Source organism: Plantactinospora sp. CA-294935 (assembly GCF_050936445.1).
Lineage (GTDB): Bacteria > Actinomycetota > Actinomycetes > Mycobacteriales > Micromonosporaceae > Plantactinospora.
The window spans coordinates 338,909-569,594 of sequence record NZ_JBNJMU010000001.1; the positions used below are offsets into that span (position 1 = coordinate 338,909).

The 230,686-nt window shown below is 70.9% G+C and carries 193 protein-coding genes, 4 tRNA genes and 1 pseudogene (1 of these 198 only partly in view); 85 read left to right on the top strand and 113 right to left on the bottom strand.

Annotated elements, in window-relative coordinates; translation table 11 throughout:
* Positions 1-66: 66 nt before the first annotated feature.
* Both ACQEVC_RS01600 and ACQEVC_RS01605 read left to right on the top strand, forming a co-directional pair.
* On the top strand, positions 67-1,389 hold the full coding sequence (locus ACQEVC_RS01600; RefSeq protein ID WP_432872648.1) for an alkaline phosphatase PhoX: 1,323 nt from the start codon (positions 67-69) through the stop codon (positions 1,387-1,389).
* A 228-nt stretch (positions 1,390-1,617) separates the two neighbouring features.
* Entirely contained in the window at positions 1,618-2,493 is an 876-nt protein-coding gene (locus tag ACQEVC_RS01605) for an alpha/beta fold hydrolase (RefSeq protein ID WP_432872650.1), read from the top strand.
* 120 nt (positions 2,494-2,613) lie between these two features.
* Here ACQEVC_RS01605 and ACQEVC_RS01610 read toward each other — a convergent pair whose 3' ends face one another.
* The 9 genes from ACQEVC_RS01610 to ACQEVC_RS01650 form a co-directional block, all read right to left on the bottom strand.
* Positions 2,614-3,189 (bottom strand): GTP-binding protein, encoded by a 576-nt coding sequence (locus ACQEVC_RS01610; RefSeq protein WP_432890947.1) that lies wholly within the window; start codon positions 3,187-3,189, stop codon positions 2,614-2,616.
* A 19-nt stretch (positions 3,190-3,208) separates the two neighbouring features.
* Positions 3,209-3,598, bottom strand: a complete 390-nt coding sequence (locus ACQEVC_RS01615) for a DUF742 domain-containing protein (RefSeq protein WP_432872652.1) — start codon at positions 3,596-3,598, stop codon at positions 3,209-3,211.
* Positions 3,599-3,607: 9 nt separating this feature from the next.
* Positions 3,608-4,030, bottom strand: coding sequence for a roadblock/LC7 domain-containing protein (locus tag ACQEVC_RS01620; protein WP_412103011.1), 423 nt, complete (start codon positions 4,028-4,030; stop codon positions 3,608-3,610).
* A gap of 54 nt (positions 4,031-4,084) precedes the next feature.
* Positions 4,085-6,505 (bottom strand): nitrate- and nitrite sensing domain-containing protein, encoded by a 2,421-nt coding sequence (locus tag ACQEVC_RS01625; RefSeq protein ID WP_432872654.1) that lies wholly within the window; start codon positions 6,503-6,505, stop codon positions 4,085-4,087.
* A 122-nt stretch (positions 6,506-6,627) separates the two neighbouring features.
* A complete protein-coding gene (locus tag ACQEVC_RS01630) occupies positions 6,628-8,355 on the bottom strand; it encodes a prenyltransferase (protein ID WP_432872656.1) in 1,728 nt (575 codons plus the stop codon).
* Complete coding sequence (locus ACQEVC_RS01635) at positions 8,352-9,272, bottom strand: terpene synthase family protein (protein WP_432872658.1); 921 nt, start codon at positions 9,270-9,272, stop codon at positions 8,352-8,354. The genes ACQEVC_RS01630 and ACQEVC_RS01635 overlap by 4 nt, the downstream gene beginning before the upstream one ends.
* Positions 9,269-10,600, bottom strand: a complete 1,332-nt coding sequence (locus ACQEVC_RS01640) for a cytochrome P450 (RefSeq protein WP_432890949.1) — start codon at positions 10,598-10,600, stop codon at positions 9,269-9,271. The genes ACQEVC_RS01635 and ACQEVC_RS01640 overlap by 4 nt, the downstream gene beginning before the upstream one ends.
* A gap of 432 nt (positions 10,601-11,032) precedes the next feature.
* Positions 11,033-11,461, bottom strand: coding sequence for an isocitrate/isopropylmalate family dehydrogenase (locus ACQEVC_RS01645; protein WP_432872660.1), 429 nt, complete (start codon positions 11,459-11,461; stop codon positions 11,033-11,035).
* Between the two features lie 899 nt (positions 11,462-12,360).
* Positions 12,361-15,066: an ATP-binding protein gene (locus tag ACQEVC_RS01650; RefSeq protein ID WP_432872662.1), complete on the bottom strand. Its 2,706-nt coding sequence runs from the start codon at positions 15,064-15,066 to the stop codon at positions 12,361-12,363.
* A 453-nt stretch (positions 15,067-15,519) separates the two neighbouring features.
* Between ACQEVC_RS01650 and ACQEVC_RS01655 the strand changes: the two genes are divergently transcribed.
* A complete protein-coding gene (locus tag ACQEVC_RS01655; protein ID WP_432872664.1) occupies positions 15,520-15,924 on the top strand; it encodes a hypothetical protein in 405 nt (134 codons plus the stop codon).
* A 116-nt stretch (positions 15,925-16,040) separates the two neighbouring features.
* Positions 16,041-18,188, top strand: coding sequence for an ATP-binding protein (locus ACQEVC_RS01660; protein WP_432872665.1), 2,148 nt, complete (start codon positions 16,041-16,043; stop codon positions 18,186-18,188).
* On the opposite strand, the gene ACQEVC_RS01665 is transcribed toward ACQEVC_RS01660, so the two are convergent.
* Both ACQEVC_RS01665 and ACQEVC_RS01670 read right to left on the bottom strand, forming a co-directional pair.
* On the bottom strand, positions 18,138-19,076 hold the full coding sequence (locus ACQEVC_RS01665; protein WP_432872667.1) for a carbohydrate kinase family protein: 939 nt from the start codon (positions 19,074-19,076) through the stop codon (positions 18,138-18,140). The two genes, ACQEVC_RS01660 and ACQEVC_RS01665, sit on opposite strands and share 51 nt — an antisense overlap.
* Before the next feature lie 12 nt (positions 19,077-19,088).
* Positions 19,089-20,291, bottom strand: a complete 1,203-nt coding sequence (locus ACQEVC_RS01670; RefSeq protein WP_432872669.1) for a hypothetical protein — start codon at positions 20,289-20,291, stop codon at positions 19,089-19,091.
* 210 nt (positions 20,292-20,501) lie between these two features.
* Here ACQEVC_RS01670 and ACQEVC_RS01675 point away from each other — a divergent pair, with 210 nt between their 5' ends.
* The gene (locus tag ACQEVC_RS01675; protein ID WP_432872671.1) at positions 20,502-21,494 is read left to right on the top strand and encodes an AfsR/SARP family transcriptional regulator; all 993 of its coding nucleotides are present in this window, start codon (positions 20,502-20,504) and stop codon (positions 21,492-21,494) included.
* Between the two features lie 2,391 nt (positions 21,495-23,885).
* On the opposite strand, the gene ACQEVC_RS01680 is transcribed toward ACQEVC_RS01675, so the two are convergent.
* The 5 genes from ACQEVC_RS01680 to ACQEVC_RS01700 all read right to left on the bottom strand — a co-directional run bounded on the left by ACQEVC_RS01680 (position 23,886) and on the right by ACQEVC_RS01700 (position 33,113).
* A complete protein-coding gene (locus ACQEVC_RS01680; protein ID WP_432872673.1) occupies positions 23,886-24,758 on the bottom strand; it encodes a hypothetical protein in 873 nt (290 codons plus the stop codon).
* Positions 24,758-28,966 (bottom strand): AAA domain-containing protein, encoded by a 4,209-nt coding sequence (locus ACQEVC_RS01685; RefSeq protein WP_432872675.1) that lies wholly within the window; start codon positions 28,964-28,966, stop codon positions 24,758-24,760. Before ACQEVC_RS01685 ends, ACQEVC_RS01680 begins: the two co-directional genes overlap by 1 nt.
* Entirely contained in the window at positions 28,963-29,325 is a 363-nt protein-coding gene (locus ACQEVC_RS01690; RefSeq protein WP_432872677.1) for a hypothetical protein, read from the bottom strand. The genes ACQEVC_RS01685 and ACQEVC_RS01690 overlap by 4 nt, the downstream gene beginning before the upstream one ends.
* Complete coding sequence (locus tag ACQEVC_RS01695; RefSeq protein ID WP_432872678.1) at positions 29,322-31,775, bottom strand: AAA family ATPase; 2,454 nt, start codon at positions 31,773-31,775, stop codon at positions 29,322-29,324. The genes ACQEVC_RS01690 and ACQEVC_RS01695 overlap by 4 nt, the downstream gene beginning before the upstream one ends.
* Positions 31,776-31,886: 111 nt before the next feature.
* Positions 31,887-33,113, bottom strand: a complete 1,227-nt coding sequence (locus tag ACQEVC_RS01700; RefSeq protein ID WP_432872680.1) for a DNA sulfur modification protein DndB — start codon at positions 33,111-33,113, stop codon at positions 31,887-31,889.
* A 208-nt stretch (positions 33,114-33,321) separates the two neighbouring features.
* On the opposite strand from ACQEVC_RS01700, the gene ACQEVC_RS01705 reads away from it, so the two are divergent.
* Genes ACQEVC_RS01705 through ACQEVC_RS01715 form a run of 3 tightly spaced genes read left to right on the top strand, consistent with a single transcriptional unit; the run spans position 33,322 to position 38,692 of the window.
* Positions 33,322-35,442, top strand: a complete 2,121-nt coding sequence (locus tag ACQEVC_RS01705; protein WP_432872682.1) for an N-6 DNA methylase — start codon at positions 33,322-33,324, stop codon at positions 35,440-35,442.
* Complete coding sequence (locus ACQEVC_RS01710) at positions 35,439-37,490, top strand: type I restriction-modification system subunit M (RefSeq protein WP_432872684.1); 2,052 nt, start codon at positions 35,439-35,441, stop codon at positions 37,488-37,490. The genes ACQEVC_RS01705 and ACQEVC_RS01710 overlap by 4 nt, the downstream gene beginning before the upstream one ends.
* Positions 37,487-38,692: a restriction endonuclease subunit S gene (locus tag ACQEVC_RS01715; RefSeq protein ID WP_432872685.1), complete on the top strand. Its 1,206-nt coding sequence runs from the start codon at positions 37,487-37,489 to the stop codon at positions 38,690-38,692. The genes ACQEVC_RS01710 and ACQEVC_RS01715 overlap by 4 nt, the downstream gene beginning before the upstream one ends.
* 50 nt (positions 38,693-38,742) lie before the next feature.
* Here ACQEVC_RS01715 and ACQEVC_RS01720 read toward each other — a convergent pair whose 3' ends face one another.
* Positions 38,743-40,128, bottom strand: coding sequence for a hypothetical protein (locus ACQEVC_RS01720; RefSeq protein ID WP_432872687.1), 1,386 nt, complete (start codon positions 40,126-40,128; stop codon positions 38,743-38,745).
* Positions 40,129-40,369: 241 nt separating this feature from the next.
* Here ACQEVC_RS01720 and ACQEVC_RS01725 point away from each other — a divergent pair, with 241 nt between their 5' ends.
* Together ACQEVC_RS01725 and ACQEVC_RS01730 are read left to right on the top strand one after the other, a co-directional pair.
* Positions 40,370-40,513 carry a hypothetical protein gene (locus ACQEVC_RS01725; RefSeq protein ID WP_432872688.1) on the top strand — a complete coding sequence of 48 codons (144 nt, stop codon included), beginning with the start codon at positions 40,370-40,372 and terminating at the stop codon, positions 40,511-40,513.
* A complete protein-coding gene (locus ACQEVC_RS01730; protein ID WP_432872690.1) occupies positions 40,510-41,745 on the top strand; it encodes a helix-turn-helix domain-containing protein in 1,236 nt (411 codons plus the stop codon). The genes ACQEVC_RS01725 and ACQEVC_RS01730 overlap by 4 nt, the downstream gene beginning before the upstream one ends.
* Positions 41,746-41,761: 16 nt before the next feature.
* Here the strand turns inward: ACQEVC_RS01730 and ACQEVC_RS01735 are convergent, their stop codons facing one another.
* The 4 genes from ACQEVC_RS01735 to ACQEVC_RS01750 are packed head-to-tail and all read right to left on the bottom strand — an operon-like array spanning position 41,762 to position 44,941.
* The gene (locus tag ACQEVC_RS01735) at positions 41,762-42,208 is read right to left on the bottom strand and encodes a hypothetical protein (RefSeq protein ID WP_432872692.1); all 447 of its coding nucleotides are present in this window, start codon (positions 42,206-42,208) and stop codon (positions 41,762-41,764) included.
* A gap of 23 nt (positions 42,209-42,231) precedes the next feature.
* Positions 42,232-43,623, bottom strand: a complete 1,392-nt coding sequence (locus ACQEVC_RS01740) for an alpha/beta hydrolase (protein ID WP_432872694.1) — start codon at positions 43,621-43,623, stop codon at positions 42,232-42,234.
* On the bottom strand, positions 43,616-44,467 hold the full coding sequence (locus ACQEVC_RS01745; protein WP_432872695.1) for a hypothetical protein: 852 nt from the start codon (positions 44,465-44,467) through the stop codon (positions 43,616-43,618). The genes ACQEVC_RS01740 and ACQEVC_RS01745 overlap by 8 nt, the downstream gene beginning before the upstream one ends.
* Entirely contained in the window at positions 44,468-44,941 is a 474-nt protein-coding gene (locus ACQEVC_RS01750; RefSeq protein ID WP_432872697.1) for a WXG100 family type VII secretion target, read from the bottom strand.
* 227 nt (positions 44,942-45,168) lie between these two features.
* Between ACQEVC_RS01750 and ACQEVC_RS01755 the strand changes: the two genes are divergently transcribed.
* Positions 45,169-48,348, top strand: a complete 3,180-nt coding sequence (locus ACQEVC_RS01755; protein ID WP_432872699.1) for a type I restriction endonuclease subunit R — start codon at positions 45,169-45,171, stop codon at positions 48,346-48,348.
* Between the two features lie 122 nt (positions 48,349-48,470).
* On the top strand, positions 48,471-50,093 hold the full coding sequence (locus tag ACQEVC_RS01760; protein ID WP_432872701.1) for a protein kinase domain-containing protein: 1,623 nt from the start codon (positions 48,471-48,473) through the stop codon (positions 50,091-50,093).
* Between the two features lie 76 nt (positions 50,094-50,169).
* Here the strand turns inward: ACQEVC_RS01760 and ACQEVC_RS01765 are convergent, their stop codons facing one another.
* Together ACQEVC_RS01765 and ACQEVC_RS01770 are read right to left on the bottom strand one after the other, a co-directional pair.
* Entirely contained in the window at positions 50,170-51,201 is a 1,032-nt protein-coding gene (locus tag ACQEVC_RS01765; protein WP_432872703.1) for a CBS domain-containing protein, read from the bottom strand.
* Positions 51,198-53,000 (bottom strand): GmrSD restriction endonuclease domain-containing protein, encoded by a 1,803-nt coding sequence (locus tag ACQEVC_RS01770; RefSeq protein WP_432872705.1) that lies wholly within the window; start codon positions 52,998-53,000, stop codon positions 51,198-51,200. Before ACQEVC_RS01770 ends, ACQEVC_RS01765 begins: the two co-directional genes overlap by 4 nt.
* Positions 53,001-53,383: 383 nt before the next feature.
* Here ACQEVC_RS01770 and ACQEVC_RS01775 point away from each other — a divergent pair, with 383 nt between their 5' ends.
* Positions 53,384-54,115 carry a hypothetical protein gene (locus tag ACQEVC_RS01775; protein WP_432872707.1) on the top strand — a complete coding sequence of 244 codons (732 nt, stop codon included), beginning with the start codon at positions 53,384-53,386 and terminating at the stop codon, positions 54,113-54,115.
* A gap of 336 nt (positions 54,116-54,451) precedes the next feature.
* Here the strand turns inward: ACQEVC_RS01775 and ACQEVC_RS01780 are convergent.
* Positions 54,452-54,527 (bottom strand) — tRNA-Lys (locus tag ACQEVC_RS01780).
* 188 nt (positions 54,528-54,715) lie between these two features.
* Here ACQEVC_RS01780 and ACQEVC_RS01785 point away from each other — a divergent pair.
* Together ACQEVC_RS01785 and ACQEVC_RS01790 are read left to right on the top strand one after the other, a co-directional pair.
* Positions 54,716-55,954: an Ig-like domain-containing protein gene (locus ACQEVC_RS01785; protein ID WP_432872709.1), complete on the top strand. Its 1,239-nt coding sequence runs from the start codon at positions 54,716-54,718 to the stop codon at positions 55,952-55,954.
* Between the two features lie 179 nt (positions 55,955-56,133).
* Positions 56,134-57,444 carry a L,D-transpeptidase gene (locus ACQEVC_RS01790; protein WP_432872710.1) on the top strand — a complete coding sequence of 437 codons (1,311 nt, stop codon included), beginning with the start codon at positions 56,134-56,136 and terminating at the stop codon, positions 57,442-57,444.
* Positions 57,445-57,599: 155 nt separating this feature from the next.
* On the opposite strand, the gene ACQEVC_RS01795 is transcribed toward ACQEVC_RS01790, so the two are convergent.
* Together ACQEVC_RS01795 and orn are read right to left on the bottom strand one after the other, a co-directional pair.
* Positions 57,600-57,675: transfer RNA gene (locus ACQEVC_RS01795), tRNA-His, on the bottom strand.
* A gap of 145 nt (positions 57,676-57,820) precedes the next feature.
* Positions 57,821-58,417: an oligoribonuclease gene (orn, locus tag ACQEVC_RS01800; protein ID WP_432890951.1), complete on the bottom strand. Its 597-nt coding sequence runs from the start codon at positions 58,415-58,417 to the stop codon at positions 57,821-57,823.
* A gap of 68 nt (positions 58,418-58,485) precedes the next feature.
* Between orn and ACQEVC_RS01805 the strand changes: the two genes are divergently transcribed.
* Positions 58,486-59,781, top strand: a complete 1,296-nt coding sequence (locus tag ACQEVC_RS01805; protein ID WP_432872712.1) for a glycosyltransferase family 87 protein — start codon at positions 58,486-58,488, stop codon at positions 59,779-59,781.
* A 487-nt stretch (positions 59,782-60,268) separates the two neighbouring features.
* Here the strand turns inward: ACQEVC_RS01805 and ACQEVC_RS01810 are convergent, their stop codons facing one another.
* The 3 genes from ACQEVC_RS01810 to ACQEVC_RS01820 all read right to left on the bottom strand — a co-directional run bounded on the left by ACQEVC_RS01810 (position 60,269) and on the right by ACQEVC_RS01820 (position 65,129).
* Positions 60,269-62,215: a hypothetical protein gene (locus ACQEVC_RS01810; RefSeq protein WP_432872713.1), complete on the bottom strand. Its 1,947-nt coding sequence runs from the start codon at positions 62,213-62,215 to the stop codon at positions 60,269-60,271.
* A 191-nt stretch (positions 62,216-62,406) separates the two neighbouring features.
* Positions 62,407-63,156, bottom strand: a complete 750-nt coding sequence (locus ACQEVC_RS01815; protein ID WP_432872715.1) for a YcnI family copper-binding membrane protein — start codon at positions 63,154-63,156, stop codon at positions 62,407-62,409.
* Between the two features lie 11 nt (positions 63,157-63,167).
* Positions 63,168-65,129 (bottom strand): copper resistance CopC/CopD family protein, encoded by a 1,962-nt coding sequence (locus ACQEVC_RS01820; protein WP_432872717.1) that lies wholly within the window; start codon positions 65,127-65,129, stop codon positions 63,168-63,170.
* A 589-nt stretch (positions 65,130-65,718) separates the two neighbouring features.
* Here ACQEVC_RS01820 and ACQEVC_RS01825 point away from each other — a divergent pair.
* Genes ACQEVC_RS01825 through ACQEVC_RS01835 form a run of 3 tightly spaced genes read left to right on the top strand, consistent with a single transcriptional unit; the run spans position 65,719 to position 68,169 of the window.
* Positions 65,719-66,258, top strand: a complete 540-nt coding sequence (locus ACQEVC_RS01825; protein WP_432872719.1) for a MauE/DoxX family redox-associated membrane protein — start codon at positions 65,719-65,721, stop codon at positions 66,256-66,258.
* Entirely contained in the window at positions 66,251-66,970 is a 720-nt protein-coding gene (locus tag ACQEVC_RS01830) for a DsbA family protein (protein WP_432872721.1), read from the top strand. The genes ACQEVC_RS01825 and ACQEVC_RS01830 overlap by 8 nt, the downstream gene beginning before the upstream one ends.
* Complete coding sequence (locus ACQEVC_RS01835) at positions 66,967-68,169, top strand: hypothetical protein (protein ID WP_432872723.1); 1,203 nt, start codon at positions 66,967-66,969, stop codon at positions 68,167-68,169. Before ACQEVC_RS01830 ends, ACQEVC_RS01835 begins: the two co-directional genes overlap by 4 nt.
* A gap of 51 nt (positions 68,170-68,220) precedes the next feature.
* On the opposite strand, the gene ACQEVC_RS01840 is transcribed toward ACQEVC_RS01835, so the two are convergent.
* The 4 genes and pseudogenes from ACQEVC_RS01840 to ACQEVC_RS01855 all read right to left on the bottom strand — a co-directional run bounded on the left by ACQEVC_RS01840 (position 68,221) and on the right by ACQEVC_RS01855 (position 71,109).
* Positions 68,221-69,063, bottom strand: coding sequence for an energy-coupling factor ABC transporter ATP-binding protein (locus ACQEVC_RS01840; RefSeq protein WP_432872725.1), 843 nt, complete (start codon positions 69,061-69,063; stop codon positions 68,221-68,223).
* Entirely contained in the window at positions 69,060-69,830 is a 771-nt protein-coding gene (gene cbiQ / locus ACQEVC_RS01845; protein ID WP_432872727.1) for a cobalt ECF transporter T component CbiQ, read from the bottom strand. Before cbiQ ends, ACQEVC_RS01840 begins: the two co-directional genes overlap by 4 nt.
* A gap of 149 nt (positions 69,831-69,979) precedes the next feature.
* A pseudogene (locus tag ACQEVC_RS01850) lies at positions 69,980-70,372 on the bottom strand (PDGLE domain-containing protein); the annotation flags it as partial.
* 17 nt (positions 70,373-70,389) lie between these two features.
* Complete coding sequence (locus ACQEVC_RS01855) at positions 70,390-71,109, bottom strand: energy-coupling factor ABC transporter permease (RefSeq protein ID WP_432872729.1); 720 nt, start codon at positions 71,107-71,109, stop codon at positions 70,390-70,392.
* 138 nt (positions 71,110-71,247) lie between these two features.
* Between ACQEVC_RS01855 and bcp the strand changes: the two genes are divergently transcribed.
* From bcp to ACQEVC_RS01870, 3 genes are all read left to right on the top strand, one after another.
* A complete protein-coding gene (bcp, locus tag ACQEVC_RS01860; RefSeq protein ID WP_432872731.1) occupies positions 71,248-71,724 on the top strand; it encodes a thioredoxin-dependent thiol peroxidase in 477 nt (158 codons plus the stop codon).
* A 30-nt stretch (positions 71,725-71,754) separates the two neighbouring features.
* Positions 71,755-71,835: transfer RNA gene (locus ACQEVC_RS01865), tRNA-Leu, on the top strand.
* 109 nt (positions 71,836-71,944) lie between these two features.
* The gene (locus ACQEVC_RS01870; RefSeq protein ID WP_432872733.1) at positions 71,945-72,463 is read left to right on the top strand and encodes an N-acetyltransferase family protein; all 519 of its coding nucleotides are present in this window, start codon (positions 71,945-71,947) and stop codon (positions 72,461-72,463) included.
* Between the two features lie 76 nt (positions 72,464-72,539).
* On the opposite strand, the gene ACQEVC_RS01875 is transcribed toward ACQEVC_RS01870, so the two are convergent.
* The 3 genes from ACQEVC_RS01875 to ACQEVC_RS01885 all read right to left on the bottom strand — a co-directional run bounded on the left by ACQEVC_RS01875 (position 72,540) and on the right by ACQEVC_RS01885 (position 75,549).
* On the bottom strand, positions 72,540-73,601 hold the full coding sequence (locus ACQEVC_RS01875; RefSeq protein ID WP_432872734.1) for an expansin EXLX1 family cellulose-binding protein: 1,062 nt from the start codon (positions 73,599-73,601) through the stop codon (positions 72,540-72,542).
* Positions 73,602-73,798: 197 nt separating this feature from the next.
* Positions 73,799-74,635, bottom strand: a complete 837-nt coding sequence (locus ACQEVC_RS01880) for an MOSC domain-containing protein (protein ID WP_432872736.1) — start codon at positions 74,633-74,635, stop codon at positions 73,799-73,801.
* Between the two features lie 80 nt (positions 74,636-74,715).
* Positions 74,716-75,549 carry a class I SAM-dependent methyltransferase gene (locus ACQEVC_RS01885; protein ID WP_432872737.1) on the bottom strand — a complete coding sequence of 278 codons (834 nt, stop codon included), beginning with the start codon at positions 75,547-75,549 and terminating at the stop codon, positions 74,716-74,718.
* 68 nt (positions 75,550-75,617) lie between these two features.
* Here ACQEVC_RS01885 and ACQEVC_RS01890 point away from each other — a divergent pair, with 68 nt between their 5' ends.
* The 8 genes from ACQEVC_RS01890 (at position 75,618) to ACQEVC_RS01925 (ending at position 84,345) form a co-directional block, all read left to right on the top strand.
* Positions 75,618-76,484 (top strand): MurR/RpiR family transcriptional regulator, encoded by an 867-nt coding sequence (locus ACQEVC_RS01890; RefSeq protein WP_318401884.1) that lies wholly within the window; start codon positions 75,618-75,620, stop codon positions 76,482-76,484.
* An 81-nt stretch (positions 76,485-76,565) separates the two neighbouring features.
* Positions 76,566-78,245 (top strand): urocanate hydratase, encoded by a 1,680-nt coding sequence (gene hutU / locus ACQEVC_RS01895; protein WP_432872739.1) that lies wholly within the window; start codon positions 76,566-76,568, stop codon positions 78,243-78,245.
* 7 nt (positions 78,246-78,252) lie between these two features.
* A complete protein-coding gene (locus ACQEVC_RS01900) occupies positions 78,253-79,476 on the top strand; it encodes an allantoate amidohydrolase (protein WP_432872741.1) in 1,224 nt (407 codons plus the stop codon).
* The gene (locus ACQEVC_RS01905; protein ID WP_432872743.1) at positions 79,473-80,816 is read left to right on the top strand and encodes a formimidoylglutamate deiminase; all 1,344 of its coding nucleotides are present in this window, start codon (positions 79,473-79,475) and stop codon (positions 80,814-80,816) included. The genes ACQEVC_RS01900 and ACQEVC_RS01905 overlap by 4 nt, the downstream gene beginning before the upstream one ends.
* A complete protein-coding gene (locus ACQEVC_RS01910; protein WP_432872745.1) occupies positions 80,813-80,935 on the top strand; it encodes a hypothetical protein in 123 nt (40 codons plus the stop codon). The genes ACQEVC_RS01905 and ACQEVC_RS01910 overlap by 4 nt, the downstream gene beginning before the upstream one ends.
* Positions 80,932-82,104 carry an imidazolonepropionase gene (gene hutI, locus ACQEVC_RS01915; RefSeq protein WP_432872746.1) on the top strand — a complete coding sequence of 391 codons (1,173 nt, stop codon included), beginning with the start codon at positions 80,932-80,934 and terminating at the stop codon, positions 82,102-82,104. Before ACQEVC_RS01910 ends, hutI begins: the two co-directional genes overlap by 4 nt.
* Complete coding sequence (gene hutH, locus ACQEVC_RS01920) at positions 82,092-83,645, top strand: histidine ammonia-lyase (RefSeq protein WP_432872748.1); 1,554 nt, start codon at positions 82,092-82,094, stop codon at positions 83,643-83,645. The genes hutI and hutH overlap by 13 nt, the downstream gene beginning before the upstream one ends.
* A 10-nt stretch (positions 83,646-83,655) precedes the next feature.
* Positions 83,656-84,345, top strand: coding sequence for a hypothetical protein (locus ACQEVC_RS01925; protein WP_432872750.1), 690 nt, complete (start codon positions 83,656-83,658; stop codon positions 84,343-84,345).
* A 30-nt stretch (positions 84,346-84,375) separates the two neighbouring features.
* On the opposite strand, the gene ACQEVC_RS01930 is transcribed toward ACQEVC_RS01925, so the two are convergent.
* On the bottom strand, positions 84,376-84,567 hold the full coding sequence (locus ACQEVC_RS01930; protein WP_432872752.1) for a DUF397 domain-containing protein: 192 nt from the start codon (positions 84,565-84,567) through the stop codon (positions 84,376-84,378).
* On the bottom strand, positions 84,558-85,364 hold the full coding sequence (locus ACQEVC_RS01935) for a helix-turn-helix domain-containing protein (protein ID WP_432872754.1): 807 nt from the start codon (positions 85,362-85,364) through the stop codon (positions 84,558-84,560). The genes ACQEVC_RS01930 and ACQEVC_RS01935 overlap by 10 nt, the downstream gene beginning before the upstream one ends.
* Positions 85,365-85,608: 244 nt before the next feature.
* On the opposite strand from ACQEVC_RS01935, the gene ACQEVC_RS01940 reads away from it, so the two are divergent.
* The 3 genes from ACQEVC_RS01940 (at position 85,609) to ACQEVC_RS01950 (ending at position 86,614) form a co-directional block, all read left to right on the top strand.
* Entirely contained in the window at positions 85,609-85,863 is a 255-nt protein-coding gene (locus tag ACQEVC_RS01940; RefSeq protein ID WP_432872756.1) for a hypothetical protein, read from the top strand.
* Positions 85,860-86,192 (top strand): hypothetical protein, encoded by a 333-nt coding sequence (locus ACQEVC_RS01945; protein WP_432872757.1) that lies wholly within the window; start codon positions 85,860-85,862, stop codon positions 86,190-86,192. The genes ACQEVC_RS01940 and ACQEVC_RS01945 overlap by 4 nt, the downstream gene beginning before the upstream one ends.
* A 146-nt stretch (positions 86,193-86,338) precedes the next feature.
* Positions 86,339-86,614, top strand: a complete 276-nt coding sequence (locus ACQEVC_RS01950) for a DUF4190 domain-containing protein (RefSeq protein ID WP_432872759.1) — start codon at positions 86,339-86,341, stop codon at positions 86,612-86,614.
* 85 nt (positions 86,615-86,699) lie between these two features.
* Here ACQEVC_RS01950 and ACQEVC_RS01955 read toward each other — a convergent pair whose 3' ends face one another.
* A complete protein-coding gene (locus tag ACQEVC_RS01955) occupies positions 86,700-86,915 on the bottom strand; it encodes a hypothetical protein (protein WP_432872761.1) in 216 nt (71 codons plus the stop codon).
* A 25-nt stretch (positions 86,916-86,940) separates the two neighbouring features.
* Here ACQEVC_RS01955 and ACQEVC_RS01960 point away from each other — a divergent pair, with 25 nt between their 5' ends.
* On the top strand, positions 86,941-87,462 hold the full coding sequence (locus ACQEVC_RS01960; RefSeq protein ID WP_432872763.1) for a CGNR zinc finger domain-containing protein: 522 nt from the start codon (positions 86,941-86,943) through the stop codon (positions 87,460-87,462).
* A 62-nt stretch (positions 87,463-87,524) separates the two neighbouring features.
* Here ACQEVC_RS01960 and ACQEVC_RS01965 read toward each other — a convergent pair whose 3' ends face one another.
* The gene (locus ACQEVC_RS01965; protein WP_432872765.1) at positions 87,525-88,268 is read right to left on the bottom strand and encodes an AraC family transcriptional regulator; all 744 of its coding nucleotides are present in this window, start codon (positions 88,266-88,268) and stop codon (positions 87,525-87,527) included.
* A gap of 63 nt (positions 88,269-88,331) precedes the next feature.
* Between ACQEVC_RS01965 and ACQEVC_RS01970 the strand changes: the two genes are divergently transcribed.
* Positions 88,332-88,913, top strand: coding sequence for a TIGR03086 family metal-binding protein (locus ACQEVC_RS01970; protein ID WP_432872767.1), 582 nt, complete (start codon positions 88,332-88,334; stop codon positions 88,911-88,913).
* 61 nt (positions 88,914-88,974) lie between these two features.
* Here ACQEVC_RS01970 and ACQEVC_RS01975 read toward each other — a convergent pair whose 3' ends face one another.
* Positions 88,975-89,823: an NBR1-Ig-like domain-containing protein gene (locus ACQEVC_RS01975; RefSeq protein WP_432872769.1), complete on the bottom strand. Its 849-nt coding sequence runs from the start codon at positions 89,821-89,823 to the stop codon at positions 88,975-88,977.
* Between the two features lie 299 nt (positions 89,824-90,122).
* On the opposite strand from ACQEVC_RS01975, the gene ACQEVC_RS01980 reads away from it, so the two are divergent.
* Positions 90,123-90,626: a hypothetical protein gene (locus tag ACQEVC_RS01980; protein WP_432872771.1), complete on the top strand. Its 504-nt coding sequence runs from the start codon at positions 90,123-90,125 to the stop codon at positions 90,624-90,626.
* Between the two features lie 64 nt (positions 90,627-90,690).
* On the opposite strand, the gene ACQEVC_RS01985 is transcribed toward ACQEVC_RS01980, so the two are convergent.
* Complete coding sequence (locus tag ACQEVC_RS01985; protein ID WP_432872772.1) at positions 90,691-91,869, bottom strand: low temperature requirement protein A; 1,179 nt, start codon at positions 91,867-91,869, stop codon at positions 90,691-90,693.
* Between the two features lie 221 nt (positions 91,870-92,090).
* Between ACQEVC_RS01985 and ACQEVC_RS01990 the strand changes: the two genes are divergently transcribed.
* The gene (locus ACQEVC_RS01990; protein ID WP_432872774.1) at positions 92,091-93,272 is read left to right on the top strand and encodes a low temperature requirement protein A; all 1,182 of its coding nucleotides are present in this window, start codon (positions 92,091-92,093) and stop codon (positions 93,270-93,272) included.
* Positions 93,273-93,337: 65 nt separating this feature from the next.
* Here the strand turns inward: ACQEVC_RS01990 and rdgB are convergent, their stop codons facing one another.
* From rdgB to ACQEVC_RS02025, 7 genes are all read right to left on the bottom strand, one after another.
* A complete protein-coding gene (gene rdgB / locus ACQEVC_RS01995; RefSeq protein ID WP_432872776.1) occupies positions 93,338-93,961 on the bottom strand; it encodes an RdgB/HAM1 family non-canonical purine NTP pyrophosphatase in 624 nt (207 codons plus the stop codon).
* Positions 93,958-94,686, bottom strand: coding sequence for a ribonuclease PH (gene rph / locus ACQEVC_RS02000; RefSeq protein WP_432872778.1), 729 nt, complete (start codon positions 94,684-94,686; stop codon positions 93,958-93,960). Before rph ends, rdgB begins: the two co-directional genes overlap by 4 nt.
* Before the next feature lie 146 nt (positions 94,687-94,832).
* Positions 94,833-95,579, bottom strand: coding sequence for an MBL fold metallo-hydrolase (locus tag ACQEVC_RS02005; protein ID WP_432872780.1), 747 nt, complete (start codon positions 95,577-95,579; stop codon positions 94,833-94,835).
* 213 nt (positions 95,580-95,792) lie between these two features.
* Positions 95,793-95,993, bottom strand: coding sequence for a hypothetical protein (locus ACQEVC_RS02010; RefSeq protein WP_432872782.1), 201 nt, complete (start codon positions 95,991-95,993; stop codon positions 95,793-95,795).
* A gap of 182 nt (positions 95,994-96,175) precedes the next feature.
* Entirely contained in the window at positions 96,176-97,141 is a 966-nt protein-coding gene (locus tag ACQEVC_RS02015) for a PLP-dependent cysteine synthase family protein (RefSeq protein WP_346259419.1), read from the bottom strand.
* Between the two features lie 10 nt (positions 97,142-97,151).
* Positions 97,152-97,499, bottom strand: coding sequence for a MoaD/ThiS family protein (locus tag ACQEVC_RS02020; RefSeq protein ID WP_432872784.1), 348 nt, complete (start codon positions 97,497-97,499; stop codon positions 97,152-97,154).
* Between the two features lie 69 nt (positions 97,500-97,568).
* The gene (locus ACQEVC_RS02025; protein WP_432872786.1) at positions 97,569-98,057 is read right to left on the bottom strand and encodes a Mov34/MPN/PAD-1 family protein; all 489 of its coding nucleotides are present in this window, start codon (positions 98,055-98,057) and stop codon (positions 97,569-97,571) included.
* 179 nt (positions 98,058-98,236) lie between these two features.
* Here ACQEVC_RS02025 and ACQEVC_RS02030 point away from each other — a divergent pair, with 179 nt between their 5' ends.
* Positions 98,237-99,097: an aldo/keto reductase gene (locus tag ACQEVC_RS02030; RefSeq protein ID WP_432872788.1), complete on the top strand. Its 861-nt coding sequence runs from the start codon at positions 98,237-98,239 to the stop codon at positions 99,095-99,097.
* Positions 99,098-99,254: 157 nt separating this feature from the next.
* Here the strand turns inward: ACQEVC_RS02030 and ACQEVC_RS02035 are convergent, their stop codons facing one another.
* From ACQEVC_RS02035 to ACQEVC_RS02045, 3 genes are all read right to left on the bottom strand, one after another.
* A complete protein-coding gene (locus ACQEVC_RS02035) occupies positions 99,255-99,791 on the bottom strand; it encodes a DUF2017 domain-containing protein (protein WP_346259422.1) in 537 nt (178 codons plus the stop codon).
* The gene (clpS, locus tag ACQEVC_RS02040; RefSeq protein ID WP_318401841.1) at positions 99,767-100,057 is read right to left on the bottom strand and encodes an ATP-dependent Clp protease adapter ClpS; all 291 of its coding nucleotides are present in this window, start codon (positions 100,055-100,057) and stop codon (positions 99,767-99,769) included. The genes ACQEVC_RS02035 and clpS overlap by 25 nt, the downstream gene beginning before the upstream one ends.
* 71 nt (positions 100,058-100,128) lie before the next feature.
* The gene (locus tag ACQEVC_RS02045) at positions 100,129-101,721 is read right to left on the bottom strand and encodes a hypothetical protein (protein WP_432872790.1); all 1,593 of its coding nucleotides are present in this window, start codon (positions 101,719-101,721) and stop codon (positions 100,129-100,131) included.
* Positions 101,722-101,945: 224 nt separating this feature from the next.
* Between ACQEVC_RS02045 and ACQEVC_RS02050 the strand changes: the two genes are divergently transcribed.
* The 4 genes from ACQEVC_RS02050 (at position 101,946) to ACQEVC_RS02065 (ending at position 108,107) form a co-directional block, all read left to right on the top strand.
* Complete coding sequence (locus ACQEVC_RS02050) at positions 101,946-104,624, top strand: LuxR C-terminal-related transcriptional regulator (protein ID WP_432872792.1); 2,679 nt, start codon at positions 101,946-101,948, stop codon at positions 104,622-104,624.
* Between the two features lie 284 nt (positions 104,625-104,908).
* The gene (locus tag ACQEVC_RS02055; protein ID WP_432872794.1) at positions 104,909-106,207 is read left to right on the top strand and encodes a nicotinate phosphoribosyltransferase; all 1,299 of its coding nucleotides are present in this window, start codon (positions 104,909-104,911) and stop codon (positions 106,205-106,207) included.
* Between the two features lie 2 nt (positions 106,208-106,209).
* Entirely contained in the window at positions 106,210-106,794 is a 585-nt protein-coding gene (locus ACQEVC_RS02060) for an isochorismatase family protein (RefSeq protein ID WP_432872796.1), read from the top strand.
* 26 nt (positions 106,795-106,820) lie between these two features.
* On the top strand, positions 106,821-108,107 hold the full coding sequence (locus ACQEVC_RS02065; RefSeq protein ID WP_432872798.1) for an MFS transporter: 1,287 nt from the start codon (positions 106,821-106,823) through the stop codon (positions 108,105-108,107).
* Between the two features lie 175 nt (positions 108,108-108,282).
* Here the strand turns inward: ACQEVC_RS02065 and ctaD are convergent, their stop codons facing one another.
* The 4 genes from ctaD to eda all read right to left on the bottom strand — a co-directional run bounded on the left by ctaD (position 108,283) and on the right by eda (position 113,487).
* A complete protein-coding gene (ctaD, locus tag ACQEVC_RS02070; RefSeq protein WP_432872800.1) occupies positions 108,283-110,043 on the bottom strand; it encodes an aa3-type cytochrome oxidase subunit I in 1,761 nt (586 codons plus the stop codon).
* A 303-nt stretch (positions 110,044-110,346) separates the two neighbouring features.
* Positions 110,347-111,453, bottom strand: coding sequence for an FAD-dependent monooxygenase (locus ACQEVC_RS02075; RefSeq protein WP_432872802.1), 1,107 nt, complete (start codon positions 111,451-111,453; stop codon positions 110,347-110,349).
* Between the two features lie 187 nt (positions 111,454-111,640).
* Positions 111,641-112,738: a sugar kinase gene (locus ACQEVC_RS02080; RefSeq protein WP_432872804.1), complete on the bottom strand. Its 1,098-nt coding sequence runs from the start codon at positions 112,736-112,738 to the stop codon at positions 111,641-111,643.
* A gap of 89 nt (positions 112,739-112,827) precedes the next feature.
* Positions 112,828-113,487, bottom strand: coding sequence for a bifunctional 4-hydroxy-2-oxoglutarate aldolase/2-dehydro-3-deoxy-phosphogluconate aldolase (eda, locus tag ACQEVC_RS02085; protein ID WP_432872806.1), 660 nt, complete (start codon positions 113,485-113,487; stop codon positions 112,828-112,830).
* A gap of 54 nt (positions 113,488-113,541) precedes the next feature.
* Here eda and ACQEVC_RS02090 point away from each other — a divergent pair, with 54 nt between their 5' ends.
* Both ACQEVC_RS02090 and ACQEVC_RS02095 read left to right on the top strand, forming a co-directional pair.
* Positions 113,542-114,462: an IclR family transcriptional regulator gene (locus tag ACQEVC_RS02090; protein ID WP_432872808.1), complete on the top strand. Its 921-nt coding sequence runs from the start codon at positions 113,542-113,544 to the stop codon at positions 114,460-114,462.
* A gap of 246 nt (positions 114,463-114,708) precedes the next feature.
* Entirely contained in the window at positions 114,709-115,857 is a 1,149-nt protein-coding gene (locus ACQEVC_RS02095; RefSeq protein WP_432872810.1) for a GH12 family glycosyl hydrolase domain-containing protein, read from the top strand.
* A 99-nt stretch (positions 115,858-115,956) separates the two neighbouring features.
* Here the strand turns inward: ACQEVC_RS02095 and ACQEVC_RS02100 are convergent, their stop codons facing one another.
* Positions 115,957-116,997, bottom strand: coding sequence for a hypothetical protein (locus ACQEVC_RS02100; RefSeq protein ID WP_432872812.1), 1,041 nt, complete (start codon positions 116,995-116,997; stop codon positions 115,957-115,959).
* Between the two features lie 184 nt (positions 116,998-117,181).
* Positions 117,182-117,970: an aldo/keto reductase gene (locus ACQEVC_RS02105; protein ID WP_432872814.1), complete on the bottom strand. Its 789-nt coding sequence runs from the start codon at positions 117,968-117,970 to the stop codon at positions 117,182-117,184.
* Positions 117,971-118,044: 74 nt separating this feature from the next.
* Here ACQEVC_RS02105 and ACQEVC_RS02110 point away from each other — a divergent pair, with 74 nt between their 5' ends.
* From ACQEVC_RS02110 to ACQEVC_RS02120, 3 genes are all read left to right on the top strand, one after another.
* Complete coding sequence (locus ACQEVC_RS02110) at positions 118,045-119,142, top strand: DNA polymerase ligase N-terminal domain-containing protein (RefSeq protein ID WP_432872816.1); 1,098 nt, start codon at positions 118,045-118,047, stop codon at positions 119,140-119,142.
* A gap of 182 nt (positions 119,143-119,324) precedes the next feature.
* Positions 119,325-120,527 (top strand): threonine synthase, encoded by a 1,203-nt coding sequence (locus ACQEVC_RS02115; RefSeq protein WP_432872818.1) that lies wholly within the window; start codon positions 119,325-119,327, stop codon positions 120,525-120,527.
* Positions 120,528-120,674: 147 nt separating this feature from the next.
* A complete protein-coding gene (locus ACQEVC_RS02120) occupies positions 120,675-122,171 on the top strand; it encodes an MGH1-like glycoside hydrolase domain-containing protein (RefSeq protein ID WP_432872820.1) in 1,497 nt (498 codons plus the stop codon).
* Between the two features lie 16 nt (positions 122,172-122,187).
* Here ACQEVC_RS02120 and ACQEVC_RS02125 read toward each other — a convergent pair whose 3' ends face one another.
* Positions 122,188-122,580, bottom strand: a complete 393-nt coding sequence (locus ACQEVC_RS02125) for a cupin domain-containing protein (RefSeq protein WP_432872822.1) — start codon at positions 122,578-122,580, stop codon at positions 122,188-122,190.
* Positions 122,581-123,303: 723 nt separating this feature from the next.
* Between ACQEVC_RS02125 and ACQEVC_RS02130 the strand changes: the two genes are divergently transcribed.
* Complete coding sequence (locus ACQEVC_RS02130; RefSeq protein WP_432872823.1) at positions 123,304-124,278, top strand: NAD-dependent protein deacetylase; 975 nt, start codon at positions 123,304-123,306, stop codon at positions 124,276-124,278.
* Positions 124,279-124,460: 182 nt separating this feature from the next.
* On the opposite strand, the gene ACQEVC_RS02135 is transcribed toward ACQEVC_RS02130, so the two are convergent.
* From ACQEVC_RS02135 to ACQEVC_RS02145, 3 genes are all read right to left on the bottom strand, one after another.
* Positions 124,461-125,384 (bottom strand): DMT family transporter, encoded by a 924-nt coding sequence (locus tag ACQEVC_RS02135; RefSeq protein WP_432872825.1) that lies wholly within the window; start codon positions 125,382-125,384, stop codon positions 124,461-124,463.
* A 253-nt stretch (positions 125,385-125,637) separates the two neighbouring features.
* Entirely contained in the window at positions 125,638-125,928 is a 291-nt protein-coding gene (locus tag ACQEVC_RS02140; RefSeq protein ID WP_432872827.1) for a HesB/IscA family protein, read from the bottom strand.
* A 325-nt stretch (positions 125,929-126,253) separates the two neighbouring features.
* Positions 126,254-127,339 carry an NAD(P)-binding domain-containing protein gene (locus tag ACQEVC_RS02145; protein ID WP_432872829.1) on the bottom strand — a complete coding sequence of 362 codons (1,086 nt, stop codon included), beginning with the start codon at positions 127,337-127,339 and terminating at the stop codon, positions 126,254-126,256.
* 82 nt (positions 127,340-127,421) lie between these two features.
* Between ACQEVC_RS02145 and ACQEVC_RS02150 the strand changes: the two genes are divergently transcribed.
* The 5 genes from ACQEVC_RS02150 to ACQEVC_RS02170 all read left to right on the top strand — a co-directional run bounded on the left by ACQEVC_RS02150 (position 127,422) and on the right by ACQEVC_RS02170 (position 134,940).
* Complete coding sequence (locus tag ACQEVC_RS02150) at positions 127,422-128,732, top strand: phospholipase D-like domain-containing protein (protein WP_432872831.1); 1,311 nt, start codon at positions 127,422-127,424, stop codon at positions 128,730-128,732.
* 105 nt (positions 128,733-128,837) lie between these two features.
* A complete protein-coding gene (gene aceB, locus ACQEVC_RS02155) occupies positions 128,838-130,418 on the top strand; it encodes a malate synthase A (RefSeq protein WP_432872833.1) in 1,581 nt (526 codons plus the stop codon).
* A 122-nt stretch (positions 130,419-130,540) separates the two neighbouring features.
* Positions 130,541-132,007: an FAD-linked oxidase C-terminal domain-containing protein gene (locus ACQEVC_RS02160; RefSeq protein WP_432872835.1), complete on the top strand. Its 1,467-nt coding sequence runs from the start codon at positions 130,541-130,543 to the stop codon at positions 132,005-132,007.
* Positions 132,008-132,010: 3 nt separating this feature from the next.
* The gene (locus ACQEVC_RS02165; RefSeq protein ID WP_432872837.1) at positions 132,011-133,453 is read left to right on the top strand and encodes an FAD-binding oxidoreductase; all 1,443 of its coding nucleotides are present in this window, start codon (positions 132,011-132,013) and stop codon (positions 133,451-133,453) included.
* Positions 133,453-134,940, top strand: a complete 1,488-nt coding sequence (locus ACQEVC_RS02170; RefSeq protein ID WP_432872839.1) for a (Fe-S)-binding protein — start codon at positions 133,453-133,455, stop codon at positions 134,938-134,940. The genes ACQEVC_RS02165 and ACQEVC_RS02170 overlap by 1 nt, the downstream gene beginning before the upstream one ends.
* A gap of 17 nt (positions 134,941-134,957) precedes the next feature.
* Here the strand turns inward: ACQEVC_RS02170 and ACQEVC_RS02175 are convergent, their stop codons facing one another.
* Both ACQEVC_RS02175 and ACQEVC_RS02180 read right to left on the bottom strand, forming a co-directional pair.
* On the bottom strand, positions 134,958-135,593 hold the full coding sequence (locus ACQEVC_RS02175) for a pyridoxamine 5'-phosphate oxidase family protein (protein ID WP_432872841.1): 636 nt from the start codon (positions 135,591-135,593) through the stop codon (positions 134,958-134,960).
* A 65-nt stretch (positions 135,594-135,658) separates the two neighbouring features.
* The gene (locus ACQEVC_RS02180) at positions 135,659-136,603 is read right to left on the bottom strand and encodes an LLM class F420-dependent oxidoreductase (RefSeq protein WP_432872843.1); all 945 of its coding nucleotides are present in this window, start codon (positions 136,601-136,603) and stop codon (positions 135,659-135,661) included.
* Positions 136,604-136,983: 380 nt separating this feature from the next.
* Here ACQEVC_RS02180 and ACQEVC_RS02185 point away from each other — a divergent pair, with 380 nt between their 5' ends.
* On the top strand, positions 136,984-138,000 hold the full coding sequence (locus tag ACQEVC_RS02185) for an ABC transporter substrate-binding protein (RefSeq protein WP_432872845.1): 1,017 nt from the start codon (positions 136,984-136,986) through the stop codon (positions 137,998-138,000).
* A gap of 1 nt (position 138,001) precedes the next feature.
* Positions 138,002-138,823 carry an ABC transporter permease gene (locus ACQEVC_RS02190; RefSeq protein WP_432872847.1) on the top strand — a complete coding sequence of 274 codons (822 nt, stop codon included), beginning with the start codon at positions 138,002-138,004 and terminating at the stop codon, positions 138,821-138,823.
* 77 nt (positions 138,824-138,900) lie between these two features.
* On the opposite strand, the gene ACQEVC_RS02195 is transcribed toward ACQEVC_RS02190, so the two are convergent.
* Both ACQEVC_RS02195 and ACQEVC_RS02200 read right to left on the bottom strand, forming a co-directional pair.
* Positions 138,901-140,409 carry an Nramp family divalent metal transporter gene (locus ACQEVC_RS02195; RefSeq protein ID WP_432872849.1) on the bottom strand — a complete coding sequence of 503 codons (1,509 nt, stop codon included), beginning with the start codon at positions 140,407-140,409 and terminating at the stop codon, positions 138,901-138,903.
* A gap of 212 nt (positions 140,410-140,621) precedes the next feature.
* Complete coding sequence (locus tag ACQEVC_RS02200; RefSeq protein WP_432872851.1) at positions 140,622-140,954, bottom strand: nuclear transport factor 2 family protein; 333 nt, start codon at positions 140,952-140,954, stop codon at positions 140,622-140,624.
* Between the two features lie 88 nt (positions 140,955-141,042).
* Between ACQEVC_RS02200 and ACQEVC_RS02205 the strand changes: the two genes are divergently transcribed.
* On the top strand, positions 141,043-141,558 hold the full coding sequence (locus tag ACQEVC_RS02205) for a winged helix-turn-helix transcriptional regulator (protein WP_432872853.1): 516 nt from the start codon (positions 141,043-141,045) through the stop codon (positions 141,556-141,558).
* Between the two features lie 91 nt (positions 141,559-141,649).
* Here ACQEVC_RS02205 and ACQEVC_RS02210 read toward each other — a convergent pair whose 3' ends face one another.
* On the bottom strand, positions 141,650-141,793 hold the full coding sequence (locus ACQEVC_RS02210; protein ID WP_432872855.1) for a hypothetical protein: 144 nt from the start codon (positions 141,791-141,793) through the stop codon (positions 141,650-141,652).
* 230 nt (positions 141,794-142,023) lie between these two features.
* Here ACQEVC_RS02210 and ACQEVC_RS02215 point away from each other — a divergent pair, with 230 nt between their 5' ends.
* Positions 142,024-144,846, top strand: coding sequence for a hypothetical protein (locus ACQEVC_RS02215; RefSeq protein ID WP_432872857.1), 2,823 nt, complete (start codon positions 142,024-142,026; stop codon positions 144,844-144,846).
* A gap of 22 nt (positions 144,847-144,868) precedes the next feature.
* On the opposite strand, the gene ACQEVC_RS02220 is transcribed toward ACQEVC_RS02215, so the two are convergent.
* Together ACQEVC_RS02220 and ACQEVC_RS02225 are read right to left on the bottom strand one after the other, a co-directional pair.
* Positions 144,869-145,612, bottom strand: a complete 744-nt coding sequence (locus tag ACQEVC_RS02220) for a response regulator transcription factor (RefSeq protein ID WP_432890954.1) — start codon at positions 145,610-145,612, stop codon at positions 144,869-144,871.
* Positions 145,591-146,991 carry a sensor histidine kinase gene (locus ACQEVC_RS02225; protein ID WP_432872859.1) on the bottom strand — a complete coding sequence of 467 codons (1,401 nt, stop codon included), beginning with the start codon at positions 146,989-146,991 and terminating at the stop codon, positions 145,591-145,593. Before ACQEVC_RS02225 ends, ACQEVC_RS02220 begins: the two co-directional genes overlap by 22 nt.
* Positions 146,992-147,121: 130 nt before the next feature.
* Between ACQEVC_RS02225 and ACQEVC_RS02230 the strand changes: the two genes are divergently transcribed.
* The 5 genes from ACQEVC_RS02230 to ACQEVC_RS02250 all read left to right on the top strand — a co-directional run bounded on the left by ACQEVC_RS02230 (position 147,122) and on the right by ACQEVC_RS02250 (position 151,825).
* Positions 147,122-148,021: an ABC transporter ATP-binding protein gene (locus tag ACQEVC_RS02230; protein WP_432872861.1), complete on the top strand. Its 900-nt coding sequence runs from the start codon at positions 147,122-147,124 to the stop codon at positions 148,019-148,021.
* Positions 148,018-148,842 carry an ABC transporter permease gene (locus ACQEVC_RS02235; RefSeq protein ID WP_432872863.1) on the top strand — a complete coding sequence of 275 codons (825 nt, stop codon included), beginning with the start codon at positions 148,018-148,020 and terminating at the stop codon, positions 148,840-148,842. Before ACQEVC_RS02230 ends, ACQEVC_RS02235 begins: the two co-directional genes overlap by 4 nt.
* Before the next feature lies 1 nt (position 148,843).
* Positions 148,844-149,683: a YqeB family protein gene (locus tag ACQEVC_RS02240; RefSeq protein ID WP_432872864.1), complete on the top strand. Its 840-nt coding sequence runs from the start codon at positions 148,844-148,846 to the stop codon at positions 149,681-149,683.
* A 98-nt stretch (positions 149,684-149,781) separates the two neighbouring features.
* Positions 149,782-151,014 (top strand): serine hydrolase domain-containing protein, encoded by a 1,233-nt coding sequence (locus tag ACQEVC_RS02245; RefSeq protein ID WP_432872866.1) that lies wholly within the window; start codon positions 149,782-149,784, stop codon positions 151,012-151,014.
* A 178-nt stretch (positions 151,015-151,192) separates the two neighbouring features.
* Positions 151,193-151,825 carry a hypothetical protein gene (locus ACQEVC_RS02250; protein WP_234359474.1) on the top strand — a complete coding sequence of 211 codons (633 nt, stop codon included), beginning with the start codon at positions 151,193-151,195 and terminating at the stop codon, positions 151,823-151,825.
* A gap of 12 nt (positions 151,826-151,837) precedes the next feature.
* Here ACQEVC_RS02250 and ACQEVC_RS02255 read toward each other — a convergent pair whose 3' ends face one another.
* The gene (locus ACQEVC_RS02255) at positions 151,838-153,007 is read right to left on the bottom strand and encodes a hypothetical protein (protein ID WP_432872868.1); all 1,170 of its coding nucleotides are present in this window, start codon (positions 153,005-153,007) and stop codon (positions 151,838-151,840) included.
* Positions 153,008-153,947: 940 nt separating this feature from the next.
* Positions 153,948-154,430 carry a hypothetical protein gene (locus ACQEVC_RS02260; RefSeq protein WP_432872870.1) on the bottom strand — a complete coding sequence of 161 codons (483 nt, stop codon included), beginning with the start codon at positions 154,428-154,430 and terminating at the stop codon, positions 153,948-153,950.
* A gap of 644 nt (positions 154,431-155,074) precedes the next feature.
* On the opposite strand from ACQEVC_RS02260, the gene ACQEVC_RS02265 reads away from it, so the two are divergent.
* Positions 155,075-155,614 carry a roadblock/LC7 domain-containing protein gene (locus tag ACQEVC_RS02265; RefSeq protein WP_432872872.1) on the top strand — a complete coding sequence of 180 codons (540 nt, stop codon included), beginning with the start codon at positions 155,075-155,077 and terminating at the stop codon, positions 155,612-155,614.
* Between the two features lie 132 nt (positions 155,615-155,746).
* Here the strand turns inward: ACQEVC_RS02265 and groEL are convergent, their stop codons facing one another.
* Genes groEL through ACQEVC_RS02280 form a run of 3 tightly spaced genes read right to left on the bottom strand, consistent with a single transcriptional unit; the run spans position 155,747 to position 160,034 of the window.
* Positions 155,747-158,107 carry a chaperonin GroEL gene (groEL, locus tag ACQEVC_RS02270; protein ID WP_432872874.1) on the bottom strand — a complete coding sequence of 787 codons (2,361 nt, stop codon included), beginning with the start codon at positions 158,105-158,107 and terminating at the stop codon, positions 155,747-155,749.
* Positions 158,097-158,609, bottom strand: a complete 513-nt coding sequence (locus ACQEVC_RS02275; RefSeq protein WP_432872876.1) for a hypothetical protein — start codon at positions 158,607-158,609, stop codon at positions 158,097-158,099. Before ACQEVC_RS02275 ends, groEL begins: the two co-directional genes overlap by 11 nt.
* A 57-nt stretch (positions 158,610-158,666) precedes the next feature.
* A complete protein-coding gene (locus tag ACQEVC_RS02280; protein ID WP_432872878.1) occupies positions 158,667-160,034 on the bottom strand; it encodes an MFS transporter in 1,368 nt (455 codons plus the stop codon).
* 222 nt (positions 160,035-160,256) lie between these two features.
* Here ACQEVC_RS02280 and ACQEVC_RS02285 point away from each other — a divergent pair, with 222 nt between their 5' ends.
* A complete protein-coding gene (locus tag ACQEVC_RS02285) occupies positions 160,257-161,234 on the top strand; it encodes a GlxA family transcriptional regulator (protein WP_432890957.1) in 978 nt (325 codons plus the stop codon).
* 70 nt (positions 161,235-161,304) lie between these two features.
* Here ACQEVC_RS02285 and ACQEVC_RS02290 read toward each other — a convergent pair whose 3' ends face one another.
* The 4 genes from ACQEVC_RS02290 to ACQEVC_RS02305 form a co-directional block, all read right to left on the bottom strand.
* The gene (locus ACQEVC_RS02290; protein WP_432872880.1) at positions 161,305-162,876 is read right to left on the bottom strand and encodes a PQQ-dependent sugar dehydrogenase; all 1,572 of its coding nucleotides are present in this window, start codon (positions 162,874-162,876) and stop codon (positions 161,305-161,307) included.
* Positions 162,877-162,965: 89 nt separating this feature from the next.
* On the bottom strand, positions 162,966-163,436 hold the full coding sequence (locus tag ACQEVC_RS02295; protein WP_432872882.1) for a hypothetical protein: 471 nt from the start codon (positions 163,434-163,436) through the stop codon (positions 162,966-162,968).
* Between the two features lie 81 nt (positions 163,437-163,517).
* Complete coding sequence (locus ACQEVC_RS02300) at positions 163,518-165,479, bottom strand: hypothetical protein (protein ID WP_432872884.1); 1,962 nt, start codon at positions 165,477-165,479, stop codon at positions 163,518-163,520.
* A 2-nt stretch (positions 165,480-165,481) separates the two neighbouring features.
* On the bottom strand, positions 165,482-167,017 hold the full coding sequence (locus tag ACQEVC_RS02305; RefSeq protein ID WP_432872886.1) for an AAA family ATPase: 1,536 nt from the start codon (positions 167,015-167,017) through the stop codon (positions 165,482-165,484).
* 97 nt (positions 167,018-167,114) lie between these two features.
* On the opposite strand from ACQEVC_RS02305, the gene ACQEVC_RS02310 reads away from it, so the two are divergent.
* A complete protein-coding gene (locus ACQEVC_RS02310) occupies positions 167,115-167,312 on the top strand; it encodes a hypothetical protein (protein ID WP_432872888.1) in 198 nt (65 codons plus the stop codon).
* Between the two features lie 93 nt (positions 167,313-167,405).
* Here ACQEVC_RS02310 and ACQEVC_RS02315 read toward each other — a convergent pair whose 3' ends face one another.
* Positions 167,406-167,738, bottom strand: a complete 333-nt coding sequence (locus ACQEVC_RS02315) for a hypothetical protein (RefSeq protein WP_432872890.1) — start codon at positions 167,736-167,738, stop codon at positions 167,406-167,408.
* 422 nt (positions 167,739-168,160) lie between these two features.
* Here ACQEVC_RS02315 and ACQEVC_RS02320 point away from each other — a divergent pair, with 422 nt between their 5' ends.
* Both ACQEVC_RS02320 and ACQEVC_RS02325 read left to right on the top strand, forming a co-directional pair.
* Positions 168,161-168,481: a DUF6506 family protein gene (locus tag ACQEVC_RS02320; protein ID WP_432872892.1), complete on the top strand. Its 321-nt coding sequence runs from the start codon at positions 168,161-168,163 to the stop codon at positions 168,479-168,481.
* 224 nt (positions 168,482-168,705) lie between these two features.
* On the top strand, positions 168,706-169,134 hold the full coding sequence (locus ACQEVC_RS02325; RefSeq protein ID WP_432872894.1) for a hypothetical protein: 429 nt from the start codon (positions 168,706-168,708) through the stop codon (positions 169,132-169,134).
* A gap of 44 nt (positions 169,135-169,178) precedes the next feature.
* Here ACQEVC_RS02325 and ACQEVC_RS02330 read toward each other — a convergent pair whose 3' ends face one another.
* Both ACQEVC_RS02330 and ACQEVC_RS02335 read right to left on the bottom strand, forming a co-directional pair.
* Positions 169,179-169,652 (bottom strand): hypothetical protein, encoded by a 474-nt coding sequence (locus ACQEVC_RS02330; protein ID WP_432872896.1) that lies wholly within the window; start codon positions 169,650-169,652, stop codon positions 169,179-169,181.
* A gap of 248 nt (positions 169,653-169,900) precedes the next feature.
* Positions 169,901-170,248 (bottom strand): VOC family protein, encoded by a 348-nt coding sequence (locus ACQEVC_RS02335; RefSeq protein ID WP_432872898.1) that lies wholly within the window; start codon positions 170,246-170,248, stop codon positions 169,901-169,903.
* Between the two features lie 276 nt (positions 170,249-170,524).
* On the opposite strand from ACQEVC_RS02335, the gene ACQEVC_RS02340 reads away from it, so the two are divergent.
* A complete protein-coding gene (locus ACQEVC_RS02340; protein ID WP_432872900.1) occupies positions 170,525-172,027 on the top strand; it encodes a pentapeptide repeat-containing protein in 1,503 nt (500 codons plus the stop codon).
* A 273-nt stretch (positions 172,028-172,300) separates the two neighbouring features.
* On the opposite strand, the gene ACQEVC_RS02345 is transcribed toward ACQEVC_RS02340, so the two are convergent.
* The 3 genes from ACQEVC_RS02345 to ACQEVC_RS02355 form a co-directional block, all read right to left on the bottom strand.
* Positions 172,301-172,693 (bottom strand): hypothetical protein, encoded by a 393-nt coding sequence (locus ACQEVC_RS02345; RefSeq protein ID WP_432872902.1) that lies wholly within the window; start codon positions 172,691-172,693, stop codon positions 172,301-172,303.
* Between the two features lie 83 nt (positions 172,694-172,776).
* Positions 172,777-173,478: a class I SAM-dependent methyltransferase gene (locus tag ACQEVC_RS02350; protein WP_432872904.1), complete on the bottom strand. Its 702-nt coding sequence runs from the start codon at positions 173,476-173,478 to the stop codon at positions 172,777-172,779.
* A 124-nt stretch (positions 173,479-173,602) separates the two neighbouring features.
* Entirely contained in the window at positions 173,603-174,109 is a 507-nt protein-coding gene (locus ACQEVC_RS02355; protein WP_432872906.1) for a hypothetical protein, read from the bottom strand.
* 21 nt (positions 174,110-174,130) lie between these two features.
* Between ACQEVC_RS02355 and ACQEVC_RS02360 the strand changes: the two genes are divergently transcribed.
* Positions 174,131-174,673, top strand: coding sequence for an AAA family ATPase (locus ACQEVC_RS02360; protein WP_432872908.1), 543 nt, complete (start codon positions 174,131-174,133; stop codon positions 174,671-174,673).
* Here the strand turns inward: ACQEVC_RS02360 and ACQEVC_RS02365 are convergent.
* Positions 174,647-174,862 carry a hypothetical protein gene (locus ACQEVC_RS02365; RefSeq protein WP_432872909.1) on the bottom strand — a complete coding sequence of 72 codons (216 nt, stop codon included), beginning with the start codon at positions 174,860-174,862 and terminating at the stop codon, positions 174,647-174,649. The two genes, ACQEVC_RS02360 and ACQEVC_RS02365, sit on opposite strands and share 27 nt — an antisense overlap.
* A gap of 847 nt (positions 174,863-175,709) precedes the next feature.
* On the opposite strand from ACQEVC_RS02365, the gene ACQEVC_RS02370 reads away from it, so the two are divergent.
* Both ACQEVC_RS02370 and ACQEVC_RS02375 read left to right on the top strand, forming a co-directional pair.
* Positions 175,710-176,513 (top strand): helix-turn-helix domain-containing protein, encoded by an 804-nt coding sequence (locus ACQEVC_RS02370; RefSeq protein WP_432872911.1) that lies wholly within the window; start codon positions 175,710-175,712, stop codon positions 176,511-176,513.
* Entirely contained in the window at positions 176,504-176,692 is a 189-nt protein-coding gene (locus tag ACQEVC_RS02375) for a DUF397 domain-containing protein (protein ID WP_432872912.1), read from the top strand. The genes ACQEVC_RS02370 and ACQEVC_RS02375 overlap by 10 nt, the downstream gene beginning before the upstream one ends.
* Here ACQEVC_RS02375 and ACQEVC_RS02380 read toward each other — a convergent pair.
* Entirely contained in the window at positions 176,670-177,446 is a 777-nt protein-coding gene (locus tag ACQEVC_RS02380; RefSeq protein WP_432872914.1) for an N-acetyltransferase, read from the bottom strand. The genes ACQEVC_RS02375 and ACQEVC_RS02380 overlap by 23 nt on opposite strands.
* A 103-nt stretch (positions 177,447-177,549) precedes the next feature.
* Complete coding sequence (locus ACQEVC_RS02385; RefSeq protein ID WP_432872915.1) at positions 177,550-177,804, bottom strand: hypothetical protein; 255 nt, start codon at positions 177,802-177,804, stop codon at positions 177,550-177,552.
* 86 nt (positions 177,805-177,890) lie between these two features.
* On the opposite strand from ACQEVC_RS02385, the gene ACQEVC_RS02390 reads away from it, so the two are divergent.
* A complete protein-coding gene (locus ACQEVC_RS02390; protein WP_432872917.1) occupies positions 177,891-178,622 on the top strand; it encodes a peptidylprolyl isomerase in 732 nt (243 codons plus the stop codon).
* Between the two features lie 420 nt (positions 178,623-179,042).
* Here ACQEVC_RS02390 and ACQEVC_RS02395 read toward each other — a convergent pair whose 3' ends face one another.
* Positions 179,043-179,381 carry a hypothetical protein gene (locus ACQEVC_RS02395; protein ID WP_432872919.1) on the bottom strand — a complete coding sequence of 113 codons (339 nt, stop codon included), beginning with the start codon at positions 179,379-179,381 and terminating at the stop codon, positions 179,043-179,045.
* 57 nt (positions 179,382-179,438) lie between these two features.
* Complete coding sequence (locus ACQEVC_RS02400) at positions 179,439-179,939, bottom strand: hemerythrin domain-containing protein (RefSeq protein WP_432872921.1); 501 nt, start codon at positions 179,937-179,939, stop codon at positions 179,439-179,441.
* A 108-nt stretch (positions 179,940-180,047) separates the two neighbouring features.
* On the opposite strand from ACQEVC_RS02400, the gene ACQEVC_RS02405 reads away from it, so the two are divergent.
* The gene (locus ACQEVC_RS02405) at positions 180,048-180,914 is read left to right on the top strand and encodes a class I SAM-dependent methyltransferase (protein ID WP_432872923.1); all 867 of its coding nucleotides are present in this window, start codon (positions 180,048-180,050) and stop codon (positions 180,912-180,914) included.
* A 102-nt stretch (positions 180,915-181,016) separates the two neighbouring features.
* On the opposite strand, the gene ACQEVC_RS02410 is transcribed toward ACQEVC_RS02405, so the two are convergent.
* From ACQEVC_RS02410 to ACQEVC_RS02425, 4 genes are all read right to left on the bottom strand, one after another.
* A complete protein-coding gene (locus tag ACQEVC_RS02410; RefSeq protein WP_432872925.1) occupies positions 181,017-181,892 on the bottom strand; it encodes a metallophosphoesterase family protein in 876 nt (291 codons plus the stop codon).
* 44 nt (positions 181,893-181,936) lie between these two features.
* Complete coding sequence (locus ACQEVC_RS02415) at positions 181,937-182,335, bottom strand: cold shock domain-containing protein (RefSeq protein WP_432890959.1); 399 nt, start codon at positions 182,333-182,335, stop codon at positions 181,937-181,939.
* Between the two features lie 166 nt (positions 182,336-182,501).
* Positions 182,502-183,290 carry an ABC transporter permease gene (locus tag ACQEVC_RS02420; RefSeq protein WP_432872927.1) on the bottom strand — a complete coding sequence of 263 codons (789 nt, stop codon included), beginning with the start codon at positions 183,288-183,290 and terminating at the stop codon, positions 182,502-182,504.
* Between the two features lie 173 nt (positions 183,291-183,463).
* Positions 183,464-184,483 carry an ABC transporter substrate-binding protein gene (locus ACQEVC_RS02425; RefSeq protein ID WP_432872929.1) on the bottom strand — a complete coding sequence of 340 codons (1,020 nt, stop codon included), beginning with the start codon at positions 184,481-184,483 and terminating at the stop codon, positions 183,464-183,466.
* Between the two features lie 585 nt (positions 184,484-185,068).
* Here ACQEVC_RS02425 and ACQEVC_RS02430 point away from each other — a divergent pair.
* Complete coding sequence (locus ACQEVC_RS02430; RefSeq protein WP_432872931.1) at positions 185,069-185,896, top strand: GntR family transcriptional regulator; 828 nt, start codon at positions 185,069-185,071, stop codon at positions 185,894-185,896.
* Between the two features lie 38 nt (positions 185,897-185,934).
* A complete protein-coding gene (locus ACQEVC_RS02435; RefSeq protein WP_432872932.1) occupies positions 185,935-186,873 on the top strand; it encodes a DUF6282 family protein in 939 nt (312 codons plus the stop codon).
* 62 nt (positions 186,874-186,935) lie between these two features.
* Here ACQEVC_RS02435 and ACQEVC_RS02440 read toward each other — a convergent pair whose 3' ends face one another.
* Positions 186,936-187,415 (bottom strand): OsmC family protein, encoded by a 480-nt coding sequence (locus ACQEVC_RS02440; protein ID WP_432872934.1) that lies wholly within the window; start codon positions 187,413-187,415, stop codon positions 186,936-186,938.
* A 139-nt stretch (positions 187,416-187,554) separates the two neighbouring features.
* Between ACQEVC_RS02440 and ACQEVC_RS02445 the strand changes: the two genes are divergently transcribed.
* Complete coding sequence (locus ACQEVC_RS02445) at positions 187,555-188,574, top strand: zinc-binding dehydrogenase (RefSeq protein ID WP_432890962.1); 1,020 nt, start codon at positions 187,555-187,557, stop codon at positions 188,572-188,574.
* 70 nt (positions 188,575-188,644) lie between these two features.
* Here ACQEVC_RS02445 and ACQEVC_RS02450 read toward each other — a convergent pair whose 3' ends face one another.
* Together ACQEVC_RS02450 and ACQEVC_RS02455 are read right to left on the bottom strand one after the other, a co-directional pair.
* Complete coding sequence (locus ACQEVC_RS02450) at positions 188,645-190,033, bottom strand: cellulase family glycosylhydrolase (protein ID WP_432890964.1); 1,389 nt, start codon at positions 190,031-190,033, stop codon at positions 188,645-188,647.
* A gap of 276 nt (positions 190,034-190,309) precedes the next feature.
* The gene (locus tag ACQEVC_RS02455) at positions 190,310-190,717 is read right to left on the bottom strand and encodes a YbaB/EbfC family nucleoid-associated protein (protein ID WP_432872935.1); all 408 of its coding nucleotides are present in this window, start codon (positions 190,715-190,717) and stop codon (positions 190,310-190,312) included.
* 150 nt (positions 190,718-190,867) lie between these two features.
* Between ACQEVC_RS02455 and ACQEVC_RS02460 the strand changes: the two genes are divergently transcribed.
* From ACQEVC_RS02460 to ACQEVC_RS02490, 7 genes are all read left to right on the top strand, one after another.
* Complete coding sequence (locus tag ACQEVC_RS02460; RefSeq protein WP_432872937.1) at positions 190,868-191,434, top strand: hypothetical protein; 567 nt, start codon at positions 190,868-190,870, stop codon at positions 191,432-191,434.
* Positions 191,431-191,763 (top strand): hypothetical protein, encoded by a 333-nt coding sequence (locus ACQEVC_RS02465; RefSeq protein WP_432872939.1) that lies wholly within the window; start codon positions 191,431-191,433, stop codon positions 191,761-191,763. The genes ACQEVC_RS02460 and ACQEVC_RS02465 overlap by 4 nt, the downstream gene beginning before the upstream one ends.
* A complete protein-coding gene (locus tag ACQEVC_RS02470) occupies positions 191,756-192,448 on the top strand; it encodes a hypothetical protein (RefSeq protein ID WP_432872941.1) in 693 nt (230 codons plus the stop codon). The genes ACQEVC_RS02465 and ACQEVC_RS02470 overlap by 8 nt, the downstream gene beginning before the upstream one ends.
* Positions 192,449-192,572: 124 nt before the next feature.
* Positions 192,573-194,018, top strand: coding sequence for a TIGR02710 family CRISPR-associated CARF protein (locus ACQEVC_RS02475; RefSeq protein ID WP_432872942.1), 1,446 nt, complete (start codon positions 192,573-192,575; stop codon positions 194,016-194,018).
* Positions 194,019-194,029: 11 nt separating this feature from the next.
* On the top strand, positions 194,030-197,467 hold the full coding sequence (locus tag ACQEVC_RS02480) for an AAA domain-containing protein (RefSeq protein ID WP_432872943.1): 3,438 nt from the start codon (positions 194,030-194,032) through the stop codon (positions 197,465-197,467).
* A 16-nt stretch (positions 197,468-197,483) separates the two neighbouring features.
* Positions 197,484-198,662 (top strand): hypothetical protein, encoded by a 1,179-nt coding sequence (locus ACQEVC_RS02485; protein ID WP_432872944.1) that lies wholly within the window; start codon positions 197,484-197,486, stop codon positions 198,660-198,662.
* Entirely contained in the window at positions 198,655-200,205 is a 1,551-nt protein-coding gene (locus ACQEVC_RS02490) for a phospholipase D-like domain-containing protein (RefSeq protein ID WP_432872946.1), read from the top strand. The genes ACQEVC_RS02485 and ACQEVC_RS02490 overlap by 8 nt, the downstream gene beginning before the upstream one ends.
* Positions 200,206-200,335: 130 nt before the next feature.
* Here ACQEVC_RS02490 and ACQEVC_RS02495 read toward each other — a convergent pair whose 3' ends face one another.
* The 11 genes from ACQEVC_RS02495 to ACQEVC_RS02545 form a co-directional block, all read right to left on the bottom strand.
* On the bottom strand, positions 200,336-200,938 hold the full coding sequence (locus ACQEVC_RS02495) for a hypothetical protein (protein ID WP_432872948.1): 603 nt from the start codon (positions 200,936-200,938) through the stop codon (positions 200,336-200,338).
* Positions 200,939-200,949: 11 nt separating this feature from the next.
* Positions 200,950-202,329 (bottom strand): hypothetical protein, encoded by a 1,380-nt coding sequence (locus ACQEVC_RS02500; RefSeq protein WP_432872950.1) that lies wholly within the window; start codon positions 202,327-202,329, stop codon positions 200,950-200,952.
* On the bottom strand, positions 202,326-203,129 hold the full coding sequence (locus ACQEVC_RS02505) for an ABC transporter ATP-binding protein (RefSeq protein ID WP_432872952.1): 804 nt from the start codon (positions 203,127-203,129) through the stop codon (positions 202,326-202,328). Before ACQEVC_RS02505 ends, ACQEVC_RS02500 begins: the two co-directional genes overlap by 4 nt.
* A gap of 117 nt (positions 203,130-203,246) precedes the next feature.
* Positions 203,247-204,041, bottom strand: a complete 795-nt coding sequence (locus tag ACQEVC_RS02510; RefSeq protein ID WP_432872954.1) for a zf-HC2 domain-containing protein — start codon at positions 204,039-204,041, stop codon at positions 203,247-203,249.
* Complete coding sequence (locus ACQEVC_RS02515) at positions 204,038-204,577, bottom strand: RNA polymerase sigma factor (RefSeq protein ID WP_432872956.1); 540 nt, start codon at positions 204,575-204,577, stop codon at positions 204,038-204,040. Before ACQEVC_RS02515 ends, ACQEVC_RS02510 begins: the two co-directional genes overlap by 4 nt.
* A 156-nt stretch (positions 204,578-204,733) precedes the next feature.
* On the bottom strand, positions 204,734-205,204 hold the full coding sequence (locus ACQEVC_RS02520; protein ID WP_432872958.1) for a S26 family signal peptidase: 471 nt from the start codon (positions 205,202-205,204) through the stop codon (positions 204,734-204,736).
* Complete coding sequence (locus tag ACQEVC_RS02525; RefSeq protein ID WP_432872960.1) at positions 205,201-207,090, bottom strand: ABC transporter ATP-binding protein; 1,890 nt, start codon at positions 207,088-207,090, stop codon at positions 205,201-205,203. The genes ACQEVC_RS02520 and ACQEVC_RS02525 overlap by 4 nt, the downstream gene beginning before the upstream one ends.
* Positions 207,090-207,632, bottom strand: a complete 543-nt coding sequence (locus tag ACQEVC_RS02530; protein WP_432872962.1) for a TlpA family protein disulfide reductase — start codon at positions 207,630-207,632, stop codon at positions 207,090-207,092. Before ACQEVC_RS02530 ends, ACQEVC_RS02525 begins: the two co-directional genes overlap by 1 nt.
* A complete protein-coding gene (locus ACQEVC_RS02535; protein ID WP_432872964.1) occupies positions 207,580-208,209 on the bottom strand; it encodes a MauE/DoxX family redox-associated membrane protein in 630 nt (209 codons plus the stop codon). The genes ACQEVC_RS02530 and ACQEVC_RS02535 overlap by 53 nt, the downstream gene beginning before the upstream one ends.
* 88 nt (positions 208,210-208,297) lie before the next feature.
* Positions 208,298-208,477 (bottom strand): hypothetical protein, encoded by a 180-nt coding sequence (locus ACQEVC_RS02540; protein ID WP_432872966.1) that lies wholly within the window; start codon positions 208,475-208,477, stop codon positions 208,298-208,300.
* A 188-nt stretch (positions 208,478-208,665) separates the two neighbouring features.
* Positions 208,666-211,842, bottom strand: coding sequence for an AfsR/SARP family transcriptional regulator (locus ACQEVC_RS02545; protein WP_432872968.1), 3,177 nt, complete (start codon positions 211,840-211,842; stop codon positions 208,666-208,668).
* Between the two features lie 479 nt (positions 211,843-212,321).
* On the opposite strand from ACQEVC_RS02545, the gene ACQEVC_RS02550 reads away from it, so the two are divergent.
* Entirely contained in the window at positions 212,322-212,849 is a 528-nt protein-coding gene (locus ACQEVC_RS02550; RefSeq protein ID WP_432872970.1) for a hypothetical protein, read from the top strand.
* A gap of 1,239 nt (positions 212,850-214,088) precedes the next feature.
* Here the strand turns inward: ACQEVC_RS02550 and ACQEVC_RS02555 are convergent.
* The 6 genes from ACQEVC_RS02555 to ACQEVC_RS02580 form a co-directional block, all read right to left on the bottom strand.
* Positions 214,089-215,318: a hypothetical protein gene (locus tag ACQEVC_RS02555; RefSeq protein ID WP_432872972.1), complete on the bottom strand. Its 1,230-nt coding sequence runs from the start codon at positions 215,316-215,318 to the stop codon at positions 214,089-214,091.
* A 148-nt stretch (positions 215,319-215,466) separates the two neighbouring features.
* Positions 215,467-221,505: an RHS repeat domain-containing protein gene (locus ACQEVC_RS02560; RefSeq protein WP_432872974.1), complete on the bottom strand. Its 6,039-nt coding sequence runs from the start codon at positions 221,503-221,505 to the stop codon at positions 215,467-215,469.
* Between the two features lie 351 nt (positions 221,506-221,856).
* The gene (locus tag ACQEVC_RS02565) at positions 221,857-228,183 is read right to left on the bottom strand and encodes a carboxypeptidase regulatory-like domain-containing protein (protein ID WP_432872976.1); all 6,327 of its coding nucleotides are present in this window, start codon (positions 228,181-228,183) and stop codon (positions 221,857-221,859) included.
* Positions 228,184-229,596: 1,413 nt separating this feature from the next.
* Positions 229,597-229,669, bottom strand: a tRNA-Ala gene (locus ACQEVC_RS02570).
* Between the two features lie 94 nt (positions 229,670-229,763).
* The gene (locus tag ACQEVC_RS02575) at positions 229,764-230,354 is read right to left on the bottom strand and encodes a YqgE/AlgH family protein (RefSeq protein ID WP_318402109.1); all 591 of its coding nucleotides are present in this window, start codon (positions 230,352-230,354) and stop codon (positions 229,764-229,766) included.
* An 11-nt stretch (positions 230,355-230,365) separates the two neighbouring features.
* The gene (locus ACQEVC_RS02580) at positions 230,366-230,503 is read right to left on the bottom strand and encodes a hypothetical protein (RefSeq protein WP_346260070.1); all 138 of its coding nucleotides are present in this window, start codon (positions 230,501-230,503) and stop codon (positions 230,366-230,368) included.
* 115 nt (positions 230,504-230,618) lie between these two features.
* Here ACQEVC_RS02580 and ACQEVC_RS02585 point away from each other — a divergent pair, with 115 nt between their 5' ends.
* Positions 230,619-230,686: the 5' end (the start) of an S-methyl-5'-thioadenosine phosphorylase gene (locus tag ACQEVC_RS02585; RefSeq protein ID WP_432872978.1), read on the top strand. Its footprint extends 736 nt past the window's final position; only the first 68 of its 804 coding nucleotides appear in the window; the start codon lies at positions 230,619-230,621; its stop codon lies off the right edge, out of view.

Genomic DNA, 230,686 nt, shown 5'->3' on the forward strand with positions numbered 1-230,686 from the left:
GGTGGCTTGCCGTCCCTGGCCCAGGCCCACCCGGGCCGGCCCCGCCCGCCGGTCGGGGCCGGCCACGTGCCCTTCCCGCCCCTCGTCGACGACCCTGACGGCATCCTGGCGCTGCCTGAGGGCTTCAGCTACGCCGTGGTTACCCGGACCGGTGTCACCCGACTCGACGGCGGCCAGGGACTCACCCCGGCCGACCACGACGGCATGGCCGTCTACGACGGCGGCCGCGGCCGTTACACCTTGATCCAGAACCACGAGATCGACCCGGGCGCCGAGTTCGGCGTACCACACGTCGCGGGCACCGTCTACGATCCCGGTGCCGTTGACGCCGGCGGCTGCACCGTGATCAGGACTGACCGCTCGGGCCGCAACCTCGGCGAGTTCGTCGCCCTCTCCGGCACCGTCGCCAACTGTGCGGGCGGACCTACCCCGTGGGGGACGTGGCTGACCTGCGAGGAGACTGAGGACCGCGCCGGGGACGACTGGGAGGAGGACGGCCGGTCCGGCGTCTTCCAGAAGGATCACGGCTACGTCTTCGAGGTCTGGGCCGACGGCCGCGCACACCCGACGCCGATCAAGTGCCTGGGCCGCTACGCCCACGAGGCCCTGGCGATCGACCAGGACCGCACCAGAATCTACCTCTCCGAGGACGCCGACGGACCCAACGGACTCTTCTACCGCTGGACCGCGCCCCGCGGTGTCAAGCTGGGTCCCGGCGTGCTCACCCGCCTCGCTCCGGACGCCGGCGTCCTCGCCGCGATGCAGATCATCATGGACGACGGGTCGGTGCTGCCGGACGTCGCCTACCTGACCTCCGCCCAGCTCGGCCGCCCTTTCCCCGTGCGGTGGATCGAGGTACCTGAGCGCGACGCGCAGACCACGCCCGTACGCGAGCAGTTCACCGACGGCCAGGTCACCCGCGGACGCAAGTTCGAGGGCGTGTGGGGCACCGACGAGGGTGTCTACGTGGTCAACTCCTACGCGTGGGACGACGGTGACCTCCCGGCGGACGCCGCTCCGCACGACGGCATGGTCTGGTTCTACGACTACCGGGCCCAGACCATCCAGCTCGTGACGTACTTCCCGCACCAGACCGCGTCGGAGGAGGGCGCGCCGGTCAAGTACAGCGACCTCACCTTCGACGGCCCGGACAATGTGACCGTCACCCCGTGGGGAAGCCTCGTGCTCGCCGAGGACGGCTCAGGCGCCTCCCACGTGCTCAGCGCCATCCCGGGCGGCCCGACCTACGCCATCGCCCGCAACCAACTCAACGACTCGGAGTTCTGCGGGCCGACCTTCAGCGCCGACGGCAAGGTGCTCTTCGTCAACATGCAGGACCCCGGCCTCACCCTCGCCATCACCGGCCCGTGGGAGAAGTACCTGGGCTGACCAGGGCCAGACCGACCGGTGGGGTCAGGGGATCCGCCTGGCCCCACCGCATCTGCCGGCTGGGTCAACAATCCCAGAGCATGCCGTACCCGCCCGCCCGGCCATGCTCGGCGGATCGGGCGAGGCGGAACCGTCCGCACGCGCGCTTCGATCGCACCGCTCGGCTGACCGGACAGCGTCAGGGCACGTACGCCCCGATCCGTTCCCGGCGGCCGTAGTCTCACCGACATGCACCTGAAGCACACGCACACCCTCGACGTACCCAATGCCGACCTGGTCTACGACGTCCGCGGCCCGCTACCACCGTCCGGCGGGCGCCCCGCGCTGCTCATGATCGGTCAGCCGATGACGGCGGACGGCTTCGACGCGCTCGCCGCGCACTTCACGGACCGCACCGTCGTCACCTACGACCCGCGTGGCCTGGGCCGCAGCATCCGTCGGGACGGCCGGTCCGATCACACGCCGCAGCAGCAGGCGGCCGACCTGCACCTGCTGATCGAGGCGCTCGGTGCCGGCCCGGTCGAGGTGTTCGCCAGCAGCGGCGGCGCGGTGACCGCGCTCGAACTCGTGGCGACCTACCCCGGCGACGTCGTCACGCTGGTCGCGCACGAGCCGCCGATCAACGCCGTGCTCCCCGACGCCGTCGCGGCCGAGCGCGCGCGGGCCGGCTTCCACGAGGCGTACCAGGCGAGGGGTACCGGCGCGGGCATGGCCGCGTTCATCGCGATGACGTCCTGGCAGGGCGAGTTCACCGACGACTATTTCGGCCGGCCCGCACCCGAGCCGGCCATGTTCGGCCTGTCGACCGACGACGACGGCAGCCGCGACGACCCGCTGCTGTCGAAGAGTTCGTGGGCGATCAGCGACTACCGCCCCGACGCGGGCGTACTTACCTCGACACCGACCCGGATCGTGATCGCGGTCGGCGAGGAGTCGGGGGACACCTACACCGCGCGTACGGCCGTGGGCACCGCGGCATCGCTCGGCCAGGAGGCCGTGGTGTTCCCGAGTCACCACGGCGGCTTCCTCGGTGGCCAGTTCGGCTACGCGGGCAAGCCCGAGGAGTTCGCGGCGCGGCTACGCGAGGTGCTGGACGCCGGCTGACCGGCGTGCCACCCGGGCCCCGGCACCTGCCCGCGTTGGCCGGTACCGCTGACCCGGGTTGCTCGGAACGACGGCCGCCGTATGGCGGGGAGGCGGTCACTCCCGGACCGCTCTCATCAGCTATTGGGCCGGCGCGGGAACCGTCCTGCGTGCTTGGTCGCGGCTCTTCCTCGAGTGCCGGAGCAAGGCGATCAACACTTCCTTGCTGGAGTCCTTCTTCCGAACGTCGCAGAGCATTACCGGGACGTCGGGATCGAGGTCGAGTGCGAGTTGGACCTCGCTGAGGCTGTATTGGCGAGCGCCTTCGAAGCAGTTCACGGCGACGATGAACGGGGTGCCGTGCTTTTCGAAGTAGTCGACGGAGGGGAAGCAGTCGGCCAGCCGGCGGGTGTCGGCGAGGACGACCGCGCCGAGCGCGCCGAGCGCCAGTTCGTCCCAGACGAACCAGAACCGGTCCTGTCCAGGGGTGCCGAACAGGTAGAGCACCAGGTCCTGCTTGATGCTGATCCGGCCGAAGTCCATGGCCACGGTGGTGGTGGTTTTCTTCTCCACCCCGGAGATGTCATCAACCCCGACACCCTGTTCGGTGAGTAGCTCCTCCGTGCGAAGGGGTTTGGTCTCGCTGACCGAGCCGACCATAGTGGTCTTGCCGACTCCGAAGCCGCCGGCGATCAGGATCTTGACGGCATCGGGCATGTGGAGGCCGTCGGCCTGGTCAGAGTGCTTTGAGTCCACTGATTACCGCCTCGAACAGGTCGTCGTCGGGAAGCTTGGAAGTCGGCCGCGGCTCACGTACCCGGAGGAGCTGCCGCTCGAGCAGATCGCCGAGCAGGACACGGACTGTGCCGAGAGGAAGCTTGAGATGCGCCGCGACCTCGGCCACCGACAAGGGCCGCTGGATGAGACTGACAATGGCAAGGTGCTCGGGCCCCATGCCGACCTCGTGTGTCGGCGCCGTTCGGGTCGCGATCACGATTGAGATCAGGTCGAACTTACCCTTTGCAGGCATGGTCCGCCCGCGGGCTAGCGCGAACGGCCGCACCAGTGGGCCGGCGTGGTCGTCAACCCACTGGTCCTCTGCGGATTCGTCGGGGGGAAAGGGCATTCTGGCACCTTAGATTTCGGCGGCCGGCTGGCCATTGGTTCGCGACGGCGAGGCGAGGTATCTGCCGGCGCGCTTGACGAGCATGGCCATCTCGTAGGCGATGAGTCCGACGTCCGCGTCTTCCGCAGCCAGCACCGCCAGACACGCGCCGTTGCCGGCCGCGGTGACGAACAGGAACGAGGATTGCATCTCGATGATGGTCTGCTGTGGGGCGCCACCACCGAATCGCTTGCCGGCGCCCTTCGCCAGGCTCTGGATGCCGGACGCCACGGCTGCGAGGTGCTCTCCGTCGTCACGGCTCAGCCCCTCCGATGTCGCGATCAGCAGACCGTCTACGGAGAGGACGATGGCGTTCTCGGCCTGTGTCACGCGTCCGACCAGATCGTTCAGCAACCAGGCCAGGTCAGCGCTCGCAGCTGTCTTCTGCACCACTCGATGTCCTCTTTCTGGGTGGCGGGGAACCGCCGAGTCGATCTCATAGATTGATCAGGTGAGCGGGGTGTTCCCGGGCGGGCTCTCCACGGCTGTGGACGAGGGGACGTCGTTGTCCTCATCGGGCAAGAGCGTCGCGTCGGTCCGGCCGCGCCGGGTGCCGCTCTGATAGGAACTCATCATCCTGCGGATCTGCTCCGGCGGCCGCGGCGCTTGGCCGTCGCCGGCCGCGGTGTCTTCTGCGGAGGTCCGGCTTTGCCCGCGCAACGGCGCGGCGAGGCTGGCCTGGCGAACCCGGACGGGCAGTCCGGACGGTGTCTGCCCGGGCTGGGTCTGCGCGGTTGGGCCGGCGGGTGTTTGGTCTCTGTTCACTGGTTGGTCCAGCTCCGGCTCGATCCTGAGGTCCCTCCACGCCTGGTGGCGCGGCTCCCGCCGTTGCATCGGGGGGCGGATCTCGGACGCGTCCGCGGCCGTTTGTGTGGGTCTGGCCAACGTGGCCGGCCGCGCCACCCCGGTCTGCGGCGGGACTGCCGCTGCCGAGCCGCCGATCGACGGCGCCCGTCCGTTCGGGCCGGCGCCGGGCGTCTCGTTCTCCCCCGTGATCTCGGTGACGAGGTCTTGCGGGAGCAGGACGACGGCCGTCGTGCCGCCGTACAGCGACTCCTTCAGCCGCACGCGCACGCCGTGGCGCTGGGACAGCTTGCTCACCACGAACAGGCCCAGTTGGCTGGCATTGGCTAGGTTGAACTCCTGGTCGGTGGCGATCTGCTCGTTGGCCGCCTGGAATACTTCTTCGGGCATGCCGAGCCCGCGGTCCTCGATCTCGATCACGTACCCGTTGGCGACCATCTCGCCCTTGATCTGAACGCTGGTGTGCGGGGGCGAGAAGGACAACGCATTCTCGATCAGTTCCGCGAGCAGGTGGATCACGTCGACGACCGCCCGGCCGGCCAGCGCCACGTTTCCGGGCGGCTGAACGGTGACCCGGGTGTAGTCCTCGACCTCCTGGCTGGCGGCACGAAGGACGTCGATCATCGGCACGTTGCGACGCCAGGCCCGGCCGGGTGTGGATCCCGACAGCACGATCAGGTTTTCCGCGTGCCGCCGCATCCGGGTGGCGAGGTGGTCAACCGTGTACAAGCCTTCAAGCTGTTTGGGCGGGAGTTCGCCCTGCTGCAGGTCGGTTAGCAAGCGGACCTGCCGGTGCACCAGGGCCTGCGTGCGGCGGGCGATGCTGAGGAAGACATCGCGGACGCTACGGCGAAGCTCGGCCTGCTCGACGGCGGTGCGGATCGCGGTCTCCTGTACGCGGTTGAACGCCTGGCCGACCTGACCGATCTGATCATCGCCGAAGTTGAGCGGCGGAGCTTCGGCGGCGACATCCACCTGCTCACCTCCGCGGAGCCGGGCGACCACCCCGGGCAGCCGCTCGTCGGCAAGCTCGTTCGCCGCGTTTCGCAGCCGTTCGAGCTGTGCCACCAATTTACGGGCGGTCGTGATCGAAAGCACGATCGAGGCGAGAACTGCGGTGGTTCCGAGGCCTACGGCGAGCAGCAGCCGGACGATGACCCAGACGGCGACGGTTGTGGCGCTGCCGACGATCCCATCGCCACCCGCCGTCACGACTTTGTGCAGCTCGGCCAGGGACTCGTCCACGGCGGTGCGCCACTGTCCCGAATCCACCCGGGGCTTCGCGCCTGCCGAGCCGCTGACCGCCTGGTCTTCGAGTGACCGGAGACGTTTGAAGGCCGTGCTGGCGAGCATCTGTTCGTACCTGGCGCGGTCGTCGGCCGACAGCTTGACCGAGGTCTCCCTACCCACGAATCGTTGAGCACCCACGAGGTGCGCGAACTGTGTGTGGTCGGCGGCGGTCATCCGCCCGCTGGCGAGGACACTGGTCAGCAGTGCGTCCTCTTGAGAGATCAACTCCGACATCCGGTTGAGCTGGATGAGGGCGTTGGCGTAACCAGTGATCTCCCGGTCATCGAGGCTTGCCGTGGCGTCGTAGATGTGGAAGATCGAGTCGATCGTGTTCGTGAAGGCACTCGCCGCGGTTACGCGGTCGACGGTCCGGGCGTCGACGGATTCGCGGGTCGCTGCGAGGCCGTCCAAACTCGCGTAGGTCGCGTCGAGCCGTTGCGCCAGCTTCGCACTGCCGGCCAGATCCGCCTGCCAGGTCTGTGCGGACTCCTTGAAGCGCGCGGCAAGGCGCTCGGTCTCCTGTCGCTGGGCCTCCAGGTCAGGCTGCGGCTGACCGTTACGCCCACCCAGGTGGGCGAGCGTGAGTCGCCGTTCGTCCTGCAACGCCTTGAGCAGGGGTTCGCTCGGCGCGTACACGGCGCTGTTCAGCGTGTTCACCCAGAGCAGGTTCAGTCCGTCCCGCAGGGTTACCCATGCCGCGAAAGCCCACAGGGCGGTTAGCGACACCAACATCGCGACAACCTTGGTGCGCATACTTGTACTGCGAGAACGCATTACACCGTCCCCAGTCGGCCGTTGAAACAGCGGCATTACCGCTTGCGAATCGGTGGTACCTGGGCGCGTACGAGTGTCCGGCGCGCGACAACAGGGGACGCTAGCAGTGTCCGAAGAATCCCTCAAGCGGCCCTGATCACCGGCTTCTCGTCGGTTTGTCGGGGCTTGGGTTGAACCGTGGCGGGGGCCGGCCCGCCCGCTGGTACACCTGCTTCCGGGTGCTGCCGCGCGAGGTGCATGGCGGCGAGCACGGCGGCCCGGACGATCGCGGTCGGCCGGTAGAGCTCCTTGCCGTACCAGAGTGCGGGCCCGATGGTTTCGGTGGCTGCTTCGCGCAGGTACGCGTAGCCGCGCTTCGCCGCCGGGCCAACGCCGGCAGCTCCCGTCCGGGTTGCCAGTAGTACCTGCATGGCGTAGGCGGTCTCCTCAAGGGTGCCGCCCCATCGCCCCCATGATCCGTCGTCTCGTTGGGTGGCCAGGATCCAGTGGACCGCCTTCGTCACCGACTCGGCCGCCGCGGGTCCGGGTCCGAAGTCGTCGAGCGCGAGTGTGCTGCACGCGGTGGCGTAGTAAGGCGAGGCGTGCCATCGGTCGCGCCACTCTCCGTCGACCTGCTGGTGCTCGCGCAGCGTGGCCGTCAGCCGGTCGATCGCGGCCACGTAACGCGGCGCGGGGTCGACACCGCTGCGCACGTACTGACCGAAGGCGTCCAACACGTGTGCGTTGGTGCTGATCGAGAAGCCGTCCTCGCCCGGCCAGGTACAGAAACCGTCCGCGGTCTCGTACGTCCACAGACATCGTGGATCGACATGCTGGCCGAGCCGCCCGAGCGCGAACAGCAGCACAGACGTGGTGTCGGCGTCGGCAGGCAGACCCGGACCGGTTGGGCTGCCGACCGGGCCCAGCGCGCCGCGCAGGCTGGCCACGACGCTCGGCGGCACCGCGAACTGGACACCGGCCCGCCTCAGTCCGCTTATCACCCAGGCCCGTTCGAACACCGTGATCGGAAGCGGGCAGGGTACTGGTCCGCCGTGTCCAGCGGCGACCGTCGCCAGGAACGTCCGGGCGGGATCGGCCGGGGCGAGCGTGTCAGGGTCGCCGATCCACGCGGCAGTGGCCGCGGGCGAGGCACCGACCGCGCCAGGCGGCACCGGGTGGATGCCCGCAGCGCGACGGGCGGTCGGCCCCAGGACCTCCAGGAAGTGCAGCAGCTTGGGCGGAAGCGCGACGCCGGTGGCCAACGCATGCCGGACCTTGGCGAGGCGGGTCTCGTCCATTCCCGCTGGCAGGCCGAGACGATATCCCTGCCACCCGTCCGGGCGCGCGGTCTGCGGGTGCGGAACCCGCTCAAGATGCTGGTTGATCGCCGCCACGAGGGACGGCACGATAAGGTCCGCCGCGGGAGTGTCCGGCACCAACAGATCTGTCCGTAGCCAACTGGTCAACGCCCGCAGGCCGCGGTCAGCCGCAGCGGCCAGGTCCGCCGTGCCGCCGTACCGCTGCGTACCGGATCCGGTCCTGTGCAGTGTCGCGAGCAGTGCCTCGGTGGCGCTCAGCGTGGGCACCAAGGCGTACCCGTCTGGCGGACCCCAGCCACCGTCCGCCCGTTGGCTCTGCACAAGGAATGTGATGCGCTCGGCGTGCCCGTCCAGCCACGGCGACAGCGTCACGAGCCGCGCCGTCTCGAACACCGACGGGGCAAGCTGACCCCACGGCTCAGCCACCAGACCGTCGATCAGGCCACGAACGGCGGAGTCGACTCCGCCGTCGTCAGCACCTGCGGGTACGGCGGCCGTCTCGTCCCGGCCGGCGGCGATCGCGACCTGGCCCGCCTCGCCCTCGATGCTCACAGGCTCCCCCAGAAGTCCGACACCTGATAGAAGCCGCTCGTGAACGCGATCTGGCGTTTCAGGTACCTGGCCTGCCGGGGGCAGGTGGTCTCCAGCGGCCGGATGATTTCGTGGCAGCCCTCGATGAGCGCAGCGAGCCGGTCGGTCACCTCGGCGGGGTCGTCCACGAGCATCAGCGCGTTCAGGTCGCCCCACTGCAGGTCGCGCCGGTACGTGGCCAGGTCGTTGACCAGCCGCAGCACGCGCTGCACCTCGCGGCTCGCGACCATCAGGTCCGCAAGGTGGTCCAGGCAGTCCTGATCACCGGCGTAGATCCAGAGCGACACGTTGACGAGCGAGCAGGCGAGGTTGTCGGAGTTGCCGAGGTACTCGTCGAGCGTCGGCGCGGCGAGCGCGTCCGGCGCGGCGGCGGCGCGGGCGCTCTTCCACTCCCACTCCCGCGCGACCGCCGCGAACATCCGCTGGAGTTCGTCTCGCCATGCGGACCGCAGGGTCGCGAACGCCGGCGCCACCGCCAGTTCGTCCCGGATCTCGGCGAGCATCCGGGCCAGTGGATGACCGTCGGAGGGCGGCGCGCCGTCGGCAACGGCGAGGCAGTCGGCGGCGATCTTCCGTACGTCGTCTGCCGCCTGCGCCAGATAGTCGATCTGCCAGTCGGCTGCGAACACCCACAGCAGTGTCCGGGTGGTCAGCCGCAGTTGCTCGGCCGTGTACTCCGGCGCGGTGAACGCGATCGACATCGCGATGCTGCTGAACAGGCCCGAATCAAAAGGGCGGCCGGAAAACAGGTCCTCGTGGCTGGACCCGACCAGGTGCAGATCACGTTCGAGTCTGACAGCGAGCGCGCAGATTCGCCCGTGGTCCGCCGCGCTGAGCAGGTCGTCGCCGGCGACCGATAGCTGCCTGGTCGACGTCATGGAATTGGGGAGCGATCGCGGGGCACCAGGGTGAGCTGGTTGGCACGAGGCTTCAACGAGGCCCCGAGCCGTGGCCTGAGATCGGCTGCCTTGCCCAGCCGGAACCGGAACCGGCTCAGGAGCGTGGCCATGATAATCGGCGCCTCAAGCAGGAACAGGTACTGCCCGATGCACTGATGCGGGCCGCCCCCGAAGGGGAAGTAGCTGTAGCGATACTGCCGCTTCGGTCGATCGGGAGAGAACCGCTCCGGATCGAACGCCTCCGGACGTTCCCAGAACGCCTCCATTCGCTGTGTCACGTAGGGACTGACCAGGATGGTCGCTCCGGCCTCCAGCCGCACACCGCCCAGGACCTGCTCTCGGACGGCGGTGCGTGGGATCATCCACCCGGCGGGCCAGAGACGCAGCAGTTCGTCCAACACCATTCGGCTGTAGCGCAGCTCCGCCAGGCTGGCCCGGTCCACCGGTCCACTCCCGACCACCCGGTCGACCTCGGCGTAGAGCCGAGCGGCCACCTCGGGGTGCGCTTCGAGGACCGGCCACAGCCAGGACAGGACGGCGATCGTCGTTTCCGTGGCCGTGGAGAACATGGCGACGACGTCGCCACGGATCTGCGCCTCACCGGGATCGGTGCCGTCCTGCCGCGGCCGGCACAACGCGGCGATGATGTCGTCGCCGTCATCTGGCTCTCGGCGCGCCTTCCGGATGATCGGCAGGATCACCTCGTCGATGCGCCGCACGGCGTCGTGGAAGGCCCGATCGCCGGGCATGCGAATGTTGTAAGGCACACGCGGAGCGAGCAGGCGAGGGATCATCGTCGTGGTGATGGTCTCCAGGCCGACGTTGATCTGCAACGCATCCTCGACGGATATCTTCCGGCCGAACAGGACCCGCGTGGTGGCCCGACACACGATTTGCGACATCAGGGCAGCGACGTCGACCGGCTCCCCCGTACGCGCCGGCTCGTCGAACGCGTCGACCGCCTCACCGATCGCCCCCGCCATCCGGTCGACCAGCGTCTCAACCCGCTTCGCGGTGAAGAGCGGTTGCAGGGTTTCGCGGCTGGACTCCCACAACGCTCCCTCGGTGACGAGGATCGCGTCTCCGACCGCTCTGCGGATTGGTCGCCAGAGCAGGCTCTCACCGTCGCGGATGTAACTGTTCGTGTCCCGCAGGATCTGCACCAGGTGGTCAGGATGCGTAACCAGGTACGGGCGAAGGGTGCCGAGGTTCAGCCGCACGATCTCACCGCTGTACCGATTCCCGAAGTCGACGAGAGCTGCCATCGGGTCCCGAAGCAGGCGCGGTAGCGCGTGGTGCAGGGGGATCGACCTAGCCCGGCCTGCGATGGCATCCGCCCCAGGCATGAGCACCTCCACGATTTCTCATCCATCTGCTAGAGCGAGGTCGGCTGCGGCCTTGTAGGACTCGTGAAGTACGGCTAAGCGATCATCCCACGCGCGGACCCGCAACTCCAGGCTCATCGATCATCTTCGTCGGACCGCGCTTCCCGCCGACACCCCAGGTTGGTCCGCAGTGGCGCGGCCGGTCGAAGGCCGGCGGCAGGGTGACGGTCCAACCGGCCGGCGGGGCACCACCCACCATCGCCGTGATCAGGACGCCGGCCTGACCCGTCGGCTGGCGGGTGCGAGCGGATTGTCCCTGGCGCAAGGTGCCGACGACTCCACGGTGACGGTCAACTCCCAGTCGCTCCTATGGGGACGCCGCTCACCGGCGACAGCGACGATCCCAGTCGCGGGTCAGCGATCGTCGACCCGCTCGGCGATCGCCCGGCCCAGCTCCGCCGTCGTCCCGGTTCCGTGCAGGTCGGGGGTCAGGGGCGCCTGGTCGGGCCCGTACGCCAGGACGTCCTCGACCGCGCCGAGCAGGTGGGCGGCGGCCTCGGGGTGGCCGAGGTGTTCGAGCATCATCGAGCCGCACCAGATCTGGCCGATCGGGTTGGCGATGCCCTTGCCTGCGATGTCGGGGGCGGAGCCGTGCACGGGCTCGAACAGGCTCGGGTGATCACCCTCGGGGTTGATGTTGGCGCTCGGAGCGATGCCGAGCGTGGCGGTGCAGGCCGGGCCGAGGTCGGAGAGGATGTCGCCGAACAGGTTGCTGGCCACGACCACGTCGAACCACTCCGGATGGAGCACGAACTGGGCAGCCTGCGCGACCGCGACATCCACGCCGGGCAGTATCACGTCCCCCTGGCGCTGCTCCCGCTGCCGGAGCGGTTCTGACTGTGAGGCTGGCCGGGTCGGCCCGTCGGTGATGAGCTGATGGCTGGCGGCAGTGGACGTGGCCCTTGCGCCGACTGGCTTCTGCTTCGTCTGAACCGGACCGGGCCTTGCTGTAGTTCGTCGCCCTCGCGACCCGCCGCCCGATCGACCTGCTACCTGACCGGGAAACGGCCACGCTCGCCGGCTGGCTGGCTGGCCGATCATCCGCAGATCCAGGTCGTCTGCCGGGACCGGGCCAACGCCTGCGCCGACGGCGCCCGCACCGGAGCACCACAGGCCATCCAGGTCGCCGACCGTTGGCGTCTGTGCCACAACCTGGCCGAACACGTCGAGAAGACAGTAGCCCGGCACGACCGCTGGCTCACCGAAGCGCTACGGCCATCGTCACCGTCAGGACCGGACCTGGGCCAGGTCACAACCCAAGGCCAGGTCGACCGGGCCGAGCAAGGACTGCTGCTCCCGCGTCTGCGACGCGGCTACGTGCAGGTTCAGGCACTGAGGGATCCCTCGACCGGCGATCGGACTTGAGTGGGCACGAAAGCCTGGACTCGCGTTCGCCGGTCGGCTGAGCTGGACCACCAGCCGCAGCAGAGCCCTGCGGGTGGTACGTGCGCCGCCGGAACCCGGCACACCAGCACCCACCTTGCTCGACCTAGAGGGCTTTCTCCTCCGCCGAGTCCGCTGCTACGCCACCGTGCTGATTGGCTCACACCCGCCGTCGGATCGACATCCTACGAATTCGACGATCGCGGGGTCCCGGGTAGCCGTTTGGTATCGAGCTGTGCAACAGCAGTGGTTGATCAAGGAAAACTTTCCCTCGATGGCCCTGTAGCGCTGCCTGTGCATCATACAGCGTCTGTTTTTTCCAAGATCGCAGTCAATTTGACAATTCTTTGGACGGCCCGCAAAGCGCCTATGCGTCGGTAAGTGACCTGCGCTCGGTTGAGGTCCCTTATCGCCTGGCTGCGGTCACCCAACGAGAGGGCACAGCGGCCGGCTCCTTCGATTGCCCTGGCTTCCTCGCGGGGATTCTGCGCGCGGCGTGCAAGTTGTAGGGCCTGCTGGTGGTGGTCGAGTCCTTCCGATGGTTGATCGTGAGCGAGTAGCAGCTGACCGAGTTGGTTGAGCGCGTGGGCTTGACCGAGTGGGTCGTCGACCTGCCGGGCGATGGCCAGGGCTTGATCATGCATTGTGGCGGCTGCCTCGCGTTGGCCGGTCAGGCGTTTGGTGGCGCCAAGCTGGTTGAGCACGTCGGCCTGACCGACCGGGTAGCCGAGCTCGCGATAGAGGACCAGCGCCCGGGTGAGCGAATGTTCCGCGAGTGCGTATTCACCGCTCGCACAGCGAATGGTACCGAGGTAGTTGAGGGCGTTGGCCTGGCCGAGACGATAGCCGAGTCTGCGGTGGATCGTCAGGGCCTCGTTGAGGGTGCGCTCTGCCGCAGGGTAGTCGCCTGTCTCGTAAAGTGCGACGCCGAGGTAGTTAAGCGCGCGAGCTTGTCCGTGGCGGTCTCCGAGTTCTCGATACATTGTCAGAGCCTGCTCATGGGCTTCGATGGCAGGCCGGTAGTCGCTGACAACCTGCCGGGCGCCACCGAGTTGGTTAAGGGCGTCGGCCTGTCCCTGAAGGTCCCCTAGGACGCGGTATATGGCCAGTGCCCGTTGCAGAGCCTGCGCCCCGGCGAGATGGTCGTAAGCTTGATGGTGGACGACACCGAATTCGTTGAGCGCGTTGGCTTGCCCCTGAAGATCGTCCAAGTCTTCGTAGAGGGCCAAGGCCTGTTCCAGGTTCTGCGTCGCCGCCGAGTGATCTCCCGTTCGTCGACATACGCTGGCGAGTTGAGTGAGGGTGTCGGCGATCCCCTGTCGGTGGCTCAGCTGCCGGTAAAGGTTCATAGCCTGGTACAGGGCCTCGATCGCCGATGGATAGCTCCCGGTCATGCGGTGCATCGTTCCGAGTTCGCGCAGGCTGCCGGCGCGGGCGAGGCGGTCGCCGGCCTTCTGGGCAGCGGCCGCTGCTGCCTCGTGTAGTGAGATTGCATGATCCCACGGCCCGCTGTTGCGCAGGTAGGTAGCGCTGGCAGCCGCAAGCGCAATGATGCGATGTGCCTGGTGGCCGGCAAACAGCACGGGAAGGCAAGCGAAGAGATTGGCCCGTTCGGCATCCATCCAAGCCAGCGCCTCATGGCTGGTGCGGATGTTCGGCAGCGCGGCGGGGGCCGGGGCAGGGGTGTCGGCCGGTCGCCGGCCGGGGCGAGAGAGCTGCTGATTCGCTACGTGGGCGGCGTACTGGTAGTAGTTCAGCAACCGAGTGGTGGCTTCGGTTGTGTGCCGGATGGGATCGCGGTCGGCTCTATCTTGGGCGTAGTCCCTGATGAGGTCGTGCATGCGGTAGCGGCCTCGGGTGGGTTGGTCGAGGAGGTGGTCGTGGTAGAGCGCGTCGAGTTGTTGTTGGGCCCGGGTTGGCGTGGTGGCATCGAGCGCGGCTGCGGCGTGACGGTCGAGATCGGCGCCTGGGTGCAAGCCCAGTCGACGAAAGAACCGCCGCTGGTTGGCAGGTAGCCGGCGGTACGAAAGGTCGAAAGCCGCGGCGACTCCGATATCTTCGGCATGCATGTGGGCCAGCCGATGGTTGGCCTGCGTCAGTTCTTGAACCAGATCGGCGACACGCCACTGCGGCTCCGGACGGAGCTTTGCGGCCAGCAGGCAGATCGCGAGTGGTAGGTGTCCACAGAGGCGTACCAGTTCATGTATGGCGGCAGCCTCCGTTCCGGTAGTTGGTCGGTCGGCTCTGGTGGCGAACAGTGCGGCGGCGTGCTCGGGTGCGAGGGTGTCCAGCGGTACTGTCACGGCGGCGTGACAAGCGCTCAGGCCGGTGAGGCGTCGTCTGCTGGTGATCAGGACGAGGCAACTGGGCGCGCCGGGTAGGAGGGGTTCGACCTGCTCTCGGCCGGCAGCGTTGTCAAGGATGATGAGGGCTCTCTTGCCGGCCATGCGGCCGCGCCATAGAGCAGCCCGTGAGTCGGGGTCCGCGGGAATCTGCCCAGCGTCAACTCCGTCGGCGGCAAGTAGCCCGAACAGAGCGTCGGTGGGACGGACGGGGGCTTGGCCGGGGCTGTGGGCGCGCAGATCGATGAAGAATTGCCCGTCGGGGAATCGACGCTCCAGCAGGTGTCCGGCGCGGATCGCCAGTGCACTCTTGCCGATGCCGGGCATTCCATCGATCGCGTGGATGGGAATCATGTCAGCGCCGTCGAGTAGAACCGTGACGTTCTCAATCAACTCGCGAAGTTCGCGGTCCCGGCCGGTGAGAGCTGCGGTGTCTCGTGGCAGAGTATTGCCGACCGCCGCGGCTGCGGGTGCCTGCCTGTCATAGATGTATTGGTCTCCCGCTGCCTGATAGACACGCCTGCTGCTGCGGGCCTGCAAATTTCGGTTTGCGATCGAAGGCGGGCCTCCCACCCTGCCCGAGGGGGGTGGGGTGGTGGTAGGCGTAGCCTGCCGCTGCCGCTCGCGTGCATCTGGGCGCGGGTCATTGGCGGTGGCGGTCATCGCGATCGCCTCCGTCTTTGGACCCACAGGTGATGGTCGAGGCGCCGGCGTCTGGTGTGCTCGTTGCGGACGTGATCACTACCGACTTCATGGAACTTACCTCCTCGATACGAGAACCTCCTTCCACGGTAGAGACAAGAGCCGATGTCATGTTGAGTCTGTCGCCTATCTAAAAGATCGGCTATCGTGGATCACGATCCGCTCGACCTGAGACGAGCCGGTCACGACCAGCATTTATGCAAGATTTATTGCCGCATCGCGACGTCGGTGATGGCGAGTCCCAGATCTCTCACCCGTTTCTTTCATCTTCCTTCCTGTCCTCACGGACAGGCCTAAGCCCACACCGATACGCCTGATTTCGCGTTCTGTGAAACCAACGTGCTCGCTGCCGTACCTGACATTGGTATCGTCGTATTCTGGATGACCTTGTGTCTGGGACACCGGAGGTGGAACGTGCCTGATCCCGTGATGGTGGCTGTGGCATCGGCGCTCGCAGCCAAGGCCGCAGAAGGACTATCGGACGGCGGACGGGCCGCCTTCGCTGCCCTAGCACGGCTCGTTCGGCGCAAGCTGCGTGCTGATGAGGTGGAGTCCGAGGGCGTCTTGGAGGTGGCTCAAACCCGGTCGGATGACGAGACCTGTGTGCGACGTCTGGCAGTGGCCCTGGAAGCCGTCGCGGCCAGGGACCAGAAATTCGCCGACGAACTGAACTTCCTGTGGCGTCACGTGCGGGACCAGCAGACGGCCGGCATCAGTGTGATCAATCAGGTGACGGGCGCGGTGAGTGGCAACGTAGTGCAGGTGCGCGACGTCCACGGCGGCATTTCTCTCGGTCCGCTCGGGCCGACAGGCTCCTAACCGTCCGCTCGCCCGACCCGCCGTCGATGTGCCTTGACGGTCATGGATCTGCTGTGGTCCCGTAGTCGCAGGCAGACCGCCAGGTCAGCCTGGGAAAGTGGGGCGGGGTATGCGCGATGTCGCGGGCCAACCGAAACGATGAGGTCAGCAATGTACTGCGCGGCATTGCTGGGCCGACAGTGCAAGCCGGCAAGATCGATGGAGGCGTGCACTTCCACCACCTGGATGGGACAGGCCTTCCGATCCCATGGCAACTCCCGGCACCACCGGCTCACTTCGTCGGACGAGATGACGAACTGGCTGAGATCGACCAGCTGCTGACCGAGCCCAGAACGGGCCCGGCCCTGATCGTCATCAACGGCACGGGTGGGATCGGCAAGTCCGCTCTCGCCCTGTCGTGGGCGCACCGCGCCGGCGCACAGTTTCCCGACGGGCAGATGTACGGACACCTCGGCGCCTTCGATCCCGCCGGACCGGTGCCCCCGGGAGAGGTACTGGCCCAAGCGTTGCGGGCGCTGGGGGTCGCCCCACAACGCGTCCCCGCCAAAACTGCCGAGCAAGCCGCGATGTTCCGCTCTGTCACCGCAGGCAAGAAACTCCTCCTACTGTGGGACGATGCCCTGTCGGTAGCCCAGGTACGCCCGCTGCTTCCGACATCGTCGTCGTGCGTTGTCCTGGTGACCGCACGGTGGCGTCTGGGCGGCCTGGTCAGCGACGGCGCCCACTTTTTGATGGTGGAACCGTTACCAGAACCTATGGCCACCGAACTGCTCAGCAGAGCGGTCGGCGTCGACCGTACCGGCAGCGATCCGGCGGCAACGGCCTCGCTGGTTGACCTATGCGGCGGTTTCCCGATCGCGTTGGCAGTGACCGGGGCCAGGCTCGCGACCCGACCCCGTTGGCCGATTCGTCGCCTTGTCAAGGAGCTGACCGAAAAGCACCACCGACTGCGCGGCCTTGGCGGGCGAGAGCAGGTCTCGGTTCAGGGCGCGTTCGATCTGTCCTATCAGCAGCTGCCCGACCCAGTCGCCCGGTGCTATCGGACCCTGGGCCTGCATCCAGGAGCCGAGTTCGGCCTCGAGGTCGTAGCAGCAGCGCTTGAAGCGGGCGAGGAGGAAACCGCCGCACATCTGGATGCCCTCCTAGAGGCGAACCTGCTCGTCGAGATCACCGCAGACCGGTACCGGGTACACACCTTGGTTCGCCTGCACGCCCAACAACATGCCGAGGCCGACCCAGACCACCCGATCCTCACCCGACGCATTGTCGAGTGGTACCTCGCCGGCGTCTCGGCCGCAGACCACCTGCTGACCCCGTACCGCCGTAAGGACAGGGACAATCCCTTCCTCGATTCAGGCTCCTGGAACGTTACACTCGCCGGCCGGGACGAGGCGCTCACCTGGCTGGAACGAGAACGCGGCAACCTCGTCGCAGCGATCCACCATGCCGCCACCCATGACATGCCGCTGCTCGCGTACCAGATTGCGGATGCGCTCTGGCCCTTGTTCCACTATCACCGGCACCACCAGGACCGGATGCGGGTGGACCATCTCGCCGTGCTGTGCGCCCGGCGACTCGAGGACCGCGACCGCGAGGCGCGAATGCTGCGTCGGTGGGCCTTTGCGCACTTCGACCTTGCCCGGTTCGATCAGGCGCGAGAGCTGTTCGAGCAGTACCAGGAGTTGTGCCAGAACAGCGGAGACCAGTACGGAATTGCGGCGGCTCTTGAAGGGCTCGGCCTGGTCGCCCTCACGCAACATCGGTACCCGCAGGCCACCGAATACTTCACCCGCCAACTCCAGCTGTGCCGGGACTTGGGCGAGCACCGCCGATGCGGGTTGGCGCTGCTGAACCTGGCAACGGTAGAAAACGAGACGGCACAGCACCAGAGGGTGTTGTCCCTCCTGCACGAGGCGGCGTCGATCTTCGCCAGCCTCGACGACATCGACCCCTACAACGATGCCCGCGTTCGTATTGAACTCGGCCGTGCGCTGGGACGCCTCGGCGAACATCACCCGGCCCGAAAACAGCTGACCCAGGCCCTGGAGGAGATGCGGCGCCTAGGCTCTCCGCGCGGCCAGGCACAGGCGCTGCACCGGCTCGGCGAACTCGCCTTGACCCAGCAGGAGTTCGCCGAAGCCCGCATGCACCTGACCCAAGCCCTTCGCATCTATGAGGCGAACGACGATGCCGAGTCCGCCCAGGTGCGCCACCTAGCCACCCTGATCCCACCTCCCGACGGTGACCCGGACCGGATGCCGTAGCCGCAGCTGCGCCAACTCAGCCCCGCTGAGAAAAACGGAGGTGGGCTGACGGTGGCCGACGCGCCATCCCGCGTAGACGACGGCGTCGCTGAGAGCCTCGGCTGGATTACCCTTCGCCAACCAGCTGTGCAGAAATGTGGCAAAGAGGCTGTCGCCCGCACTGGACGTATTCCGTACTCCCAACGGAGCCACCGCCTCGACGGTGACCAGGCGCCCGTCACGCAGGCCGAGGATGCTGCCTTGTGGACCGCAGCCCACCGCCGCCATCGCTGCGCCGGGATACCGGATCAGTACTTGTGCAATCCACTCGGCAGCGGGGCACGGCAACTGCTCGCCACTACAGAAGATGATGTCCGCGACATCGAGCCACGGCCGATGGTAGGTCTCGTTGATGTCGGCGATCACATTGACGTCAACCGCGATCCGCACGCCCTTCAACACAGCAGCCGGCAGAAGCTCCCGCACGAAATCGACATTCGTGAGGACCGCAAGGTCGGCTCCGGCCAATGCCTCGACAAATCGATCTTCCGGATACCGGATCGCGTTGACCACTGTCAGGTGCGGATAGACCATCCGCTTGCCGTCTGGCGCCACCAGCACCACCGAATGAGAGGAGCCTGGTCCCTCAATTACCCCCGGACCGTCTAGACACGCAGCACGTAGTTGCGTCCGCACGAGTCCACCAGCCCCGTCCGCCCCGACAATAGAGCACAAATCGACGTCGTCACCCAGGTTACGGAGAACGGCCGCGATCTGCGCCCCCGCACCGCCGAGGCCGGCATCGACCCATGCGGGAGTCGAGACGGATGCGTACCGGACCGGAAAACCGTCAACCGCCAGATGCACTGCCAGGCTCGCCACTCCGGCCACCACTATCCTGCTTCCCATAACGGCACCTCCTCACCGCTCGACCAGCACCGGCGGACCAACCGGGGTAGCCTCACCGCCACCGTCCAGCGGTGCCAGCGCCAAGAGCCGGTACATCTGTGCACGCAGCAACCGCGCCGCCCGACCCGGCTCGGACGTGACCGCCGCGGCCACCGGAAGGTGCGCCCCGGGTCGTCTCGCCCGCATCGCCGCCTCCAGTTGTGCTGCCAGCGGCTGCTCCATCGTCAGCGCTGGTGTCGCCGCTGCGAGCACCTCTGCGACGGAACCAGGAGGGGTGCAGCCGGGCAGCCGGCGAGCACGCAGCACCGGCACGCCGGCGGCTGCGGCGTAGGTGGGGACCGAGCCGTGGTCACCCAGGACGACGTCCGCAGCCATGACGAGTCCCCGCCAAGTCGTCGGCTCCACCACTCGCATGCCAGTGCCCAGATGCTGACGCAACCAACTCAGAACCTGCCGACGGCCATGGCACCACACACCCGGATGCATCACGAGCCGCACCACGTAGCTGTCCCGCGGCAACTCGTCCAGCCGTGCGAACAGTGTTCGCCACGAACGACCCAACAACGACTCCGGCCCCCAGGTAGAACTGACAGCGACGAGCGTCCGCGCGTCATCGACACCGAGCGCCTGCCGGTAGGCGCGGCGCCCCGACGCGGACGCGCGCAACCGATCTAGACACAGGTCACCGACGACCTCCGCCACCACCACCGCCTGCGGACACTGTTGGGCCAACACCGGCATCACGTCCCGGTGCGACACCGCGACCATCGCCGGAACGAGCCGCCCGTACCAGGTCAACCAGGGTGCACCCAACCCCACCACCAGGCCACTGGCCGGACCGCCCAACGCAGGTGGAGCCCACTTGTTGTTCATCACCCCGTGCGCCAGCATCACGACGTCGCCGTGCAGCTCATGCACACCTGCACAGTCCGCAGCCACAACCAGGTCGAAATCAGTCTCGACCGCCTGATCCCACGGGACTACCACGGCGCCAAGACCGCGCAGGTAATCCTGGACACCGCCGCCAAACAGGTCCGGTGCCTGAGTGAACACCACCTGGACCCGCCGGTCGCATTCGATCAGCTCAACCGCGTCCAAGACATGCCCAGCGCTGGCGAGAGTATGAACGACGGCCAGCACCATCCGCTGCGTCGCCGCAGTCCTCCACCGCGCCGCGCCTTTGCCCACCGGAACCCGGATCCACTCCTGTGCCATCACCCGTACCTCGCCTCCTCACAGTCACGACATCGAGCCCAGAGGATGCACCCAGCCGCCAGACACGAATGCAGGCAGCACATCGGACACGAAAGCGGACACAACTGCGAACAGCGGAGGTCAGCGGGGGTAGAAAAATCCGAAAGAGACAAAGGCCGCGTAGGAATGGGACACTGCCAGCAGGCGAGGCAGCGGCGCGCGGGAGACGAGATGGATCTTCGACTGCTCGGCAACGTCCTGATCCAGGCAGATCACCGAACTATCGACCTCGAGCGCTCGGCGGAACGTTGTGTGCTTGCCACGCTCGCGTTCAGCCCCGGTCACCCAGTCCGCGTCGACACCCTTATTGACAACATCTGGGGTGACCGCAGACCGAACAAGGCCGAACAAACAGTCGCAAGTTACGCGCGCGCCGTTCGCCGCGCGATCGAGGAGGCCGGCGGCCAGCGTGGATGGCTTCTGAATCGTCGCCCCCGCGCCTACGAACTACATGTCATCCCAGCCGCCGTCGACTACCACCGCTTCACCGCACTACTCGCAACCGGACGGGCCAAGACCCGCAACGGCAACCATCACGAGGCCATCCTAGGCTACCAGCAAGCCCTCCACCTCTGGCGAGCCGATCCCCTCGCCAACGTCAACGGCGACTGGGCCGACCGGCGCCGACACGCTCTACGCCAAGAGCGCCTCGACGCCCTCTGCGCCCTATTCGAACTGCAGCTCAAGACCGGCGACCACGAAGCTGTGGCATCCGAAGCCACACGGCTGGCCAACGAAATCGTGCCCACTGACCGGCTGATAACGCTCGCCATTCAAGGGCTGGCCCACTCCGGTCACGCCTCCATGATCCCAGGTTTCGTCAGCCGTGCCGCTGAGCGGATGTGGACCGCGGTCCAGGTCCGACCGGGCCCGCACATCGACGTACTCGTGCGTCGTCTGGTGCGCGGAACGGTTGCGACCGATTCGAACGGCTGGTCCGAGCACCTGCCGTTCTCTCCAGCTGAGGCTATGGCCGTCGCCGTGCAGGCGGACGAGGACGAGGCTCCCGAGGCCGTCGACCCATCCGTGATGGCCTCAGCAAGGCAGGTATCGGCGGATGGCATTCACGGCGGACAGGCTTGGCAGAGCAGCATCACGATGACAGCAATGTTCAGCAAGAACGTGTACCAGGCAGCCGGCGATCAATATATTACCGAAACGTAGGGTGCACGTAGCGTACGGCCATGTTGACCGCATGCTGTTTCGGCTTCGATACGAGTCGGAGGAGCGCTGCCGCGGTGGTTCGGTTCCTTCTGCGACACGTTGACCCGGGCCCTAGTGGGCAGCCAGACAGGGTGCCGAATGGTGACGACATGTGCACTAAGCGTCGCGTTGGCGGCGGTCGAGGGGCGCACTATCTCGTCAACATCAGCTCCACCAGCCAAGATGCCGCAATCGCTGGTTGCTGTATCCTTGCGCCCGCAAACCCAGATGACGTCCGCACTTCACTCCATTGTGGACGGCCTGGTATGCTAGGCGCCGTCATACCCCGGGCGGAACGAATGCCTGCATACGGGAAGAGAGCGTCGCGTGACTGAAGCCGAGAGCGTCCGCCCCGGGAAGCTGTGCCGCAACCCCTTGATGGGTCGTGCCTCTAGGCCGCTTCCGCGTACGTAACGATCGAGCTCGTCGGTCCAACCGCTTGCTGTCGTGCCGAGACAACTCGCCTCGAACGACGCTCCGGGTGTTGAGAAGGCTTACCAGCAAACCCGACCATGCTGGCTGGATAGCTTATGCGCGGGGATACCCCCTCGAACAACAACGACGCACTCGCGCGGCCCATCGTTACTTTCGCTGCACAAAATCTCCGACCAGCAAAATGGAGCATCATAGTGCCCACCCCACCCGTCATAGCAAAACGTCAGTTCCACTGGGAGTACTGTCCACCCGCCGACGTCACCGCGCGCTCCTCCTTCCCTTCAACCGTCGGGGATGCGCTGCCCAAGGGGGATGGAAACAGGAATTTCAGCGGACCGACAAGAGCCACCTGGACAAAGCAATCGCGGTGCAGCCGAACGAAACAGGTCCCAGAACTGGTGAAGCCGATCTGACGGCTGGGCGTCGCACGGAAGCCCCGGCAGGTAACGGCCGGGGCCTTCGTATTGGTCGTGACCGAATACACCTACGCCGACTCTTTTCCGTCATCCACGCCTGCAATGCCAAGGCTTCCGCTGACTCTTCTGCCCACTAGGAAACCGACAGGATGTGCCCTCCCCGGAGGCTAGATCTACGACCGGGACTAGGAGAAAGGCAGCCCTGAGTAGGGGTAGCTGATACTCGCCACAGTGCATATTCTCGCGAATTCACCCGAACCTTCGACTGAATGCCTTCACATTGCTTTTCTCCGCCTGATTGCGAAGTCACCCGCCGGGCACTCGTAGCGCACTTCCGTTGCTCCCGGCAAGGCAGCTCGAAGCGGACAAGCATTCGCTGGCAGCGCCCGCAGTCGTCGCCGAGCTGGCCGGTGCCCGGAATACTTGGTGATCGCTTCCGGCGCTGGGTGCGACGTACCAGGTCGGCAAACCCGGGGCCCTCGGTACGAAAGACGACCCCTGGATTCGCGCCAAGGAGTGATCCCTCGGCCGACCAGACGATGTCGCCCACGACTGCGCTGGACTCCAGGATCGGCGTGCAGGGCCGGACGTTAACCCCCTCGCGGCGGGCGTCTCCCACAATCTCCTGCTCTGGGCGCTGAGCAGCCATGACATGTCGAGCCGCAGCCTCGCCTCGAACGCCACAGGTGAGTCGGGGGGCACTGAGAGGGTGACAACCGTGCCGAACACCGAGATCACCTCAACCTCGATCTGTAGCTCTTGCACGATCAGTAGCGCGCGTGCTCCCTCAGCGCTACCAATTTCACTCTGCGCCTCGTAACGGACCAGGCGCCGTGTCGCGGTCTGTCCCGTCTCCCGACCGTCCAGAAGAGGCACGTCCGTCTCGGTACGCCGGCTCGTAACCCTCGCCAGCTCGTCGGCAAGTGCCCGGCACGCGCCGCGCGCCGCCTCGTTCCAGCCGGGCGGTACCGGCCCGACCGGCGGTACGGCTTCCGGCTCGCCCAACCCAACCGACTCCGCCAGATGTCGAACCTGTGCCTCTGCACGCCGTGCGAGACGGTCACGCCTCGTCGGCCCTGCCTGGGTCCGCTGCACTGGCGCTGCGGTACTCGGCCGGTTCGCCGGCACCGACAAGGCATCACGACGCTCGGCGGACGGTGCGGCCCAACCCCTCGGTACCCACAGGTCGCCGCAGAGATCCGCAAGACCATGGGTCCGGCACGTCTCCCAGAGCACGCCTACATCGACCCGAACGCCGGCCTCCTGCAAGCGTGCGATCAGATGCTCCCGGGAGACGGGTCCTGCCGCCAGTGTCTGCTGGACGATCCTGACAAGCCTCGTAGGCCGTTTGCCGGCCATATGCGAAACCTCCACAACCAGTTCGACGGCTCGTCGGCCGCATGGTGCAGCGGTTCGACGGCTCGTCGGCCGCATGGTGCAGCGCCATTGGTTCGTCGCTCTCACCTTCCGGACACGACAGCGATGCTCGCCATCGGGCTGATCAGGGCGACACGGGACCCGCGTCGTCCGTCAACAGTGCGGACTCCAGGTCGTTGAGCAGGGCATGCACAGGGGCCCAGCACATCCGAACGGTGTCCAGGTCCGGCACCAGCCCGTACTGCGCCTGGTGGCGGGGGTGGACGAAATTGCGGTAGTCGCGCACCTTTTCCATGAAGTCTTTGGCATCTGTCTGGATCCACTTCCGCTGGTGGGCGTGATCCAACAGGAGATGCAGACTCACACGGTCGATGGGGATCCGGCGACCCCGACGATCGACGAGGCCGCTCGCACGGGCCACCGAGTCGCGCCGCACGACGATCGAATGAAGCAGGCCTTCCACGAAGCTGCCGATACCGATGATTGCCAACGCAAACGCGCCGTTGCTCTGGCAGATCGACGCCTCGTCCGCACGAGCCATCAGGATGCCGACGGTGTTGTCGTCAGCGTGCCCGGCGAGTCGTCCTATCCGCTGTCGAAGATCTGGCGGCTGCTCGTACAGAGGAGCGTCGCCCGCCTGATCCAACTGCCCGAGCACCGGACGGCCGCCGACGTAGGTGACGGTCAGCCGCTCGGGAGCCAGGATCCGGTTGAGTTCCTCGGCAACTGGCTCTGCCGACTCGAGCCCTCCGTCGTATTCGAGCGGGTCGCAGATCCGGCAGAGCAGCCGGTCGAGCGCCGCGCTGTCGTCCGCGTGCGCGACCAGCATCTCGGTGAGCCAGGGCACCCGTGGGGAGCCGTCGTACTGCGGATCGCCGGGCCAACGAACCCGGTGGAGGAACCGTTCAATCTGCGCTCCGGTCCGTTCGTACGGACCGTCGATGTCGCAGATCAGGCGTGCTACCCGTTCGAGGGTCAGCGGGTCAACGACGAGCATCAGTAGGCCTCCCGGTCGGCGCGCTGCTGCGCAATCTCGAGTGCTTCGGTCAGACGTTGAATGATGACGGAGCCCCGCTTACGGAACCCGAGTTCGGTCATGGCCTCCTGCAGGCGTTCGTCCCGGTCCCGTTGAAGTTGGTCGCTCAGCAACCACGCACTGAGCCGCACCAGCTGCTCCCGGGTGTACTCGGTGATCCGGAGACCACTCGGGACCATCGGGCGCGGGCCGCGGCGGGAGGCCGGTGGCGGTGGCGGTGGGGCCGTCCGGGTCGGTTCCGCTGGGGGCGCCTGGAGCTTGCCTGCGCGGTCGGCCCGGTCGACCGCTTGCTTCCACCGAGCCACGAGCCGAGCCGTCTCACCGGCGGGATCCCCGTACCAGTCAGTCGACCAGATTCGGTGGAACTCCCAGCCGAGCCGCTCCAGATGCTGCTGACGTAGCCGGTCCCGGTCCCGGGCGCTGTGTGCCCGGTGGTACGTGTGGCCGTCGGTCTCCACTGCGAGCACCATCCGGCCAGGCTGCTCCGGGTGGGCCAGCGCCAGGTCTAGCCGGTACCCGGACACGCCCCACTGCGGCACGGCGCGAATGCCCTGCTGCTGTACGGCGTGTAGCACGCTGCGTTCGAGGCCGTTCAGCTCCACTCCGGTGTGCTGTCGCGCGCCGAGGTCACCGTCGAGCGCGACAAACTCAAGATAGCGGCGCAGTAGTTCGGGACCGCGGTTCTTCGTCGCCGTCGTCTGGCTCGGATCCATGTCGTGGTGCGAGAAGGCGCTGACCACCGTCATCCGGCTGCGCGCCCGGGTCACCGCCACGTTCAGCCGCCGCTCGCCGCCCTCCTGGTTCAGCGGCCCGAACCGCAGGGGAAGCCGCCCGTCCCGGGTCTTGGCGTAACCGATGCTCAGGATGATGGCGTCCCGCTCGTCGCCCTGGACGTTCTCCAGACTCTTGACGAAGAAGCGCTGGCTCGCGGCACGGTCCTGCGAGAAGAAGTCGTCGAGCTGCTCGTGTTCCCGACGTCGGCTGCGCAGCGTCGCCTCGATCCGCAGCGCGTGCTTCTGTCCCATGGTGATGACGCCGAGGCTCTCGTCGGGCCGCTGCTCCGCATGCTCCAGGACCAGGTCGACGACCCGGTCGACCTCCTCCGGCGATGAGCCCTGGCCGGGTACGACCCGACCGTCCACCACCTCGTGCCGCAGCGGGCTGTCGACCCGTACGCCGGGGAAGGTGACCAGGGACCGATCGTAGATCTCGACGTTCGAGAATGCGATCAACCGCTCGTCGCGGCTGCGGTAGTGCCAGGTCAGGCGGTACCGGTCCGAGATCAGGCCGCCCAGGACATCGAGGACCGACTCGTAGTCGTCGAGGCTCTCCTCGACGAGATCCTCGTCGTCGCTCGACGCGGACTGTTGCGCCAACCGCCGGAAGAAGGGCGTAGGGGGTAACTGCTTCGGGTCCCCGGCCACCACGAGTTGACTGCCGCGCATGATCGAGGCGACGGCGTCGTGCGGCTCGATCTGGCTCGCCTCGTCGAAGATCACCATGTCGAACAGTTGCGCGGCGGGAAGGATGCGGCTGACCACGAGCGGCGACATGGCCCAGCACGGGAAGGCGGCGAGAAGCACCTCCGGCGCGTCGCCGAGCAGCCTCCGCAGCGGCAGGTGGCGGCTCTTCTTCGCCGCCTGTTGCCGTACCAGGGTGTTTTGGTCGGGATGGGTGTCACGGATCTTGCGCAGATTGACAGCGACGTTGCGCCGGACCCGTGCGGCCGTCGAGCCGATGTGCTCCCCGTCCGCCACCCGGAAATCCTCGACCACGCCGGCATGCTGCTTGCCGACGAACTGACCGAGGTATGGCACCCGCATCCGCATCTCGTCGAGAACCACCTGGAGCCAGGCGTACAGCAGCCTGTCGGCCGCCTCGGCGCTCGAAGCCTGCCGGCTGGCGAGATCGTTGAGCAGGTGCGTGAGCCCCAGCGCGCGGAGCCGCTCCTGCCGCTTGTTGAGTTCCGGCATCCGGAACAGGGTGTCGCGGTCGGCTGCCAGATCGGCCACGGTGCTGGACGCGCTGGTCGCCGATCCACGATCGAGGCCGTCGATACGCGCGCAGGCGGCGACCGCGGCGAGATGGTTGCGCACCTGGACGAAGGAGGACATGCAGAGATTGGCGCCGGCCAGCGCGGTCGGTGCACCGTCCCGCCGGCTGAGCTTCTGCCACCGCTCCCGTTGGTCCATCGCGGCGACCAGACCTCGATAGATCTCGGAACGCTGCCGTGGCGCGGCCGGGCAGGTTCGCCGCAGTTCGCGGCGCAGCCGCATCCGGCGCAGCAGGCCGATCGGCTCCGGTCGGCGCGGCCGGAGCCGCCTCGGCGCGACGGCGTACACGAAGTCGTCCAGGCCCGGACCGAAGACATCGGCACCGTAGCTGGCGATGCTGCGATCCACCTCGCCGAGTAGGTCGAACAGCTCCGTCCAGGCGGCGAGGTTGTCGGGGACGTCCAGCCCCGCCCGGTCGACGAGCTCCCTGATCTGCTGCTGTGCGTCCTGTAGCGCGCCAGCGGCGAGTTGGTCGAGGTGCACGAGGACCCCGGCGACGTCGTCGGAGGTGTGGATCGCGGCCTTCGCCCAGGGCGACTCCCCGCGCCAGATCCGCAGGCCACCACTGTCCACGTACGCCCGGAGGTCTTCCCGCGCCATCTCGATGGCGTTCCGGTCCAGCTGGCGCAGGTTGGATGCCCGCAGGTTGTACCGGCTCACGTCGTACGTCGGCAGGGCGAGCAGCTTCTCGATGACCTGGAATGCGCTGAGACCCCAGGGCTGCCGCACCTCGTGCAGCTCGGCCGGGTGCCGCTGCGCGGCGTGGCGACGGTTCCGGAGCCGGTGGTGCAGCTCGGTGGCCTCGACCGGAGGCTCGGCTCCGGCCTGGGCCAGGACCTTCGCGATGCGCTCGGCCACCCGACGCTTGCTGATCTTGCGGTCGTGCAGGTCGAACACGAGGTTGTCGAGCCCGACGTCACCGAGCCGGTTCATCACCGCCTCGATGGCGGCCCGCTTCTCGGAGACGAACAGCACGCTACGGCCCATCGCCGCCATGAAGGCGATGATGTTGGCGATCGTCTGGCTCTTGCCGGTTCCGGGTGGCCCCTCGATCACCACGTGCCGTCCGGCGAGCACGGCATCGATGACACGCTGCTGCGACGAGTCCGCGTCGTGGACCAGGAACTCGTTGGCCGGGTCGATCCGATCGGCGCTGGAACTCGGCTCGGATGCGGGCTGGGTACGCAACCCCTGCCGGGCAAACTGGTCTCCCGCCATCGCCCCGATCACGGGGTGGAGCGCCAGCAGTTCGGCCGAGTTTCGCAGGTCCTCGACCATGGGCAGCTTGTCGAAGCTGAAGACGCCGGCGAGCACCGCCGGTTCGAGCTGGAGGACGAGGCCACTGGGCGCGACCGCTTTGGCGATCAGCTCGTACGCGGTGTTCAGCTGCTGCCTCGGATCGGAGTTCTCGGCCAGCATCGCGGTCAGCCGGTCGCCGAGCGCGCTGATGTCCGCCTCCACGCCGTACTGTCGCTCGAGCGCGTACAACAGGACGGGGTTGATCTCGGGCGCCTCGGGCAGCTCCAGCGTGAAGTCGTTCTCGGTGGCGGTCCGGCTCTCCAACGCCATTTGATGCAAGATCAGGGGCGCCCGAAGCGGTTGCATCGGCACCGAGCCCCGGGTGTACGACCCAACCATGCAGACAAGCCCGCGGGCTACCCATCCGGCCTGGATACCCTGCTCCTCCTCCAACTCGACCAGTTTGCGCCGAAGTCCGCGGGCCGTCGTGCAGGCGGCATTGTGCCGGTCCTGGTCCGGAAAGAGTGCCCGCAGCCGCACTTTCTGCCCGCGCAGCAGGTCGACGATCCCGTCCTCGACCGCTCCGGCGAGGTCGAGCGTGCTGGCCTGCCGCTCCTTGAAGTAGAGCAGCGTGTTTCGGGGGCCGAAGTCGATCAGTCGATCCGCCCACCGACTCGCGGCCTGCCGGACGAGGCTGAGCGCATCCGGTTGATCAAACATCATCTCGTCTCCGTCTGATGTGATGTGGTGTGCGCAGGGATCCCGCCGGACCGCCGGCGGAGGCAAAGCCCTCCAGAATAGGGCTTCGGAAAGGCTCGTCAATACGCTTATTTCCGACAGTGGGATGTGATGGTCCAGGTCGCGAACGGCACTCACGGATTCGGTTGTGTCAGCCGCTCGAGCAGGACGCCGACGTCGTGGTGCCAGGAGTGGAGTTCGGCGAGGGTCGGCGCCAGCTCGTACGTGTGGTGGTGCATGGCCCGGGAGAGCCCGTGCCATGCGGTACGGGCGAGCAGAGCCGTCGGAGCCCCCGCGAAGGACGGCAGCGCCAGGAGCTGGTGCCGCATCGGACAACCCGCGACGGTCGGAGCGGCCCGGTCCCAGTAGCGGCGTAGTCCCTTTTCCAGGGCGAGTCGGGTAAGGCAGGCGCAGCCGCGCTGCCAACACCGGCGCATGCTCGGTCTGGGCTCTACGAGCAGGCCGGCTGCCTCGTCGAGAAGCTGCTGCGGAGTCATGGCCGGCTCAACCTCCGCACTAAGCGCCGCGCGTCGTCGACCAGGGTGATAAGGCTGGCGGTGGGACCGCCGTGCGTGCCGGTGTTCGCGGCGCGGACCACCCGGGTCGCGGCGGAGTCGATCCGATTCAGCTCCGCGTTCACCTCGTCGAGACGCTTGCGGTCGCCGAGCAGGGCCAGCGCGAGCGTCGGCCGCAGACCCTGTGCCTCGCCGATCGCGGCTTCGATGTCGGCGATGGAGGTGCCGGTACGGAAGCCCCGGATCCGGATTCGCTCGTGGCAGGCGTACTCGATCGCGTCCCGGAGGAGGTTGCAGACGACGGTCGTCTGCACGGTACCGGCCATCTCCTCGTCGCAGGCGATGGCCCGGGCGTCAGCGAGGTAACGCTGGGCGGGGTCGCCGCCGCCGGTGACGGTGACGTGTGACCGGGCGAGTCGGCTGACCGCCAGGATCCGGGCGTCGAGCTGGAGGTGCCGGGCTGCGGCGGGGAGCCGGTCGTCGTGGGTGAAGACGATGACCTGCCGGTGCTTCGCGACGGCGGCGAACACCTGGGCGAGACCGTAAACCTTCGCCGGGTCCATGGACTGGACGGGATCGTCGATGACGAGGAACCGGAACGGGCTCTCCGGCATCGTGGCGCGCGGTAGGAAGAGCGCCAGGGCGAGGGAATGCAGCTCACCCTGGCTCATCACGCCCAGGGCAGCACTGGGTACGCCATCCACCTGCACGTCGAGGTCGACCCGACGGGTGCTGCCGGTCCCCGCGAGCTTTATCGCGCCTAGTTGGACGTTGCTGTCCTGCCGCAGGGTGTTCCAGATCCCAGTGGCCTCGGCGGCGACCGGGGCCAGCTTGTCATCGCGGATCTTCGCCCCGATCGTCTGGAGTTCCCCGATCGCGGTCTTCAGGGCCTTGAACATCTCGGCGGCGTGCCGGCTGGTGCGCTCGGTGTCGATCCAGCTCCGAATCTGGTCGGTGACGGGCTGCCACGCCTGCCGGCGACGCTGCAGCGCCGCGCGGGCGGCGGCCTGCGCCGGTGCCAGGGCGTCGAGCAGGGTGCCGAACGTACTGGTCGCCGACGCGACGATCGCGCCGGAGTCGGCTGTGCTGAGCAGCCTGTCCCACCTCTGCCAGGCTGCCCGGAGGTCGGCGGTAGCAACCTGCTCGGGACCGAGGTCGAGGGCGAGCGCGGGAGGTGCTGCGGGCACCGCGCGGCGCAGTGCCACTCGTGCCTCGCGCTCGGCGCGGTACGCGGCCTCGAGTTGCTCCGCTCGCTGGGTGAGCCGGTGCAGTTGTGCCCGCGCGTCGGCGGCCCAGGCCTCGTCCAGGGTGCGACCCCCGCACACCGGGCAAGGCTGGTCGGGATGGGCGGCGTGGTGCTTCAGCGCGTCGCGGAGCAGCCCGGCGAGTGCCCTGGCCTCGTCGACCGGAGTGCCGGCGAGGTCGTCGATCTGGCGCAGTGCGTCGCGGAGCCGCTCGACCCGGTCGGAGACTTCGTCCCGGTCGGGTAGATGCAGCAGGTCAAGCTGACGCAGCGGTACGACGATCGCGTCCTCGGCGGCCTCGGCGCTGGTCGTCAGGGCTTCAAGCTGGTCAAGGTCGGCGGTCCGGCCGGCAAGAGCCTGCTCCGCGAGCCGGGCGCGCGGATCCGGGTGCTCGGCGAGCACAGCCCGCAGTGTCGGAAGGCTCTCCCCGGCCTGCTTCCGCTGCTGGTCCATGTTCCGGCGGGCAGCCTTCAACATGGTCTCGATCTCGACGAGCCGACCGAGGCCGAGAATGCGTTGCAGCGAGTCGTACATCTCGCTGGGCCTGCCCCCGATGAGTCCCCCGAGTTCGGAGTAGGAGAGGAAGGGGCGGTAGAGCTCCAGCGGCCTGTCCCAGGCGAGATCGGCGACGGACTGGCGGCGCCGGCCGGCGGCCTGGAGGAAGGTGCTGCCGTCGCCCAGGCCGGCGTCGCCGGGCCAGTGGCACTCCACCACGGCACCGTCGCGCTGCCCTTCCACCCCGAGGCGGACACGGATCCGGGATTCGCCGCTGGCGTGCAGGTTGCGCCAGCCCTGCTGCCAGATGCTGCTGCGCCCGGCCCAGCGCTTGTTGTTGCCGGTGAGAGCGAACTCGGCGGCTTCGGCGAAGCTCGACTTGCCGGATCCGTTGCGGCCGGTGACGATCGTCAGTCCAGGTCCGGGGTGGAGGTTCAGGGTGGTGGTGGGTCCGATGCCACGGAACCCGGTCACCTCGATGCTGGCGAGATAGGTGCCGATCGGCTCGGCGGGCTCGCCGTCCGCTTCGGGTGCCCGGGGCCGCTGCGGCGTCGTACCGCCGAGGACGGCGTCGAGTTCCTCCTCGCCGAGCAGGGCGGCGACGATAAGGTTCTCGGCGGTCGCGGGCAGGGCAGCCCGGTCGAGGTGATCGAGGATGAACTGGTCGACGGTGGTGTGCGGGTCGGCTGTCATGTCGTGCCTCCTCATCACGTGCGTGGGGGTAACGGGGCCGCAGCACCTGTGGTGACCGGCGGAACTGCGGCATCCCGTCCTGAGGTGCCGTCAGGGGATGGTCGGCCGGAGCTACCGGCCCCGGATCTTGCGCCCGCTCTCCGAGTCGGGGTAGAGGATGGCGTCGGCGACCCGGCCGCCGGAGTCCTTGGCGCCGCCGCCGAAGTTGAGGACGCCGGCCGCGTTGGCGCTGGCGGCCACGCCGTCCCAGTACCGGGCCTCCCGCTCCCACCGGACGCCGGCCAGCAGGTCGGACAGGTCGGTGTCGGCCAGCGGGAGGCCGGTGGTGGCCCAGCCGGTGGCCTGGTGTGCGGCGATGCCGATCCCGGCCAGCACCGCCGGGGCGGAGGCGGCGGACCGGGCGGCGAGTTGCGGGTGGAGCTGGGTGAGCAGCCCGGACAGCAGCGGTACGACGCGCCGCCGCACCTGTTCGGCGGTCACCCCGGCGGGCAGATCGCTGTGCCGGACGGTGGCCGACGAGAGAGCCAGCCCGGGACGGCCGTAGATGGTGGTGACGACGAGGACCCGCAGCGCCGAGAGCGTGACCAGTTCCGGGTCGGTTTTGGTGAGCTGCCGCTTGCGGGACTGGACGAGCCTGGTGAACGGGACCATCTCGCCGTCGTGCTCGACCTTGACCGCCTCGGCGACCCGATGCGCGAGCTGGGTGCCGAAGTCCCGCTGGTCCATGGACATCGCGAGGTTCTTGTCGACCGAGACGCCCTCGACGTTGCGGTCGTAGAAGATCTGCCGGGCGTCCTCGACGCCCAGTCCCCAGTAGAGCTCGAACGGCAGCCGGACGGTGTTGAGCTGCTGGTAGGTCGTGCCGTACCGGTCGGGGTCGTCGTAGAGCTCGTGCAGCGCGGTCACCTGGGTCTCGCCGTCGATCGCGACGACCGGTGAGCCGGCGAGCAGGGTGATGCGCCGGATGCCGCTGCCGGGGACGAGTTCGTCGCTGACCGCGCCGGGGTCGTCGGCGAGCCAGAGCGTGATCGGCGGGGTGGACCAGCCGGAGCCGAAGTCTCCGTTGATGCCGGAGGCGATGTAGCGGGCGTAGCTGGCGACGTTGCGTCCCTTCTGGCTGGCCTTGAGGGTGCGCTGCACCAGGGAGCGGATCTCCGCGTGGCGGCGGATCGCCCCGGGCGAGAACTTCATCGCCCGCCTGTCCTCCTCGACCTTCGGCGACGGTACGAGCTGAAGGAGCGCCGGCAGCCCGATCGTGCCGACCACCGCGTCGGCGCGGAACGGGGTGACGGTGAGCTGGATGCCTTCGACGGCAGCGGTGGGCATGGTGATGGACACGACGCGTCCTCCAGGAATGGGGGGTGAACAGGCCCGTCCGGTACGCGGACAGGGGAGATCAGCGGCGGCCGAGCGGAGAGCCCCGCTTGCCGTCACCGAAAACACCGTAGCACCGCTGTCAAGTGAAAGCACTGTCAAAGCGTTTAAACGCTCTCGGGGTCGTGTAAGGTGTGCGAACGAGCAGCGCAGACGACCGAACAGGACGCCCATGCCACAGTCCAGCCAGGTGACCGCCGCCGAGATCTCCCGGCTGGCCGGCGTCACCCGTGCCACCGTGAGCAACTGGCGTCGGCGTCACCCGGACTTCCCCGCGCCGACGGGCGGAACGGAGACGAGCCCGGCGTACGACCTGGCGGCGGTCCGGGCCTGGCTCGCCGCACGCGGTCAGTTGCCCGCAGCGTCCTCGGCCGACGACCTGCGCACCGCCCTGCGTGCCTCCGCATCCGACGTCGCACACCGCAGCACACTGCTCCCGCTCGTCGTCGCGGTGAGTCGCGTTGCCGACACAGTGCGGAAAGCCGCCGAAGTTCCCGATGACCGGCTGCCCGGATGGGCAGAGCGGACAGCCCGGTCGCACGCCGCCGGCATCCCCGGCACCGGAAACCTGACCTACCACGCCAGCGAAGTCGGGCTACTTCGCGCGCTGCTGCGCTGCATCGCCGAGGAGGGGCCGGCGCGGACCCTCGACGTGCTCGCCGAGGGCGACCTCAACGACACCAAGGCGAGTGGCCAGTACCTGACCCCGCAGCCGGTGGCCGACCTGATCGCCGACCTCCTCGCCGGCCCCGGCGAGCCGTACCCGGAAAAGGTCTTCGACCCCGCCTGCGGCGGCGGCAGCCTGCTGCTGGCCGCCGCGGAACGCGGGGCGGCCGAGGTGTACGGCCAGGATGTCGTGCCGGCGGTGGCCGCGCAGGCCGCCGCCCGGCTAGCGATCGAGGCCGAGGACACAAGGCCGCAGGTCGAGGTCGGCGACAGCATGCGGCACGACGCGTTCCCGGCGCTGGCCGCCGACGCTGTGCTATGCGCGCCGCCCTACGGCCAGCGCGACTGGGGCCACGAGGACCTGGCCTACGACCCGCGCTGGTTGTTCGGTCTGCCGCCGAAGGGCGAGCCGGAACTCGCCTGGCTACAGCACTGTCTCGCACACCTGCCCCCGGGTGGCCGTGCGGTGCTGCTGATGCCGCCCGGTCCCGCCTTCCGGCCGTCGGGCCGGCGGATCAGGGCCGAGATGGTCCGCAGTGGAGCATTGCGTGCCGTGCTCGCGCTGCCCGTTGGTGTCGCCCAACCGCTGCACATCAGCCTGCACCTGTGGCTGCTCGAACGGCCGCACCCGCAGGCGGCCCTGCCGTCGACCGTGCTCATGGTGGAAGCCCCCGAGCCCGGACGCGCCGTCGACGGGTCGGGCGGGCGCCCAGGGTCGGACTGGTCCGCGCTGCGCGGCGCGGTGCTCAACGCCTGGCACGATTTCGATCGGCAGCCGGAGAACTTCGAGCCGATCCCCAGCACGGCTCGGGCAGTACCGGTTGTCGACCTGCTCGACGAGGCGGTCGACCTCACTCCGACTCGACACGTCCGGGCCGCGCCGGTCCCGGCGAAGCCAGACGAACTCGCCGAGCTGGCGTACGAGCTGCGTAGCCGGCTGCGGCGGGCGGCGAGCGGCCTGGCGAGGCTCAGCGGGGGGCAGTCCTGGCCGCCGGCCGGGGCGGAGGCGGTCTCCTGGCGTACCGCGAGCGTCGCCGACCTGCTCCGGGGTGAGGCGCTGACGCTGCTCCGCGCCCCGGCGGTGGTCCGCGGCTCCTCCCCCACCGGGCGGGAGCCCGGCGGGGGACGGGTCCTCACCGCCCAAGACGTGGTGGCCCGCCGGCCCGCCTCCGGGACGGCCGACGACGAACCCTCGGACGAGGACATCGAGATCCAGCCAGGCGACGTCATCTTTCCCGAGCTGCTGCACGAGGGCGCCGGCACCGCCCGGGTCGCCGATTCCGGCGATGCCGGCTGTCTGCTCGGCCGAGCCCTGCACCTCCTTCGGCCGGATCCGGCCCGACTCGACCCGTGGTTCCTCGCCGGATTCCTCTCCGCCGAGGACAATCTGAGCGCGGCGTCGTCCGGCACCTCCGTGGTGCGGGTCGATCCGCGCCGGCTGCGGATCCCGCTGCTGCCGCTCGCCGAACAGCAGCGGTACGGCCGGGCGTTCCGCCAGCTCCACGCGATGCGTACGGCGGCGGATCTCGCCGACCGCCTCGCCGACGAGACCGCCCGTACCCTGGCCGCCGGCCTCACCGGCGGCGCCCTGCTCCCACCCGACGGCACTTCGGAAGGACCCCGTTGAGCACCAGGAAACACACCGAACTGGCGAACCACGCCTGGTCGGTCGCCGATCTGCTACGCGGCGACTACAAGCAGTCCGACTACGGCAAGGTGATCCTGCCGTTCACGGTGCTCCGCCGGCTGGAGTGTGTGCTGGCGCCGACCCGGGACAAGGTGCGGGAGACGTACCAGAGGTTCGAGGGCCGGGACGATGTGGACGTGGCCCGGTTCCTGCGCCGCGCCGCCGGGCACAGCTTCTACAACATCAGCGGCTACACGCTGAAGTCGGTCGCCGCCGACCCGGCCCAGACCATGAAGCACCTGCTCGCCTACATCGGGGCGTTCTCGGAGAACGCGCAGGAGGTGCTGCACCGGTACGAGTTCCCGCAGCAGATCCGCCGGCTCGACGGCGCGAACCTGCTCTACCGGGTGGTCGGCCGCTTCGCGGACCTGGACCTGGACCCGGTCCAGCGCGACCCGAAGACCGGCGAGATCCTGCTCGACGACCGCGGTCAGCCCAAGGTCAACGTCTCGAACCACCAGATGGGGTACGTCTTCGAGGAGCTGATCCGGCGCTTCGCCGAACAGTCCAACGAGACCGCCGGTGAGCACTTCACCCCGCGCGAGGTCATCGAACTGATGGTGAACCTGCTGATCGCCCCGGACGACGACGCGCTGAGCGTGCCGGGTGTGGCGCGTACGGTCATGGACCCGGCCTGCGGCACCGGCGGCATGCTCTCCGCCGCCGAGGAGCACATCAAGATGCTGAACCCGGCCGCCACGGTGCGGGTCTTCGGCCAGGAGTTGAATCCGGAGTCCTGGGCGATCTGCCGATCCGACATGATGATCAAGGGTCAGGACCCGGAAGACATCAAGTTCGGCAACTCGTTCAGCGACGACGGCCACCGGGGCGAGCACTTCGACTACCTGCTGGCCAACCCACCGTTCGGGGTGGAGTGGAAGAAGGTCAAGGACGAGATCGAGCGCGAGTACGAGCAGCTCGGCGAGAGCGGCCGGTTCGGCGCCGGCCTCCCCCGGATCAACGACGGGTCGTTGCTCTTCCTGCAACACATGATCTCGAAGATGAAGCCGGTCACCGCCGATGGCAAGGGCGGCAGCCGGATCGCGATCGTCTTCAACGGCTCGCCGCTCTTCACCGGGGCGGCCGAGTCCGGCGAGTCCCGCATCCGGCAGTGGATCCTGGAGAACGACTGGCTGGAGGGGATCGTCGCGCTGCCGGATCAGCTCTTCTACAACACCGGCATCTCGACGTACTTCTGGATCCTGACCAACCGCAAGCTCCCCGACCACCGGGGCAAGGTGATCCTGCTCGACGCCCGGGACTACTTCGCCAAGATGCGCAAGTCGCTCGGCGACAAGCGGAAGTACCTGACGGACGAGCAGATCAAGGAGATCACCCGGCTCTACGGCGAGGCGCTGCACGCCGCCGCCGACCCGGAGCACCCGCAGCACCAGAAGGTGCAGGTCTTCGCCAACGAGGACTTCGGCTATCGCCGGATCACCGTCGAACGGCCGCTCAAGCTCCGCTTCGAGGTCACCGACGAAACCCTGACCCGGGTACGCGACTCCAAGCCGATCGGGAAGGCGCTGGACGTCGACGCGTTCGAGACCGCGTTGAAGCCGCTGGTCGGGCGGTCGTGGGGCACGAAGCGGGCGGCGTGGGACGCGGTCCGGTCGGCGATGGCCGAGGCCGGGGTGCTCTGGCCGAGCGGCGCCCCGTTCCAGAAGGCGCTGCGGGAGGTCCTGGGCGTGCGTGACCCGGAGGGCGAGGTGCAGATGGTCAAGGGCGAGCCGGAGCCGGACACCGAGCTGCGCGACTACGAGAACGTGCCGCTGCACGAGGACGTGGAGGAATACCTACGCCGCGAGGTGCTGCCACACGTCCCGGACGCCTGGATCGACCACACCAAAACCAAGATCGGGTACGAGATCCCCGTTACGCGGCACTTCTACGTCTACAAACCCCCAAGGCCACTCGCAGAAATCGACGCAGAACTCCAGAAACTCGAGGCGGAAATACAAGCATTGCTTGGCCAGGTGACTGAATGAAGGGCGAGTGGAAAAGAGTTCCACTGTGGTCAGTGGCCCACGAGCGGCGCCAGGTTATCGAGCCAACCGAGATTGGCGATAGGGTCGCCCACTACAGTATCCCGTCGGTGGATGCATCCGGCACTGGGCAGGTTGAATATACAGAAGATATCAGGTCAGCGAAACTCCACCTCCAAGGTGGCGAGGTCTTGATCAGCAAATTGAATCCGCGAATAAGTCGCGTCGTCCAGACACAGGCACACGGGGATCTTCCATTAGTATCGTCGACGGAATTCGTGGGACTGGTCGCAGGGCCGCACCTAGATCCCAAGTTTCTAGTCTATTTTCTGCAGTCGGAAGGCGTGCGTCAGGACCTCGGCGCTCGCGTGCAGTCCGTGACACGCAGCCACCAGCGCGTCAATCCTTCGGACATCACGCGCCTGACGATTCATTTACCCAAATTGGAAGAGCAGCGACGAATAGTCGCATTTCTTGACGCTAAGCTCGGAAAGCTGGACGCCCTAGTTTCCAAAAAGATCCAGCTACTTGCGCTACTTGAGGAGAAAATAGAGAGCCGCATACTTGGACATGTTGGCGCCAGTCGACTCGTAGACACCTGTTCTGGCCGACCCGTGTCGCCGATTCGGCGCATGCTATCCAAGTTGAGCCGGCCCGCCACCCCCGGCAGCGAGGTTGTTACCGCATTCCGGGATGGTCAGGTGATAGCCCGCTCAATACGCCGAGCCGAGGGTTATACCCTTTCGTCATCAACGGAAGCACAGGGACAGTATGTCGAGGTGGGTGACATCGTAATCCACGGCCTAGATGGATTCGCGGGCGCAATCGGCACTGCAGAGTCAGCCGGAAACTGCAGCCCGGTCTATCACGTCTGCGCACCCCAAGTTGGCCACAATAATTTTTTCCTAGGCAGGATGCTTCGAATTCTCGCGGTCTCTGGGTACCTGGGACTATTCGCCATCAGCACCCGAGAGCGAGCAGTTGATTTCCGGAACTGGGACCTCTTTGGCCGAATCCCAATACCCGACGTTCCATCAGGAGAACAGGAGAGAATTGGCGAATTGATTAGCTCAGCTCGGCCACTACGCGACGCCGTAGAAAGCTCGAAGTCCCTCGCCGAGGAACGCCGACGAGCTTTGATCACCGCCGCCATCACAGGGCAGATTGATGTATCGACGGCAGATGGATCAGGAATTACCGACTGAGCCAAGATGAGTTGCATCAAGCAGGGCTTACCCGATAGATGCGAGCGGTTTTATCGGACGGCATCGTTGATGCTGACTACAAGTTCTTTCGCGTCCTGACAGAACCGCCGGACAGCAAAGGTACGTCGGTAGGGTGCGAGGGTGCCGACCAAGTTCCGTACGTGCTTGATACACCTCGGGGAGTTGACCTGCCTGGTGAGGGTGTGAACGGCTTGGTCACCAAGTGCCAGCGCCTTGTCTAGATCCGGTTGGTCTTGCTGAACGTAGGTCGCAGCAAGCAGCGTATTCCGCAGCGCTCCCTCACGGGTGCACTCGTTCCCCTGCAAACGCAGCGCAGCTCGTAGGTGCTCTCGGGCTCGTGGCCAGTATTCGAGCTTCAGGTGGCAATAGCCGGCTTGCGCGTGAGCCTGCGCTTCGTCGATCCAGTAAGACCAGTCTGGATTGCCATGCTGCGGCTGGCTGCCGTTTAGCCTTCCAAAGGCACTGTCGAGGGCGCGGCATGCTTCTGTCGCAGACCCTTCGTTGGCGTACGCCTCCGCCGCTCGTAAATCGAGAATCGCCGACACCTTCGGGCTCGTGCCCGGGTAGCTCGCTCTCGCCGTTTCAGCGAGAGTCACGGCTTGCCGAAACTGACCGAGGTCCTTGGCCTGGCAGGACATGAAGCCGAGGATGTTTGCCCCGAGTCCACGGTCACCTGCCGCGTTGGCCTGATAGAGAGCAGCGATCCAGAATCTCTGTGCCTGACTGTGCTGGCCGCCGTCGAAGGAGAGCCAGCCTGCGAGGCGTAGTAGCTCACCGGCGGTGGAGTGGAGCCGCCGACCGACAGCGTCCGGGTAACGGCGGCCTCGCAGCACGTCAACCACAGTGCTCAAATGCTGGCGGACCAAGCCCAGGGTCTGGCCGCTGCCGAGATGGTCGTCCATGCGTCGGAGGCTGGCTGTCACGGCGTCCATGTGGTCGACGACCTCGGCAGAGAGCGGACGACCAGCGGAGGATGCCACGTTCTCCGGCGGCTGAGCGATCAGCCACTCGTGCGCAGGTGAGGTCAGTCCGGTACCAAGCAGGGTGAGGAACATCCGCCGGTGCATCATGCTCTCAGATTCGTTGACGACAACGGCCGCTTGCAAGGCCCCTTCTGATGACCAGGGCAGTTCCAGACCCACGGAGGCTGGCGCGGCCTCGAATCCATCGTCTGGCCAGCCCAGCTCGTCAAGGGTGATCATCCGCTGCAACTGTTCGGACAGTAGTGCAGTCGTCAGAGACGGCCACGGACTCCGGGGCACGTCGCCCTTTCTCCACTTGTACGGCGTCTTGGGGTGTAGCCGTTCCGCGCGGCCATGCCGTTCGGCGGACTCGTTGAGTCGCCTGGCGAGTTGCTCGGGCTGCCACCCCACCTCGGCCAGTAAACGAACGATCGGCGCTTCGCTGGATGCCATCGTCCCCGACCCTTCACGCGTAGCGGCTACTTAGACGGAGGGTATCGGAACCAGTGGTGTATTGGGGGTCCGGCGCACTGATCCGCACCGGTAGGCACTGCGCGCACCTGCACCGGCCACTGCCCGGCTCGGGTCAACTGGCCGTTGCGAATCAGCGACAACTGGTTCGAGCCGCAGTAGTGCCGGAGGCTCGGGCGCGGCAACGCCCGGCCTCCGGCCTCGCCAGAAGGTGAGAGTGATCGTGGTTTTCCGCATCTCGTTGATCGCACTCGGCGGCCTGCTCCCCGGCTTCGTACTCGGCCTCTTCGCGTTCCGGGTCAAGTCCCGCTGGTGTCCGCGCTGCGGCGAATCCACTCACGCCCTCCACCGGACCCAGGCTCGATGACCACACCAGACCCACCCGACCGCACCGACCTCCCGATCGGACGCCGCGTCGCCCAACTCCGCACCCGGCTCGGCCTGACCCAACAGGTCTTCGCCGACCGACTCGGCAGATCCAAAAGCTGGGTCGACAAGATCGAGCGCGGTGTGCGTACCCTCGACCGGCTCTCCGTCATCGAAGCCGTCGCCGCAGTCCTCGGCGTCGATCCGGAAGTTCTGCTCCCCCACCCCGCCCGCCGCGCACCCGCCACCGGTCTCACCGCCGCCGTCGACCGCGTCCGCGCCGCCCTCGCCTGCTACCCCACCCCCACAACCACCACCGACGCACCATCCCAGCCACCACCATCGCCGGCACACCTCGACCGCCGCCTACGACACGCCTGGGCTGCCTACCGGCACGCCCACCACCCACAGGTCATGCGACTCCTACCCGACCTGCTCACCGACATCCGCCACGCCGAGACAACCGCCGGCACCGAACACACCGCCGATCTTCTGGTACGCGTCTACCGCCTCGCCGCCCAAACCCTGGTCAAACTCGACGCCGCCGACCTCGCCTGGCTCGCCGCCGACCGCGCCATGGCCGCCACCGCAGGCGACCCACGGCGTACCGCCGTCGCCGCCATCCCCCTCGCCCAAGCACTACGCGCCCTGTGCCGAGGCCGGCTCGCGATGGCTGCCCCCATCACCGCCGCCCACCGTCTCCTCCCGGCGCCGTCCCGCGCCTCCGCGCCGAGCGATCTCGCCCTGGCCGGCACCCTGCTCACCGAAGCCGCCATCGCCGCCGCCACCTGCGCCGACGCCACCGCCGCCCGCGACCTCGCCAACCGCGCCGCTCGGCTCGCCACCGTCCTTGGCGACCACGCCCGCCCCGACAACGGCGACCTCGGATTCGGCCCCACCACCGTCGACCTCGCCCGCGCCCTGATCGCCACTGAACTCGGCGACACCCGCCACGCCATCACCACCCACCAGCACGCCACCGCCAGCGCCGCCTGGAACCGACTCCCCGCCGAACACCGGGCAGCCCACCTGATCGACATCGTCCGCGCCCACCTCGATGCCGGCGACCCGCAGGCCGCCGGACGCGCCCTCGTCATCGCCGACCGCATCGCCCCGGCCGAGACCCGCACCCGCCCCGCCGCCCGCGCCGCACTGACTGCCGTACTCCGCACCGGTCCCACCCCCGCCGACGTAACCCGACTCGCCGCCACCATCGGCCTGGCCCGACAGTGACCGCAGCGCACCGCGACTATCCCGGCGGGCGGGGCCCGTACTTCTGCTCCAGCTCAGCCTTGTCCTCGTCGGCAGGTGCCACGTACCGGGTGGTGCCGCGGTGGATGTCTGCATCGTCCGAGACCGAGACACTGATTCCGCTGAGCGGACTGAGTTTGCTCAGCCAGAGCAGCCGGACGGCCTCGTCGATGAACCGGTCGAAGTCGGCTCCGGGTTTCAGGAACGCGGTGACGGAGGCGCTCGCGGGATTGCTTATGTTGTTCTGGTACCCGACCTCCACCCGGACCACGTCCGGACGTTGCGCCAGAGTTTCCTGTATCGCGGTGGCAATCGCGTCCGACTCTGCCCGCTCCTGGTCCGAGTCCCCCAGTACGGAACAGGAGGCGACAGCAACCAGGATGCTCACCGCCAACGCGACCAGTCCGCCAGCACGGACCTGCTGGCGCTTCCTCGACCGCCGCATCGTCGCTCTCCCGTCGATTCGCATCAGTGCACCCTGTGTAGTTCGTACACCTTCGACTCCACGGCCTCGCCGTTCAGAAACGCGCCAGCACTGTCCCGGTACGCCTGCACCGACGGGTCCGTGCTCCGGTCCAGTGCCTGTGCGGCGGGCAGGTACGCCGCTCTCGTGCTGTGATTCTCGCCGATTGTGCCCCGCTGGTCGTCGAAGGTGGCCGTGGTGAGGTTGGGCCGGTCAGGATTGTCGCCTGCGTCAAGGTGCGGCACGATGTCGCGCGCGTTCTCCAAGGCCAGTACCTGCACACCGGCCGGGATGTCCGTGTTCCCTATCGGGGACCCGGCGGTGACGACGTGGGTGACGTTGTAGGGGAAAGCGCCGGTCGCGGTGTCCTGGGCGGCCTGGGCGGCGACCATCCCGCCCTGGCTGTGCCCGACCAGCATCACCGGGTCGTCGGCGCCCGCCCCGGCCATCTTCAGCGCCTCGGCGATGGCGTGCTGCCGGGAGGTGGTGTCGCCACCGAGGACGTGCACGTTCGTACCCATGTCGTTGAGGAACGGACTGTCGGCACTCCACGGCATGTTCATCTCCTTGGTGCCGGGGATGTCGACGACGTACGCCGTGCTGCCGTCCGGATGCGTGATCACCCGAACGTCGATCTGATCCGGCTCACCAGCGTCGGACTCGCCATTGCGGTAATTGAGCCCGGCAATCAGGTCACCGAAGCCCTGCGGCGGCCTGACCATCAGGTCAGAGGTGTCGATATTGGTACCGGTCCCGTGCACGTCCGGCACGGTGACCGAGTAGGTGCCGTCGTCGTAGAACTCGCCGAGCAGGTCCGCCGCGCCCGGAACGTCACCGACCATCGGAGCGCCCGGCAGGCTGCTGATCAGCCCCGGCCCCAGCCCGATGAGGGTGTCGACGATCCCGGGATGGTCGGTGACCAGTTGCTCCCAGTCGATGTCGTCGGCCACCAGCGCCCCGGCGCCGGCCAGCGGCGCCAACGGCAGCAGCGTCACCGGCCCCAGCACGCCGGCCTTGATCCCGGTACCGAGGCCGTAGCCGAGGACCCAGCGCAGGGTCTCGATCGTCCGGGCCCGCTCTTCGTCCACGGCCTGGTAGGAGGCGACGACGGTCCGCAGCGCGATCGCCCGCTGCCCGAACCCGAACGACAACGCGGTCAACCCCTGCGGGCCGTCCAGCGGCCGCAGCAGGCCGGCCTCGATCCTCGCGAACCCGTCCGGGTTGAGCACCGCCGATGCCATCAGGTCCGGATCGGCCAGCATGCCGTGCCCCTGCACGGTGATCCCGGCCAGGTCGCGGGCCAGGTCGTCACTGTGCCGGGCCAGCAGGCCGATGTCGTCGTACCGGGCACCCGTCCCACCGGCGCCGCCGCTGACCTGGAACTCCGGATCACCCATCGCCGCCCTCCACGAGCTGTCCCAGGTACGGCGCCAGCCACATCCCGATCTCCTCCCGGGCCACCGGCCGCATCGACACCATCCGCCGGCCCGAACCATCCGGCTCCGGACGCAACCCGAGCCAGCCGTCCTCCGTAGCCAGCCAGACCACCTGCGCCATCCCCACTCCGGGACCGCTGCGGCCACTCACCAGCACCCGCAACACCCCGGTCGCACGCGCCTGCACCTGCTCGACCAGCCGCACCTGCGCAGCCGTCAACCCCAACGCCGCCACCGCCTCGGCACGTCCGGCCGCCCCCGCCAGGTCACCGGAACGGGTGTACTCGGCCAGCGCCGCCAGCGGCAGCCGCCCCGACACCCGCGAATCGCCGCCGCCGAGCGCCTGGCCGAGCCGTGTCGTCGTCCCCGCGAGGTCCCGTTCCGCCGGTACGACCCGGATTAGCTCACGCCCGAGTGCCACCGCCTCGAACATCGACAACTCGACAGCACCGTCGGCCAGCCCGACGAGGGCCGCTCCCGCCGGTCCGGCCACCGCCAAGACCGCCCGTGTCGACCGCCCCTGGACCGACGCCTCGACCTGGATCACCGCCCGCGCGGCCACGAAGGTCGCCAAATTCGCCAGCACCGGTTCCACCGGCCGGCACTCCGCCGGATCGTCGTCGACGGTCACCACACCGCGGGCGGCCAACGCCTCCCCAGCGACGCGCAGAATGTCCGGCTCTGGCTCGTCCGGTACGACGAACCCGGGCGGCGGAGCCAGCCCCGTACGACGGACCAGCAACGTCCACTCCGGAGCGCTCAGCACCAGCCGGTGTGCCGGCAGCACGTCACTGTCGGCGCTCACCTAGAGCACTCCCCTGCCCCGGAGGAAGTCGCCGACCTCCAGCCAGCGCTGGTCCCCCGAGGCCGGCAGGTTACCGGGCTGCACCGGCCAGCCCGCCCACGGTGCCTCCATCGCAGCCTTCATCAACGGGCCACCGACCAGCGGCGCCAGTTCCTTCATCCGCTCCGCGGTCGCGGCGAACCACGCCTTGGCCTGCTCCTCGATCCGGGCGATCAGCGCGATCAGTTCGCGTACCTCCTGGGCGTGCGCCACGACCGCGTCCGCCACCGCGTCCAGCTCGTCGGCGACCTGGTCCGCCTGCCTTCGGTCCCGGCCCACCTGATCGCGGTACGCCTGCGCCGACACCGACACCCACCGCGCCGCCTGCCCCTGCCGCTCGTGGTCGGCCGCCCGCTCCCGGACCTCAGCGGCCCGCTGCCGCAGCCGGCCCGCCAGCCGATCCAACTCGTCCGGATCCCCGTACATCCGAAGCACGCGCCATCCCTCCACGCCAAGGCCGCAGCGGAGCAGTCGTCAGACGCGCAGAGCATCCGATTCATCGCCGTCCGTCAAAATGCCACGTTCAGCGTGTCCCACCCGGTCAACACCCCGCAAGCCAGATCCCCGGCACAGCCGAGGTCGGACAGAGGACCTCGAGTGGTCGCGGCGCAGTAGGCTCCAGCGGGGTCCGGCCGTTACGCGGACCCGGTGCGGGAGGCGAGATGGCGGTCCACCACGAACAGGTCTTCGGCGACGCGATCGTCGCCGCCCTGCTCGACAACGGCTGGGCGGAGGGGAGCAAGGCCGACTACCGGCCCGAACTCGGCCTCGACACCTACCAGCTCTTCACCTTCATCGGCGCGACCCAGCCCGACGAATGGGCTGACCTCGTCACCTACTACGGCGGCGACCCGAACGACGCCCAGCGGGGCTTCGCCAAGCGGCTCGACCAGGCGATCGCCAGCGACGGGCTGCTCGACGTACTCCGGAAGGGCGTCAAGGACCACGGGATACGGATCCGGCTCGCGTACTTCCGGCCGTCGTTCGTCGAGTCGGACGCGATCCTGACGGACTATCGGCGCAACCGGCTCACCGTGGTCCGGGAGCTGGCGTACGCGACCAAGCAAGCCGACCGGGGCAACGAACTCGACCTGACGCTCTTCCTCAACGGCATTCCGGTCGCCACCGCCGAACTGAAGAACCCGCTCACCGGCTCCGGCGTCGAACACGCCAAGGAGCAGTACCGGACCGAGCGCGACCCCACCGAGCTGATCTTCTCGCGCCGGGTGATCGCCAACTTCGCCGTCGACCCCGACCTGGTCTTCGTCGCCACCCAGCTCCGTGGCACGAAGACCCGGTTCCTGCCGTTCAACACCGGCAGCGCCGGACCGGGACGCCCCGGCGGCAAAGGCAACCCGCCCGCCACCGAGTTCGGCAAGTACGCCACCTCCTACCTCTGGGAGGAGATCTGGCAGCGGGACAACTGGCTCGACCTGCTGGAACGCTTCGCCCACCTGCACCAGGAAAAGGGCGCGGACGGGCGTACCCGAAAGGTCCTGATCTTCCCGCGTTATCACCAGTGGCACGCGGTGAAGCAACTGACCGCGCACGCCGCCCGGCACGGCGCCGGGCAGAACTACCTGGTGATGGCGTCGGCCGGCTCCGGCAAGTCGAACACCATCGCCTGGCTCGCGCACCGGCTCTCGTCGCTGCACACCCCGACCGATCCGGCCACGCTCGACCCGGACGCGCTCGCCGCCGGCCTCCGGCCCGGCACGCCGGTCTTCGACAAGATAGTCATCATCACCGACCGGCGGAACCTCGACGCCCAGCTCCGGGACACCGTCGGCAGCTTCGAGCAGACCGCCGGACTCGTCGTGACGATCGACGAGAACTACGGCGCCAAATCCGAACAGCTCGCCAAGGCGCTCTCCCAGGAAACCGGCAAGATCGTCACGGTCACCCTGCAGACCTTCCCCGCCCTGGTCGACTACCTGAGGCGCAGCCCGACCGAGATCCGGGGCAGCCGGTTCGCGATCGTCGTGGACGAGGCGCACTCGTCCCAGTCCGGCGACGCCGCCACCGACGTCCGCAGGGTGCTGCGCGACCTCGGCCTGGACACCGACTCCGACGACGCGGGCGCCACCAGCGCCGCCGGGCCGCAGACCACCGACGAGAAGCTGGCGGCGGGCGCCCGGAGGCGGCAGCGCAGCGGCAACCTCTCCTACTTCGCCTTCACCGCCACGCCGAAGCACAAGACCCTCGAACTCTTCGGCAGCCCCGGCGAGGACGGCAAATACCACCCGTTCCACACGTACTCGATGCGGCAGGCGATCGAGGAGGGCTTCATCCTCGATCCGCTGCGCAACTACGTCACCTACGACACCTACTGGAAGCTGATCAGCCAGAATCCGGACGAACGCGAGGTCGACTCCTCAAAGGCGAACAAGGAACTCGCCCGGTATGCGGTGACCCATCCGTCCACGGTGGCCCAACACGCGCAGATCGTCGTCGAGCACTTCCGGGCGCACACCGCCGGTCGGCTCGGCGGCCGGGCCAAGGCGATGGTGGTCACCGCCTCCCGGCACAGTGCGGTGCAGATGTCCCGGGCCATCAAGCGGTACCTCGGCGACCGCGGCTACCCCGACCCGGGCGTCCTGGTCGCCTTCTCCGGCACCCTCAGCTACGACGGCGAGGAGGTCACGGAGTCGAAGGAGAACGGCGGTCTGCCGGAGAAGTCCCTGCCCAAGGCGTTCGGCTACGCCCGCGCCGACGACCGGGGCGCCCGCGCCGGCACCGCCGCCGGGCAGCGCGAGTACCGGATCCTGGTGGTCGCGGAGAAATACCAGACCGGCTTCGACCAGCCGCTGCTCACCACCATGTACGTCAACAAGAAGCTCGCCGGCATCTCCGCGGTGCAGACCCTCTCTCGGCTCAACCGCACCGCCGAACGAAAGAGTCAGGGTGACCTGGCGGTGCTGGACTTCGTCAACGACGCCGAGGAGATCAAGGAGGCGTTCCGGCCGTACTTCGAGGAGGCCGAGACCCTGTCCTCGGACCCGAACCTGCTCTACACCGCGCAGAGCCGGGTGATGTCCCGGTCCCTGCTGGTCGAGGCGGAGATGCGGGCGTTCGTCGAGGCGTACCTGGCGGCCGAGGAGCAGGCCGCCGGCAACACGGCGAAGTGGGCGAAGCTGCACGCCGAGCTGTACCGGCATCTGGCCCCCGCCGTCGAGCGCTTCGCCGCGCTGTTGAACGGCGAGGACGAGGAGGACCGGGACAGCGCCGAGGCGTTCCGGGCCGACCTCAACGACTACGTCCGCAAGTACGGCTTCCTCGCCCAGATCGTCCCCTACGCCGACCCCGAACTCGAACAGCTCTACCTCTACGGCCGGCATCTGCTCAACAAGCTGCCCCGGCTCGGCGACGGCGGCGTCGACATCGGCGAGGTCGACCTGAGCCACCTGCGGGTGGAAAAGACCGGCGAACACGACATCAGCCTCAACCCGGAAGGTCCGGCCGAGATGCCGGGCTTCGGCGACGGTGCCGGCGGTGCGAAGGAGCCGGAGAAGTCGCTGCTCTCCGAACTGATCGAGCGGTTCAACGAGCGGTTCGGCACCAGCTTCACCGACGAGGACGTGGTCACCCCGTTCAACGAGGCGGTCGCCGATCCGAAGGTACGGCTCGCCGCCGTCGCCAACGACGACGAGGAGAACTTCGGCCACGTCTTCGAGCCGGTCTTCGAAGAGAAGATGATGGACCACTTCGACACCGTCGCCGACCTCGGCCGCAAGTACTTCGGGCCTGACCGCGACTTCCGCAGCTCGCTCAACCGCAGCGCCCGCAGCGCCGCCTGGCGGATGATCCGCCAGCAGGAAGGCGTGACGGACGACGCGGCCTGAGGTCGCACATCGGCCGCCGGAACGGGCTGTCCGTCTACGATGCGTGACCCGGCGGCTCTGGACTGCTGTCGTGCCGGAGGGAAGACTGTTCTCCGCAGCGGACTTAGCCGGATGCTGGAGGGATGGCGGTGCGGCCAGAGGCGATCGCCGACCGTTACGAGCTGGTCGAGCAGATCAGCTCGGGTGGCATGGGCCAGGTCTGGCGCGGCTACGATGCCGTGCTCGACCGCGAGATTGCCGTGAAGCTGATCCGGACCGACGTGATCGCCTCGGTCGAAGCCGCCGAGGAGTTCGCGAGACGCTTCCGGCGCGAGGCCCGCGTCACGGCGCGCATCCAGCATCACGGTGTGCCGCAGGTCTACGACGCGGTGCTCGACGAGTCGTACGACCGGGTCTACCTGGTCATGGAGTACGTGCCTGGCACGTCACTGCGGGCCTACCTCGCACCGGGGAAGCCGCTGCCGGTCACCTGGGCCGTCGCGGTCGCCGCGCAGATCTGCACGGTGCTGTCGCACGCCCATGCCATCCCCGTCGTGCACCGCGACCTCAAGCCCGAGAACGTCCTGGTGACCGAGACCGGGACCGTGAAGGTGCTCGACTTCGGCATCGCCGCGATCCTGCGTACCGACGTCACCCGGCTCACGGTGACGGGCCAGGTCCTCGGCAGCCATCGGTACATGCCGCCCGAGCAGGTCCGCGGCGCGCAGATAACCCCGCAGAGCGACCTGTACGCCCTCGGCTGCGTGCTGCACGAGCTGCTGGCCGGCAAACCGTTGTTCGATGGGGACAACGCGTTCCGGCTCATGCTCCAGCACGTCTCCCAGGCCCCCGTGCCGCTGCGCAAACTCCGCGCCGACCTGCCCGAGGAGATCGAACAGCTGGTGCTCCGGCTCACCGCCAAGGCGCCGGAACAGCGGCCGAGCGACGCCTACGAGGTGTACGAGCAACTGCTGCCCTTTCTCCCGCTGCCCGGTGCCATGCCGTCGGCGGTGGTGCAGCCCGCGGACGTGCCGGACCCGACACTGCTCTACCGTCGCCCCAACGCCCCCCGCCCGCGCAGCGAACCATCTCGTCTTCCGCACGGGTCGGCCGCGCTGGCGCAGCCGTCGGTCCCCCCGCAGCCGTCGGACACCACCCCCGGCACGGCACTGCGGGACCTGATCGACGAGGCTGTCGCGTACTCGAACGACCTGCTCGACGACGACCGCTACACCCAGGCCGCCGAGGCGCTGCGCCAGGTCATCGAGCCGGCGGCTGCCGAACTGGGGCCGGAAAGCTCGCGCGTACTGCAGTTGCGTCAACGCCGGGCGGCGGTCCTCGTCGTCGGAGGCGACTTCCGCGAGGCGCTGCCCGAGTTCGATGCGCTCGTCGGAGCGTTCGCCCGGACAAGAGGTCCGAAAAGCGACGAGGCGATGGCCTGCCTCCGGCAGGCGGCCCTCTGCCGTGCCAACCTCGGCCAGTCCACGATCGCACTACGTCAGTTCCGCGAGGTCCTGGCCCAGGTACGCACGGCCGAGGGCGATGCCTCCCGTACCGCTCTGGAATTGCGCCGCGACATCGCCATGTTGCTGCTCGCCGAGCGGGACGTCGAGCAGGCAGAGGCCGAACTCGTCCCGCTGCACGAAGATCTCCTCGTGGTGTACGGGCCGGACCACGAGGAAACCCACGAGATCGGCGACATCCTGACCCGACTCCGACTTGCCGGGGAACGTGGCGCAGCCGGCAATGCCGACGCCGCGCGATGATGAATGTCAGCCCGCCGGCCCGGAGCGACAGCCCACAACCCAGCACCGGCCGTCCATTGGCGACCTCGATCGTCTACTACAAGAACTGTTTGAGCAGGCCGGAGAATTGCATAAGCTCATCAATCTGTTGTGGAGTAAGCGGCGTGTCGTCGAAATGGGCGATCCGGTTGCGAATGCGTCGCACCTGATCCAGCTGGTACACGAATTGCGCCCGGTTCACAGTGGTCCAGCCGAGTGTGGCCCAGTTCTTGTCGGCGTTTGCCCGCAGCTCCTTTTTTGGCTGATCGCCGTCCAACAACTTGAGGTAGTCGCCGAACATCAGGTCCGAGATCTCTCCGGTCGCCCGATACTTCGGCTGGATAGCCCGAACCGGCTCGCCGTTCAGCTTGGGTCCGAGGCAGCAGCGGAGCCTGAACTCGATCTCCCCTAACAGGAAGAACGGCTGCGCAAGGGTGTGGAAGCGGCCGGTGATGTCCGCGCCGGTGATGATCCCCTCGATAGCGCCGCTGTTACTCCGGACGAGGACGTAGCCATGTTCGGCGACAGCTGCCAGATGAGAAAAGAGTGCCTGATGAACTTCGGCGACCGGAAGGTCGTCCGTCAGCATCGTGGTGCCGAGGCTGGGCGCCTTTCCCTGTTCGTAGCAGGCGGCGACAGAACTCCAGGTAATGACGCCTTTGAGATGGGAAGTCCCGTCGATGACCGGTAGTTGGGAGTAGTTCTTCTGCCGCATCATGTGGATGGCGTGGTGCAGTGGTGCGGTCGACGGGACGGAGTCGACTCCGGCACGGGCAGAGGGAACATCTTTGATCTTGAACGACTGCTGCGGCAGCGTTCCAGGCTGGAAGTCCTCCTCCTCGGCATCCGCCTCGGTCGCGTCCGCTTGCTCTGCGGCGACCACGAACACATTTGCCCCGAGGTTGCAGGTAGTGAAGGACGGGACGGTGCCGAGGCCCACCTGCCGCAACGCGTCGACGATGACCGGGACTGTCTGGTGGTTGCGCACACGGACGCCGAACATGGCAAGTAGCTCGGAGACCGGCAGCTTCTTGCCCTTGAGTGCGCTCATCTGCTGCGGCGTGGGTGGCTGGGTGATCACTGTCGTCACCGATCTGACTGGTCGCGGAAGACCGTACGCTTGCCCATTGCCTCGTTCACCAGCTCCAGCAACCGCTTGGAGCGGTCGGCATAGAAGCCTTCAAAGTCATCGTGCCGCAGCGTCGCGGGGTCGATCAGGTGGGTCGCGATCACGTCGTCAAACCATTCAGGTCGGGTGCCGGACTCCTGTGCCAGCACCTTGAGGTAGGCCGAAGGCGAGCCGGTCATGCTCCTGCTGGTCCGGTACGACAGCGGAGTCTTGTTGACGATGGAGTTGCCGCGCCGGTCCTGGCCGCCGTGCCGGGCGAACCACGATTTCGGGAAGACCTGGTGGATGTCGACGGAGTTCTGGACCAGGGTTCCGGGCGTAAACGGCGCCTCGCTGTGATGCCAGTCCACTGCGCCCTGCTTGATCAGGAGGGCGTAGATGCCCTTGTAGGCGGCGCTGTTCCGAGTGGTCAGGCTGTCAAGGCGGTCGGAGAGGAAGGCCGCTTCAGTGATCGTGTCGGGTGTGCCCCCCGAATCCTGCGCCCACGCGATGATCTGCTCGACGTCCCGGGTGAACCGGCTTTCCGTCGAACCGCCGTACATCTCACCGAGAACGCCACACCAGTACCAGCGCACGATGCGCTCCTGTAGCTCCGGCTCGTCGGTTCTCTCGCCGAGGATGGTGCGGACCGCCGCCAGGGGCACGAGCTGGGTCCGGTAGGGCAGATCGGCGGAGCGGACGATGCATTGCCGGTTCAGGAACTCACCCACCCACTCGAATGCGTCCGCGACCTGCGGCGCGACGCGGCGGAAGTCGTTGAGCGGTAGGGCCAGCAGATCGCGCCGCTTGCAGGCGACGCCGGCCGCCCGCCTGTTCTGCTTCCGTTCCCAGGTGACGACCAGCGTGACTGCCTGTAGGAAGTCGCTGCTGCTGAGTCCGTCGGTGAGGCCGTACTCGAGGCGTCCGAAGACCGGATAGGAGGTAGCCAGCCTCTTCTTGATGTCGTGCCACACATCGGGGAGACGATAGTGGGTCCCCTGCTCGCGCTCGTAGTCCTGGTCACCCGCGTACGTCGCGGTCAGCAGTTCGAAGACGTTCAGCGGGACGCCGCCGGTGTTCACCCGTTCGAACACCGAGCACACAGCATCCTTGGTAGTCGAGGCGCCGAGCCTGATCATTGGAATCTGGAAGGACCTGATGTTGTTCAACACCTGTTGCTGGAACTGGGCCCACAGGTCCCAGTTGCCGTCGTCCATCTTGACGAACTCTCGTTGCCAGGCCGTCATCTTGTCACCGTCGAAGACCTGGCTCAGCGGGAAGTACGCGGCCCGGCATTCCATCTCGGTGCTGCTGAGATCGAGATCCACCCTGCGGGCGAAGTCCGAGCGCAACACGCGGTCTTCGGGTACGGAAACGATGGCGTCGTCCCGGTCCGCGGGTGAGCCGACGGCCTTGACGATGTCGACGTAGTACCAGCGCCTGAGTTCCTTGTTCCGGTCGTCGACCGTCCGAACCGGTCGGGCGAGGTGCAGCGACTGGAACAGCGAGGTCAGCCGTTGTTGACCATCGAGGAGCAGCAGACCCGGGGTGACACTGCCGGCATCCTCCGCTCCGGTGAGCGGGCGTGCCCGGAACGGCGACGAGCCGCCGGTTTCCAAGGTCATCACGACACCGAGTGGATAGTCCAGGGTCACCGTCGCGATCAACTCGCGTATTCGCTGGTCGTCCCACTTCCACTCGCGCTGGAAGTCGGGAAGCTGGATGACACCAATCTTGATCTCTTCCAGGACTTTCTGGAGCTTAGGACTGTCCAGCGCCACGACGTCTCCTTGAATGTCCGCTGAGCGCGACCGGCGATGCTATCGATTTCTCGATCCTGGCGTCAAGCCGCCCAGCGACAGAACCGCTCGGCAGCGATCCGGCGACAGTCGTAGGCGCCGTAGCACAGGCGCGCATGCCGGGCCGCTCCCGACAGCTCGGCAACTGAGTACCAACCGCCGTGATCGAATTGGATTCGTTCTCGACGAGACGGGCCAGGTTCGCGACAAGCTCGACGTGAAGCCCAACAGGTCTGGCCGTCCAGGTGTCCTCGATGGAACTCACAGGCAGTACGACGTCCACCGTTCAATCGTCTAGCGCAACGGCCACTCGGCTGGTCGAATGGGGGACTCAGCTGGGACGCGACGGCTCAAGGAGCTCAAGCATGGAAACAGACGCCCACGACGGACCGGTTCCGGAAGCAGCCGTACGTGGGCAGCGAGTCCTCGACCTCGTGGACAAGGCGATCGCCGTCCAGGGCCCGCTGGTGCGCAAGAACATCGCCCGGGCCCGCCAGCGGAATCCAGATGCGACGCCAGCACAGGTGATCCGCAGTCTGGAACGGATGTACGTCAGCGCCTTGACCGGAACGGGTGCGGCAGTTGGCGGAGCTGCGGCGGCACCCGGCGTCGGCACAGGCGTCGCACTGGCACTGTCGGCCGGCGAGGCTCTCTCATCTCTTGAGCTGAGCGCCGTCTTCGCGCTCTCGGTCGCCGAGGTCCACGGGGTTCGCATCGACGAGATCGAGCGCCGCCGAACGATCGTGATGGGAATCATGCTCGGCGGGTCGGGCTCCGCCACCATTGCCAAAGTCGCCGAGCGTACGGGGCAACACTGGGGACGTCAGGTTGTCGCCAAGGTGCCTGTCGAGACGTTGCGTCAGATCAACGGGATCTTGGGAAAACACTTCGTCACGAAGTACGGGACCAAGCAGGGGATCATCGTTCTCGGTCGGGTGGCGCCGTTCGGTATCGGCGCGGTGATCGGTGGTGGCGCCAACGCTGCCCTCGCCACTCTGGCTGTGCGGGCCAGTCGGCGCGCATTTGGCCCACCACCCACGTCGTGGCCATCGCTCATGTGCAGCACCCCGCCAACGTCCGAGGACCCGCATAACTGACCCTTGATGCGCTGAAAAGCATCGAGCACCCCCGCCGCCGCCAGCGGAGTCGACTACGGCACCTACGGGCGTGGCAGCGCGTCTTCCCTTGGACGGCGGCGTTCGAGACAGCGGCCCGGCTCGCCCAGGAGTCGCACGCGGCTACCGATGATCAGGGCTGACGGCCTGGGACGCTCGTGCGCTCATTCTCCGGGCCTGTCCACGACAGCGCAGGCAATCCCACGCCAGCGGTATCCGTCCAAAGGCTCCCGAGCACCCGCCGAGCACCTGGCCACGGCACGGGACACGAAAAAGGCTCGGACCCAACGCGAAACCCTAGGTCAGAGCCTTGATCGTTGGTGCGCCGCCAGGGACTCGAACCCCGAACCCGCGGATTAAGAGTCCGCTGCTCTGCCAGTTGAGCTAGCGGCGCTCGCTGACAACGGGAGAAACCTTAACACGGCCCGACGAGGAGGTTCCAACCAGTTCCCCTCCCGGTCGCAACCGGCCCACCCGGGCGGCAAAACGGGCATTACGCCCATAAGTTTCGGCGTCCGGGGCTATAACTGTGGCCCCGATAGTGCACGATGTCTCCCGGGATTCGAGTGGACCGAGGTGGGGATGGGCAGGAGCACGCGCAACTGGGCGATGGTCATCGCTCTGGCGGTCGTCACGCCGCTGGGTACGGCGGCGTGTGGCGGCGACGGGGACGAGAAGCCGCAGATCGTGAGCGGTAACGGCGCGGCGGCGGGAGCGAGTACGACCCCGACACCACCCGCCGAGCCGCTCGAATTCGCGGTCACCCCGGCCAACGGCGCCAAGAAGCAGCCGGTGAGCGTCGAGATCGGCACCAGCGTCAAGGGCGGCAAGATCAGCAGCGTCAGCCTGACCGTCGCCGGTGGGGGTGCGGTCAGCGGCGCGATGCGGCCGGACGCCTCGTCCTGGGTACCGGCGGCGCCGCTGAAGTACGCCAAGACCTACACCGCACGGGTCACCGCGACCTCCGCCTCCGGGCAGACGGAGACCAGGACCACCTCGTTCACCACCATGGCGAAGCCGAGGTCGGTGATCGGCTCCGGCCTCTACCTCTTCGACGACAAGACCTACGGCGTCGCCATGCCGGTGGTGGTGGAATTTTCGCCGGGGATCGCCAAGAAGGACCGGGCCAGGGTGCAGCGGCGGATGTTCGTCGACTCCGACCCGCCGCAGCCCGGCGCCTGGCACTGGGTCTCCAACGGCACCCAGGCCTACTACCGGGCCCCGGAGTACTGGCAGCCCGGGACCACGCTCAGTGTGCGGATCGGGCTGGAGGGCATCCCGCTGAGCAACGGCCGGTACGGCAACGTCGACCGCAAGGCGACCGCCAAGATCGGCAGCAAGTTCGAGATGAAGGTCGACAACAAGACCAAGAAGATGACCGTCTTCGAGAACGGCAAACTGGTCCGGACCATCCCGGTGAGCCTCGGCAAGAAGAGCACGCCGTCGTCGAGCGGGACGATGGTGGTGATGGAGAAGAAGGAGACCACGGTCTTCGACACCCGCGACGACCCGGACCCGGCCAACCGGTACGTGACCGACATCGACTTCGCCCAGCGCCTGACCTGGGGCGGGGAGTACATCCACGCCGCCCCGTGGTCGGTCGGTGACCAGGGGCGACGCAACGTCTCGCACGGCTGCGTCAACGTCTCCACCGCGAACGCCCGCTGGCTCTTCGAGAAGACCAAGACCGGCGACCCGGTGACGATCACCGGCACCGAGCGGAAGCTGGTCTCCGGCAACGGCTGGACCGCCTGGAACCTGCCCTGGAAGGAGTACGTCAAGGGCAGCGCCCTGCCGGTTCCCGCCGACCTGGGCGCCTGACGAGACGGATCGAGGACGGCCCCATCGGCATTTGAGGCACTAACCGGCTAAATCGACCCCATCCGATGGTGTTCTACGGCACGGCAGGAAACGAAAGCTTGCTCACGGACGTCATTGGGAGAGGATGACCGTGGGGACCGAGTGGGTACAGCTGTGGAAAACAGCAGTGTGAGGGGATCATGCGACCACGCCGAGATCAGTTGACCCGTCGTACCTCCGACCGGGGTCTGGCGACGCGGGGACGGCCCGCGCCGCTCCGGGCCCTCGCCTCGGTGCTGATCGCCGGCGCCCTGGCGGTCACCGGGACCGCCTGCACCGGCGACGGCGACAAGGGCGCCGGGCCGTCGTTCCAGGGCGGCAGCGAGGGCGAGCAGAAGCCGAAGGCCTCCGCCGCGATCACCGCGCCGGCGGCGGACGCCAAGGACGTACCCGCCTCCGCGGAGATCGCCTTCAGCAGCAAGGACGCCGTCGAGACCACCGTCGAGGTCAAGAACGCGGCCGGTGAGACCGTCAAGGGCGCGCTCACCGGCACCGGGACGTGGCTGCCGGAGAAGGCGCTCGAATACGGTACGACGTACACGGCGACCGTGACCGCGACCGGCGACGACGGCAAGCCGGCGACGACGACCAACACCTTCACCACGATGGCCAAGCCCGGCAAGCAGATCCGGGTGACCAGCTTCCTCGGCGACGGCCAGACGGTCGGGGTCGGCATGCCGTTGATCGTCAAGTTCAGCCGGGACGTGCCGGAGGACTACCGGGACGACGTGCAGCGCCGGATGACCGTCCGGGCCACCCCGGTCCAGGAGGGGATCTGGCACTGGGTGAGCCCGACCGAGGTGCGCTACCGCCCGAAGACGTACTGGAAGGCCAACACCAAGATCTTCTACAAGATCCAGGCCGGTGGGCTGCCGATGGGCGACGGTTGGTACGGCCGGGCCGACCTGACCGTCGACCTCAAGACCGGGCCGGCGGTGGTGATGACCGTCGACAACAAGACCAAGAAGATGACGGTCAAGAAGGACGGCAAGGTCATCAAGACCATTCCGATCAGCCTCGGCAAGAGGAGCACCCCGTCCTCCAGCGGCACCATGGTGGTCATCGAGAAGCTGAAGAAGACCGTCTTCGACACCCGTGACGACCCGAACCCGGCCAACCGCTACGTCACCGACATCGAGTACGCCCAGCGCCTCACCTGGGGCGGCGAGTTCATCCACGCCGCGCCCTGGTCCGTCGCCTCGCAGGGGCGTACGAACGTGTCGCACGGCTGCGTCAACATGTCCACCGCCAACGCGAACTGGCTGTTCAACCAGACCCGGGTCGGCGACCCGATCGTGGTCAAGGGCACCGAGCGCAAGCTGGAGAACGGCAACGGCTGGACCGACTGGAACATGAGCTGGGACCAGTACGTCAAGGGCAGCGCGCTTCCGGTCGGCGAGACGGCGACCGTACCGACCACCGAGCCCACCGCCGGCACCACCACGGGCTGAGCCGGCAGCGCCCCCCGTACGGACATCGCCCCCGCTCCTCCTCGGGACCTTCCGAGAGGGCGGGGGCGTTCCGCGATCTACCCACCCTGTCCCCTGAAACGATCAAGGCCCCCTGTCAAGAGGGGGCCTGACCAGCAGTGGAGGAGATCCACAAGTGGGGTGACTGATGGGATTTGAACCCACGACACCCGGGACCACAACCCGGTGCTCTGCCAACTGAGCTACAGCCACCATGTTCAGTTTGATCAGAAACATCCGCGACCACCGGACCAGCGGACCCGGCAGGGCGACGACCAATGATAGCCACACCCCTCCCCCCGCCGTCGACCGGGTTGCACCCTGATCCGGCGGCGGCGCGACCGCTCGGCCGAGGCCGTCAGAGTTCGGCGGCGATGGCCTTGGCGGTGTCCACGTCCGGCCCCGGCAGCGGCACGAAGACCGTCCGCCGGTAGTACTCCAGTTCCCGGATGCTCTCCCGCACGTCGGCCAGGGCCCGGTGAGCCAGCCCCTTCGCCGGCTGGCCGAAGTAGACCCGGGGGTACCAGCGCCGGCACAGCTCCTTGATCGACGAGACGTCGATCATGCGGTAGTGCAGGTGGGCGTCGAGTCGCGGCATGTCACGGGCCAGGAAGCCGCGGTCCGTGGCGATCGAGTTGCCGCAGAGCGGTGCCGTACGCGGGTCCTTGACCAACGAGGTGACGTACTCCAGCACCAGGTCCTCGGCCTCGTGCAGGCTCACCGTCGAGCGGCGGGCCTCCTCGGTCAGGCCCGAGCGTTCGTGCATCGCCCGCACGATCTCCGGCATCCCGGCCAGCGCCGCCTCGTCGGCGTGGATCACCACGTCCACACCCTCACCGAGCACGTTGAGGTCACGGTCGGTGACCAGCGCGGCGACCTCGATCAAGGCATCCTTGCCGAGGTCGAGCCCGGTCATCTCACAGTCGACCCAGACGAGAAGATCAGCCACGACGATCAGACTACGCGTAGCCCCGGGACCCGCGCCTCAACGCTGTGGACAGAACGGCCCGCTAGGGTTTTCCCGTGCCAGCCGATCCCCCCGCGCCATCCGCCACCGACGAGGACGATCCCGGCGGCCGCACCGCACGCCAGATCATCATCGTGGTGCTGGTCGCCGCGGCGGTGCCGCTGCTCTACCTGGTCAGCACCCCACACAACTTCTACGACCTCAAGATCTACATGAGCGCGATGCGGTGGTGGGCGGACGGAAATCCGCTGTACGACTACGTCCAGGCAGACTTGTTGCAGGGCGAGTTGTACTTCACCTATCCGCCCTTCACCGCCCTGCTGCTGCGCCCCTTCGCCGGATTGAAGATCGGGGTCACCGCCGGCGTCTTCACCGCGCTGACCGTACTGGCCCTGCTGGTGACCACCTGGTGGCTCGTCTCGTCGATCGCCGACCGGCACGGGGTACCCCGGTGGTTCGCGGCGGGACTCGCCGTACCGCTCGCCTTCGCCGTGGAGAGCACCCGGGAGACCATCGTCTTCGGTCAGATCAACATGCTGCTCGTGGTGCTGGTCCTGGCCGACCTGCTCTTCGCCGTACCCCGGAACTCGCGCTGGGCCGGCGTCGGGATCGGGCTGGCGACGGCGCTCAAGCTCTATCCGGGGATCTTCATCGTCTATCTGCTCGCCACCCGGCGGTGGCGGGCGGCGCTGGTCTCCTCCGCGACGGCGGCCGGCGCGACGCTGCTGGCGGCGGCGATCGCCCCGAGCGACTCCTGGCGGTTCTGGACCCACGAGCTCTGGCTGACCGACCGGGTCGGCCGGCCCGACTACACCGGCAACCAGTCGCTCTTCGGGCTGCTCAGCCGGTTCACCACTCCCGGAAAACCCAACCAGGCGCTCTGGCTGGTGCTGGTGGTCGCCGTGGCGGCGTACGGGCTGTGGCGGGCCGCCCGGGCGGCCCGGGCCGGTGACGAGGTCACCGGGCTGACCCTGACCGGGCTGGTCGCGGTGCTGGTGAGCCCGATCACCTGGACCCATCACGCGTACTGGTTCATCCCGGCGGTGCTGGTGCTGGTGGACGCCGGACTACGGCCCCCCGATCCGGCCGCCGGCCGGGCCGGGCGCCGCCGCAGGGTGGCACTGCTGGCGCTCGCCGCGCTGGTCACCGCCGTGATCGTGTACGGGGTGGTCTCGTACTACGACTGGGGACGGGCCTTCGACCGGACCGACGCCCCCGGCGAGTTCCTGCTGCGCAACCTCTACGTGCTCTTCGCGCTGCTGCTGCTCGTCGTGCTGCCGATCCGCCGTCGGTCGCCGGGCACGGGTACGGGCACCGACACCCCAAAACACGAATCAAGTATCCAGCAGTAGCAGAAGTTGCACCAAATGGACAGATCTATCTAGTACGTCTCGATGCGGCTAATCTAACGACAACATCTGAAACGTCCCTTCGGTACACCGATCCCCCGGTGAAGGTGGCCCCCCGTGTCGGCAGCGCGGGGGGCCACCCGCCATCCGCCCCCACGCAAGGGACCTCAAGACGATGGGGGTCAGCGGGGAGAGCGCGACCCCCGTCGCCCTCAGCGGGCCGACTCCGCACGGCGCCAAGCAGGCCCCAACCAGCAGTTCCGGCCACTACTCCCGGCTACCAGTCCTGGTCGTCACTCCCGGTCGTCTCGACACTCCCGGTCGTCTCGACGCAGTCGTCTCGAACGGGCGCACGGGCGCACGGGCGCACGGACGCGCCGACACGGACGCGTCGATACGGTACGGCGGGCGGCATCGGCTGGTCGGCACGACCCGAGCCCGCCGCCCCAGACCGGTTTCGCCCCGAGGGCGGATCAGCCGGCAGCCGAGGTCAGCGGGGCCTCGGCCCCGGACTGGGCCGTCTGATGTCGCCCCCGCGCCCGGCCGGCTCCTCCTCCTGACCCGGGACATCCGGGTACCCAAAGGCGGCGTTGCCACTGTGCCGCGCCGCCGGAGCGTCCATCGCAGCCGACCTGGTCGCCGGCTCGTAGCCCCTCGGCCGGTTCAGTGCGCCACGCCCCGTACGCGGCTGCCCGGCGTCGTACGCCGCCGTTCCCGGAGTCGCCGGACGCAGCGGAATCTGCCGAACCGGTCCGTCCTGGGCCGAGGAGGCTGCCGCGGCTGTCGACTCGTCAACTGACGCGGCTCCGGCCGTCCGCGCCGCCGTCGGGGCGCCGGTCGGTCCCGGGGTGACGTCGGCCGCCGGAACGGGTACGGGCCTCGGCGGCGCCGGCATCGGTGGTGCCGGGGCCGGCAACGGCGGCGTCGGCGAAGGTGCCGGCACCGGCGCGGGTGGTGGCGCGGGTACTGGCGCGGGCGCGGGTGCCGGTGCGGGAGCACGGGCCGACCGCACTGCCGCCACCGAGCCCGTCGATCCGACATCCGGCGGTCTGACCGCGCCCGGCGAACCGGGAGAGCCGGCCGTGGCAGGGACCGCACCCTCAGCGGCGGGCACCGGCACGGCGCCGGTCGAGGCACCCGCTGCCGGATTCAGCGGCGGCCAGAACAGCCGTGCAGAGGGTCCAGGACCCGACCTCACCGCTCCGGTGCCGCCCGCCGGGGTCAGCACGTCCGCCAGCGTCGCCGGCCGGCTGGACGGCACCCGCCGCCCCGACGGCACCACCCTGCCCGGCACCATCCCGGTCGACGCCACCCCGGCCGGCACCACATCGGCCGGCACCACATCGGCCGACGCGACATCGGCCGACGCCACCCCGGCCGGCACGACCCCGGCCGACGCCACCCCGGTCGACGCCGCCCCGGCCGGCACCACATCGGTCGACGCCACATCGGTCGACCCGCCCCTGGTCGACGCCGCGCTGGTCGGTGACGCGGCAGGCTCCCGCATCGGCGCACCGATCGGGCCGGCCAGCGGCGCTGGCTCACCGAGTCCGGCACGGCCCGGCAGGTTCCCAGGCTGAGTAGGCAGGCCCACTGGTCGGTCCGGCGGGCCCTCGGCCCGACCCGGCAGGTCCGCCCGCCGCTCCGGCGCCCCGGCGGGACGTTCCGAGGAGGCTCCGACCTGGTCCTCCGAGGAGGCTCCGACCTCGTCCAGGGTGGCGATACCGAACCTGGCGGCGAGTACCGGTACCTGGCTCGGTTCGACGACGAAGACCACCTCGCGGGGACGAACCGGCCGGGCCAGCAACACGACGCCGCACAGCACCAACAGGCCGCCGACGGCCAACGAACTCCAGGCGACCGGATCGAGCCAGCCGGGGCGTACCTCGGCACGCAGGTCGGTGACGACGCCGGCTCCCGCGTCGGGGCGCATGACGACCAGGCTGAGCCGGGGTGCGCGTACGTCGTCGGCGGTCAGCTCCAGCGTGCCGAGACCCCTGCGGATCCACAGTCCCTGATCGCCCGGGAGTGCGGGTGCGGCTGCCGTGGCCGGCTCGACGGCCGGATCGACGCGTACCGGCAGGCTGCCCCTGGTCACGCTGACCCGGGCGAGCCGGACGTGCGGCGAGTTGGCGAGGTAGGTCGAGACCTCGGCGGTGGGCGCGAGGCCGAGAAAGGCCGGCTCCGCTCCGGTACGGGCGACGACCCGCAGCCCGGTCCGGCCGACGTCCAGGAAGGGCACGTCCCTGCGCAGCATCGCGGCCAGGTCGGGTACGACCACGGCGTGCCCGCCGGTTTCGATCCGGTCCAGGGTGGCCACGAAGGCCCCGTCGCCGCTCCGCTGTTGGGAGAGCGTCCACAGTGCACCGCCGACGAGGAGCACCGGCAGCCCGATCGTGAGCAGGAGTATCCCGGCGATCAGCCGCACGAAGCGCATTCCGATTCTGTCCCTCCGGTCGCGGTATCCGCCGACGGCGTCGCACGACCGGCGGCGGGGTCGCAGTACCCGCCGACCATACCGAGCGAAATCGCTTCAACACGGATTATCGACCGAAAACGCCGCCGGCCTGTCGGCAGTTCTGCCGACAGGCCAGCGAGAGCACCGGTAGGTGCGGGATCGGCCCGGGATCAGGCGGCGGGTGGCGCGGCCTGCCGTCGGGTACGGGCGAACGCCAGCCCGCCCAGCGCCAGGCCGGCGAGGCCGGCGACCAGGCCCGCGACCGCCAGCCCCAGCGCGGCCGGGTCTCCACCGTCCTCGCTCGACGCGGCCGCCGGCTCCTGCTGCTGCACCACGGCCGGGCCGGGGTTCGCCGGCGTGCCCTCCCCGGCGGCCGGGAGCAGCTTCAGCACCGGGGCGGGGTCGTTCTCCGGCTCGGTGCCGTCGGCGGCCGGCGGCTCGATCCAGCGCGCCGTGTTGCCGTCCGAGTAGTGCTGAAGTACCCGGAACACCAACTGCGTGACCTCGGGCAGCGGTCCCATCGAGACCGGGAACTCCTGGAACTCTCCCGGCTTGATCCCGGCGTTCGCCGCCGCAGTCCAGGTGATCTTGGAAACCACCTCGCCGACCTGGCTGCCGTGCACCTCCACCGGCGGGTTCACCTTGCGCTTCTCGACCGCCACTGTCCAGCCGGGCACCGGCATCGTGGAGACCGAGGCGAGCGGCGCGTCGGCGGGGAACGTCACCTCCAGTTTGACGGTCGACGCGGTGTCGCTCTCGGTCGGTACCCGGAACGCCACGCGACCGTAACCGCCCTGGGTCGCCTCCCTCGGATTGACCGTGACGTGCGCGGACGCCGACGAGGCCAGCCCGAACACGCCGATCACGGCTGCCCCGAGGACGAGGGCCGCGGCGCGCGCGGCCCGACGGTGACGGATCATGGTGTACCTCTCTAGGTGATGGGCACGGTGCTGGTCACCGTGGCCTGGTCGATGTCCGATAACCGGACCGTGAAGCTGAGCTGCCAGTTGCCTGCGGTCGGCAGGCTGATCTCGCCGGTGGCGTGGTTGTCGGTGAGCGGCAGCAGGGGAATCTCGATCGGTTCGACACCCCGGTCCGGCAGCGCGGCCGTGGCCCGCCACTCGACCACCGGCAGGGGCTTGTTGTCCGGGGTGTACGCGTACAGGTGGATCGAGTTGCTGCCGGTCCCGGCCGGGTCCACCTCGACCTGCAACGAGTAGAGCGCACTGGTCAACGTGGTGGTGTAGTAACCGGGACCACCGGCATCCCCGTACTCGCCAGCGGTCCGGGCCGGCGGGGTCTGCACCAGTACTGCGGAGAGGGCCAGCACGACAGCGGTGATCGCGAGTTCGACCCAGACCGCCCGCCGGATCCGCCGCGCCGAGCCGACCGGCCGGGCCGGGTCCTCGGCGAGGAGCGCCGTAGCGGTGCCCGCGACGGCACCACCGGCCAGCGCCCTTGCGGCCAACTCGTCGCGACCACCCGAGCCACGAGAACCGGAACCAGCCGGCTCGTTCCGCCCGCCGTCCTCCCGCTCGTCCGTGCCGCCGAGCCCGTCCCGCTCGTCCGTGCCGCCGATCCCGTCCCGCTCGTCCGTGCCGCCGATCCCGCCCGGCTCGTCCGGCTCATCGTCGGCGTAGCCGTCCTCCGGCTCCGCGTAGCCGTCCTCCGGCTCGGTCGGGCCGTCGGCGAGGAGCCGCCGCCGGACCAACTGCCGGGAGTACGCGGCCACCGCGACCACCCCGGCGAAGAGTACGACCTTGGCGATGATCAAGCGGCCGTAGGTGGTCGACACCAGCGCGGACGGCGTACTCACCTCGATGAGGGCCTGCACGACCCCGGCGAGCAGCAGCGCAGAGACCGCGACGGTCGCCCAGCGGGACCAGACCGGCAGGATCGCGTCGAGTTCCCGGTCGTTCGCGCGGCGGAGCAGGAACCCGCCGAGCATGACCAGTCCACCGAGCCAGACCGCCATGCCGGCCAGATGGACGCTGTCGACCACCACCGAGACCGCCGGCACCGGCGAAGCGGCCCCGTGCCCGGCGATCGGCCAGGTGCCCAGACCGGCCACCCCGAGCACGGTCAGCAGGATCTGGTCGCCTCGGCCGGCCCGGCCGCCGATCAGGGGGCGGAGCAGGATCGCCGCCGCGGCCAGGATGCCGAGCCGGACCAGGTGGGCCGCGCCGAAGGTGCTGCCGAGTACGTCACCGAGTGCGCTGCCGCTGACCGCGAACGGCCCGCCGCCGGTGGTGTACGGCACCTGGAGCCAGAGCCCGGCGAGGGTGGAGAGCACGATCAGCCCGATGCCGGTCCAGACCAGCCGGGCCGGGCCGCGCCGGTCGAGCCGTCGGGGCCAGAGCAGGCTGAGTACCATCACGGGCCCGATCAGCAGCAGCAGACCGGCGTAGCCGACGTACTTGAAGACCCGTACCGCCGCGCCCACCACCGGGTGCACGTCCTCGGCGCCGCTGTCCGACGGCGGCGTGGACGGGGCACCGACGGAATAGGTGTACGCGCCGGCGACCGGGTGGCTGTCCGCCGAGATCACCCGGTAGCTGACCAGGTAGGTCCCCTGGGCACCGGACGCGTCGACCGGGATGGTCACCACCGCGCCGTTGAAGGTCGGGTCGCCCCGGTCCACCCGGGCGCCGTCCGGGCCGAGGACGCGGATCTTGTCCGGCACCTCCCGGACGCTCTCGCTGAAGGTGAGCACCACCTCGGCGGGCGAGTTGGGCAGCACCACGTCGGCGGCCGGACTGCTGCTCACCAGCACCGCGTGCGCGCTGGCCGGGGCGGCCGGGCCGAGCAGCAGGGCGAGGGCGGCCAGCAGCAGGCCGAGACTGGCGCCGGCGCGGGCCAACCATCGACGATTCGCAGCAATCATGCCCGACATCGTGGCCGACCACCCCGGTCTTGCGCGACCTCGGGTCACGCCCGGCCCTCCTCGGTCACACCGCCCGACACCGGACGACGGCCACCGGCGGCCACCCGCGGACAACGGGCACCGGCCGCCAACCCGGGAGAACGGCGGACGGCGGACGGCCGCGGACGACCGCCACCGGCCGCCAGCCCCGGACGACGGGCACCGGCCGCCACCCCGGGAGAACGGCGGACGGCGGACGGCCGCCGTCCGGCGCGCCGGACGGCGCAGAAGTCCTCGGCTGCCCGGCGCGCGGGCCCGGTCCCGTCAGGGGTCACAGATCGATAGTCGGCGCCGGACCCGAAAAAGTTCCCGACCCCGCGACACCGGCCCAAGAAACCGTGGACCAGTCCCCGGGGACGGCAGGCACCGCCGACGCACGAATCGGCTCCGCCACCGGGCTCCGGCGACCGACGGCCGGAGGTTCTGCCCGGTAATGCCCACCTGCCACCGTAATGCCCCCTACCGTTGGTGAGCGTGATCTCACCCGGTACGGCGCTCGGGATGACCGAAGCCACACCGGAGCCGGAAACCCTCCCACCGACCAAGACGACTAATGACTGTGACTGAGCGGACCACAGCAAGCACCCCGGCACCGGGCCACGGCCGCTGGCGGGCCGTCCGCCCGTGGCTCGGCACGGCCGCCCGGCTGGGCCTGGCCGCCGTGTGGCTCACCGCAGGCGGGTCCAAGGTCGGTGACCTCGCGGCCTCCGGCCGGGCGGTCAGCGCGTACAAAATCTTCCCGTACGACCTGGCGGTGGTGATCGGCGCGGTGCTGCCGTTCGTGGAGTTGGCCCTGGGGCTGATCCTGCTGGTCGGGCTCGCCACCCGGCTCGCCGCCGGGATCTCCGCGGCGCTCCTTGTGATCTTCATCGCCGGGATCGCCTCGGCCTGGGCACGCGGCCTCTCCATCGACTGCGGCTGCTTCGGCAGCGGTGGTGACCTCGCCGCCGGTCAGGACCCGACGTACGGCACTGAGGTCCTCCGCGACGTGGGCTTCCTGGTGCTCGCCGGCTTCCTGCTGGTCTGGCCGCGTACCCCGGTCTCGGTGGACGCGGCGTTGGGTCGGGAGACCCGCGAGGAGGAGAGCGACGATGAGTGACCGGAACCGCAAGGGACAGCGCCGGCCCGCCCGGGTGGTACGCGAGCAGATGGCCCGGGAACGGCGCCGCAAGCGCACCCTGTGGGCCTCGGTCGGCGCGGTCGTCGTGCTGATCATCGCCGGGTTGATCGGCTGGGGCGTCTCGGCCAGCCAGGACTCCGGCGACTTCACCCCGCCGGGCGGGGCCAACCCGGAGGGCACCGGCATCGTGATCGGTTCCGGGCCGGTCAACATCGACGTGTACGAGGACTTCATCTGCCCGATCTGCCGCACCTTCGAGCAGCAGGCCGGCGGTACCCTCGACCAGCTCGTCGCCGAGGGCAAGGTACGGGTCACCTACCACCCGGTGGCGTTCCTCAACCGCTTCTCCAGCACCGAGTACTCGACCCGGTCGTCCGCCGCCTCCGGGTGCGCGGCGCAGAGCGGCAAGTTCCGGGAGTACGCGAGGGCGCTCTTCGACCGGCAACCGCCGGAGGGCGGCGCCGGGCTCAGTGACGACCAGCTCGTCGAGGTCGCCACCAGCATCGGGCTGGCCGGGGACAGTTTCCGCAACTGCGTCGAGGAGAATACCTTCGACAAGTGGACCGAGCACGTGACCGACGAGGCGGCCCGGGCAGGGGTGACCGGCACGCCGACCGTGCTCGTCGCCGGCAAGCAGGTGCAGGCCAGCGCCGAGGCGATCACCGCAGCGGTGGCGGCGGCCGGCAAGTGACCTGCCCCACCCCGGGCAGCGGTCGGAGCGGCCTGCTGCGGCGGGTCGGGATCGCCCTGGTGGCGGCGCTGGCCGGCGTACTCGGGTCCGCCGCGCCGGCCGCCGCGCACGCCGCCGACACCCCGGACGGCACCAACTACCGCACCGAGGTCACCGGGGTGACTCCGGCGCTGCCGGGGCTGCGGGTACGGGTGGTGGAGGGCGGGGCCCGGCTCGAACTGGAGAACCGGACGGGTCGCACGGTCGAGGTGCTGGGCTACGCCGGGGAGCCGTACCTGGAGATCCGTCCCGACGGCGTCTACGAGAACACCGCCTCGCCGGCGACGTACCTGAACCGGACCCTCGCCGGGGACACCGCGCTGCCGGCCGGGGCCGATCCGACCCGGGCACCGTCCTGGCGACGGGTCGGCACCGAGCCGGTCGTCCGCTGGCACGACCAGCGCAGCCGCTGGCTGGCGGAGGCGCCACCGCCCGAGGTCGCCGCCGGCCCGGACCGGCCGCACCGGGTACGCGACTGGGTGGTGCCGCTGCGCGACGGACTGCGCCCGGTGGAGCTGCGCGGCACGCTGGACTGGCTGCCGCCGCCCGACCCGCTGCCCTGGTGGAGCGTGAGCCTGCTCGGTGCGCTGGCGATCGGGGCGCTCGGGGTGCTGCCCCGGAACTCCCGACCGGGCCGCCGGGCCACCGCCGGGCTGGCCGTACTCGCGGTCGTCGGCGGAGTGGCGGCGCTGGGCTTCGCGCTGGCCCGGGGCGCCGACGCCGGGCTCGGCGGGATGCTGCTCGGACTCGTCACGGCGCAACTCTGGCCGGCCCTGACCGGCGTGGGGGCACTGACCGCCGGGGCGTACGCGCTGACCCGGCGACCGGCCGGCGACTTCGCGCTGGCGCTCGCCGGTACCTGTCTGGCGCTCTTCACCGGGGTGACCAACGCGGCGGTCTTCCTGCGCTCGGTGGTCCCGGTGCCGTGGCCGGCACAGTGGGCCCGGGTCCTGGTCGCGGTGGTGATCGCGGTCGGCGGTGGGCTGGCCGTGGCCGGTGTGCTGCGGCTGCGCGCCACCGGCCGGTCGGCCGACGCCACACCGACCGGCACCGGTGCACGTCGACGGCCGGCCCGCCGCTGGTCGGTGACCCTGCCGGCGGGCGAGCCCGGTTCGGGCGCCGACGGAGAGCGCGCCGACCAGCCGGCGGTCAGCGGCTAGCGGTCGACCGGATTCAGCGTCAACGGGCGGCGCTCATCCAACGGAGCGGACTCAGCCGTTGGCGGCGAGTCCCTGCCACGGTTGCGCACCCTGCCGGTCTGACCGCCGTGGTTGCCGGGCGGCCACCGCCGGGTCGAACCCGTACGGCAGCTCCAGGCGGTGCCGGGCGAGCAGGTCGGCGTCGGCGAGGATCTCGGCGGTCGCCCCGTCGGCGACGATCCGACCGGTGTCCAGGATCACCGACCGGTCACAGAGCTCCAGCGCGTACGGGAGGTCGTGGGTGACCATCAGCAGGGTCACCGGCAACCGGCGCAGGATCCCGGCCAGCTCGCGGCGGGCGGCCGGGTCGAGGTTGGAGGAGGGCTCGTCCAGGACGAGGATCTCCGGACGCATCGCCAGTACGGTCGCGACCGCCACCCGGCGGCGCTGCCCGAAGGAGAGGTGCTGGGGCGCCCGGTCCCGGTGCTCGGCCATCCCGACCGCGTCCAGCGCCTCGGTCACCCGCTGGGCCAGTTCGGCGCCGCGCAGGCCGAGGTTCGCCGGGCCGAACGCCACGTCCTCGGCGACGGTGGGCAGGAAGAGCTGGTCGTCGGGGTCCTGGAAGACGATCCCGACCCGGCGGCGGATCTCGGCCAGGGTGGCCCGGTCCCGGTCCACGGTCAGCCCGCCGACGGTGACCGTGCCGGCGCCACCGGCGAGGATCCCGTTCAGGTGCAGCACCAGGGTGGTCTTGCCGGCGCCGTTCGGGCCGAGCAGGGCGATCCGCTCGCCGCGCGGCACGGTCAGGTCGACACCGCGCAGCGCGACCTGACCGTCGGGATAGCTGAACTGCACGCCACGGACGTCCAGGGACGGCGGGTCGGCGGCCGGAGCGGTGTCCACGTACCCGATCATCCCAGCACGACCGCGGCGGCGGCGATGCCGGTGGCGGCGAGCGGCACCGTCGCCGCCACCAGCCAGTGCCGGGTGGTGGCCGCGTCCGTGGCCAGCCACACTCCCGGCATCCGGCCCTGGTAGCCCCGGGAGACCATCGCCAGATAGACCCGCTCGCCCCGTTCGAAGGCGCGCAGGAAGAGCGCGCCCACCCCCGCGGCGAAGCCGCGCAACTGCCACAGGAACCGGGGATCGTCACCCCGGGAGATCCGGGCGACCCGCATCCGCCGTGCCTCGCCGACCAGCACGTCCAGGTAGCGCAGCATGAAGGTGGCGATCTGGGTGAGGATCTGCGGGCAGTGCAGCCGGTCCAGCCCGAGGATCAGGTCCCGCATCGTGGTGGTACCGGCGAGCAGCAGCGAGGCCAGCACCCCGAGGGTGCCCTTGGCCAGGATGTTCCAGCCGCCGTAGAGCCCGTCGACGGAGAGTTCGAGCCCCAGCCAGCTCACCCGCTCGCCGGTGCCGAGGAACGGCAGCGCGAACGCGAACACCACGAACGGCAACTCGATCAGCGACCGGCTGGCCAGCCAGCGCAGCCCGACCCGGGACACCACCGCCACCAGCAGCACGAGCAGGAGGTAGCCGCCGAAGGCCCAGAACGCCTCGCGGGGGGTGGCGACCACGGCGAGGGTGAAGACCACCATCGCCGCGATCTTGACCTCGGGCGGCAGCCGGTGCACCGCCGACGTCCCGTCCCGGTAGAGCACGTGGGCGTGCCCGGCTCCCATCTCCGGCGCCCCTACTCGGTGCCGTCGGTACCGGTCCGGCCGGCGGGCGTCACGGTCGACCCGTCGCCGCCGCGCGGCGTGGGCGTACCCGTGCCGCTGCCGGCGGCCCGCGCCGGGTCGGATCCGGAGCCAGCGCTCTGCGCCGAACCGGTGGTTTGCGCCGAACCGGTGGTTTGCGCCGAACCGGTGGTTTGCGCCGAACCGGTGGTCGAGCGGCGGCGGGTCAGCCAGAACAGGCCGCCGCCGACGCCGAAGGTGATCAGCACGCCGAGTACCCCGGAGAGCCCGGTGGAGAGGAACGCGTTGTCGACGCCCCGGACCCCGTAGTCGGCGAGCGGCGAGTCGGCCAACTCGTGGTCCTTGGCCTGCTGCGCCGGGCAGCTACCACCGGTGATGTTGTCGTCCGCGTCGAAGGTGCAGCCCTCGCGCAGCGACGAGTCCAGGCCGTCCGGGTGGGCCGAGGCGAAGTTGCTGACCACTCCGGCCAGGAGCAGCGCGACCAGCAGGCCGCCCAGGATGAACGCGCCGGAGCGCTTCGAGATCCGGGTTCCTCCGGTCGTCATCGGGCACCTCCGGCCAGCGGCAGTTGGTTGGCGGTCTGGAGCGGACGCAGCGAGCGCAGCGCGTAGACCAGGTCGGGCCGGACCTTCGCCACGGTGACCACGGTGGTCGCGGTGATCAGGCCCTCGCCGACGCCGATCAGCAGGTGCACCCCGGCCATCGTGCCGGCCAGCCCGCCGAGGCTGCTGCCGACGTCGGTGGTGCCGCCGAGCCAGTACTGCAGTACGAAGCCCTGCGAGGCGACCAGCACGCTGAGCACCGAGGCGACGAACGCGGTGACGGCCAGCCCGGTCACCGTACGGGGCAGGAGCCGGAGCAGCAGCGCGATCAGCAGGTACGCGACCGCGACGCCGATCAGCGCCATGTTGGCGATGTTCAGGCCGAGCATCGCCACCCCGCCGTCGCCGAAGATCAGCGACTGCACGATCAGCACCACCGCCACGCAGAGCGCTCCGACCCAGGGCCCGACCAGGATCGCGGCGAGTGCCCCGCCGAGCAGGTGGCCGCTGACCGCACCGGTGAAGATCGGGAAGTTGAGCATCTGGACCGCGAAGATGAACGCGGCGACCAGCCCGGCCATCGGAGCGAGCCGGTCGTCCAGGTCCTGCCGACCGCGGAACACGCACAGCGCGAGCGCGACCAGGGCCAACGCCCCGAACGCCCCCGCCACGGGACCGTTGATGATCCCGTTCGAGATGTGCATTGCCAGGTATTCCACGCCACCTCCCAGGTGCCGGCGCGGGATCCGCCCCGCCGGCCGGCCCAGCCTAGGAGCCGGCCATCGCTATTGCCAAGATTTTGCAAGAGCTGTATGGCAACCGCAATCTCCGGTCCACCTGGCGATAGGGTCGTGGCCATGACCTCGCCGATCCGCCTCGCCCCCGGGGACGCCGCACCCGACTTCGCGCTGACCACCGACTCCGGAGAGACGCTCTCACTCAAGGAACTGCGTGGCCGCAAGGTGGTGCTCTACGCCTACCCGAAGGCGATGACGCCGGGCTGCACCACGCAGGCCTGTGACTTCCGAGACTCGCTCGCCTCGCTCCAGGCCGCCGGCTACGAGGTGGTCGGCATCTCACCGGACTCTCCCGCCGCGCTGGCGAGGTTCCGGGACCGGGACGCCATCACCTTCCCGTTGGTCTCCGACCCCGACAAGGCGGTACTCGTCGCGTACGGCGCGTACGGCGAGAAGCAGTCGTACGGTCGGACGATCACCGGAGTGATCCGGTCGACCTTCGTCATCGATGAGGAGGGCCGGATCGAGCGGGCGCTCTACAACGTCAAGGCCACCGGGCACGTCGCCAAACTCCGCCGGGACCTCGGCCTGGACTGAGCCCGCCAGCGGTCTAGACTTTGAGCGCGAGCGGGAGTGGTGTAATGGCAGCCACGCAGGATTTAGGTTCCTGTGCCTTCGGGCGTAGGGGTTCGACTCCCCTCTCCCGCACAGCTCGGTCCGGCCGGTGCCCGCGCGGGCGCCGGCCCTGCTGTTAGCACCGTCACGCCCGGCGCGCGGGCCGACGGGGGTTGCCGGCGGGCGGACGAGGATGGCTCGGGTGGGCATCCGCTTCGTACTCGACCCGCCGTCGACCCCCGAGTTGCGCGACGAGATCGTCCGACTGTGGACGGCGGTGACCAACGCCGGTGGCGCGGTCGGGTTCGTCGGCCCGGTCACCGAGGACGACGTCCGGCCGTTCGCGCTGGCCACCCTCCGGGCGGCGGACGAGGGACCGGACCAACTCCTGGTCGGTTACCAGGGTGACGAGTTGACCGCCCTGCTCTTCCTCACCGACAACCGGTTTCACCTCAAGGCGCACTGGTGCGTGCTGAAGCGGGTGATGGTGCACCCCGACCGGCAGGGGTACGGCTACGGCCAGGCCCTGCTGCGCGAGGCCGAGCAGGTGGCCCGGAAGGCGGGCTGGGAGGCCCTGCACCTGACCGTCCGGGACGGCCGGGGTGTGGAGGAGTTCTACCGGCGGCTCGGCTATCGGGAGGTCGGCCGGCTGCCTGGGGCACTCCGGGTCGGGCCGGGCGACGACCGCGACGAGATCCAGATGTGGCTGCCGCTGACCTGACCACCGGCACCGGACAGCGGCACCGCCACCGCCACCGCCACCGAACAGCGGCAACGGCAACGGCAACGGTCAGCGGTCAGCCGCAGCCGACCGGGCCGGGGCGGCCGGCCGCGGCCACCGGCTGTCCGGACGGGTCCGCTCCGGTCGGCGTAGCCGGGTCGGGCGTGGACGACGCGGACGGGGCGGGGGTGTTGCGGGGGACGGACGAGGCGGACGGGCCCGGCGAGCCGGCAGCCGCCGGGGTGGGGTCGTACATCCGTACCGTGCCGCGCTGCACCTGTCGGGGGGCCAGCCGGATTCCGGTGGCGACCGCCTGGTGCCCGTAGACGTCGGTCACCCGGATCGAGTACGGCCCCGGGCCGATCCCGCCGTCGATCACCCAGTAGTTGTCCGAGCCGCGCTTCGCCGCCCGCCAGCTCGAACCGCCCCGCTTCGCCGCCACCGACTTCACCGGGTTGCCGTGGTTGCCCACCTGCACCGCGAACCAGTACGGCGACACGCCGCTCTTGAGCCGGAAGGTGAGCGGGCCGGGCAGCGGCGGGTCGACCGCCGCCCGGTAGCGCACCGGGACGATGCCCTGGGACAGGTCGGCGATCTTCGCGAACGCCTGCCTGGACAGGTCGATCTTGTTGTTGGTGCAGCCCGCGCAGCGGTCCAGCACCATCACCCGGACGGTGCCCTTCGGGCCGGTCACGTCGAGGAAACTGCCGCAGGCGGCCGAGCCGGCGTACTGGCTGGAGCCGAGCGCGACGTAGAGCCGGTTGGCCGGTGGGCCCGGCAGCGAGCAGTTTCCGCCCGAGCTGCCCCCGTCGTAGTGCGACGCCTTTCCCTTGTAGACGGTCGCACCGACCGGCGGCCCGGCCCGCTCCACCATCGGTCCGGCCCGTTCCACCATCGGCCCGAGCCGTTCCAGCGGTGGTGCGGCCAGGGCGGCGGCGCAGGCGGCCGGCTCGGAGAACTGCCAGAAGAGCGCCAACCCGAGGACGGCGGCGAGTAGCGCTGCGAACCCGCCGGCCAGCCAGCGCGGCGACGGACGCCGCCGCGCCGCCCCACCACCCGCGCCCGGGCCGTCGCCGGACTCCGGGGCAGCCGCCGGAGCGCCGCCGTCCGTACCGTCGGGAAGTTCCGCCTCGGTCATCCGGGGCATGTTGCCGTAGCCGTCGCGGCTTTCGCAAGATCTCCACCGGCCGCCGAGCCGGGCCGGTCGACGGGCGCCGATGGGCCGGCGCCGGCCGCCCGCCCCGGTTGTCGCCGGGCGGAAGAGGATCAGCGCGGAAGAGGATCAGCGCGGAAGAGGATCAGCGCGGAAGAGGGCCGGCGGGGAGGAGGGTCAGCTCAGTCGAGCGGCTCCACCGGGTCGCCGACGGTGAGCGTGCCGGCCGAACCGGCCGGGCCGGGCACCGGCACCAGGTTCTGGCCGAAGACCAACTGCCGGTTGATCCGGCGGTACTTCGCCAGGGTGCGCAGCGGCTCGCGGCCGCGTACCCCGGTCTCCTGGTCGGTGGTGGTCACCAGGCAGCGGCCGCAGGGCTTGGCCACCCGGAACGTCACCGGGCCGATCCGGAGCCGGCGGCCGGTCCAGCCGTCCTCGGCCCACGGGTCGGCGCCGCCGACCACCACGTTGGGGCGGAACCGGGTCATCGGCAGCGGCGCCTCGGCGTTGCCGGATTCGACCAGGGACTCGTTCAGCGCGTCCAGCGAGGCGCGGTTGGCCAGCAGCAGCGGGTAGCCGTCGGCGAAGCTGACCCGGTCGGCGGGGTCGACCAGACCGGTGTCCGGGATCGGGCGCACCGTCGGGTCGCCGAGCCAGACCAGCCGGACCTTCCGGTCCAGCAGCCGGGAGAGCCAGTCGTCGGCCGCCGGCTCCGCCCGCCGGGCCGGGGCGGCCGGCATGTTCGAGAAGACGCGTACCGCGACCGGCTCGCCGTCGGTCGGCTCGGTGACCTCCAGCGCGGGCCGGCCGGCGACGCGCAGCACCAGCCCGCCGGGGCGGAGTTCGGGGCGGATCGCCACCAGACCGGCCACCTGGCGCTGGGTGACGCCGACCCCGTCGTCGTCCACGATCATCCAGCGCCGGTCGCCGGCCAGGCCCCACGGCTCGACCCGGGCGGCGTCGAGGTCGAGCCGGTAACAGCCCTTGACCGGGTACGTGTGCAGGGAGACCAGCCGCATGGCGTCCACCCTGCCACAGCGGTTCCGCCGGCCGGGTAGGTGGTTTCCGGCCAGCGGGCGCGGAGTGCGAAACCGGACGCCTACCAGGCGATGCCGATCCCGTCGCCGGGGTACCAGTGCTGGGCCGGGGTCTCCCGGTAGGCGAGGAAGCGGCGGCCGGTCTTCTCGGCGTGTTCGGCGAGCACGTTGGTCACCGTGACGTTGTCGGTGAGCAGCCGGGCCCCGGCAGCCAGCTTCGGGGACACGGCCTGGAACTCCCGGCGTTCGTGCCCGGTGCTGTGGTTGCTGTCGTGCAGGAAGAGGTCGACCGGGCGGTCCAGCGCCTTGATCGAGGCGAGCGAGTCCCCGATCACCAGGTCGACCACGCTGGCCCAGGGCTCGGCCTTGGCCAGGTAACCGGCCTCCGGGTTGATGTCCAGCGAGGTGACCCGGCCCGGCTCGCCGTCGGCGGCGTTGCGCAACAGGGCCGAGGCGAGTACGCAAGTGCCGAGCCCCTTGTCGACCCCGGTCTCCACGACGTGCTTCGGCCGGATGGCCCGGACGATCGCGTACCAGCCGATCCGGCGGGCGTACCGGACGCGCCGGTCGGCCAGCCCGCGCCGGTCCGAGGCGGCGGTGGCCTGCTCGATGTGCCGCCGCAGCGGCTCGTCCTGCTCGATCTCGGTGAGGTACGCCCGCACCTGCTTGACCGGTACGTCGCAGGTCACGCTGACGAACCAGGCAAGGTGCTCCCGGCTGAGCTTGGTCAGGTCGTAGGTGTAGTTGTGGTGCTCGCGGGAGGTGAGCAGCCACTTGGCCGAGACACTGATCACCCGGGCGTCATGCCGGGCCACCCGCATGAACCGCTTGGGGAACGCGGCAACGGGGGCGAGGCGCGTGCGGGCGATCGCACGCCGGAAATTCGTACCGTCCACCCGGAAGGTTCTACCACGTTCGCGGTGTCCCATTGCCCTCTGAATTATTTCATGCATACAGTCTTCTTGTGAATGACAGCGCTGTCATCGCGGCCCCGCCGATGGACCGCGTGCTCGACCTGTTCCAGGGCATCCGGCTGACGCCGACCCAGCGACGGATCGCGCACAGCCTGGTCCAGCACGCCGCCTCCGCCGCCTACCTCTCCGCGGCCGAGGTCGCCGAACTGGCCAAGGTCAGCCAGCCCTCGGTGACCCGGTTCGCCATGGCACTGGGCTACGACGGCTATCCGGCGCTGCGCCGCCGGCTCCGGGAGATCGCGGCCGCCGGCTACGGCCGGCCCGATCTCGGGATACCGGCCGGCAACGAGATGCAGCGGGCGATCCGCGCCGAGGCCGACAACCTGGACCGGCTCGCCGAGCAGCTCGCCGACCGGGACGGGGTGACCGCCGCCGGCACGCTGCTGGCCGGCAGCCGCCCGCTGGTCGTACTCGGGCTGCGCGCCGCCGCCCCGCTGGCCGGCTACTTCGCGTACTTCGCGGCGAAGGTGCATCCGGACGTACGGGTCCTCGACTCCGGCGGGACGCTGCTGACCGACCGGCTGGAGCAGGCCCGGGCGGCCGGGGCGAGTGCGCTGCTCGGCATCGTGCTGCCCCGCTATCCCCGGGAGTCGCTGGACGCGCTCCGGGAAGCCCGCGCGGCCGGGATGTCGGTGGTGGTGATCACCGACTCGGCGGTCAGCCCGGCCGCCGAGTACGCCGACATCGTGCTGCCGGCCGCGGTCGGCGCCCAGCTCGTCTTCGACCTGCACACCGCGCCGATGGCGCTGTCGATGGTGCTGCTCCAGGCGATCTGCGACGCCGCACCGGCCGACGCCCAGCGCCGACTGGAGGAGTTCGAGCAGTCGGCCGCCCGCCGCCAGTTGTTCGTCGGATAGCCACCGGCAGTTCACCGTTCTCGCAGCACCGCCCCGCACCGCACGCCACCATCGAACCGTTCCACCGCAGGAGGAGTTGACATGCCCGAGCCGATCCGCGCCGCCCGCGGCACCACCCGGACCGCCGCCGGGTGGCCGCAGGAGGCGGCGCTGCGGATGCTGATGAACAACCTCGACCCGGAGGTGGCCGAACGCCCCGACGACCTGGTCGTGTACGGCGGGACCGGCCGGGCGGCCCGGGACTGGCCGTCGTACCACGCACTGGTCCGCACCCTCGGCTCGCTCGCCGACGACGAGACGATGTTGGTGCAGTCGGGGCGGCCGGTCGGGGTGTTGCGGACCCACGAGTGGGCGCCGAGGGTGCTGATCGCCAACTCGAACCTGGTCGGCGACTGGGCCACCTGGCCGGAGTTCCGCCGCCTCGAACAGCTCGGCCTGACCATGTACGGCCAGATGACCGCCGGCTCGTGGATCTACATCGGCACCCAGGGCATCCTCCAGGGCACCTACGAGACCTTCGCCGCCGTGGCCGCGAAGATCGCCGCCAGCCGCGCTGACGGGCAGCGGCCGAGCGGTGGCTCGCTGGCCGGCACCCTGACCCTGACCGCCGGCTGCGGCGGGATGGGCGGGGCGCAGCCGCTCGCGGTGACCATGAACGGCGGCGCCTGCCTGATCGTCGACGTCGACCCGGAGCGGCTGGCCCGCCGGGTCACCACCCGCTATCTCGACACCGTGGCCGGCTCACTCGACGAGGCGGTCGAGCAGGTCCTCGCCGCCAAGCGGGAGCGCCGGGCGCTCTCCGTCGGGGTGGTCGGCAACGCCGCGACCGTCTTTCCCGAGCTGCTCCGCCGGGGCGTCGAGATCGACGTCGTCACCGACCAGACCAGCGCGCACGACCCGCTGTCGTACGTCCCGGAGGGGCTGGAGCTGGCCGACGCCGCCGAGCTGGCCCGGGTGAAGCCGGCCGAGTACACCGAGCGGGCCCGGGCCGCCATGGTCAGGCACGTCGCCGCGATGGTCGGCTTCCTCGACGGCGGTGCCGAGGTCTTCGACTACGGCAACTCGATCCGGGCCGAGGCGCAGCTCGGCGGGTACGACCGGGCGTTCGCGTTCCCCGGGTTCGTGCCGGCGTACATCCGGCCGCTGTTCAGCGAGGGCAAGGGACCGTTCCGCTGGGCGGCGCTCAGCGGTGACCCGGCCGACATCGCCGCCACCGACCGGGCGGTGCTGGAGCTGTTCCCGGAGAACGAGTCGCTGGCCCGGTGGATCCGGCTGGCCGGCGAGCGGGTCGCCTTCCAGGGCCTGCCGGCCCGGATCTGCTGGCTCGGCCACGGCGAGCGGGACAAGGCGGGGGTGCGGTTCAACGAGATGGTGGCCAGCGGGGAGCTGACCGCCCCGGTGGTGATCGGCCGGGACCACCTGGACGCCGGGTCGGTCGCCTCGCCCTACCGGGAGACCGAGGCGATGGCCGACGGCTCCGACGCGATCGCCGACTGGCCGCTGCTGAACGCGCTGGTCAACACCGCCAGCGGCGCCTCCTGGGTGAGCATCCACCACGGCGGCGGGGTCGGCATCGGCCGCTCCATCCACGCCGGCCAGGTCTGCGTCGCCGACGGCAGCGCGCTGGCCGGGCAGAAGATCGAGCGGGTGCTGAGCAACGACCCGGCCACCGGCGTACTCCGGCACGTCGACGCCGGCTATCCGGAGGCCGTCGCGGCCGCCGCCCGGGGCGACCTGCGCATCCCGATGGCCGAAGGGTAGGCGGGCGTTGACGTCGAACCCGATCCCGGTGCACACCTGGTTTCCCCGGCTCTGGGCGGAGATCGCCCCGATCGGCCGTGACCCGGGCACCGGCGGCTACCTCCGGTACGGCTTCACCGAGCCGGTACGGGAGTTGGAGCGGTGGTTCCGCGGCGTCGCCGAGGCCGACGGGGCGCACACCGTGGCGCCGGACGGCAACGGCAACCTCGTCGCCTGGTACGGCCCGCCGCCGGAGCGGGGCGACGCCGTGCTGCTCGGCAGCCACTTCGACTCGGTCCCGTACGGCGGCGGCTACGACGGCCCGCTCGGCATCGTCAGCGCCCTGCTGGCGGTACGGGCGCTCCGGGCGGAGGGTCGGGAGTTCCGCCGCCCGGTCGGGGTGGTGGCGTTCGCCGAGGAGGAGGGCTCGCGGTTCGGCGTACCCTGCCTCGGCTCCCGGCTGCTGACCGGGGCGCTCGATCCAGAGCGGGCGGCGGCGCTGACCGACCGGGACGGCGTCACCCTGGCCGAGGCGATGGACGGTCGGCCGGCGGGGGTCCGACCGGAGCTGCTGGACGGGATCGGCGCCTTCGTCGAGCTGCACGTCGAGCAGGGCCGGGCGCTGGTCGACCTCGGCGCACCGGTCGGGGTGGCCAGCGGAATCTGGCCGCACGGCCGCTGGCGGCTGGACTTCACCGGCGAGGCCAACCACGCCGGTACCACCCGGATGGCCGACCGGCGCGACCCGATGCTGACCTACGCCTTCACCGTGCTGGCCGCCAACAAGGAGGCCCGGCTGCGCGGTGCGCACGCCACGATCGGCCGGGTCGAGGTGGAGCCGAACGCCACCAACGCGATCCCGGCCCGGGTCCGCGGTTGGCTGGACGCCCGGGCGGCCGACGCCGGCACCCTGGAGGCGCTGGTCGAGGGGGTACGTGGCAAGGCCGCCGACCGGGCCACCCGGGACGGTACGACGCTGACCGTCACCCGCGAGTCGCTCAGCCCACCTGTCGAGTTCGACGGCGGACTGGTCAAGGCGTTCCGCGAGGTACTCGCCGATGGCGTACCGGTGCTGCCGACCGCCGCCGGGCACGACGCCGGGATCCTGGCCGAGCACGTGCCGACCGCGATGCTCTTCGTGCGGAACCCGACCGGGGTGTCGCACTCCCCGGCCGAGGCGGCCGGCGACGACGACTGTGCCGAGGGCGTACGCCGGCTGGCCGACCTGCTCGCCCACCTGGCCGCCGGATGACCGCCCCCGAGCCGGCCCGCTACCACGCCGAGTACGCCTGGCTGCCGGACCGCCCCGCGCCCGACGCCGACGTGCTGATCGAGGTGGTCGACGGCCGGTTCGGCACGGTCACTGCCGGGGTGCCGGTGCCGCCGCCGGACGCCCGGCGGCTGCCCGGGCTGACCCTGCCGGGGCTGGCCAACGCGCACTCGCACGCCTTCCACCGGGCGCTGCGCGGGCGCACCCATGGCGGCCGGGGCGACTTCTGGGCCTGGCGCACCCAGATGTACGCGGTCGCCGACCGCCTCGACCCGGAGCGCTATCTCGCGCTGGCCCGGGCGACGTACGCCGAGATGGCGCTCGCCGGCATCACCTGCGTCGGCGAGTTCCACTACCTGCACCACGCCCCGGACGGCGCCCCGTACGCCGACCCGAACGTGATGAGTGCGGCGCTGGTCGAGGCCGCCGCCCAGGCCGGGATCCGGCTCACCCTGCTGGACACCTGCTATCTGACCGCCACGGTGGACGGTAAGCCGCTCGCCGGGCCGCAACTGCGGTTCGGCGACGGCGACGCGGCGCGCTGGGCGCGGCGGGCCGGCGCGTTCACCCCGGCCGGTGCGCACGCCCGGGTCGGTGCGGCGATCCACTCGGTCCGGGCGGTACCGGCCGACCAGCTCGCCGAGGTGGCCGGCTGGGCCGCCGACCGGGCCGCCCCGCTGCACCTGCACCTCTCCGAGCAGCCGGCCGAGAACGAGGCGTGCCTGGCGTACCACGGGAAGAGCCCGACCGCGCTGCTGGCCGAGGCCGGCGTGCTCGGCCCGGCCACCACGGCGGTGCACGCGACCCATCTGTCCGATCTGGACCTCGGTGTGCTCGGGTCCAGCGGTACCGGGGTCTGCGCCTGCCCGACCACCGAGCGGGAGCTGGCCGACGGGGTGGGGCCGTTCCGGAAGCTGGTCGACGAGGGCAGCACGGTCAGCCTCGGCACCGACAGCCACGCCGTGGTGGATCTCTTCGAGGAGGCCCGGGCGATGGAGCTGAACCTGCGGCTGACCACCCTGACCCGGGGCCAGTTCAGCCCGGTCGAGCTGCTGCGCGCCGCGACCGAGGTCGGGCACGCCACGCTGGGCTGGACGGACGCCGGCCGGCTGGAGCACGGCGACCGGGCCGACCTGGTCACCGTCCGGCTGGACAGCGCCCGGACCGCCGGGGTGCCGCCGGTCGGGGTCTTCTTCGCGGCCGGCGCGGCCGACGTGACCGACGTGCTGATCGACGGCCGGCCGGTGGTACGGGAGGGCCGGCACGTCCGGCTCGACGTGCCGGCCGAGTTGTCGGCGGCGATCGCGACGGTGGCGCCGTGAACCCGCGCAACCGCGGCGGTGGCGCCGTGAACCTGTGTGATGACGACGGTGGCGTCGTGAACCTGTGTGATCGCGACGGTGGCGCCGTGAACCCGCGCAAGGGGGTGGTGGCGCCGTGAACCTGCTGATCGACAACATCGGCGAACTGGTCACCAACACCGGGATCGGCGAGGGCGGGCCGCTCGGCATCCGCCGCAAGGCGGCGCTGCTGGTCGAGGAGGGCGAGGTCGCCTGGATCGGCCCGGCCCGGTACGCCCCGGCCGCCGACCACCGGATCGACGCCGACGGCGCCGCGGTGCTGCCCGGATTCGTGGACAGCCACGCCCACCTGGTCTTCGCCGGTGACCGGGCCGCCGAGTTCGCCGCCCGGATGGCCGGCGAGCCGTACACCGGGGGCGGCATCCGGACCACCGTCTCCGCTACCCGGGCCGCCGACGACGACCGGCTCCGCGACACCGTCGGACGGCTGCGCGCCGAGGCGGTCCGGCAGGGCACCACCACGATCGAGATCAAGAGCGGGTACGGGCTCAGCGTCGCCGACGAGGCCCGCTCGCTACGGATCGCCGCCGAGTTCACCGCCGAGACGACGTTCCTCGGCGCCCACGTCGTGCCGGCCGAGTACGCCGACCGGCCGGACGACTACGTCGGACTGGTCTGCGGGCCGATGCTCCGGGCCGCGCTGCCGTACGCGAAGTGGATCGACGTCTTCTGTGAGCGGGGCGCCTTCGACGCCGACCACGCCCGGGCGATCCTCACCGTCGGGCAGGCCGCCGGGCTGGGGGTACGGGTGCACGCCAACCAGCTCGGTCCCGGGCCGGGGGTGCAGCTCGGGGTGGAGCTGGGCGCGGCCAGCGTCGACCACTGCACCCATCTCTCCGATGTAGACGTCGACGTGTTGGCGATGTCGGAGACGGTGGCGACACTGCTGCCCGGGGCGGAATTCTCCACCCGGTCGCCGTACCCGGACGCCCGGCGGCTGCTCGAGTCGGGGGTGACCGTGGCGCTGGCCACGGACTGCAACCCCGGGTCGTCGTACACCTCGTCGATGCCGTTCTGCATCGCGCTCGCGGTCCGGGAGATGGGCATGACCCCGGCGGAGGCGGTCTGGGCGGCCACCGCCGGTGGCGCGCGGGCGCTGCGCCGCGCGGACGCCGGAGTGCTCCGGCCGGGGGTACCGGCCGACCTGAGCATCCTCGACGCGCCCTCCTATCTGCACCTGGCCTACCGGCCCGGTGTTCCACTGATCAGCCAGGTCCTGCACAACGGAGTACCGCAATGTCAACCGTGACCCGACCCGTCGTCACCGTCCAGCCCACCGGGATCTCCCCGGCCGACGTGCTGGCGGTGGCCCGGGGCACCGCCACCGTCGTCCTCGATCCGTCCACCCTGGACGCCATGGCGGCCAGCCGGGCGATCGTGGACCGGATCGAGCAGACCGGCCGCCCGGTGTACGGCGTCTCGACCGGGTTCGGCGCGCTGGCCACCACCTTCGTCGCCCCGGAGCGGCGGGCCGAGTTGCAGCACGCGCTGATCCGCTCGCACGCCGCCGGGGTGGGCGCCCCGATGCCCCGCGAGGTGGTCCGGGCGATGATGCTGCTGCGGATCCGCTCGCTCGCCCTCGGCCACTCCGGGGTACGCCCCGAGCTGGCCCGGGCGCTGGCCGACCTGCTCAACGCCGACATCACCCCGTGGGTGCCGGAGCACGGCTCGCTCGGCGCCTCCGGCGACCTGGCCCCGCTGGCGCACTGCGCACTGGTGCTGCTCGGCGAGGGCTGGGTGGTCGGCCCGGACGGCAGCCGGCAGGACGCCTCGGCAGCACTGCGCGCGGCCGGGCTGCGCCCGGTGACGCTGGCCGCCAAGGAAGGGCTGGCGCTGGTCAACGGCACCGACGGAATGCTCGGAATGCTGCTGTTGGCGGTCGCCGACGCACGCCACCTCTTCACGATGGCGGACGTGACGGCGGCACTGGCCATCGAGGCGATGCTCGGCTCGGACCGGCCGTTCCTGCCGGAACTGCACGCGATCCGCCCGCATCCCGGGCAGGCGGTGTCGGCGGCCAACATCCACCGACTGCTCCAAGGCTCGTCCATCATGGACTCCCACCGGGACGACCTGTCGCACGCCGTGCAGGACGCGTACTCGATGCGCTGCGCGCCACAGGTCGCCGGGGCGGCCCGGGACACCCTCGCCTTCGTCGACCAGGTCGCCGGCCGGGAACTCCGCTCGGTGGTGGACAACCCGGTCGTACTCCCGGACGGCCGGGTCGAGTCGACCGGAAACTTCCACGGCGCCCCGCTCGGCTTCGCCGCCGACTTCCTGGCCATCGCCGCCGCCGAGATCGGGGCGATCGCCGAACGCCGGGTGGACCGGCTGCTCGACGTCACCCGGTCCCGGGAACTGCCGGCCTTCCTCTCCCCCGACGCCGGGGTCAACTCCGGGCTGATGATCGCCCAGTACACCGCCGCCGGCATCGTCGCGGAGAACCGGCGGCTCGCCGCACCCGCCTCGGTCGACTCGCTGCCGACCAGCGGCATGCAGGAAGACCACGTCTCGATGGGCTGGGCGGCGGCCAAGAAGCTGCGTACGGTGCTGGAGAACCTGACCAGCCTGCTCGCGGTCGAGCTGATCGCCGGGGTACGCGGCTTGCAGTTGCGGGCCCCGCTGACCCCGTCCCCGGCCGGTCGGGCGGCGCTGGCGGCGCTCCGGGACGCCGTCGGCGAGCCGGGGCCGGACATCTTCCTCGCCCCGGTGCTGGAGGCGGCCCGGGAGGTGGTCGCCGGGCCGGAGTTGCGGGCCGCGATCGAGGCGGAGGTCGGACCCCTGGGGTAGAACATCCGGCATGGGTTACGAGACATGGTTCACCGGCCGGGTCAGCATCTCGCCACCGCTCAACCCGGCCGAGGTCCGTTACCTGACCCGGTTCGCCGAGGTCCGGCACATGCACCGGACCAAGGGACCGTACTTCGTCGGAGGCGGCGGCTACGCGGGGCAGGACATCGAGCCGGACGTACTCGACGGCAGCAAGCCGTCGCCCGGGCAGCCCGGCCTCTGGTGCCAGTGGGTACCGTCCGAGGACGGCTCCGCGCTCGGCTGGGACGAGGAGGAGAAGTTCTACGACGCCGAGCGGTGGATGGCGTACCTGGTCGACACCTTCCTCAAGCCCGGCGCCGCGCTCGCCCGGGAACTCGCCGCGCCGCTGCCGGAGCGGGTCTACGCCGACGAGTTCGCGGAGTTCACCTTCGACCACGTGCTCGACGGCGTTGTCGAGGCCCAGGGCGAGGAGCCGGACGACCGGTGGCGGCTGGAGGTACGGGACAACGTCGTCTACGTGGTCCGGTACGCGGTGCCGGCCGACTACGACGAGATCGACGCGGCAGATCCCGGCGAGTGGGGCGACGCCGAGTGGGCGGAGTTCCACGCCAGGATGCGGCACAACGTCGTGTACGTGCTGCGGGACGACGAGTTCTTCGAGGTCGGCCCGGCGGACGGGCGCAGCTTCGCCCCGGTCGACAGGCCGGACGGAGGCTGACGGCGGAGTTGTCCGGTGGGTGCTCACCAGCTACCGCTGGCGGGCCACCTCCGCGACGAAAGTCCGCCACGCGTCAGAGCCGAAGGTCAGCACCGGTCCAGACCGATCCTTACTGTCCCGCACCCCGACCACACCGAGCAGGTTGTCGGCCACCTCGACGCAGGCGGACCCGCCGTTGTCGCTGCGGGTCGACTTCCGCCAGATGGCGCTGGTCAGGTCCATGACTTCGCAATCTCCGTGATCAGCTCGATCGAGGGGGTGTGCGGCAGCGCCTCCCCTCTCAGACTCTCCCACCTGTTATGCAGGCTGGCAATCGCCTCCGGATCGGCGGTGATGTGTGCCCGCAGTGCGCTGTCCACATGGGCGATCTCCCCGCTCTTGCCCTTCATCAGAATGAACGCTCCGGCCAACCCGGCGTAGGCACCGACCCCCTCCGGGACCACATGCAGGTGCATGTGCGGCTGTTCCGCGCTGCTCAGCAAATGGTCGAGTTGCTCGCGCATCACGGCTGACCCACCGATCGGTCGGCGCAGCACCCCTGAGTCCAGCACGGTAACGAACTGCGGTGGATCCTCCCGGGACAGCACCGACTGCCGGTCCAGCCGGGCGGTCAGTAGTTGCTCGACGCGGTTGGCACTGAACATCCGGCCGCCGGTGAGAACAGCGCGGGCATACGCCTCGGTTTGCAGCAGACCCGGTACCAGCGATGGTTCATACCAACGGATCGAGGTGGCCTCGCGTTCCTTGGTCACCCACTCCTGAAGCCAGACCGGTGACCCAACGCCTAGCTCAAGCTGCTCGACCAGTCGTACGAACAGACCGCCGGTCTTCAGTGCCCGGTCGGCCCCTCTGATGTACTCCATCGTCAGGGCGCGGGTGCCGTTCTCGACCGCGCTGACCAGGGACGCCGAACAGTTGACCCCCTTGCCGAACGCTTCCTGGGTCATCCCGGCAGCGCATCTGGCCCGGCGGATCTCCTCGACGATGAAGTCCGGCATCGAGATCTTCGGGTCGCTCACTACGTCCCTCCACAGGTCGGGTCGGTCAGCTCCGAGCGCGCCACCGGGCGACACAGGCGTCACCCCACCCGCACAGCCGATCACGGAATGTCAGATCGGCTACCGAGCGTAGGGCCTTCGCGTCGAGAGTGGAAGCAGGCCGTCACGCTCGGTGGCAAGAGATCGATCGCAAAAACCCGGGCGTGCCGTGCGGGGGTCGCCGACCGCCACTCGGCGACCCCCTTCCAACACCTCGGGAGGGCCCATGTCGTCGTACCCCAGTCACCCGCACCACCCCGACCAGCCGTGCTGGGCCCGGTGGCCGACCCTGGAACTGCCGGTCGTAGCCCCACTCTGGCTGGACGCCCCGAACACCCCGCCACCGGTCGTCCCGGGCCGGCACCGCAACAGCCGCTGGCTCCGCCCACTGCGGCCGGACGAAATCAACGTCGGCGCGATCAGCCGGGCGGGCCTGCGCACTCCGCCCCAGGCGCACCGCGCCCGGAGCGACCGTCGATGACCAGGGGCGAACCACACCGACCGCATGTACCGCAGCGGCCGATCTGGCTCTGCCGGTCGTGTGCGACCGAGTGGCCGTGCCTGACCGCACGCAGCCGGCTGGCCATCGAGTACGCCCGGAACCCGACCGCACTGCTCGTCTACCTCGCCACCATGCTCCACTCGGCAATCGACGACCTCTACCGACTCAACCCGCACCCGGGTCCCGACCCGGCGCGGATGTACGCCAGGTTCCTCGCCTGGGCCAGACCACGATTGCGCATCACCCGGGCCCGCCTCGGGGTCGACGCCGGCGGCAACCACCGGCGGCCCCGGGGCAGGCCGCCCTGAGAACCGCCGCACGCAAGATTCTTGTCGAGTTGTGGCGTGCGACGAACCACAGGTCGCCGAAAATCTTGGGCGCCCTCCCGTCGGAGCGTTACGGGGCTGAGCCGTCTGGGTAACTCCCCTGTGGACACCCACACCGAGGAGGACAAATGGCTTCGCAGACCACCGGCGGGGCGGCCGGGCAGGCGGACGGGTCGGTTCGCGGTACCAACGTGATGGCGATCCTCTCCCTGGTCTTCGCCTTCGTCTTCGCACCACTGGGCATCGTCTTCGGCGTCGTCGCCAAGCGGCAGATCCAGCAGACCGGCGAGCAGGGCAGCGGGCTCGCCAAGGCGGGCTTCTGGCTGGGCATCGTCTTCACCGCACTCACCGTGCTCTGGTTCGTCCTCATCGCCGTCGTCGCGGCGGCCTCGAACGGAAGCTGAGCGCAGCACAGACGGCGCGGGGTGGCCCGTCCGGTCCGGTCACGGGCCGGCGGAGCCACCCCCTGCGGCTTGGCGAGCCGGTAGGTCACCCGCGCCAGCGCCGCCGGCCGAACCAGCCCCGGCCGCCCTCCGGGAACGTGCCGACCGGCGCTCGGACGACCCCGGTCGGCACCGCCGGGGCTCGTGCCGGCCCGGCCACCAGCCGCCACATCCCGCAGTGGCACGACTGGTAGCTCACGATCCCGTCACTGGTCCGGTGGCGTGACCGGGTCCGCCAGAGGTGCCCGTTCTCGTCGTTCATGGTCCGAGCCTGCTGTAATGGCATTGTGCATCTCAACCCTTACGGGCAGGACGCCGTACGACTGATCGCCGACCTGGCCAACGACCCGCCCCGCTCCCTGCCCGACCTGGTACGCCGGTGCGCCGCCGCCGGGCTGGTGCTGGACATGCCGGTCGGCGAGCAGGACCTGACCGTGGCACTGGAACTGGTCGACCAGTGGTCCGAGATCGTCGACGCCACCGAGCCGGCCCAGCGGGCCACCCTGGTCAACCGGCTGCTGGCGGCGGCGTCGGCGTACCCCCGGCTCACCGATCACGGCGGTACCGGATGGCACCTGCACTACCGGGACGAGGGCGTACCGCTCGGTGCGGTGCTGCGGGCCCTGGTCAGCGTCGGTACCGCGCTACACCTCGCCGGGCGGGGAATGTCCCGGCTCGGCCGCTGCGCCGCCGACGGCTGCCGGACCATCTACGTCGACACCTCCCGGGGCGGCCAACAGCGCTACTGCTCGCCCCGCTGTGCCAACCGCGACGCCGTCCGCCGCCACCGAAGCGGCCGAATCCGTTAGATGTTGACGACTATTTGTCGCTCCAACCGCAACAAGTCGTCAAGATCTTGGCGGGGTGGATGTCAGTAGCGGGCGGCGTAGTGCGTCGGGGACTCGCCGAACATCTTCCGGAAGTCGCGGGTGAAGTGCGCCTGGTCGGCGTAGCCGAGTTCGGCGGCGAGCGCGGCCCAGTCGACCGGTTCGCCCCGGGCCAGCCGCTCGGTCACCTCGCGCAGCCGGTAGCGCCGGATCACCCACTTCGGCCCGATCCCGACGTACTCGGCGAAGAGCCGCTGCACTGCCCGAACCCCGATCCCGAGGTACTCGGCGAGCGCGTCCACCCGGTTGATCCGGCCAGTGGCGGCGATCGTGGCGACGATCTCCGCGACCTCCGCCGCCCGGGGATCGGGTTCGGGCCGACGGCGCCGCAGATAGTCCTCCACGGTCGGCACGTCGAGCGGATCGGGCAGGTCGCCCGGAAAGACCTCCGTCGCGTCGATCGACCGGTCCGTGATCGTCGAGACCGGCGCGCCCAGGAACGGCCGGAAGCAGCCCGGCCGGAACGCCACCCCGAAGATCCCGTCGACGCCGGTCAGCACCTTGACCTGGTGTCCGCTGCTGACGCCGTTCACGATCCCGCGACCGCCGCCGAACGTCAGGTGCACGTTCGGGTACGGCACGATCAACTGCCGGTACGGCTCGGGGTACTCCCAGGAGACGACCCAGTAGCGCTCGACGTACGGGGCGAGGTCGGGCGACGGGGTCGGAAAGGCGTGCCGCTGGTATCTGGTCCACGCCCCGCCGAGTTCGCGCATGTCCCTCCGCACGCCCGCCAGGTTATGTCGCGTTCGTTCAAGACGACCGCCGCACCTCGTGGTGTGCTTGCCGACATGCCTGACGCACCGTTCGTGGCCAGGGCGGCCGCACCGCTGATCGAGATCATCCGCCACATCAAGCCCGACCAGCTCGACAACCCCACCCCGTGCGCCGAGTACGACGTCCGGAAGCTGGTCAACCACCTGCTGTTCTGGGGGCCGTCGCTGGAGGGTGCCGGGCGGAAGGAGACCGTACCGCCGCCGGCCGGCAACGAGACGGAGCTGGATCTGACCGGGGGCGACTGGGCGGCCGACCTGACGGCGCTGGTGGAGCGGATCGCCGGTACCTGGGCCGAGCCGGCCGCCTGGGACGGCACCACCCACATGGGCGGCCCGACGGCGCTGCCGGCCGCGCTGGTCGGCGGGATGATCGTGACCGAGCTGGTGGTGCACGCCTGGGACCTGGCGAAGGCGACCGGGCAGCGCCCGAGTTGGGACGACGACCTGCTCGGCTACGTGCACGACGAGGTGGCGAAGACCGCCGAGCAGGGCCGGCAGATGGGTGTCTACGGGCCCGAGGTCGCGGTCCCGGCCGCGGCGCCGGCCCTGGACCGGATCCTCGGAGTCGTCGGCCGCGACCCCACCTGGAGCCGCTGACCCCGCCGATCGGCCCCGGCGGAAGCCGATGATCCGTTGGCCCGTCGACCGGCTTTCCGGCTCAGAGCGGGCCCGGAGTGCCGGTCGTGGCGTCGACGTGGACCAGGAAGAACACCGGTCGGGCGGTGGGAAAGAGCTGCCGGCCATGTTCGTCGACCATCTTCCACCGCACCATGCAGGTGGTCGGCGCGGACGGCGCGATCACGGTGACGGAGACCTCCACCCGCTCGTTCGGCAGCGTGTCACGGATCGGGATCCGTTCCGGACTCCGGCAGCTCCCCGGCTGGGCCGGCACGTCCTCCCGCTGGAGATAGCGGTTGCGCCAGGGCACCGTACCGGCGTTCTGGATCTCCCAGACCTTCACGAAGGTCTCGCCGACCCGTACCCGGGTGCCGTCCGGGACGGTGACGTCGGTGATGAACCGGCTCCGGTCGCCGTCGACCAGCGGTCCGGTCGGCACCCCTGCCGGGGCGGTGGTGGCGGTGCCCGCCGAGGCGGCGCCGATCGGGGCGCCGGACCGCTCGCGGTCGGGCCGGGCGGCGACGAGCAGGGCCACCGCCAGCAGCGTGCCGACCAGGGCCAGCGCCCCCAGCGTGACCGCCCCGCCGAGCCGGGCCGAACCGGGCCGACCCCACCCCGGGCCGAGACGACGACCCCACGCCGCCACCGCCGGGGATCTGCGGGTCAGCGGGACCGATCCGGCTTCCCCGGCGGCTGACGGGCCGGAGCCGGCGGCGGCTGACGGGCCGGAGCCGGCGGGGCGGGCCGACTCCCACTTGGCCCGCCACGCCGTCTCGTTGCCGTGGCAGGCCCGGACGAATTCCCGGGTGGTCTCCCAGGACGGGAAGCGCGTTCCGGAGGCCGCCTCGTGCAGCGTGGTGTGCGAGATCGACCGGGACACCGCGGCCATTCGCCGAAACGACGGATTTCCCGCCCCGGCGCGCAGTCGGCGTAATGCGTCGGCGAATTCGGCGACCGGGTCCGGTGGTTCGGCGGAAATGCGGTCCCGATCCGGGTCGTCGCCGGCACGCATCCAGACCCCCACCTTGTCAGAAGCGTTGTCAGCCCGCGTCAGACCCTACCGTACAACGGGACGGCGGCCGAGCCTCGAAGCACAAGGGACGTCGATCCGACAGCGGAAGATTGGCACTGCCGGATTCGACGACCAATGGAATCGGAAATCGCCTCGGAAGAAAGCGGGAAAGAGAAATGAGAATTCGTTTCGCCGCCACCGTCGGCACGATGCTCACGCTCGCCGTCGCGTCAACCGTCCTCGGCACCTCCACCGCGTACGCGGCCGGGCCGGACGGCGCGGCCGCGCCGCACTGCGCGTACAACGCGGACACCGCGAAACTGGCCTGTGCCGCCACGCCGGAGCAGGCCAGGAGGGACGTGGGGAGCCGGGCCAGCTATCTCGTGGCGCAACTGTGGAAGGACGACGAGTATCAGGGCGGGACGCTGCGCTACTACAAGTCCCGGGCCTGCACCACGACGATGGCCGACCGGGAGATCTCGGTCCCGGTCGTGCCGGCGGGCTGGAACGACAAGCTCACCTCGGTGAAGACCGATCGCAGCACCGCCAGCACCAGGTGCTCGGTACGGATCTACCAGCACGGTCGCTTCACCGGTCCGTCGTTCACCGTCAACCACTACACGCCGAACCTCGGCGGCTTCGGCTGGAACGACCACGCCTCGTCCTGGTACATAAGCTGAGACCGAGCACCGGCGCGTACCGTCCGGGGTGTCCCGTCGTCGGGGCACCCCGGCCCGGCGGTCGTCACCGGGTCGCCGGCCTCGGTGGATTGGTCAGGGTCTGGATCAGGTTCGACGTCGCGATGCCGGTCAGCACACCTACCACGGTGAGCCCGACCACGACCGGTGGCAGCAGGGGTGTCGCCGCCGCCAGACCGGCCAGCAGCAGCAGCCCGACCAACCGGGCCCGGTTCACGTGGGCGAAGACGGTGTAGTCGAGCAGCGCCCGCCCGACCAGGAAGAGTGCCGGGCCGCCCAGGATGACCGCCGCCAGGGCCGGCGGGGTGTCACCGAACGGGCGGCGGATGACGAGTTGACTGGCGACCGAGGTGCCGACGATGCCGGCCACCATGACCAGGTGGACGAAGGCGGTGATCTCGCTGAGCCGGGCCGGGTTGGCGGCGCCGGCGATGGTGCCGGTCATCAACTGCCCGGCCCGGTAGATGTAGATCCGCCAGATCAGCACCGTGGTCGTGAAGACCACCACCAGGGCCACCGCCCGGTCCCGGGTGTAGCGGCCCTCACTGAACTCGCTGCCGATGAGGAAGAGCGACGCCCCGAGCGCGACGATCACGAACTGCCGGTAGCGCTCGGCGACCCGCTCCCCGACGCGCCGGGGTTCCCGGGGCGGCCGGTGCCACGCCCAGGGGGTGGGCCAGCCGAGCACGACGCCGAGGTATTCGACCGCGAGCGCCACCGCCCAGAGCATCGCCCGGGTCCCGGCGTTCGTCTGGAGTCCGCCGACGATCCACGGTACGGCGGCGACCGCCTCCCAGACCATCGTCCGGTGGGTGCGGGTACGCGCCGCGCCCGACGGGACCAGGGTGTAGTAGAGCCCGCTGCCGAAGTGGATCGTCAGGTAGGTGACGGCGAACAGCAGCCCACCCTTGTGGTACGCCTCCGGCACCGTACCGGCCAGCAGCAGGCTGCCCGCCATCACGCCGACGATCTGCGGCACCACCGTCGGCCGGGTCAGGTCCAGCAGGTCACCGGCCCAGGTGGCGAGCGCCCAGATCAGCGTGAACGCCAGGAACAGCACCAGGGCCCGACCGGTACCGCCCCAGCTCAGGTCGTCGAGCAACTCCTGGGTGACGACGATCAGCGCGAAGATGTACGCCAGGTCGAAGAAGAGCTCCAGGTACGTCGGACGGATCGGATCGGGCCGGGCCGAGGCGGGCGCCGGTTCACCTGCCTCGCCGCGCATCGCCATCGATCCGCCCCGTTTCCCTTCCGGCGCGCCCGCCCCGACGGCACCCGCCGGATCTCGTCAACCTGTCCGAGCCGGCCCGGCACGTCACCGCCCCGAGACTAGAGGTTTCGCGCTCTGATAACGCCTGGTTTTGTAGGTTTAGGGGGAGTCGGGAGTCCGGCCCCGCCGGGTGCGAGCCGATGCCTCGGGGAGGTTGGCAGGAGGCCAGAAAACCCGTGACGACCAGCGAGTTGCCGAGGATCCTCCGCCGGCGCGGCGAGCCCGAGTACCCGACCTTCCTGGAGCTCTTCTTCGACCTGGTCTACGTGTTCATGCTCTCCCGGCTCTCGCAGGGGCTGGCCGAGGATCCCAGCGTCCGCAACGCGGCGCAGATGGCCGTGCTGCTGCTCGCGGCGTGGTGGGTCTGGGTCTTGACCGCGTGGCTCACCGACCTGTTCAATCCCCGGCTACCGGTGATCCAGGCCCTGGTCCTCGTCGTCATGTTCGGCACCCTGGTGATGGCGGTCGCCGTACCGAGGGCCTTCGGCGAGCTGGGCTTCGTCTTCGTCGCGGCGTACTTCGGCATCCACCTGGCCCGGGGCGCGGTGCTGATCCCGGGTACCCGGGTGCACCGGGCGATCCAGGCCCGCAGCGTCCGGGTCTTCTTCTGGTTCGTCGTCACCGCCGGGCTGTGGGTCGGCGGCGTGTTCGCCGAGGGTACGGCCCGCTTGGTGCTCTGGGCGGCGGCGGTCGCGGTGGACCTCGGATCGGCCCGGTTCGGCTGGCCCACCCCGCGACTCGGTCGCACCGAGCTGGCCAGTCAGATCTTCACCGGCAACCACCTGGCCGAGCGGCATCGGGAGATCTTCCTCATCGCGCTCGGCGAACTGATCCTGACCGCCGGCACCGGTCTCGCCCTACCCCGCACCGGGGAGATCCGGCTCGCCGTCTGCGCGGTGGCCTTCGGCAACGCCGTACTGCTGTTCCTGCTCTACTTCCACCGCATTGAGCAACTGCTGTCCCCCGGTAACGTGTCGTCGGTGGAACGGGTCCGGCCGGGCACCTCGACCTCGTACACCCACCTGGTGATGGTGGCGGGCACCGTGGTGGTGTCCGCCGGCACCACCCTGGTGCTCGGCCGTCCGCTCGGTCCGGCGCCGGTGGCCTGGATAGTCACCCTGCTCGGCGGCCCGGTGCTCTTCCTGCTCGGCACCTGCCTGTTCGACTACGTGGTGACCGGCCGGATCTTCCGGCCCCGCCTGGTCGCGATCCTCACGCTCGTCGCGATCGGCCCGGCGATGCCGCTGCTCCCACCGCTCGGGATCATGGTCGTGGCGAACCTGGTCCTGCTGGTCACCCTGCTGGCCGAGTTGACCGTGCTGGGGCACCGGCTGCCCGGAAGTCCCCGACCGGCCTGACCGACCCGTCCGACCGGCACGGAATGGCGATCGCCGGCTGCCCGGTTCGGGTGCGGGGCCGCCCGCTACGGGCGGCCCGACTCCGGCAGTACCTTGGCGATCACCTTCGCCAACGCCCGCAGTGCCTTGCCCCGGTGACTGATCGCGTCCTTCTCCTCCGGGGAGAGTTCGGCGTTCGTCCGGTCCTGCCCGTCGGCGAGGAAGATCGGGTCGTAGCCGAAGCCGCCCTCGCCACGGGGCGCCCGCAGCAGTCGTCCGGTCTGCCGGCCGTCGACCAGGTGCTCCTTGCCGCCCGGCAACACGAGGGCCACCGCGCAGACGAAGGCGGCGCCCCGGTGCTCGTCGGGTACGTCCGCGATCTGCGCGAGTACCAGCTCCAGGTTGGCCCGGTCGTCGCCATGCCTGCCGGACCAGCGGGCGCTGAACACCCCGGGCATGCCGTTCAGGGCGTCCACCGCCAGCCCGGAGTCGTCGGCGATCGTCGGCAGGTTGCTCCACTTGACGCCTTCGCGCGCCTTGAGCAGGGCATTCTCCCCGAAGGTCAGTCCGGTCTCCGGAACCTCCTGGTACTGCGCGACGTCGGCCAGCCCGACGAGCTGGATGCGCTGCGGGCCGAGGGCGTGGTCGAGGATCCGCTGGAGTTCGGTCAGCTTCTTGGCGTTCCGGGTCGCCAGCAGCACCTTGGTCATTCGGCCAGCGCCTTCCGCTGGGCGTCGGTCAACTCGGCGCAGCCGAGCACACCGAGGTCGAGCAGCGCGTCGAGCTGCTCGCGGGCGAAGACGCCGGCCTCGCCGGTCCCCTGCACCTCGACGAAGTCCCCGGTGCCGGTGCATACCACGTTCATGTCCACCTCGGCCGCCACGTCCTCAAGGTAGTTCAGGTCGAGTCGCGGCTCACCCTCCACCACGCCGACGCTGACCGCCGCCACCGACCGGTGCATCACCTTCGCCGGCTTGCCGGCCAACGCCTTCCGCTCGGCCAGCCAGCTCACCGCGTCGTGCAGCGCGACGTACGCCCCGGTGATCGCGGCGGTCCGGGTGCCGCCGTCGGCCTGCAACACGTCGCAGTCCAGCACGATCGAGTTCTCGCCGAGCGCCTTCAGGTCGATGCAGGCCCGCAGGCTCCGGCCGACCAGCCGGGAGATCTCGTGGGTACGGCCACCGATCTTGCCCCGGACGCTCTCCCGGTCCGAGCGGGTGGTGGTGGAGCGGGGCAGCATCGAGTACTCGGCGGTGACCCAGCCCAGGCCGGAACCCTTGCGCCAGCGCGGCACCCCTTCGGTGACACTCGCCGTGCAGAGCACCCGGGTATCGCCGAACTCGACGAGTACGGATCCCTCCGGATGGATGCTCCAGCGTCGGGTCAGGGTCACCGGTCGGAGTTGGTCGGGCCGCCGCCCGTCAGGTCGCGCCATCCCCGCAGCCTATGTGCTCGCCCGATCGGGCCGTCCGAGGGTGCCCCGGGCGTCCGCGTTCCGGGTCCGCCCCGGGCGTCCGCGTTCCGGGTCCGCCCCGGGAGGGTGGCGGCGGATCGGTGCGTCGGGCGTGCAGATCTCGGGGACTAGACCTCGTACCGGGCGCCGGGCCGGACCACCTCGACCGGGCCGGCGAAGGCGGAGAGCGCCGCCTCGTGGGTCACCGCTTCACTGCCCCAGGCGGCGACCAGGTGGGTCAGCAGCAGCTTGCCCACCTCCGCCTTGGCGGCGGCCTCGCCCGCCTCGCGCCCGGTCAGATGCAGGTCGGGCGGGTTCTCCACCCCGTCCAGATAACTCGCCTCGCAGAGGAACAGGTCGGCGCGGTGGGCCAGGCGGAGCAGCGACTCGCAGGGGGCGGTGTCCGAGGAGTAGCAGAGCGACCGGCCGCCGTGCTCCAGCCGCACCCCGTAGGTTTCCACCGGATGGTTGACCCGGTCGACGGTCACCGCGAACGGCCCGATGGGGAACGTCCCGGGTTGCAGGCCGTAGAAGGTGTAGACGTCGTCGAGCAGGCCCTCCTCCAGGCTGTACGCGTTGGCGAGCCGGTCCGGCGCGCCGCTCGGGGCGTACACCGGCAGCGGCGGGTAGGGGCCGTCCGGGGCGTACCGCCGCACCACGATGTACGGGACCGCGTCGAGGATGTGGTCGCCGTGCAGGTGGGTCAGCAGGATCGCGTCGACCGCTTTCAGCCCGACATAACGTTGTAATGCGGAGAGCGAGCCCGAGCCGAAGTCGAGCAGCAGCCGGAAGCCGTCGGCCTCGACCAGGTAGGCCGAACAGGCCGCTTCGGGGCCCGGGAAACTGCCCGCACAGCCGAGGATGGTCAGTCGCATCAAGTCGCCCCGCCATTACAGATGGTCACGGACAGCCCGCCGACCAACGCGTAAACGATCAATGCCGGAAGGTCTGTCACGGTGCGCAGCCTACGCCGCGACACCTGGGCACAAGAAAGATCTGGGTACAGTTGTCGTCAACGTGACATCCGGTCTGGGCGACCCGGCCCGGTACGGGTTAGACGCCGCAAACGGCCCGACCGTTACGTTCCGTCACCTTCGGCGGGCATGTCGGTATCCGCTTCCGGCCCCGCCGAAAACACCCTCGGTCACCGTCGGCTCGATGCCCTTGAGGTCCAGCACGCCGGTCTCGGGATGGGCAGCCGGGTCCAGCGCGTGTCCCCCGGTCGCCGTCATCAGCGCCAGCACGGCGTCCGCGTCCCGCGCGCGGAAGTAGTCGTACAGCACGCCCATCGAAGACCTCCCCGGTGGTCCCGCCACCGTCGCGGTCGCGGTCGGGAAGATCAGACCACCGGGGTACGACAGCGGGCCGGAACCCCGCCGGCCGGGTCAGACCACCGGGGTACGACAGCGGGCCGGAACCCCGCCGGCCGGGTCGGTTCGGTGCACCGCGCCCGGCCGGACGGGTTCGCCGGTCAGGCCCAGAGCTGGCCGTCCAGGGCATCCTCGGCGTCGGCGAGGGTGCCGCCGTAGGCGCCGGTCGACAGGTATTTCCAGCCGCCGTCGGCGACCACGAACGCGACGTCGGCCCGGCGGCCGGCCTTGACCGCCTCGTGCGCCACGGCGAGCGCGGCGTGCAGGATCGCCCCGGTGGAGAATCCGGCGAAGATCCCCTCCACCTCGACGAGCTGCCGGGTACGCAGCACCGCGTCCCGGGTACCGACCGAGAAGCGCCGGGTCAGCACGCGGGCGTCGTACAGCTCCGGGACGTAGCCCTCGTCGATGTTGCGCAGCCCGTAGACCAGTTCGCCGTACCGGGGCTCGGCGGCGACGATCTCGATCTCGTCGACCTTCTCCCGCAGGTAGCGCCCGGTCCCCATCAGGGTGCCGGTGGTGCCCAGCCCGGCGACGAAGTGCGTGATCGTGGGCAGGTCGTGCAGCAGCTCCGGACCGGTGGTCTCGTAGTGCGCCTGCGCGTTGCCCGGATTGCCGTACTGGTAGAGCATCACCCAGTCGGGGTGCTCGGCGGCGATCTGCTTGGCGGTCGCCACCGCCTGGTTGGAGCCGCCGGCGGCCGGCGAAAAGATGATCTCGGCGCCGTACATCCGGAGCAGTTGGACCCGCTCCGCCGAGACGTTCTCCGGCATCACACAGACCAGCCGGTAGCCCCGGAGCTTCGCCACCATGGCCAGCGAGATCCCGGTGTTTCCGCTGGTCGGCTCAAGGATCGTGTCACCCGGCCGGAGCCGGCCGGCCCGCTCGGCCTCGCGGACCATGAACATCGCCGGCCGGTCCTTGATGCTGCCGGTCGGGTTCCGGTCCTCCAGCTTCGCCCAGAGCCGCACCGGCGGTGCCCCGTCGGGCACCGTCGGCGACAGGCGGGGCAACCCCACCAGCGGAGTACCGCCGCACGCGTCGAGCAGGCTCTCGTACCGCGTCATGGCGGCCTCCTCAGCGGGCGGCGGACGAGGCGGGCACCGACGTGCCGTGCCCGAAGATCGCGGCTGCCGCGGCGAAGCCGAACGCGCCGCCGGCCACGGCCGGCAGGATGGTGACGGTGTCCCCGTCGGAGAGCTTGGCGTCCAGTGCGCCGAGGAACCGGACGTCCTCGTCGTTGACGTAGACGTTGACGAAGCGGTGCAGTGCACCCTGCTCGGTGACCAGCCGGCCACGCAGGCCGGCGTATTTGCCGTCCAGGTCGGACAGGAGTTCGTTGATGGAGTCGCCGGACCCCTCGACGACCTTGGCGCCGCCGGTGTAGCTGCGCAGGATGGTGGGGATGCGAACCTCGATGGCCATGACTGATGTGCTCCTTGGAACGACGGAGTTGGGGAACGGACTACGAAAACGGCTGCTGAGCTGCGGAAGTCAGCGGCCGGAACACTCGTAGTCGACCGTCGCCGGGCTCTGCCCGAACATGTACGACTGCACGGCGTTCGGGTCCACCGTGGCGTCGACGACCCTGACCGGCTCCTCGGTCACCACCCCGTCCACGATCCGGAACGAACGGATCTCCTCGGTCTCCGGATCACGGGTGGAGACCAGCAGATAGTGCGCGCCCGGCTCTCCGGCGAAGGAGACGTCGGTGCGGGACGGATAGGCCTCGGTCGCGGTGTGCGAGTGGTAGATGACCACCGGCTCCTCGTCGCGATCGTCCATCTCCCGCCAGACCCGCAACTGCTCCATCGAGTCGAACTCGTAGAACGTCATGGACCGTGCGGCGTTCACCATCGGAATGTGCCGGGTCGGGGTGTCGGCGCCGGTCGGGCCGGCGACCACGCCGCACGCCTCGTCGGGGTGGTCCCGGCGGGCGTGCGCGACGATCGCCTCGACTATCGACCGGTCGATGCTCAGCACAGGCCCAGCCTACCGCCTGTCGGCCCGGCCGGGAGCGGTCGACCTCGGCCGACGGGAGTGGCCGACCTCACGTGATCCCACGTGGCGGGCGGTGCCAGCCTGTGACAGAAAGAGTGCGACGGGAACGGCCCGGTCGTGCCGGGCCGCCGGCCGGGTGTCCGAGTGGAGGAGGCAGTGCGATGAACTCACGCCGCATCGGGAGCACCGAGGTGAGCGCCATCGGTCTCGGCGGCATGCCGATGTCGATCGAGGGACGGCCGGACGAGGAACGCGCGATCCGTACCGTCCACGCCGCGCTGGATGCCGGCGTCACCCTGATCGACACCGCCGACGCCTACCACCTGCACGCCGACGAGGTGGGGCACAACGAGTCGCTGATCGCGAGGGCGCTGGCCAGCTACGGCGGGGACACCTCCGGGGTACTGGTCGCCACCAAGGGCGGGCACCTGCGCCCCGGCGACGGGAGCTGGTCGGTGAACAGCTCACCGGACTACCTCAGGAGCGCCTGCGAGGCGTCCCTCAAGCGGCTCGGGGTGGAGGCGATCGGGCTCTACCAGCACCACCGCCCCGACCCCAAGGTCCCGTACGCCGACGCGATCGGCGCGGTCCGGGACCTGGTCGACGCCGGCAAGGTCCGGATGGCCGGCATCTCCAACGCCAACCCGGAGCAGATCCGGCAGGCCCGGGAGATCCTCGGCGACCGACTGGTCTCGGTGCAGAACCAGTACTCCCCGGCGTTCCGCAGCTCGGAGCCGGAGCTGGCGCTCTGCGAAGAGTTGGGCCTGGCCTTCCTGCCCTGGTCCCCGCTGGGCGGGATCTCCCGGGCCGGCGAGCTGGGCAGCCGGTTCGCGCCGTTCGCCGAGGTCGCCGCCGCCCGGGGCGTCAGCCCGCAGCAGGTCTGCCTGGCCTGGCTGCTGGCCAGGTCGCCGCAGGTGATCCCGATCCCCGGATCGAGCCGGCCGGAGACGATCCGGGACTCGGTGGCCGCCACCGAACTCCAGCTCGACCCGGACGAGCTGGCCGCCCTCGACCGGGCCTGAACCACCCGGACACCCTGCGGCTGCTGCGCGCCGCGGCGGCGAGCACGGTGCGCCGGGTGGTGCTCACGTCGTCCCTCGCCGCGATCATCTACGGGCACGGACCCGCACCGAACCGGCGCCGGCGCACGCGCACGAAGCGCGGCGCCGGCGTGGGCGGTCAGTCGGCGAGCTTGCCGTCGACCAGCGCGGTGAGCAGCGACTCCTGGAGATAGCCCAGGTAGGCGTAGATGGAGAGCTGGAAGACCCGGGTCGAGGTCGGGTCGTGCAGCACCGCGTCGTCCAGCTCGTCGCCGAGGTCGGTGTCGGCGGAGATGTCCAGGCGTACGCCCATGGCCAGCCGGGCGTCGTTGAGGGCCCGCAGCCACGCCTCGGCGGCCTCCGCGTCGAGGCGTACCTCGCCGCCGGTAACCGGGGGCAGCGCCGCGAGTACCGCGCCCGCCTGGTCGATCTTGCCGGTCTTCAGGTCGCCCTCGGTGTACTGCCGGAACTCGGCCGAGTCACCCGGGCTCTCCGGATAGGTGTCCGGGAACAGCCGCCCGACGACCGGGTCGGAGTGGTCGAAGCCGTCGGTGAGCAGGCCGACCACCTCGGAGGCGACCTTGCGGAGCACCCGCACCTCGTCGGCGGCGAACGTGGCGACGCAGTGCTCGCCCTGTCGACGAAACGTACTCACGCCCGGTCCACCGTCGCCCACAGCCCGTACGCGTGCAGTTGGGACGCGTCGTGCTCCATCCGCTCGCGGGCGCCGCTGGACACCACCGCCTTGCCCTTGTTGTGCACGTCGAGCATCAGCTTCTCGGCCTTCTCGTGGCTGTAGCCGAAGAGTTTCTGGAACACCCAGGTCACGTACGACATCAGGTTGACCGGGTCGTCCCAGACGATCGTCACCCATGCCCGGTCGGCGACCGGCACGTCTTCGGTGTCCGGCGCGTCGACCGGTGCAACCTGTGGAGCCGCCATGCCCCCCATCGTGCCACCGTCGACGGCGTAGCGAGGAACCGGAACGCCGCCCGGGCGCGAACCGGGCTCGTTCAGGCGAGCAGACGACCGTGCCGGACCGCCTCGGCCAGCACGTCGGTGAGCGAGTCGGCGACCGCCTCGAACCGCCGGGACACCTCGCGGCACAGCTCCAGCTCGGTCTCCCGCAGCGCCCGGCCGAGCCAGGACCGCGCCTGGATCGGATCGGCCCGGAACGGGTTGCGCCAGTACTGGTAGCAGCCGCCGGAGAGGCCGACCCCGAGCGGCGGCAGGATGGCCCCGGCAGTACCGCCGGGATAGCCCGCCAGCGCGCCGACCGCACCCAGCCCGAGTACCGTCTCGACCTCGCCGGTCTCCCGGATCAGCAGTACCCGGTCGAAGTCCCGGGCGGCCCGGTCGTCGGCGAGTCCCCAGCCGACCGCGGCGGCGGCACGCAGCCGTACGCCCTCGTCCGGCACCCCGCCGAAGACCAGGGCGAGCGACTCGCCCAGCATCTTGTCCACACCCGCATCGCAGGCCGCCACCACCTCCAGCGACAGCGCCTCGACCTCCCGGTCGAGCAGCCCGGGCAGTCCCGGTACGCCGGCACCGCCGACCACCTCGCGCACGCCGCGCAGATGGATGGCGGCAATCTCCAGTGCGATGTCCCGGCGGAGCTGGTGGGCGAGGCCCCGGGACCGCCGCTCCAACCGGTCGGCCCAGTCGGAGGTCCGGGCGGCCGGCGCGACCGGAACCGTCCGGGTGGCCCCGGGCGCGACCGGCGGGGTGAGGCTGGCCCGGCGCAGCCCCTCGGCACTTGCCCAGTCGATCAGGGCCCGGCGCAGGTAGGCAGTGTCGGCGGCGGCCGGGTCGAGGTCGATCCAGTCCACTCCGGCGAGCGCGGGCACCGCGGCGACCAGGGTGGCCCGGCGCGCCTCCAGCCAGCCGGCCGACGACCCGTCGGCTGCCGGTTCCTCGTCGTCCTGGCCGGGCACCGCGAACCCGCTGACGGTGGCCGCCGCGGAACCGGTGGAGTACGCCGGGGTGCGCCCGACGGCGTCCGCCGGACCGCACCCGGCGGCCCAGCCGTCGGCGGCGCCCGGGGTGCCGACCAGGAAGACCGCGGCCTCCTCCGCCACCTCGGCGAGCAGGTCCAGCTCGGCGGTGGCGACCGGCTGGTCGTCGGGGAGTACGTAGAGCAGCGCGCCGCCCCGGCGCACGGCGTCGCGGACCACCCGGATGCCGGCCACACCGAGCGTGCCGGTGTCCGGTGCGTCGACCAGGGTGAAGTGCCGCAGCAGCGGGTCGGGCACGGTCAGCTCGACCCGGCGCGGCGGGCGGGCCAGGGCCGGGCCGGCACCGACCGGCTCCGGGCGGTACTCCCGGGAGGAGCGCAGCCCGGGCACGTAGGCGGCGCCGCCGACCGACGGCGCGTAGTCGACCACCAGGAAGCTCCCCGCCGGGACCCGCAGCGGTGGCGCGGCGGCGCCGAGCAGTCCGGCGAGTACGGCCCGGCGGTCCTCGCCGGACGGCCCGACCGTGATCACGGCGAGCGGTTCGTCGGGTGGGGACTCGACCAGCGCCGGTTCGTCGCCCGGCGTACGGCGGGGCGTCCGGGGGCCGGGCGCTCCCGGCGGCCCGGAGACGGGGAGCGACCGGAACTCCATCGCCGTCTGCACCTCCCAGCCGACCGGAACACTCCGGCCGGACCGCTGCCGTCGGCGCGGCTCGACCGGTGGTGTTGGCCGAGGTCCCGCCGAATATCGGAACGCTACGTGTCGATGCCCGTACGCTACGAGCATCAACGATACTCATGGATGGCCGCGCGGCTACTCAAATTCATTGAGTCACCAGACGCGCGCGGATGGCATCCGGTCTATATGCTGCCCCGATGGGGCGGTGGAGCTTCGTTGGTCGAACGGATGAACTCAACCGGTTGGTGAGTGCCGCCACCAGCCCGGGCAGCCGAGGCATCTTCTTCAGCGGCACCGCCGGGGTCGGCAAGAGTCGCCTGCTCAGCGAGGGGCTGGCGGCGCTGCCCGCGCGCGGCTGCGCCGTCTGGTCAGCCTCCGCCAACATCGCCACCGCCGGCATCCCGTTCGGCGGGCTCGCCCAGGTACTCCCGACCGACCAGCCCGCCGGCCTCTCCCCGGCCGGCATCATGCGCTGGGCCGTCGACGCGCTGCACCAGCAGGCGGCGGGCCGGCGGATCGTGATCGGCATCGACGACGCGCACCTGCTCGACCCCTCCTCGGCCGCCCTGGTCTATCTGATCGCCCGCTCCGACAACGCGACGGTGCTCGGCACGCTGCGCAGCGGCGAGGCGGTGCCGCTGCCGATCCGCGCGTTGTGGACGGACGACCTGGTCGACCACGCCGAGCTGGCCCCGCTGACCCCGGACGACAGCAACGACCTGCTCACCGCGATGCTCGGCGACCCGGTGGACGGGCCCTCGGCGGACCGGCTCTACCGGCTCTCCGAGGGCAACGCCCTGATGCTCCGCGAGCTGGTCATCGCGGCGCACGCCAGCGACGAGCTGACCCGGACGTACGGCGTCTGGCAGTGGACCGGCCGCAGCCAGCTTCCGGCCAGCCTCGACGAGCTGATCGACGCCCGGATCGGCCAGCTCGACCCGGGCGTACGCGCGGTGGTCGAACTGGTCGCGATGGGCGAGCCGATCGGGCTGACCCTGCTGCACCGGGCGACCGACGGCTCCAGCGTGGAGACCGCCGAGGAGCGCGGCCTGATCCGGGTCGACGTGCGCGACCGCCGCTCGGACGTCCGGCTCGCCCACCCGCTCTACGGCGAGGTGGTCCGGCGGCGCTGCCCGGTCACCCGGGCCCGCCGACTCAACGCGCACCTCGCCGAACTGGTCGAGCGGGCCGGCACCCGGCGCCGCGACGACCTGCTCCGGGTGGCGGTCTGGCGGCTCGACTCCGGTACCGCGCAGGATCCGGCCCTGCTGCTGCGCGCCGGCGGGCAGGCGTTCAGCCAGTTCGACGTACCGCTCGCCGCCAGGCTGGCCCGGGCCGCCTTGCAGGCCGGCGGCGGCTACCAGGCCGCCGAGCTGCTGGCCACCATCCTGATGTTCGGCGACCAGGCCGAGGAGGCGATCCGGGTGCTCGACTCGGTCGCCGACCAGATCTCCTCGGACGAGCGGCGCAGCCGGTGGCTGACCGTACGCGGCATGGTCTCGTACTGGGGACTCAACCGGGAGTCCACGGTGGCCGAGATCGCGGCCGACGCGGCACGGTTGACCGATCCGGCCGACCGGGCCCGGGTGGTCGCCTTCGAGGCGATCATGCGACTGCACCGGCTGGAGTGCGCCGCGGCGCTGCGGCTGAGCCGCTCCGTACTGGACCGGCCGGCCGCCACGGTGGCCGCCCGGGGCCTGGCCCGGTGCACCATCGCGCACCTCCAGGCCGCCCGGGGCGAGCTGACGCTCAGCGGCCGGGCCGTCGACGGGGTGGCCGCCGAGGCCGCGCAGTGGCGGGCCGAGATGCCCTACCTGCAACTCGCGCTGGAACTGGCCCGGGGCACCCGGCTGGCGCTCGCCGGCGACCTGGCCGGGATCGACGCGATCGTCGCCGCCGAGTTCGCCGACCTGGCCGACGCGGGCGACTTCCGGCTCGGCTCCGGCTATCTCTCGATCCTGCGCGCCCAGGCCGCCCGGCTGCGCGGCCAGACCGGTGAGGCGCTGCGGACCAGCCTCGGTGCCTGTGCCGTCCTCGCCACCAGCCGGGTCTTCGCCGGGCTGGCCCACGCCGAGCGGGCCCAGGCGGCGGCGATGCGCGGCGACGTCGACTCCGCGGTCGAGGCGATGGCCGAGTCGGACCGGTCGCAGACCTCCGGGATGGCCGTGCTCTACCCCTGGCTCGAACAGGCCCGGGCCACCGTGCAGGCCGCCACCGGCGACCTCGGCAGCGGCGTCGGCACGCTCCGCGAGCTGGTACACCGGCTCCAGGCGGACGGTTTCGCCGGGCACGAGGTGCTGGCCCTGCACGACCTGGTGCGGTTCGGCCGGGCCGACATCGAGGTCGGCGAGCCGACCGTCACCGGCCGGCGGCGGACCGTGGCCCAGCGGCTGACCGAGCTGAGCGAGACGGTCGACGGCCCGCTGCCGGCGCTGATGGCCCGGCACGCCCGGGCCGAGTACGGCCACTCCGGCGACCAACTGCTCGCCGTCGCGGAGGGCTTCGCCGAACTCGACCTCAACGTCTTCGCGGCCGAGGCGACCAGCCGGGCGGTGACCCGGCTCCGGGCGGCCCGGTCGAACCGGTCGCACGAGGCGAACCTGCGACTCGCCGGGCTGCTCCGGCGCTGCGACGTGCTGCGTACGCCCGCACTGTCGGTACGCCAGCCGGCGCTGACCGAGCGGGAGCGGCAGATCGCCAGGCTGGCCGCCCGGGGGCTGGCCAGCCGGAACATCGCCGAGCAGCTCTACATCTCCACCCGCACCGTGGAGAACCACCTCCAGCGGGTCTACAACAAACTCGGCGTGGCCGGTCGCGGGGAACTGTGGCCGGCGCTGAAGGCGATACCCGAGCAGGAGAGCGAGCCCGACCGCTGACCGGGAACCGGGAACCGGGAACCGGGAACCGGGAACCGGGGCGACGGGACGGCAACGCGACGCGACAACGGGACGACGAGGCGACAGCACGACAGCACGACGGCACGACGGCACGACGGCACGACGGCACGACGAGGCGACGAGGCGACGAGGCGACGAGGCGACGAGGCGACAACGGCGCGGCGCGGCCGGTGTTGCGGGCCGGCGCGGACGCTCGGGGTGCCGGTGCGGCTCCCCGTGACGACCGGCGACCGGCGGCGGCACGGCACGCTTAGGCTGGCGTGGTGCACAGTTCCCGCCCCGCGCTGCTCACCGACCACTACGAGCTGACCATGGTCAGCGCCGCCCTCCGGGACGGCACCGCCGACCGGCACTGCGTCTTCGAGGTCTTCACCCGCCGGCTGCCGACCGGTCGCCGCTACGGCGTGGTCGCCGGCACCGCCCGGCTGGTCGACCTGCTGGCGGATTTCCGGTTCGACGAGGCGGACGTCGCCTTCCTCCGGAACAGCGGAGTGGTCGACGAGCCGACCGCCGAGTGGCTGTCGAGATACCGGTTCAGCGGCGACATCGACGGCTATGCCGAGGGCGAACTCTACTTCCCCGGCTCGCCGATCCTGACCGTCTCCGGCACCTTCGCCGAGTGCGTACTGCTGGAGACGCTGACGCTGTCGGTGCTCAACCACGACTCGGCGATCGCGGCGGCGGCGGCCCGGATGGTCACCGCTGCCCGCGGCCGTACGCTGATCGAGATGGGTGCCCGACGGGCCAACGAGGAGGCGGCGGTGGCCGCGGCCCGGGCCAGTTACCTGGCCGGATTCGGCTACACCTCCAACCTGGCCGCCGGGCAGCGCTACCGGATACCGACCGCCGGCACCGCCGCGCACGCCTTCACGCTGCTGCACGACGACGAGCCGACCGCGTTCGCCTCGCAGGTCGCGGCGCAGGGCAAGAGCACCACGCTGCTGGTCGACACCTACGACATCGCCCAGGGCATCCGGAACGCGATCGCGATCGCCGGGCCCGACCTGCGGGCGGTGCGGATCGACTCCGGCGACCTCGCGGTGCTGGCCCAGCACTCGCGGGAACTCCTGGACTCGCTCGGCGCCACCGAGACCAAGATCATCGTCTCCGGCGACCTCGACGAGTACGCCATCGCCGCGCTCGCCGCCGAGCCGGTCGACATGTACGGCGCCGGTACCGCCGTGGTGACCGGCTCCGGCGCCCCGACCGCCGGGCTGGTCTACAAGCTGGTCGAGGTGGACGGCCGCTCGGTGGTCAAGCGCTCCGAGCACAAGGCGACCGTCGGCGGGCGCAAGGTCGCCGTCCGGCGGCACAAGCCGAGCGGTACGGCGACCGAGGAGGTCGTCGTCTCGCAGGGCGGACCCGCACCGCAGCCCGGTGACCGGGCGTTGCAGCGGCGGTACGTCACTAACGGCGAGCCGGAGCCGCTGCCGAGCCTGACCGAGTCACGGGAGCACCTGCGGCAGTGCCTGATCTCCATCCCCTGGGAGGGACTCAAGCTCTCGGCGGGTGACCCGACCATCCCGGTCACCGTCGTCTCCGCCGACCAGCCGGAAGGGTAGCGATGAGCCGAGCGTTGATCATCGTCGACGTACAGAACGACTTCTGCGAGGGCGGATCCCTCGCCGTGGCCGGCGGCGGCGCGGTGGCGGCCGGGATCTCCCGGCTGCTCGCAGCCGCTCCGGACCGCTGGGAGCACGTGGTGGCGACCAAGGACCACCATGTGGATCCGGGTGCGCACTTCGGTGACCCACCCGACTACGCCACCTCCTGGCCCCGGCACTGCGTCGTCGGCACCGAGGGCGCGCAGTTCCATCCGGACCTGGCCACCGAGCGGGTCGAGGCGGTGTTCCGCAAGGGCGCGTGGGCGGCGGCGTACTCCGGCTTCGAGGGCAGCACCGCAGACGACGAAGGGCTGGCCGACTGGCTGCGGCGGCGCTCGGTCGACACCGTCGAGGTGGTCGGGATCGCCACCGACCACTGTGTCCGGGCCACCGCGCTGGACGCGGCCCGGGAGGGCTTCGCCACCACCGTACTGCTCGACCTGACCGCCGGGGTCGACCCGGAGACGACCGATGCGGCGCTGGCCATGCTCCGCGAGGCCGGCGTCACCCTGCACGGCACGCCCCGGACCGGCGGGAACCCGTAGCGGGTACGTCGTACCGGCCGGGCAGGATGGCCGGGGAGGTGACGTACCCGATGAAGCTCACGCCCTACCGGGACGCCCTGGCGCTGCCCGGGGTCCGGCCCCTGATGCTGCTCGCCCTGCTGGTCCGGGTCCCCAAGACCATGACCCTGCTGGCGCTCACCCTCTACGTGGTGGAGCACCTCGGGCACGGGTACGCGGCGGCCGGGCTGGCCGGTGCCGCCATGACGGTCGGCTCCGCGCTCGGCGCGCCGGTGCTGGGCCGGCTGGTCGACCGCCGGGGGCTCCGGCCGGTACTCGTGCTGACCACCGTCGCCGAGGCCGCGTTCTGGTTCAGCTCGCCACTCATGCCGTACCCGGTGCTGCTGGGCGGGGCGCTGCTGGGCGGCCTGCTGACCCTGCCGGTCTTCTCGGTGATCCGGCAGTCGATCGCCGCGCTGGTGCCGGCGGAGCGGCGCCGGCCGGCGTACGCGCTGGACTCGATGTCGGTGGAACTGTCGTTCATGGTCGGGCCGGCCGTGGCGGTGCTGCTGGCGACGAGCGTGTCGCCCCGGGCCACCCTGCTGGTGGTCGGCGCCGGCATCGTCTTCTCCGGCCTGGCGCTGGTCTGGCTCGACCCGCCGACCCGGGACGACCGCGAGCCGGTTGCGTCGGGTAAGCCGCCGTCCCGGCGGGACTGGTTGACGCCCCGACTGGTCGGGATGCTGGCCATCACCACCGCCGCCACCCTGGTGCTCGGCGGCACCGACGTCGCCGTGGTGGCGGTGCTGCGCGCCGCCGACCAGGTGCACTGGACCGGCGTGGTACTCGGCGTCTGGGCCGTCTACTCCCTGGTCGGCGGCTTCATGTACGGCATGGTGACCCGGCCGCTCCCGCCGCTGGTGATCGTCCTGCTGCTCGGGATCTGCACCATTCCGGTCGGGCTCGGCGGTGCCCAGTGGTGGACGCTGGGCCTCGCCCTGCTGCCGGCCGGGGTGCTCTGCGCGCCGGCGCTCGCCGCCACCTCCAACGCGGTGAGCCAGCTCGCCCCGTCCGGTGCCCGTGGTGAGGCGATGGGGTTGCAGAACTCGGCCCTCACGGTCGGACTGGCCCTCGGCGCACCACTGGCCGGCGCGGTCATCGACGCCTCCGAGCCGGCCTGGGGGTTCGCCGCCACCGGCCTGGTCGGCACGCTGCTCGGGCTGGCCGTCCTGCCCGTCGAGTTGCGCCGTCGGCGCGCGGCCGTCGGAGCCGGCCCGACGGCACCGGACGCCGAACCCGCACCGGACGCCGATCCGGTCCCGCCACCCGCGCTGCGGGCCCCAGCCGAACCCTGAGCGCCGCTCGGCGCGGCGAGGGCGTGACGACCGCCGACTGGATGCTCGACCTTGCTGCACAGCATCGGCGCCGGACCCTGAGCGCCGCTCGGCGCGGAGTCCGGCGGGCAGACGCGCTCGCGGCCGGCACCGGAGGGCTGCTCCGGTGCCGGCCGCGAGATCGAAGGGGGTGGGGCTACCGCTGGTCGATGTTGCTGGCGGTGTCCTCGGTGTAACTGGCGCCGTGGTCGGACTCGCTGGTCAGCGGCTTGGCGCCACCCTCCGGCGGGCCGGCCAGCGACTGCCCGCCGGCAGCCAGCTCCGGGAACTTCGCGTCGAAGGCCGGCCGCTCGGAGCGGATCCGGGGCATCCGGTCGAAGTTGCGCAGCGGCGGCGGCGAACTGGTCGCCCACTCCAGCGAGTTGCCGTGACCCCACGGGTCGTCGACCTCCACCACCGGACCGGCCTTGTAGGACTTCCACACGTTGTAGAGGAACGGCAGGGTCGAGATGCCGGTGATGAACGAACCGATCGTGGAGATCATGTTCAGCGTGGTGAACCCGTCCAGCGGCTGGTAGTCGGCGTACCGCCGGGGCATGCCCTCGTTGCCGAGCCAGTGCTGCACCAGGAACGTGGTGTGGAAACCGATGAAGGTCAGCCAGAAGTGCACCTTGCCGAGGCGCTCGTCCAGCATCCGGCCGAACATCTTGGGGAACCAGAAGTAGATGCCGGCGTACACGGCGAAGACGATGGTGCCGAAGAGCACGTAGTGGAAGTGCGCCACCACGAAGTACGAGTCGGAGACGTGGAAGTCGACCGGCGGGCTGGCCAGCAGTACGCCGGTGAGACCGCCGAAGAGGAAGGTGACCAGGAAGCCGACCGACCAGAGCATCGGGGTCTCGAAGCTGATCTGGCCCCGCCACATCGTGCCGATCCAGTTGAAGAACTTCATGCCGGTCGGCACCGCGATCAGGAAGCTCAGGAACGAGAAGAACGGCAGCAGCACCTGGCCGGTGGCGAACATGTGGTGCGCCCACACGCTCATCGACAGCGCCGCGATCGCGATGGTCGCGCCGACCAGCCCCTTGTAGCCGAAGACCGGCTTGCGGGAGAAGACCGGGATGATCTCGCTGATGATGCCGAAGAACGGCAGCGCGACGATGTAGACCTCGGGGTGCCCGAAGAACCAGAAGAGGTGCTGCCAGAGCATCGGGCCACCGGTGGCGGCGTCGAAGACGTGCGCGCCGAGGATCCGGTCCGCGGCGAGCGCGAAGAGGGCCGCCGCCAGCAGCGGGAAGACCATGATCACCAGGAGGCTGGTGACCAGGATGTTCCAGGTGAAGATCGGCATCCGGAACATCGTCATGCCGGGCGCCCGGAGCGTCAGGATCGTGGTGATCATGTTGACGCCACCGAGGATCGTGCCCAGACCGGAGATGGCCAGGCCGACGATCCACATGTTCGCGCCGACCCCGGGCGAGTGCTCCACGTTGCTCAGCGGGGTGTACGCGAACCAGCCGAAGTCGGCCGCGCCGCCGGGGGTGAGGAAGCCGCCCAGCGCCAGCGTCCCGCCGAACAGATAGAGCCAGTACGCGAAGCTGTTCAGCCGGGGGAACGACACGTCCGGGGCGCCGATCTGGATCGGCACCACGAAGTTCGCGAACGCGAAGACGATCGGCGTCGCGAAGAACAGCAGCATGATCGTGCCGTGCATGGTGAAGAGCTGGTTGTACTGCTCCGGCGACAGGAACTGGAGTCCTGGCCGGGCCAGCTCGGCGCGCATCAGCAGCGCCATCAGGCCACCGATCATGAAGAACGCGAACGCCGTGACCATATACATGATCCCGATCTGCTTCGCGTCCGTCGTACGCAGCAGCCGCGTGAGTGCCGAGCCCTTGACCGGCTGGCGGACCGGCCAGGGCCGGGTCACGATCGGCTTGGGTGCGACGGTGGTCACGAGTGGCCTCCGGTTCTCGTTAGTCCCACTCGGCACGCGCTGTTGATCTGCGAGCCGTACCTCGCAGGCAGAATAGTCCCCGGCAGCGGCGGGTCCGTCCTCGGGTACGCCCCGACCCGCGGGGACCGCCCCACCAGCCCGCCCGGCACCGCCGCGCGGGGCGGCGGAACCCGCCGTCAGCCGGTTCGCCGCGCGGGCCGCGGTGCCCTGGGCGGGTCGCCGTGCGCGCAGCACCCTGCTCCGCGCACCGCCCGCTCCGGACCCGTGGCCGCGCCCCGCTCCGGACCAGCTGTCCGGGCACCGTCACGCCGGGTCGACGAGGAGCCGGTAGTGCTCCTGGAAGATCCGGTTGCCCCGGATCCGCAACAGCGGGTCGCGCAGCGGCGGGGGTACGTCCCGGGTCCGGTCGCGGTCGCGGGTCCGGTCCAGCACCCACTTGATCCGGGGCCGGCGCCGGCTCTCGTAGCTGTCCAGCGCCTCGGGCACACTCGCCGACCGGGACAGCGAACGGGCCAGCACCACCGCGTCCTCCAGGGCCATCGCGGCGCCCTGGGCCAGCGTCGGCGCCGTGGCGTGTGCGGCGTCACCGACCAGCACCACCCGGCCCCGGGACCAGGCGCCCAGTTCCACCTCGTCGGTACGGGTCACCTGCACCCGGTCCATCGCGGCCAGGATGGCCGGCACCGGGCCGCCGTACCCGCCGAACAGTTCCCGTAGCCGGGCCAGCGGGTCGGCCGGTGGCGCGCTGCCGACCTCGTCGGCGTAGCAGTGCAGCCGGCCGGCGCCCATCGGTACCGCGACGAACGCGGCCCGCTCGCCGAGCAGCCCGGTCCAGTCGTTGAGCGGCGGCCCGCCGCTGACCACGCCGCGGTAGCCGACATGCCCCGCCGGCCGGGCCGGGCCACCGAGCGCGGCCAGCGCGCGGACCGCCGAGCGGCGCCCGTCCGCACCGACCACCAGGTCGTACTCGGCACGACTGCCGTCGCCGAAGGTGACCGTGACGCCGTCCCGGTGCAGGTCGAGGGCGCGGACCTCGGTGTCGTACCGCACCTCGCCGCCGGCCCCGCTCAGCAGCACCCGGTGCAGGTCGGATCGGGGCAGCGCCCGGCACTCGCCGACCCCCGACCAGAGTTTGTCGAGGTCGACCTCGCAGAGTTCCCGGCCCTGCGCGTCGAGGAACCGCTGGCAGCGGATGACCTGACCGAGCGGTCGCACCGGATCGTCCAGCCCGATCTCCCGCAGCGCCCGCTCGGCGTTGCCGGGCAGGTAGAGACCGATCTCGGGGGCACCGGTCCCGGACGACCGCTCGGTGACCTCCGGCCGGAACCCGGCGAGCCGGAGCGTACGCGCGACCGCCAGGCCGGCGATCCCCGCGCCGACGACGAGAACGCGCAGGTGGGATGCGGCCATCTGGTGACGCCTCCGGAGGGATCGGCACGCGTTGAAGGCAAGACACTACTCCGCGCTATCACTCCAACGGAAGATCCGAACGGATGTGCCCAGCTCACGGCCGGGTCACCGGCATCGGCCACAAGATCAGCGGTATCGACCTCAAGGACCAGGTGGTCACGTCGTCAGACGATGCCGGGTCACCGACTCACCTCTGGACCCGGGCACTCGCCCCCCGGACGAGTGCCTCGACCTCCTTGAGGCTGGCCATCGAGGTGTCGCCGGGGGTGGTCATCGCCAGCGCACCGTGCGCCGCGCCGTACTCCACCGCGCTGGCCAGGTCACCGCCGGTCAGCAACCGGTAGATCAGCCCGGAGGCGAAACTGTCGCCGCCGCCGACCCGGTCGAGGATCTCCAGGTCGGGCCGGTGGGTCGCCTGCACGAATCCGCTGCCGGCGGACCAGGCGATCGCTCCCCAGTCGTTGACGGTCGCGCTGCGTACGGTGCGCAGCGTGGTCGCCACCACCTGGAAGTTGTCGTACTCCTTGGTGACCGCCTCGATCATCCGCTGGAAGTTCGCCACCTCCAGCTCGGCGAGGGACTCGTCGGTGTCCGGGACCGCGAAGCCGAGCGAGGCGGTGAAGTCCTCCTCGTTGCCGATCATCACGTCGACGTACCGGGCGAGTCGTCGGTTGACCTCCTGCGCCCGGGCCTGGCCGCCGACCGCCTTCCAGAGGCTGGGCCGGTAGTTCAGGTCGTACGAGATCAGGGTGCCGTGTCGGCGGGCGGCGGTCATCGCGGCCTCGATGGTCTCCGGGGTGACCTCGGAGAGTGCCGCGTAGATGCCGCCGGTGTGCAGCCAGCGCACGCCCAGGGTGCCGAAGAGGTGGTCCCAGTCGACGTCGTCCGGGCGGAGCTGACCGGCCGCGGTGTGCCCCCGGTCCGAGGTGCCGACGGCGCCGCGTACCCCGAAGCCCCGCTCGGTGAAGTTGAGCCCGTTGCGGACGCTCCGGCCGATGCCGTCGTACGGCACCCACCTGACGAACGAGGTGTCCACCCCGCCGGTCAGGATCAGGTCCTCCAGCAGCCGTCCCACCTCGTTGTCGGCGAACGCGGTGACCAGCGCGGTACGCAGTCCGAAGCAGCGGCGCAACCCCCGCGCGACGTTGTACTCGCCACCGCCCTCCCAGGCCCGGAACGTCCGTGCGGTGCGTACCCGGCCCTCGCCCGGGTCGAGCCGGAGCATCACCTCGCCGAGCGAGACCAGGTCGAATCGGCAGTCGTCGGCGGAGCGGAGCGTCAGCATGTGCGGACCTTTCGGGCGGGCCGGACGGCGGTCAGCGGTGGAGGGTGCGGGACGGGTGCCGGGTCGGGCTGGCCCGGGCCCGGTCGGGCTCAGCCGGCGGAGCGGCTGGCCTCGACGGCGGCGGCGGTCAGCCGGGTGACCTCGTCCCAGCGCCCCTCGGCGAGCAGCGCGGGGGCGACCATCCAGGTGCCGCCGACGGCGAGCACGGCGGGCAGTGCCAGGTAGTCGGCGAGGTTGCCGGTGTTGACCCCGCCGGTCGGGATGAACCGGACCGACCGGAACGGGGCGGCCAGCGCCTTGACCATGCCGACCCCGCCCAGTTGCTCGGCGGGGAAGAACTTGACCGTGTCCAGTCCGGCGTCCAGCGCCATCTGGATTTCGGTGGCGGTGGCGGCGCCGGGAAAGACCGGCAGCCCGCGCTGCTGGCAGTGCCGTACCACCGCGGGTGAGAAGCCGGGGCTGACCACGAACCGGGCGCCCGCCTCGGCGGCCTGGTCGACCTGGGCCGGCGTCAGCACGGTGCCGGCGCCCACCAGCAGGTCGGGGCGCTCGGCCATCAACCGGATGGCGTCGGCGGCGGCGGCCGTCCGGAAGGTCACCTCGATGGCCCGCAGGCCACCCTCGGTGAGCGCGGCGGCCAGCGCCGGCGCCGAGCCCGCGTCCTCGAGGACCACGACCGGCAGGATCCGGGTCGCCGCGATGGTCTCTGTTACGCCGACAATATGTTCATCATGTTGAACGCTGGTCACATACGCGACCCTACTGCGCTCCCCGACGCTGTCAAGCCGACTAGAGTGGCCGGCATGACGACGGGTACGACCAGCGGCGCGGAACTCCGGCCGGGCCCGGCCGGCCAGCCCGTACCCGGCCGGTCGGACCAGGCCGGCCCGGCACCGTCCAGCCGGTCGGACCAGGCCGCCCGGACGATGCCGTCCGGCGCCGCTCCGCTCGGCGCGGTCGAGGCGTTCCAGCCGGTGAAGTCGGCCGGCCGGACCCTCGACGTACTGGAGGCGCTGGCCGACTCGCCGCAGCGCCGCTCCCTGGTCGAGCTGGCCCGCGCGCTCGGTATCCCGAAGAGCAGCCTGCACGGGTTGCTGCGCACGATGATCCAGCGCGGCTGGGTGGAGGCGGACACCACCGGCACCCGGTTCGGGCTGGGCGTACGCGCCCTCCAGGTCGGTGCCGCCTACCTGGAGGCGGACGACGCCACCGGACTGCTGGCCGGGGTACTCGACGACCTGGCCGGCCAGTTCGGCGAGACCGTGCACCTGGGCCGGCTGGACGGACCGCACGTCGTCTACCTGGCCAAGCGAGAGTCGGTGCACCGGCTGCGGCTGTACAGCGCGATCGGCCGGCACCTCCCGGCGCACGCGACCGCGCTCGGCAAGGTGCTGCTGGCGCAGCGCACCGACGAGGCGGTGGACCGGCTGCTGAACTGGCCGCTGCCGGCGCTCACCCGGCACACCGTCACCGACCCGGAACTGCTGCACGCGGAGTTGGCCTCGGTGCGGGACCGGGGCTACGCGGTGGACCGCGAGGAGAACACCGAGGGCATCGTCTGCTTCGCGATGGCGGTGCCGCTGCAGTCTCCGGCCGTGGACGCGATCAGCCTCTCGGTGCCCGCGACCAGGCTGGACGCGGGCAGCGAGGAGCGGATCGTCGCCGCGCTGCACGGCGCGGTCCGGCAGGTGCGGGCCGCCCGCACCCTGCTGGCCGGCGCCTGACCCGGCCACCGCCGCCGGTCGCCCTGCTTTTCCGGTACGCCGTTCAGCCCGGCCGCGTTACCGCCATAACCGGCCCATCGACATGAACAACCTCGGGGCGACCCTCGCCCAGTTGCTTTCCGTTTTCAAGCATGTAAATGTGTCTCTGGCTGCCATGGGAGCGCTCCCTCGCACCACCCCGCCGCACGCCCGGTACCTCGCGGCACCCGCACCACTCCACGGACACCCACCACGCCAAGGAGCATCATGAGACGTTCCGTCCCCGTCTTCGCGGCGGTCGCCGGCCTGTTGGCCAGCGCCGCCATCGCCGTACTCAGCGCCGCCGGCCCCGCCCAGGCCGACGTCCAGATCTGCGAGCAGTACGGCTCGACCACCATCCAGGGCAGGTACGTGGTCCAGAACAACCGCTGGGGCACCACCGCCCAGCAGTGCATCAACGTCACCGACACCGGGTTCTCCATCACCCGGCAGGACGGCCAGGGCAACACCAGCGGCGCCCCGGTGTCGTACCCGTCGGTCTTCCTCGGCTGCCACTACACCAACTGCTCGCCCGGGACCAACCTGCCGATGCAGGTGAGCCAGATCGGCAGCGCCAGCAGCAGCATCAACTACAACTTCGTCAGCGGCGCCACCTACAACGCCTCGTACGACATCTGGCTGGACCCGACACCCAAGCGGGACGGCGTCAACCAGATGGAGATCATGATCTGGTTCAACCGGCAGGGCTCGATCCAGCCGATCGGCTCCTCGGTCGGCAGTGCCACCGTCGCCGGGCGTACCTGGGACGTGTGGCGCGGCAGCAACGGCTCGAACAACGTCATCTCGTACCTCGCGCCGTCCCCGATCAACAGTTGGAACTTCAGCGTGCTGGACTTCATCAACGACGTCCGCAACCGGGGTGCCATCACCAACTCGTGGTACCTGACCAGCATCCAGGCCGGCTTCGAGCCGTGGATCGGCGGCACCGGCCTCGGCGTGAACTCGTTCTCCGCGTCGGTGAACGGCGGCGGCAACCCGCAGCCGAGCAACCCGCCGACCGGCCAGCCGAGCAACCCGCCGACCAACCCGCCGGGCGGCAGCTCCTGCCGGGTCGCCTACACGGCGAACACCTGGAACAACGGGTACACCGCGTCGGTCACCGTCACCAACACCGGCTCCAGCGCGATCAACAACTGGTCGCTGACCTACGACCTGCCGTCCGGGCAGCAGGTCGGCAACGCCTGGAACGCCACCGTCACGCAGAGCGGATCGGCGGTGACCGCCCGCAACATCGCCTGGAACGGCACCATCGCACCGGGCGGTACGGCCTCGTTCGGCTACCAGGGCACCTACAGCGGCACGTACTCCTCGCCGACGTCGTTCAGCCTGAACGGCTCCCCCTGCACCCGCGCCTGACCCCTGCCTGACCCACTCCCATCCAGCCGCCCCGTCCCGGGCACAGCTCCGATCGTGTGCTCCTGCTACCCCGCCGGGGGTAGCAGGAGCACACGCCGGTCAGCGGGTGGTGGGGCCGGGGCCCAGGTGGAGGTGGGGGGTGGGGGGTGGGGGGTGGGGGGTGGGGTGGTGGGGGTGGGGGTGGGGGTGGGGGTGCAGCGTGCGGGGGTCGGCGAAGACCACCCGGCTGAGGTCGTGCCCGCCGGGGTCGCCGGCCAGCACACCGGGCACCGCCGACAGCATCGCCGAGCCGGCCGGCGGCACCGTGGGCAGCGCACCGGGTTGTCCGGGCGGCAGCACCGGTGCCAGGGCGCAGAAGGCCGCGCGTACCCGGTCGGCGCGGTAGTCGGCCGGATCGTCGGTCGTCCGGAGCAGCACACCGCCGTACCGCAGTGGGCGTACCTCGGCAAAGGCGCCGCTCGCCCGGAGCCGCTCCGGTCCACCCAGCTCGGCGACCAGTTCCCGGGGGCAGACCGTCACCCACTCGTAGCCGCGCAGGTGCGTACGGCTCAGCTCGGCGGAGGACTCCGCGGACCGGCCGAGCGCCGCGTCCAGCATCGTCGCCGGGGAGAGCAGGCCGGCGTTGACGACGATCTCGCCGTACGCCGGGTCGGTCGCGTCGCCGACCAGCCGGGCCAGCTCGACCAGGGCCGGCAGCACCAGCGGCAGCCCTCCGGACCGCCCCTCGAAGCCGATCGAGATCTGCAGCCGAACATGCTGCCGGCCGGCGAACCGGGCCAGGAAGATGTCCAGTTCGGAGGCGATCGCGGTCGGCGCGACGTCGAACCACCTGGCCGAGAGCTGGGCGAAGTTGTCGGTGATCCCGTCCACCCAGCGTCCCGGCCGGCGCCGCCGTCCGCGCCCGCCGGCGTCCTGCTCGAACGCGGTCAACGAGGTGGCCGGGGCGGCGGCACCGGCCGGATGGACGAACGGCAGCAGCACCCGGCACACCTCGTCGTGCCACCAGCGGGCGAACGTTCCCAGCCAGCCCGGGTCCTCGGCCCGGTCCAGATAGAGCAGCCAGGTGACGAAGTCCGGCTCCGGCCCGTTCTCCTCCGGCCCGGGCTGGCCGAGGCCGCCGCCGAGCAGTTGGTCGTACATCCCGCACCTTCCCCTCGCGCCGCCACGGCCGGGTCGACGGCCCCGTGAGCCGGACGGCGCGTACGCGGTGCCCCGGGCGGCGGTTGCCGGTCAGGGTAGTCGCTCGGCGACGCGACGGCTCAGCGGCTCAGCCGGGGAATGCGGCGGGTCAGCCCCGGGATGCGGCGGGTCGGGGTGCGGCGGGTCAGCGGCCCATCGCGTCGAGCTGGCGCAGCTCGCTGTCGCTCAGCGAGAAGCCGAAGAGGTCGACGTTCTCCCGGATCCGGGACGGCGTGCCCGACTTCGGGATCACCACGATGCCGTGGTCGATGTGCCAGCGGAGCACCACCTGGCCCGGGGTGACCCCGTGCCCGCGGGCGATCTCCCCGAGCACCGGGTCGTCCAGGTCGGTGGTCTTCAACGGGCTGTACCCCTCCAGCACCACGCCCCGCTCCCGGTGCTCGTCGAGCCGGCGCGGGTCGTGCAGCACCGGACCCCAGCGGATCTGGTTCACCGCCGGAGCCTCCTCGGTCGCCTCGATCAGCATGTCGAGCTGGCCGGTGCTGTAGTTGCTCACCCCGACCGTCCGGACCAGGCCCTCGTCCCGGACGGCCAGCAGCTCCCGCCAGCTCGCGATGCTGGCCCGGTCCTGCGAGGGCGGCCAGTGGATCAGCCACAGGTCGACGTACCCGGTGTCGAGCGCGGCAAGGCTGGCCGCGATGGTCTCCCGCTCCCGACCGGCCTGCTCCGGCGGAAGCTTGGTGGTGACGAAGATGTCCTCCCGAGGCACTCCGCTGTCCCGGATCGCCCGGCCCACCTCGTCCTCGTTGCCGTACATGGTGGCGGTGTCGAGGTGCCGGTAGCCGACGTCGAGCGCCTCCCGGACGGCGTCGTAGGCACGGCGACCGCGTAGCTGCCAGGTGCCGAAGCCGAGCATCGGCATCCGGACCTCGCTCGGCAACGTGACGGTGGGCTGGTCGATCGCAGAGGTCATGGGGATTTTCTACCCGGATACGCCCTGACCATGCATTCCGGCATCCGGCGCCGGATCGGCGCAGAATGGCCGGCATGGGTGACCGGCTGGACGAGTACCGGCGCAAGCGCGACCGGGCGCGCACGCCCGAACCGGTGCCGGAGCCGGAACCGGTGCCGGAGCCGGCCGCGGCGCGGCCCGGGAACCGGTTCGTCATCCAGCAGCACCACGCCCGGGCGCTGCACTGGGACCTGCGGCTGGAGCGGGACGGGGTGCTCGCCTCCTGGGCGGTGCCGCGCGGGCTGCCGCGCGAGCCCGGGCGCAGCCACCTCGCGGTGCACACCGAAGATCATCCACTGGAATACCTGGAGTTCTCGGGCGAGATCCCGGCCGGCGAGTACGGCGGCGGCCGGATGACCGTGTTCGACCGGGGCGACTACACCTGCGAGAAGTGGCGCGACGACGAGGTGCTGGTGGCGCTGCGCGGCGGGAAGGTCTCCGGACGTTACGTGCTGTTCCGGGCGGCCCGGGGCGGCGAGTCGGGCCGGGCCGGCACCGGGCGCAGCGAGCGGGACTGGATGGTCCGCCGGCTGGATCCGGCACCGCCGGGCTGGCAGTCGATGCCGGAACGGGTCCGGCCGATGCGCGCCGCCACGGCGGCGAAGCTGCCGGCCGACGACGCGGCCTGGGGTTACGAGATGCGCTGGGACGGCGTGCGGGCCATCGGGTACGTCTCCGGCGGCCGGCTCCGGCTCCGCTCCGGCGCCGACGACGACCTCACCTCGGCGTACCCGCAACTGCGGGAGCTGGCCGAGGCGCTGGCTCCCACCGAGGCGGTGCTGGACGGCGAGCTGGTCGGCTTCGACCGGGCCGGTCGGGTACGCCCGGCGGCGCCCCGCTCGGCCGGCCAGCGCCCTCCGGCCCGGGACGGCAGCCAGTACCTCATCTTCGATCTGCTCTGGCTGGAGGGGACCAGCAGCCTGGACCTGCCGTACGCCCAGCGCCGTGAACTCCTCGACGGCCTGGCCCTGTCCGGGCCGCACTGGCAGACGCCCCCGTACTTTCCCGGCGGCGGCCGGTACGCCCTCGACGCGAGCCGCGAGCAGGGGCTGGCCGGCGTGCTGGCCAAGCGGCTGGACGCCGGTTACCTGCCGGGCCGGCGCAGTCGGCACTGGCTCGTCGTCGACAACTGATCCGACGCGCGCGACGGCGGAGATCACGTCGGTGCCGCGTACGGACGCCACTTTCGTCACCGGCGGTGCCCCACTTCCCGGTGCCCGGGGCGCGAAAGAGTGATCGAACACGCGGCCGTTACCGCGCGGGCCGGCCGCCCGGCAGGGATCATGGGAGAAACCGAGGTATCGGAGGCCGCCCGGTGTATCTGACGCACCTGCACTGCCCGCGCTGCGACACCAGCTACCCCGCCGACCGCCCACAGAACCTCTGCTCGTGCGGCTCCCCGCTGCTGGCCCGGTACGACCTCGCCGAGGTGCGCAAGGCGGTGGACCCGGCCGCGCTGGCCGGGCGGTCGGCCGACCTCTGGCGCTACCGCGAACTGTTGCCGGTCGCCGAGGACCGGCACGTCACCACGTTCGGCGAGGGCTGGACCCCGCTGCTGCCGGCGGCCCGGTACGGCGAGTCGGTCGGCGTACCGGGTCTGCTGCTCAAGGACGAGGGGCTGGTGCCGACCGGTTCGTTCAAGGCCAGGGGGGCCGCCGTCGGGGTGTCCCGGGCCCGCGAACTGGGCATCCGGCACGTGGCGATGCCGACCAACGGAAACGCCGGTGCCGCCTGGGCCACCTACGCCGCCCGGGCCGGGCTGCGGGCCACCATCGCCATGCCGCTCGGCGCACCCACCATCACTCGCCGGGAGTGCGTGGCGGCCGGTGCCGAACTGCACCTGATCGACGGCCTGATCAGCGACGCCGGCCGGTACGTCGGAAAACTGATCGCCGACTCGGCCGGTTCCCCGGACGGGGAGATCTTCGACGTGAGCACCCTCAAGGAGCCGTACCGGCTGGAGGGCAAGAAGACCATGGGGTACGAGATCGTCGAGCAGCTCGGCTGGCGGGTGCCGGACGTCATCGTCTATCCGACCGGCGGCGGGGTGGGGCTGATCGGCATCCACAAGGCGCTGCACGAGATGCGGGACCTCGGCTGGATCGGCGACACCCTGCCCCGGCTGGTCGCCGTGCAGTCCACCGGCTGCGCCCCGATCGTGCGCGCCTTCGGCGCCGGTGCGACCCGGGCCGAGCCGTGGGCCGACGCCTGGACCGTCGCCTTCGGCATCAACGTGCCGGCGCCGCTCGGCGACGAACTCATCCTCGACGCGCTCCGGGACACCGCCGGTACGGCGGTCGCGGTCGACGACGAGGCGATCCTCGCCGACCTGCACGACTTCGGTGTCCGGGAGGGTCTGCTGCTCTGCCCCGAGGGAGCCGCCTGCCTCACCGCCGTCCGGCAGCTACGGGCCGGCGGCTGGATCCGCGCCGACGAGCGGGTGGTGGTGCTGAACACCGGCGCCGGGCTGAAGTACCCGGAGACCGTCGACGTGGACAGCCTGCCGGTGGCGGGATGACGTCGGCGATCTCCCGGTCGCGGCGCGACCTCGGCGACCTCCGGGTGGCCGCGCCCCGGCGGGCCGGCGCCGATGGCCGGACCGGAGGCGGCGAGGCGGACCGAAATTTGACAACGACGGCGTACCGGCACTAGGCGTTGAGTGGTTATGTCTCACGCCGCGAAGCGCGTCCGGGCGACCGGATCGAGCGAACCAGTTGACGTACCCGAGCACCTCGGCGAGGCCGACGCGGAGACCTGGCGCGGCGCGGCCGCGATCCTGAGCGCGAACTGGACCGGCACCCACACGGTGCCGTCCCGTACCCTCTACCCGCACCAGTGGAGCTGGGACGCCGGCTTCATCAGCATCGGGCTGGCCCACGTCGCACCGGACCGCGCCTGGCGCGACCTGCGCAGCCTGTTCGCGGCGCAGTGGCCGGACGGGCGGGTGCCGCACATCGTCTTCGACCCCGGGGTCACCGAACGCGACTACTTCCCGGGCCCGACCTTCTGGACCGGCGGCGGTCCACCCGGCCGCGGTGGCGTGACGCACGACGGCGACCTGCCGGCCGCCAGCGGCGTTCCGGCATCCGGCGGGCTCCCGATCCCCAACGGCAGGGCGGCGTCCGGTGAGATCGGCACCTCGGGCAACGGTGCCGGGCCGGCCAGGCTGAGCAGCGGGATAGTCCAGCCACCGGTGCACGCGGTCGGCGCCTGGGAGGTCTATCGGCGCGCGCCGGACGAGGCGGCCACGGCGGAACTCCGCTGGCTCTATCCGCGACTCGTCGCCCAGCAGGAATACCTGGCCACCGCCCGGGACGTCGGCGGCGCCGGGCTCGCCGCGATCGTGCATCCGTGGGAGTCCGGGCTCGACAACAGCCCGTGCTGGGACGAGGCGCTCGGCGCCGTACCGGTGGCGGCGGAGGTGTTGCGCCGGTACGCCCGGCGGGACAACCAGGTCGTCTCCTCCGACCACCGCCCCACCGACGACGACTACGCCCGCTACCTGACCATCGCGCTGTCGTACCGGGACGGGGGCTACCGGGACGCGGATCTGGCGGTACGGCATCCGTTCCTGGTCGAGTGCCCCGGGTTCAACGCGCTGCGTGGCGCGGCCGAGCTGGCGCTGGCCCGGATCGCCGAGGTGGTCGGCGCCGACCCGGCACCGCACCGGGACCGGGCCGCCGCGATCACCCGGCAACTGGTGGACCGGCTCTTCGTCCCGGCCACCGGTATGTTCCACGCGCTGGACGTCCGGACCGGGCGGCACAGCCCGGCCCGGTGCGTCAACGGGCTGCTGCCACTGGTCCTGCCGGGGCTGCCGGCCGCGCAGGTGGCGAGCCTGGTGGCCGTGCTGGAGTCGGCTCGGTTCGGGGTCGACTCCATGCCGGTGCCCAGCTACGACCGCTCCGCCGTCGACTTCGACCCGTTCCGGTACTGGCGCGGACCGGTCTGGTTCAACATCAACTGGCTGCTCCGGTCCGGACTGCGTACGCACGGCCGGGACGGGCTGGCCGACAGGCTTCGCTCGGCGCTGCTGGACCTGGCCCGGAACTCCGGCTACTACGAGTACTTCCACCCCGACAGCGGTGCCGGGATCGGCTCTCCGGCCTTCAGCTGGACGGCCGCGCTCACCCTCGACCTCCTCGCGGAACCGATGGGCTGACGCGGCCGTACCCCGGTCAGCTCGTCGGCGGCTCGTCCTTGCCGGCCTCCTCCATCGCGTCGGCCTGCTCCTTGGTGTGGTGCACCGCCTGGTCGGCGTGCTCCGGAGGGCCGTAGATGGTGTAGAGCACCAGCGGGTTGGGGCCAGTGTTGACGAAGTTGTGCTTCCGCCCGGCCGGTACGACCACCAGGTCGCCCTGGGTCACCTTGCGGGTCTGGCCACTGACCCGGGCCTCGCCGGTACCGCTGACGAAGGTGAGGATCTGGTCGATGTCGTCGTGCACCTCCTCGCCGATCTCGCCGCCCGGCGGGATCGTCATGATGACCAACTGGGTGTGCTTGCCGGTCCACAACACCCGGCGGAAGTCCGGGCTCTCCTCGGCGACGGTAGCGATCGTGAAGTGCTCCATGCCCCCTCCTTACCCAGGAAGCGCGGCGTTGATTCCGCGCTTCCTGGGACGGATGTGACCGCTGGGACGCGCTCGAACCCACCCGGGTCGGCCCCTACCAGGTCCGGCCGGGCGTCGGGTTTGCTTCCGGGCACGGTGGGAAACCCCACACCTAGCCGGAACGACCGACGAGGCGGACCGGTCGAGCCAGGTCCCCGCTGGCGTACCGCCGATGGGCTGCGCGGACGGGAGACGGCCAGAGCGCGGCGACGCCAACGTTCCACCGGCGGCGCCGCGCGCTCGTGGCCGGCCCCGTTCCACCTGCCGCCAGTGACTCGCCCGAAACGGGCCGGTCCCCGCGGCGCCGGGCCGCACCGCGGGGACCGGGGACGCCCGGCCGGTGGCGCGCCGGCCTGGCGTCGGAGTGTGGTTCCGGTGGGTGGACATAGAGCTGGAACGCCTGGTCCGTGCGGCGACACCTGTCCGCACTCGACATTACTCTCAGTCAACAGATGGCCACAGTTAGTACGCCTGTCCGATCGAGGACAAGCCGAAGCGGCTCCGGACGGAACCGCACCGTCGCCGGGTACAACACCTGCTCGGCGCGCGGCACGCTGACCGGAGGGACCGGCCGCAGGGTTCCGGCTGAAGGGGTTCGGTGCTCCGCGTTACCCCTGGCCGGTGCCGTACTCGCCACGCAGCGCCGACTCGCCACGGCGGGGTGCGGCGAGGCAGCATGGACGGGTGGACAACCCGAGCGCCGGACGCTACGCCCCGCTGGCGCACCTACTGACCGGTGGCGACGTGGTGGTGCTCAGCGGTGCCGGCCTGTCGACCGACTCCGGGATTCCGGACTACCGGGGGCCGAGCGGGGCGCTGCGCCGGCACACCCCGATGACGTACCAGGCGTTCGTCGGGGACCCGCTGGCCCGGCGCCGCTACTGGGCGCGCAGCCACCTCGGCTGGCGGACCATTGCCCGGGCCACCCCGAACGCCGGGCACCGGGCGGTCGCCGAACTCGACCGGCGCGGGCTGCTGGCCGGCATCCTCACCCAGAACGTGGACGGCCTGCACCAGGCCGGCGGCGCTCGGTCCGTGGTCGAACTGCACGGCAGCCTGGCCCGGGTGGTCTGCCTGGGCTGCGGCGAGACCACCGACCGCGAGACGCTGGACCGGCGGTTGCGGGCCGCCAATCCCGAGTTCGGCGCCCGGTCCGACACGGTGAACCCGGACGGCGACGTCGAGCTGCCGGACGAACTGGTCGAGGGCTTCCAGACCGTGGACTGCCTGGCCTGCCCGGGCGGCCTGCTCAAGCCGGACGTGGTCTTCTTCGGCGAGTCCGTACCGCCGGACCGGGTCCGGACCTGCTTCGAGCTGGTCGAGCGGGCCCGGCTGCTGCTGGTGCTCGGCTCGTCCCTGACGGTGATGTCCGGCCGCCGGTTCGTGATCCGGGCGGCGAAACTCGACATCCCGGTGGTGATCGTCAACCAGGGCCCGACCCGGGGCGACGACTACGCCGAGCTGACCGTCGACGCACCGCTCGGCCAGGTGCTGCCGGAGCTGGTCCGGCTCGCCGGCCCGGCCCGCGGCACCGCTGCTGCGGGCGCCGGCCGGCGCACCGGTCAGCCGCGCCCAGCCGGTCCGGCCGCGTCGGATCCAGGCGAGCCGGCTGGGGCCGGGCTGGCCCCGGTGGGCGCCGCCGGCACCGTCAGCCGGTAACCCCGGATCCGGTACGACCCGATGCGCGGATAGTCCGGCCGGCGGTAGTCGTCGTCCACCCAGCCGTTGCGGGTGGAGAAGCGCCGGGCCCGCTCGTCGAAGTCCCGTCGTCTCCCGCCCCCGTCCCCGCCCGGCACGGTCCCGGGCCGGAGACGGGGGCGGTGGACGTCCGGCCCGCGACTCTATGCGGGCGCGGCCGGTGAGCGGGCGGCGAGCACCACGGCGGTACCGAGCAGCGCCGCGCCGAGCAGGCCGACCGGGCCGAGCCGGTCACCGAGCAGCAGCGCGGCGAGCATCGCACCGACCAGCGGCTCCAGCAGCGCCAACAGCGCCGCGGTGCCGGGCCGGACGGTACGCAGCCCGCGGAAGTAGAGCAGGTACGCCACCGCGGTCGGCCCGGTGCCCAGCGCGACCAGCAGCCCGAGGGCGACGGGACCGGGCGGGAAGCCGAGCCCCACCGTGCCGGCGGCCAGTGGCGCCACCAGCAGCCCGCCGAGGGTGAAGCCGTACCCGGTGCCGGCGAGTTCGTCGAGTCCCGGCACCGGTCGGGCCCCGACCAGGGTGATCGCGGCGAACCCGGCGGCGGAGACCAGCGCGAGCAGCGCGCTGGAGAGCACCGCGAGTGCCCCGAAGCCGCCGGCCGGCAGCCCGACCAGCAGCACCAGCCCGGCCACCGCCAGCGCGCAGGTTCCGGCGGTACGCCGGTCCACCCGGCGCCGGCCGGTGACCGCCTCGGCGGCGAGCACCAGCAGTGGTGCGGCACCGATGGTGACCAGGGTGGCGAGGCTGACCGAGGTCAGCGACACCGCGCCGAAGTAACAGACCTGGTAGAGCGCGGCCAGTGCGCCGAAGACGGCGATCCGGGTCCAGGCCGCCCGGCCGCGCGGCGGGCGGCGTCCGGTGAGGGCGAGGAAGGCCACGATCAGGATCCCGCCGACGCCCAGCCGGTATCCGGCGACCGCGACCGGGGAGAGCCCGGTGTGCCGACCCAGCAGGCTGCCGGTGAGCCCACCGGTGCCCCACAGGGTGCCAGAGACGATCAGAAACCACAGGCCGGCACCGGACCGGTGGCGCACGGCAGCCAGTGGTGCGGAAGAGGTGTGCATGAGGGTTCGCGCTCCTGCGACGAGGGGGGACGTGGTCGCGGAAGCGGGACGAGCCCAGGATCACCCGACAGGGAACAGCGCATCGGCCGGATCGGCGCGACGCGCTGGGGTTGTCGCCCCGCTCAGGAGCGCGGGGGCGGGGTGATGGGGAAGCAGCGGTGCACGGCTGGACTTTACCGGACCAGGACCGGGCCGCCCGCCGGTGATCCCAGCCGGCGGGAGACCCGATCCAGGTCGAAGTCCGGGTACGGCGTCAGGTCGTCGGGCCCTGCTCCGCGAAGCCGAACTGCACCGCACCCTGTGCGTCCACCGCGGCGTCCAGGGCCTTGTCGTCGAGGATCTGCGCGGCCTGCGGGTCGAGGAAGACCCGGGCCCCGTCGGCGTCCACCACCTGGTCACCCTGGGCGGGGCTCTCCGCCAGGGTGAGGTTGAGCGACCCGGCGGTGAGGTCGCTGGCGATCCGCAGGCCGGCGCCGTCCGGCACCTCCTGCTGTGCGGTCAGGTCCCGGATCACGAGTACGGCGTTCTCGGTCATGGTGAGCATGAGACTCCTCGTGGATTTTCGTGTGCTCGGCCCGTGCGCCCATCCGGCGGGCGTGCCCCGGGGCACCCGCGTCCGGCCAACTGGGCCCTACAGCGCGGCGGCCATCGGTCATGTAGCCAGCCCGTTCGTCTGGTCCACACGCTGCGCGGACCGGGCTGACGCCTGGGTACGGCCGGTGCACGTCGCGCCGAGCCCCCAACTCGTGGCGACAGGCCGTACTTGCCCTACGTTGCCGCTTCCAGCCCGATTCGTCAAATGCGGTGAGCCGCCCGGCGGGGCGTGTTAGGGGGTCTCCCTAGCCCGTTCGGCGGGACGTTCCAGCAGGTCAGCGCGGCATTTCGGCCGGAGCCGGCGCCGCGTCGAGCAGCCGCCTTATCTCTCGTACGGCGGACCGGCCGGCCCGGTTCGCGCCGATCGTGCTCGCCGACGGTCCGTACCCGATCAGGTGCACCCGGTCGTCGGCGACCACCCGGGTCCCGTCCATCACGATCCCGCCACCCGGCCCCCGCAACCTCAGCGGCGCGAGATGGTCGAGGGCGGCCCGGAATCCGGTGCACCACACGATGACGTCGGCGGCGAAACCGCTGCCGTCGGGCCAGACGACGCCGTCCGGGGTGATCCGGGCGAACATCGGCAGCCGGTGCAGCAGGCCCTGTGCCCGCATCCGGCGCAGTTGATCCGTCCACACCAGACCGGTCGCGGCGACGACGCTGGCCGGCGGCAGTCCGGCCCGGACCCGGGCGTCGACCCGGGCCACCGCGGCCCGACCCCACTCCGGGGTGTACGCACCCTCGACGATCACGGGCGGCCGTCGGGTGACCCAGCGGGTCCCGGCGGCGACCGTGGCGATCTCGTCCAGCAACTGGAGGGCGGAGGTGCCGCCGCCGACCACCACCACCCGGCGGCCGGCGAACTCGGCCGGTCCCCGGTAGTCGGCGGTGTGCAACTGCCGGCCGGCGAACGACTCCTGGCCGGGATAGTACGGCCAGAACGGGTGCCGCCAGGTCCCGGTCGCGTTGACCAGCGCCCGGGTACGCCACCGCCCGGCGTCGGTCCGCACCTCCAGTCGGCCGTCGTCCCGGTCGTGCACCCCGGTCACGTTCACCGGGCGGTGCACCGGCAGGCCGAACTCCCGCTCGTACCCGGCGAAGTAGTCGGCGACCACCTCGGCGGCCGGCCGGTCCGGGTCGACCTCGCCGAGCGCCCGGCCGGGCAGGTCGTGTACGCCGTGCACGGCGGACATCCGCAGCGTCGGCCAGCGGTCCCGCCAGGCGCCGCCCGGTCCGTCGCCGCCGTCCAGCAGCACGTAGCCGGTCTCCGGCGCGAATCCGCTCCGGCCGAGGAAGTAGCCGGCGGAGAGTCCCGCCTGACCGGCCCCGATCACCACCACGTCCACGTCCCGACCGCTCACCTCCGAGGCAACCGCGCCGGACGGCCGATCCGTACCGGGAACGGAGGTTCCGTGGGTCACAGTTCGATGCAATCATCTAGCCATGCGGATGCGTAGATTTTCGCCACGCCTGGCCGCCCGGTCGGCACTCGTCTTCATACTCGCCGCCGGCACGCTCGGCGCACCGACGCTGGGCGCGGGGCCGGCCAGCGCCGCCGAGCCGGATCCGACGATGAACGACGCGGTCTTCAACCGGCCGACCGGCGCGGCCACCCAGCAGAACGCGATCTTCATCCAGCTCGCCCGGATCATCGACCGGGTACCGGCCGGCGGCGAGATCCAGATGTCCTGGTTCGGGTTCGGCGTCACCGACGTCACCGACTCGGAGACCACTCCCGACCTGCCCGGACGACTGCTGAACGCGCACCAGCGGGGGGTACGCGTCAAAATCATCCTGGATCACGAGCAGGTCAGCCAGCGGCCGTACCAGCGGCTGCTGCCGGTGCTCGGCAGCAACGACACCGCCGGGTCGTACATCGTGCACTGCGCCGACAAGTTTCCCAGCGCCGACCGGGGCTGCATCGGCACCCGCCGGATCGACTACACCGACTCGTCGGTGACGGCCTACAACCACAACAAGTTCCTGATCGCGTCCAGCATCGTGCTCAACAACGGCTCGACGGTGTCCAACGTGGTCTTCCAGGGTTCGGCGAACCTGGGCTGGTGGGACGCGAACGAGGCGTACAACAACGGGCTGACCTTCAGCGACGCCACCACCTACCAGGCGTACCGGCAATACTTCGCGGACCTGCGGTCGTACCGCTACGACTCGGCCGGCAACAACAACTACTACTGGGGCACCCCGACCGGCACGACGTACCGGGCGTACTTCTTCCCCCGGCGGGAGCGCTCCGGGCAGCCGGTCGGCGACCCGGCCACCGACACCATCGTCAGCGTGCTCGACTCGGTCGCCTCCTGCTCGTACGACGACGACGGCACCCGCCGGCAGACCGACATCCGGGTCAACATGTTCTCGTTCAACCGGCCCGAGGTGGCCAGGAAGCTCACCGCGCTGCGCAACGCCGGCTGCTGGGTCGACGTCGTCTACAGCGAGGCGAACGCCGGGGTGCTGAACGCGCTGGGCAGCAACGTCCAGCTCACCCGGTGCAACTACAACGTCGGGCCGGGCCGGGACATCCGGACGCACAACAAATACATGATCATCGACGGCGCGTACGACGACGACATCGTGCCCCGGGTCTTCACCGGCAGCCACAACTACAACGTCTCCGCGCTGCGCCAGGCCGACGAGGCGATGCTGCGGGTGATGGGCCGGGGCATCCACGACGACTACCTCGGCGACTTCTGGCATGTCCGGGACACCTGCCGGGCCAACGGCGGCGCGATCCGCTGAGCCGGTGCACCACCGCGATCCCCGTGATCCGGGAAGATCACGCCGGGCCGGAACGCCCGGAGCACCGTACCCTGATCACGGGGATCACCTACGAGGAGGTCGGCGATGAAGCTGCCGCAGGGCGTCCAAATCACCGGACCGATGAACGACCGCTACCAGGAGATACTCACTGGCGAAGCGCTCGACTTCGTGGCCCGGTTGCACCGGTCGTTCGACGGCCGCCGCCGGGAACTGCTGGCGTTGCGCGACGACCGGGCGGCGGCACTGGCCGCCGGCGGCACCCTCGACTTCCTGCCGGAGACGGCGGAGATCCGGGCCGCTGACTGGCGGGTCGCCGAGCCGGCGTCCGGGCTGGTCGACCGGCGGGTCGAGATCACCGGGCCGACCGACACCAAGATGACCATCAACGCGCTCAACTCCGGCGCCAAGGTCTGGCTCGCCGACCACGAGGACGCCAACACCCCGCTCTGGCCCAACGTGATCGAGGGGCAGCTCAACCTCCGGGACGCGATCGCCCGCAAGCTGGAACTGCGCACGCCGGAGGGGAAGCACTACCGGCTGCGCGACGGCGAGCTGGCGACCATCGTGGTCCGGCCGCGCGGCTGGCACCTGCCGGAGAAGCACATCCTGGTCGACGGTGAGCGCACCTCCGGCAGCCTGGTCGACTTCGGCCTCTACTTCTTCCACTGCGCCCGGCCGCAGCTCGACGCCGGCTCCGGCCCGTACTTCTACCTGCCCAAGTTGGAGAGTCACCTGGAGGCGCGGCTCTGGAACGACGTCTTCTCGGCCGCCCAGGACCGGCTCGGCATCCCGCGCGGCACGATCCGGGCCACCGTGCTGATCGAGACCTTCCCGGCCGCCTTCGAGATGGACGAGATCCTCTACGAGCTGCGCGAGCACTCCGCCGGGCTGAACGCCGGCCGCTGGGACTACATGTTCAGCGTGATCAAGAAGTTCCGTACCCGGGGTGCCGACTTCCTGCTGCCGGACCGGAACGCGGTGACGATGACCGCGCCGTTCATGCGGGCGTACACCGAACTGCTGGTCCGGACCTGTCACCGGCGCGGCGCGCACGCGATCGGCGGGATGGCCGCCTTCATCCCCAGCCGGCGGGACCCGCAGGTCAACGAGACCGCCCTGGCCAAGGTCCGGGACGACAAGACCCGGGAGGCGAACGACGGCTTCGACGGCTCCTGGGTGGCCCACCCCGATCTGGTGCCGGTCTGCCGCGAGGTCTTCGACGGCGTACTCGGCGACCGGCCGCACCAGCTCGACCGGACCCGCGCGGAGGTACGGGTCAGCGCGGCGCAACTGCTCGACGTGGCGGCCACCCCCGGCGCCCCGACCGAGGCGGGACTGCGCAACGACGTCAGCGTCGGCATCCAATACCTCGCGAGCTGGCTGGCCGGCTCCGGCGCGGTCGCCATCTTCAACCTGATGGAGGACGCGGCGACCGCCGAGATCTCCCGCTCCCAGGTCTGGCAGTGGCTGCACAACGACGTCACGCTGGACACCGGCGTCCGGGTGACCCGGGAGCTGGTCGAGCGGATCGCCGACGAGGAGATCGCCAAGCTCGGCACCGACCCCGGCCGGTACGCCGAGGCACGCGGGCTGTTCATGGAGGTCGCCGTGGCGGACGAGTTCGTCGACTTCCTCACCCTGCCCGCGTACGAGCGGATGCCCTGAGCCGGACACACCTTGACGACGACGAACGGAAGCGGCGAAGAAGTGCCCTGAGACCCGACGCGTGGCGGCCGAGGCGCGCAGTGGCGCCGGCCACCGCGCCGCGCTGAGACCGGAGGTCGACGATGCCCCGACCCCAGATCGAGAGGTTGGCCGCCGAGCTGCGCGGCGCCCTCGGCGACGAGCAGGTGATCGACGACCGGGCCCGGTTACGGACCTACGAGTGTGACGGGCTGGCTCAGTACCGGGTCGTGCCGGCGCTGGTGGTGCTGCCGCGGACCGCCCAGGAGTGCGCCCTGGTGGTCCGGGCCTGCGTGGCCGCCGGGGTGCCGTTCGTGGCCCGGGGCTCCGGCACCGGGCTCTCCGGCGGCGCCCTGCCGCACGCCGACGGGGTACTGGTCGTCACCTCCCGGCTGCGCACCATCCGGGACGTGCTGCCGGCCGACGAACGGGCCGTGGTCGAGCCGGGCGTGATCAACCTGGCGGTCACCCGGGCGGCCACCCCGTACGGCTACTACTACGCCCCGGACCCGTCCAGCCAGCAGATCTGCTCGATCGGCGGGAACGTCGCGGAGAACTCCGGCGGGGCGCACTGCCTGAAGTACGGCTTCACCACCAACCACGTGCTCGGGTTGCAGGTGGTCACCCCGGACGGCGACCTGGTCCGGCTCGGCGGGGCGGCACCGGACAGCCCCGGCTACGACCTGGTCGGCGCCTTCGTCGGCTCCGAGGGCACCCTCGGGATCGCCACCGAGGTCACCGTCCGGCTGGTCCGGCTGCCGGAGTCGGTGCGTACCCTGCTCGCCGCCTTCGCCAGCACGGACGCGGCCGGTGCGGCGACCTCGGCGATCATCGCCGCCGGGGTGGTGCCGGCGGCGGTGGAGATGATGGACGCGCTCGCCATCGAGGCGGCCGAGGCGGCGGTGCACTGCGGCTATCCGGCCGGCGCGGGCGCGGTGCTGATCGTCGAACTGGACGGCCCGGCCGCCGAGGTCGAGGCGCAGTTCGCGGAGGTGGAGCGGCTCTGCCGGGCCAACGCCGCGTTCGAGATCCGGATCGCCGCCGACGACGCCGAAAGGGCACTCTTCTGGAAGGGGCGCAAGTCGGCGTTCGCCGCCGTCGGCCGGATCAGCCCGGACTACATCGTGCAGGACGGGGTGATCCCGCGTACCGCGCTGCCGGAGGTGCTGCGCCGGATCGGCGAACTCGCCGCCGAGCGCGGAATCCGGGTGGCGAACGTCTTCCACGCCGGAGACGGCAACCTGCATCCGCTGGTCCTCTTCGACGACGCGGTGCCCGGGCAGGCCGAACGTGCCGAGGAACTCTCCGGCGCCATCCTCGACCTCTGCGTCGCGTACGGCGGGTCGATCACCGGGGAGCACGGCGTCGGGATGGACAAGGCGAAGTACCTGCCCCGGATGTACACCGACGACGACCTGGACACCATGCAGTTGCTGCGCTGCGCCTTCGACCCGCGCTCGCTGGCCAACCCCGGCAAGATCTTCCCCACTCCCCGGCTCTGCGGCGAGGTGCCCGGCCGGCACAGGGGCGCGCATCCGCTCCAGGAGGCCGGCATCGCGGAGGTGTTCTGAGCCATGCCCGGACCCGACACCACCAGCGCACACCTCGACGCGCTCCGGGCCGCGATCGCCTCGGCCGGTGACGACGACCCGACGACGCCCTCCGGCACCCGCCCGAACGGTGCCCGCCCGGCCGGCACCGGGCCGGACGACCACCGTTCGGCCCGCGACAGCTCGACCCGCGACGGCGCGGCCGGGGCCGACTTCGAGCTGGTCCGGCCGGCCGGGGCCGACTTCGAGCTGGTCCGGCCGGCCGGGCCGGCGGACGCGGTCGGCGGCGTACCGGCCCGGATCGTCGCGGCGCCCGGCTCGACCGCGCAGGCGGCGGCGCTGCTGCGGGCCGCCGCCGGACTCGGGCTCAGCATGGTCTTCCAGGGCGCCGGCAGCAGGTCGGACTGGGGCAACCCGCCGCGCAGCCTCGACCTGGTGGTGCAGACCCGGCGGCTCACCGGAGTGGTCGAGCATGCCGCCGGCGACCTGATCGCGGTGGTCCGGGCCGGGACCCCGCTGGCCGAACTCCAGCACGCGCTCGCCCCGGCCGGGCAGCAGTTGGGGCTGGACGATCCGGTCGGCGGCGCCACCGTCGGCGGCGCGGTCGCGTGCAACGGCAGCGGCCCGCGCCGGATGCTCTACGGCACCGTGCGGGACCTGCTGATCGGGGTCACCCTGGTCCGCGCCGACGGGGTGGTGGCGCACGCCGGGGGCAAGGTGGTGAAGAACGTCGCCGGCTACGACCTGGGCAAGCTGGTCACCGGGGCGTACGGCACGCTCGGGCTGGTCACCGAGTGCGTGTTCCGGCTGCACCCGGTGCCGGCCGCCCGGTCGTACGTCCGCTGTCGCACGGCCGGTGCCGGGGTGCACGGCGTCGAACGGGTCGGCCGGCTGCTCGACACGGTGCTCGGGGCCCAACTGGTGCCGACCGCCCTGGAGGTCGAGGCGCCACCCGGCGGCGGTTACGAGACGGTGCTGCTGCTGGAGGGGACTCCGGCCGGAGTGGCCGGCCGGGCCGAGGCCGCCGCCCGGCTGCTCGGCGCCGACGCGGCGCACACCGAGGAGGCGCCGCCCTGGTGGGGACGGTACCCCTGGCAGCCCGGCGACACCGGGCTCAAGCTCACGGCGGTGCTCTCCGGGGTACCCGACCTGCTGGCCGCGGCCCGGGCGGCGGGTGACCGGCACGACGTGCCGATCGGGGTACGCGGCTCGGCCGGCACCGGAGTCCTCTACGCCGGTCTGCCGGCGGCGGCCCCGCCGGACCGGGTGGCCCGGGTCGTCGAGGAGCTGCGCGGAGCGGCCACCGAGGCCGGTGGGCACGCCGTGGTGCTGACCGCGCCGGACCGGGTCCGGGACCGGGTCGACCTGTGGGGGCCGGTGGAGGGGCTGGAGCTGATGCGCCGGGTCAAGCAGCGGTTCGATCCCGAGGCACGGCTGGCGCCCGGACGCTTCGTGGGAGGAATGTGATGACGTCACCCGACCCGCTCCCGCCCGGATCTGCCGCAGCCGGCGCCAGCCCGCCGGCACCCGAGGCGCCGTCGCCGGGCGGTACCCGGCCGGCCAGCGCGCCCCGGGACGTGCTCGGGCTGCTCGGGCCGGCGTCCGGCGGGCCCGCCTTCGACGGGCACCGGCCGCCGCCGGCCGACCTCGTCGCCGACTGCGTGCACTGTGGATTCTGCCTGCCCACCTGCCCGACGTACGTGCTGTGGGGCGAGGAGATGGACTCGCCCCGGGGCCGGATCCACCTGATGCGGCAGGGACTGGAGGGCGAACCGCTCAGCGACTCGATGGTGGGGCACTTCGACGCCTGCCTGGGCTGCATGGCCTGCGTCACCGCCTGCCCCTCCGGGGTGCGCTACGACACCCTGATCGAGAACACCCGGCAGCAGGTGGAGCGCCGGCACCGCCGACCCGCCCGGGAGCGGGCGCTCCGGGCCGCCATCTTCGCGCTCTTCCCGTACCCGAAGCGGCTGCGGCTGCTGCGCGGACCGCTGCGGGCGTACCAGGCGGTCGGGTTGCGCGCTCTGGTGGCCCGGACCGGGCTGCTGCCCCGGCTGGCGCCGACGCTGGCCACCCTGGAGTCACTGGCGCCCCGGCTCACCCGGGCGCCGAAGCCACCCGACCGGGTACCGGCGTACGGGCCGCGCCGGGCGGTGGTGGGGATGCTCACCGGGTGCGTGCAGAGCGCCTTCTTTCCCGGGGTGAACGCGGCGACGGCCCGGGTGCTGGCCGCCGAGGGCTGCGAGGTGGTGATCAATCCGGGCCGGCAGGGCTGCTGTGGCGCGCTGAGTGTGCACAACGGACGCGAGGCGGAGGCGCAGGCGTTCGCCCGGAACCTGATCGACGCCTTCGCCGACACCGGCATCGACTACTTCGTGGTCAACGCGGCCGGCTGCGGCTCGTCGCTGAAGGAATACGGCCAACTGCTCGCCGACGACCCGGCCTACGCCGAGCGGGCTGCCGGGTTCGCCGCCCGGGTACGCGACCTCGCAGAACTCCTCGTCGAACTCGGCCCGGTGGCCCGGCGACACCCGCTGCCGGTCAGCGTCGCCTATCACGACGCCTGCCATCTCGGGCACGCCCAGGGGGTACGCAGTCAGCCCCGGGAGCTGCTGCGGGCGATCCCCGAACTGGAGTTGCGGGAGATCGCCGACCCGGAACTCTGCTGCGGCTCGGCCGGGGTGTGGAACATCCTCAACCCGGAGCCGGCGGCCCGGCTCGGCGAGCGCAAGGCCAGGGACGTGCTCGCCACCGGCGCCCGACTGCTGGTGACCGCCAACCCGGGCTGCCTGATGCAGATCACCGCCGCCATCCCCCGGCTCGGTGGTACGGCCCCGGTCGAGCCGGCCGGCGGGCCGGGCGCGGCCGGTGGGATCGCCGTGGCGCACACCGCCCAGGTGCTCGACGCCTCCATCCGGCGGCTCCCCGTCGACCGGCTGCTCTCCACCCGCTGACGGGACCGGACGTGCGGTCAGCCCTGGTAGAGCCGGCGGGCGTACTCGGCGCCGTAGTAGCGCTCCAGCTCCTCCAGCGATTCCTCGGTCTGCTGGACCCGCTTGACGATCTGCGGCTGCGGCGGCAGCGCCTCCGGATGCCAGGTCTCCGGCCGCCACAGCGACGACCGCATGAACGCCTTGGCACAGTGGAAGAAGATCTGTTCGATCTCGACGACCAACGCCAGGATCGGCCGGTGCCCCTTGACCACCATCTGGTCGAAGAACGGCGCCTCCCGGACCAGCCGGGCCCGGCCGTTGATCCGCAGCGTCTCGCCCCGGCCGGGGATCAGATAGATCAGCCCGACGTGTGGGTTCGCCAGGATGTTGAGGAAGCCGTCCGCGCGCCGGTTGCCCGGCCGTTCCGGAATGGCGATCGTGGTGTCGTCGAGCACCAGGGTGAAGCCGGCCGGGTCGCCCTTGGGCGAGACGTCGCAGTTGCCGGCCGGGTCGGCCGTGGCCACCAGGCAGAACGGCGCGGCGGCCAGCCACTCGCGGTCGATCTCGTGCAGTCGTACCCGCTCCTTGGTCACCGCCCGCGGCATCGGCTCGCCGAGCAGCTCCCGCAGCTCGGCCTCGGATGTGACCTCGACCAGCTCCGCCGGCCCTGTCATGCCCACCTCCCGCGTCGGTGACCCACCCCAGCCGACGACTTCCCGCCAGCGTCGTGAGCCGGGACTTATCCTACGAGCTTCGGCAGCACCTCGGCGGCGATGAGTTCCAGGTGGTCGAGGTCGTTGAGCTCGGTCAGGCGCAGGTGCACCCGGGTGGTGCCGACCTCGGCGAACTCGCCGATTCGCTCGACGAGCTGGGCCGGCGAACCGGCCACCGGGTCCTCCGGTGGCAGGGCGCTCTTCTCGTGCAGCGGTGCGAGGCGTCGCCGTACCTCGGCATCGGTCCGTCCGATCGCCACCACGATTCCGGCGGACAGGACCAGCGGATCACGGCCGGTTGCCCGGCGGTCCAGCCGGTCGCACGCCTCGCGGACCCGCTCGTACGCCTCGGCGGTCTCCTCGACCGTCCGGAATGGCATGTTGAACTCGTCCGCGTACCGGGCGGCCAGCTCCGGTGTCCGCTTCGGCCCCCGGCCACCGACGATGATCGGCGGCCCTGGCGTCTGGATCGGTTTGGGCAGGCCGAGGGCGTCCTGTAGCTGGTAGTGGTCGCCGGCGTAGCTGAACCGGGAACCGGTCGGAGTGCTCCACAGTCCGGTGACGATGGCGAGCTGTTCCGCGAGCCGGTCGAACCGCTCGCCCACGGTCGGGAACGGGATCCCGAGCGCGCGGTGTTCCCGCTCGTACCAGCCGGCGCCGATGCCCAGGTCGACCCGGCCGCCGCTCATCTGATCGACCTGGGCGACCAGCACGGCGAGCGGGCCGGGTAGTCGGAACGTGGCCGAGGTGACGAGCGTGCCGAGCCGGATCCGCGAGGTCTCCCGGGCCAGGCCGGCGAGGGTGAGCCAGGCATCGGTAGGGCCGGGTAGCCCGGGGTCGTCGCCCATCGCCTGGTAGTGATCCGCCCGCAGCCAGCCGTCGAACCCGGAGTCCTCGGCCAATCGAGCCATCCGGAGCTGGTCGTCGTAGCTGGCGCCGCGGTGCGGCTCGGTGAAGATCGCTACGCGCATGTCATGCCCCTCCCGCCCGGCGGCGCCGACGCCTCCCGCGCCATCGGCGGGCAGCAGTCCGGTAGTGGTTCACGCCATGGCAACCCGGCGCGCAAAGATTAGCCCCGTTCGCTGGTCCAGTGAACCTTTTTCCACCTCCCCCTGCGGTCGGACGAACCGCAAGGTCGGACGCGGTGCGTGAGCGCCGCGCGGTTCAGGTCGAAGAAGGTCCAGTGTGGCATCGCGCGGGCGTGGACCGGACCTCGCAGGCGGAGTGGCTTTCTCCTACGCTGTACGCGGACTCTCCCGCCTTCCCCGCCCGGCCGTGCCTCCGCCAAGCTCCCGTACTCAACCCCCCACTCCGGACGGTCGGGCACCGCCGGATCGAAAGGAAGGTTCTCGTGAGACTCGCGCGTACGACCGCAGTCGCCGCTCTGGCCACGACGTTGCTGCTCACCGCCGCCTGCTCGGACTCGTCCGGGGACGGCACCGACGGCGGCGACTCAGGCTCCATGGAGAGGGTGGCGTACCTGACCAGTTTCGGGAACTTCGGGCGTGACGCGTACGCCTGGGTCGCCCTTGAAAAGGGGTACTTCCGGGAGGCTGGGATCGAGGTGGACATCAAGCCCGGCAACGCCACCGCCGAGAACCTCAAGATGATCGCCGCGGGGCGGGCCGCGTTCAGTCCGGTCGACCTCACCGGGCTCCTTCTCGCCGCCGGGCAGGGACAGACGAAGGACGTCGTCGCGGTTGCCGCCATCCAGCAGAAGACCATGGCCGCGATCATGAGTCTGGAGGGGAACGGAATCGCCGTCCCGAAGGACCTGGAGGGCAAGACCCTGGCCGACAGCCCCAGTTCGGTTGTCCGGAACCTGTTCCCGACGTACGCCAAGCTCGCGGAGATCGACGGGAGCAGGGTCAAGTGGGTCAACGGCACCCCGCAGACCCTGATCGGCACGCTGGCCGGCGGGGGCGTCCAGGGCATCGGGCAGTTCGTGGTCGGCAAGCCCACCGTCGAGGCCGCCGCGAAGGGCAGGAAGGCGGTCGTGCTGCCGTACAGCGACGTCATGCGAGACCTCTACGGCAACGTGCTGGTCACCTCCAAGAGGATCGCGACGGAGAATCCGGACATGGTCAAGCGGTTCACCGCTGCCCTGCTCAGGGGGCTGGAATACAGCATCGCGAACCCCGAGGAGTCCGGGGAGATTCTCCACAGGAACGTGCCGGCCGCGGCTGCCGCGCCGGCCGCCGCCGAGTTGGAGCTGATGGCCACGTACGTGGCCTCGGAGACCGGAATCGGCGGGATCGACCTGGGCCGGGTGGCCGGCAGTATCGCCCTGTTGGAGACCGCCGGGTCGATCCCCCCTGGTGTGACGCCGGAGCAGATCGTCGACGCCAGCCTGACGCCGAAGCCCTGAAATGGTCGAGGTGCGATCCGAGACGGCCGCGACCCGGGACCGGCGCAGCGCCGCCCGGGTGGCGGGCGCCGGGGTGTGGCCCCTCCTCGGGCTGCTGCTCGCGATCGCGACCTGGTGGCTCGTCACCACCGCGTACCCGCTCGTCCACCCGGCGGTCCTGCCGCCGCCGGCCGATGTTCTGGCCGCGTTCCGTCGCAAGCCGGGAGAGCTACTCGACGGCACCTGGACCACCACTGCGGAAACCGTGATCGGTTTCCTGCTCGCCACCGCCGCGGGAGTCCTGATCGGCATCTCCCTGGCCGCCTCACGCACGACCGAGCGGATGTTTTCGCCGCTGCTCGTGGCCGTCAACGCGGTCCCGAAGATCACTATTGCGCCGCTGCTGGTCATTGCCCTGGACTTCGGTCAGAAGCCGATCCTGACCATGGTCGTCCTGCTCGCGTTCTTCCCCATCGTCCTGGCCACGACGACCGGACTCACCACCACCCCCGCGGACCTGGCCGAACTGGCCAGGTCCCTGGACGCCTCGCGCTGGCAGGCATTCTCCAAGGTTCGGTTCCCGGCCGCGCTGCCACAGGTGTTCATCGGTCTGAAGGTCGCCATGCCGCTGGCGGCCATCGGCGCCGTCCTCGGTGAGTTCTACGCCGCGGACGGCGCGGGGCTGGGCTTCCAGATCCTTCAGTACAGCGGGGTCGCCGACAGCGCGACCGCCTGGGCCGCGATCATCCTGGTCGGAGCCATGAGCATCGTGCTCTACTACGCCCTGGTCGCCATCGAGTGGTTGGCCCTGCCGTGGGTACGGGAGACGACCTCGGCCCGTTGAGCGCCCGTCACCGGCCCACCGCCGAGGAAAGGCCCCCTCTATCGCCTTCTGCCTAAGAAGGGACCTCTCCTGACACCTCAGAAAGTGATCAGCGGGTCACCGATGAAGTCGGCGATGAAGTTGACGAAGAAGAAGCCGAAGAACAGCACGTTGAGCACCAGCAGTACGTAGTGCCAGGGACGCGGCCGCGCCGGCCGGGGCAGCCGGCTGTTCAGGTAGATCAGCAGGAACGGATAGAGCAGCGCGCCCAGGTTCGACATGTTGGCCGACCACTGCACCAGGTTCACCGGCACCGCCAGGTGCAGCACCACTGAAATGATCACGAGCAGCAGCAGCATGAACGGGTAGTAGAACTTGCGCGGGTCGCCCTCCAGCAGCCGGCGCAGTCGGGGACTGGTCGCGTGCGCGGCGTCGGTGCTCACCCGCACCATTCCCTCGAAGATGCCGAGCTGGGTGCTGAACAGCACCAGTACGCCGATCAGCAGCATGCCGTAGAACATCAGTGGGCCGTAGTCGGGTTCGAGGGCGGTGGCCACGAAGGTCGGTACGTTCGACGCGGTCGGCACCTCGCCGGAGAGCTGCACCGCCTGCGCCATCAGGATGGTGGGCAGCAGCATGCCGAGCATCGCACCGACGAAGAAGATCCCCCACATGTCGATGAGCAGCAGCCGGTACCAGCGCCGCCACCGGGCCGCGTTCGCCGGGTTGTCCGGGAAGGTGACCCCGGTGGCCAGCAGTTCCCGCCGCTCGCCGCGCAGCCCGGAGATGTACCCGGTCCGGAAGCCCATCCCGTAGCCCTTGTCCCGGTAGTGGCCCATCACGTACCAGTTGAGGCCGGAGACGAGTGCGGTGAACCCGGCCAGCCCGCCGAGCTGGGTGGCGGTGATCCCCTCCGGCGGCGCGGCCGGGGTGACGAAGCCCCGGATCCCCTCCCACCAGATGTCCCAGGGCACCACCAGCAGCGCCACCACCAGCAGGGCGAGCAGGACGGTACTGACCATCACCCAGTTGGCGAGTTCGAGGGCCCGGCTGATCCGCTTCGCCCCGGCGGCGATCAGGAAGACCAGCACCAGCAGGGCGATCGCCCAGAGCCGTGGCTCCTCCGCCCCGGACGGCGGGGCTTCACCGTGCACCAGCGCGTACATGCCCTGGCCGGCCGAGGCCGCCCATCCCCCGGCGATGAACGCGAAGATCACCAGGAACACCGAGAGCGGCACCCAGAGCAGGTAGCCGGGCGGCACCCGCCCCCAGCCGACCACCGGAGCCTCGCCGGTGGCCATCACGTACCGGGAGCACTCGATGTTGTAGAAGGTCTGCAGCACCGCCGAGATCAGGATGACCCAACCGACTCCGACGAAGCCGAACTGGCCGACCGCCTGCGGGCCGAGCAGCCACTCGCCGCTGCCGATCGAGATGCCCAGCGCGATCAGGCTCGGGCCGAGGGCGTACTTGACCAGCTCTCGGGGGCCGAGCCTGCGGACCTTGAAGACCTCCTCGGGCTCGGGAAGGTCCGCCACGGCGAGCGGGGGACGGCTGGCGCCGAGTGGATAGGAGTGGACATCCGGGACCTGTGTCGCTTCCGCCATGAGATGCCTCCTTGGAAGATCCCCCCGGGCATCAATCGTCATCCATCGGAAACGGGTAAGCAATAATCGATCTCTGTCAGCACGCTCCTGGATAGGTCAATCCTGGATCAGACAGTCGACCCGGTTGGTCGACTGGTCGGGGTCGTACCCGGTGCCGCGCCCCGGACCGGTGACCGAGGGGTCGAACCCCGGTCCGGGGCGGCCCTGCCCGGTCAGGGGGCGATGCGGAGTCGCCGGATCGCCGCGTCGTCGTACTCCTCGAACCGGAAGCGGAGCCCGGCGAACGGGCTGCCGGGGAAGTCTCCGGTGATGGTGGCGGTGACCACCGTCCCGGCCGGGGTCTGCTCGACGTCGGTGATCTCGTAGCTGACCAGCGGCACCTGGCCCCGCCAGCGGCGGATCTCGGCGATGCCGTGGTACGTCTTCCCCTCGTCCTCGACCACGGCGTCGTCGGCGAACAACCCGAAGTAGGCCTCGGTGTCCCGCTGCGAGGCGTACGCGAAGTACCGGCGGATGATCTCGGGGACGGCGTTGGCACTGGTCACGATCGGCCTCCTGAGTTACTTTCGAACTAGAAGCTAGTAGCTTCTACACTAGCACCAGCTCATCAGCGACCCGACGGGAGACAGACCGGTGGCAGGCAAGATCAGGCTTGAGGACCGCGAGTGCCCGCTCTCCACCGCACTCGGGCACGTCGGCGAGTGGTGGACGCTGCTGATCCTGCACGACGCCTTCGACGGCTACACCCGGTTCGACCAGTTCCAGGCGAACCTGAAGATCTCGTCCAGCATCCTGACCAGCCGGCTGAAGACCCTCACCGACAACGGTCTGCTGCGGCGTCGCCGCTACCAGACCCGCCCGGACCGTTACGAGTACGTCCTCACCGACCTCGGCCGCAGCCTCCGGCCGGTCGTGGTCACGCTGGCCGCCTGGGGCAACTCCCAGCTCCGCCCCGAGGAACGCAGCATGATCCTGGTGGACCGGGAGACCGGCGTAGAGGCCGACCCGGTGGTGGTGGACCGGGCCACCGGCCGCCGGCTGGACGGCGACGACTTCGTCTTCGCCGCCGGCCCCGCCGCCAGCCCCGCCATGCGATCCCGGTACGCCGACCCGACCGCACGCCGCCCCGCCCCGCGCCCCCGGGACTGAGCGCACCGGTCCGGGCGGAATCGGAGGTAGCACAGACGGGGCAACTCGACAGCCTCCGCCGGAAGGGGTCGCCCCGCCGCGCGGGCGGCCGTCAACTCCGGGTACGCCGCCGGTAGGCCAGCACTCCGGCGAGCAGGAATCCCACCTCGGAGACCAGTACGGCCGGCCCGGCCTTCCCTCGCCGGAGGGAAGCAGTCCCGGTGCGGAACCACTGGTGCGGGCGGGACACGACCACCCCAACGAGACTCCCGAGAACGGGCATTCCGGACCACAGCCGTTACCACGATCCCTAGCCTGGAGGTGCGGGTTTGTCAGGAAAGGGGACCGAGCCGAGACTCATCGGTGGCCGAGATGCCTCATCGAGCAAGCAGAACGTCACACGGTATCCAACGGTCCGAGCAGTGGGAGCAGCCAACGCCCCGGCGGATCGGCAGAGAATCCCGGGCCGCGCCCGCCGCACTGCCGATGCCCCGGACCGGACGGGCGCTCGCCTGGCAACTCCTCAGCACCCTCGCCCTGCTCGCCGCGCTGGTCTGGATCGGCCGCGCGCACCTGCGGGCCGGCCGCCCCGACACCTGGCTGCTCAGCCCGCTGGACGGCCTCGCCATCGCCATCGGCGGCGACGGGCCGCACCCGATGCGGCAGCGACTCGGGCTGCTCCTGCTGGCCCTGATCTGCTTCGCCGCCTGGCGGCACCGGCGCCGGGTCCGGCTCGCCTACCGGCCCGGGCCGGTGGACGTGCACGAGTTCACCGACGCCACCCCGGACCACAACGCCCCGGTCGACGACCTGAAGAGCCAGTTCTGCCAGCGGCTCTCCGAGACGCACATCTATCCGCCGTACGCCGGACCCGCCGACCCGCCGCCCGAGACCTTCCTCGACGTGGCCAGCGGGGTGGACCCGCGCAGCGGCAACCCGCTGGTCATGCTGCTCCAGATGCTGCCCCGGCTCTGGCCCAGGATCGGCTACCGGGTGACCGGGGTGTTGCAGGTCCGGGCCCAGGAACCCTGCTACGGCGTCTCCGCCACCGTCACCTCGTTCCTCGGCGGCGGCCGCAGCGCGATGACCACCCAGTGGGGCGGCACCTGGGAGGAGGCGACCCGGCGGACCGCGTACTGGGTGCTGGCCACGATCCTGCCGGTGACCCGGCTGGGCCGGGCCGCGCCGTGGCGGAACTGGCACGGCCGGGAACTGCCGGCGGCACTCTTCGCCGCGTACAACAAGGGCAAGGAGTTGCAGGACCGGCGGCAGTTCGACGAGGCGCTGCGCTACTACGGCGAGGCGCTGGGGCTCGACCCGTTCAACGCCGACCTGCGGATGATGGTGGCCAGCGTGCAGGAGGAGATGGGGCTGTTCCTGGAGGCGCTGGACACGTACCAGTCGGCACTGGTGCTGCGCGAGCAGGGCGGCTGGTACGACGACCACGTCTGGACCACCCGCGCCGACCGGCTCCGCCACCTGCCCCGGCACCTGCTCGGCACGCTGCGCTACCTGCGCCGCCGGCCCGACTCGATCAAGCTCCGCTACCAGTACGCCTGCACCCTGGCGTACACCGAGCGGACCGTGCACCAGTGGTTCAAGCAGGACGGCGTCGGCGACCGGGAGAAGGTACGCCGCCAGATGCGGCAACGCCTGGAGAAGGCGTTCGTCGACCGGTACTGGCCGGTCGTGGTGACCTTCGTCGACGCGCCCGGTGAACCGGCCGCCAAGGAGTGGCTGCGCCGGGTGCTGCGGGAGTTCCCGGAGGCGACCCGGGTGGTGTTCCAGGTCGCCGCCGCCCAGGAGCTGTACCGGCTGCGCGAGGACACCGTGCTCGCCTGGTTCATCCGGGCCACCCGGTCCGAGGTGACCCACTCGGCGCTGCTGCTGCTCCGGGACGTCTGGGCACCGCTGCGGCTGGCGAAGGCGTGGCACGACTGGGCCGCCGCCGGCTGGCAGCCGGCGCACCGTCCCGCCGCGACCGGGCCGGCCGGGCGGTCCGCTGACGGTGACGGCCGTGGGCCGGCCGATGACGGCGGAGGACCGGCCGATGACAGCCGAGCGCCGGCCGGCCCGTTCGACGACGGTGGCTGCCTCGCCGGCTGGTGGCGGCGCGGCCCGCGTACCCGGGCCCGGGCGCTGAGCCGGGAGTGGCCGTGCGGGGGCGTACTGCTGGACCGGGCGATCCGGCGGGCGCAACACCGGCGGTGGCCGAGACACCACCTCCGGTCGTTCGACTTCTACAACGCGGCCTGCACCTATGCCTTCGCGCTCAAGGGGTACTTCCCGGATCTGGAGCGGACCGCTCCGGCGTACCTGTCGGCGGCCGGCCGGGCGCTGTGGCGGGGCCGCCGGCTGATCGCCGACGCGCTGCCGCTGGCGTACCCGCCCCGCTGGCACCGCCGACCGGCCGCGCCACCGGCCACCCCGACCGGTCCGGTGGCGCCGGAGCCGACCCCGCACCCGCTGCCCCCGCCGGTCGCGCCGCTGGTGACGAAGGCCGTGGAGCAGCTACGGGCCGCGCTGGCCTGCACCGAGAGCGGGGTCGCCGCCGACCGGCTACGGCGGTGGATCCTGAGCAGCGAGCCCGATCTGGCGCCGCTGCGCCGGTTGCAGGACTTCGGGTACTTCGAGGAGGAGGTGTACCCGAGCCTCAAGGTGGTGCTGCCGCGCCCGGACAAGGTGATCAACTCCCGGATGTCGGCGTACGCCAAGGAGCTGCTCTGCCAGGGTGCCGTACTCCTCGAACAGACCTGGCACGACCGGGCCCTGCCGCCGCAGACCGCCGACCCGCACCAGCTCATCCGCTGGCTCGACCTGGACGCGGAGACCTGGGACACGCTCTGCCGGATCGCCCTGGACCACGCCCGGTACTGGCGGGACCGGGCCGAGTTCATCCGGCTGCTGCGCGAGGCGGTCGACCCGATCCGGATCGCCGAAGCCCGGTTCCCGCCGGCCATCCCGCGCTACGACGACCTCTGCCTGGCCGGCGCCGACCGGCTGGTCGGGGACGGCAGCCGGACCGAGGAGAACATCGAGCGGCTGGCCCGGCACAACATCGCGCTGGTGGACCGCCGGCTCAACGCCATCTACCAGACCGTCGCCGAGCACGCCGGGGACGGCAGCCTGCGCGCCCGGCGCCGGCTGGCCGAGCTGGACTACCGGGGCGAGCCGCTGCGCGGCGACGAGGCACAGGGCATCTGCACCCGGCAGGCCGGGCGGTGGCACCAGGTCGCCGAGCGGATGCGGGAGACCGGCCCGGTGGTCGACACCAGCGGCCTGGACGTGTTGCGACTCCAGGAGCGCTGACCGGTGCCGGCCGGGGCGCGGGTCAGACCAGTTCGGCGTCGTGCACGAGCAGGGCCACCTGGACCCGGTTGGTCAGCTCCAGCTTGGTCAGCAGCCGGGAGACGTACGCCTTCACCGTCGCCACGCTCATGAACAGCGCGGCGGAGATCTCCGCGTTGGACCAGCCCCGCCCGATCGCGACCGCGACCTCCCGCTCCCGGGCGCTCAGCCCGTCGAGCAGGCGTACCGCGCGGTCCCGCCGGAGGTCGGCGTCCCGCCGGGCCGGCGTACCCGCGCCGGTCACGTGCGCGATCAGCTTGCGGGTGACCGTCGGGGAGAGCGTCGCCTCGCCGGCCGCGACCCGGCCGATCGACGCGACGATCTCGACCGGCGGGGTGTCCTTGAGCAGGAAGCCGCTGGCACCGGCCCGCAACGCCCGCAGCACGTACTCGTCGACGTCGAAGGTGGTCAGCACCAGCACCTCCGGCGGGTGCGGCAGCCGGCGCAGCGCCTCGGTGGCGGCCAGCCCGTCCATCCGGGGCATCCGGATGTCCATCAGCACCACGTCGGGGCGGTGTGCGGCGACCGCCGGCAGCACCTCGCTGCCGTCGGCCACCTCGCCGACCACCAGCAGCTCCGGCACACCGCCGAGGATCATCGACAGCCCGGCCCGGACCAGCGCGTCGTCGTCGACGATCAGCACCCGTACCGGACCGGCCGGCGGCTCCGGCTGCGATCCCGGAACCGGATCGACGTGTCCCCCGCTCACGATGGCCACGGTAGCCAGGCCGCCAGCCGGAAGTCACCCGAGTCGGTACGCCCGTGCTCCAGCCACCCGCCGAGCAGTGCGGTCCGTTCACCGAGCCCGACCAGGCCGGTGCCGGTACCCGGGATCCGGGGTCCGGCCGGCTGGCCGACCGGCCACCGGTTGCGTACCTCGACGCTGAGCCCCAGCCCCGGCCGTCCCCGCGCGGTCACCAGCACAGTGGTCCCCGGAGCGTGCTTGCGGGCGTTGGTCAGCCCCTCCTGCACGATCCGGTACGCCCCGCGCCCAAGCCCGGCCGGCGCGGTCTCCGTGGCGGTCAACTCGGTACGCAGGTCCACCCGCATGCCCGCCTCCCGGGACTCGGCCACCAGGGCCGGCAGGTCGTCCAGGGTCGGCTGCGGCCGCTCCGGCGCCCGGGCCGGCGGAACGGGCGGGTCCGGCTCCCCGGCGGCCGGCAGCGGCACCGGCGGATACGGCGGGTCCGGCGGGTACGCCTTCGGCGCCCCGCCCCAGCCGTCGGATACCGGCGCCGGCTCGACCGCCTGCTCCTGCTCCGCCCCGCCCTCCGGCGGGTCCTCCCGGAGCACACTGATCACCTCGCGCAGGTCCTGCAACGCCTGGTGCGCGCTGGTCCGGATCACCCCGGCCGCCCGGGCGATCTCCTCCGGCGGCGCGTCGGGCCGGAACTCCAGCGCTCCGGCGTGCAGGCTGAGCAGCGAGATCCGGTGCGCCAGCACGTCGTGCATCTCACCGGCGATCCGGGTCCGTTCCAGCCGCCGGGCCGCCTCGACCCGCAACCGCTGCTCCGCCTCGGCCCGGTACGCCCGGTCCCGCCAGGAGAGCACGAGCTGCCGCCGGGCCCGGATGAACATCCCCCAGGCCAGCACCGAGGCGGTCAGTACCCCGCTGAGCGCCATCCCGATCCACGGCCCGTCGGTCGGGTCGGGATTGCGGTACTCGTAGAGCACCGCGACCCCGAGGTGTGCCGCGACCAGCGGGCCGGCCACCGAGAGCGGGCGGTGCACCACCAGGGTCAGCAGGATGATCAGCGTGGCGATCCCGGACGGGGTGGAGAAGAGCGCCACCGGCAGGGCGACGGCGGCCAGCGCGACCGGCCAGCGGCGGCGTACCCAGAGCGCGAGGCAGAGCGCGGTGCTCAGTACCGCGTCGATCGCGACCGCGAGTTCCGAGTCGGCCCGGTCCGCCACCAGGGTCGGCTGCGGGCTCAGCACGTCCCAGAAGGCGATGAACGCGTATCCGGAGGCGATCAGGAAGCAGATCGTGTCGACGATCCAGTCCCGGGTCGACCGGCGGGGCCGGGGCCGGCCGGTGGCCGGGTCGGCGGTCAGGGTGGCCGGCAGCAGCCAGGGATGCTCGGGGCGCGCCGCCACACCAGTCATCTGCCAACTGTACGAACCGGCGCCGGCACCGGACACCGACCAAAGTCGAGGTCTGGAAGTAGCCGAAGGTCGCCGGCCATGGACTCCGGGCCGCAGCGCCGGACCGACCGGACCCGGCAGGCTCGACCGCATGATCACCGTCGAACACCTGACGAAACGGTACGGCCGGCACACCGCGGTCGACGACATCTCGTTCCGCTGCGAACCGGGCACCGTGACCGGGTTCCTCGGCCCGAACGGGGCCGGCAAGTCCACCACCATGCGGATGATCTGCGGTTTCACCCCGCCGACCGCCGGCACCGCCACGGTCGAGTCGGTCGACTACCGCCGGCTGCCGAACCCGGGCCGGCGGGTCGGGCTGCTGCTCGACGCCGGTGCGCAGCACCCGGGCCGGTCCGGGCGGGAGACGTTGATGCTCTCGGCCCGCACCATCGGGGTCTCCCGGCGCCGGGTCGACGAGTGCCTCGACCAGGTCGGGTTGAACGCGGTCGCGGCCCGGCGACGGGTCCGGGCGTACTCGTTGGGGATGCGCCAGCGGCTCGGCCTGGCACAGGCGCTGCTCGGCGACCCCCGGGTGCTGATCCTGGACGAGCCGGCGAACGGCCTCGACCCGGAGGGGATCTTCTGGATGCGCGGCCTGCTGCGCGACTTCGCCGACCGGGGCGGCACGGTGCTGCTCTCCTCGCACCTGCTCCGCGAGGTCGAGGCGGTGGCCGACCGGCTGGTGGTGATCGGTGCCGGCCGGGTGGTCGCGCAGGGCAGCAAGGACGAGTTGCTGGCCGGCGCGGGCGCGCTGGTCCGGGCCCGGGACCCGGAGGCGCTGCGCGGCGCCCTGGACCGGGCCGGGCTGCCGGTGCGGTCCGGCACCGACGGCGGCCTGCTGGTCGGGGCCGACCCCGGCGCCGTCGGGCAGGCCGCCGCCGACTCCGGCGTGGCGCTGTTGGAACTCCGACCGGCGGAGAGCGCCGGCCTGGAGCAGATCTTCCTGACCCTGACCGCTGGCGAATCCGTCCGGGAGGCCGTGAGATGACCATCGACGCCACCTCGCACACCGAGACGTCGCCGCGCGCCGCCGACTCCGGGACGCACCGGCCGGACGCCTCCGGCCGGCCGACGCTGCTCCGGCTGACCCTGGTCGAACTGCGCAAACTCGCCGACACCCGGGCCGGCTACTGGCTGCTGATCACCATCGGCCTGGTCGCGGCGATCATCGTGGCCGTGCTGCTCTTCACCGCCCCCGACCCCGAGCAGCGGTTCGAGAACTTCTTCGCGCTGTCCCAGATCCCGGTCGGCATCCTGCTGCCGATCCTCGGCATCCTGCTGGTCACCAGCGAGTTCTCCCAGCGCACCGTGCTGACCACCTTCGCGCTGGTGCCGCAGCGGCACCGGGTGGTCGTCGCCAAACTCGGCGCCGGGGTGGTCGCGGCGCTGATCTCGGTGGCGGCCAGCCTGGCTACGGCGGCGGTCGGCACCGTGATCGCCGGGTTGGCCGGCGACGGCGGGTCCTGGTCCACCGACGGGTCGGCGTTCGTCGGCGCCGCGGTCTTCCAGGTGGTCAACGTGCTCCTCGGCATCGCGTTCGGCCTGCTGCTCCAGAGCACCCCGCTGGCGATCGTGCTCTCCCTGGTGCTGCCGATCGCCTGGTCCACCCTCGGCGGGATGATCGAGCGGCTGCACGGTGCCGCCGAGTGGCTGGACACCGGGCTCACCACGGCCGCGCTGGTCGAGCCGCCGAACCCCGGGCACCTCGACGGCGGCCAGTGGGCCCGGCTCGGTGTCTCGGTCGCGGTCTGGGTGCTGGTGCCGCTGCTCGGCGGGCTGATCCGGACGGTACGCCGGGAGGTGTCCTGAGGTGCCCGCCGACGCGACCCCGCCGGACCGCACCCGGCCGCCGGACCGCGAACCCGCCCCGGACCGTACCGGGTCGTCCGGCGAACCCGCCCCGCACCGTACCCCGGCGGCGCCCGGCGAGCCGACGGTGGTGGCCGAGCCGGCCGGCCGGGTGGCCCTGGTCTGGATCCTCTGCCCGCCGCTCGGCGCCGCCCTGCTCTGGCTGGTGCAGGCCTCGGCGGGCTGGGTGGCGTCGCTGCGCTGGATCCCGATGCGCGGTCCGTTCATGCTGATCGACGCGGTCGACGAGCCGTGGGCCACCGGTGGTGCCCTGGTCCTCGGCACGCTCGGCGGGCTGCTCGTGGCCGGGATCGCCGCCGCCGAGCGGTTGACCGTCACCGTCGCCGGCGACAGGGTGACCCTGGTGCGGGGCACCACCACCCGGCGGATCGGCCGGGACGAGATCACCGGGGCGTTCCGGGACGGCAAGCGACTCGTCCTGCTCGGGCCCGCCGCCGAGGAGCTGGCCCGGGAGCCGTCGGACCTTCCGGCCGACCGGCTCCGGGCCGCCTTCCAGGCGTACGGTTACCGCTGGTACGCCGACGGCGACCCGTACCGGGCGGACTTCCGGCGCTGGACCGACGGCGGCCCGGAGCTGCCTCCCGGGGCGAACTCGCTGCTCAAGGCCCGGCAGCGGGCGCTGGACAAGGGCGACAAGGCGGACGTGGCCGAGTTGCGGACCGAACTGGTCCCGCTCGGCGTGGTGGTCCGGGACGAGGGCAAGCGGCAGTACTGGCGCCGGACCCGACCGCCCGGACAACCCGGGGACGGATCGGTCGGTCGGCCGGTGGAGCCCGGCTGACCCGGTGGCCGACCGTGCCGACCCGGGGCCGGGGTGTGCCGTGACCGACAGCCGATGGTCGTTGCCGCCCTTTCCGAGCCGGCAGTATGGTTCCGCAAATGAGCCTCCAGCGCAGCGTCGACCCTGACCAGGTCGGCTTCGACCCGGCGAGGCTGGCCCGCGTCGACGACCACTTCGCCCGGTACGTCGACGCGGGGCAGTTGGCCGGTTGGCAGATCGTGGTGACCCGGCGGGGCGAGATCGCCCACTCCTCGACGTACGGGATGCGGGACCGGGAGGCGGGGCTGCCGGTCGAGTCCGACACCCTCTGGCGGATCTACTCGATGACCAAGCCGGTCACGTCGGTCGCCGCGATGATGCTCTGGGAGGAGGGCCGGCTCCAGCTCACCGACGAGATCAGCCGCTGGCTGCCGGAGTTCGCCGACGTCCGGGTCTACGACCGGGGGTCGGCGCTCAAGCCGTACACGGTGCCGGCGGTCGAGCCGATCCGGGTCTGGCACCTGCTCACCCACACCGCCGGGCTGACCTACGGCTTCCTGCAGACCTCGGTGGTCGACGGGCTGTACCGGGCCGCCGGGTTCGACCTCTATCCCCCGTCGGACTTCGACCTGGCCACCGCCACCGAGGGCCTGGCCCGGCTGCCGCTGCTCTTCCAGCCCGGCACCGCCTGGGGCTACTCGGTCGCCACCGACGTGCTCGGCCGGCTGGTCGAGGTGGTCTCCGGCCAGTCGCTGGACGTCTTCTTCACCGAACGCATCCTCCGTCCGCTCGGCATGACCGACACCGGCTGGTGGGCCGAGGGCGCCGACGCGGACCGGCTGGCCGCCTGCTACGCCGCGCACCCGACGACCGGCCAGGCGGTCCGGTACGACCAGGTCGGCGCGCTCGCGCACAAGAAGCCGGCCCTGCTCTCCGGCGGTGGCGGCCTGCTCTCCACGGCGGCCGACTACCACCGGTTCACCCAGTTCCTGCTGCGCGGCGGAGAGCTGGACGGGGTACGCCTGCTCGGTCCGCGTACGGTCCGGTTCATGACCCGCAACCACCTGTCGGAGGGGCAGGACCTGGGGCGGCTCTCGACCGGCGGGTTCGCCGAGACCACCTTCGACGGCATCGGTTTCGGGCTCGGCTTCGCGGTGGTACTCGATCCGGTGCCGAGCCGCACCCCGAGCAACGCGGGCGAGTTCTACTGGGGCGGCATGGCGAGTACCGCGTTCTGGGTCGACCCGGTCGACGAGGTGACCGCGCTGCTCTTCACCCAGCTCGTCCCCTCCAGCACCCATCCGCTCCGTGCGGAGCTGCGCCAGCTCGTCTACGCGGCCCTGGTCGACTGACCCGGCCATTCGGTCGGGTTCCTGCGCCTCGCGTCGGTACCCGGTCCGGGCCAGGTACCGGTCGAGCAGCCCGGGCAGGCACCGGCCGCCGAATGGCTGCTCGGGCCGGTGTCGCCCGGGCCGGTGGGGGTTGGCGGGGCAGGGGTAGCGTGTTGATCGCATCCGGGGGAGGTTCGCCATGGCGATGAGGGCGAAGCGGGTGAGTCTGCTCGACATCGGGCTCGACTCGTCGTTCGACGCGGCGATGACGTTCGTCCAGTCCACCTTGCAGAACATCAACGCCGAGCACCAGCAGCCGATCGTCGACATCGACTTCGTCCGCTCCAGGGACCCGGACACGGTGCTGACCGCCTTCACCGCCTCCTGCGACGTACTGCACGTGATGGCGCACGGCGACCACAGCAGTACCCCCACCTTCGCCAGCAGCGACGGCCGGACGAAGATCTCGCTGGAGGCGCTGGGCGAGGAGGCGGCCGCCCGGGGCCGGGGCATCTCGGCGCACGCGATCCTCGCGGACGGCTGCCGGACCGGCACCGGCGCCTGGCAGAAGGCGGTCCGGGACTGCCTCCAGGACGAGGTCACCTACATCGGCACCTCGGCACAGATCGGCTGGCACGAGAGCGGCGTCTTCTGCTCCGCCTTCTACGGCGCGCTGTTCCGCAACCGGGGCCGGGGCATGACCCCCGCCGAACAGGCCCAGGACGCGGCCGAGCGGGCGATCGAGGCGTACACGCTGCTCACCGACCGGCACTGCCCGTTCCGGGTGCTCACGCTCAGCCCGAGCCGCTGGGCCCGGATGGCGCTGGCCTGATCCCGCGCGCGGTCAGGCCGCAGATCGGGGGGTCGTCGCCCGGGAGAACCGGCTCGACCCGCCGGCCCGGCGGGTCGGTGCGGGCAGCCGGGAGGTGCTCGGCGGGCCGACCGCCTGCTGCCAGTGGTCCAGCATCGGCAGCAGGTCCCAGCCCACCTCGCGCCGCCGGGATGCGGCGGCGGCGCAGCGGGCCCGCCAGCTCCACTCGCCGAGCTGCACGGACGGCCCGGTCAGCTCCGCGCGCAGGTCGAGCAGGACGTCGACGGAGTGCCGGAACGCGGTTCGGCTCCGCTCGCCGTCCGGCCGGTCCAGCAGCCAGCCCAGGCCCCGGCCGGCACAGGTCGTGCAGTCGCAGTGCCACATCCCGTTGTCCGGGTACCGGCGCATGGTGGCCTCGATCTCGGGCAGCGGCGCGTACGACAGGCACTGCCGGACCACCGCCGACGGTCGGGGTACCCCGACCGGTGGCCGGGATCCGGCGGGCCGGCGCGGATCGAGCCGGCGCAGCGCGGGTTCGGTGCCGATCGCCACCGCGGTCGCCCCGGAGCAGAGCACTCCGAGCACCGGCAGGTCGGCCCGGAGCACCAGCACCGGTACGCCGCAGCCGAGCAACTGGAGCAGCCCCCGCACCGTACTGGCCGGGGTGAACGGGTTCGCCGACTCCTCCACCACCACCGCCACCGGTACGCCGACCGCCGCCACGTAGCGGACCAGGGTCTGTCGGGCGATCCGGTCGGCGAGCCAGCCCGGGTGCATCGGCAGCAGCGCGATGGCGTCACCGAGCCGGGCGGCCCGTTCGAGGATCCCGGCCAGGCCGGCGGTGTCGTCCCGGTCCAGGTAACCCGAGTCGGTCAGCACCGGCAGCCCGAGGTCCCGCTGGCAGTCGATCCACCGCGGGTCGAACGGCGCGGCTGCGGGCAGCCGGCCGTCTCCGGCGTACCGGGCCGCGTCGAGCAGCACCGGCCGACGGTAGTGGTCGACCTCCCGCAGGTGCCGGGCCCGGCCCAGGCAGCCGCGCAGGTTGCCCCGGTCGGCGGTGACGACCAGGCCGCCGCCACTCCGGTCGGCCACCTCGGCCGCCTGGGTGACCTGGCTGGTCCGGCAGTGCAGCAGCAGGCTGCGGTCGAGATCCCCGATCCGCCGCCGCATTCCGCCCGATCGCCCGTCAAGGTCCCGCGCCACCAACCCTCACCCCGCTGATCGTCGTCAAGACATTGATCACCATGAGTGCTTAGATGGTAACTTGACGCAACCGCGAGAGGTAACCGGGGTGCAATTCCTTTGGCAGATCGCGGAAAGTGCCTTGGCCACCGCGACCGGTTCCGGTAACGGAACCCCGCGCCGCCCGGGTGGACGCGCAACTCCGCGCCGACGGGTGACTATCACCCTCGGCGTGGCCCGCCTCTCGGATCTTTGCGGAAGACTATCGAGCCGCGAGACAGCTACGCGCGACCAGCCCGGACGGCGGTCGGCTCAGAGCACCATCTCTCGCCAACCCGGGCGCCCACCTAGCCAGGCATCCGCGAGAATGCGCGCGGACGCCTCACCGGGGCACTGTTGCACCTTCGAGCGCCCTTGGGCGCCCCCGACCTGGGCCTCGACTTCCCATAGCTGCCCATCCGTACGAATGTAGACGTCGCGCCGTGAGCGCGGACCCCGATCGCCGTTCCACCAGTGCCGCTCGACTCTCACCCGGTCACGGTATAGCACGGAGAGACCTGCTGGATATCCTCAATAACCAAACCTTGACCTCCCGGTTATCGTCCGGGCCCCCGCCACCGGCCGGCGAAGCCGGACCGATTAGGTGGCGGAGGGGTCGGCACCGGGGCGGGCTGGGCCGGCCGTCAACTACGGGGGAAGGTGACGGCCGTGCTGCGGGCACCCGCCCCGGGGCCTGTCCGGGGTCGGCCACCGACGACGTGGCGCCGGTGACCGAACCTCCACCGGTCCGCCGCCACGTCGGCGGAGGGCGGCCCGCCGGCGTCGGGTCGCGCGGCGGACCGACCAGCGAAGCATGTCGTCGCCCCGGGTCCCGATGTCGGACAATCCGTCCGGTTAGCCCGAAACCGCCGACGACGGCTCGGCACCGCGCGCGGGCGTCGACCCCCGAGGAGGGGCCCCGTCATCCGCCGGCCGCCCGGAGGATCTCGGTACGCCCCACCGGAGCCGGCCAGACCTGCAACAGGTAGTCCTCCACCCGGCCGGCGACGGGCCGGCCGACGCAGGGGTGCCGCCCCCGGGCGTGCACCCGGATCCGGTAGCTGCCCGCGCCACGGAAACTGACCCGGGGAAAGTCGGTACCGCCGCCGCGCGCCGACCGGACGTGCGACTGGCCGACCTCCGTCCGGTACGAGATCTCGACCGCGTCGTCCCAACCGGCCGTCTCCGCCGCCGGCCGTTCGGCGTGCAGTTCGACGGTGAGGTTGACCCAGCCGCCGCCACAGCCGGTACGCACCAGCATGGCCCCCTCGGTCACCCCGACCAGGCCGTTGTCCCGGGCGTTGGCCTGCCAGTGCCAGCGTGGCGGCGGATCGGGATCGGTCAGGCAGAAGAAGGACCGGGCGACGCGTACGACCCCGGCGCAGACCCACATCGCGTCGGTCACCCGGTACTCGAGCAGCGACCCCGCCCCGAGGGGTATCAAGGTCGCTCACCCGTTCCACGTAGGGCGGTGATGGGCAACACCGCGCTTCTCCCCGCGTAGCGCATCAGACAGTTGTGTTCGTAAATGTCTTCCCTTGCACTCTGACACAGCACCTCGATGCCGTCCACTCGCATCCCGTGATGACCTGGGAAGCGCACGTGCATTTGCGGTTTGCAGACGCCACGTGCAATCACACTCCGTTTTGGTCACTGTGCGCAGTGATGCGATGCGCAGAACGACCCCCCATGCCGCGCAACATCGGTCGTATCGCCCTGTTCCATCGCGGACGGGTCAACAGTAAGTTAGCTGCACAGACAAATACCTGTCTCGCGAGATGCAACTTGCACCACGGCATGCCACTCTCCCCAGAGGAGCAACTCGCGCGTCAGACCGGCCGCCGCCCACATTCGCCGTTCAGCGGTGATGGCACTACGGGCAGTGACGTTCACACCAAGAATGGAGGCGCTGTCAGTGGCGAAGCACCAGCCGATCCGGCCGCTGAGTTCCCGCGCGGGCAAGGAACCCATCCGTCATGCTGCTCCGGCCTGCCCCCAGGTTGACCACGCATTCGCCCCGCGCCACGCGCGCCAGGTCGAGGAGCGGTGATGACCGTGACGCAGTTCCAGGACGCCAGAGGAGGGGACCTGTTCGACAGCCCGCTGCCCCGGCGTTCTCCAGGGGCCCGACTGGACAGCGGCGGCGAGGACGCCCTGCCCGAGAGTGCCTTCGACCAACCGGGTCCCGGCGCCGCCGGCCAGCCCCGCTCCGGCCCGTCGGCCGTACACGCCGAGTTGGGTGTGCTCCGGGACCGGGTGCCCGGAGTACGCGGTGCCGTGCTCGCCGGCATCGACGGGCGGCTCCTCCTGCACGACCTCACCGCCGGCCCCGAGCCGCTCGACCTCGCCGCGCTCGCGGCGACCACCTTCGGGCTCGGTCGGCAGTGCGGCCTGACGCTCCAACAGGGTCCGCTGCGCGAGCTGACGGTCCACAGCCACCAGGGCTACTTCACGGTGTACGGGGTGAGCGACCAGGTACTGCTCGCCGTGCTCGGCGACGACCGGTTGAACGTGTCGTGGCTGCACCTGGAGGCGGGACCGGTCGCCGAACGGATCGCTGACCTGCTGCACGTCGGCGGCACCACGTAGCAGCATGGGCTGGGGCCGGCGCCGGGCTTACCCGGCGCCGGCCACCCGCCAACCCCCGCACCGCCCCCGCACCGCCCCCGCCAACTCCCGCACCACCCGCGGGCCGGAACCCCCAGCAGACCCGCGACGCGGTCAGCCGATCATCAGGTAGCGGGTCACCACCCCGGCCGCGGCGGTGACCGCCTGGCGCAGCGTCGCGGCCGCGTCCACGATGCCGGCGTCCAACGCGGTGACGTACGCCCCGGCCACCACGTCGAAGGTGACCCCCGGACCACGGCGGCACAGGTCGGCCGGTCCGGCCTCCGGGTCCCGCCCCGCGTTGCGCATCAACTCCTCGTACGGCGCGACCAGCGCGTCGACCACCACCGCGTAGCCGAGCGCCTCGTCACCGCCGGGCGGCAGCCGGGGCCCGATCCGACCGGCGACGGTGAGCAGGGCCGCCCCGCCGCCGGGTACCAGTCCCCACTCGACGGCCGCCTTGGCGTTGCGTACCGCGTCGTCGATCTGCCGCTTGCGCTTCTTGAGCTGCCCCTCGGTCGACTCGCCGACCCGGATCACCGCCACCCCGCCACCCAGCCGGGCCAGCCGCTCCCGCAGCAGTTCCCGGTCGCGCCCGGCCGCCTGCCGCGCCAACTCGGCCCGCAGCCCCTGCACCCGGCGCCGGGCCAGGTCCGGATCGCCGGCACCGTCCACCAGCGTGGTGTCCCGGCGGGTGGTGATCACCTTCCGGGCACCACCGAGCACCTGCGCGGTGGCGGCGGCGAGCCCGCCCTCGGCGTCGCCGACCACCTGCGCCCCGGTGAGCAGCGCCAGGTCCGCCATCACGGTGCAGCGCTCCTCGTCCGGCCAGGGCAGCCGGACCGCGACCGAGTTGAGGGTGTGCCGCATCTTGCCGACGATCAGCGCGGTCAGGGCGGCGTCCCGGACGTCCCGGGCGAAGACCGCCAGCGGCCGGCCGGACCGGCCGACCTCGTCCAGCAGCGGCTGCAACTCCGGTACGGCGGAGAGCCGCTGGTCGACGATGAGGATCGACGGGTCGTCGAGTACCGCCTCGGCCTCCTCGGGGTCGGTCACGAAGTACGGCGAGACGTGCCCGGCCGGCACCCTCGTCCCCCTGGTGAGTTCGAGTTCGAGCCCGAAGAGGTTGCTCTCCTCGACGATCACCACGCCGTCCTTGCCGACCCGCTCCATCGCGGTGGCCAGCAGGTCGCCGATCACCTCGTCGCCGGAGGCGATCGTGGAGACCATCTTGAGCTGTTCCTTCGTCTCCACCGGCACCGCCAGGTCGCCGAGTTCGGAAAGGACGGCCAGGGCGGCCGACTCGATCCCCCGGCACAGCGCCACCGGGTTGGCGCCGGCCCGCAGCGCCGCCGAGGCACCGTCCAGCATGGCCTGGGCCAGTACCACGGTGGTGGTGGCGCCGTCGCCGACCCGGTGCCGTACCCCCTCCACCAGTTCCCGGACATAGCTGGCGCCGATCGCGTCCCGGGTGTCGTACGCGGTGAACAGCCGTACCACGCTCGCCGCGTCGGCCAGCTCGTGGTACGCCCCGGATGCGTCCTCGACCAGTACCCGCCGGCCGAGCGGCCCGAAGGTACGCCGTACCAGGTCGGCGCCGGCCCGGAAGCCGCGGGCGACGATCGCCTGGTGCCGGTTGAAGTTGCTGGGCCGGGGCACCGCCGAGGCGGTCGCCTCGACCACTCCGCCCGGCCGGCCCTCGCCGGCCGCGGGCAGGTTGGCCGTCGGCGGCACGGTGGCCAGATAGATGTGCGGCTCGGCGTTGTACGCGCTCCACTTCGGCTTCTGGTCCGGCCGGCGGCGGACCACCCCGTCGTGGACGTACCGGAACAGCTCGTCGACGCCGACCCGGCCGTCGCCGTCCAGGTCGGCACCGCCGGTGGCCAGCCCCTCCAGCAGCACGTCGGTGAAGATCGAGCCACGGGGCGCCGACTCGACCAGGCCGTCGGACTCGAAGGCGTACTCGTAGCTGTCGCAGGCGCTGATCACCACGTACCCCCGGCCGACCTGGCCCTCCAGCGCACCCTGCGGCGCGCCCTTGAAGCCCTCGGCGAACGCACCGGCGAAACAGCAGTCCAGCACCAGGACCTTGGCGGCGGCCCGGCACGCCTCCAGTTGCTCGTTGACGAAGGAGCGGGAGATGGCGGTGCTGGCCGGTCGGGTCCGCACGGTGTTGGCGGCGGCGAAGTAGAGCCGGTGGAACGGGTCGACGATGCCGTGGCAGGAGAAGTAGAGCAGCACCAGGTCGTCGTTGACCCGGTCGGTGAGCAGATCCTCGATCTCCCGGCGTACCTCCTGGTCGGAGGCGTCCTGCAGGGTGCGCACGGTGAAGTTGCCCACCGACGGGTCCTCCAGCACCGCCGCCAGCCGTTCCACGTCCTGCTCGGGAGCCCGGAGTTGGTCCAGCGACGGGTCGTCGTACTCGCCGACCGCGACCAGCAGCGCGTAACGGCCGGCCGGCGGGTTAATCCGCACCGGAGCCGGGGCCGCTCTGTGTCGGCGGCACGCCGAGCCACTCGACCACCATCTGCTCGGTGTCCTCGCCGGGCGCGCTGATCGTCAGGGTGCGCCGGCCGTCCCGCAGGGTGATCCGCCGGGCGGCGCCGCGTTCGAGGAAGGCGACCGCGACCTGGGCCAGCGCCGCGACGGTGCTGGCCGAGAAGAGGCCGGTGACCACGAGTTCGGCCAGTGACCCGGCACCGCCGCCCTTGCGGGCGAACGTGCCGGTGCCGCCGAACCCGCCGAGGTCGGGCAGGTCGCCGCGACCGGGCAATCCGCCGAGTTCGGGTGGCGCCTCGGGGCCGGGCGGTGTGTCGGGGTCGGGCGGGAACGTCGGATCGTCGACACCGGGCCGGACGACGTGCAGGATCGTCCGGGTGTGCAGCTCCCGAGCCAGCGCGGAGGCGGATTCGGCGTCGCCGCGCGCGCTACCGGGGACCGGCCCGGAAACCACCAGGGTGAGCACACCAGCATTCATAGAGTAATGGTGTCGTAACCATGAGTAATGTCCTGTCGGGTTACCGACACTGTCCCGTCAGCCTGCTGACACCGGTGCGCCGGATCGTCCGGCCAACGAGGTGGCGGGGGCGGCGGGCGCGTCCGGCCCGCCGGGTTGGCCCGGGCGGCGGCGCAGCAGGATCGAGAAGGCCGCGGCGGCGGCGCAGAGCGCCCCGGCGGCGTACCAGGCCAGGGTGTAGCTGCCGAGCTGGTCCCGGATCAGCCCGGCGCCGGTGGCCGCCACCGCCGCCCCGACCTGGTGAGCGGCGAAGACCCAGCCGAACACCACGGCACCGCTGGCCCCGAAGTACTCCCGGCACAGCGCCACCGTCGGCGGCACGGTGGCCACCCAGTCCAGCCCGTAGAAGATCACGAATACCAGCATGCTCGGCTCGGTCGAGCCGCTGAACAGGCTCGGCAGCACCAGCAGCGACAGCCCGCGCAGCGCGTAGTAGCCGGCGAGCAGCACCCGGCTGTCGAACCGGTCGGTCAGCCAGCCCGACGCGATGGTGCCGGCGATGTCGAAGAGCCCGACCAGGGCGAGCAGGCCGGCGGCGGCGGTCTCGGTCATCCCGTGGTCGTGCGCGGCCGGGATGAAGTGCGTACCGACCAGGCCGTTCGTCGAGGCGCCGCAGATCGCGAAGCCGCCGGCCAGCAGCCAGAACGCCGGGGTCCGGGCCGCGGTGCGCAGCGCGCCGAGCGCCCGGGTGGCCGCCCCGCCGGTCCGGGCCGGCGCCGGCACGACCTCGGTCGCGCCGTAGGGCGGCAGGCCGAGATCCGCCGGGTGGTCCCGGAGCAGCCACCCCACCAGGGGTACGACGGCCAGCGCCGAGCCGGCCACCACCAGCGCGGCGGTCCGCCAGCCGTACGCCTCGACCAGGTTCGCCAGCAGTGGCAGGAAGACGAGCTGCCCGGCGGCGCCACCGGCGGTGAGTACCCCGGTGACCAGTCCCCGGCGCTTGACGAACCACCGCCCGGTCACCGTGGCCACGAAGGCGAGCGCCATCGACCCGGTACCCAGCCCGACCAGTACGCCCCAGCAGAGGATCAGCTCCGCGCTGGTCCGCATGAACACGGTCAGCCCGCTGCCGGCGGCGACCAGCGTCAGCGCGGCCGCCACCACCCGCCGGATGCCGAACCGGTCCATCAGGGCGGCGGCGAAGGGTGCGGTCAGCCCGAACAGCAGCAGGTTGACCGAGACCGCGGCCGAGATGGTGGCCAGCGGCCAGCCGAACTCCTCGTGCAGCGGGTGCAGCAGGACGGACGGGGTGGCCCGGAACCCGGCGGCACCGACCAGCGCGACGAAGGCGACGGCGGCGACCAGCCAGGCGGGGTGCAGGCGACGGGATCTCACCCGACGAGTCTGCGGGCCGGCGGGACCCCGGACGAGTGGCCGGACAGCCATGATGCGCAAGAATTGGGCCAACGGCACTGGAGAGCGGAGCAGCGGGTGACCACCATCACGCCGGCGGGCAGGTCGCCGGAGAACAGGTCAGCGGGCAGATCGCCGGAGAACAGTCCGGCGGGCAGGCCACCGGAGGACTCGCCGGACGGACGCCCGGGGACGGGCGAGCCGGGGACGGGTCGATCCGGCCGGCGGCCGGCACCACCCCGGCCGCACCGGGTCGTGGTGCTCGCCCTGGACGGGGTGGTGGGACTGGACCTCGGCACTCCGGCCCAGGTCTTCGGCACTGCCCGTGACGCCGACGGGGAGTCCCTCTACACCGTCACCACCTGCACCTCCGGCGGCCGGCCGGTGCGCAGCACCGCCGGGTTCCAGGTGCTGCCCGACCACGGGCTGGAGATCCTGGCCGATGCCGACACCATCGTGCTGCCCGGCATCCACGACGGCCCGCCGCTGACCGACGGCACCGTCGACCCGGAGATCCGCACGGTGCTGCGCGAGGCGCACGACCGGGGCGTACGGATCATGTCGATCTGCACCGGCGCGTTCGTCCTCGCCGCCGCCGGGCTGCTGGACGACCGGGTCGCCACCACCCACTGGGCGTACGCCAACCGGTTCCGCCGGTTCCACCCGAGGGTCCGGCTCGATCCCGAGGTGCTCTTCGTGGACGACGGTGACCTGCTCACCTCGGCCGGGGTGGCGGCCGGCCTCGACCTGTGCCTGCACGTCATCCGGACCGACCACGGCAGCGGGGTCGCCAACCGCTCCGCCCGGCGCTGCGTGGTGCCCTCCTGGCGGGACGGCGGGCAGGCGCAGTACATCGAACGACCGCTGCCGGACGCGGCGGCCACCGGCACCGGCCGGACCAGGGACTGGGTCCAGCACCGGCTGCACGAGCCGCTGACCCTGCCGCAGATGGCCGCGCACGCCAGCATGAGCGTCCGGACCTTCACCCGGCGGTTCCGCGAGGAGACCGGCCTCAGTCCGGCGCAGTGGCTGCTGCGGCAGCGCACCGAGCATGCCCGGCTGCTGCTGGAGTCCACCGATCTCGGCGTCGACCAGGTGGCCCGGCGGTCCGGCTTCGGCACCGCCGCCGCGCTGCGGCAACAGCTCCACCAGCGGATCGGGGTGCCGCCGACCGCCTACCGGCGTACCTTCCGGGCGCCCCGGGCCGTCGGTGCCGACCCGGGACAGGTGTAGCGAAGGGGCCCCGCCGGTGCGGCGGGGCCCCTTGGCGGATCGCAGCCCTGTGGACGGACCGCTCGCGGTGTCAGGCGCAGGTGCTGCCGTTGAGGGTGAAGGCGGTCGGTGCCGGGTTCGGGCCGGTGTTCGAGGCGAGGAAGCTGAACTGGACCGTGCCGCCCGGCGCGATGTTCCCGTTCCAGTTGGTGTTCCGGGCGGTCACCACCGCGCCGGACTGGCTGCCGCTGGCGTTCCAGAAGGTGCCGGCGCGCTGCGCGGCGGGGAAGGTCCAGCCCACCGTCCAGCCGCTGACCGGCTGGGTGCCGGTGTTGGTGACCGTCACGGTCGCGTTGAAGCCGGTCCCCCACTGCTGGTCGACCCGGTAGCCGATCCGGCATGCGGCCGGCGGGGCGGTGGTGCCGAACTCGATCTTGTGGAGCTGGCCCGGTAGGTCGTTCACCAGGTACAGCTCGCCGTTGGCGTCCTGGCCGAGGCTGGTCGGCTGGATGGTCAGTTCGGTCAGCGCCCGGGTCTCGTACGCCCCGCCGGGGGTGGCCGGGGGCCGCACCACGAACGCCGTACCGGAGCAGTAGTCGGTGGCCAGGTAGGTGCCGGTGGCGATGTCGGCGTACTCCTCGCCCCGGTAGACGTACCCGCCGATCACGGCGCAGCCGTCGGTGGAGGTGCGGTACGAGTAGATCGGCTCGACGTACTCGGCGCCGGCCTGGCAGCGGTCGGGGTCGAAGACCTGCGGCCCCTCCCGGCAGGACCAGCCGAGGTTGGCACCGGCCTGGTCCGCGCCCAGGTGGTCGATCTCCTCGTAGGTGCCCTGCCCGACGTCGGCGATCCAGAGCGAGCCGTCCCCGCCGAGGTCGTGCGAGAACTTCCACGGGTTGCGCAACCCGTACGTCCAGATCTCCGGCCGGGCGTTCGCGGTGCCCACGAACGGGTTGTCCGCCGGTACGCAGTACGGCCGCGCGTCGCAGGAGCGGTTCACGTCGAGCCGGAGGATCTTGCCGAGCAGGGTGTTCAGGTTCTGCCCCGAGTTGAGTACGTCGTCCGAACCGCCGCCGTCGCCGATGCTCCAGTAGAGGTAGCCGTCCGGACCGAAGGCGACGTGCCCGCCGTTGTGGTTGGAGAACTGGGCGTGTGCCTGGGTCAGGATCACCTGCTCCCCGTCCGGCGGGACCGGCGTCTGGCCGGCCGTGTCGAGGGTGAACCGGGAGAGCGTGACCGTGCCCTCGGGCAGTGCGGTGTAGGCGACGTACAGGGTCCGGGTCTGCGTGAAGTCCGGCGTGGTGACCAGGCCGAGCAGTCCGCGCTCGTTGCCGGAGGTGTCGACCCGGTCCCTGATGTCGAGCAGCGGGTCCGTCGCCAGCCCGGTGTCCGGGTGGTAGACCCGGATCGTCCCCTGCTTTTCGGCGATCAGCAGCCGGTCGCTGCCGTCGTCGGGAGCGAAGATCGCGGTCGGCCGCTGAAGGCCGAAGGCGAGCTGGGTGGTGCTGACGGTGAGCTGGTCCAGGGGTGGCACGGCGGCCACCGCCGCCCGGTCCGGGGCGGGCTGTCCGGCGGCGGGCGGCGGGCCGAACGCGACGAGCGGGGCGATCAGGGCGGCCGCGCCGGCCAGGCAGAGGCGCCCGACGGATTGACGTCGCAACATATTCACTCCCATCGGTTAACAGGAAGGTAATGCTGCGAACGATCGCTAGATCACGACGTCCCGAATTGTGGGAACGCTCCCACGCGCAACTACCGGACGTCGGTACGCATGGCGCGCAACTGTTCGAGGTGCGCCGGCAGGTGAATCCGGCCGTGGATGTCGAGCATCCGCCCCCAGGGCAGAGACTCCTCGATGTGCAGCTCGAAGCCCTCCCGCAGATGCGAGTCGACCGGCGTCTCCGCCTCCGGCCCCAGCCGGTCCACCAGCGCGCAGAGCCGCTCGCTGGTGGACCGCAGCCGGGCGGCCAGCTCGGGCAGCCCGCCGTCGCGCGGCAGCATCGCGTCCACCTGCGGGCGCAGCGTCGACTGCCCGTCGTAGTACGCCCACGGCGAGCCGGCCAGCACCGCCTCGGTCGCCTCGGTCAGCAACTCGTCGTTGGCGGCGAGGTGCACCAGCACCTCCTCGACGGTCAACTCCCCCGGCGGCGGTGGCCCGAACGAACCTCCGTCGACCTCGGCGAGCAGGTCCGCGTACGCCCGGCGCAGCTCGGCCGTCTCCATTCGACCGAGTCTAGGAAGAGTTCCCGTGCCGCACCCGGGTATCGCCGGACCCGGCGGTCGCCTGCCCGGCGCGACCGGTCGTCAGCGACCGCGCCGGCCGCGCCGCGCCCGCAGGTAGTCGGAGACCACGTACTCGCCGAGGTCGTCCAGCTCGGGGGTGAAGACCCGGCCGCCGCAGCGCCGCGCCACCGCGTCGACGAACCGGCGCAGTCCGGGATCCTCGCCCAGCATGAACAGGTTCATCGTGGCGCCGTACCGGGTCAGCTTGTCCACCTCGGCGACCGTCAACTGGATCGTCTCCGGCAGTGACGGCCAGTTGAAGACCCCGCCGCCGGCCTCCGGATCGAGGTGTGCGGTCGGCTCGCCGTCGGTGACCACCAGCACCACCGGCTCGGAGCCGGAGTGCCGACGCAGGTGCCGACCGGCCAGCATCAGCGCGTGTTGCAGGTTGGTGCCCTGCACCATGTCCGGCTCCACCCCGGCCAGCTCCTGCTGGGTCAGCGGCATCGCCTCCCGGCCGAAGCCGATGATCTGCAACGCGTCCTGCGGGAACCTGGTGGCGACCAGGTGCGACAGCGCCAGCGCGGTCTGCTTCATCGGACCCCAGCGCCCCTCCGAGATCATCGAGAAGGAGAGGTCGACGCAGAGCGCCACCGCCGCCGAGGCGCGCCGCTCGGTCTCCACCACCTCGAAGTCCTCGACCGCCAGCGCCACCGGTACCCCGGCACCACCGCGCCGGACCGCCCGGCCGAGGGTACGCACCACGTCGAGCGGCTGCTCGTCGCCGTACTCCCAGGGCCGGGACGCGCCGGTCACCTCACCGGCGGCACCGGCCGAACGCAGGTCGTGCTGCCCCTGCCGGCCACTGCGCAACTCCGCGAAGATCCGGCGCAGTGCCGTACCGCCGAGCCGGCGCAGGGCCTTCGGGCTCAGGGTCAGCCCGTCGGCGCCCCGGGTCACCCAGCCCTGCCGGCGCAGCTCCCGCTCCAGCTCGCGCAGCCGGCGTACGTCGTCGGCGGCGTCCCGGCCCAGGTTGCGCTGCACCGACTCCACGTCGATGTCGTCCAGGGTCGCCCCCGGATGCTCCTGGCCGAGCTGGTCCAGCAGGTCGTCCAGGTCGGCGATCTCGCCGAGCGCCCCGGTCGCCTCGCCGTAGCCGAGCGGCTGGTCGCCCCGGACCCGCTCCCGGCGGTCCCAGGCCAGGTCGGGGCGGAGCGAGCGGAGGTTGGCGTCCAGTGCGGAGAGCTGCCCGGCCAGTTCCGGGCCGAGCGAGGACTCCATCAGCCGGGACAGCTCCTCGCGCTGGGCCGGTGACAGCGAGCGCATCAGCCGCTCACCGGCGGCGGCCCGCCGGGCCAGCGCGTCGACCAGCTCGTCCACCGTCTCCGGATTCTCCGGGAAGAACTCGCCGTGCCGCCGCATGAACTCGGCGAACGCGTCGGTGGTGTCCTCGCCGCGGTCGTGCCGGGCCAGCAGGTCGTTGAGGTCGCGCAGCATCTCCGAGAGCTGGCGTTGGGCGCGCGGATCGGCGGCACCGCGCATCGCGTCCCGCAGCCCGCTGAACCGCTGCTCCAGCACGTCCCGGCGCAGCCCGTCGAGAATCTGCTGGTAGGCGGCCCGGGCCTCGTCGCTGGCCCACTCGTAGCCGGAGAGTTCCTCCACCGCCCGGGCGGTCGACGAGGGCAGGTTGTCCAACACCGCCTCGGCGAACCGGGCGTTGTCGTCGTCCCGGCCGCGCAGTTCGTCACGCTCGGCGGCGAGCGCCTGGTCGAGCAGGGCCTGGGCCCGGGTCACCGCGCCGTCCAGGTCACCCCGGCGCAGCGCGTCCCGGCGCATCCGCCGGGCCCGGGCGACCAGGTCGTCCAGGCCGCCCCGGCCCTGCGGGCCGCGTCGGAGCAGGTTGCGCAGCGCCTCGCGCAGGCTGCCGCCGGCCAGCACCTCGGCGCCGACCGAGTCCACCGCTGCCCGCACGTCGTAGGGCGGGGCGAGCGGGTCGGGGCCGCCGCGCCAGGAGCCGTACCGGAATCGGTTTCCGCCGGCCACGCTCAGGCCCAGTCGTCGTCGCGGGCCGAGCGCTCGCCGGGGCCGCGGCCGCCGTCGGGGCCGCGGCCGCCGTCGGGGCTGCGCCCGCCGTAGCGGGTACGTCCCTCGTCGGTCACGTCCTTGGCCAGCCGCCGGGTCAGGTGCAGCCCTTCGAGTACGAACTCGATCCCGGCCGCCGCCTCCGCCGGTGTCGGCGCGTCGCCCAGCCCGAGCCGGTCCAGCGCCTTGGCCAGCCCGGGTACGGTGCCGACCTGCCGGAGCAGTTCGGTCGGGCCGACCAGCTCACCGGTCTCGACGATCGCGCCGTCGGCGACCAGCGCGGTGAAGCCGGAGACGTCCAGCCCGGCCAGCCGGGCCCGGAAGGTCTCGGCGGTGGCGGTCCGGAGCAGGTGACCGAGGATCTCGATCTCCCGGCCCTCCTCGCCGCTCTCGAACTCGACCTTGCCGCGCAGGGTGCTGGTCACCGAGACCGCGTCACCGACCCGGGCCACCGGCTCGGTGTCGGCAGCGGCGGCAGGCTGCCCGTCCGGGCCACCGGCACCGAGCAGTCCGGCCCGGCGCAGCGCGGCGGCCGAGACCGTCTCGGCGGCGGCGATGGCGAACCGGGCCGAGACACCCGAGCGCGGGTCGACGGCCGGGGACTCCCGCACCGCCCGGGCGAACCGGGCCAGCACCTCCAGCACGTGCTCCGGCACGGCCGCGACCAGCGCCGCCTCCTGCCGGATCAGGTCCAGCTCCAGCTCCAGGTCGAGCGGGTAGTGGGTGCGGATCTCGGCGCCGAACCGGTCCTTGAGCGGGGTGATGATCCGCCCCCGGTTGGTGTAGTCCTCGGGGTTGGCGCTCGCCACCAGCAGCAGGTCCAGCGGCAGCCGGAGCTGGTAGCCGCGTACCTGGATGTCGCGCTCCTCCAGCACGTTGAGCAGCGCCACCTGGATCCGCTCGGCCAGGTCGGGCAGCTCGTTGACGGCGAAGATGCCCCGGTTGGTCCGGGGTACCAGCCCGAAGTGGATCGTCTCCGGGTCGCCGAGGGTACGGCCCTGGGCCACCCGGATCGGGTCCACGTCGCCGATCAGGTCGCCGACGCTGGTGTCCGGGGTGGCGAGCTTCTCGCCGTACCGCATCGACCGGTGCAGCCAGCCGACCGGCAGCGCGTCGCCGCCCTCCTCCACCGCCCGGCGGGACGCCGGGGTCAGCGGGTGCATCGGGTGCTCGTTCAACTCGGAGCCACGGATCACCGGGGTCCACTCGTCGAGGAGTTGGCCCAGGGCGCGGATCAGCCGGGTCTTGCCCTGGCCGCGCTCGCCGAGCAGCACCATGTCGTGCCCGGCCAGCAGGGCTCGCTCGACCTCGGGGAGCACGGTCTCGTCGTAGCCGACGATGCCGGGAAAGCGGGGTTCGCCGGACCGGAGCCGGGCCAGCAGGTTGTCCCGGAGTTCCTGCTTGACCGTCCGGTACCGGTGCCCGGTGGCGCGCAGCTCGCCGAGGGTGCCGGGAAGCTCGGCCGGTGGGGTCGGTGGGACCTGGGAAATTTCCGTCACGCACCTACGCTAGCTCTCGATCGTGTCGATCGCGGGTCGCGACCGTACCGGCCAAGATCGATCCGGTACCGTCGGATCCGCCGGAACGGGGAGGGGCATGAGTACACCCAATGAAAACGGGACGAAACTCGGCATCAGCCTGAGCCTCGGGATCTCACTCGGCGCCTTGGTCGGCCTGCTCCTCGGCCTGCTCCTCGGCAACGTCGCGCTGGGCCTGGTCTTCGGCGCGCTGGTCGGGGTGACGTTCGGGACGCTGGTGGGCACGCTCTCGGGAGGCAGCCGCGCCAGGGAGTGACTGCGCTCACCGGCTCCGGGCGACCGCGATCACGCCAGTCGCCCGGGGCCGGCGCAGGTCCCGGCCCAGTCGCAGCCGGCGCAGCGCCGAGGGTCAGCCGCAGTGGTCGCAGGCGCCCCGGCGGCGCAGGTGATAGGCCAGGGTGGCGGCGGTGATCGCGACCGCGACCCCGGTGGCGGGGACGACGGCGAGCTTGATCGGCACCCGCCTACCGGCCAGCCCGATCATCCAGCACGGGAACCGCTCGCCCCACCGCTGCACCAGCCCGAGGGTGAGTACCGCGCCGACCAGCCCGAACGTGGCCAGTCCGGCGCCGGCCCAGACCAGACCGGTCCGGTGCATCTCCCGGAGGAACCCGTCGGTGATGCCGAGCGGGATGCCGGCCGCCCAGGCGAGTCGGACGACCGCGTACAGCACCGGGATCACCGCCGCCACCCAGACCGCCCGGCGCCCCCAGCGGGCCGCCGACTCCGCCGAGGTCCAGCCCGCGTCGCCGGGGCGGCGTCCACACCGGCCACAGGCCCCGGCGGTACGGAACTGCCAGGTGAGTACGGCCCGGTGGCGCCGACGGCCAGATAGCGGTCCGGTGCTGGTCCTGGTGCTGGTGTGGCGGCGGCACGGTCCGGGGCGCCGCCCGGTCGGTCGGTTCGGTGCGGGACATCGTCGTTCCCTCCACGACTTTGTCGGGCCGGCGAATCCTGCCGTGCCCGCTCTCCTCACCATGCGTTCGCACGGCGCCGCGGACCTCACGTGCCGGAGTGAGCCGGTTCCCCTGGCGGGGAAAGGGTTGACCTCAACCAATATCGAGGTATGACGATGGTGTCTCCGAACGGAGAGGAGTTGCCGCGATGAGCACGAGTTGGGCCTATCTCTACGGGCAGCCCGGCGCCGACCCGGTCGCCGACCGGGTGGTGGTCGATCGGGCCGGTCAGCGCACGTCGCTGGTGCCCGTACCGGACGAGTCGCTGGCCGCGTCGATCGCGGTCGAGCTGGTCGAGGAGGGCGTCGAGCTGATCGAGCTGTGCGGCGGCTTCTCGGTACCGGCCGTCGCCCGGGTGATCGAGGCGGTGAGCGGCCGGGTGCCGATCGGGCACGTCACCTTCGGCGCGGAGTCGGTGGCCGGCGCCGCCGCCTACAGCGCCCGGTTCGACGCGACTTCACCGGCCTGAGTGGGCCAGCTCTGCAACGCGGTCCAGCAGCTGGCTATGACGGATGAACTCGGCTCCACCGGGACGGCCACAACTGGCCCCACCGCAGCCTGATCTCGCCGGGTGTCAAGTAGCGTTGCGTGCCGGGCGAGGCTGCTGGTGCTGCTACGTGGAGCTGCGCGCTCATGCCGAAAGTAGTGCGCCTACGCTCTTGTAGGTTCCCGGCGATCGGAGGGCTGTTCCGGATGACAGATGATGACCGCATAAAGGCTGTTACCGAACTCTGGGCAGCGCATAGGGAGGCTGCGTTTCCTGCCCGTCTGACGGCCGTCGACATCGCTGGGGTCGAGATGGTCATGCTCGATGCCGACGCCGCGGGCTGCATCAGTACGTGGCTGATCAACGGCGGCGACCTCGATGATTGGTGGTGGGATGTTCTTGCAGCACGCGAGCAGGACCTCGCCCGAGTGGTACCGCGGTTGGCCGGCTACGAGGCGAGCTACTACCAACGGCTGTTGGATATGACAGCGCTTGTCTTGGGTCCGCCTAACGACTTCGCTTCCTGGCACCCCTCACTGACGGCGCTACCTTCCCCCCAAGCCGAGCCGCCCACCCACACCACAGCGCCGGCGAACCGACGGGCAGCACCTTCGGCAACCACCACTCATCCCTGAGGCGGGTACTCCGTCCTGCCGCGATCGGCGTGGTACTGACCAACTCACCGCCGACGGTCGATCTCCACCCACGGCAGCGCGTCGAGTGCCGACTGCACCTCGGTAAGCGGGGTGCGGCATACGGTAGCCGGCAAGGCCGGCAGGACGGTGTTGCCTGACGCGTCCGTCAGTGCCAGCAACACCGGCATCACGAAGATGGCCGGACACACCAGGTCGCCGGTAGTCTCCGGCGACGGTAGGCGCAGTGCGTCGACGAGGTCGTCGAACGGACCGGTGGCCCGCTGTGCTGCAGCCCAGGTGAGGCCCGACGAGGGCGGACTCGGGGACTGCGCGACGGTAAGTCGGAAAGTGCACCGGACGGCCGTGACGGGCCGGAAGTCTGCGGGCAACGGGTCTGCGGAGCGTTGTCCGGCCAGCCTGTCTACCGGTGGACAGGCAATGGCCGGCTGAGTGAGGTAGGGAGCGCGCCCGGAGACGTTCGAACAGCCCGCCACTGACAGAACCGCTACGAGCACCATGCCGATCCGTCGCACCCTCATGCGAGTGAGACGGCATGGCAGCGTCGCCGGTTTCGATATACCCCGAGCCCACGCACGATGAACGACCGAAACGCGCACCGGCGACCCGCCCGACCAACCAGTACGTGATAGGACATCCGCTTCTGCCGCTGGCCGGGCGCGGAAAGCGGCGCAAGCCTCCGGTGGCTGGTCCGCCGCCCGGTCGCGCCCTCGCGACAGGGTCGATAGGCTGTCGGCCCTTTTGCCGGTCAGCGGTGGCCGACGACGTTGACCACCTTGCCGTCTGGGTCGCGGACGAAGAAGCGCCGGACGCCCCACTGCTCGTCGGTGATCGGGTGCACGATCTCTGCGCCCGTCGCGCGTACCGCCTCGTAGGCGGCATTGACGTCATCGACCTCCATGCTGAGGTCCGGGTTTACCGAGGCCGCCGCATCTTTGGTGATGAGGACGACCTGGGCGGTGGGGTTGGCCGGTGAGACCAGGTTGACCGCCCAGCCCAGGTTCATCTCCTCCCGGAAGCCAAGGAGCTGGTAGAAGCCGCTGCTCGCGACCGGGTCGACGGTGGTGATATCGGGTACCGCACGGCGAATCTTCATACCGGATTTTGGCATGCGTGGTGTCGCTCGTACGGGTAGTGGACACCACTCACCAGGCACCTGTACGGAGGCTGCCGAGCGGTCAAACCATGATGTGTTGCGTTATCGGGGTCTGCCGCCGCCCGGGCCCGCCCTCCCGGTCGGAGCCGTCCCGCTTCGTGGATGGCCTCCTGCGCGGCCAACGCGCCGATCCCGACCCCGGCCCCGGCCCCGACTGCGACAAGGCATACGGAAATATCAGCGACCCGGCGTGCACGCGTCCGCCAACATCAGGGTGTGACAGACCCCCGCAGCAAGCCCCGACACTCGCCCGTCCAACGCGACGGGCAACACCCCGACCGCGTACCGGCCGTTCCCGCCCCCGTCGACCCGCCGGTCCGGCAACCCGAACAGCAGGCCGCCGTCGACAAGGGCCTGCGGTGGCCGTGGCTGCTGTCCGACCACGGGATCCTCACCGTCGCCTGCCTCGTCGCCTGCCTCGGCATCCTCGGCCTGACCATAATGTGGCTAATCGCGAACCGGCTCCACGGTGCCGACCGCGCCAACCTGCAAATCGGCGCTATCAAATACGGACTCGGTTTCATCGCTGGCGGCGGAGCCGCCGCCGCGCTGCTGCTCAGCGTTCGGCGGCAACAACTGTCGGAGCAGAGTCATCAGCTGGAGATACGCAAACAGGACCTCGATCTCCGCAAGCATGAACAACTGCGAGAACTCGAACTACGAAAGCAGCAGCACGCCGAAACCAACGCCGCCGAACAACGCGTCACCGAGCTCTACACCAAGGCCGTCGAACAACTCGGCTCCACCGACGCCGCCGTCCGCCTCGGAGGGCTGTACGCCCTCGAACGCGTCGCCCAAAACAACACCGACCAGCGGCAAACCATCGTCAACGTCATCTGCGCCTACCTACGGATGCCCTACACCCCACCCGGCAAACCGCAACGGGCCCAGCAGCACGACACCAATCCCACTGACACGCCAGCCAACACGGATGCCGATGTCCAGTCCGGCCGCGACCCCCGCCAAGAACTCCAGGTACGGCTCACCGCCCAGCGAATCCTCGCCGCCCACCTCCGCCGGCCCGACGGCGCACCCACCGCTGACTTCGCGGAACTGGAAGCGAGTCCCAGCCAGCAGTTCTGGCCGCGCATCGACCTCGACCTCACCGGCGCAACCCTCATCGACTGGAAATTCGACAACGCTGCGGTCAGAGGCGCCCGGTTCTACAACGCCACCTTTACCGGCGACGCAGACTTCTGGGAGGCTAGCTTTAGCGAGAATGCCCTATTCGGCCGAGCCACCTTCACCGAGAGCGCCCTGTTCGCCGGCGCTGCCTTCAGCGGAAGCGCTGGGTTCAACGAGGCCACCTTCGCCGAGTACGCCGTGTTCGACGAGGCCACCTTCACCGGGGACGCGTGGTTCGACGAGGCCACCTTCAGCGGGAACGCCGAGTTCGACGGAGCCACCTTCACCGGAAACGCCGAGTTCGGCAAGGCCATCTTCACCGGGAACGCCGATTTCAACGAGACCATCTTCACCGGGAACGCCGTGTTCGACCAGGCCACCCACCCAAACGGCCCCGGCGCCATCGGTCTCGGCAACTGCCGCGTAGCGAATCGCAAGGATCGAAGGGACCGATGGCTCGATGGTTGGTTCGTCATTCCCGGGCCCGAGTACAGCAGCCTTCATTACCAGCCAGCCGACGCGCAGCCGTCCACAGGACAGGTACTGGACAGCGGCAGGCCGCTCGGCGCCCGAAGCCGTAAGCCGAACCGGTAGTAGTAGTACGAGGCGACTCACGGCGGCAGTCGTACGCTTGCTGCACGAGCGGCATCCTTGAATAGTCGCGACCGGACCCGGCCGAGGTGCGCGAGCCGTACTCTTCTGCCGCAGACAACGCGTGGTCAGCTGCCAGTTGCCACGCGGCAGGCGTGGGCCGTGACTACATTCGGTAATCGACAAAAGGTGCCAGTCGGCCTGCGGTGGGGCCAGATATGCCGTCCTGGTGGAGCCGGCCTACTCCGTCAGAACCAAGCAGCGGATCGGCGGCACTCACCTGACGCTCAACTCCTGAGCGGCAACGTAGACACCGCGACGTCGGAACGCCGCTGGGGCGTGCACCACCGCTTTGCCCCGGGCCGCCCGAGTGTTGAAGGGGAACCAGAACCGCCGCAGCGAGCGCGTCTCAGTCCACTGTGGCGCGCCGCGCCCGTCTCTGGCCGACAGGTGCTCCGCCAAGGCCGCGAGAAACACGTCCCAGTGCTCGTCGCCGGTGGGCGCCGGATCTGCGGCCAACAGAGTGGCGCGCGACTCGACCGGTTCCCAGCGGTACTCCTCCAGGAACTCCGCCACGAGCCGCCATCGTCGCACCTGGTCCGCCCCGAGAAGCAGGGCGCCAAGGCGCTCCACGGTCAGCGGCTCGTCTGGCAGGAGACGGCCCTTCACAGGCCCGACGCTAATACAAGGCTGAATATCTGTGGCCGACCAGGGAACCGTTCCGAGCAGGCCGTTCGTGCAAGCCGCTCCGGTCAGCCGGTCTGATCCTCCGTCGGCGCTGGCTTTGTGGCCTCGAAGAGGGCGACGCAGCCGCGTACGGCTAGCTGGATGTCGGTGAATCGCTGGTCGAGTTGCCAGCGCAGCCCGGCCAGGTCGTCGTCGGTGTTGTGGAAGATACCCCGGGTGTTGTAGGCCTTCATCAGCCGCCGGGCCGGGGCGTTGACCGGCACTCCGGACGAGAGGATCGTGCTGCCGAAGACCCGGCCGCCGGGGCGGAGCGCCGCCGCCGCGTTGTCGAAGACAGCGGCCTTATCGGCCCAGGAGCCGGGCAGGCAGTGCAGCAGGAAGTTCGCCCCGACCGAGTCGTAGTGACCGGTCCGGAGCTTGCCGTCGTCGAACGGGAGCGGCTGGAGCACGTCCGCCCGCACCACGGCTGGGTGGTAGCGGGCAACCCGGGCTGCGCTGACCCGCAGCACGGTCGGGTTCAGGTCGACCAGGGTCAGTTCCGGCGTCCCGGTCGGGAAGCCGCAGCGGTCCAGGAAGTACGCCGTGCCGGTGCCGAACTCGACGTGCCGGGCCCCGATGTTGCGCCGGTAGTTGTCCAGCATGTGTCGCTTGGCGCACCGCCAGACGAGTCGGCAGTGGAAGCCCAACACGAGCACGTCGTAGCCGGCGAGCATCAGCCGGTTGTAGACGGCCTGGCCGGCGATGACCTCCTCGGGTGGCGGTGGCACGGCGGCGTTTCCTCCCGCGTATTCCCTGGTTACTGCCTCGCATCCCCCAGCTAACCGGCTCGCGGACGGCCTGGCCAGCCCGAAGATGCGGTTGTTCACCCACTGTCGAACATGGTCGCGAGCGTCAGCGGGTGTCCCGGATCGACCGCCAGTACCGATCGGTGGCGTCGGTGTACCTGTACCCGACCGTCGGAGCCGCCGGGCCGGGCCAGACGGCGAGGTGGTGCGCCTCCACGATCTCGAAGGGTCGGGCGTTGCGGGGATCGTCACGATTCCGGGCGTGGAATCTGAGCCGGTAGGTCCCGGGGCCGGCGTGGCTGATCGCCGGTAGCCAGCGCTGCGGAGCATCGGGCCAGCCGAGCAGTTGGGCGTCTCCGGTCGTGGTGGCGTAGCTGACCTCGACGATCTCGTCCCAGTCGTCGAACGGGACGGGCGGCGCCGCCTCGACCAGGTCGACACTCATGGCCAGACTGCCGGTGTTGGCACCGCTGATCACCTGGATGCCGCCGTCCTCGGCGAACCGGGCCAGCCCGGTGTCGTCCAGCCGGTACGGCGGCAACGCGGTCTGCACCGAGTCGCGCAGATAGTACTGGTGCTCGCAGACATGGATTTTCCCGTCGTACCTGGTCATGGTGTAGTTTCGTCCCCCGAGATGATCGATCTGTCGTCCGCCGTCGTCGTGCTGACCGGAGCCATGGCCGCCGGGAAGTCCACGGTGGCACAACGCCTCGCCGAGCGACTGCCCCGCACCGCGCACGTCCGGGGTGACGTGTTCCGTCGCATGATCGTCTCGGGTCGCCGGGAGTTCACCCCCGAGGAGGCGGACGAGGCGGCCGCGCAACTCCGGCTGCGGTACCAACTCGCGGCGGCGACCGCCGACGGCTACGCCCGGGCCGGCTTCACGGCCGTACTCCAGGATGTCGTCCTCGGCCCCGCCTGGGCCGACTACCTCGACCTGGTCACCACCCGGCCGCGCTACGCGGTAGTGCTGGTGCCGCGCCCCGAAGTGATCCACTGCCGCGAGCAGGGCCGGGACAAGCAGGGCTACGGCGAGTGGACGGTCGAGTCGCTGGACTCGGCGGTGCGCGACGACACTCCACGGCTCGGCCTCTGGTTGGACAACTCCGACCAGACGCCGGACGAGACAGTCGACGAGATCCTGGCCAAGCTACCCCTCGCCCGGCTGCCCGACTGAGCCGGACGGCTCCCGCCGGATGATGTCCAGGCGCGGGGTCACCCAGCCCAGAAACCGGGCGTACATCCGGGCCGGGTCCGGTCCCGGGTCAGGGTTGAGCAGGTAGAGGTCCCGCATCGCCGCCGCGAACGCCTCGGCCAGCCAGGTCGTCAGGCCGGCCGGGTCCCGGACGTGGTCGAGCGGCAGCACCGAACGCGCCGCCGGGCATGGCCAGGCGGCGCCACAGGCCCGGCAGAGCCAGATCGGCCGTTGCGGCAGATGCGCCCGTCCCGGCCGTCCGTCCACTTCCCGACGGGTACGTCGGCCGGCCGTCACCACTTCCCGACGGGTACGTCGGCCGGCCGTCACCACTTCCCGACGGGTACGTCGGGCAGGCGGGAACCGATCATCACGTCGGCGTCCAGGCGGCAATACCTCATTCGCGAGACTGTCGAGCTGCCCCGCTTGTGCACCCAACCGACGGCCGGGCCGCACCGGCACCGAGTGCCCCGCTTGTGCACCCAACCGACGGCCGGGCCGCACCGGCACCGAGTGCCCCGCTTGTGCACCCAGCTCTAAAGGCTCTCCGGCAGACAACCGCTCCCCGGGGCGGCCGGCACCGTCAGCGGACCCGGTCACGGTATGCACCCGTCGGGACGTTCCAGTTGCGCAGGTAGCCACGGTTCGTCGGCCGTACCCGGCTACGCACCGACGGCCCCGGCGATGGCAGTGTGCCGATACAACCCCACCGGTGCCCGCACCGACAAAACCGCCAGAGCCGTCGCCAGTCCCGGCGGGGAATTCTCGGCGTACGTCGAAACCAGCTCACACCCGGCACCTCCTCGATATGTGGAAGCGGGGGCCGCCTCGGATGGGGAAGGGAAACCGACGGCCCCCGCGCGGTTCCGCCCGTCCTTTCCGATGCCATGGCTCCGAGCGGTTCCGCTAGTGACACTCTGCTGTGGATGGCACTACGCTGAGGAGCTTCTCGATCGGTACGACCCGTGCGTATCCGCGTTTATCCCGCCTGGTACGCCCTTCGTCATGGAGGAGTCATATGGAACGGTCCCCGATGCTCGAACACTTCGCCGAGGAGTTGCGGCTCGCCCGCGCCACCGCCAACATGTCCCAGACGGCACTGGCCGAAACGATCAACTACTCCCAGCCGATGGTCGCCAAGGTGGAGAGCTGCGAACGCCGGCCGAGCCTCGACTTCGCCCGACGCTGCGACACGGTCTTCAACACCGACGGCCGCTTCGTACGCATCCAGAAACGCATCAGCCGGGAAGCCGTCGTCCAGTACTTCCGAGAGTGGGCCGGCGTCGAGCAGGAGGCGAAGGCGCTGCGCTCGTTCGAGCCGGCCTACGTCCCAGGGTTGTTGCAGACGGAGGCATACGCCCGGGCGGTTCTCTCCGGGCCAGGACTGCTCTCCGTTGAGGAGGTCGAAGAGCAGGTGACCGCCCGGCTAGACCGGCAGGACATCTTGACCCGAACGAAGCCACCGCTGCTCACCTTCGTGCTCGACGAATACGTGCTTCGTCGCCCGATCGGCGATCGGACGGTGATGCGCGAGCAGTTGCTGCACCTGATCAAGACCGGAACGAACGTGCCGCAGATGAGGATCCACGTCGTGCCGGCCTCAGCCGGCTCCTACGCCGGGCTGGACGGCTCGTTCGTGCTCGCCACCCCACCGGCCGGCGAACCGGTCGTCTACTTCGACGGGCACCGCCACGGTCAGATGGACGACCGGCCGGACTACGTGAACTATATGATCGATGTCTGGGAGACCGTCCGGAGCGTGGCACTGCCGCACCAGCAGTCGCTCGACCTGATCGCGGAGGTGGCGGAGACATGGACCTGACCGGAGCCCGCTGGCGTAAGAGCACCCGGAGCAACAGCACCGGCGGCAACTGTGTGGAGGTCGCCGACAACCTGACCGGCGTCGTCGCGGTGCGGGACAGTAAGGATCCGAGTGGACCGGCGCTGGCCTTCGGGCCGGACGCCTGGCGGGCCTTCGTCAGCGACCTGCCCCGGCGGTAGACAGCGTGCTGTGCCGTACCCAGACGTTGGGTTCGACGTAGACGGCGTAGTCGTGGGCGAGGGCGCAGCGTACCGGGACCAGGCCGCCGGGGATCTCGATGTCGCCGTCGCGGTCGAAGGGTAGGCCGGTCCACTCCCGCCACTGGGCCAGCGATCCGGCCACCGTCATCGACGCGGGGGCGACCTTCTCGATGGTGCCGCCCGCCCTGACGTGCACCCGCAGCCACGGGTCGGCCGGCAGGCCGTCGTCGCGCCGCTGGCGGATGTAATCGCTCATCGGCAGGCGCGGTTGCAGGTGCTTGGCCGTCGGGCGGACCGGAGCCAGCAGCACGTCGTGGCCCTGCCTCCCGGCCGCCTGCCGCAGGGCGGCCACCATGTGATGGGACAGGCCCCGACCGAGGTAGTCGACGTCGATCGTGATCTCCAGCGCGCTGGCGACGGTCGGCGCGTTCCCCCGGCGCCGGTCGTTGAACGCCCACACCAGCACCACGTCCCAGCCCTGCGCCGGCATCTCCTCCCGGCCCTTCAGCACGGCGTTGAACGGGATCGCGAACCCGCGCGCGACGACCCGGTCGCCGTCCGTCGCCACGACGCAGTACTCCGGGAACTCGCCGGGTACCCGCAGGTGCAGCGCGCTCGCCAGCAGGTCCTCGCCGGCGAAGACCGGCCAGGTGTCGGTGATCTCGTAGATTCGGGCCGTCAACCCGGGCCGCTCGGCGAGCGTGGTGATCTGGATGGCGTCGAGGTCTGTCACGACCGCGCATACTGCCATGACCAGGCAGTTCGAGCCACGAATTTCACGCGCCGCCCGGCGTCCCGGCCCACTTCGGCCGGCCCCACCCCGACGATCCGGGAACTCATCGAGCCCTGTCGGTAGGCTGACCCGGTGAGCCAGCCGCCTGCCGATCCTCCACCGCCCGAGCCGCCGCCCTCCGGGCCGTCCCCGTCCTGGCCACCCCCGGCAGGACCGCCGTCAGCAGGACCACCGCCGTCAGCAGGACCACCGCCGTCAGCAGGGCCGCCACCGTCAGCAGGACCACCGCCGTCAGCAGGACCACCGCCGTCAGCAGGGCCGCCACCGTCAGCAGGACCACCGCCGTCAGCAGGACCACCGCCAGGCGGGCCGCCGGTCGGTGCGGGTCAGCCCGCGTCGCCGTACCCGACGGGGGCACAACCGGCGCGGAGCCGGCGCCCGCTGGTGATCGGCCTGGTGGCCGCGGCCGTGGCGATCGTGCTCTGCCTGGGCATCGGCTGCGCCGGCCTGGTGGTCTACTACGTGCAGCTCGGCAACGACAGCGGCTCGGACGCGAGCAGCGAGGGCACGGAAACTCCGCCGAGCCCGGGGTCGCGCACCGCATCGGCGCAGTGCGCCGGCAGCATCACCCCGGCACACGCCCAGACCAAGGTGGTCGGGCTGCCCGACTTCGACGGGGCAGCGCAGACCGGCACCGCCACGATGCGGCTGAGCACCAACCTCGGCCAGATCGCGATCACCATGGACCGGGCCCGCACCCCGTGCACGGTGGCGAGCTTCCAGCATCTCGCCGAGCGGAAGTTCTTCGACGGGAGCCGCTGCCACCGGCTCGTCGCCGAGGGGATCTTCGTGCTCCAGTGCAGCGACCCGAGCGGCACCGGAATGGGAGGGCCGGACTACCGGTTCGCCGACGAGAACCTGGCCGGCGCGCAGTACGGCCGGGGCGTGGTCGCGATGGCGAACACCGGGGAGCCGGGCACCAACGGCAGCCAGTTCTTCATCATCTTCCAGGACAGTACGAGCGGGCTCCAGCCGCTCTACACCCCGTTCGGCACGGTCACCACCGGGCTCGACGTGGTGGACCGGGTGGCCGCCGGCGGCCACGACAACTCCATCGCGGCCGGCGGCGGGACGCCGAAGGTCGGGATCACCATCCAGACCCTCTCGGTGGACTGACGCACACCAGCCCGCCCCCGCTGCCCGGAGAGCGGGCGCGGGGGCGGGCTGCTGTGTTACGGACGTACCGCCCCGGTCACGCTCGGCCGGCGGGGTGACGCGTCCGTCCCCCGTCAGTCCTGGCGCTACGCAGACCGCCGCTGCTGGTCGGCGATCCGGTGGCACCCGACCGTCGGTCGAGCGCAGCGCGCCGGTGCCGTCATCTGGTCGACTTCACCACGGGTCCTGGCCACGTCCGTGACCACTGGTTGATCCGGTCGACATGCGCCGTCGCCTCATCGTCATCTCTCGACTTCCTGTGATCCGGTCGGGTTCCCCGAAGCACACCGTTGTGCCCCGACCGGCCATCCGACCCCGAGACTGCCCCAGCGACCTAGCGCATTGCCTGTAAGAACCTTGAATCCGCTGTTCAGCGCCGATTCAGCGGTACCCGGTTCCAGCCGTCGGCCGAGCCGTAGCTGACATCGCCGTCGCCCCGGGCGTAGAGCCAGCCGTCCGGGGCCCGAAGCACCGGACCCGGGCAGCGATCTCCAGCGCCCGGGTGCCGCGCAGGAACAGCGGTACGGCGGCGATCGCCGTCGCGACCGCGATCAGCAGCAGCACGGCCGGCCGGGGTACCTCGTCGGTGCGCAGCATCTCGGCGAAGACCGTGACCAGCAGCAGGTACGGCAGCAGCAGGACCCCGCCGAGCAGCAGGAAGACCCCTCGGCGGTAGGTGGCGCCAGTGGACAGCGGTGCCAGGGCGGCCCGGAGCGTCACCCGGCCATTCTGCCTCGGGACGGCTCGGGTGAGCCGGGACGGCTCGGCTCGGCCAGCTCAGCGATGTTCCTGGACGTACGCCTTCGGGTCCTTGTCCTGGAAGGTCAGGTCCCGCCCGCCCGGGTGCTCGCCGTAGAAGGTGAGCCAGCGGGCGCCGAGTTCGGCACGCAGTTCGAGGCTGGAGTTGCGCCGGAAGTCCGCCAGCGCGCCGTCCTCCTCCTCGGCCAGGTGCTCGCTGTTCTCCCGCCGGGCCTGCCAGACCGCCGCCCACCACCCGTCGGTGCCGGGTACGTGCCGCTTCGACTCGGCGATCGCGTCCCGGATCTTGTTGTGGTCCCCGATCGCGTCGTCGGTCTCCTCCCCGGCACCGGGATCGCCGTGCCGGACCAGGTACGGGTAGAGGATCGCCTCCTCCGCCTCGGCGTGGATGTCGAGGTGCAGTGCCAGCGGCTCCCAGACCGCCCGGAGTGCCGCCTCGCCCCGGGCGTCGTCGAGCCGGGCGAATCCCCGGCGGAACGCCGCATGGTCGTCCAGGATCAGCGCGGTGATGTCCTCCATCGTGGTCTGACCTCCTCGATTGGATCAAGCACTCGCCGGATAGACACGGAAGTTCCATTTTTGCGGGGTACTAGCGAAAGTATCGCGATAAAGGACAGAATTCCCCGCATGGCTGTTGGAGAGTTCCAGACGCAGGTCGTCCGGCGTGCCCGGGGGATCAGCGCCGCCCTCAGCACACCGCCGTACGTGAAACCGGGGCACTTCTACTCGCCGGCCACCTCGCCGGCGGACCGGGCCACCGCGATCGGCTGGCGCGACCTGGCCCCGGTCGGCGTCGACCTGCGGGAGCCGGAGCAGCTCCGGCTGGCCGCCGAACTCGGTCCGCTGATGCGTGAACTCCCCAGCGACCGCTGGCACGACCACAACGGCATGTACGGCCGCGCCGACGCCGCCGTGCTGCACGCGATGCTCCGGTACCACCGGCCGGCCCGGCTGATCGAGGTCGGCTCCGGCTACTCCACCGCGGTCGCCCTCGACGTCGCCGACCGCTACCTGCCGGATCTGCGGATCACCTGCGTCGAACCGCATCCGGAGCGGCTGCGCTCCCGGCTGCGCCCCGGTGACCGGGTCGACCTGGTCCAGCGCCGGGTCCAGGACGTCGACCGGTCCAGTTTCGCCCGGCTCGCCCCCGGCGACATTCTGCTGATCGACTCGACGCACGTGGCAAAGGCCGGCTCGGACGTCGTCTGGCTGCTGTTGCACGTCCTGCCGACGCTGCGTCCCGGGGTGATCGTGCACATCCACGACATCCACTGGCCGTTCGAATATCCGGAGCGGTGGCTCCGGGAGGGTCGGGACTGGACCGAGGTCTACCTGCTCCGGGCGTTCCTCACCGACAACGCGGCGTGGCGGGTGCTGCTCTTCACCTCGTGGCTCTGGTCGTGCCACCCGGACGCGCTACCGGCCGAACTCCGGGGGCTGCCCACCGGCGCGTTCTGGATGCGCCGCGCCGACCAACCGCCCGGCACCGGCTGACCGGCCCGGTGGGCGCCACCCGCCGGGCCCCACTGCGGGCACCCCGGCTACCCGACGCTCCCCCGGCTACCCGACGCTCGCGCCGGGCCGACCGGACCCGGCTCACCAGGCCAGGTCGGCGTCCCGCTCCGGCGAGCCGACCGGCAGGATCGGCCGGAGGCCGCGGGGCGGCTTCGCCCGCCGCTGCCACTCACGCGGGTAGCCGAGCGACACCTCGTCGAAGCGGACCCCGTCGAACCAGTTGACCCGGGGGATGTGCAGGTGGCCGTAGACCACGGCGGCGGCCTGGTAGCGCCGGTGCCAGTCGGCGGTGTGTACGGTGCCGCACCACTGCGCGAAGACCGGGTAGCGCAGGATGTCGGTGACCTCGCGGACCAGCGGAAAGTGGTTGACCAGCACGGTCCGGGTGCCCGGTGCGAGTTCGGCCAGCCGGCGTTCGGTGAGCGCCAGCCGGGCCGCGCACCAGTCCTCCCGGCTCGGATAGGGATCGGGGTGCAGGAAGTACTCGTCGGTGCAGACGATCCCCGCCTCGTGCGCCAGCGCCAGCCCGGCCTCCTTGGTCTGCGCGCCCGCCGGCCGGAAGGTGTAGTCGTAGAGCAGGAAGAGCGGCACCACCGTGACCGGCCCACCCGCACCCGTCCACACCGGGTACGGATCCTCCGGGGTCAGTACGCCGATCCGCCGGCACATCTCGACCAGCAGCTCGTACCGGGCGACCCCGCGCAACTGGACCGTGTCCTGGCGGGGCGTCCACAGCTCGTGGTTGCCGGGCACCCACACCACGGTGGAGAAGCGCTCCTTCAGCAGCCGCAGCGCCCAGTAGATGTCCTCCACCCGGTCGGCGACGTCGCCGGCCACCAGCAGCCAGTCCTCGTCCGAGCCCGGAACGAAGCTCTCGACCAGTGTCCGGTTCTCGGGATAACCGACGTGCAGGTCGCTGACGGCCAGCAGGCTGCCGCCGGGACGCGAGGTGGTCACCGGCCGACCCTACCGGGCCCGCACGTCGGGCCGAACGGCCGTGCTCAGGGCTCGACCCAGCCGTGCGACCGGGCCAGCCCGACCAACTGCTGCCGGATCGCGCCGATCTGGGCACCGGTCAGCGACGGCACCTTCTCGATCAGCAGTTCGGTGACCTCGGCGCTGAACTCGGCTCCGGAGAGTACGTCGCACAGCTCGTCGTCGCCGGCCGCCCGGCTCGGGCGCGGCTTGGCGGGCCGGTCGGTGATCCGGATCGCCGACGCCTTCAGCCCCCGCTCCCCCTGCTCGACCTCGTATTCCAGCCGCATCCCCGGTTGGATCAGGTGCTTGTCCTCACCGAAGTCGTTGGCGTGCACGAAGACGTCCTCACCACCGCTGTCGGGGGCGATGAACCCGTAGCCGCGTACCTCGTCGAACCTCAGCAGCTTTCCCGATGCCACCACAACCACCGCCACCCCTACCTCACCGACCACCAACACACCGGCCGCCCCGGCCCGACACCACCGGCCGCCCCGGCCCGACACCACCGGCCGGACCGGCCGGGCCGCCCCTGGCGACACAGTAGCGAGCGGACCCTCCCGCAAGCAGCCCCGCGCGGCGGGCACCCGGCTACGACGCGATCGCCCGCGCCCACGGTACGACGAGCCGCTCGACCGCCACCACCAGGTAGAACAGCAGCGCGCCCATCAACGCCAACAGGGTCAGCGCGGCGAACGCGAGCGGGGTGTCGGCGGAGGCTCCGGAGTTGACGATGACCGCGCCGAGCCCCCGGTCGGGGTTGACCACCTCGCCGATGATCGCGCCGATGATCGCCAGTGAGATCGCCACCTTCAACCCGACGAAGATCTGCGGCAGCGCCCAGGAGAGTCGTACCTTGAGGAAGGTCTGCCACCACGAGGCGGAGAGCGAGTGCACCAGCTCGCGCAGGTCGTTCGGGGTCGAGGTCAGCCCGGCCATCGCGGAGACCACGATCGGGAAGAAGCAGACCAGGATCACCATGACGATCTTCGGTTCCGACCCGAAGCCCATCCAGACCAGCAGCAGCGGCGCGAGCGCCACCTTCGGTACGGCGTTGACCGCCGCCATCAGCGGCATGGTCATCCGCTCGACCGTCCGGGACGCCGCCAGCAGCAGCGCGACCAGCAGCCCGCCGCTGGCGGCGATGCCGAACCCGATCACCGTCTCCAGCAGGGTCACCCAGGTCTCCGCGAGCAGATAGCCGGGCAGCCGGAGAAACGCGTCGACCACGTCCGGCGGCGCCGGCAGGAAGAACGACGAGATGTCGAAGAGGCGGGTGACCAGCCACCAGAGGCCGATCGCCAGCACGGCACCCAGTACCGGCAGTCCGACGTTGGTCCAGAGTCGGGCCAGGCGGGTGTTCGTCGGCGAACTGGTCATGACGGCCTCCGGGTGGGTGACGCGGCGACGGCAGGGGGTTGGCCGGCGGCCCGGTCGGTGCGCCGCCGGGAACGGTGCGGACGATACCGGGACGGCGGCCGATGCGACCGCCGTCCCGGCCCGGCTCCGTCACCGACCGGCCTTGCAGGGCATCGGTACGGAGCCCTCGGCCCTCAGGCCTTCGGGACGAACCCGAAGTCGACGACCTTGTCCGGCGTCAGTCCGGCGGGGATGAGGCCGGCGCCCTGCATCACGGCAATGGTCCGCATCACCCGCTGCTCGTCCATGAAGCCGATCGGCGCGCCGCCGACCGGTGCCACGTAGGGCGTCATCGCCTTGATCTCGCCGATCCCGGACGGCACGGCGTAGCTCGGCTCCGCCTTGTTGAGGATCTGCGCCGCCTCCTCCGGGTGCTCGATCGAGTACTGCAAGCCCTTCAGCAGTGCGCCGGTGAACCGGCGGACCAGCTCGGGGTTCTTCTCGATCAGGGCGGGCGTGGTGATGACGGCGTTGCCGAACAGGTCCCGGAGGTAGTCGCTGTACGGCAGCACCACCACCTCCTTCTTGGAGACGTTCGCCAGGGCCGTGCGGCTGAGCAGGAAGGTGCCGAGCGCGTCGACCTGCCGGGACGCCATCAGACCGTTCAACGCGGTGGCCTGTGCCCCCTGGATCTTCACCTTTGCCGTGTCGATGCCGGCCAGCCGGGCGTACGCCGGAAAGAGCAGTTCGGTGACCGACCCGGCGCCGGTCGCCATGGTCCTGCCCTCCAGGTCCTTCGGGGTGTTGATGTTGGTGTCCTTGGTGGTCATCACCGCGACCAGCGTCTGCTGGTGTACGGCGGCGATGGCCCGCCATTCGGTGAACTCGCCCTTGCCGGCCTGGATCACCGCACCGGTGAAGTCGAGGGCGGCGAACTGCACCTTGTTGGACTTCAACGCCGTCAGGTTGGGGACGTTGCCCGCACCCTTCTGGATGTCGACCTCGATGCCGGCCTCGGCGAAATAGCCCTTCTCCTTGGCCACCCAGGCGAACGCGTCCCGGCCGACCGCTCCGAAGGCAGTGATGTACGCGACCTTGTCCGGGTCCTTCTTGGACGCTTCGGCCTCCGCACCGGAGTCGCCGCTGCACCCGCTCGTGACCGCCAGCGCCGCCGCCAGTAACGCCGCGGCGAGCAGGCGAGAACGTCTGATCATGTGTGCCTCCCGCTTGTGGAATGGACCCGAGGGCGGGCAATCGACGCCTCCCGCGCGAACAGCGCGCCGCGACCCCTCGGCACGTATCCGGCCTGCCGGCCCTCGTTCGGTCGAGAATCGTAAATGAGCCTTGTCCGAAATGTCATCGACAAGATCCGGTCAAGATTCTGGCAAGCAGATACATGATCGTTTCCCGCCACAAGATACCAGCAGGTCACGGCGATTGACATTCGGCATCGACAGCAGCCAACCTGTCCGCAATATTGTTGATAATTCAGGAGACAATGTTGCGTTCAGCCGTACTGAGCTGGGAGTTGGCGGGGTGCCGGCACCCGGTCGACCCGCCCGACACCGGTCGCGCCATGCCGGCGTACTGCCCGGTTGGCGGGCGCACTCCGGCTAAGGTCCGACGCGTGCATATCCCCGTCGACACAGTGGACTCCGCGTACCCGACATACCAGTCTCACCGTCCCGATCGATTCCGTCGCGGCTGCCACCGAAATCGCCCAAATGTTGACCGACGTTGGACGTTGGACAGATTTCCGCCCGGATCGACCGGGCACGGATCGCTCCGGTGACCGGATCATGACCGAATCCGCGCAGCAGCCACCATCAGCCGACCGAGGTCGTCCCCGGGTCGCCCGACAGCACCGGGCGGTCGACCCACCGCAGCCGTCGGCCGACCGGAACGACCCACCGGCCACGTCGGAGCCATCAACGACCGGCCGGCGGGGCCCGAGCCGGTCCGCCGAGGAGGCGTACGACCAGCTCCGGCAGGAGATCTACCGGGGCGAGCTGATGCCCAACGAGCGGCTGATCGAGATCGAGCTGGCAACCCGGCTACAGGTCAGCCGGGCGGTGGTCCGGACCGTGCTGGTCCGACTCGGTCAGGACGGACTGGTCGTGCTCACCCCGAACCGGGGCGCACACGTCCGGCTGGTCACCGAGGAGGAGGCGGTCGAGATCCTCCAGGTACGGGCCGTGCTGGAGGCGCTCACCGCGCGGCAGGCGGCACTACACGCCACCGCCCGGGAGATCGCCGGGATCCGCCGGATACTCGACCGGATGGCCCGAAAACTCGACTCCGACGACCTGCTCGGCTACTCGGAGGGGAACGCCAAGCTGCACGCCGCGATCATCGCGGCGGCCCGGCACGAGACCGCGGCCCGGCTGATCACCGGGCTCCGGGCCCAACTCGTCCGCTTCCAGTACCGCACCATCCTGGTGCCCGGCCGACCGAACCGGTCCTTCGAGGAGCACACCGCGATCGTCGAGGCGATCGCGGCCCGGGACCCGGACGCCGCCGAGGCGGCGATGCGCCAGCACCTCGGGCACGTCGAGTCCACCCTGGCCAGGACCGCGACCGCGATCCGTCGCCGGGGCGGCCGGCCCGATCCCACCCGCCCGGGCTGACCGGCGTACGGTCCCCGCCCACCCCGACAAGGAGCGTCATGTCCGCGCACCCCGTCCCGTCCGCTCGTGCCCGTGCCCTGGTGCAGGGGGCGTACGACACCCACGTACACATCGCACCCGACGTGATGGAGCGGCGGATCGACGACCTCGACCTGGCCAGCCGGTTCGCCGAGGTCGGACTCGCCGGCTTCGTCCTCAAGTCCCACTACGTACCGACCGCCGAACGCGCGGCCGTGGTACGCAAGGCGGTACCAGGAGTCGACGTCCTCGGCGCACTCACCCTGAACGGCACGATCGGCGGAATGAACCCCGCCGCGGTCGAGATCGCCGGCCGACAGGGCGCCCGAATCATCTGGATGCCCACCGTCGACTCCGGCAACCAACGCCGCAGCACCGCCACCGACCTACCCGGCGCCACACCCGCGATGTGGGGAGCACTCCAGGCCGACCTGCACGCCCAAGGCATCGTCCCCGACACCGTCGAGGTACGCGACCCCGACGGACACGTACTCGAACGAGTCCGCCAAGTCCTCCGGGTCATCGCCCGACACGACCTCGTCCTCGCCACCGGACACCTCGACGGCCCGGAAATCCTGGCCGTCGTCCACGCCGCCAAACAGGAAGGGGTACGCCGGATCGTCGTCACCCACCCCGAATTCACCTCACAACGACTACCCGTCACCCAACAGCGGGAACTCGCCGAAGCCGGCGCCCTGCTGGAACGCTGCTACACCACCGCACACACCGGAAAAGTCTCCTGGAACCACCTGTTCGACAACATCCGAGCCGTCGGCGTCACCCACTCCGTACTCTCCAGCGACCTCGGACAACCATTCAACCCACCGGTCGAGGACGGCCTCGCACTCTTCGCCGACCGGCTACTCGAAGCCGGCTTCACCGAGCAGGACGTCCAGACGATGGCGGTGCAGAACTCGCGCCGGCTGGCGGCGGCGAGCGCGGACCGGGTGCCGGCCTGACCCTGGCTCCGGCCGGCCCGGCCCGCGCTCTCGCTCGGCCCAGCCGAAGCTGGTGGCGATGCTCAGGCGGGCGGCGCGACCTCGACGACCGGTTCGTGGCGTACCGGGAAGTTGACCGAGCTGGCGATGAAGCAGAGCCTGTGCGCCTGCTCGTGCAGCTCGGTCGCCCGGTCCACCATCTCCGGCGCGGCCACGGTCACCCGGGGCCGGAGGACGACCTCGGTGAACGCACCGCCGCCGTCCCCGCTCTCCGCCATCGTGCCGACCGCCTCGTCGACGTACCCGGTGACCACCACCCGGCCCCGGGCACAGAGGCTCAGGTACGACAGCATGTGGCACTGGGCCAGCGCGGCGACCAGCAACTGTTCCGGGTTCCACCGGGCCGGGTCGCCCCGGAACGTCGGGTCGGCGGAGCCGAGCAGCGGTGCCGGTCCGTCGGCGGTGACCCGGTGGTCCCGGCCGTAGTCGCGGTAGTTGACCGTGCCGGCCTCACCGGCTCCGGTCCAGGTGACGGTCAACCGGTAGTCGTGGCTCCTCGGCACTGGTCTCCTCCTCGGCTCGCTGCCGCGAGTATCGACCAGACGAGTGTGGCCTGTTACCACCCCGCCAGAGGTAGTAACAGACCACACAGTCGGGCACGGGGTGTTGACCTCAAGTGCGGCTGAGGTCGCAGCCTTGAGGGTGCCGGACGCGCGGGTACGCGCGCCGGGGGCGGCGACGTTGGAGGTGGTCGGGATGCGCGCGATCGAGGTGGCCCGGTTCGGTGGCCCCGAGGTGCTGGTGCCGGTCGAGGTACCGGACCCGGTGCCGGGTGCCGGCGAGGTCGTGGTCGAGGTCGTCGCCGCCGACACGCTGTGGGTGGAGACGATGATACGGAGCGGCCGGGGCGGTGTCGTCTTCCCGGTGCAGCCGCCGTACCGGCCCGGAGTCGGGGTCGCCGGCACCGTCACGGCGGCCGGTCCGGGGGTCGGCGCACACTGGCTCGGCCGACGGGTGGTCACCCGCACCGGCCCGGCCGGCGGATACGTCGAACGCGCCCTCGTCCCGGTCACCGGCCTGGCGGCGGTACCCGACGAGATGGACGCGCGGGACGCCGCCGCCGTGCTGCACGACGGCGTCACCGCCCTGGCGCTGGCCGACATCGTCAAGCTCGCCTCCGCCGAGCGGGTACTGGTGACCGCCGCCGGCGGCGGGCTCGGCGCGATCCTGGTCCAGCTCGCGCACGCGGCCGGGGCGACGGTGGTGGCCGCCGCCCGGGGCGCCGCCAAGCTCGACCGGGTCCGCGAACTCGGCGCCGCCGTACCGGTCGACTACTCGGCACCGGACTGGACCGACCGGGTACGCGAGGCGACCGGCGGACTCGACGTGGTCCTCGACGGTGCCGGCGGCGACTACGGACGAGCCGCGTTCGAGCTGGTCGAGCGCGGTGGCCGGTACTCGGCGCACGGCACCCCGGCCGGCGCGTTCGCCACCGTCGACCCGGCGGTGGCCCGGGCCCGGGGCGTCGCCGTGACCGGCATCGAGGCCGTCCAGCTCGGCCCGGACCAGTTCCACGCGTACCTGGAACAGGCGCTGGCCGAGGTGGCGGCGGGCCGGATCAGGCCGCTGATCGGTCAGACGTTCCCGCTGGCCCGGGCCGCCGACGCGCACGCCGCGATCGAGAACCGTACGGCGATCGGCAAGACCCTGCTGATCGTCTGACCCCGGGCCGCCCGCGGCGTAACCCGATCCGTCGGTGCCTGCCGTGGGCGGCCCGGACCCGGTGCCGGTCCTAGAAGTCGTCCGGGGTGCGGATCCGGTCCCGGATCCAGAGCCCGGCCTCCTTCAGCCGGGCGGTACCGCCGAACGCGCCGGCCGCGCAGGTGCCGGTGGTGAAGACCGCGCCGGAGCGGAAGTCGTCGGAGAAGTTCCAGTTCACCCAACTGATCTTCCGGCTGGCGAAGAGGTCCAGGTAGCGCTGGGCCATCGTGAAGTCGTTCGGGCCGTCCCCGGAGTAGTCCTGGGTGCCGAACTCGGTGACGAAGAGCGGCAGCAGGTCCGCCGCCCGGGTCACCGTGTCGAGGTAGTAGTCGTCGTGCGAGGCGGCGTAGAAGTGGAAGACGTACATCACGTTGCCGGCGCTCACCGGGTTGGCGGCGATGACGTCCGCGCCGCCGCCCTCGCCGGAGGCTCCCAGCGACGACCAGTCGGGGGTGCCGACCAGCACCACCGCGTCGGCGTCCCGAGTACGGATCACCGGGATGATCTGGTCGGCGTAGCTCTTGATGGCGCTCCAGGCCACCCCGTTCGGCTCGTTCGCGATCTCGTAGATCACGTTGTTCTTCGCCCGGTGCCGGTCGGCGATCTCCGCGAAGAAGGTACGCGCCCGCTCCAGGTTGTGGTTGGGGTCGCCGGGGGTGAGCATGTGCCAGTCCACGATGGCGTACATGCCCCGGGCGGTGGCCAGCTCGATGTAGTTGTGCACCAGGTCGGTGAAGCGACGCGGGTCGGTCTCGTAGCCGCCCTCCTGGATGTACATCGAGATCCGCAGTACGTCGGCCTGCCACTCCCGGGCGAGTACGTCCAGCGAGGCCGGGGTGGCGCAGTTGGCGTACCACTGGAGACCGTGCGTGCTCATCCCGCGCAACTGGATCGCCTTGCCGGCGGCGTTGCAGAGCTGCCGGCCACAGACCTGGAGCTGCCCGTTCGCCGCCACCGGGGTGCCCCCGCCCGGTGGGACCGTCGGCGGTACCCCGGTCGGGCTCACCGTCGGGGTCGGGGTGGGCCCGGCACCGCCGCCGCAGGGCTGGCCGTTGAGCTGGCAGCCGTTCGGAGCGCCGGTACCGCTTCCGATGAACCCGAAGGTCACCGAGGCGCCGGGGGCGATCCGGCCGTTCCAGGAGAGGTTGCCGAAGGTGTGCCGCTGGCCGCTGCTGGCCAGCGTCGCGTTCCAGTGGGAGCCGACGGTCGTCCCGGCCGGGAGGTCGAACTCCACCCGCCAGGAGGTGAGGGCGGTGCTGCCGCCGTTGGTGATGGTGTAGCGGCCCTCCCAGCCCGACCCCCACTCGGAGACCTTCGCGAACGAGGCGGTCGGGGTCGCGGCGGTCGAGTTGGCCGCCGCCTGGGCGACCACCGCCGCGGGTGCGGCCGCGACCGCCGCGACGAGCCCGGCCAGCAGCAGCAGTCTGCGGGTACGCCTCACGATTCCTCCGGCACTCGACGGCGGCGGCCCGACCGGCACAGGGCGAGCCATCAACTTCTGTCGAACTATAAGGACAACTAACTATGCCCGCAACACGCGGGCCGCACCTGCACCGATGGCAGGCCCGACCCGCCCGCTGCGGGTTCGTCGACCCGGACCGCCAGACCCGTCCCGTACGCCCAACCGGGGCCACTGGTCGGCCAACCGATGCCCGACGCCACGGTTTCGGCCTCCCGCGATGCGGAACGTCGACTTTTACCTGCCGTCGATAGCGTCGAAGAGGCGGCGACGGATCATCTCGAACTCCCCGGACATGTCCTGGGCCATCCGATCGAGATCATCGGCGTTGTGGGCGGCATCGGCCGCAGCGGAGGGAGTGCCGGCAAGATCGTCAGCGTCGGCAGCCCTGGCGAGTTCCTGCCCCACCTGAACGCGCAGATCCTCGTGCGCGTGGCGCAGCGCCCCCAGGATCGACGCGCTCAGTGCCGCAGGTGCCTGCCGCATCGCTTCGTCGCCGATGACGAGTTCGCGGGGAATGCCGTCACCCTCGATGACGACCCTCACCAGTCCATCCTCCGACCGCCCATGCCCGGTGACCCGATTCAGGACGGCCAATACCGAATCGGCGACGGGGTGCCGCTCAGGCTCCCGGCTCATTACCATGGGTTCACCTCCCGACCACTCAGCGATGTTTCACCATACCGTCGATGCGAGATCGATCGGAGGTCGTGAATGGATGTCTCGCCCGAGGCTCAGTCGACGCTCAGGACTCGTCCTGCCGGTGGAGCGTCCCGCTCGGCGCTCGGTCGAGGCATGGAAGTCGCGGGCGCTGCGCTGCTGGCCGGCTCGACCGTCGTGGCGATCATCGCCGTGCTGCTGCTCGGCATCCGGTGGGCATCCGGGGACGACCTACGATTCGCCACCAGCCTGTTCCTCTGGGCTGGCCGGGGAATCTGCGTTGCCGCGCCGCTGATGTTCGTCGGCAGGTACGTCCGTCGCCAGGCGGCGCTGCTCAGGGACTTCACGTTGGTGCTCGACGACGCCGGGGCGCACTGGTCCGGTGCCGTCGCCGGGTCCGTCGCCTGGACGGAGCTGGACCACGTCGTCGTCACGGCCCGACCGCGCCGGGCACGTCGGCTGATCTTCGCGCGGCGGAGAGCCGGACAGGCCGGCCCGACCGACGCGACCGTCCGGGCCTCCCCCGTGACACATCTCGTCCAACGCCTGGTCGACCCGTCCCGCTGGATCCTCGACGTGCCCATCGACCATTTCGAGCAGCCGGCGGAGTCGCTCGTGCAGGTCCTACGTTCGGCGTCCGGTGGCCGATTTCCCGATCTCTATCCGGCGGAACAGTTTCCGCGGACCGAGGAGGCCCCATGAGCGACATATCGGCCAACCAGGATCATCTGCGCGACATCGCGTCGAGGCTGGCAGAGCTGGCGGGACGGGTCGACGTCATGTCCCGCAGCCTCACGGACGGCGGCGCGGTGCCGGACCGGAGTCAGTTCCCCGAACTTCCCGTCGGACAGCGGGCCGCCACGGTCTGGAGCGACGGGAACTCGGCGTTCGTCGACGGCCTCTCGCTGGTCGGACAAGGCCTCACCCGGTTCAGCGACAGCATCCTGGCGGCAGCGGCCGGATACGAACGGGCCGACCTGCGGGGTGCTGAGCGGATGCTACGCAACCTGCCAGGAGACACACATGACTAGCGTGGCCGAGAAGTACGGCATCGACACGTCGGACGTCCGGCGAATTGAAGGGCTGTACGGCCAGAGGTTGCCGGACATCCTCGAACCGCTACGTCAGGCTGACGCCGACTTCGAGGCACTGCGATCCGCCGCCGAGCAGCATCGCGCCGTCGCCGAGGAGACCCTCCGCGTCCACGGCGACCTGACACAGCTCCGCAACGACATGGCATGGGGCGGGCAGGCCGGCAACGCCGCCGCGAACGCACTCGACGTGGTGCTGACCGTACTCAAGTGGATTGCCGCGATCATCCTCTTCGTGGTCGGGGCGCTGCTCGCGCTCATAGCGATGCTGCTCTACGCCATCGCCGCGATCCTCAGGTGGATCGGAAAGGCCCTCGCGGCCTGTGCCGCCGTCGTCGCGGTCGTCGTCACGATCATCGTGATCATCCGGGCAGGCGGACGGGGACAGTCGGGACGATTCAACATGATCTGGGCCGCGCTTCGGGCCGTCTTCAATACGACGTACCTCGCCACGCTCGGCATCACCGGCGCGCTCGGCGACGGGTTCGGCTGGGTGTTCGAGCAGGCCGCCAAGGGCGTCATGTGGCTGGCGCTCTACCTGATCGAGGTCGGCGGCAACCTGACGGGTACCCCGGACGAGGAAATGGGTCCGCTGCGCGAAGAGCGCAACAAGCTCTTCGACTGATCCCGTCACACCCCGGTCCTCACGCCGGCCAGGCAGCGCCCGGTAGACCAACTCACGGTCGTACCGGCCAGCACGCCGGATCACATCGTCGCGCAATGAGCGACCCGGTTCGATAGGGTCAGGCATGCCGTCTGACGAAGCGGGATCCTTCGCCGAACGGGTCGAGACGATGCGCCGGATCGAACACGGCGAACAGCGGTACGCCGACGGCAGCCCGGCGCTCCAGGCCACCGCGTACTATCTCGACCATCTGCTCGCCGACGCGGTCGCCCGGGCCCGGGCCGCCAGCGACCTGCCCCGGCGCAAGGTCGAGGTGCTGATCAGCCTCTGCGGCTTCGCGGCCACTCCGACGGTACTCACCTACGAGTTGCTCCGCCCGAGCCGGCTCGTCGTGATCACCTCCCGGGACGCACCGGACAGTGTGGACCTGATCGGCCAGCGGCTGGTCGGCCCGGACCGGCTGCGGCACCAGGACTTCCGGCACGTACCGGTGGACGCCAGCGACCCGCTCGACATGTACCAGCAGATCGCCCGGGAGCTGGCCGGGCGGGACGGGCGACACGCGGTCATCGACATCACCGGTGGCCGGAAGGTGATGAGTGCCGCCGCGGCGCTGGCCGCCTGGCAGCTCAACCTCGGGCTGACCTACATCGAGAACCAGTTCGACCCGGTGACCCGGCAGCTCCGGCACGGCGAGGTCCGGCTCATCTCGTTGGAGAACCCGACCACGCTCTTCGGCGAGCAGGAACTCGCCCGGGCGCTGGAGATGTTCCGGTCCGGCGCGTTCGAGGCGGCCCGGCGCCGCTACGACGAGATCGCCGAACGGATCGCGGTGCCCGGCCGGGCCCGGCTGATGCGTGCCCTCGCCGAGCTGTACCGGACCTGGTGCGACCTCGACCTGGCCGCGCTGCCGGCGGCGGTCGCCGGGGTGGAGCAGAGCCTGCGGCAGGGCCGCCGGCACCTCCGGCCGGACACCTCGGCGACCGTCGACCGGCAGCTCTCCTTCGCCCGCCGGTTGGCGGCCGGCGACGCCACCGCCTTCGTGGTCTGCTTCTACGTGCTCGGGCTGCACTACCAGCAGCTCGGCCGGCACGACTTCGCGGCGCTGCTGTTCTACCGGACCGTCGAGGCCTGCCTGACCACCCGGCTGCGGCACCGCTATCCCGGATTCGACCCGGACGACTGCGACTGGTCCCGGCTCGGCGACCCCGCCGCCGTCCGGGCCGGATTCGCCGAGGTGTCCCGCTCGCTCGCCCCGCCCGCCTCCACCGGACCGCCCAACAAGCTGACGCTGTTCGCCGCCGCCATCCTGCTCGCCTCGCTCGATGACGAACTGGCCCGGCGTACCGGGCTGGTCGACCCGGAACGGCTGCGCGAGCTGCGCGACCGGACCTGGGCCCGGAACAAGTCGGTGCTGGCGCACGGGACGCAGCCGATCGCGGCCGAGCACACCGAGTCGCTCCGGGCGGAGGCGTCCGGGCTGCTCACCGCGTACTGGGCGCTGCACGGGGACGGGAACGACGTCGACGAGCTCTGCGTCGAACTCCGCTTCCTCCGCGACGACCGGTGACGGTGCCGGGGATGGCGCAGCTCCGCGTTCCGGCGTCGTGGGCCGACGAGTACTGCCGGGCGACCGAACCCGAGCTGTTCGCGCCGAGCGAGGCCGAGCAGGCCGAGGTGTGCCTGTCGTACCCGCAACGGGCCCGCTGGCTCGCCGAGCACGGCCTCGACGAGATCCGGGCGGACCTCGCCGGGGGTCTGCTGGTCGAGGAGTTGACCGGGAAGGACGGCCGGTACTACCGGCTGACCGGTACCCGGTTCGAGGTCTACGCCCAGTCGCGCGGCGCCCGGGACAGCGGGGTGCCGCAGGCGTACGTCACCTCGGTGAAGCCGGCGCGTGGACTGGGCCGCACCGAGACGGTCCGGCCCGGACAGGTCCGCCTGGTGCCGGTGTGGGACGAGGAGTACTGCTACCTCCCGGAGCTGCTGGAGACGTTCACCGAGGGGCTGCGGATCGTCCAACGGCGACGGTCGCTGCGGGACTCGGCCGGCCGCGAGCTGCACCGCAGTGCCGCGCAACCCCGGCCCCGGGGCGATCTGCACGCCCGGATCCGGCGCCGCTACCAGCCGCTGCTCCAGATGCTGGAGCTGCTGGAGCAGCGCAGCATCCACGAGGGCACGGTACGCGGCAGCGCGACCGTGGTCGGCGAGGGTCGGCTGGCGGAGCAGCCGGTGCTCTGGCTCCGGCTCGACCAGCCGGCCACCTTCGCCGAGGGGCGTACGGTGACGGTGCGCGCTCCGGGCGCGACAGCGGGCCGGGATGCGGTGACGGCAAACGCTCCGGGCGCGACAGCGGGCCGGGATGCGGTGACGGCAAACGCCCCGGGCGCGACAGCGGGCCGGGATGCGGTGACGGCAAACGCCCCGGGCGCGACAGCGGGCCAGGATGCGGTGACGGCGAACGCCCCGGAGGCGACGGCGGAGCTGCGGCTACTCTCGGTCGAACCGGACGGCGACGCCCCGATGCTCGCCCTGGCCGCACCCCGTACACCGTTCGCGCCGCAGACAACGGTGCGGTTGGAGCAGCAGGGCCGGTTCGCGCTCGGCAAGCACAGCGCCGCGCTGAGCCGGTTCCTCGACGAGCAGGTCGAGGGCGACTGGGAGCACCTGGCGCTGCTGCTCGGCGCCCCGGGGCGGCTGCCGGCGGTGGAGTTGCCGCCACTGCCGGCGTACTTCGACGACCGGCTCAACCCGGAGCAGCGGGCGGCGGTGAGCGGCGCCGTCCGTACCCCGCACGTCTTCCACGTGCAGGGCCCGCCCGGCACCGGCAAGACCACGGTGATCACCGAGGTCGTGCGCCAACTCGTCGCCCGGGGCGAACGGGTGCTGCTGCTCGCCCCGATGCACGTGGCCGTCGACGAGGTGCTGCGCCGGCTCGCCGACCAGCCGGGAATCCTGGCGCTGCGGATCTCCTGGGACGAGTCCCGGGTCGCCAAGGAACTCCGGCGGTACCTGCCGAAGGAGGTCAGCCGGACGTACCTGCGGCAGGCCCGCCGGCCGGCGAACTCGCAGGCCGGGCGTTGGCAGGCCGAGGCCGACCGGCTGCGGGACCGGCGCGACGCGGTGGACGCCTTCCTGGCCGCCGACGCCCGGCGGCGGGCGACGGCCGAGCAGCTGCGGTCGGCGGAGCGGGAGCGCGGCGCCTGGCGGGAACGGCTGGCGGCCGACCTGGCCGGCAGCCGGGCCGGGGAGGTCGAGGCGGCCGCGGCGCTGGAGCGGCTGGCGGCGGCGCTGCCCCCGGTGGCGGCCCGGACCGAGGCGCTGCGCGCGCAACTCGCGGCGGTGCCGCTGAGCCGGCGGTTCTGGTCCCGGGTCCGGGTCTTCTTCGAGTCGCCGGACGAGGTGGCACGGCTGGGCGAGGCCTACCGGGCCAGCGAGGCGGAACGCCGCCGGCTCGACCACGACCAGCGGTCCTGGTCCGGGCGCTGGGCGGCGGCCCGGGCCCGGGCCGCCGCGCTGGAGGCGGAGCGGGTCACCGGGGAGCGGTGGCACGGCGCCGAGGTGCAGCGCCGGCAGGCCGAGACCGAGGCGGCCCGCGCCGATGCCGAGCGGGCCGGAGACCGGGTACGGACGCTGACCGACCAGGACCCGGTCGGCCGCCCCGAACCGGAGGTACGGCGGTGGCGGGACCGGTTCGACGCCGAGCTGACCCGGCGCCAGCAGCGGATCCACCTGGAGCAGCGCTGGTTCGCGCTCTCCGGGCTGGTCGGCGGCTCCCCGGAGTCGCTGGCCGACCAGGTCGACGCCGACCTGCGCCGGTCGGCGAACCTGATCTGCTGCACGACCACCGGGGTGAACCGCGATCTCGGCGACGCCGACTTCGACACGCTGATCGTGGACGAGGCGAGCCGGGTGGTGGACAGCGAGTTCCTGATCGGGGCGGTCCGGGCCCGCCGCTGGGTGCTGGTCGGCGACGAGCACCAGCTCCCGCCGTACGTGGAGCCGACCGACGAGCACCACCTGCACGCGCTCGCCGCGTTGCACATGGTCGGCCGGGGCGCCGCCGCCGACCTGCGGGCCGCGGTCGACCAGCTCGCCGCGATCTGGACCGAGGACGAGGAGCTGCACCAGTTCCGCACCGACACCGTGCTGGCGACCGCAGAGCGGCTGCGGGAGTCGGGCCGCTGGCAGAAGCTGTACCGGCGCACCTTCGAGGCGGCGTGGCGCCGGCTGGGCTCCGACGGCGCGGACGCCGAACGAACCCTGCTGACGGCGATGCGCGAGCACCTGGTGCGCAGCCTCTTCGAGGTCACGGTCGCCGGTGTGCCGTCGGCGTTGCGGCAACGGTTGCGGGTACAGCGCCGGATGATCGAGCCGATCGCGTCGCTGGTCTCGGGTCCGGTCTACGGCGGCGACTACCTGACGCCGGACCGGCCGGACGTGACACCGCTGCGGTACGGCGGCACCAACACCCCGGTGGTACTGGTGGACACCTCGGTCTACGGCGGCCGGGCGAAGGAGCGCACCGTCGGCAGTGGCTTCGTCAACGAACTCGAGGCGGAGCTGGTCGCCCGGATGTGCCGCTCGTGGGAGGCGCGGCTGCGACGGTCGGGCGGCGACCGGGTGACGGTCAGCGTGCTGACGTTCTACCGGCGGCAGGCCGCCGCGATCAGGGATCGGCTCGGCGGGCCGGCGTTCGACGACTTCCGGGCCCTCGACTTCCAGGTGGTCGACGCGATCGACAAGATCCAGGGCCAGGAGAGCGACCTCGTCTTCCTGTCGTTCTGCCGGGCCTTCGTCGGCCGGGGCACCCCGTCGGCCCGGTACGGCCGGTGGTTGCAGGACATCCGCCGGCTCAACGTCGCCTGCACCCGGGCCCGCCGGGGACTGGTGCTGGTCGGGCACGCCCCGACGCTGCGCGGGCTGAACGGCGTACCGGAGGCGGAGGAGTTCTACCGCAACCTGTTCGGACTGCTCGACAAGCGGTCCGACATGGAGATCGCGAAGGGCGTCGGGTGACCGTGCAGGGTGCCGCATGATCGAGTTCGTCCCGGCCGACCCGCCCGCCGAGCCGGCGCCCGGGACAGTCGCCGTACTGCCCGAGGTGCTGGTGCCGATCCGCTGGTGGCGCGGGGTGTCGTTCGAACGCGCCGCGCCGGTGCAGATGACCCCGCTGGAGCGGTTCGTGCTGGAGCTGGCGATGACCACCGGCCGGGCCGACCCGGACGAGTTCTTCGAGATCACCAACCTGCCCGGGGCGACGCTGCTGCCGGTGGCGGCGCGCCGGCTGGTCGCCGCCGGGGCACTGGGCCGGGACGGCGACGGGTACCGGCCCCTGTCACCCGACGCCGAGCGGGCCGCCCGGACCCGCACGGTGTACCGGAAGCGACAGGTCAGCCTGGACGTCGTACTCCTGCCGCGCACCGGCGACCTGCTCGTGCTCGACCCGCGCTCCTCCGGGCTGCGCGAGGTCGAGCGGCTCCGCCCCCGGTCGGCCGGGAACGCCCCGATGCCACCCGGGCTGGCCGGCCGCACGCTCGTCGACGAACTGCGCGCCCGGCTGGCCGCCGGCACGGTCACCGGGGTGGGCGAGGAGACCACGGAGGTGGCAGAGCCGGTGACCGAGTCGCCGGTGATCAGCCGCAGCGGCTGGTGCCCGGTGTACCGGTGCCGGGGCGAGCTGCGGGTCGACGGCGACCGGTACCGTCCGGTCCTGACCCTGCCCGGGGACGGCGAGCGGGATCCGGTGAGCCTCGACCTGCCCGGCGCCGTCGGGCTCGCCGAGCACTGGCTCGGGCTGGTCGACGCGTTGCAGGACCCGGCAACCCGGGCCCGGGCCTGGGACGGGCTGCTCGGTTGGACGCAGCGGGTGGCGCCCCGGACGGACCGGACCGGCCCGGGCCGGTGGCGCTGCTCGATCTCCGGGGCGATCGCCCGGCGCCTCGTCGACCAGGGCCGGAATCTCGCGCTGCCGCTCGGGTTGGCCGCCCGGGGCGAGGACGCCGTGGTCGAGGTGGCGATCGACCTGGTCGGCGCCGACCGGACGGCCGAGACGCTGATCGAGGTGGATCGCCGGATCACCGCCGCCGCCGAGCCGGGTGCCGACGTCCCGACCCTGCCCGGCAGTCCCGAGCTGCGCGACCGGGCCTGGCGGCTGGGATTCCCCGGCCTGGTGTACGCGCTGCGCGAGGCGGAGGACTTCCGTTATGCCTGACGGTGATGTGCTGCGGGAGGAGCTGGATCTGGGCGCGGTCACCGCACCGGAGGGATATTTCCTGCTCCGGGACGCGCCCGGGCAGCCGTTCCTCGACGCCCCCGACACCGACCGGGCGTACCGGCACCGGTTCACCTACCGGGGTTCCGTCACCTCGATCCGCCGGGCGGCGATCGAGTTGATCCAGGGCGCCCGGCACAAGATTTTCCTGGCCAGTTTCCGGATCGGCGACCGGGAGCTGCTGGACGCGCTCTTCGCCGCCGTGGACCGGCTGCACGGCGGGGTGTACGTCGTCACCTCCTGGACGGAGCAGTCACTCAAGCGCGACCTGTCCAGTCTGGAGGACGTCGACGAGGTCGACGTGCAGGCCCAGAAGAAGCGGTTCGACGAGCTGACCCGGCGAGGGATCGCGCTGCGTGGGCACGAGGGCTGCCACGCCAAGTTCCTGGTCGTCGACGACAGCGTGGCGCTGGTCTCCAGCGCCAACCTGGAGACCAGCGCCCTGGTCGACACCGGGCGGAAGCGGGCGACCGGCGAGAACGGGGTGCTGGTCGGTGACCCGGCCGAGGTCGACCGGCTGGCCCGGTTCTTCACCCGGCTCTGGTTCGCCGGCTGCACCTGGGCGGCGCTGCCCGGTGCCGAGTACGCGCTGCACCGGCGTACTCCGGCACCGAGCCCGGTCACCGTGCCACCGCTGGCCGGCGGGCCGGGTGTGATCTGGACGTACGACGGCGAGGACGGGGACGGGCCGCACCGGGAGCGGGGCATCCTCGATGCCGTGCACGACGTGATCGGTCGGGCCCGCCAGGAGTTGCTGCTCGCCACCTTCAGCCTGGTCGGCATCCGGGACCGGCCCGAACTGCTGCTCGATCCGCTGCGCCGGGCGATGGCCGCGCACGACCTCGACGTACGGCTGCTGGTCCGGGCCCGTAACAACGTCCCCGAGCACCGGGCCGACACGGCGGCCCTGGCCGAGCTGGGCGTGACGATCCACGGCGACTCGGACACCCACGCCAAGGGCGTGATCGCCGACGGCCGGTACGGTGCCCTCTTCTCGGCGAACTTCGACGCCGTACACGGGATGTTCTCCGGTGTCGAGGTCGGCACCCGGCTCGACGGCCGGCCGGCGCTGGCCGAGGCCCGGCGATACTTCCGGCACGCCATGGAGCACGCCGACCTGTCCTTCGTACCGGCGCCGACGCAGCGCGAGCTGGACCAGGGGCTCGGCGCCCGGTGGCGGCGCCGCTGGCCGCACGGCGAACGGCTCACCGTGTCGGCGACGGACGACGACTGGCGGCGGCTGGTCGACGCGGCGGTCACCGGTCCGGTCCTGTGGGAGGAGGACGGGGACCTCCGGCTCTACGTCGGGGACGTCGTCGCCACCCTCCGACCGGCGGGACCGGCACGGTTCCAGCTCACCGTGGCGGAGCAACGCCCCGACGCCGCCACCCGGATGCGGGACTGGTACGCCGAGCGCCCCGGCGCCGGCACCGCCCGGCCGAAGCGGGGCTGCTGCCCGGCGCTGTTGACCCGGCTCCGCTGACCGGCCTCCGCTCGGCGTACCCCGATTGCCCGCTCCGCGTCAGTGAACCTTTCTCCACCTCCCTTGCGGTCCGGCGGACCGCCGGGCCGGGCGCGGTGCGTGAGCGCCGCGCGGTTCAGGCCGAAAAGGTTCAGTGGTCCGGGGCCGTCTCGGGGGCGGGGCGCGGCGGTCCGCCACGCAGGGTGTACGCGAGCAGACCGCTCACCGCCAGGACGGTGGCGCAGACGGTCGCGGCGGTGGTGCCGGCCGGTTGCACCAGCCAGCCGGCGACCTGCATGTTCAGTTTCGGGCTGGGTCCCATGAACGGCAGGACCGTGACGAGGGTCCAGGTCAGCGGGGCGATCCAGGCGCGGGCGGCGCCGAGCAGCGCAGCGCCGAGGGCGGTGAGCCCGAGCATGCCCGCGGTGTCGCGCAGCACGAGGGCGAGCGGCTCGAAGCGCGCGTCGCTGCTGGCGGTGATGGCGAACAGCAGCGCGATGATCGCGGTGGCGGTGACCACCAGGTGACCGGCTCGGCGTACCGGCCAGTTGACCGACGCGGTGCGGTCGAGAGCGTCGTCGGCGCCGCTGAGGGTGTGCGCGAACGCGACCGCCGCGAGCATCACGGTGAGGCTCAGCAGCCGGGGGCTGATCGTCGGCGTCTCGCCGAAGACCAGCCACAAAGCCCACGTCGCCGTGACCGCCGCCACGGCGGTGGTCAACGCGAGCGGGACCCGGCGGGAGCGCAGGTACAACCCGAGCCACCTCACAGGGTGTCCCTGGGCAGGATCGGCAGCAGGGCGTCGCTGCGGCAGTCCAGTACGGCCTCCCGGGCCGCCGCCATCCGGCGTCGCTGCTCGTCCTGCGGCAGGCCGACCAGCGCCTGGTACGCCCGCTCCACCCGGCTGCGCTCCCCGGATGCCCACCAGTCCTCCAGGGCCGGTGGTTGACCGGTCAGCCAGGCGGCGGCCACGACGCGGGCCAGGTACGCCTCGATGCTGTCGCCCGACCCGTCGGCGCAGTCCTGCTGCCAGGCGGCCTTGAGCAGGGACAGCAGGACCGGCTCGCCCGAGACGTCGGCCCGGCCGGTACGCCCGATCGGCGGCCCGGGGAAGACGAGCGTGTCGGCCTCGGGTCGGGACGGGGCCGACGACGCGGGGAGGGTGAACTGTTGGCTCTCCACCGCGCGGACGGGAGCGTCGGGCAGCTTCGCCGCCATCATGGCCAGGGCCTGCCGGGCCGGGCCGACCACGTCGGGCAGCAGACCGGCGTGTACCCGGGTCACGCAGACCTGCGGGCCGTCCTCGTCGCAGACCAGTTCGACGGCGTCCGGATCGACGGCCGCCGCCGCGTCGTAGCCGCCGGTGGGCATCAGCGGTACGGCCACCGCGGCGCCGAGCACCGCCGGGAGCACGGCCAGCGCGACCGCCCGACGGCCGACCGCGCCGAACAGCAGGAGCCCGGTGGCCGCGAGGGCCGCCAGCCACAACGCCTGGGTGAGGTTGACCCGCGCCACGACCGTCTGGAAGTCGTGCAGCTCCCCCAGGTAGACCGGCGTGAGCAGCAGCGCCGCCGGCTCGGGCCGGACCGCGGGATCGCCCGCGTAGGCGGCGGCACTCAGCCAGTCCGGGAGCAACCCCGCCAGGGCGACCCCGGCCACGGCGAGGGCGGGTGGGGTGACCAGCCGGGGCACCGCCCGGCCAACGGCCATGCCCAGCCAGCCCGCGGCGACCACCGACAGCGCGCCGACCGCGGTGACCGCGATCGCGGTGACCGGGAAGTATCCCGCCGTCGGAATCACCCACGCGGCGGCGACGAGGAACGTCAGGGCGTACCCGGCCACCAGCGTGACCGCGAGCGCGGCGGCGGTCGGCAGGACCCGCTGCCACCGCGGCCTGGCGGTGCTGGCGAACAACTCGTCGACCCGGCTGCGCGCGTCGCGGCGGCCCAGCCACGCTCCACCGGCCAGCGCCAGCGGCCACGACAGCATCAGCATCAGCCGGACGGCCACCGCGAGCTGCATCCAGCGCCCCGCGAAGCCCTGCGGGAACGACAGCAGCGCCGCGGTGCTGACCACCAGCGACAACAGGGCGACACCCACGGCCGCCGAGCGGCGCAGTTCGATGCCGAGGATGCGGCCCATCATGCCGACACCTGCGCACGGTGCGCGCGCAGCAGGGCGGAGTAGCCCCGCTCGGCGGCGCTGTCACCCGCGTCGGCGGCGCCGCCCTCCTGCGCCAACTGCGTCGCGGTGCCCTGCCACACCAGCCGGCCCTCGTGGAGCAGCACCACGTCGGTGCAGGCCGCCGCGACGTCCTCGACCAGGTGGGTGGAGACCAGTACGCAACCGTCCACGCCGATCTCGCGCAGCAGCTCGCGGAAGTCGAGGCGCTGCTCCGGGTCCAGGCCGACGGTCGGCTCGTCGAGGAGCAGCACCTGCGGGTCGTTGACGATCGCCTGGGCGATACCGGCCCGCCGCAGCATGCCGCCGGATAGCGTCTTCATCCGGGAGTCGGCCCGCTCCGCCAGCCCCACCCGTTCGACGGCCCGCTGCACGGCACCGGGAATCGTCGCCTTCGGCATCTCCTTGAGCCAGGCCATGTACTCGACGAACTCCCGGACGGTGAAGCGCGGATAGAAGCCGAAATGCTGCGGCAGGTAACCCAGGACCCGCCGTACCCGACGCAGGTCCGCACGGCCGGTGACGTCGTCACCCAGCAGGCTCAGCCGCCCGCCGGCCGGCGCGGCGACGGTCGCCAGGGCCCGCATCAGGGTCGTCTTGCCGGCGCCGTTGGGGCCGAGCAGCCCGTGCACGCCGGTGCCCAACGCCAGGTCGAGCCCGTTCACCGCCAGGTGCCGTCCGGCCCGGACCAGCAGCTTCTCGGCGTGCACCGCCCACGCGTAGGTGGTCGGTGCGGTCTCCGCCGCGCTGACCGCGCGCATCATGATCTCTCCATTCGTCGTCCACTTGTCACACACATTGACATTTCTCTATGTATCGCGGTCGTACGCTGCCAGGGCCGTATGGGAAGCGGACGGACCGCCGGGTTTCGGGGCGCCGGGTCAGCCGCGATTCACGCCGAGCCGGCGGTAGTCGGCGGCCCGGACGAGCACCACGGCCAGCAGCGCCACGGTGGCCGCCGCCCAGCCGGGCCAGCTACCGCCCTCCAGCACCACCGGTAGCCGGTGGACGGAGAGGCTCGGCACCACCACCGTCGCGGCCCAGGCGCCGGCCAGTGCGAGTGCCGCCCGGTCCACCCCGATCAACCCGCCCAGCGCCAGGCTTCCGGAGATGAAGGCCAGACACGGCAGCAACCACAGGGCCGGCGCGTGCCCCGTGCACCAGCCCGCCACCGCCAGGACCGGTACGACCGCCGCGAGCAGCGCCAGCGTGCGGCGCAGCAGCAGCCACAACCCGGTACGGGGCACCGTGGCCATCAGCTCCCAGGCGGGATCGGTACGCCGGCTCCACACGGCGGCCACCGGCAGCAGCGGCGCCACCGGCGCGATCAGCAGCACCAGCGAGGGCAGGTTGTCGAAGATCTGCTCGAAGACGACCGCGGCGAGCATCAGCCCGACCGCCATGGCCAGCCAGGGCAGGACCCGTACGGCGACGCCGGTGCGCCGCAGCCGCCTCCGACGCGCCGGTGCCGGGCCGGCGGCGATTCCGGCGGCGATTCCGGCGGCCACCCGGTCCAGCAGGTCCCGGGTGCCCGGGTCGGCGGCGGTCGCCAGCAGCGCCCGGCAGCCGGGGCAGGACTCCAGGTGCGCCTCGACGGCCCAGACGGTCACGTCGTCGACGCCCCCGGCTCCGGCGGCGTACCGGGAGATCAGGGCGGGCGTGGGATGAGTGGTCATGACAGCGCCTCCCGCAACGCGATCCGGGCCCGCCGCGCGCGGGTCTTCACGGTCCCTTCCGGTACGCCGAGCAGCAGCGAGGTCTCCCGTGCGGTCAGCCCGTCGAGGACCATCGCGCGCAGCACCTGGCGCAGCTCCGACGGCAACGCCAGCAGGGCCCGCTCCAGATCGGCGTCGATCCCGCCGGCCAGCGCCTCCTCCTCGGCCGCCGGAGCCACGGTCTCGAAGGTCCGTACCGCCGGGACCCGCTCCCGGCGGGCCCGGTGGCGGAGCGCGTCTATCAGCCGGTGGGCGGCGATCGTCCAGAGCCAGCCCAGGGCGCTGCCCCCGGCCGAGGCGTGCGCCTGGCTGCCGGCCGATCGCCACACCGCCAGGTAGGTCTCCTGGAGCACCTCGGCCACCACGTCGTCGTCGGCGCAGCGCCGGCGCAGCCGCACCGTCAACCAGGGCGCGGTACGCCGGTACAGCTCGTCGAAGGCGCGCCGGTCGCTCCGCGCAACGCGGCGCAGCAGCTCACCCTCGTCGAGTCCGTCCAAGCTCCCTCTCACATCAGGCAAGACGACGGGCACCCCCGCCAGAGTTCCCGCACGCCTGTGTCCTGAGTCACATCAGGTCAACCGGGCGATCGACCTCGGCCGATGACCAGCAGCAGACGGAGGAGGTGCCACGGAGGAAGACCGGGCCACGATCTCTCAGCCGGTGCCCAGCGGTGCCCGGGCAAGGCGACGGGTTACCACACCCAGCAGATTCGCGGTGTAGAAGTAGCCGAGCTGCCGCGAGTCGGCGCCCGCCGGGTTGTCGCCGAGCGCCACCATCCGGTCCGCGGGCACGGTCTGCTCCGGCACCGACGCCAGCGCCGGCACCTCGTGCCGGGGCACCGGGTCTCCCGGGGCCGCACGCAACCGTTTGATCATCCAGAGCGGGTAGTCGGGCGGCAGCGGACCAACCGGTCGGCCGGCGGCGACCACCACCACCTGCCCGGGACGGACGGCGGTGATCGGTGCCCGGCGGACCAGGACCCGGTCACCGTGCTGGAACGTCGGCTGCATGCTGGACCCCCGTACCGTCACCACCACCAGGCGACGGCGGGCCCACCACCCCGCCACGGCCAGGGCGGCGGTCAGCGCGCCGACCACGGCGCTCACCACCGTCACGACGGTCACGGCACCACGTCCATCCGCCGTCCGGGCTCGGGCGCGTCGTCCTCACCGGTGTATCCGGCCGCCTGCAACCGGAACAGGGTCGCGTACGTGCCCTCCGCCGCCAGCAGCTCCGCGTGGCTGCCCTGCTCCGTCACCACCCCGGCGTCGAGTACGACGATCGAATCGGCGTCTCGCACCGCGCCCAGGCGGTGCGAGATCAGGACACTGGTCCGGCCCGCCCGGTGCCGGCGCAGGCCGGCGTGCACCTCGTACTCCGCCGCGGCGTCGAGCCCGGCGCTCGGCTCGTCCAGGATCATCAGGTCACGCGCGTCCCGGACGAAGGCCCGGGCCAGCGCCAGGCGCTGCCACTGCCCGCCGGAGAGCACCACTCCGGTACGGGGATCAGTGCGGTCGGTCTCGGTCAGGAACAGCCGCGACAGCAACGTGTCGTAGCCGTAGGGCAGGGCGGCGAGGTCGGCGTGGACGCCGGCGCGGCGGGCGGCGAGCTGGATCCGGTCCGGGTCACCGATCCGCTCGACGTCACCGATCCCGATGTTCTCGCCCGCTGACAGGTCGTACTCCACGAAATCCTGGAACACGGCGGTGATTCGTTCCCGGAGCTGTCGGGGATCCAGCTCACGCAGGTCCACACCGTCCCACAGCACCGCGCCCCGGGTCGGATCGTAGAACCGGCTGAGCAGCTTGACCAGGGTGCTCTTGCCGGCGCCGTTCCGACCGACCAGCGCCGTCGCCGTACCCGCCGGAATCGTCAGGTTGACACCGCGCAGGACCCAGGGGTGGTCGTCGGAGTACCGGAACCACACGTCGCGCAACTCGATGCCGTGCCGCAGCGGCGGCACCGGGCGCGGCGCGGACGGCGTCGGCAGGTCCGGCTCCGCGGTGAGCATCGCCCGGTAGTGGTCGATGAACAGCAACCGCTGGTGCGCCCCGGCGAGAGCACTGATCATGGTGCCGAGCGCGCTCTGCACTCCGGCGACGGCGAGGATGAACAGCGAGACGTCGCCGACCGACAGCGCCCGGGCGTGGGCGGAGCGGACGGCCCAGACCAGGCCGCCGCCGGCCACCACGGCGGCGAGCAACGCGAGCCCGCCCTGGGCGAACAGCTCCCGCCGGTCGGTCGCGCGCCGGGCCCGGTCCGCGGTACGGCGTTCGGCCATCATCCGGGCCCGCAGGAAGGCCCCGGCGCCGAAGAGGCGGACCTCCTTCGCCGCCGCCACGCTGGTGAGCAGATTGTTGTAGAACAGTTCCCGGCGCTCGGCCGGCGTGATGTCAAACGTCATCCCCACCCGCCGCCTGGAGAGGGCCAGTTCGGCGAGGAGCGTGGGCCCTGCGGCGACGACCACGACCAACGCCATCACCGGACTCAGCAGTAACAGCGAACCCAGGAAACCGGCCAGCACCAGCAGACCGCGGCCGGCGGCCAGCGCGGCCTCGACGATCTCGGCGGGCGAGCGGACCGAGTCCCCGGCGAGCCGGAGCCGGTCCAGGAAGTACGGATCCTCGAACCGCCCGAGCCCGACGAGCCGGTCGACGGCGGCGTGCAGGCGTTCCACCCCCAGCCGGCTCGCCGCGCGGTCCACCTCGGCCCGCAGGTACTGCTCGACCTGCGGAAGCACCGCCAGCAGGACGCCGGTGAGCGCCAGCGCGGCACCGAGGAGGACCAGTTCGGAGACCAGGGCGCCGCCGCCGACCCCATCCAGGACGGCCCGGGTGAGCCAGGCGACCAGGACCGGGGCGACGCCACCGACGACGGCGGCCATCCCCAGCATCAGCACGCCGCCACGGGCGGCGCCCCAGGCGAGTCCGGTCGCCGTCGCGGCGGCGGCGAGCAGCGGGCGCCGGGCCGCCCCGGCACCGGCGGCGTGCTGGTCCCTACCCGGCGGCATCAGGCGTGCGCCGGGACCGGAAGCTCGTCGAGCCGATGACCGCTGGCGGTAACCCGCCCCTGTCCGTCGAGCAGATAGACGGCGGGGAGCGCACCGACCCCGAGGGCGGCGATCAGTCCCGGCGTACCGGGCGTTTGCCGCACCACGCGGGCGACCGGCGACAACATCACGACGTACGGCTCGGCGGCCGCCTGGTCCCCCTCCACCACCGCCAGCACACCGCCCCGGCCCCGGGACGCCGTCGCCGCCCGCTCGATGAACCCGGGCAGCAGTTCGTCGCACGCGTCGCAGCCGGGGCTGAAGAAGCCGACGAGCGTCTCGTCGGCGAGCGTGTCCCGCGACACCGGTTGACCGTCGGTTGTGGTCGCGCTGAAGTCGGCCACGGTCGCGCCGATCGGCAGGACCCTCGCGTCGTCGCGGGGTGACTGCCGGGACAGCAGCTCGGCGTGTTCCCGCAGCCGTCGCACCACGCCGAGCGTCAGCAGGAGGTTAACCAGAGTGAGCAGTCCGAGTAGCACGGTCGCGGTGACCAGCACGGGCATCCGGGGATCCCTTCGTCACGGTCGCGCGCCGGGCCGGCACCGGCCCGGGCGCGAAGAGGTCTACGAGGTCGTCGAGGGTGAACGTGAGCAGGGCGAGCACGGCGGCGACACCGACGGCGAGCGCGACGGCCTCCGGCCGGGCGCGGGTGATCAGGTCCTGGCCGGACGCCGGACCGGACGCGACCGCCCCGATCAGCGCGACGGCGGCGAGGGCGGCGGCCCGCCCCGCGTGCCGACGGCGCAGGGGCGTGTCGGAGGCGCCGAAGCAGCGGCACGGGGCATGGACCCCCCGCCGCAGCGCACGCAGGATCCCGGCGCAGAACGCGGCGAGCAGGACGGCGGCCAGCGCCAGCCCGGCGGCGGGCAGTACAGGTAACAGCACCGCTACCGCCAGTTCGGCGCCGAGGACCAGCGCCGCGACCGGACCGGCGGGCAGCCAACCGACGGGCACCAGCCGGCCGGTGGCGGCGACGAAGGCGTCGTACGCGGACCGACCACGCAGCTTGCTGAACGCCGAGACCGTGAACACGACGGCCAGCGTGACCAGACAACTCATCGCGACGTAGCGCACCTGCATGCCCTTCTCGTCGGGGCCGATGGCATCGACCGGGCGGGGCGGACGGGCCGGCGAGTCCCGGTCATCCGCCCCGACGTCGGCGGTCCGGTCAGCAGGTCCCGCAGCCGGCGCAGCGCCACGGCTCGCAGACGCCCTGGACGCAGTCGCGCACGCAGCGCTTCGAGTAGGTGCTGCTGCAGTACATGCAGGTCGTCTGCTGCGCGGCGGATGCGCTCATCTTCGGCACCATCAGGGACAGGACCTTGTCAGCGAGTCGTCCGATGCTCATCGGCTCTCCTCCATCGAAGAGTGGGGAAATCGGATGGCGACGCCACGCCGAGGCACGCCGTCCACCCGGGACAGTGTCGGACCGGACGCCACCGGCTCTGGTCCGTCCGACGAGACAGCACGCTACGGCGGTTGGATCATCGTCACAAGCAGCAAATCCGCAGGTCAACGGCGATTTCTACGCTGGGTCTACGGAATCTCTACGGTCGATTTCCCGGCCGCTTCGGCGGCCGCACCCGCCACCGACGCCGCCTCGGCGTGGTTACCCAGCCGCCGCAGCAGGCGAACCGCATGGTGGCGTGCGTCCCGGGCCCGCGCCGGGTCGCCGGCGACCGCCAGGGCCTGGGCGAGCGTGGCGAGCACCCTCGCCTCGGCGTACCGGTGCTCGGCCCGGCGATAGAGCTCGGCGGCCTCGGAGAGCCGGGTGACCGCCCGGTCGGGGTCGAGAGCGGCGAGGTCCAGCCGGCCGAGGGCGTGCAGTGCGAGCGCCTGCCCGAACAGCGAGTGGCCGGCCCGGCTCAGCGCCAGGCCATGGTCGAGGGTGGACCGAGCCGCCGGATGCCCCTGGTCCGCGTAGAGTCCGCCGAGATGACCGTAGAGGAAGGCGAGCTGGAGCCGGTCGGCGATGCGTTCCGCGATCGCGATCGCCTCGGTGAGGGCCGCCTCGGCCGGTCCCGCCTCGTGCCGGTCCCGGTGGATGGCTCCGATCAGGCCGAGCACCACGCTCCGGTCCCGCGGGCTGTGCAGCTCGGCGGCGAGGGCCTGGGCGATCCGGGCGTCGCTCAGCGCCTCGCCGAGCCGGCCCTGCTGCCGGCGCAGAATGCTGAGCTGCTGCCAGACGTGCAGCATACCGAGGCGGTACCCGGCCTCGCGGGCAAGGCGGTATCCGGTCGCCAGGCAGCGCAGCGCGGCCTGCTGCTCGCCCCGGGTCCGGTGCACGGTCGCGGACAGGTACCACGCGTCCGCCTCGCCGCGCCGGTTGCCGAGCCGGCGGAACAGCTCCCGTGCCGCCGTCGCGTGGCCGAGCTTGACCTCCACGTCCGACCCGGGCTTCGAGCTGAACAGGTCGGCCAGGTTGCGGCGCAGGACGGCCGTCCCGAGCTCGTCGCCGGCGGCCTGACAAGCCGCCAGCGCCGTCTCGTGCGTACGCTGCCCGTCGTCGTACAGGTTGCGCAGCTCGTAATAGCTGTGGGCGGCGGCGGCGAGGCGCCAGGCCGTGCCGGCCCGTCCGGTTGCGGCGGCCTGGAGCACCGTCGCCAGGAGCGCTGGCTGTTCCGCCTCGAACCAGCCGAACGGATTGCGCTCGGCGGCCCGCAGGACCGGCTCCGGCACCGGCCAGGTGGGCGCCGGTGCTTCGACAACGGCGAGGGTCCGGGCCGGCACGTGACGGTCCGCGTGCCGGGCCAGGGTGAGCCAGCCGGCCAGTACGCGGTCCACCGCCGCCGCGCGCTCCGCCGCCGGCTCCTGTTCCGCGCGCTCCCAGGCGAAGAGCCGGACCAGGGAATGGAACCGGTACCGGAGCTGCCCGCACCGGTCCACCCCGGCATCATCGAGCAGACGTCGCGCCACCAACGCGCGCAGGGCGGCCTCAGCCGCCGCCGGTGGCAGGTCCGCGGCCGCCGCGGCCACCCACGCCGGTACGTCGGGCGCGTCGAACAGCGCCAGCCGGCGCAGGACCCGGTGCTCGGGATCGGCCATCGCGCGCAGCCCGGAGCCGATGCTGGCCCGGACATCGAGGTCGCCGACCCGGAGTTCGTCCAGGCGACGCCGCTCGTCGGTCAGCTGCTCGACGAACCAGGACAGCGGGGTGTGCGGGCTCGCCGCGACGCGCGCGGCCAGTATCCGGACCGCCAGCGGCAGGTGACCGCAGAGGCCGGTCAGGTCCGTGGCCGCGGTCAGCTCGGCCCGGAACCGCTGCGTGCCGAGGCTCCGTTCGAGCAGGGCGAGCGCGGACTCCACCGGGAAGACGTCGAGGTTGAGCAGGTGCGCTCCGGCCAGCGCGGACAGCCGGGACCGGCTGGTCACCAGGACCGCGCAGCCGGAGCCGCCAGGCAGCAGCGGCCGTACCTGTCGCTCGTCGGCGGCGTTCTCGAGAATGACCAGCAGCCGCCGGTCGGCGAGGTGGCTGCGGAATATCGCGACGCGCTCGTCGGTGTCGTCCGGAACCGACATCCCGGGTACGCCGAGCCCGCGCAGGAAGGTGCCGAGCACATCGGCGGGGCGCGCCGGCTCGCTGTCGCCGCGCAGGTCGGCGTAAAGCTGGCCGTCGGGGTACGCCGGGCGTAGCCGGTGTGCCAGGTGCACCGCGAGCGTGCTCTTGCCGACACCCGCCCGGCCGCAGATCGCCACCACCCGTAACACCGTCTCCCCGGGCGCCCCGAGCCAGCGCTGGCAGTCGGCCAGTTCCTGCTCGCGGCCGACGAAGTCCGCGATGTCGGCCGGCGTCTGCCAGGGTCGACGTGGCTCCTCCGGCCAGGTCCCGGTCCGGTCCGGGTCGGCGACCCGCCGCGTACAAAAAGATCCGGCGACTCGCCGTTGGGCGTCGTCGGCGCCCCCCGCGGACGCCGGGTGATCCGGCGGTTCGGGATCGCCCGGGCCATCGGCGAGGATGCTCTGGTGAACGCGGCGCAGCTCGGGCCCCGGGTCGATGCCGAACTCGCCGACCAGTCGCTGCCGAGCGTGCAGGTACGCGTTGAGGGCCTCCGCCCGCCGGCCGTCGGCGTACAGCGCGCGCATCCACTGCGCCACCACGCGTTCCCGACCCGGATGCTCGGCCACCAGTTGCCGCAGTTCGCCAAGGATCTCGCGATGCCGGCACAGGTGCAGGTCCGCCTCGATCCGGGCCTCCAGTGCGACTAGCCGGAGTTCCTCCAGACGTGCGGCGTAGGCCGACAGCGACGGGCTGCGGGGCGTGTCCGGCAGCGCTGGGCCGGCCCAGAGCCCGAGCGCCTCGGCCAGGATCTGCCGGGCCTGCCACAGCTCTCCGGCGCGCAGCGCCGCCCGCCCGTCGGCGCAGAGCCGTTCGAAGCGGTAGCTGTCGACCGCGTCCCGAGGCAGCGCGAAGCGGTAGCCGGTGCGGCCGCCGACCACGATCGCCGCGCCGTCGGGCCCGAACGCCCGGCGCAGGGACATCACGTACCCCCGGACCAGGGACCGGGCCGAGGTCGGCGCCGATCCGGCCGCCCACACCTCCGCCACCAACTGGTCAGGCGAGACGTCCGCGCCGAAGTGCAGCACCAGGGCGGCGAGCAGGGATCTCAGTCTCGTGCCGCGGACCGCGCGCCAGCTGTCCCCGTCCCAGACCTCCATGACGCCGAGACAGCGGCAGCGCAGGACCACCTCGGCTACACCATCCTTGACGATCAACGCGCACAGCGTAGCGGCGGGTGGGCACGCCCACCACCGCCGCCACATGCTCCAGGCGGCAACTCCCGGTCGACTTCCCGCCATGGCCCACCGGCTACTGGTACTGCTGCGGCTGGGCGCCCCTGATGCCGATCGACCTGCCCGGACGAGCGTGGAGCCGAGGGGGACTCGAACCCCTGACCCCCACACTGCCAGGGGATCTCTCGAATCGTCCTGGCCAACGCGGTCGTGACCTCCGGCGATGCGGTCGCTCTCCCCGCCAGTCCCCGTCAATCACCCAACGTAACCTACTGACCTGGCACGGATCTGGCACGCTGCTCCCCGTTGTGCCTGGTCGGCCGACCGGTCAATGCTGGCCGGAGGCGGGCCTACGCACCGTTACCATCCTGGCTCTGGCCGGCATTCCGTACGCGTTTACGCCGACATCCTCGAGATCGCCCTGCCGCTGCTGCTGGTGCAGGCCTGCACGCGTCCCTGGCGTGGCCTCGGGCATCTTCGTCGCCAACACCGTCATGGTGATTGCGCTGCAACTGGTCGTTGTGGTGCGCCTCGCGAAGTGGCCGCACCGCACCGTGCTCTTCTGGTCCGGCCTGTTGCTCGCCGGCTCCTACCTCGCCTTCTGGCTCGGCGGCGCGACCGGCGGCGGCCCCGGCACGGTGCTCGTCGCGCTGGTCATCATGCCTTACACGCTGGGTGAAATTCTCTACACCGGCAGCAGCGTGCCGCTGGTGATCGAGTCAGCACCGTCACACCTGATGGGGCGCACGCTCGCCCGCTGGCAGCTCAGCTACGGCCTGGCCCGGGCCGTCGATCCCGTCATCATCACCGGTCTGCTCAGCCTGGGCGCGGCGGCGCTGTGGCTGCCGCTGGCCGCCGCGACCCTGCTGGGCGCAGCGACGGTGCGCCTGGGCGCTCGACGGCATCCTCTCCACCGATCGCCTGGGCAGTCCATGAGTCATGCCGCGGCAGATGGCGGGAGCCCGGCCGTCGATGGTCCCCTGACCTAGAGCGTTCACGGTGAGACTGTTACGTCCAGATCTGTGAAAGCCGGAGGTTGGACCCCTCCCGGCTACTCGACCTGAGAGCGCCAACGCTTGGTCCCGGCTGGCTCACCTGATCGTGAAGTCCTCCGCCACCGTGCCGAAGCCACCGTCCGCTCGGCATGCCGCCGGCGCCGCCAGACGGAAGCTGAAGTGCACGCGGGGCAAGATCAGCGCCTGTTCTGGCACGCAGCGGCCCACAAAGATCAGAAACGACAAACGCCCTGGCGGGAGACTCACTCCCTCACCAGGGCGTTTCGCATGGGTGGAGCCGAGGGGACTCGAACCCCTGACCCCCACACTGCCAGTCTGGTAACAATTCTGTCACGCCATGCCACGCGATGCCGATGCATACATCAAGCAGGGAAGATTTGCCCGCGTCAATGATGCCAGCTGCTGCCGGATGCCAGCAAAGGACGGGCATTTGATCTTGAGGTGTGACCACAGTCGTGACCACGGCCAGTGTGGGAGCCGCCATGCTAGACCGTCCAGACCTGCCCTCGCAGCCCGCTCTCCACCGATTCAGTCAAGCGGGGCCAGGTCACCTGCCACCACGGATGATGAGGCTGCCCGGCCAGGATGGGGCACCTCCACGGTCGTGGTGAGGAAACGACCATCGGGAAGATCTGATGTCCCTCCTGAGCGGCGATGATGCCGGGCTCTGCTGACGCAGGGCGCAGGCGCGCTGTTCTGTGCACCCGCCCGCGCTCGCCACCAAATGTTGCGATCCTCCCACATCGGGAACCGAACGGGCAGGGCAGGACCGCCCAGTCTGGCTCGATGGCGTCGGTGCGACTCGCTCACTCGCGTCGATTCCCAGGTAGAGGATCGTGTCGGCGGGATCGGTGTGCTCGCGCAGCCAGCGGTGGCACGGCTGCTGCTTGAGGTATACCAAGCTGTTCTGCACCTCACCTGATCGAGCGACAGAGAGCCGTAGCACTTGGGAACTGACCGCGGAAGTGCGGACCTGCTCCCAATCTGCTCCCCGACAACACCCCCGGCTCGATGAGTGACATCAGTCGGGTCGACCCAGTGCAGCGTCCGACCGCCCCATGTACCGCAACGTCCCGGCAAACGACACCGACGACGACTCACGGGTGATCAACGAGAAACAGCGGGCAGCCTGGAACGATCTCCACGACACCAGGTCACCCAGGTATAACAGCAGTCGGCCGCAGGTGATCCTCCGGTCTCTGGCCTGCCGTCTCAGCGTGGTAGTCCGCACCAGACCCGGAGCTCATTCTTCGTCGTCGGCAGGTTGAACCGGCCGAGCGTCATCGACACCATCGGTCCCCCGTCGAGGGCACGGCTCTGCCACAGGGCGAGGACCGCTCTGTGCTGCCATGGAGTTAGAACCTCGAACGCGGTGCCGTCGGGAATCGGTCCGGAGGGAAACGCCGCTTCCAGCAACGCCCGCACCTGCGTGAGTGGGTCGCGGTCACGCCGGGCCTCAAGCCGCTTGGCGATCACGTCGACCCGGTCCTGCGCGCTGTCGCCGCCGAGGTGGCGGGCCGCGAAGGCGGCCATGGCAGACAGATCACCGTCCTGGAACGGCAGGAGCGGTTCTGGCTCCGCATTGTCGAGCAGGGACTCGTACAGGTCCTCGATGAGGCCCCGGTCGGGATGCGACACCACGCGGGCGAGGCCGATCACGGCAGCCGAGCACACCATGCGGTCCCCGTCGGTTCGGCGAGCGGTGAGTGCGTCGATCAGCAACCGGTCGTCCGGGCTGGCGCAGAGACTGGCCGAGAGGCAGGCGGTGGCAGCCACAACAGGCTTCTGTTCCTCAACGATGAGCCGGGTGAGCGCAGGTACCGCGATCTCGCGCTCCTCCGGAAACCAGGCCAGCAGATGCGCGGCGTACAACCGTACGGCCAGAAAGGGCGACTGCAGCGCGGCCGCGTAAACTGGCACGCCCACCCGGACCGCGTCGTACGCGGCCAATTCCTGCTGGGCCTCCGCGCGCCGCGCCTCCACGTCGTCGCCGGCCACCGCTATGGCTCGCATCCGCCGTTCGTGTTCGGTACGCCCTGCAGCGGCCCAGGCTGCCCGCTCCCGTTCGAGTTCCGCGACGCTCAGGACAGCGGTGCGGGCCACCTCCCGCCGCATCGCGACCGGATCCGGGGAGTCGGTCAGCCAGCCGGTCTCGTCGCCGATAGCCACCGCAGTCAGCACCTGGCACGCGGCGAACCGGTCCGGAGCTTGCGAATCGGCAACCAGATCGATCAGGAACGGTACGGCGGCGAGGGCAGCCGGACAGGACGAACCCTGATGGACCAGCCGGCCTATGAGTTGCTCGTACGCGCTCCGTCGCACCTGCGGGTCGGCCGACCATACGCTCCGCAACAGGTGCGGCACCTCCACCGCTGGTCGGCCGTAGGAATCGATCAAAGATGACCAGTCGATCCTGTCCAGTTCAACAGTCGGTTCGGGCATGTGTGAGATCGTAACATCGACGAAATTCCTTCCCACGGCTCGCTGCGTCGATGCTCGTGTGCCCACGCCGATAACGTCGACAGAGTGGGTGCCGATCGATCGAGCGATCGGCACCCACACCCCGAGCGCGGCGGTTACGGCCGAGCCGCTATGCCGTACTGCCCGGCAGCGGAGGCCTGCATTGGGGAATGTCGACTGGCATCAGGCCACAGGGACCGTACCTGCCGAAGAAATATATGTCGGCGCCGACTCCGACGACGCCCGCCGCGCCACCGATGCCGCGTCCGACGTTGCCGCTGGGGCCCTTCGGCGGAGCCCCGCCGGGCTTCCCGGAAGGTTCATCGAACAGTCCGGCGGGCGGCGCGGGCTGCACCTTCGGCGTTGTCGACTTGAGGGGACGCTTCGGTGCGGCCGGGGCGCCCTTGAGCGGCGCTTTCGCATGGTTCTCCCCATAGACCACGGGCGCGGCGCCCGGCGCTTCGTAGACGATCCTAATGCCGAGCCGATCGGCGGTCTTTCGCAGCAGGGGAGCGCACTGCGTGCAGGATTCGCGCCCTGGCTCATTCACCGTGATATAGAGCGTGCTGCCCGGCTTGAGGACGCCGGCTGACTCGTACCACTTGACGACCCGGGGCTCCACGTGCTTGTCCCACCGGCTGGTCTCGCCGTCGAGCGTGCCGCCACCGCTCCGGAAATTGTCGTCGCTGGCGATCAGGTTCCCGTCTTTGTCGTACACCGTCGCCGCACCGAACAGCGTTGTTTCTTTGACATCCCACCCGTATACGGGGTCGAACTTCACATCCTTCGGCGGTATGACGGTGTTCCGATAATAGTCGAACCACTTACTGGAGCGAATCTTCTCGGTAGTCCACTTGCCGCCCTTGTTCGTGAGCTTGTAGCCTCCGTCGTCGAACAGCGACGGCTCGTCCCAGCCACTGTTGCCAATCAGCGGCTTGAGCCCGTCCGGGTCGGAGAGTGTGACCGGCGAGTTGTTCGAGTAGGCGTACGCGTTCCACTGCTGAGGATCGTTCAGGTCCTGCACCGGGTCGACGGAGACGAATCGGCCGATGTCGGGGTCGTACTCCCGGGCCCCGAGATGGGTCAGCCCGGTGTTGTCTCTGATGCCACCGACAAAGCCCTTGCTGTTCGGCCAGAGCGGCGTCCCGCCGCGGGACTCCCCGAAGGGTGTCTGCCGACGGATCGTGGCCTGCTGGGTCGCGGCGTCGATAGCGACCGTCGCGGTCCCCTGATGGTCTGCGGACAGCCAGGTCAGCCCGGCCGTGGTGCGGGACGCGATCGTGGCGTTGCGGTAGGTGTAGTAGCGAGTGCAGGCCACAGTGTCGGTTGCGGTGGTGTAACGCAGTTCCTGGCCGGGGAGGTAGAGCGTCCTGCCACTCGGATCGCGCCGGATCAGCCGGTTGCCGTCGGCGTCGTAGATGTATTCCGTAGTGCCGGTCGAATCGACACTGTTGGCCAGATGCCCCTCCGGATCCCAGGTCAGCGTCTGGGTGCCCGCAGCCGAGGGCCGGGTCAGGGTGTTGCCGGCGAGATCGTACGCGTAGCCGACGGTGGTCGCGCTGGCGCCGATCGTGGTCGTCCGTCCGGTGACCGCATGCGGTCGCGCAGATCCGGCGTCGGGATAGGTGTAATCGACCCGCCGACTCATGCCGCCGGCGGAGGTGGCATGATCGTTTTGGCTCAGCCGGTTACCTGTGACGTCGTAGGTCCACGACTGCCAGTACGGAGCGGGACCGCCCACCCGCGCGGTGCTCGGGGTGTCACAGGTGCCGGAGGTGGGCGTCCATGCCTGATTGAGCCTGCGCAGGTGGTCGTACTCGAAGCACTGATGGTCACCCGTGGCCACGTCGCTGACCCGAGTGATGTTGCCGGCGTCGTCGTATTCGTACTCGGTGTTCGCCACGGTGAACGGCGAGACGGACTGCCGGTCGGTGCGGACCGCAGTGAGCCGGCCGGTACCGAGTTCGTGGGTGAACGTCTGGTCAACCCGCGCCCCGAGCCCAGTGTGCACTCCGGTGTAAAGCTGGAGCGTGGTGACCTGCCCGAGAGCGTTGTAGCCGGTCTGGGAGACATAGCTGAGAGCGGTGTTGTTGAAGTTGCTGTTCGCCCTGACCGGCATGCCCGTCGTCTCGTCGTACACGTACGAGACGGACTCGGCCGGCAGGCCGGCGGTGGCTGGATAGTTCCGGGCGGCGATGGTGCCGTCGGCGTTGTACGAGGTGCCGAACGTGTAGGTGCCGGCGAGACCGGTCTCCGTGGCGGGAATGATCACGGACTGGTCGGTCGGACGATAGGCGTCGTCGTACGCGGTTATCCGCGTGGTGTAGCTGGCGGTGCCGACGAACCGAACCGACTGGTAGAGGTGGCCCTTGGCGATGGTGTCGTAGGTCCAACGCGCCCTGGTCCCCACGCCGGGCTGCTGCACCGCGGTGCGCCGGTTGAGCGCGTCGTAGGTGTAGGTGAGCCGGACATTGCGGGCGTCGACGGTCGAGGTCAGCCGTCCACCGACGTCGTATCCGCTCGTGGTGAGCCCCTTGTCCGGATCGGCCGCAGTGACCTGTCGGCCCCGCACGTCGTAGGTGTAGGACCAGGCGTTGCCGGCCGCGTCGGTCACCTCGGCGAGTTGGCCCTTGCGGTTGTAGGAGTAGCTCGTGGCGTCGTACGTGCCGGTGGGAGTGCTGGCGTGGTATTGACGGACGGCCACGGTGCGGCCGTGCGCGTCGGTGACGGTCGAGGCGGCGGTGCCGCCGGCCGGAGGTGTCACGTCGGTTCGATCTCCGCCGAAGGATCGGCTGGTCCGCCAGCGCTCCTCGCTGTAGGAGTGGAAGATTTCGGCGGTCGGTCGGCCCGTGCCGTCGTACTCGGTCGTGGTCTGGTTCGCTATGTCCTGCCAGTCGGTGGCGGTGGTCAGCTCGGTGCCTGGGGCGCCGGCGGCGTGGTAGGCACCGTGGGTACGGACCGACCGGCCCGCCGTGTCGTAGAAGGTGTCCGTGAGCAGGCGCCCGCCGGAGGCGGACCATGACTGCGTCTGGCGTGGACGCAGCAACCCGTCGTAAAGGGTGTGGGTGTCCAGGTAGTTGCCGGCCGCGTTGAGCGTGTGGGTGCTGACCACGCTGGGCGCGTCGTTGCGGAGGAGGTAGCTGTACTTCGTGTTCGCGGTCTGCGTGTTCTTGTCCCGTCCCGCTTCCCAGACCGCGGTCAGCCGGCCCAGGCCGTCGTAGCCGGTCTCCGTACGCTTGCCGTTCGGGTCGGTGATACTGGTGGGTACGCCCCAGGCGGGCTCGATGGTGGTGGTTGTCACGTGATCGAGCGGGTTGGTGACGACCGTCTGGGTGACCAGTCCGAGGCCGGCCGGTTCGTAGACGGTGGTGATCTCGTTGTCCAGCGCGTCCCACGAGTTCGTGATGCGGCCCTGTGCGTCGTAGGCGGCTCGGCTGACCTGGTCGTAATCGGGGTTGCCCGCGTTCCACGCGTTCGCGTTCTCGGTCTTCGTGACCAGGCCTTCGGTGGGTGCGGTGCCGTGGGCTTGGTTGTCGTAGGTGGTGCGGGTGTCCGAGATCAGGTCGGAGTCGGTCAGTTCGGCGTCGTCCCCAGCTGCCCTACACGGCAGCGCGAATGACCGGACCCGATGGCTGAACATCAGCAGCCAGTCGTTGGTGTTCCGTGGCTCGTAGGTGGACCGCGTGCAGATCTCGTCGCCGGTGACGGCGGTGTCGCCCGAGTCGTCGACCGCGGTCGGCATCCCGTAGGCGTCCAATGTGTTGCGGATCGTCCGGACCCGCTCGCCACGTCCCCCGTCGAGGGTGGTGCGTTCGTGGCTGGCGAGGGTACCGGTGTAACGGGCGTGCACGGCATCGCCGTTGACGGTTCGGGAGGCGGTGGGAGGCGACTGCCATGGCTCGTGAACCTGCTTGGAGACGACCGCGCCGCCGGGGCCGTCGAAGACCGTGGTCTCCCGGGTCATGCCGGCGTAGGCGTCCTCATCGTTCACGGTGGGCACCCCGGTACCGGTGACCGGGACGGTACGGGTTCCGGAGGCGGCCCGGTCACCATGCATACCGCGGAAATAGGTCGTCTCCTGGTACGTCTGCTCGCCGGCATCGCCCGTGATGACGGCGACCTTCGCGTAGCCGCGCCACACGGACCAGGTCTTGTCCTTCTTCTCGATCAGACCGTCGTCGTCGCTGTAGTGCCAGGCCGGGTCGCCCAGGTACCGGTAGGTCGTCACGGTGGGCGGGCTGCCGTTCGGCGGCGCACCGCCGGTGTTGTCCGCCTGGTAGACGGTGGTGACGAGGTACTTGTGGAAATAGTCGACGACCGGGTCGTCGTACCCTTCCGGTGTCCAGCGCACCGGATAGCACAGCAGCGTGTTCGAGGCCGGCTCGGACGGCACCCGGGTGCCCGCCACACAGTCCGGGTCGCTGTACAGGACGCTGAGCGTGCCTCCCGTCTCGTACCGGATCTGCGAGATCCGCCACCAGTTCATCGCCGCCGCGAAGTCGATCGTGTCGACCCGATTCTCCCGCTGCACTCCGGCGAACTCGACGTCCGGGACGTTGACCGCGGTGCCGACCAGACCGGTGTGGGACAGCTTCGACAACCACAGGCCGGCCCGGGTGCCGTCGCCCGGGTCCGGGAAGGTGTGGGTGAGCGTCCACCGCTCGACGTCGCGATAGTCCGTGCCGTTGCGGATCCGCGTGGTCACCGTCTTCAGACGTTTGGTGGACCAGAACGTCGGGCTGAATGTCTCACACGTCGACTCGGTGCATTCCTGGTCCCAGGGTGTGTCGGGCCAGTGCGACTCGTCGTGCGTGCCGCAGCCGGACAGGCACCGGTCGTCGACGTCGAAGTCGACCCGGGCCGGTGCGTCGCTGGTGAAAATGCTGTCGACGTCGCCGGTACGGCGGGTGGCGTAGTCGATGCGGTCGAGGTAGCCGCCGCGGACGTAGCTGACGACGTCGTCGGAGTCGACGTTGCGGGCATACTTGTTCGTCTCGGTCTGGTACCAGTAGGAGGCGGAGTTGCCGTGCCGGTCGACGACGTAGTCGAGGTTCCACCGCCACGCCTGGTGGCAACTCGAGTTGGCAAAGGCCGTCGCATGGCACGGTTCGTTGACGTGGTTGCCGTACACCGGGACGGTCCAGGTCGAGTTCGTGACCGGTTCGCCGCTGCTCCAGCCCGGCAGCCGGTGCTTGCCGAACCAGTACTGCACCCCGTCGCCGGTGGTCACCACCCAGTACTCGCCGTTGTTGTCGCCGTTACTCGCGCCGGTGTGCCGCTGCACCCGGGAGCCGTCGTCGTTACGCAGCCGCCATCGGTCCGTCGCGGCGTTGTAGATCAGGTCGCCGGAGTGGCCCCCGAGGGACAGGACGGCGTTGTCCGTCGCCCAGCACAGGTCACCGGTCTTCTTGGTGTTGTTGGCGTCGTCCTCCATGTCCTCGGCGCAGCCCTCGTAGCGCCGCTCGATGAACCCGCCGGCGGTCGTCTCGAACCCCTCGCCCAGCCAGGAGGGCTGGTTGTTGGAGGCAGCGTGCCGACCGTCCACCGACTGGGCGGAGTAGGCCAGGCCCACGGTCGGCACTGGCCCACCCGGGGCCGGCGGCACTCGCATCGGGTAGGACCAGGTGAAGTCGCCGGAACTGCCGCCGGCGGTCCAGGTCGACGAGGGTTGAAGCGAGGTGACGGCGAAACTCCCTGCCGGGCCGGTGGATGCCGCCGATACCGCGATCAGGGCGGACGGAGCGGTCACACCGGCAGAACCGGCCGGCAACGGCACGGTGGCGGCCACCGTGCCGGCCCGCGGATCGTTACGTGACGGCAGTGGCGTGATTGCGGCACACTTCTGCCGGGGCGCCGCCAGCATGCATTCCGGTACTAGGGTCAGCCGCAGCCGCGACGCCCAATCCGCGCCGTACGCGGTGCGGAACTGACGGTAGTCGATGGTGATGTCGACCGCTGCGGCCCGTACGTCGGCGTCGGCGCGGCCGACCCGCAACAACACGCCCCGCACGCCGGCCCGCTCGGTGCTGTTCCGATCCAGCACCTGCACCCGTACCCTGGCCGGCGCCGGGCCCCGGTCTGCGATCCGCGGCGCCCCGACCAGCACCGGCAGCGCACCTGCCCGCGCCTGCGCGTTGCCGGCCTCGTCCGCGCGCGCCTGGACCGGCACCCGGGGGACCGACGTCTCGGCACTACCCGGCGTCGGCCAAGCCGGCGCAGGCTTCCTCGTCCCGTCCGGCATCGGGGCCGTCGCGGGCGGTCGGGCCGGCGCCACCCGGGTCACCGGTACCGGCTTGTCGGGCTGGGCCGCCGGCGCCGTGTACTCCGGGCTCGGCTCGGCCCGGGCCGTTCCCTGCGCTAGGCCCAGGACGAGCACAACGATGGCGAGGACGGCCCTGGCGCGACCGGCCCGACCGACGGTTCGGGCGGATACGTGTCTTGCGGTACGGAGCAGAGCTGACGGCAGGATTGACTGCACCGAGAACCTCCGGGAGCGCGCGGTCGGCGGGGTCGGGCGGTGTCAGGGACCGACCGGGCTGATTCGCAGGCCCAGGCCGGGATGGAGTACCGGTTGGCGGTAGGTGTACTGCAGCGCGACGGTGCCGTCGGCGTTCTCGATGCCGATGGTGGCGCCGCCGCCGAGCTCCAGGTAGGTGCCGTCGTTGTCGGCGTAGGCGAAGGAGTAGCCACCGGCCTCGCCGAAGATCACCTGGAAGGTGATCCGGGTGGTGGGATCCTCGTAGGAGTGCACGTCACGCCACTCGACGACAAACTGCCGGCTCGGCGCTGTTCCCCGGGTCGCGGTCCGCACGCTGGCGGTTTGGTCGACCACCCAGTCGTGCCAGAACGGGTAGACCGCCGCGTTCGGCTCCTCCGGGCTCTCCGGTGAGGGGATCGGCCAGGCATCGGGCGAGGGTTCACCGGGGTCGATCAACGAGACGAGTCCGTTGGTGTCCACCCACCCGGTGCCGTACGACTGGCCGTACAGCGTGACCGGGAACGGCAGATTAACCTGCCGGTACGCGTCGTCGCCGGTCAGCGGCAGCACGGTGGTGTCTGCCGGCACGTACGGCACCGCCTGCTCGGCCAGGAGGTAGCCGGCTCCGGCGGGAGTGGCCGCCACCGCGAAATCGAGCGTGACCTCCGTGTTAGTGCCGACCGTGGCCTGCCCGACCTGGGATCCACGGCAGGGCTGACCCGATGGCATGCTGGTGACGACCGCGTACGTACCGGCCGTGACGTCACCGACCTGGTACGTGCCGTCGGCGCCGGTCGTGGTGGACTGGCCAGCCACGGCAACGGTGGCGTCGGCGACGGGACTGCCCTGGCAGGTGACCGTGCCGGCGATCGTGCCGGTGCCGGGCGGGTTGGGCGCGAAGTGGACGCCCTGGCCGCTGGCCAGTACCTGCTCGTTGAAGGCGTACTGGAAGCCGATTGTTCCAGAGGCGTTCTCGATGCCCACGAGCGCGCCGGAGCCGCGCTCCCGCGAATTCGCGGCGTTGATGTCGGCGTAGGCGAAGGTGACCCCGCCGCCCTCGTTGAAGATCACCTCGAAGGTGACCCGTGCCGTCGGGTCGGCGGCGTGGTGTACGTTGCGCCACTCCACCACCCACTGCCGGTTCGGCGCGGAGCCGCTTACCCGGGTGGCGATCCGGGCCTGGGCGTCGACGACCCAGTCGTCCCACATGGGATAGACCGCCGCGTTGGGTACGCCCTCCGCCGTCGGCGACGGGATAGCGCTGGGTGTGTAGCCGATCCAGCCGAAGTACATCGGATCACGGAAGGTGATCAGGCCGTTGGCGCTGATCCACGCCGAGGTGTAGGTGTTGCCGTACAACTTCACAGGGAACGGCGGATTCTTCGGCCAGACCGTGTCGGCCCCGGACCAGTCCTCGACGACATTGCCGGAAATGAACGCCTGTGCCCCGGTGGTGCACTTGTAACCGAACTCGTCCCCGTCGACCATGACCGAGAGATCCACGTCCGACACCCCGCCGGTGTGGCTGACGGACTCCGCGGCATGCTGGCCCGCGCAACGGTTGTCCCCCGTCGACACCTGCACCGAGTATTCGCCGACCGGCAGCGAGGTGAACTGGTAACCACCGTCCGCGCCCGTCGTGGCGGTCGCGCCGCCGGGGCTCAACGTCACGGTCCGCCCGGCCAGCGGCGTGGAGGTGACCGCTGTGGTCACCGTGCCGCTGATCGTGCCGGCCGGGGCCGGGGTATAGGTGATGGACGAGTTCGGCGTGAGCGCGGCCTCGTGGTGCGAGTACTGGGCGGCGACCCTGCCCGATGCGCTCTCGATTCCGACGGTGGCAGCCCCGCCGTGCTTCCACGGGGTGTCCATGGCGCCGTAGTGGAAGACGATCCGGCCGTCCTCGTGGAATGCCACCTCGAATGTCACCCGGTCAGGCGCGAAGTCGTAGATCAACACGTTCCGCCACTCGATGACGAGCGATCGGTTGGGCGCAGTTCCGGACACCTGGGTACGGATGCTGGCCTGACCGTCGATCACGAGGTCATCCCAGAACGGCGCCACCACGGCGTTCGGCGCCGAGGTGTTCGGCATGCTCAGGTTGTTCCAGAGGTTGGTTCCCACCGTCGGGCCGAAGCTCACCAAGCCGTTGGTGTGGACGAAACCGGACGAGTAACTGCGGCCATGCATCATGACCGGGAACGGCAGGGTGATCGGGGCGGTGGCGTCGTCGCCGGTCAGGTTGAACACGGTCGACGCCGCCACGTACCCGGACGCGCCTACCGAGCAGGCATAGCCCAGCTGGCCGTAGTCCGGCCCGAGCCGTAGATTCTGCACGACGTCCGCAGTCAGTTCCACCTGGACGGCGGCGACCGTGGGGCACCGGGTACCCACGCTCGCGGCGACGGTGTAGCTATCCGCCACCAGGTCGTCGAACCGCCAGGCCCCGCCGGCACCGGTCGTCGCCGCCAGGCCCGATGGGTCGAGCCGGACCGTGGCTCCGACCACCGGCGCACCGGCGGCGTTGACCAGCGAACCCGACAGGTCGTAGACCTCAATGGGGCTGCCCGCCTCCGGGTGGTCGAACACCACCGCCTGACCGCTCGCGAGTACCGCCTCACCTGCGGAGTACCGCAGGCCGTCCTCGCCGGCCGGCGCCTCGATCCCGACCGCCGCCTGCGCACCGCGCTCGGCCTCGTTGTCCAAGCCGTCGTAGTTGGTTGTCACTGTGCCGTCCGCGGCCAGGATGACCTCGAACGACAGCCGCTGCGCCGCCGACGCCTTGCGGTGCACGTTGCGCCATTCGATCACGAAGCGCATGTCCGGCCCGGTACCGGTGGTCGCGGTCCGCACGCTCGCCGCCGCGTCCACCACCAGGTCGTCCCAGAAGGGCGCCACCAGGGCGTTCGGTGCGGCGGGTGCCGGCAGCTCCGTGCCGGTGTACGGATGCGAGCCGCCCGGGTCGGTGAACGACACCAGTCCGTTCGTGTCGAGCCAGGCCGACCGGTAGGTCTGGCCGTAGAACGGGAACGCGAACGGCAGTCCCACCTGGGCGACCGCGTTGTCTCCGGTCAGCGTCACTACCGTCTGGTCGGCTGCCTGGAACGCAGTCGGCTGCGCCGCACAGGTGTAGCCCAGCCGGTCGGTCACCGGGGCCAGCATCAGATCCAGCATCGTCTCGCCGGCGATTTCGACGTTGTCGGCGACCGCCTCCAGGCCGCACACGCCGCCATACGTCGCCCGGACCGTGTGGACGCCGGCGTTGAAGCCGGTCACCGTGTACGAGCCGTCCGGGGCCACGACCGCCGAGCGCCCGGTCGAGCCGACGGTCACCACCGCTCCCGGCAACGGGGTGAACTCGGCGTCGGTGACGAACCCGGTCAGGGTCGCCGGTTGTGTCACAGTCAGCCGGGCCTGGGCCGCGACCGGGGACTGCCGGCCGTTGCCGTCGACGGCGACGGCGTAGATGCTGACGGTCCCGGCCGTCCCGGTCGGCAGGGCTACAGTCACCGGGCCTCCGGCGGCTGCGGGAGTGGCCGTCTGGTTCAGGGTGTCGGAACCGATGCTGTACCGGTACGACGAGATGTTGGTGTCGTCGCCGGACCCGATGATCGCGGTGGCAGTGCCGCCGACCGGCGCCGTGTCACCGGGAAGCAGGGTGATCGTCGGCAGCAGCGGCAGTGGTAATGGCAGCAGTTCGGACGAATTCACGACGTAGTTGTAGAACCGCAGGTCGTCGACGGCGCCGGTGAAATAGCCGTCGGCTGTGCCGTTCCACATCCGTCTGCCGATGGTGAGTGGTCCGCTCGTGTTGAAGGTGCTCGGTGTCGTGGCGGTGGTCGTCTGGAGCGTGCCGTTGACGTAGAGCCGGACCTGTCTGTTGGCCGCGTCGTAGACACCGGCCAGATGGGTCCAGCGCCCGGCGACGGGTGCCGCGTCGGAGGATGCGTGATAGAGCCCGCTGTCGTCCAGGTCGGCGGTGCTGACGCTGAACCGCCATCTGTTGGTGTCTGCGCTGTAGCCGAGCATGAATGGGGATTGACGGGTGGCGTCGGCGGCGACTGCGGTACGGAAACCGGTCACGCCGGTCGTACTCGGCGCCCGGACCCAGGCGGCGACGGTGTAGCTCGAGTCGGTCCGGACCGGCATCGACGCCTCGGTGACCGGATCTGTCGTTGACACCGGCCCGGTGGTCGAGCCGTGCGCGGCGCCGTTCAGTTCAACCGCGTACCCCACGCCGCCGCGCCCCGGGACGCGGCTCGCGTTCGCCGACAGTGTGAGCGTGTTGCCGTGTCCGCTGGCGTCCGTGGCGGGACCGCTGCCCTCGTCGAACGTCCAGGCGGCGGCGGGCCCCGCGCCGGCCCTTACCTTGAAGGTATAGAGGTAGGGGTCCGGCGAGTACCACCCTGCCCGGTCCTTGGTCCATACCCGCAGCGTGTGTACCCCGTCCCGAACCGGTCGATAGCTGACCGTCACGGGCTGCGAGCCGGATGCGGAGATTTGGTTCGCCGCCGACGGCTGCTGACCGCTGTCCAACGTCCAGGCGTAGCCGGCGACCTCGGCGTTCCCACTGGCTGGGGCCGCGATGGCAAACTCGCCGCCGATACCGACTCCGCCTTGCCCGGGCGTAGTCGGTGAGTCTGGCGGGTAGTCTGCCGAGGTCACCGAGGAGGGCTCCGCCGGCGGCGTCACGTCGACCGTGAACTCGCAGGTGGCGGACCAGGCTCCGGCGGTGCGCGGATCCAGCGTCTGAGCCTGCCACACGTAGCTCTGCCCATCGACAAGTCGGCTCGCCGGGATCGGCCTCGACACTGTCGTGTTGTTGCCGGCAGCCTGTGAGACCCGGTTCGAGGTAGTACGGCTCTGGCCCGCCTGCCACCAGTAGAACCAGGTGGTCAGCCCCTGGTCGTTGTCAGGGTCGGTTTGCTTGGCAGCGAGGGTCGGCGTCAACGTCCGAACGTAGGGACGGCTCGCGCCGGTCGCGCAGGCCTTCCCGTCCGACAGCCGGTTACTCGGCGCGACGGGTGCCGTGTTGTAGGTGATGGCCAGCTTCGGGGAAGCGTGGTTGAAGCGCTTCCACTGACTGAGCGTGCCCTCGCTGGCGGCACGCAACCCCACTGTCAGGGTCGACCAGTTGTTGGCTGCGGCTCGGGTCACCATCGCGGTCGCGTTGAACTCGACAGTGCCCGGACCAGCGCAGCCGTGCGCCGAACCGACCTTGCGATTCGCCGCACTCTGCGCCGTGTACTTGCCGTCCCAGTACGGCTGGTTATTCCACGTCGTGCCTGACGATATGCCTCCGGTAAGCCACAGTTTCGCGTTCGACTTGGGGTTACAGGTCCAGGAGTGCTTCTGCTCCACCCGGAACTTGGCATCGATGATCTGCTTGCCGCGGACCACGGAGGTGTTCATCGTAAACAACGACCGGACGATGTGGTCGGCGCATCCGGAGCAGTCCTCGGTGCGTCCCGCGCCAGCCGAGCCGTGTGTCGAGCCGTTGTTCAGCGCCGTCGAGTTCTTCCAGAACGAACTCGACTTGTGCTTGCTCCACACCGAGGTCCAGGCGTTACCCGAGATGTTGCCCGTCCAGGACGGGTCGATGTAGATCGGCAGCACGGTGTCTGGGGCGGTCAGCAAGTTCCGGTTCGGCGTGATCGTCAGGGTATTGCCGTCGACCCGGACTGGCATCACCGCGGTGCCTACTCCATTCCGGGGCTCGTCGTCCTCGCTCGGAGTCCGCGCCGCTGCACCCCGGGCCGGCTTGGTCTTCGGTTGGGACCGATCGCCGATTTCGTCGGGAGCCGGCTCGACCGTTGACGATCCGTCGGTCCTGGAGGAGTCCCACATCAGAGGGGCCGGCGCCGCGAACACCGTGCGCCCTGCGGCGTCCACGGCGACGAGGCCGCCTCCTTCGGCTGTCGAGACCGCGACCCCCTTGGTCGACAGGCCGAATCGGAGCGACGTCAAATTGGGGTTCGTCGCGGCATCCCGGGTACGAACGACCAACAGCTCGCTGAACCCCTGCGCGTGTGCGGTGACTCGAAGGTCCACGCCGGGCAGTACCTCGGGGTAGGTCGCCGTGTCACCCCTGACCACCGGCACGGGGAGTGCGGCGGGCCAGGTCATACCCAGCTCTCGACCTTGATGGGTCAGGCGGGCCAGATGCCCAACCCCGCCGGCGGAGAACACCATCGGCAGCACCGTCGCCCGGGGAACGACACCTCGTTCGGTCACCTTCAGCGTCGTGTCGACCGGTACCCAGGAGCCGCCCTTGCGTACTCGTACCGGTTCGATGCTCTCCTCGACAGTCCGGGAGCCATCGACGTTCAGGTAGTTCTGGGAGAATTCCGTCCGTTCCGACAGGACCTCCACCCGCCGGTTGCACATCTCCACCATCGCCCGGGCGGCCGCGAAGTCCGGTTGAGCGTCCGTGCATGAGGGTGTCGGCGCGGGCGTCCGTGCCGTGGCGGGTGCTGCCGGAACCACCAGTATCGAACCGATCAGCGCGGCGACTGAGAGCGCGATCGGTACGAAACGGCTCCGACGTACAACGTTCCCCGACCCACGACGTATACGATCGCCGGACATGCAGCCTCCCCCGAAGACTACGGAAAGTAGTGATCAGGTCACATCATATTGGCGGCGTCCATCGATATCTAGAATCGAAAGATCTTGATGCAGACATACTTGTCCACATTGGTGGGATACCAAAAGCGATGGCAGCGTCACCTTCAGGTGGGACATGTCCGTATGTATAGTGTGATTCGGCCTCTCACCAGGTGATGAAGGTCACATCACCGACGCGGCGGGCGATCGGGCGGTGGTGATCAGGGCTTCGAACTGCAGGTGCCTCCAGTCCGAGGGTCGGTGACTTGGCCGGCACGGTGGGTCGGCGGACGTAGTCGGCTGGCGAGCGCTCGAGATGGCGTCGATGACGCAGCCCCGGTAGAACCAACCACGATCGACAGCCGGCGGGACACCGTTGAGGGCTGGTACCGGCGTACGTCTTGCAGCCAGCGCACGTACCGAGGGAGTGCTGGGAAACCCAGATGACAGGGGTTGCGGAATCGTGAATCTTGGTGCGATGGCAAGCGCGGACGACATGAGCCACGCCGAGAACTGGGCGGGCGGGTTCTACGAACTGATGCTGGCCCTCGGCCCAACCGACGACGCCAGGTTCGACCGAGCCATGAGGTCTCTGTGGCGGGCCGCCGGTGTCCGCGAGTGCCGCGTAGGGCCCGGACTGGTCGAGCCGGTACGTACGGCGCACCAGGCAGTTGCGATCCTCGCCTGGCGCGAGCACCGGGCGCAGCATCCCTCCAGGCTCGCAAGAACCACCCCGAAGCCACGCAGTTGCGATCCGCGCACGGCGGGCGCAGCAGACACTGAATCCGCATCGATCAAAGACCTAGATTTTCAACAACCTCCGACAGTTCTGGATTGAGACGGCGCTGTCGGCGGCTGTTGGGCCCCGGCTATCACCCGCCGGGGATGTCCCTCTCGGGGACAGGCGTCGAGCGGGTAACCCGGCGACCGATCCGTACGTAGCGATACGGGCCGGCACCGCCGTACTACACGGTTTTGCGCCCCACATTTCGGCCCAGGCATCCCGGACAGCCCGAGGAGCAGAAACAATCCCTGGTCAGAGGCGATTTCTTCGGACGCTTCAACACTGGTCGCCGAGGCGTAGTGTGGGGCGCTGCGTGCCCATGGCTGTGACCACAAGATCACAGAGAATCGGCGCCAGTCGATGACTGATGCCGATTCACCTGCACAAACACAAGGTGGAGCCGAGGGGACTCGAACCCCTGACCCCCACACTGCCAGTGTGGTGCGCTACCAGCTGCGCCACGGCCCCTTGCTTTACTGCCTGCCCGGTCTCCCGGGCACCCGCGCAATAGTACACACCCTCGCGGCCCGGGTCATCCGAGGGGCTGCCGTGCCGGTCCGGGTCAGTTGAGCAGTACGTCCGGCGGGAAGTGCGCGACCGCCGCCATGATCCCGCCCTGCCGGCGGAGCACCATCGGCCACAGGTCGTCGGGGCGCTCCATGAACGCGTCGCCGGGCAGCGCGTCCAGGACGAACCACGAGCCCCGGGCGACCTCCTCCTCGACCTGCCCCGGGGACCAGCCCGAATAGCCGGCGAAGACGCGTATCCCGGTGACGGAATCCCGGAGCCGGTCCGGGTCGACCGAGAGGTCCACCGTGCCGACCGCCCCGGTGACCTGGTGGATGCCCTTCACCCGCTGGGTCGGGGTACGCATCCGGGCCAGGCAGATCGCCGACTCCGGCTGCACCGGACCGCCCTCGAAGAGCACCGCCGGGTCCCGGGCCAGTCCGCCCCAGGCGCCGAGCACCTCGGAGACCGGTACCTCGGTGGCCCGGTTGAGCACCACCCCGAGTGCGCCGCCCGCCTCGTGGGCGACCAGCAGCACCACGGTCCGGTCGAAGTTCGGGTCCTTCAGCGCAGGGGTCGCGACCAGCAACTGCCCGGTCATCGACTCCATCGACCGTCCCCCGATCGCCTGCCCCTCGCCGAACACGCCAGCCACCGCTACTCGGCCGGCCCGAGGACCAGGAACCACTCCCCGGACCGCCGCCGCGTCTCGTCGTCGGTCACCACGACCCGGCCCTTCACCGGCCTCGCCGGATCCACAGGATCGATGGTGATCCTGCGCGCAGTAAACGCCATGCCACGCACCATAGCTTGCGGCACTGGTGCTGGTTAAGGTCTGTAGGGCTAGTCCACAGAGCGCTTTGACGACAATTGGCAGCCCGGACTAGAGCTGAGCAGGAGAGGCGGGGGCATGGGTCCGCAGGCGGAACTCGCGGTGATCGGCGGATCCGGGCTCTACGCCCTGCTTGAGGAGGCCAC

What these genes read in the sequence shown, in the direction of transcription:
- ACQEVC_RS02460 (WP_432872937.1), top strand. Translation starts at nt 190,868, where the DNA reads ATGGAAGTCGCGGGCGCTGCGCTGCTGGCCGGCTCGACCGTCGTGGCG.
- ACQEVC_RS01940 (WP_432872756.1), top strand. Translation starts at nt 85,609, where the DNA reads ATGTCGTCGTACCCCAGTCACCCGCACCACCCCGACCAGCCGTGCTGG.
- ACQEVC_RS02405 (WP_432872923.1), top strand. Translation starts at nt 180,048, where the DNA reads ATGGCTGTTGGAGAGTTCCAGACGCAGGTCGTCCGGCGTGCCCGGGGG.
- ACQEVC_RS01820 (WP_432872717.1), bottom strand. Translation starts at nt 65,129, where the DNA reads ATGTCGGGCATGATTGCTGCGAATCGTCGATGGTTGGCCCGCGCCGGC.
- ACQEVC_RS02530 (WP_432872962.1), bottom strand. Translation starts at nt 207,632, where the DNA reads ATGCCCGTGCTGGTCACCGCGACCGTGCTACTCGGACTGCTCACTCTG.
- rph (WP_432872778.1), bottom strand. Translation starts at nt 94,686, where the DNA reads ATGGCGCGACCTGACGGGCGGCGGCCCGACCAACTCCGACCGGTGACC.
- ACQEVC_RS01785 (WP_432872709.1), top strand. Translation starts at nt 54,716, where the DNA reads ATGGGCAGGAGCACGCGCAACTGGGCGATGGTCATCGCTCTGGCGGTC.
- ACQEVC_RS02370 (WP_432872911.1), top strand. Translation starts at nt 175,710, where the DNA reads ATGGAACGGTCCCCGATGCTCGAACACTTCGCCGAGGAGTTGCGGCTC.
- ACQEVC_RS02105 (WP_432872814.1), bottom strand. Translation starts at nt 117,970, where the DNA reads ATGACCTCTGCGATCGACCAGCCCACCGTCACGTTGCCGAGCGAGGTC.
- ACQEVC_RS02375 (WP_432872912.1), top strand. Translation starts at nt 176,504, where the DNA reads ATGGACCTGACCGGAGCCCGCTGGCGTAAGAGCACCCGGAGCAACAGC.
- rdgB (WP_432872776.1), bottom strand. Translation starts at nt 93,961, where the DNA reads ATGACCAAGGTGCTGCTGGCGACCCGGAACGCCAAGAAGCTGACCGAA.
- ACQEVC_RS02510 (WP_432872954.1), bottom strand. Translation starts at nt 204,041, where the DNA reads ATGACCACTCATCCCACGCCCGCCCTGATCTCCCGGTACGCCGCCGGA.
- ACQEVC_RS01880 (WP_432872736.1), bottom strand. Translation starts at nt 74,635, where the DNA reads ATGCGGCTGGTCTCCCTGCACACGTACCCGGTCAAGGGCTGTTACCGG.
- ACQEVC_RS02335 (WP_432872898.1), bottom strand. Translation starts at nt 170,248, where the DNA reads ATGAAGATTCGCCGTGCGGTACCCGATATCACCACCGTCGACCCGGTC.
- ACQEVC_RS02420 (WP_432872927.1), bottom strand. Translation starts at nt 183,290, where the DNA reads ATGACCAGTTCGCCGACGAACACCCGCCTGGCCCGACTCTGGACCAAC.
- ACQEVC_RS02060 (WP_432872796.1), top strand. Translation starts at nt 106,210, where the DNA reads ATGAGCCGAGCGTTGATCATCGTCGACGTACAGAACGACTTCTGCGAG.
- ACQEVC_RS02150 (WP_432872831.1), top strand. Translation starts at nt 127,422, where the DNA reads ATGCGGATGCGTAGATTTTCGCCACGCCTGGCCGCCCGGTCGGCACTC.
- ACQEVC_RS02475 (WP_432872942.1), top strand. Translation starts at nt 192,573, where the DNA reads ATGCCGTCTGACGAAGCGGGATCCTTCGCCGAACGGGTCGAGACGATG.
- ACQEVC_RS02505 (WP_432872952.1), bottom strand. Translation starts at nt 203,129, where the DNA reads ATGATGCGCGCGGTCAGCGCGGCGGAGACCGCACCGACCACCTACGCG.
- ACQEVC_RS02050 (WP_432872792.1), top strand. Translation starts at nt 101,946, where the DNA reads ATGGGGCGGTGGAGCTTCGTTGGTCGAACGGATGAACTCAACCGGTTG.
- ACQEVC_RS02190 (WP_432872847.1), top strand. Translation starts at nt 138,002, where the DNA reads ATGGTCGAGGTGCGATCCGAGACGGCCGCGACCCGGGACCGGCGCAGC.
- ACQEVC_RS02320 (WP_432872892.1), top strand. Translation starts at nt 168,161, where the DNA reads ATGAGCACGAGTTGGGCCTATCTCTACGGGCAGCCCGGCGCCGACCCG.
- ACQEVC_RS02470 (WP_432872941.1), top strand. Translation starts at nt 191,756, where the DNA reads ATGACTAGCGTGGCCGAGAAGTACGGCATCGACACGTCGGACGTCCGG.
- ACQEVC_RS01735 (WP_432872692.1), bottom strand. Translation starts at nt 42,208, where the DNA reads ATGCGGCGGTCGAGGAAGCGCCAGCAGGTCCGTGCTGGCGGACTGGTC.
- ACQEVC_RS01875 (WP_432872734.1), bottom strand. Translation starts at nt 73,601, where the DNA reads ATGACCGAGGCGGAACTTCCCGACGGTACGGACGGCGGCGCTCCGGCG.
- ACQEVC_RS01905 (WP_432872743.1), top strand. Translation starts at nt 79,473, where the DNA reads ATGACCGCCCCCGAGCCGGCCCGCTACCACGCCGAGTACGCCTGGCTG.
- ACQEVC_RS01760 (WP_432872701.1), top strand. Translation starts at nt 48,471, where the DNA reads ATGGCGGTGCGGCCAGAGGCGATCGCCGACCGTTACGAGCTGGTCGAG.
- ACQEVC_RS01830 (WP_432872721.1), top strand. Translation starts at nt 66,251, where the DNA reads ATGAGTGACCGGAACCGCAAGGGACAGCGCCGGCCCGCCCGGGTGGTA.
- ACQEVC_RS01810 (WP_432872713.1), bottom strand. Translation starts at nt 62,215, where the DNA reads ATGCGCTTCGTGCGGCTGATCGCCGGGATACTCCTGCTCACGATCGGG.
- hutH (WP_432872748.1), top strand. Translation starts at nt 82,092, where the DNA reads ATGTCAACCGTGACCCGACCCGTCGTCACCGTCCAGCCCACCGGGATC.
- ACQEVC_RS02555 (WP_432872972.1), bottom strand. Translation starts at nt 215,318, where the DNA reads ATGCCCGAACCGACTGTTGAACTGGACAGGATCGACTGGTCATCTTTG.
- ACQEVC_RS01610 (WP_432890947.1), bottom strand. Translation starts at nt 3,189, where the DNA reads ATGCCCGATGCCGTCAAGATCCTGATCGCCGGCGGCTTCGGAGTCGGC.
- clpS (WP_318401841.1), bottom strand. Translation starts at nt 100,057, where the DNA reads ATGGCGGCTCCACAGGTTGCACCGGTCGACGCGCCGGACACCGAAGAC.
- ACQEVC_RS02230 (WP_432872861.1), top strand. Translation starts at nt 147,122, where the DNA reads ATGATCACCGTCGAACACCTGACGAAACGGTACGGCCGGCACACCGCG.
- ACQEVC_RS01930 (WP_432872752.1), bottom strand. Translation starts at nt 84,567, where the DNA reads ATGGACCTGACCAGCGCCATCTGGCGGAAGTCGACCCGCAGCGACAAC.
- ACQEVC_RS01975 (WP_432872769.1), bottom strand. Translation starts at nt 89,823, where the DNA reads ATGGCCGCGGTGTCCCGGTCGATCTCGCACACCACGCTGCACGAGGCG.
- ACQEVC_RS02005 (WP_432872780.1), bottom strand. Translation starts at nt 95,579, where the DNA reads ATGCGACTGACCATCCTCGGCTGTGCGGGCAGTTTCCCGGGCCCCGAA.
- bcp (WP_432872731.1), top strand. Translation starts at nt 71,248, where the DNA reads ATGACCTCGCCGATCCGCCTCGCCCCCGGGGACGCCGCACCCGACTTC.
- ACQEVC_RS02100 (WP_432872812.1), bottom strand. Translation starts at nt 116,997, where the DNA reads ATGTACGACCAACTGCTCGGCGGCGGCCTCGGCCAGCCCGGGCCGGAG.
- ACQEVC_RS02265 (WP_432872872.1), top strand. Translation starts at nt 155,075, where the DNA reads ATGACCGTGACGCAGTTCCAGGACGCCAGAGGAGGGGACCTGTTCGAC.
- ACQEVC_RS01740 (WP_432872694.1), bottom strand. Translation starts at nt 43,623, where the DNA reads ATGGGTGATCCGGAGTTCCAGGTCAGCGGCGGCGCCGGTGGGACGGGT.
- ACQEVC_RS02360 (WP_432872908.1), top strand. Translation starts at nt 174,131, where the DNA reads ATGATCGATCTGTCGTCCGCCGTCGTCGTGCTGACCGGAGCCATGGCC.
- ACQEVC_RS02165 (WP_432872837.1), top strand. Translation starts at nt 132,011, where the DNA reads ATGCCCGGACCCGACACCACCAGCGCACACCTCGACGCGCTCCGGGCC.
- ACQEVC_RS02125 (WP_432872822.1), bottom strand. Translation starts at nt 122,580, where the DNA reads ATGGAGCACTTCACGATCGCTACCGTCGCCGAGGAGAGCCCGGACTTC.
- ACQEVC_RS02010 (WP_432872782.1), bottom strand. Translation starts at nt 95,993, where the DNA reads ATGGGCGTGCTGTACGACTACTTCCGCGCGCGGGACGCGGACGCCGTG.
- ACQEVC_RS02250 (WP_234359474.1), top strand. Translation starts at nt 151,193, where the DNA reads ATGGCGATGAGGGCGAAGCGGGTGAGTCTGCTCGACATCGGGCTCGAC.
- ACQEVC_RS01615 (WP_432872652.1), bottom strand. Translation starts at nt 3,598, where the DNA reads ATGCCCTTTCCCCCCGACGAATCCGCAGAGGACCAGTGGGTTGACGAC.
- ACQEVC_RS02280 (WP_432872878.1), bottom strand. Translation starts at nt 160,034, where the DNA reads ATGGCTGTCCGGCCACTCGTCCGGGGTCCCGCCGGCCCGCAGACTCGT.
- ACQEVC_RS02295 (WP_432872882.1), bottom strand. Translation starts at nt 163,436, where the DNA reads ATGGAGACGGCCGAGCTGCGCCGGGCGTACGCGGACCTGCTCGCCGAG.
- ACQEVC_RS02170 (WP_432872839.1), top strand. Translation starts at nt 133,453, where the DNA reads ATGACGTCACCCGACCCGCTCCCGCCCGGATCTGCCGCAGCCGGCGCC.
- ACQEVC_RS02030 (WP_432872788.1), top strand. Translation starts at nt 98,237, where the DNA reads ATGAACTCACGCCGCATCGGGAGCACCGAGGTGAGCGCCATCGGTCTC.
- ACQEVC_RS02290 (WP_432872880.1), bottom strand. Translation starts at nt 162,876, where the DNA reads ATGTTGCGACGTCAATCCGTCGGGCGCCTCTGCCTGGCCGGCGCGGCC.
- ACQEVC_RS02465 (WP_432872939.1), top strand. Translation starts at nt 191,431, where the DNA reads ATGAGCGACATATCGGCCAACCAGGATCATCTGCGCGACATCGCGTCG.
- ACQEVC_RS02045 (WP_432872790.1), bottom strand. Translation starts at nt 101,721, where the DNA reads ATGGAGTTCCGGTCGCTCCCCGTCTCCGGGCCGCCGGGAGCGCCCGGC.
- ACQEVC_RS02490 (WP_432872946.1), top strand. Translation starts at nt 198,655, where the DNA reads ATGCCTGACGGTGATGTGCTGCGGGAGGAGCTGGATCTGGGCGCGGTC.
- ACQEVC_RS01635 (WP_432872658.1), bottom strand. Translation starts at nt 9,272, where the DNA reads ATGACGTCGACCAGGCAGCTATCGGTCGCCGGCGACGACCTGCTCAGC.
- ACQEVC_RS02430 (WP_432872931.1), top strand. Translation starts at nt 185,069, where the DNA reads ATGACCGAATCCGCGCAGCAGCCACCATCAGCCGACCGAGGTCGTCCC.
- ACQEVC_RS02525 (WP_432872960.1), bottom strand. Translation starts at nt 207,090, where the DNA reads ATGCCGCCGGGTAGGGACCAGCACGCCGCCGGTGCCGGGGCGGCCCGG.
- ACQEVC_RS01955 (WP_432872761.1), bottom strand. Translation starts at nt 86,915, where the DNA reads ATGAACGACGAGAACGGGCACCTCTGGCGGACCCGGTCACGCCACCGG.
- ACQEVC_RS02235 (WP_432872863.1), top strand. Translation starts at nt 148,018, where the DNA reads ATGACCATCGACGCCACCTCGCACACCGAGACGTCGCCGCGCGCCGCC.
- ACQEVC_RS01715 (WP_432872685.1), top strand. Translation starts at nt 37,487, where the DNA reads ATGAAGGGCGAGTGGAAAAGAGTTCCACTGTGGTCAGTGGCCCACGAG.
- ACQEVC_RS02455 (WP_432872935.1), bottom strand. Translation starts at nt 190,717, where the DNA reads ATGGTAATGAGCCGGGAGCCTGAGCGGCACCCCGTCGCCGATTCGGTA.
- ACQEVC_RS02065 (WP_432872798.1), top strand. Translation starts at nt 106,821, where the DNA reads ATGGCCGGGGAGGTGACGTACCCGATGAAGCTCACGCCCTACCGGGAC.
- ACQEVC_RS02135 (WP_432872825.1), bottom strand. Translation starts at nt 125,384, where the DNA reads ATGCACACCTCTTCCGCACCACTGGCTGCCGTGCGCCACCGGTCCGGT.
- ACQEVC_RS01945 (WP_432872757.1), top strand. Translation starts at nt 85,860, where the DNA reads ATGACCAGGGGCGAACCACACCGACCGCATGTACCGCAGCGGCCGATC.
- ACQEVC_RS02080 (WP_432872804.1), bottom strand. Translation starts at nt 112,738, where the DNA reads ATGCTGACGCTCCGCTCCGCCGACGACTGCCGATTCGACCTGGTCTCG.
- ACQEVC_RS01950 (WP_432872759.1), top strand. Translation starts at nt 86,339, where the DNA reads ATGGCTTCGCAGACCACCGGCGGGGCGGCCGGGCAGGCGGACGGGTCG.
- ACQEVC_RS01970 (WP_432872767.1), top strand. Translation starts at nt 88,332, where the DNA reads ATGCCTGACGCACCGTTCGTGGCCAGGGCGGCCGCACCGCTGATCGAG.
- ACQEVC_RS02090 (WP_432872808.1), top strand. Translation starts at nt 113,542, where the DNA reads ATGACGACGGGTACGACCAGCGGCGCGGAACTCCGGCCGGGCCCGGCC.
- ACQEVC_RS01680 (WP_432872673.1), bottom strand. Translation starts at nt 24,758, where the DNA reads ATGCTCGTCGTTGACCCGCTGACCCTCGAACGGGTAGCACGCCTGATC.
- ACQEVC_RS02275 (WP_432872876.1), bottom strand. Translation starts at nt 158,609, where the DNA reads ATGAATGCTGGTGTGCTCACCCTGGTGGTTTCCGGGCCGGTCCCCGGT.
- ACQEVC_RS01815 (WP_432872715.1), bottom strand. Translation starts at nt 63,156, where the DNA reads ATGATCCGTCACCGTCGGGCCGCGCGCGCCGCGGCCCTCGTCCTCGGG.
- ACQEVC_RS02535 (WP_432872964.1), bottom strand. Translation starts at nt 208,209, where the DNA reads ATGCAGGTGCGCTACGTCGCGATGAGTTGTCTGGTCACGCTGGCCGTC.
- ACQEVC_RS02160 (WP_432872835.1), top strand. Translation starts at nt 130,541, where the DNA reads ATGCCCCGACCCCAGATCGAGAGGTTGGCCGCCGAGCTGCGCGGCGCC.
- ACQEVC_RS01925 (WP_432872750.1), top strand. Translation starts at nt 83,656, where the DNA reads ATGGGTTACGAGACATGGTTCACCGGCCGGGTCAGCATCTCGCCACCG.
- hutU (WP_432872739.1), top strand. Translation starts at nt 76,566, where the DNA reads ATGCCCGAGCCGATCCGCGCCGCCCGCGGCACCACCCGGACCGCCGCC.
- ACQEVC_RS02140 (WP_432872827.1), bottom strand. Translation starts at nt 125,928, where the DNA reads ATGCTCACCATGACCGAGAACGCCGTACTCGTGATCCGGGACCTGACC.
- ACQEVC_RS02225 (WP_432872859.1), bottom strand. Translation starts at nt 146,991, where the DNA reads ATGACTGGTGTGGCGGCGCGCCCCGAGCATCCCTGGCTGCTGCCGGCC.
- ACQEVC_RS01625 (WP_432872654.1), bottom strand. Translation starts at nt 6,505, where the DNA reads ATGCGTTCTCGCAGTACAAGTATGCGCACCAAGGTTGTCGCGATGTTG.
- ACQEVC_RS01840 (WP_432872725.1), bottom strand. Translation starts at nt 69,063, where the DNA reads ATGATCGGGTACGTGGACACCGCTCCGGCCGCCGACCCGCCGTCCCTG.
- ACQEVC_RS01690 (WP_432872677.1), bottom strand. Translation starts at nt 29,325, where the DNA reads ATGACTCCGCAGCAGCTTCTCGACGAGGCAGCCGGCCTGCTCGTAGAG.
- ACQEVC_RS02015 (WP_346259419.1), bottom strand. Translation starts at nt 97,141, where the DNA reads ATGACGCGGTACGAGAGCCTGCTCGACGCGTGCGGCGGTACTCCGCTG.
- ACQEVC_RS01605 (WP_432872650.1), top strand. Translation starts at nt 1,618, where the DNA reads ATGCACCTGAAGCACACGCACACCCTCGACGTACCCAATGCCGACCTG.
- ACQEVC_RS01675 (WP_432872671.1), top strand. Translation starts at nt 20,502, where the DNA reads ATGGATCTTCGACTGCTCGGCAACGTCCTGATCCAGGCAGATCACCGA.
- ACQEVC_RS01665 (WP_432872667.1), bottom strand. Translation starts at nt 19,076, where the DNA reads ATGGGAAGCAGGATAGTGGTGGCCGGAGTGGCGAGCCTGGCAGTGCAT.
- ACQEVC_RS02215 (WP_432872857.1), top strand. Translation starts at nt 142,024, where the DNA reads ATGCCCCGGACCGGACGGGCGCTCGCCTGGCAACTCCTCAGCACCCTC.
- ACQEVC_RS02195 (WP_432872849.1), bottom strand. Translation starts at nt 140,409, where the DNA reads ATGGCGGAAGCGACACAGGTCCCGGATGTCCACTCCTATCCACTCGGC.
- ACQEVC_RS02425 (WP_432872929.1), bottom strand. Translation starts at nt 184,483, where the DNA reads ATGATCAGACGTTCTCGCCTGCTCGCCGCGGCGTTACTGGCGGCGGCG.
- ACQEVC_RS01705 (WP_432872682.1), top strand. Translation starts at nt 33,322, where the DNA reads ATGCCACAGTCCAGCCAGGTGACCGCCGCCGAGATCTCCCGGCTGGCC.
- ACQEVC_RS01720 (WP_432872687.1), bottom strand. Translation starts at nt 40,128, where the DNA reads ATGGCATCCAGCGAAGCGCCGATCGTTCGTTTACTGGCCGAGGTGGGG.
- ACQEVC_RS02580 (WP_346260070.1), bottom strand. Translation starts at nt 230,503, where the DNA reads ATGGCGTTTACTGCGCGCAGGATCACCATCGATCCTGTGGATCCGGCG.
- ACQEVC_RS01985 (WP_432872772.1), bottom strand. Translation starts at nt 91,869, where the DNA reads ATGCGCGGCGAGGCAGGTGAACCGGCGCCCGCCTCGGCCCGGCCCGAT.
- ACQEVC_RS01670 (WP_432872669.1), bottom strand. Translation starts at nt 20,291, where the DNA reads ATGGCACAGGAGTGGATCCGGGTTCCGGTGGGCAAAGGCGCGGCGCGG.
- ACQEVC_RS02500 (WP_432872950.1), bottom strand. Translation starts at nt 202,329, where the DNA reads ATGATGGGCCGCATCCTCGGCATCGAACTGCGCCGCTCGGCGGCCGTG.
- ACQEVC_RS02485 (WP_432872944.1), top strand. Translation starts at nt 197,484, where the DNA reads ATGATCGAGTTCGTCCCGGCCGACCCGCCCGCCGAGCCGGCGCCCGGG.
- ACQEVC_RS01775 (WP_432872707.1), top strand. Translation starts at nt 53,384, where the DNA reads ATGGAAACAGACGCCCACGACGGACCGGTTCCGGAAGCAGCCGTACGT.
- aceB (WP_432872833.1), top strand. Translation starts at nt 128,838, where the DNA reads ATGAAGCTGCCGCAGGGCGTCCAAATCACCGGACCGATGAACGACCGC.
- ACQEVC_RS02020 (WP_432872784.1), bottom strand. Translation starts at nt 97,499, where the DNA reads ATGGCCATCGAGGTTCGCATCCCCACCATCCTGCGCAGCTACACCGGC.
- ACQEVC_RS01660 (WP_432872665.1), top strand. Translation starts at nt 16,041, where the DNA reads ATGTCGCGGGCCAACCGAAACGATGAGGTCAGCAATGTACTGCGCGGC.
- ACQEVC_RS02435 (WP_432872932.1), top strand. Translation starts at nt 185,935, where the DNA reads ATGTCCGCGCACCCCGTCCCGTCCGCTCGTGCCCGTGCCCTGGTGCAG.
- ACQEVC_RS01650 (WP_432872662.1), bottom strand. Translation starts at nt 15,066, where the DNA reads ATGACCGCCACCGCCAATGACCCGCGCCCAGATGCACGCGAGCGGCAG.
- ACQEVC_RS02355 (WP_432872906.1), bottom strand. Translation starts at nt 174,109, where the DNA reads ATGACCAGGTACGACGGGAAAATCCATGTCTGCGAGCACCAGTACTAT.
- ACQEVC_RS02120 (WP_432872820.1), top strand. Translation starts at nt 120,675, where the DNA reads ATGTCTCACGCCGCGAAGCGCGTCCGGGCGACCGGATCGAGCGAACCA.
- ACQEVC_RS02330 (WP_432872896.1), bottom strand. Translation starts at nt 169,652, where the DNA reads ATGGTGCTCGTAGCGGTTCTGTCAGTGGCGGGCTGTTCGAACGTCTCC.
- ACQEVC_RS02075 (WP_432872802.1), bottom strand. Translation starts at nt 111,453, where the DNA reads ATGGCCGCATCCCACCTGCGCGTTCTCGTCGTCGGCGCGGGGATCGCC.
- ACQEVC_RS02325 (WP_432872894.1), top strand. Translation starts at nt 168,706, where the DNA reads ATGACAGATGATGACCGCATAAAGGCTGTTACCGAACTCTGGGCAGCG.
- ACQEVC_RS02540 (WP_432872966.1), bottom strand. Translation starts at nt 208,477, where the DNA reads ATGAGCATCGGACGACTCGCTGACAAGGTCCTGTCCCTGATGGTGCCG.
- ACQEVC_RS02175 (WP_432872841.1), bottom strand. Translation starts at nt 135,593, where the DNA reads ATGACAGGGCCGGCGGAGCTGGTCGAGGTCACATCCGAGGCCGAGCTG.
- ACQEVC_RS01695 (WP_432872678.1), bottom strand. Translation starts at nt 31,775, where the DNA reads ATGACAGCCGACCCGCACACCACCGTCGACCAGTTCATCCTCGATCAC.
- ACQEVC_RS01980 (WP_432872771.1), top strand. Translation starts at nt 90,123, where the DNA reads ATGAGAATTCGTTTCGCCGCCACCGTCGGCACGATGCTCACGCTCGCC.
- ACQEVC_RS01755 (WP_432872699.1), top strand. Translation starts at nt 45,169, where the DNA reads ATGGCGGTCCACCACGAACAGGTCTTCGGCGACGCGATCGTCGCCGCC.
- ACQEVC_RS01790 (WP_432872710.1), top strand. Translation starts at nt 56,134, where the DNA reads ATGCGACCACGCCGAGATCAGTTGACCCGTCGTACCTCCGACCGGGGT.
- ACQEVC_RS02480 (WP_432872943.1), top strand. Translation starts at nt 194,030, where the DNA reads ATGGCGCAGCTCCGCGTTCCGGCGTCGTGGGCCGACGAGTACTGCCGG.
- ACQEVC_RS02110 (WP_432872816.1), top strand. Translation starts at nt 118,045, where the DNA reads ATGGGTGACCGGCTGGACGAGTACCGGCGCAAGCGCGACCGGGCGCGC.
- ACQEVC_RS01730 (WP_432872690.1), top strand. Translation starts at nt 40,510, where the DNA reads ATGACCACACCAGACCCACCCGACCGCACCGACCTCCCGATCGGACGC.
- ACQEVC_RS02095 (WP_432872810.1), top strand. Translation starts at nt 114,709, where the DNA reads ATGAGACGTTCCGTCCCCGTCTTCGCGGCGGTCGCCGGCCTGTTGGCC.
- ACQEVC_RS02310 (WP_432872888.1), top strand. Translation starts at nt 167,115, where the DNA reads ATGAGTACACCCAATGAAAACGGGACGAAACTCGGCATCAGCCTGAGC.
- ACQEVC_RS02245 (WP_432872866.1), top strand. Translation starts at nt 149,782, where the DNA reads ATGAGCCTCCAGCGCAGCGTCGACCCTGACCAGGTCGGCTTCGACCCG.
- cbiQ (WP_432872727.1), bottom strand. Translation starts at nt 69,830, where the DNA reads ATGGGAGCCGGGCACGCCCACGTGCTCTACCGGGACGGGACGTCGGCG.
- ACQEVC_RS02400 (WP_432872921.1), bottom strand. Translation starts at nt 179,939, where the DNA reads ATGGAGGACATCACCGCGCTGATCCTGGACGACCATGCGGCGTTCCGC.
- ACQEVC_RS02180 (WP_432872843.1), bottom strand. Translation starts at nt 136,603, where the DNA reads ATGCGCGTAGCGATCTTCACCGAGCCGCACCGCGGCGCCAGCTACGAC.